209 protein-coding genes, 2 tRNA genes and 3 riboswitches (2 of these 214 only partly in view) are annotated in these 230,686 nt (G+C 69.5%); of the genes, 103 read left to right on the forward strand and 108 right to left on the reverse strand.

Translation table 11 applies throughout. The annotated features are described in order from the left end of the window. Positions 1-25, reverse strand: the beginning of a protein-coding gene (locus ABD770_RS01635) for a S1C family serine protease (RefSeq protein WP_344817744.1). 1,634 nt of this gene lie to the left of the window's left edge; the window shows 25 of its 1,659 coding nt (coding positions 1-25); the start codon lies at positions 23-25; the stop codon falls past the left edge of the window. A gap of 97 nt (positions 26-122) precedes the next feature. Here ABD770_RS01635 and ABD770_RS01640 point away from each other — a divergent pair, with 97 nt between their 5' ends. Next, entirely contained in the window at positions 123-1,322 is a 1,200-nt protein-coding gene (locus ABD770_RS01640) for an aminotransferase class I/II-fold pyridoxal phosphate-dependent enzyme (protein WP_344817745.1), read from the forward strand. A gap of 16 nt (positions 1,323-1,338) precedes the next feature. Here the strand turns inward: ABD770_RS01640 and ABD770_RS01645 are convergent, their stop codons facing one another. Further along, positions 1,339-2,145: a carbon-nitrogen hydrolase family protein gene (locus ABD770_RS01645; RefSeq protein ID WP_344817746.1), complete on the reverse strand. Its 807-nt coding sequence runs from the start codon at positions 2,143-2,145 to the stop codon at positions 1,339-1,341. Between the two features lie 67 nt (positions 2,146-2,212). Between ABD770_RS01645 and ABD770_RS01650 the strand changes: the two genes are divergently transcribed. Next, complete coding sequence (locus ABD770_RS01650; RefSeq protein ID WP_344817747.1) at positions 2,213-2,560, forward strand: carboxymuconolactone decarboxylase family protein; 348 nt, start codon at positions 2,213-2,215, stop codon at positions 2,558-2,560. A gap of 91 nt (positions 2,561-2,651) precedes the next feature. On the opposite strand, the gene ABD770_RS01655 is transcribed toward ABD770_RS01650, so the two are convergent. After that, positions 2,652-3,230, reverse strand: coding sequence for a TetR/AcrR family transcriptional regulator (locus tag ABD770_RS01655; RefSeq protein WP_344817748.1), 579 nt, complete (start codon positions 3,228-3,230; stop codon positions 2,652-2,654). Between the two features lie 184 nt (positions 3,231-3,414). Between ABD770_RS01655 and ABD770_RS01660 the strand changes: the two genes are divergently transcribed. After that, positions 3,415-4,170, forward strand: a complete 756-nt coding sequence (locus ABD770_RS01660; RefSeq protein WP_344817749.1) for an MBL fold metallo-hydrolase — start codon at positions 3,415-3,417, stop codon at positions 4,168-4,170. Between the two features lie 102 nt (positions 4,171-4,272). Here the strand turns inward: ABD770_RS01660 and ABD770_RS01665 are convergent, their stop codons facing one another. Next, complete coding sequence (locus ABD770_RS01665; RefSeq protein WP_344817750.1) at positions 4,273-6,885, reverse strand: SpaA isopeptide-forming pilin-related protein; 2,613 nt, start codon at positions 6,883-6,885, stop codon at positions 4,273-4,275. Positions 6,886-6,898: 13 nt separating this feature from the next. Here ABD770_RS01665 and ABD770_RS01670 point away from each other — a divergent pair, with 13 nt between their 5' ends. The 3 genes from ABD770_RS01670 (at position 6,899) to ABD770_RS01680 (ending at position 11,242) form a co-directional block, all read left to right on the forward strand. Then, positions 6,899-7,099 (forward strand): hypothetical protein, encoded by a 201-nt coding sequence (locus ABD770_RS01670; RefSeq protein WP_344817751.1) that lies wholly within the window; start codon positions 6,899-6,901, stop codon positions 7,097-7,099. A gap of 990 nt (positions 7,100-8,089) precedes the next feature. Next, complete coding sequence (locus tag ABD770_RS01675) at positions 8,090-9,700, forward strand: helix-turn-helix domain-containing protein (protein ID WP_344817752.1); 1,611 nt, start codon at positions 8,090-8,092, stop codon at positions 9,698-9,700. Between the two features lie 6 nt (positions 9,701-9,706). Further along, complete coding sequence (locus ABD770_RS01680) at positions 9,707-11,242, forward strand: helix-turn-helix transcriptional regulator (protein ID WP_344817753.1); 1,536 nt, start codon at positions 9,707-9,709, stop codon at positions 11,240-11,242. A gap of 134 nt (positions 11,243-11,376) precedes the next feature. Here the strand turns inward: ABD770_RS01680 and ABD770_RS01685 are convergent, their stop codons facing one another. Beyond that, on the reverse strand, positions 11,377-18,468 hold the full coding sequence (locus ABD770_RS01685) for an SdrD B-like domain-containing protein (protein WP_344817754.1): 7,092 nt from the start codon (positions 18,466-18,468) through the stop codon (positions 11,377-11,379). A 209-nt stretch (positions 18,469-18,677) separates the two neighbouring features. Here ABD770_RS01685 and ABD770_RS01690 point away from each other — a divergent pair, with 209 nt between their 5' ends. The 6 genes from ABD770_RS01690 (at position 18,678) to ABD770_RS01715 (ending at position 25,236) form a co-directional block, all read left to right on the forward strand. After that, the gene (locus tag ABD770_RS01690; protein ID WP_344817755.1) at positions 18,678-20,006 is read left to right on the forward strand and encodes a right-handed parallel beta-helix repeat-containing protein; all 1,329 of its coding nucleotides are present in this window, start codon (positions 18,678-18,680) and stop codon (positions 20,004-20,006) included. After that, a complete protein-coding gene (locus ABD770_RS01695; RefSeq protein WP_344817756.1) occupies positions 20,003-20,806 on the forward strand; it encodes a hypothetical protein in 804 nt (267 codons plus the stop codon). The genes ABD770_RS01690 and ABD770_RS01695 overlap by 4 nt, the downstream gene beginning before the upstream one ends. Before the next feature lie 175 nt (positions 20,807-20,981). Then, positions 20,982-21,959, forward strand: a complete 978-nt coding sequence (locus ABD770_RS01700) for a Dyp-type peroxidase (protein ID WP_344817757.1) — start codon at positions 20,982-20,984, stop codon at positions 21,957-21,959. 45 nt (positions 21,960-22,004) lie between these two features. Next, on the forward strand, positions 22,005-22,454 hold the full coding sequence (locus ABD770_RS01705; protein WP_344817758.1) for a MarR family winged helix-turn-helix transcriptional regulator: 450 nt from the start codon (positions 22,005-22,007) through the stop codon (positions 22,452-22,454). Continuing rightward, positions 22,451-23,488, forward strand: a complete 1,038-nt coding sequence (locus ABD770_RS01710; RefSeq protein WP_344817759.1) for an NAD(P)-dependent alcohol dehydrogenase — start codon at positions 22,451-22,453, stop codon at positions 23,486-23,488. Before ABD770_RS01705 ends, ABD770_RS01710 begins: the two co-directional genes overlap by 4 nt. A gap of 146 nt (positions 23,489-23,634) precedes the next feature. Next, a complete protein-coding gene (locus ABD770_RS01715) occupies positions 23,635-25,236 on the forward strand; it encodes an MFS transporter (protein ID WP_344817760.1) in 1,602 nt (533 codons plus the stop codon). A 5-nt stretch (positions 25,237-25,241) separates the two neighbouring features. Here the strand turns inward: ABD770_RS01715 and ABD770_RS01720 are convergent, their stop codons facing one another. The 3 genes from ABD770_RS01720 to ABD770_RS01730 all read right to left on the reverse strand — a co-directional run bounded on the left by ABD770_RS01720 (position 25,242) and on the right by ABD770_RS01730 (position 27,474). After that, positions 25,242-26,501: an RNA polymerase sigma factor gene (locus ABD770_RS01720; protein ID WP_344817761.1), complete on the reverse strand. Its 1,260-nt coding sequence runs from the start codon at positions 26,499-26,501 to the stop codon at positions 25,242-25,244. A gap of 7 nt (positions 26,502-26,508) precedes the next feature. Beyond that, the gene (locus tag ABD770_RS01725) at positions 26,509-26,895 is read right to left on the reverse strand and encodes a YciI family protein (RefSeq protein WP_344817762.1); all 387 of its coding nucleotides are present in this window, start codon (positions 26,893-26,895) and stop codon (positions 26,509-26,511) included. A 159-nt stretch (positions 26,896-27,054) separates the two neighbouring features. After that, positions 27,055-27,474 carry a MerR family transcriptional regulator gene (locus ABD770_RS01730; RefSeq protein WP_344817763.1) on the reverse strand — a complete coding sequence of 140 codons (420 nt, stop codon included), beginning with the start codon at positions 27,472-27,474 and terminating at the stop codon, positions 27,055-27,057. A gap of 221 nt (positions 27,475-27,695) precedes the next feature. On the opposite strand from ABD770_RS01730, the gene ABD770_RS01735 reads away from it, so the two are divergent. Beyond that, positions 27,696-28,883: a glycosyltransferase family 4 protein gene (locus tag ABD770_RS01735; protein WP_344817764.1), complete on the forward strand. Its 1,188-nt coding sequence runs from the start codon at positions 27,696-27,698 to the stop codon at positions 28,881-28,883. A 64-nt stretch (positions 28,884-28,947) separates the two neighbouring features. On the opposite strand, the gene ABD770_RS01740 is transcribed toward ABD770_RS01735, so the two are convergent. From ABD770_RS01740 to ABD770_RS01760, 5 genes are all read right to left on the reverse strand, one after another. Beyond that, positions 28,948-29,460, reverse strand: a complete 513-nt coding sequence (locus tag ABD770_RS01740; RefSeq protein ID WP_344817765.1) for a GNAT family N-acetyltransferase — start codon at positions 29,458-29,460, stop codon at positions 28,948-28,950. A gap of 243 nt (positions 29,461-29,703) precedes the next feature. Further along, the gene (locus ABD770_RS01745; protein WP_344817766.1) at positions 29,704-31,104 is read right to left on the reverse strand and encodes a GmrSD restriction endonuclease domain-containing protein; all 1,401 of its coding nucleotides are present in this window, start codon (positions 31,102-31,104) and stop codon (positions 29,704-29,706) included. Between the two features lie 325 nt (positions 31,105-31,429). Next, positions 31,430-31,503: transfer RNA gene (locus ABD770_RS01750), tRNA-Met, on the reverse strand. Between the two features lie 153 nt (positions 31,504-31,656). Further along, positions 31,657-34,596 (reverse strand): UPF0182 family membrane protein, encoded by a 2,940-nt coding sequence (locus ABD770_RS01755; RefSeq protein ID WP_344817767.1) that lies wholly within the window; start codon positions 34,594-34,596, stop codon positions 31,657-31,659. 72 nt (positions 34,597-34,668) lie between these two features. Next, positions 34,669-35,763 (reverse strand): YlbL family protein, encoded by a 1,095-nt coding sequence (locus ABD770_RS01760; RefSeq protein ID WP_344817768.1) that lies wholly within the window; start codon positions 35,761-35,763, stop codon positions 34,669-34,671. Between the two features lie 118 nt (positions 35,764-35,881). Between ABD770_RS01760 and ABD770_RS01765 the strand changes: the two genes are divergently transcribed. After that, complete coding sequence (locus ABD770_RS01765) at positions 35,882-37,291, forward strand: zinc-dependent metalloprotease (RefSeq protein WP_344817769.1); 1,410 nt, start codon at positions 35,882-35,884, stop codon at positions 37,289-37,291. A gap of 830 nt (positions 37,292-38,121) precedes the next feature. Here the strand turns inward: ABD770_RS01765 and ABD770_RS01770 are convergent. Together ABD770_RS01770 and nudC are read right to left on the reverse strand one after the other, a co-directional pair. Continuing rightward, on the reverse strand, positions 38,122-39,870 hold the full coding sequence (locus ABD770_RS01770) for an ATP-dependent helicase (RefSeq protein ID WP_344817770.1): 1,749 nt from the start codon (positions 39,868-39,870) through the stop codon (positions 38,122-38,124). Further along, positions 39,867-40,778, reverse strand: coding sequence for an NAD(+) diphosphatase (nudC, locus tag ABD770_RS01775; RefSeq protein ID WP_344817771.1), 912 nt, complete (start codon positions 40,776-40,778; stop codon positions 39,867-39,869). The genes ABD770_RS01770 and nudC overlap by 4 nt, the downstream gene beginning before the upstream one ends. Positions 40,779-40,879: 101 nt before the next feature. Between nudC and ABD770_RS01780 the strand changes: the two genes are divergently transcribed. Next, positions 40,880-42,241: a phosphotransferase gene (locus ABD770_RS01780; protein ID WP_344817772.1), complete on the forward strand. Its 1,362-nt coding sequence runs from the start codon at positions 40,880-40,882 to the stop codon at positions 42,239-42,241. Here ABD770_RS01780 and ABD770_RS01785 read toward each other — a convergent pair. Further along, complete coding sequence (locus ABD770_RS01785) at positions 42,187-45,708, reverse strand: ATP-dependent helicase (protein ID WP_344817773.1); 3,522 nt, start codon at positions 45,706-45,708, stop codon at positions 42,187-42,189. The two genes, ABD770_RS01780 and ABD770_RS01785, sit on opposite strands and share 55 nt — an antisense overlap. Then, entirely contained in the window at positions 45,705-48,971 is a 3,267-nt protein-coding gene (locus tag ABD770_RS01790) for an ATP-dependent helicase (RefSeq protein ID WP_344817774.1), read from the reverse strand. Before ABD770_RS01790 ends, ABD770_RS01785 begins: the two co-directional genes overlap by 4 nt. 152 nt (positions 48,972-49,123) lie before the next feature. Here ABD770_RS01790 and ABD770_RS01795 point away from each other — a divergent pair, with 152 nt between their 5' ends. Both ABD770_RS01795 and ABD770_RS01800 read left to right on the forward strand, forming a co-directional pair. Continuing rightward, complete coding sequence (locus ABD770_RS01795) at positions 49,124-49,348, forward strand: DUF3107 domain-containing protein (protein ID WP_344817775.1); 225 nt, start codon at positions 49,124-49,126, stop codon at positions 49,346-49,348. 1 nt (position 49,349) lies between these two features. After that, the gene (locus ABD770_RS01800) at positions 49,350-49,637 is read left to right on the forward strand and encodes a hypothetical protein (RefSeq protein WP_344817776.1); all 288 of its coding nucleotides are present in this window, start codon (positions 49,350-49,352) and stop codon (positions 49,635-49,637) included. Between the two features lie 54 nt (positions 49,638-49,691). On the opposite strand, the gene ABD770_RS01805 is transcribed toward ABD770_RS01800, so the two are convergent. After that, entirely contained in the window at positions 49,692-50,402 is a 711-nt protein-coding gene (locus ABD770_RS01805) for a ferritin-like fold-containing protein (RefSeq protein WP_344817777.1), read from the reverse strand. Positions 50,403-50,661: 259 nt separating this feature from the next. On the opposite strand from ABD770_RS01805, the gene ABD770_RS01810 reads away from it, so the two are divergent. Both ABD770_RS01810 and ABD770_RS01815 read left to right on the forward strand, forming a co-directional pair. Further along, the gene (locus ABD770_RS01810) at positions 50,662-52,191 is read left to right on the forward strand and encodes a DEAD/DEAH box helicase (protein WP_344817778.1); all 1,530 of its coding nucleotides are present in this window, start codon (positions 50,662-50,664) and stop codon (positions 52,189-52,191) included. 354 nt (positions 52,192-52,545) lie between these two features. Next, on the forward strand, positions 52,546-53,934 hold the full coding sequence (locus tag ABD770_RS01815) for an MFS transporter (RefSeq protein ID WP_344817779.1): 1,389 nt from the start codon (positions 52,546-52,548) through the stop codon (positions 53,932-53,934). Positions 53,935-54,077: 143 nt separating this feature from the next. On the opposite strand, the gene ABD770_RS01820 is transcribed toward ABD770_RS01815, so the two are convergent. After that, on the reverse strand, positions 54,078-54,953 hold the full coding sequence (locus ABD770_RS01820) for a PHP domain-containing protein (protein WP_344817780.1): 876 nt from the start codon (positions 54,951-54,953) through the stop codon (positions 54,078-54,080). Positions 54,954-55,007: 54 nt separating this feature from the next. Between ABD770_RS01820 and ABD770_RS01825 the strand changes: the two genes are divergently transcribed. Together ABD770_RS01825 and ABD770_RS01830 are read left to right on the forward strand one after the other, a co-directional pair. Further along, on the forward strand, positions 55,008-56,030 hold the full coding sequence (locus tag ABD770_RS01825) for an endonuclease/exonuclease/phosphatase family protein (protein ID WP_344817781.1): 1,023 nt from the start codon (positions 55,008-55,010) through the stop codon (positions 56,028-56,030). 64 nt (positions 56,031-56,094) lie between these two features. After that, a complete protein-coding gene (locus ABD770_RS01830) occupies positions 56,095-57,528 on the forward strand; it encodes an aminopeptidase P family protein (RefSeq protein ID WP_344817782.1) in 1,434 nt (477 codons plus the stop codon). Between the two features lie 28 nt (positions 57,529-57,556). On the opposite strand, the gene ABD770_RS01835 is transcribed toward ABD770_RS01830, so the two are convergent. The 6 genes from ABD770_RS01835 to ABD770_RS01860 form a co-directional block, all read right to left on the reverse strand. Beyond that, on the reverse strand, positions 57,557-57,904 hold the full coding sequence (locus ABD770_RS01835; protein ID WP_344817783.1) for a DUF202 domain-containing protein: 348 nt from the start codon (positions 57,902-57,904) through the stop codon (positions 57,557-57,559). Beyond that, on the reverse strand, positions 57,895-58,257 hold the full coding sequence (locus ABD770_RS01840; RefSeq protein WP_344817784.1) for a YidH family protein: 363 nt from the start codon (positions 58,255-58,257) through the stop codon (positions 57,895-57,897). Before ABD770_RS01840 ends, ABD770_RS01835 begins: the two co-directional genes overlap by 10 nt. Beyond that, positions 58,254-59,252 carry a formylglycine-generating enzyme family protein gene (locus tag ABD770_RS01845; RefSeq protein ID WP_425562715.1) on the reverse strand — a complete coding sequence of 333 codons (999 nt, stop codon included), beginning with the start codon at positions 59,250-59,252 and terminating at the stop codon, positions 58,254-58,256. The genes ABD770_RS01840 and ABD770_RS01845 overlap by 4 nt, the downstream gene beginning before the upstream one ends. A gap of 78 nt (positions 59,253-59,330) precedes the next feature. Next, entirely contained in the window at positions 59,331-59,927 is a 597-nt protein-coding gene (locus tag ABD770_RS01850) for an HAD family hydrolase (RefSeq protein ID WP_344817785.1), read from the reverse strand. Positions 59,928-60,051: 124 nt separating this feature from the next. After that, a complete protein-coding gene (locus ABD770_RS01855) occupies positions 60,052-60,465 on the reverse strand; it encodes a hypothetical protein (RefSeq protein ID WP_344817786.1) in 414 nt (137 codons plus the stop codon). Further along, positions 60,462-61,127: a YflT domain-containing protein gene (locus tag ABD770_RS01860; protein ID WP_344817787.1), complete on the reverse strand. Its 666-nt coding sequence runs from the start codon at positions 61,125-61,127 to the stop codon at positions 60,462-60,464. Before ABD770_RS01860 ends, ABD770_RS01855 begins: the two co-directional genes overlap by 4 nt. A 124-nt stretch (positions 61,128-61,251) precedes the next feature. Here ABD770_RS01860 and ABD770_RS01865 point away from each other — a divergent pair, with 124 nt between their 5' ends. The 3 genes from ABD770_RS01865 to ABD770_RS01875 are packed head-to-tail and all read left to right on the forward strand — an operon-like array spanning position 61,252 to position 64,159. Next, positions 61,252-62,511, forward strand: a complete 1,260-nt coding sequence (locus ABD770_RS01865; protein WP_344817788.1) for a magnesium transporter — start codon at positions 61,252-61,254, stop codon at positions 62,509-62,511. Next, positions 62,511-63,026, forward strand: coding sequence for a DUF1003 domain-containing protein (locus ABD770_RS01870; protein ID WP_344819845.1), 516 nt, complete (start codon positions 62,511-62,513; stop codon positions 63,024-63,026). Before ABD770_RS01865 ends, ABD770_RS01870 begins: the two co-directional genes overlap by 1 nt. Then, positions 63,023-64,159: an Mrp/NBP35 family ATP-binding protein gene (locus ABD770_RS01875; RefSeq protein WP_344817789.1), complete on the forward strand. Its 1,137-nt coding sequence runs from the start codon at positions 63,023-63,025 to the stop codon at positions 64,157-64,159. The genes ABD770_RS01870 and ABD770_RS01875 overlap by 4 nt, the downstream gene beginning before the upstream one ends. Positions 64,160-64,180: 21 nt before the next feature. Here ABD770_RS01875 and ABD770_RS01880 read toward each other — a convergent pair whose 3' ends face one another. After that, complete coding sequence (locus ABD770_RS01880; RefSeq protein WP_344817790.1) at positions 64,181-64,576, reverse strand: twin-arginine translocase TatA/TatE family subunit; 396 nt, start codon at positions 64,574-64,576, stop codon at positions 64,181-64,183. An 84-nt stretch (positions 64,577-64,660) separates the two neighbouring features. Here ABD770_RS01880 and ABD770_RS01885 point away from each other — a divergent pair, with 84 nt between their 5' ends. After that, positions 64,661-65,293, forward strand: coding sequence for an O-methyltransferase (locus ABD770_RS01885; protein ID WP_344817791.1), 633 nt, complete (start codon positions 64,661-64,663; stop codon positions 65,291-65,293). 62 nt (positions 65,294-65,355) lie between these two features. Here ABD770_RS01885 and ABD770_RS01890 read toward each other — a convergent pair whose 3' ends face one another. From ABD770_RS01890 to dapE, 3 genes are all read right to left on the reverse strand, one after another. After that, positions 65,356-65,529, reverse strand: a complete 174-nt coding sequence (locus ABD770_RS01890) for a DUF3117 domain-containing protein (protein ID WP_071328210.1) — start codon at positions 65,527-65,529, stop codon at positions 65,356-65,358. A gap of 112 nt (positions 65,530-65,641) precedes the next feature. Next, on the reverse strand, positions 65,642-66,859 hold the full coding sequence (locus ABD770_RS01895; protein WP_344817792.1) for a hypothetical protein: 1,218 nt from the start codon (positions 66,857-66,859) through the stop codon (positions 65,642-65,644). Next, on the reverse strand, positions 66,841-67,914 hold the full coding sequence (gene dapE / locus ABD770_RS01900; RefSeq protein ID WP_344817793.1) for a succinyl-diaminopimelate desuccinylase: 1,074 nt from the start codon (positions 67,912-67,914) through the stop codon (positions 66,841-66,843). The genes ABD770_RS01895 and dapE overlap by 19 nt, the downstream gene beginning before the upstream one ends. A gap of 64 nt (positions 67,915-67,978) precedes the next feature. Here dapE and dapD point away from each other — a divergent pair, with 64 nt between their 5' ends. Continuing rightward, complete coding sequence (dapD, locus tag ABD770_RS01905; RefSeq protein ID WP_344817794.1) at positions 67,979-68,941, forward strand: 2,3,4,5-tetrahydropyridine-2,6-dicarboxylate N-succinyltransferase; 963 nt, start codon at positions 67,979-67,981, stop codon at positions 68,939-68,941. 226 nt (positions 68,942-69,167) lie between these two features. Then, on the forward strand, positions 69,168-70,535 hold the full coding sequence (locus tag ABD770_RS01910) for a DEAD/DEAH box helicase (protein WP_344817796.1): 1,368 nt from the start codon (positions 69,168-69,170) through the stop codon (positions 70,533-70,535). 36 nt (positions 70,536-70,571) lie between these two features. Here the strand turns inward: ABD770_RS01910 and ABD770_RS01915 are convergent, their stop codons facing one another. The 6 genes from ABD770_RS01915 to ABD770_RS01940 form a co-directional block, all read right to left on the reverse strand. Continuing rightward, positions 70,572-71,879 (reverse strand): citrate synthase, encoded by a 1,308-nt coding sequence (locus ABD770_RS01915; RefSeq protein WP_344817798.1) that lies wholly within the window; start codon positions 71,877-71,879, stop codon positions 70,572-70,574. A 141-nt stretch (positions 71,880-72,020) separates the two neighbouring features. After that, positions 72,021-73,133 (reverse strand): succinyldiaminopimelate transaminase, encoded by a 1,113-nt coding sequence (gene dapC, locus ABD770_RS01920; protein ID WP_344817799.1) that lies wholly within the window; start codon positions 73,131-73,133, stop codon positions 72,021-72,023. Continuing rightward, positions 73,134-73,454: a ferredoxin gene (gene fdxA, locus ABD770_RS01925; protein WP_344817800.1), complete on the reverse strand. Its 321-nt coding sequence runs from the start codon at positions 73,452-73,454 to the stop codon at positions 73,134-73,136. A 9-nt stretch (positions 73,455-73,463) separates the two neighbouring features. Continuing rightward, positions 73,464-73,874 carry a histidinol dehydrogenase gene (locus tag ABD770_RS01930; RefSeq protein ID WP_344817801.1) on the reverse strand — a complete coding sequence of 137 codons (411 nt, stop codon included), beginning with the start codon at positions 73,872-73,874 and terminating at the stop codon, positions 73,464-73,466. A 55-nt stretch (positions 73,875-73,929) separates the two neighbouring features. Continuing rightward, positions 73,930-74,244 (reverse strand): AzlD domain-containing protein, encoded by a 315-nt coding sequence (locus ABD770_RS01935; protein WP_344817802.1) that lies wholly within the window; start codon positions 74,242-74,244, stop codon positions 73,930-73,932. Then, positions 74,241-75,014, reverse strand: a complete 774-nt coding sequence (locus ABD770_RS01940) for an AzlC family ABC transporter permease (protein WP_344817803.1) — start codon at positions 75,012-75,014, stop codon at positions 74,241-74,243. Before ABD770_RS01940 ends, ABD770_RS01935 begins: the two co-directional genes overlap by 4 nt. A 66-nt stretch (positions 75,015-75,080) precedes the next feature. Between ABD770_RS01940 and ABD770_RS01945 the strand changes: the two genes are divergently transcribed. Continuing rightward, complete coding sequence (locus ABD770_RS01945) at positions 75,081-75,626, forward strand: helix-turn-helix domain-containing protein (protein ID WP_344817804.1); 546 nt, start codon at positions 75,081-75,083, stop codon at positions 75,624-75,626. A gap of 105 nt (positions 75,627-75,731) precedes the next feature. On the opposite strand, the gene typA is transcribed toward ABD770_RS01945, so the two are convergent. Further along, entirely contained in the window at positions 75,732-77,642 is a 1,911-nt protein-coding gene (gene typA / locus ABD770_RS01950; RefSeq protein ID WP_344817805.1) for a translational GTPase TypA, read from the reverse strand. 126 nt (positions 77,643-77,768) lie between these two features. Here typA and ABD770_RS01955 point away from each other — a divergent pair, with 126 nt between their 5' ends. Beyond that, the gene (locus ABD770_RS01955) at positions 77,769-78,527 is read left to right on the forward strand and encodes a CPBP family intramembrane glutamic endopeptidase (RefSeq protein WP_344817806.1); all 759 of its coding nucleotides are present in this window, start codon (positions 77,769-77,771) and stop codon (positions 78,525-78,527) included. Between the two features lie 114 nt (positions 78,528-78,641). Here the strand turns inward: ABD770_RS01955 and gcvP are convergent, their stop codons facing one another. Genes gcvP through gcvT form a run of 3 tightly spaced genes read right to left on the reverse strand, consistent with a single transcriptional unit; the run spans position 78,642 to position 83,004 of the window. Beyond that, positions 78,642-81,467, reverse strand: coding sequence for an aminomethyl-transferring glycine dehydrogenase (gene gcvP, locus ABD770_RS01960; protein ID WP_425562756.1), 2,826 nt, complete (start codon positions 81,465-81,467; stop codon positions 78,642-78,644). A 56-nt stretch (positions 81,468-81,523) separates the two neighbouring features. After that, positions 81,524-81,901, reverse strand: coding sequence for a glycine cleavage system protein GcvH (gene gcvH, locus ABD770_RS01965; RefSeq protein WP_344817808.1), 378 nt, complete (start codon positions 81,899-81,901; stop codon positions 81,524-81,526). Next, positions 81,898-83,004 (reverse strand): glycine cleavage system aminomethyltransferase GcvT, encoded by a 1,107-nt coding sequence (gene gcvT / locus ABD770_RS01970; protein WP_344817809.1) that lies wholly within the window; start codon positions 83,002-83,004, stop codon positions 81,898-81,900. The genes gcvH and gcvT overlap by 4 nt, the downstream gene beginning before the upstream one ends. Before the next feature lie 50 nt (positions 83,005-83,054). After that, positions 83,055-83,166: riboswitch (glycine riboswitch) on the reverse strand. A 1-nt stretch (position 83,167) separates the two neighbouring features. Next, a riboswitch (glycine riboswitch) is annotated at positions 83,168-83,261 on the reverse strand. Between the two features lie 119 nt (positions 83,262-83,380). Between gcvT and ABD770_RS01975 the strand changes: the two genes are divergently transcribed. The 5 genes from ABD770_RS01975 (at position 83,381) to ABD770_RS01995 (ending at position 89,004) form a co-directional block, all read left to right on the forward strand. Next, the gene (locus ABD770_RS01975) at positions 83,381-84,034 is read left to right on the forward strand and encodes an NUDIX hydrolase (RefSeq protein ID WP_344819846.1); all 654 of its coding nucleotides are present in this window, start codon (positions 83,381-83,383) and stop codon (positions 84,032-84,034) included. 140 nt (positions 84,035-84,174) lie between these two features. After that, positions 84,175-85,470, forward strand: coding sequence for a quinolinate synthase NadA (gene nadA / locus ABD770_RS01980; protein WP_344817810.1), 1,296 nt, complete (start codon positions 84,175-84,177; stop codon positions 85,468-85,470). Beyond that, the gene (nadB, locus tag ABD770_RS01985; protein WP_344817811.1) at positions 85,470-86,999 is read left to right on the forward strand and encodes an L-aspartate oxidase; all 1,530 of its coding nucleotides are present in this window, start codon (positions 85,470-85,472) and stop codon (positions 86,997-86,999) included. Before nadA ends, nadB begins: the two co-directional genes overlap by 1 nt. Next, positions 86,996-87,847, forward strand: a complete 852-nt coding sequence (gene nadC, locus ABD770_RS01990) for a carboxylating nicotinate-nucleotide diphosphorylase (protein ID WP_344817812.1) — start codon at positions 86,996-86,998, stop codon at positions 87,845-87,847. Before nadB ends, nadC begins: the two co-directional genes overlap by 4 nt. Then, positions 87,847-89,004 carry a cysteine desulfurase family protein gene (locus ABD770_RS01995; RefSeq protein WP_344817813.1) on the forward strand — a complete coding sequence of 386 codons (1,158 nt, stop codon included), beginning with the start codon at positions 87,847-87,849 and terminating at the stop codon, positions 89,002-89,004. Before nadC ends, ABD770_RS01995 begins: the two co-directional genes overlap by 1 nt. 30 nt (positions 89,005-89,034) lie before the next feature. Here ABD770_RS01995 and ABD770_RS02000 read toward each other — a convergent pair whose 3' ends face one another. Further along, positions 89,035-90,942, reverse strand: a complete 1,908-nt coding sequence (locus ABD770_RS02000; protein WP_344817814.1) for an ABC transporter ATP-binding protein — start codon at positions 90,940-90,942, stop codon at positions 89,035-89,037. A gap of 139 nt (positions 90,943-91,081) precedes the next feature. On the opposite strand from ABD770_RS02000, the gene ABD770_RS02005 reads away from it, so the two are divergent. Together ABD770_RS02005 and ABD770_RS02010 are read left to right on the forward strand one after the other, a co-directional pair. Continuing rightward, complete coding sequence (locus ABD770_RS02005) at positions 91,082-92,551, forward strand: MDR family MFS transporter (RefSeq protein WP_344817815.1); 1,470 nt, start codon at positions 91,082-91,084, stop codon at positions 92,549-92,551. Positions 92,552-92,758: 207 nt separating this feature from the next. Next, entirely contained in the window at positions 92,759-93,847 is a 1,089-nt protein-coding gene (locus ABD770_RS02010; protein WP_344817816.1) for a 3-deoxy-7-phosphoheptulonate synthase, read from the forward strand. A 46-nt stretch (positions 93,848-93,893) separates the two neighbouring features. On the opposite strand, the gene ABD770_RS02015 is transcribed toward ABD770_RS02010, so the two are convergent. The 4 genes from ABD770_RS02015 to ABD770_RS02030 all read right to left on the reverse strand — a co-directional run bounded on the left by ABD770_RS02015 (position 93,894) and on the right by ABD770_RS02030 (position 96,566). Continuing rightward, positions 93,894-94,055 carry a hypothetical protein gene (locus tag ABD770_RS02015; RefSeq protein WP_344817817.1) on the reverse strand — a complete coding sequence of 54 codons (162 nt, stop codon included), beginning with the start codon at positions 94,053-94,055 and terminating at the stop codon, positions 93,894-93,896. Positions 94,056-94,093: 38 nt separating this feature from the next. Further along, a complete protein-coding gene (locus ABD770_RS02020; RefSeq protein ID WP_344817818.1) occupies positions 94,094-94,738 on the reverse strand; it encodes a DUF1345 domain-containing protein in 645 nt (214 codons plus the stop codon). A 37-nt stretch (positions 94,739-94,775) separates the two neighbouring features. Continuing rightward, a complete protein-coding gene (locus ABD770_RS02025) occupies positions 94,776-95,885 on the reverse strand; it encodes a tellurite resistance/C4-dicarboxylate transporter family protein (protein ID WP_344817819.1) in 1,110 nt (369 codons plus the stop codon). A gap of 111 nt (positions 95,886-95,996) precedes the next feature. Beyond that, positions 95,997-96,566, reverse strand: a complete 570-nt coding sequence (locus tag ABD770_RS02030; RefSeq protein ID WP_344817820.1) for an alpha/beta fold hydrolase — start codon at positions 96,564-96,566, stop codon at positions 95,997-95,999. 185 nt (positions 96,567-96,751) lie between these two features. On the opposite strand from ABD770_RS02030, the gene arfB reads away from it, so the two are divergent. From arfB to ABD770_RS02050, 4 genes are all read left to right on the forward strand, one after another. Beyond that, the gene (arfB, locus tag ABD770_RS02035) at positions 96,752-97,195 is read left to right on the forward strand and encodes an alternative ribosome rescue aminoacyl-tRNA hydrolase ArfB (protein ID WP_344817821.1); all 444 of its coding nucleotides are present in this window, start codon (positions 96,752-96,754) and stop codon (positions 97,193-97,195) included. Between the two features lie 52 nt (positions 97,196-97,247). After that, positions 97,248-97,508, forward strand: coding sequence for a hypothetical protein (locus tag ABD770_RS02040; RefSeq protein ID WP_344817822.1), 261 nt, complete (start codon positions 97,248-97,250; stop codon positions 97,506-97,508). Beyond that, a complete protein-coding gene (locus tag ABD770_RS02045; protein WP_344817823.1) occupies positions 97,505-97,741 on the forward strand; it encodes a DUF2249 domain-containing protein in 237 nt (78 codons plus the stop codon). The genes ABD770_RS02040 and ABD770_RS02045 overlap by 4 nt, the downstream gene beginning before the upstream one ends. Before the next feature lie 169 nt (positions 97,742-97,910). After that, entirely contained in the window at positions 97,911-98,324 is a 414-nt protein-coding gene (locus tag ABD770_RS02050) for a barstar family protein (RefSeq protein WP_344817824.1), read from the forward strand. Between the two features lie 139 nt (positions 98,325-98,463). Here the strand turns inward: ABD770_RS02050 and ABD770_RS02055 are convergent, their stop codons facing one another. From ABD770_RS02055 to ychF, 5 genes are all read right to left on the reverse strand, one after another. Then, on the reverse strand, positions 98,464-98,865 hold the full coding sequence (locus ABD770_RS02055) for a type II toxin-antitoxin system VapC family toxin (protein ID WP_344819847.1): 402 nt from the start codon (positions 98,863-98,865) through the stop codon (positions 98,464-98,466). A gap of 5 nt (positions 98,866-98,870) precedes the next feature. Next, positions 98,871-99,152, reverse strand: a complete 282-nt coding sequence (locus tag ABD770_RS02060) for a type II toxin-antitoxin system Phd/YefM family antitoxin (RefSeq protein WP_344817825.1) — start codon at positions 99,150-99,152, stop codon at positions 98,871-98,873. 235 nt (positions 99,153-99,387) lie between these two features. After that, positions 99,388-99,996: a hypothetical protein gene (locus ABD770_RS02065; protein WP_344817826.1), complete on the reverse strand. Its 609-nt coding sequence runs from the start codon at positions 99,994-99,996 to the stop codon at positions 99,388-99,390. A gap of 144 nt (positions 99,997-100,140) precedes the next feature. After that, positions 100,141-101,157: a hypothetical protein gene (locus ABD770_RS02070; RefSeq protein WP_344817828.1), complete on the reverse strand. Its 1,017-nt coding sequence runs from the start codon at positions 101,155-101,157 to the stop codon at positions 100,141-100,143. Between the two features lie 27 nt (positions 101,158-101,184). Then, complete coding sequence (ychF, locus tag ABD770_RS02075) at positions 101,185-102,255, reverse strand: redox-regulated ATPase YchF (protein WP_344817829.1); 1,071 nt, start codon at positions 102,253-102,255, stop codon at positions 101,185-101,187. Positions 102,256-102,401: 146 nt separating this feature from the next. Here ychF and ABD770_RS02080 point away from each other — a divergent pair, with 146 nt between their 5' ends. Genes ABD770_RS02080 through ABD770_RS02095 form a run of 4 tightly spaced genes read left to right on the forward strand, consistent with a single transcriptional unit; the run spans position 102,402 to position 105,569 of the window. Then, positions 102,402-102,935 (forward strand): hypothetical protein, encoded by a 534-nt coding sequence (locus ABD770_RS02080; protein WP_344817830.1) that lies wholly within the window; start codon positions 102,402-102,404, stop codon positions 102,933-102,935. Beyond that, a complete protein-coding gene (locus tag ABD770_RS02085; protein ID WP_344817831.1) occupies positions 102,932-103,231 on the forward strand; it encodes a hypothetical protein in 300 nt (99 codons plus the stop codon). The genes ABD770_RS02080 and ABD770_RS02085 overlap by 4 nt, the downstream gene beginning before the upstream one ends. Beyond that, positions 103,231-105,018 (forward strand): alpha/beta hydrolase, encoded by a 1,788-nt coding sequence (locus ABD770_RS02090; protein WP_344817832.1) that lies wholly within the window; start codon positions 103,231-103,233, stop codon positions 105,016-105,018. The genes ABD770_RS02085 and ABD770_RS02090 overlap by 1 nt, the downstream gene beginning before the upstream one ends. Then, entirely contained in the window at positions 105,018-105,569 is a 552-nt protein-coding gene (locus ABD770_RS02095) for a hypothetical protein (protein ID WP_344817833.1), read from the forward strand. Before ABD770_RS02090 ends, ABD770_RS02095 begins: the two co-directional genes overlap by 1 nt. 10 nt (positions 105,570-105,579) lie before the next feature. Here the strand turns inward: ABD770_RS02095 and ABD770_RS02100 are convergent, their stop codons facing one another. Then, positions 105,580-106,329, reverse strand: coding sequence for a class I SAM-dependent methyltransferase (locus ABD770_RS02100; protein ID WP_344817834.1), 750 nt, complete (start codon positions 106,327-106,329; stop codon positions 105,580-105,582). A 59-nt stretch (positions 106,330-106,388) separates the two neighbouring features. Here ABD770_RS02100 and ABD770_RS02105 point away from each other — a divergent pair, with 59 nt between their 5' ends. Continuing rightward, positions 106,389-106,982 (forward strand): 3'-5' exonuclease, encoded by a 594-nt coding sequence (locus ABD770_RS02105; RefSeq protein ID WP_344817835.1) that lies wholly within the window; start codon positions 106,389-106,391, stop codon positions 106,980-106,982. Between the two features lie 63 nt (positions 106,983-107,045). Here ABD770_RS02105 and ABD770_RS02110 read toward each other — a convergent pair whose 3' ends face one another. Both ABD770_RS02110 and glpX read right to left on the reverse strand, forming a co-directional pair. Continuing rightward, positions 107,046-107,336 carry a hypothetical protein gene (locus ABD770_RS02110; RefSeq protein WP_344817837.1) on the reverse strand — a complete coding sequence of 97 codons (291 nt, stop codon included), beginning with the start codon at positions 107,334-107,336 and terminating at the stop codon, positions 107,046-107,048. 200 nt (positions 107,337-107,536) lie between these two features. After that, entirely contained in the window at positions 107,537-108,523 is a 987-nt protein-coding gene (gene glpX, locus ABD770_RS02115; RefSeq protein ID WP_344817838.1) for a class II fructose-bisphosphatase, read from the reverse strand. A 182-nt stretch (positions 108,524-108,705) separates the two neighbouring features. On the opposite strand from glpX, the gene fbaA reads away from it, so the two are divergent. Further along, positions 108,706-109,734: a class II fructose-bisphosphate aldolase gene (gene fbaA, locus ABD770_RS02120; protein ID WP_344817839.1), complete on the forward strand. Its 1,029-nt coding sequence runs from the start codon at positions 108,706-108,708 to the stop codon at positions 109,732-109,734. 123 nt (positions 109,735-109,857) lie between these two features. Here the strand turns inward: fbaA and ABD770_RS02125 are convergent, their stop codons facing one another. From ABD770_RS02125 to ABD770_RS02135, 3 genes are all read right to left on the reverse strand, one after another. Then, positions 109,858-111,117: a hypothetical protein gene (locus ABD770_RS02125; RefSeq protein ID WP_344817840.1), complete on the reverse strand. Its 1,260-nt coding sequence runs from the start codon at positions 111,115-111,117 to the stop codon at positions 109,858-109,860. Positions 111,118-111,126: 9 nt separating this feature from the next. Then, positions 111,127-111,648, reverse strand: coding sequence for a DUF6264 family protein (locus ABD770_RS02130; RefSeq protein ID WP_344817841.1), 522 nt, complete (start codon positions 111,646-111,648; stop codon positions 111,127-111,129). 88 nt (positions 111,649-111,736) lie between these two features. Next, positions 111,737-112,810, reverse strand: a complete 1,074-nt coding sequence (locus tag ABD770_RS02135) for a 4-hydroxy-3-methylbut-2-enyl diphosphate reductase (RefSeq protein WP_425562716.1) — start codon at positions 112,808-112,810, stop codon at positions 111,737-111,739. Between the two features lie 145 nt (positions 112,811-112,955). On the opposite strand from ABD770_RS02135, the gene xseA reads away from it, so the two are divergent. From xseA to ABD770_RS02165, 6 genes are all read left to right on the forward strand, one after another. Next, positions 112,956-114,233, forward strand: coding sequence for an exodeoxyribonuclease VII large subunit (xseA, locus tag ABD770_RS02140; RefSeq protein WP_344817842.1), 1,278 nt, complete (start codon positions 112,956-112,958; stop codon positions 114,231-114,233). A 34-nt stretch (positions 114,234-114,267) separates the two neighbouring features. Next, a complete protein-coding gene (locus tag ABD770_RS02145) occupies positions 114,268-114,522 on the forward strand; it encodes an exodeoxyribonuclease VII small subunit (RefSeq protein ID WP_344817843.1) in 255 nt (84 codons plus the stop codon). After that, positions 114,519-115,160, forward strand: a complete 642-nt coding sequence (locus ABD770_RS02150; RefSeq protein ID WP_344817844.1) for a DUF4245 family protein — start codon at positions 114,519-114,521, stop codon at positions 115,158-115,160. Before ABD770_RS02145 ends, ABD770_RS02150 begins: the two co-directional genes overlap by 4 nt. Next, positions 115,157-115,828: a carbonic anhydrase gene (locus ABD770_RS02155; RefSeq protein ID WP_344817845.1), complete on the forward strand. Its 672-nt coding sequence runs from the start codon at positions 115,157-115,159 to the stop codon at positions 115,826-115,828. Before ABD770_RS02150 ends, ABD770_RS02155 begins: the two co-directional genes overlap by 4 nt. Continuing rightward, positions 115,825-117,219 carry a class II fumarate hydratase gene (locus ABD770_RS02160; RefSeq protein WP_344817846.1) on the forward strand — a complete coding sequence of 465 codons (1,395 nt, stop codon included), beginning with the start codon at positions 115,825-115,827 and terminating at the stop codon, positions 117,217-117,219. The genes ABD770_RS02155 and ABD770_RS02160 overlap by 4 nt, the downstream gene beginning before the upstream one ends. A 226-nt stretch (positions 117,220-117,445) precedes the next feature. Further along, entirely contained in the window at positions 117,446-118,312 is an 867-nt protein-coding gene (locus ABD770_RS02165) for a type IV toxin-antitoxin system AbiEi family antitoxin domain-containing protein (protein ID WP_344817848.1), read from the forward strand. Positions 118,313-118,486: 174 nt separating this feature from the next. Here ABD770_RS02165 and phoH2 read toward each other — a convergent pair whose 3' ends face one another. Both phoH2 and ABD770_RS02175 read right to left on the reverse strand, forming a co-directional pair. Further along, positions 118,487-119,761, reverse strand: coding sequence for an RNA 5'-3' helicase PhoH2 (gene phoH2, locus ABD770_RS02170; RefSeq protein WP_344819849.1), 1,275 nt, complete (start codon positions 119,759-119,761; stop codon positions 118,487-118,489). A gap of 287 nt (positions 119,762-120,048) precedes the next feature. Next, positions 120,049-120,831: an isoprenyl transferase gene (locus ABD770_RS02175; protein WP_344817849.1), complete on the reverse strand. Its 783-nt coding sequence runs from the start codon at positions 120,829-120,831 to the stop codon at positions 120,049-120,051. Between the two features lie 88 nt (positions 120,832-120,919). Between ABD770_RS02175 and trhA the strand changes: the two genes are divergently transcribed. Continuing rightward, entirely contained in the window at positions 120,920-121,654 is a 735-nt protein-coding gene (gene trhA / locus ABD770_RS02180; RefSeq protein WP_344817850.1) for a PAQR family membrane homeostasis protein TrhA, read from the forward strand. A gap of 76 nt (positions 121,655-121,730) precedes the next feature. Continuing rightward, complete coding sequence (locus ABD770_RS02185; protein ID WP_344817851.1) at positions 121,731-122,204, forward strand: S-ribosylhomocysteine lyase; 474 nt, start codon at positions 121,731-121,733, stop codon at positions 122,202-122,204. Between the two features lie 61 nt (positions 122,205-122,265). On the opposite strand, the gene ABD770_RS02190 is transcribed toward ABD770_RS02185, so the two are convergent. Beyond that, on the reverse strand, positions 122,266-122,574 hold the full coding sequence (locus tag ABD770_RS02190; RefSeq protein ID WP_344817852.1) for a hypothetical protein: 309 nt from the start codon (positions 122,572-122,574) through the stop codon (positions 122,266-122,268). Positions 122,575-122,648: 74 nt separating this feature from the next. Between ABD770_RS02190 and ABD770_RS02195 the strand changes: the two genes are divergently transcribed. Both ABD770_RS02195 and greA read left to right on the forward strand, forming a co-directional pair. Next, on the forward strand, positions 122,649-123,035 hold the full coding sequence (locus ABD770_RS02195; protein WP_344817853.1) for a DUF4307 domain-containing protein: 387 nt from the start codon (positions 122,649-122,651) through the stop codon (positions 123,033-123,035). 122 nt (positions 123,036-123,157) lie between these two features. Further along, complete coding sequence (greA, locus tag ABD770_RS02200; protein WP_344817854.1) at positions 123,158-123,646, forward strand: transcription elongation factor GreA; 489 nt, start codon at positions 123,158-123,160, stop codon at positions 123,644-123,646. Positions 123,647-123,725: 79 nt separating this feature from the next. On the opposite strand, the gene ilvA is transcribed toward greA, so the two are convergent. Continuing rightward, positions 123,726-124,958, reverse strand: a complete 1,233-nt coding sequence (ilvA, locus tag ABD770_RS02205) for a threonine ammonia-lyase (RefSeq protein ID WP_344817855.1) — start codon at positions 124,956-124,958, stop codon at positions 123,726-123,728. Next, complete coding sequence (locus ABD770_RS02210) at positions 124,955-126,151, reverse strand: AI-2E family transporter (protein ID WP_344817856.1); 1,197 nt, start codon at positions 126,149-126,151, stop codon at positions 124,955-124,957. Before ABD770_RS02210 ends, ilvA begins: the two co-directional genes overlap by 4 nt. Positions 126,152-126,220: 69 nt before the next feature. On the opposite strand from ABD770_RS02210, the gene ABD770_RS02215 reads away from it, so the two are divergent. Next, complete coding sequence (locus tag ABD770_RS02215; RefSeq protein WP_344817857.1) at positions 126,221-127,507, forward strand: winged helix-turn-helix domain-containing protein; 1,287 nt, start codon at positions 126,221-126,223, stop codon at positions 127,505-127,507. Positions 127,508-127,539: 32 nt separating this feature from the next. Here ABD770_RS02215 and ABD770_RS02220 read toward each other — a convergent pair whose 3' ends face one another. The 3 genes from ABD770_RS02220 to ABD770_RS02230 all read right to left on the reverse strand — a co-directional run bounded on the left by ABD770_RS02220 (position 127,540) and on the right by ABD770_RS02230 (position 130,743). After that, positions 127,540-128,106: a LemA family protein gene (locus ABD770_RS02220; protein WP_344817858.1), complete on the reverse strand. Its 567-nt coding sequence runs from the start codon at positions 128,104-128,106 to the stop codon at positions 127,540-127,542. Between the two features lie 73 nt (positions 128,107-128,179). Further along, a complete protein-coding gene (locus ABD770_RS02225; protein ID WP_344817860.1) occupies positions 128,180-129,493 on the reverse strand; it encodes a D-arabinono-1,4-lactone oxidase in 1,314 nt (437 codons plus the stop codon). Next, complete coding sequence (locus ABD770_RS02230; RefSeq protein ID WP_344817861.1) at positions 129,490-130,743, reverse strand: type III PLP-dependent enzyme domain-containing protein; 1,254 nt, start codon at positions 130,741-130,743, stop codon at positions 129,490-129,492. The genes ABD770_RS02225 and ABD770_RS02230 overlap by 4 nt, the downstream gene beginning before the upstream one ends. 87 nt (positions 130,744-130,830) lie before the next feature. Between ABD770_RS02230 and ABD770_RS02235 the strand changes: the two genes are divergently transcribed. Then, positions 130,831-130,903: transfer RNA gene (locus ABD770_RS02235), tRNA-Leu, on the forward strand. Between the two features lie 73 nt (positions 130,904-130,976). On the opposite strand, the gene ABD770_RS02240 is transcribed toward ABD770_RS02235, so the two are convergent. From ABD770_RS02240 to ABD770_RS02295, 12 genes are all read right to left on the reverse strand, one after another. Next, on the reverse strand, positions 130,977-132,500 hold the full coding sequence (locus ABD770_RS02240; protein WP_344817862.1) for an NAD(P)/FAD-dependent oxidoreductase: 1,524 nt from the start codon (positions 132,498-132,500) through the stop codon (positions 130,977-130,979). Positions 132,501-132,520: 20 nt separating this feature from the next. Further along, complete coding sequence (locus ABD770_RS02245; protein ID WP_344817864.1) at positions 132,521-133,888, reverse strand: S8 family serine peptidase; 1,368 nt, start codon at positions 133,886-133,888, stop codon at positions 132,521-132,523. Next, a complete protein-coding gene (locus ABD770_RS02250) occupies positions 133,885-134,418 on the reverse strand; it encodes a DUF501 domain-containing protein (RefSeq protein ID WP_344817866.1) in 534 nt (177 codons plus the stop codon). Before ABD770_RS02250 ends, ABD770_RS02245 begins: the two co-directional genes overlap by 4 nt. 49 nt (positions 134,419-134,467) lie before the next feature. Further along, positions 134,468-135,025, reverse strand: coding sequence for an FtsB family cell division protein (locus ABD770_RS02255; protein ID WP_344817867.1), 558 nt, complete (start codon positions 135,023-135,025; stop codon positions 134,468-134,470). A 43-nt stretch (positions 135,026-135,068) separates the two neighbouring features. Beyond that, positions 135,069-136,349: a phosphopyruvate hydratase gene (eno, locus tag ABD770_RS02260; RefSeq protein WP_344817868.1), complete on the reverse strand. Its 1,281-nt coding sequence runs from the start codon at positions 136,347-136,349 to the stop codon at positions 135,069-135,071. A gap of 65 nt (positions 136,350-136,414) precedes the next feature. Continuing rightward, complete coding sequence (locus ABD770_RS02265; RefSeq protein ID WP_344817869.1) at positions 136,415-136,942, reverse strand: TetR/AcrR family transcriptional regulator; 528 nt, start codon at positions 136,940-136,942, stop codon at positions 136,415-136,417. Beyond that, positions 136,939-137,349, reverse strand: a complete 411-nt coding sequence (locus ABD770_RS02270) for a DUF4260 family protein (protein ID WP_344817870.1) — start codon at positions 137,347-137,349, stop codon at positions 136,939-136,941. The genes ABD770_RS02265 and ABD770_RS02270 overlap by 4 nt, the downstream gene beginning before the upstream one ends. Positions 137,350-137,400: 51 nt before the next feature. Continuing rightward, on the reverse strand, positions 137,401-138,360 hold the full coding sequence (locus ABD770_RS02275; protein WP_344817871.1) for a CPBP family intramembrane glutamic endopeptidase: 960 nt from the start codon (positions 138,358-138,360) through the stop codon (positions 137,401-137,403). Between the two features lie 14 nt (positions 138,361-138,374). Then, complete coding sequence (locus ABD770_RS02280; protein WP_344817872.1) at positions 138,375-139,403, reverse strand: DUF1648 domain-containing protein; 1,029 nt, start codon at positions 139,401-139,403, stop codon at positions 138,375-138,377. After that, positions 139,393-139,749: a GntR family transcriptional regulator gene (locus tag ABD770_RS02285; RefSeq protein ID WP_344817873.1), complete on the reverse strand. Its 357-nt coding sequence runs from the start codon at positions 139,747-139,749 to the stop codon at positions 139,393-139,395. The genes ABD770_RS02280 and ABD770_RS02285 overlap by 11 nt, the downstream gene beginning before the upstream one ends. A gap of 88 nt (positions 139,750-139,837) precedes the next feature. Then, positions 139,838-140,383, reverse strand: a complete 546-nt coding sequence (locus tag ABD770_RS02290) for a hypothetical protein (protein WP_344817874.1) — start codon at positions 140,381-140,383, stop codon at positions 139,838-139,840. Continuing rightward, positions 140,380-140,628 (reverse strand): hypothetical protein, encoded by a 249-nt coding sequence (locus tag ABD770_RS02295; RefSeq protein WP_344817875.1) that lies wholly within the window; start codon positions 140,626-140,628, stop codon positions 140,380-140,382. The genes ABD770_RS02290 and ABD770_RS02295 overlap by 4 nt, the downstream gene beginning before the upstream one ends. Before the next feature lie 99 nt (positions 140,629-140,727). Here ABD770_RS02295 and ABD770_RS02300 point away from each other — a divergent pair, with 99 nt between their 5' ends. Continuing rightward, positions 140,728-141,960 (forward strand): APC family permease, encoded by a 1,233-nt coding sequence (locus tag ABD770_RS02300; RefSeq protein WP_344817876.1) that lies wholly within the window; start codon positions 140,728-140,730, stop codon positions 141,958-141,960. 28 nt (positions 141,961-141,988) lie between these two features. Here the strand turns inward: ABD770_RS02300 and ABD770_RS02305 are convergent, their stop codons facing one another. The 3 genes from ABD770_RS02305 to ABD770_RS02315 form a co-directional block, all read right to left on the reverse strand. Then, positions 141,989-143,254 (reverse strand): histidine--tRNA ligase, encoded by a 1,266-nt coding sequence (locus tag ABD770_RS02305; protein WP_344819850.1) that lies wholly within the window; start codon positions 143,252-143,254, stop codon positions 141,989-141,991. A gap of 127 nt (positions 143,255-143,381) precedes the next feature. Then, positions 143,382-144,104 carry a MazG nucleotide pyrophosphohydrolase domain-containing protein gene (locus ABD770_RS02310; protein WP_344817877.1) on the reverse strand — a complete coding sequence of 241 codons (723 nt, stop codon included), beginning with the start codon at positions 144,102-144,104 and terminating at the stop codon, positions 143,382-143,384. A 12-nt stretch (positions 144,105-144,116) separates the two neighbouring features. After that, the gene (locus tag ABD770_RS02315; RefSeq protein WP_344817878.1) at positions 144,117-145,298 is read right to left on the reverse strand and encodes a Na+/H+ antiporter NhaA; all 1,182 of its coding nucleotides are present in this window, start codon (positions 145,296-145,298) and stop codon (positions 144,117-144,119) included. A 143-nt stretch (positions 145,299-145,441) separates the two neighbouring features. Here ABD770_RS02315 and ABD770_RS02320 point away from each other — a divergent pair, with 143 nt between their 5' ends. Both ABD770_RS02320 and gdhA read left to right on the forward strand, forming a co-directional pair. Beyond that, on the forward strand, positions 145,442-148,120 hold the full coding sequence (locus ABD770_RS02320; RefSeq protein WP_344817880.1) for a phosphoenolpyruvate carboxylase: 2,679 nt from the start codon (positions 145,442-145,444) through the stop codon (positions 148,118-148,120). A gap of 138 nt (positions 148,121-148,258) precedes the next feature. Continuing rightward, on the forward strand, positions 148,259-149,626 hold the full coding sequence (gene gdhA / locus ABD770_RS02325; protein ID WP_344817881.1) for an NADP-specific glutamate dehydrogenase: 1,368 nt from the start codon (positions 148,259-148,261) through the stop codon (positions 149,624-149,626). Positions 149,627-149,750: 124 nt separating this feature from the next. Here gdhA and ABD770_RS02330 read toward each other — a convergent pair whose 3' ends face one another. The 3 genes from ABD770_RS02330 to ABD770_RS02340 form a co-directional block, all read right to left on the reverse strand. Then, positions 149,751-150,347, reverse strand: coding sequence for a gamma carbonic anhydrase family protein (locus tag ABD770_RS02330; RefSeq protein ID WP_344817882.1), 597 nt, complete (start codon positions 150,345-150,347; stop codon positions 149,751-149,753). Between the two features lie 95 nt (positions 150,348-150,442). Continuing rightward, on the reverse strand, positions 150,443-151,480 hold the full coding sequence (cydB, locus tag ABD770_RS02335; RefSeq protein ID WP_344817883.1) for a cytochrome d ubiquinol oxidase subunit II: 1,038 nt from the start codon (positions 151,478-151,480) through the stop codon (positions 150,443-150,445). A gap of 27 nt (positions 151,481-151,507) precedes the next feature. Then, on the reverse strand, positions 151,508-153,094 hold the full coding sequence (locus ABD770_RS02340) for a cytochrome ubiquinol oxidase subunit I (protein ID WP_344817884.1): 1,587 nt from the start codon (positions 153,092-153,094) through the stop codon (positions 151,508-151,510). A 169-nt stretch (positions 153,095-153,263) separates the two neighbouring features. Between ABD770_RS02340 and ABD770_RS02345 the strand changes: the two genes are divergently transcribed. Beyond that, entirely contained in the window at positions 153,264-153,620 is a 357-nt protein-coding gene (locus ABD770_RS02345; RefSeq protein WP_344817885.1) for a BlaI/MecI/CopY family transcriptional regulator, read from the forward strand. A gap of 10 nt (positions 153,621-153,630) precedes the next feature. Further along, positions 153,631-154,443 (forward strand): M56 family metallopeptidase, encoded by an 813-nt coding sequence (locus ABD770_RS02350; protein WP_344817886.1) that lies wholly within the window; start codon positions 153,631-153,633, stop codon positions 154,441-154,443. Position 154,444: 1 nt separating this feature from the next. Here ABD770_RS02350 and cydC read toward each other — a convergent pair whose 3' ends face one another. Beyond that, positions 154,445-157,900: a thiol reductant ABC exporter subunit CydC gene (gene cydC / locus ABD770_RS02355; RefSeq protein ID WP_344817887.1), complete on the reverse strand. Its 3,456-nt coding sequence runs from the start codon at positions 157,898-157,900 to the stop codon at positions 154,445-154,447. Positions 157,901-158,088: 188 nt separating this feature from the next. On the opposite strand from cydC, the gene ABD770_RS02360 reads away from it, so the two are divergent. Next, positions 158,089-158,919 (forward strand): SDR family oxidoreductase, encoded by an 831-nt coding sequence (locus tag ABD770_RS02360; RefSeq protein ID WP_344817888.1) that lies wholly within the window; start codon positions 158,089-158,091, stop codon positions 158,917-158,919. A gap of 27 nt (positions 158,920-158,946) precedes the next feature. Here ABD770_RS02360 and mfd read toward each other — a convergent pair whose 3' ends face one another. Next, positions 158,947-162,507 (reverse strand): transcription-repair coupling factor, encoded by a 3,561-nt coding sequence (gene mfd, locus ABD770_RS02365; protein ID WP_344817889.1) that lies wholly within the window; start codon positions 162,505-162,507, stop codon positions 158,947-158,949. A 113-nt stretch (positions 162,508-162,620) separates the two neighbouring features. Here mfd and ABD770_RS02370 point away from each other — a divergent pair, with 113 nt between their 5' ends. The 13 genes from ABD770_RS02370 to ABD770_RS02430 all read left to right on the forward strand — a co-directional run bounded on the left by ABD770_RS02370 (position 162,621) and on the right by ABD770_RS02430 (position 176,223). Beyond that, positions 162,621-163,175: a GNAT family N-acetyltransferase gene (locus ABD770_RS02370; RefSeq protein WP_344817890.1), complete on the forward strand. Its 555-nt coding sequence runs from the start codon at positions 162,621-162,623 to the stop codon at positions 163,173-163,175. A gap of 41 nt (positions 163,176-163,216) precedes the next feature. Then, positions 163,217-164,080: an Fpg/Nei family DNA glycosylase gene (locus ABD770_RS02375; protein ID WP_344817891.1), complete on the forward strand. Its 864-nt coding sequence runs from the start codon at positions 163,217-163,219 to the stop codon at positions 164,078-164,080. A 73-nt stretch (positions 164,081-164,153) separates the two neighbouring features. After that, a riboswitch (FMN riboswitch) is annotated at positions 164,154-164,295 on the forward strand. 53 nt (positions 164,296-164,348) lie between these two features. After that, complete coding sequence (gene ribD / locus ABD770_RS02380) at positions 164,349-165,377, forward strand: bifunctional diaminohydroxyphosphoribosylaminopyrimidine deaminase/5-amino-6-(5-phosphoribosylamino)uracil reductase RibD (protein WP_344817892.1); 1,029 nt, start codon at positions 164,349-164,351, stop codon at positions 165,375-165,377. Continuing rightward, entirely contained in the window at positions 165,377-166,006 is a 630-nt protein-coding gene (locus ABD770_RS02385; RefSeq protein ID WP_344817893.1) for a riboflavin synthase, read from the forward strand. The genes ribD and ABD770_RS02385 overlap by 1 nt, the downstream gene beginning before the upstream one ends. Continuing rightward, positions 166,003-167,274: a GTP cyclohydrolase II gene (gene ribA / locus ABD770_RS02390; RefSeq protein ID WP_344817894.1), complete on the forward strand. Its 1,272-nt coding sequence runs from the start codon at positions 166,003-166,005 to the stop codon at positions 167,272-167,274. Before ABD770_RS02385 ends, ribA begins: the two co-directional genes overlap by 4 nt. After that, positions 167,271-167,747: a 6,7-dimethyl-8-ribityllumazine synthase gene (gene ribH, locus ABD770_RS02395; protein WP_344817895.1), complete on the forward strand. Its 477-nt coding sequence runs from the start codon at positions 167,271-167,273 to the stop codon at positions 167,745-167,747. The genes ribA and ribH overlap by 4 nt, the downstream gene beginning before the upstream one ends. Positions 167,748-167,929: 182 nt before the next feature. Continuing rightward, positions 167,930-169,102, forward strand: a complete 1,173-nt coding sequence (locus ABD770_RS02400; RefSeq protein WP_344817896.1) for an ABC transporter substrate-binding protein — start codon at positions 167,930-167,932, stop codon at positions 169,100-169,102. Between the two features lie 28 nt (positions 169,103-169,130). After that, the gene (locus tag ABD770_RS02405; protein ID WP_344817897.1) at positions 169,131-170,009 is read left to right on the forward strand and encodes a branched-chain amino acid ABC transporter permease; all 879 of its coding nucleotides are present in this window, start codon (positions 169,131-169,133) and stop codon (positions 170,007-170,009) included. Then, positions 170,009-171,754: a branched-chain amino acid ABC transporter ATP-binding protein/permease gene (locus ABD770_RS02410; RefSeq protein WP_344817898.1), complete on the forward strand. Its 1,746-nt coding sequence runs from the start codon at positions 170,009-170,011 to the stop codon at positions 171,752-171,754. Before ABD770_RS02405 ends, ABD770_RS02410 begins: the two co-directional genes overlap by 1 nt. After that, positions 171,747-172,472, forward strand: coding sequence for an ABC transporter ATP-binding protein (locus tag ABD770_RS02415; protein WP_344817899.1), 726 nt, complete (start codon positions 171,747-171,749; stop codon positions 172,470-172,472). The genes ABD770_RS02410 and ABD770_RS02415 overlap by 8 nt, the downstream gene beginning before the upstream one ends. Next, positions 172,469-173,695, forward strand: a complete 1,227-nt coding sequence (locus ABD770_RS02420) for an alpha-hydroxy acid oxidase (protein WP_344817900.1) — start codon at positions 172,469-172,471, stop codon at positions 173,693-173,695. The genes ABD770_RS02415 and ABD770_RS02420 overlap by 4 nt, the downstream gene beginning before the upstream one ends. A 62-nt stretch (positions 173,696-173,757) precedes the next feature. Further along, a complete protein-coding gene (locus ABD770_RS02425) occupies positions 173,758-174,171 on the forward strand; it encodes an MmcQ/YjbR family DNA-binding protein (protein WP_344817901.1) in 414 nt (137 codons plus the stop codon). A gap of 174 nt (positions 174,172-174,345) precedes the next feature. After that, positions 174,346-176,223, forward strand: coding sequence for an ABC transporter ATP-binding protein (locus ABD770_RS02430; protein WP_344817902.1), 1,878 nt, complete (start codon positions 174,346-174,348; stop codon positions 176,221-176,223). Positions 176,224-176,332: 109 nt separating this feature from the next. On the opposite strand, the gene ABD770_RS02435 is transcribed toward ABD770_RS02430, so the two are convergent. The 3 genes from ABD770_RS02435 to ABD770_RS02445 form a co-directional block, all read right to left on the reverse strand. Continuing rightward, positions 176,333-176,779 carry a hemerythrin domain-containing protein gene (locus tag ABD770_RS02435; protein WP_344817903.1) on the reverse strand — a complete coding sequence of 149 codons (447 nt, stop codon included), beginning with the start codon at positions 176,777-176,779 and terminating at the stop codon, positions 176,333-176,335. After that, positions 176,779-177,222, reverse strand: a complete 444-nt coding sequence (locus tag ABD770_RS02440) for an OsmC family peroxiredoxin (protein ID WP_344817904.1) — start codon at positions 177,220-177,222, stop codon at positions 176,779-176,781. Before ABD770_RS02440 ends, ABD770_RS02435 begins: the two co-directional genes overlap by 1 nt. Positions 177,223-177,417: 195 nt before the next feature. Continuing rightward, positions 177,418-179,289, reverse strand: coding sequence for a phosphoenolpyruvate carboxykinase (GTP) (locus tag ABD770_RS02445; protein WP_425562719.1), 1,872 nt, complete (start codon positions 179,287-179,289; stop codon positions 177,418-177,420). 110 nt (positions 179,290-179,399) lie between these two features. Here ABD770_RS02445 and ABD770_RS02450 point away from each other — a divergent pair, with 110 nt between their 5' ends. After that, positions 179,400-180,842, forward strand: a complete 1,443-nt coding sequence (locus ABD770_RS02450; RefSeq protein WP_344817905.1) for a helix-turn-helix domain-containing protein — start codon at positions 179,400-179,402, stop codon at positions 180,840-180,842. A gap of 175 nt (positions 180,843-181,017) precedes the next feature. Here the strand turns inward: ABD770_RS02450 and ABD770_RS02455 are convergent, their stop codons facing one another. The 4 genes from ABD770_RS02455 to ABD770_RS02470 form a co-directional block, all read right to left on the reverse strand. Further along, a complete protein-coding gene (locus tag ABD770_RS02455) occupies positions 181,018-181,806 on the reverse strand; it encodes a thioesterase family protein (RefSeq protein WP_344817906.1) in 789 nt (262 codons plus the stop codon). 59 nt (positions 181,807-181,865) lie between these two features. Further along, positions 181,866-183,326: a glyceraldehyde-3-phosphate dehydrogenase gene (locus ABD770_RS02460; protein WP_425562720.1), complete on the reverse strand. Its 1,461-nt coding sequence runs from the start codon at positions 183,324-183,326 to the stop codon at positions 181,866-181,868. Between the two features lie 141 nt (positions 183,327-183,467). Then, complete coding sequence (locus ABD770_RS02465; RefSeq protein ID WP_344817908.1) at positions 183,468-184,469, reverse strand: ribokinase; 1,002 nt, start codon at positions 184,467-184,469, stop codon at positions 183,468-183,470. Between the two features lie 149 nt (positions 184,470-184,618). Further along, a complete protein-coding gene (locus ABD770_RS02470; RefSeq protein WP_344817909.1) occupies positions 184,619-185,053 on the reverse strand; it encodes an Lrp/AsnC family transcriptional regulator in 435 nt (144 codons plus the stop codon). Positions 185,054-185,206: 153 nt separating this feature from the next. On the opposite strand from ABD770_RS02470, the gene pdhA reads away from it, so the two are divergent. The 9 genes from pdhA (at position 185,207) to paaK (ending at position 195,564) form a co-directional block, all read left to right on the forward strand. After that, the gene (gene pdhA / locus ABD770_RS02475) at positions 185,207-186,307 is read left to right on the forward strand and encodes a pyruvate dehydrogenase (acetyl-transferring) E1 component subunit alpha (protein ID WP_344817910.1); all 1,101 of its coding nucleotides are present in this window, start codon (positions 185,207-185,209) and stop codon (positions 186,305-186,307) included. Continuing rightward, complete coding sequence (locus ABD770_RS02480; RefSeq protein ID WP_344817911.1) at positions 186,307-187,350, forward strand: alpha-ketoacid dehydrogenase subunit beta; 1,044 nt, start codon at positions 186,307-186,309, stop codon at positions 187,348-187,350. The genes pdhA and ABD770_RS02480 overlap by 1 nt, the downstream gene beginning before the upstream one ends. Continuing rightward, positions 187,347-188,771, forward strand: a complete 1,425-nt coding sequence (locus ABD770_RS02485; RefSeq protein ID WP_344817912.1) for a dihydrolipoamide acetyltransferase family protein — start codon at positions 187,347-187,349, stop codon at positions 188,769-188,771. Before ABD770_RS02480 ends, ABD770_RS02485 begins: the two co-directional genes overlap by 4 nt. A gap of 97 nt (positions 188,772-188,868) precedes the next feature. Further along, the gene (locus ABD770_RS02490; protein WP_344817913.1) at positions 188,869-190,056 is read left to right on the forward strand and encodes a thiolase family protein; all 1,188 of its coding nucleotides are present in this window, start codon (positions 188,869-188,871) and stop codon (positions 190,054-190,056) included. A 99-nt stretch (positions 190,057-190,155) separates the two neighbouring features. Continuing rightward, on the forward strand, positions 190,156-190,902 hold the full coding sequence (locus tag ABD770_RS02495) for an enoyl-CoA hydratase/isomerase family protein (RefSeq protein WP_344817914.1): 747 nt from the start codon (positions 190,156-190,158) through the stop codon (positions 190,900-190,902). Continuing rightward, entirely contained in the window at positions 190,899-191,753 is an 855-nt protein-coding gene (locus ABD770_RS02500; protein ID WP_344817915.1) for a 3-hydroxyacyl-CoA dehydrogenase family protein, read from the forward strand. Before ABD770_RS02495 ends, ABD770_RS02500 begins: the two co-directional genes overlap by 4 nt. Continuing rightward, the gene (gene paaZ / locus ABD770_RS02505) at positions 191,750-193,849 is read left to right on the forward strand and encodes a phenylacetic acid degradation bifunctional protein PaaZ (protein ID WP_344817916.1); all 2,100 of its coding nucleotides are present in this window, start codon (positions 191,750-191,752) and stop codon (positions 193,847-193,849) included. The genes ABD770_RS02500 and paaZ overlap by 4 nt, the downstream gene beginning before the upstream one ends. Next, positions 193,846-194,235, forward strand: coding sequence for a hydroxyphenylacetyl-CoA thioesterase PaaI (gene paaI, locus ABD770_RS02510; protein WP_344817917.1), 390 nt, complete (start codon positions 193,846-193,848; stop codon positions 194,233-194,235). Before paaZ ends, paaI begins: the two co-directional genes overlap by 4 nt. A gap of 27 nt (positions 194,236-194,262) precedes the next feature. Beyond that, entirely contained in the window at positions 194,263-195,564 is a 1,302-nt protein-coding gene (gene paaK / locus ABD770_RS02515) for a phenylacetate--CoA ligase PaaK (RefSeq protein WP_344817918.1), read from the forward strand. A gap of 112 nt (positions 195,565-195,676) precedes the next feature. On the opposite strand, the gene ABD770_RS02520 is transcribed toward paaK, so the two are convergent. The 8 genes from ABD770_RS02520 to ABD770_RS02555 form a co-directional block, all read right to left on the reverse strand. Further along, positions 195,677-197,044 (reverse strand): MmgE/PrpD family protein, encoded by a 1,368-nt coding sequence (locus ABD770_RS02520; RefSeq protein ID WP_344817919.1) that lies wholly within the window; start codon positions 197,042-197,044, stop codon positions 195,677-195,679. Between the two features lie 24 nt (positions 197,045-197,068). Then, complete coding sequence (locus tag ABD770_RS02525) at positions 197,069-197,809, reverse strand: SDR family NAD(P)-dependent oxidoreductase (RefSeq protein ID WP_344817920.1); 741 nt, start codon at positions 197,807-197,809, stop codon at positions 197,069-197,071. Further along, the gene (locus ABD770_RS02530; protein ID WP_344817921.1) at positions 197,806-199,317 is read right to left on the reverse strand and encodes a tripartite tricarboxylate transporter permease; all 1,512 of its coding nucleotides are present in this window, start codon (positions 199,315-199,317) and stop codon (positions 197,806-197,808) included. The genes ABD770_RS02525 and ABD770_RS02530 overlap by 4 nt, the downstream gene beginning before the upstream one ends. A 52-nt stretch (positions 199,318-199,369) precedes the next feature. Continuing rightward, on the reverse strand, positions 199,370-199,873 hold the full coding sequence (locus ABD770_RS02535; RefSeq protein WP_344819853.1) for a tripartite tricarboxylate transporter TctB family protein: 504 nt from the start codon (positions 199,871-199,873) through the stop codon (positions 199,370-199,372). A 38-nt stretch (positions 199,874-199,911) separates the two neighbouring features. Further along, positions 199,912-200,937, reverse strand: coding sequence for a Bug family tripartite tricarboxylate transporter substrate binding protein (locus ABD770_RS02540; RefSeq protein WP_344817922.1), 1,026 nt, complete (start codon positions 200,935-200,937; stop codon positions 199,912-199,914). 14 nt (positions 200,938-200,951) lie between these two features. Next, positions 200,952-202,703, reverse strand: a complete 1,752-nt coding sequence (locus tag ABD770_RS02545) for an MmgE/PrpD family protein (protein WP_344817923.1) — start codon at positions 202,701-202,703, stop codon at positions 200,952-200,954. A 331-nt stretch (positions 202,704-203,034) separates the two neighbouring features. Continuing rightward, complete coding sequence (gene leuB / locus ABD770_RS02550; RefSeq protein WP_344817924.1) at positions 203,035-204,075, reverse strand: 3-isopropylmalate dehydrogenase; 1,041 nt, start codon at positions 204,073-204,075, stop codon at positions 203,035-203,037. Next, entirely contained in the window at positions 204,072-205,265 is a 1,194-nt protein-coding gene (locus ABD770_RS02555) for an MFS transporter (protein ID WP_344817925.1), read from the reverse strand. Before ABD770_RS02555 ends, leuB begins: the two co-directional genes overlap by 4 nt. A gap of 404 nt (positions 205,266-205,669) precedes the next feature. Between ABD770_RS02555 and ABD770_RS02560 the strand changes: the two genes are divergently transcribed. Then, positions 205,670-206,938, forward strand: a complete 1,269-nt coding sequence (locus ABD770_RS02560; RefSeq protein WP_344817926.1) for an acyl-CoA dehydrogenase family protein — start codon at positions 205,670-205,672, stop codon at positions 206,936-206,938. A 97-nt stretch (positions 206,939-207,035) separates the two neighbouring features. On the opposite strand, the gene ABD770_RS02565 is transcribed toward ABD770_RS02560, so the two are convergent. The 6 genes from ABD770_RS02565 to ABD770_RS02590 form a co-directional block, all read right to left on the reverse strand. Then, positions 207,036-208,673: a thiamine pyrophosphate-binding protein gene (locus tag ABD770_RS02565; protein WP_344817927.1), complete on the reverse strand. Its 1,638-nt coding sequence runs from the start codon at positions 208,671-208,673 to the stop codon at positions 207,036-207,038. After that, positions 208,654-209,763, reverse strand: a complete 1,110-nt coding sequence (locus ABD770_RS02570) for an ABC transporter substrate-binding protein (RefSeq protein WP_344817928.1) — start codon at positions 209,761-209,763, stop codon at positions 208,654-208,656. The genes ABD770_RS02565 and ABD770_RS02570 overlap by 20 nt, the downstream gene beginning before the upstream one ends. A gap of 61 nt (positions 209,764-209,824) precedes the next feature. Further along, a complete protein-coding gene (locus tag ABD770_RS02575) occupies positions 209,825-211,570 on the reverse strand; it encodes an ABC transporter permease (protein ID WP_344817930.1) in 1,746 nt (581 codons plus the stop codon). Next, on the reverse strand, positions 211,567-212,691 hold the full coding sequence (locus tag ABD770_RS02580) for an ABC transporter ATP-binding protein (protein ID WP_344817931.1): 1,125 nt from the start codon (positions 212,689-212,691) through the stop codon (positions 211,567-211,569). The genes ABD770_RS02575 and ABD770_RS02580 overlap by 4 nt, the downstream gene beginning before the upstream one ends. A 1-nt stretch (position 212,692) precedes the next feature. After that, the gene (locus tag ABD770_RS02585) at positions 212,693-213,997 is read right to left on the reverse strand and encodes an MmgE/PrpD family protein (protein WP_344817932.1); all 1,305 of its coding nucleotides are present in this window, start codon (positions 213,995-213,997) and stop codon (positions 212,693-212,695) included. Positions 213,998-214,247: 250 nt separating this feature from the next. Further along, positions 214,248-214,616: a DUF3870 domain-containing protein gene (locus ABD770_RS02590; protein ID WP_344817933.1), complete on the reverse strand. Its 369-nt coding sequence runs from the start codon at positions 214,614-214,616 to the stop codon at positions 214,248-214,250. 271 nt (positions 214,617-214,887) lie between these two features. Between ABD770_RS02590 and ABD770_RS02595 the strand changes: the two genes are divergently transcribed. The 5 genes from ABD770_RS02595 to ABD770_RS02615 all read left to right on the forward strand — a co-directional run bounded on the left by ABD770_RS02595 (position 214,888) and on the right by ABD770_RS02615 (position 218,638). Continuing rightward, positions 214,888-216,171 carry a CaiB/BaiF CoA transferase family protein gene (locus tag ABD770_RS02595; RefSeq protein WP_344817934.1) on the forward strand — a complete coding sequence of 428 codons (1,284 nt, stop codon included), beginning with the start codon at positions 214,888-214,890 and terminating at the stop codon, positions 216,169-216,171. Positions 216,172-216,244: 73 nt separating this feature from the next. Further along, positions 216,245-216,778 (forward strand): MaoC family dehydratase, encoded by a 534-nt coding sequence (locus ABD770_RS02600; protein ID WP_344817935.1) that lies wholly within the window; start codon positions 216,245-216,247, stop codon positions 216,776-216,778. Continuing rightward, a complete protein-coding gene (locus ABD770_RS02605; protein WP_344817936.1) occupies positions 216,775-217,248 on the forward strand; it encodes a MaoC family dehydratase in 474 nt (157 codons plus the stop codon). Before ABD770_RS02600 ends, ABD770_RS02605 begins: the two co-directional genes overlap by 4 nt. Continuing rightward, positions 217,245-218,222 carry an HpcH/HpaI aldolase/citrate lyase family protein gene (locus tag ABD770_RS02610; protein ID WP_344817937.1) on the forward strand — a complete coding sequence of 326 codons (978 nt, stop codon included), beginning with the start codon at positions 217,245-217,247 and terminating at the stop codon, positions 218,220-218,222. The genes ABD770_RS02605 and ABD770_RS02610 overlap by 4 nt, the downstream gene beginning before the upstream one ends. Next, complete coding sequence (locus tag ABD770_RS02615; protein ID WP_344817938.1) at positions 218,201-218,638, forward strand: PaaI family thioesterase; 438 nt, start codon at positions 218,201-218,203, stop codon at positions 218,636-218,638. Before ABD770_RS02610 ends, ABD770_RS02615 begins: the two co-directional genes overlap by 22 nt. 68 nt (positions 218,639-218,706) lie before the next feature. Here the strand turns inward: ABD770_RS02615 and ABD770_RS02620 are convergent, their stop codons facing one another. Then, positions 218,707-220,791 (reverse strand): RecQ family ATP-dependent DNA helicase, encoded by a 2,085-nt coding sequence (locus ABD770_RS02620; protein WP_344817939.1) that lies wholly within the window; start codon positions 220,789-220,791, stop codon positions 218,707-218,709. A 99-nt stretch (positions 220,792-220,890) separates the two neighbouring features. Between ABD770_RS02620 and ABD770_RS02625 the strand changes: the two genes are divergently transcribed. From ABD770_RS02625 to ABD770_RS02670, 10 genes are all read left to right on the forward strand, one after another. After that, positions 220,891-221,316 (forward strand): hypothetical protein, encoded by a 426-nt coding sequence (locus ABD770_RS02625; protein ID WP_344817940.1) that lies wholly within the window; start codon positions 220,891-220,893, stop codon positions 221,314-221,316. Continuing rightward, complete coding sequence (locus tag ABD770_RS02630) at positions 221,309-221,770, forward strand: cytotoxic translational repressor of toxin-antitoxin stability system (protein WP_344817941.1); 462 nt, start codon at positions 221,309-221,311, stop codon at positions 221,768-221,770. Before ABD770_RS02625 ends, ABD770_RS02630 begins: the two co-directional genes overlap by 8 nt. Continuing rightward, positions 221,767-222,186, forward strand: a complete 420-nt coding sequence (locus ABD770_RS02635; RefSeq protein WP_344817942.1) for a pilus assembly protein CpaE — start codon at positions 221,767-221,769, stop codon at positions 222,184-222,186. The genes ABD770_RS02630 and ABD770_RS02635 overlap by 4 nt, the downstream gene beginning before the upstream one ends. A gap of 77 nt (positions 222,187-222,263) precedes the next feature. Then, entirely contained in the window at positions 222,264-223,238 is a 975-nt protein-coding gene (paaA, locus tag ABD770_RS02640) for a 1,2-phenylacetyl-CoA epoxidase subunit PaaA (protein ID WP_344817943.1), read from the forward strand. Further along, on the forward strand, positions 223,238-223,543 hold the full coding sequence (gene paaB, locus ABD770_RS02645; protein WP_344819854.1) for a 1,2-phenylacetyl-CoA epoxidase subunit PaaB: 306 nt from the start codon (positions 223,238-223,240) through the stop codon (positions 223,541-223,543). The genes paaA and paaB overlap by 1 nt, the downstream gene beginning before the upstream one ends. Continuing rightward, positions 223,540-224,361: a 1,2-phenylacetyl-CoA epoxidase subunit PaaC gene (paaC, locus tag ABD770_RS02650; protein WP_344817944.1), complete on the forward strand. Its 822-nt coding sequence runs from the start codon at positions 223,540-223,542 to the stop codon at positions 224,359-224,361. The genes paaB and paaC overlap by 4 nt, the downstream gene beginning before the upstream one ends. 5 nt (positions 224,362-224,366) lie before the next feature. Next, positions 224,367-224,879: a 1,2-phenylacetyl-CoA epoxidase subunit PaaD gene (gene paaD / locus ABD770_RS02655; protein WP_344817945.1), complete on the forward strand. Its 513-nt coding sequence runs from the start codon at positions 224,367-224,369 to the stop codon at positions 224,877-224,879. Next, positions 224,879-226,042 carry a 1,2-phenylacetyl-CoA epoxidase subunit PaaE gene (paaE, locus tag ABD770_RS02660; RefSeq protein ID WP_344817946.1) on the forward strand — a complete coding sequence of 388 codons (1,164 nt, stop codon included), beginning with the start codon at positions 224,879-224,881 and terminating at the stop codon, positions 226,040-226,042. Before paaD ends, paaE begins: the two co-directional genes overlap by 1 nt. A 44-nt stretch (positions 226,043-226,086) precedes the next feature. Beyond that, the gene (locus tag ABD770_RS02665) at positions 226,087-226,857 is read left to right on the forward strand and encodes an enoyl-CoA hydratase/isomerase family protein (protein WP_344817947.1); all 771 of its coding nucleotides are present in this window, start codon (positions 226,087-226,089) and stop codon (positions 226,855-226,857) included. A gap of 166 nt (positions 226,858-227,023) precedes the next feature. Beyond that, positions 227,024-228,706: a thiamine pyrophosphate-binding protein gene (locus ABD770_RS02670; protein ID WP_344817948.1), complete on the forward strand. Its 1,683-nt coding sequence runs from the start codon at positions 227,024-227,026 to the stop codon at positions 228,704-228,706. Positions 228,707-228,784: 78 nt separating this feature from the next. Here the strand turns inward: ABD770_RS02670 and ABD770_RS02675 are convergent, their stop codons facing one another. From ABD770_RS02675 to ABD770_RS02685, 3 genes are all read right to left on the reverse strand, one after another. Next, positions 228,785-229,396, reverse strand: coding sequence for a response regulator (locus ABD770_RS02675; RefSeq protein ID WP_344817949.1), 612 nt, complete (start codon positions 229,394-229,396; stop codon positions 228,785-228,787). After that, positions 229,390-230,490, reverse strand: coding sequence for a sensor histidine kinase (locus ABD770_RS02680; RefSeq protein WP_344817950.1), 1,101 nt, complete (start codon positions 230,488-230,490; stop codon positions 229,390-229,392). Before ABD770_RS02680 ends, ABD770_RS02675 begins: the two co-directional genes overlap by 7 nt. 67 nt (positions 230,491-230,557) lie before the next feature. Next, a protein-coding gene (locus ABD770_RS02685) for an ABC transporter permease (protein ID WP_344817951.1) crosses the window boundary here: on the reverse strand, positions 230,558-230,686 show its end. 672 nt of this gene lie beyond the right edge of the window; the window shows 129 of its 801 coding nt (coding positions 673-801); the start codon falls outside the window, past its right edge; its stop codon occupies positions 230,558-230,560.

A 230,686-nucleotide genomic window follows, 5' to 3' on the forward strand; every position in this document is an offset into this window, starting at 1 on the left:
CACCGTCGGCGATGTTGTCGTTCATGATCTGCTCCTTCCAGGTGCATCATCAGAGTGACAAGCGAGTCTGTGCTTTTCATATGGCGGAGTTGCATGTCTCCTATGGTCTTAGCCTGTAGTGCATGGATGTCATTCCCGGTGCCTGGCGGCGCACCGCAGCAGGGGCGGGTCTTCTCTCTCCGGAAGGCGAGGTCGCTCCCACGATCTTCGCAGAGATGTCGGCTGCCGCGGTCCGATTCGACGCGATCAACCTGGGCCAGGGCTTCCCGGATGAGGACGGCCCTGCCGCAGTGCTGGAGGCCGCGCGGGAGGCCATCTCACAAGGGGCGAACCAGTATCCGCCCGGACGCGGCATCCCGGAGCTGCGCCGGGCGATCTGCGAGCACCAGCAGCGCTTCTACGGGCTCGACGTCGACCCCGACACGGAGGTGCTCGTGACCGCCGGGGCGACGGAGGCGTTGACGGCGACGCTGCTGGCGCTCATCGACTCCCCCGAGGACGAAGTCGTCGTCTTCGAGCCCTACTACGACTCGTACGCGGCGGTCGTCGCCCTGGCGGGTGCGCGGCTGCACACCGTGCGGCTGCGGCGCCCTGACTTCCAGCCCGACCTGGACGAACTCGCCGCCGCCGTCAACGAGCGCACTCGCATCATCCTCGTGAACGACCCTCACAACCCGACCGGGGTGGTGTTCGCCCCCGAGGTGCAGGCCGAGATCGTCCGACTGGCGCAGGAGCGCGACGCGATCATCGTCACCGACGAGGTGTACGAGCACCTGTCCTTCCACGCCCCGCACGTGCCGATCGCCACGCTCCCCGGCGCGGCCGAGCGCACGCTGACGATCTCGTCGGCGGGGAAGACCTTCTCGGCCACGGGCTGGAAGATCGGGTGGGTGCACGGCCCGGCAGCGCTGATCACGGCCGTGCTCGCCGTCAAGCAGTTCCTGACCTACGTGAACGGCTCACCGTTCCAGCCCGCGATCGCGGTGGGGCTGCGACTGCCGGACGCCTACTTCGACGAGGCGCGCGCCGCGCTGCAGCGCAAGCACGAGCTGCTGGGCGATGCCCTGCGCGCCGCGGGATTCGAGGTCCACCCCCCGCAGGGCGGGTACTTCACCGTGGCGGATGCCACCGCGCTGGGCGGTGCGGACGCCGCGGCGTTCTGCCGTGCGCTGCCGGAGCGCGTCGGTGTCGCGGCCATCCCGATCAGCGCGTTCGTGGCCACCGCGCACCAGGACGACTACGCCGGACTGGTGCGCTTCGCCGCCTGCAAGCGCGTCGACGTGCTCGAGGAGGGCGCCCGCCGCCTGGCGTCCCTGCGCTGACGGGACCGGCGGGGCGTCAGGTCGCGGGGGTCACGCGGTAGCGGCGCAGACGGAGCACAGGATTGACCTCACGGGTGCGCACGACCAGTTCCGGATCGACGGATGCCAGCGCGATCCCCTCCCCCGCACTGACACCGGCGACCACGACGCCCTGCGGGTCGACGACTTGCGAGAAGCCCACCCCGACGGGACCCGGGTGGTCGGCGGCGATCACGTAGGCGGTGCTCTCGATCGCGCGGGCCGCCAGCAGTGTGTTCCAGTGGTGCTCCTTGAGAGCCCCGCGCACCCATTCGGCCGGCACCACCAGGGCATCCGCCCCTGCGTCGACGAGCGTGCGAGCGACCTCGGGGAAGCGCAGGTCGTAGCAGGTCATCATCCCGAACCGGACGCCGTCGACGTCGAAAACCGAGGCCTGACCCACCGGGCCCGCCTCGATCCAGGTGGACTCCGTCTGGCCGAACGCGTCATACAGGTGCTGCTTGCGGTAGACGGTCTGCACTCCCGCATCCGTCACCGCGACGAGCGTGTTGTGCACGCGTCCCGCGTCCGCCCGCTCGACGAGCCCCGCGACGATGGCCGTGGCGTGCTCCGCAGCCAGTCGGGCGAGGGTCTGCACGAACTCGCCATCGAGCGTCTCCGACTCCGCGGCCAGCGATGCGTCCATCGGGTCGACGAAGTAGCTGCTGTACTCGGGCAGGACGACCAGGCGCGCCCCGCGCGCCGCGGCGTCGGCGACGAGCCCGGACACGCGCTCCCGGTTCGCAGACCGAGACGCTGCAGGGGCGAACTGGCAGACGGCGACGAGCGGAGACGGTGCGGTCATGCCCCCATCCTCGCACCCGACCGCCACAGCGGGCATACCCTGGTGGCGACTGTGGAAGGAGCACACCATGACCGATTCCCCCTACCCCGCCCGCACCCCCGAGCTGACCCGGCGGCGCCGTGACCTCGTGCCCGGCACCTCGGCCGCGTTCGAGGCCTTCAGCAAGCAGGTCTTCGCCGAGGGTTCGCTGGACGAGAAGACCAAGCAGCTCATCGCCGTCGCCGTGGCGCACGTGACGCAGTGCCCGTACTGCATCGACGGCCACACCAAGCAGGCCTCCCGCAAGGGCGCGACCGACGAGGAGATCATGGAGGCGATCTGGGTCGCCGCCGAGATGCGCGCCGGGGGCGCTTACGCGCATTCCGTCGTGGCGCTCAGCGCGCTGGACGCCGTGCACGGGCACGCGCACGGCTGAGGGGGATCATCCGGGCCTCCGCCCGCACGGGCGCACGGACGTCGTGCGCTCCCGAGCAGCGGGCGAGGGGTCTTGTACGCACCCCTGAGCCTCAGGGGCGGAGCCCGAGGATCCGCTCGAGGGCGCGACGGGTGCGCTCAGCCAGATCCGTCGGATCCGTGGACTCCCGGCGAGCCGCTTGGAAGCACGCGACGGCGAGCCGGCCCGAGAGCGTGGCGACGGATGCATCCCAGCCTCGGTTCGTGAGCAGGTCGCCCAGCAGGTCTGCGATCTCCTGGAGCTTCGCGGCGTCGCGCTCTCCGAGCTCGGGGTGCGCCTGCACGAGGCGCATGTGCCGCCGGAATGCGTCGGCGTCCGCCGTCATCCGGGACGTGACGCCCAGGATGATCGGCTGCAGCGCACGCAGGGCCTCGATGAGGTCGGACGGATCGGCTCCGGGAGCGGGAACGTCCTCCACGGCGATCAAGGCGAGGACCTCGCGCTCACGCGCGAACACGACCTCCTGTTTGTCTCCGAAATGCCGGAAGAAGGTGGTGCGCCCGACCTCCGCCCGCTCCGCGATGTCGCTGACCGACACTGCATTGAAACCCCGGTCGGCGAAGAGGTCGTCCGCCGCTTCGATGATCCGCAGGCGGGCGCGATGCTGCTTCCTCTCGATCAATGAGGCCATGCTCTCAGCGTAACAACGTCCCTTCGGGTATTGAATATCGTTTGGTACTGCGTACCATTTAGATCTCACACCTGAGAGGACCCACCATGAACAACACAGAACCCGCGGACCACTGCTCCACGGACCACTCCCCTGGGCATCCTGCTCGGCTCCCCCGCCGCGCAGCGGAGAGCCGAGAGCACCGATGAGCGAGTCACTGACCATCACCCGCGTCGCCCACAGCTGCCACCTGATCCAAATCGGGGACAGGACGATCCTCACCGATCCATGGTTCTCGGAGAGGGTGTTCTACCACCCCGGAGAGCCGGTGGCTCTGACACCAGAGACGCTCCCCCGTCTCGACGCCGTCCTGATCAGCCACGAGCACTACGACCATTGCGATCTCAGGGCGTTCCGAGGCTACCGGGATCACGACGTCCCGATGATCGTCGCCGGCCCCGTCGCGAGGAGGGCGCGCAGAGCCGGCTTCACGGACATCACTCCGCTGGATGCGTGGCAGAGCGCTCAGATCGGTGACATCACCGTTCATGCCGCGCCCGGACTGCACGGTGTTCATGAGGTGACCTTCATCATCGAGGCCGGCGGCAGGAGCGTCTACTTCGCCGGTGACACGCTGCTCACCCCCGACTTGCTGACCCTGAGCGATCGGCACGGCACCTTCGATGTCGCTCTCCTGCCGATCAACGGGCTCACCATCAGGACGGCCCGGAACAGGCAGGTCGTGATGAATGCGGACGAAGCCGCCGAACTCGCCGCCGCGCTCCACCCGAAGCTCGTGGTGCCGCAGCACTACGCATACACCGCCGGCCCCATCGGCGACAGACTGATCCTGCGCAGCGACAAGGATCCCGCTCTGTTCGCGAATGCCATGAGACAGCTGGCGCCCACCGTGCCCGTCGCCATCATCGACACCGGGAGTCCGCTCCACGTGACGCCCTGAGCCCTGTCCCCTCTGCACCACGGGACGGCCCACAGACGACGAGCCGGGGCCGAGGAGGTCGCCCTCCTCGGCCCCGGCCGGTCTCAGGTCACCGTCTCGGCATCACTCCTGAGTGCGCGTCCTGCGCAGCACCAGCAGCACGCCACCGGCGATGAGGATCAGCGCGATCGCACCGACCGACATCCACAGTGCACCGTCGCTGCCCGTCAGCGGCAGCACCGGCGATTCCGGATCCTCCGGCTCCGGGACCACGGGCTCCTCGGTGTTCACGAGGGCGCCGAGGTCCACGGTCACGGCATCCGCCGCGATCGTGAACTCGTGCGGCGTCGCATCCAGCACATAGCCGCGCGGTGCCTTCGTCTCGACAAGGCTGTACTCGCCCCAGTCGAGATCGCCCATCAGGAACGAGCCCTCGGCGGGATCCCGGTCCCGCAGCTGCGAGCAGTCCGCAGCGGAGGTGCAGTCCTCGATGACCACGCCGTCCGTACCGAGCCCCGGACCGGTGAGGGTCCAGACCGAGCCGCCCAGTGCGGTGGTCCCGTCGTCGGCGGTCTTCGTCCAGGTCACCGAACCGGCGTCGTCCACGTTCTTGAAGGTGCAGACGACATCGGCTCCGGCCTTGATCGACACGGTCGAGCCGGTGAGCTCGCCGCCGGTGCAGACCAGCTTCGCCTGCGAGTACCCGTCTTCATCCGACTCGGACAGGACGTACTCGCCGACACCGACATACCGGGTCTCACCGGAGTCGAAGGCGATCGGGGCCGCCGTGCCGGTCTGCGCGAACAGGCCGCCGTCCCAGTCAGCAGGGGTCGCCTGGCCGCCGTGGCTGTTGTGCACCTTCTTCACGAGGGTGAGCCGCTGGCACTGCACCGTGTTGGTCACGGTGTAGACGTTGGACTTCTTCGTGAGAACCGCGTCGTAACCGTCGGAGGTCAGTTCTGCGGCGCCCTTGATGCCGGGGCCGGCGATGGTGCTCCCGGTGAGCACGCAGCCGTTCACCAGCGAGGCGTCGAGGGTCGTGTCCTCTCCGATCGTCACCGAGTCGCCCACGGTGAAGCCGGAACGGGTCTGGCCCCAGGCGACGTCGCTGACGTCGTCGCCCTGGATGGCCATCCGGAGCGTCGCGTCCATCCCGTCGGGCTGGTCGCCGTGCGGGAGCTTCTCCCCGTCGACCACCCACTTCTTGTCGACCGTCACGGTCGCGGGCTTGGCCTCGCTGTTCGTGAAGGTGCACTTCAGTGCCCCGGATGCCGGGCCCAGGTCGGAGATGGTGACGGAGTCGCCGTCCACAGTGGTCGGCAGAGTGCGCGCATCGAGCGTGCAGTCGACGGCGTCGAGCGTCCACCCCGGCTGGGCGGTCTCCTCGATCTTCAGGGTCGCCGCCTGCCCGCTGGGCTGCGTGAACTTCACGGTCCAGTGCGCGGCGCCCGCCGCGCCGGAGTCCGTGGTCTGCGTCGCGTCGCCCAGCAGCGACACGGGGCTGCTGGTGCCCGGGGTCAGAGCCGCGGTGAAGTCCCAGTCTCCGGCGAGCTTCGTCGTGGAGCCGTCGGCGTTCTTCAGCGTCTTGGACACTTCGACGGGCACCTGGCAGGTGGCGGCGGTGACCACCTCGGACAGGATCCGCTTGAGTCCGTCCCAGTCCCCCTGCAGGTAGTCCGAGCCGGCCTTCTCACCGGAGACGGCCCGCAGGTTCTGAGCGACCTGCTCTCCCGATGCGCCCTCGCCCACGCCCACGGCGACGACGCGCACGTCGTGCTTCTTGAGCGCGTTGGCCGCGTACATCGGGGCCTCCAGCGAACGCAGCGTCACGTTGGTGTTGCTCGGACCGGTGCCGTCGAGGATGTAGTTCGGCGCACCGTCGGTGACGAAGAGCACCATGTCGTAGTCGTCGGAGTGCTGCTGGAAGGTGCTCAGGGCGGCATCCCAGTTCGTCGTGTTGCCCGAACCGCCGGGGCGGGAGGCCGGGATGATCTGCTCGAGGCTGTCGTTGTTCGTCGGCAGCGCCGCGGGTCCTGACGCGCCGCCGTGGTGCCAGCCGTTCTGACCCGAGACGCCGGAGCCGAAGCCGAGCACCGAGACTCGCGCGTTCGCGTCGCGGAGCAGGCGGAGCACGGAGTCCTTGCCGTCGACCAGTGCGCCGCGGAAGGTCCGCCACTGATCACCGCTGATCGACGCGGACTGGTCGAGGATGATCCCGATCCGCAGCGGAGAGGCCTCGCACTTCGGGACGATCGTCGGGTTCTTGTACGAGCCGACGACCGCGCCGAAGGATCCTGCCTCGGCGGTCGTCGCGTTGGTGCGCGGCAGATCGGAATTGGACAGCTGGGACGCGGTCATCGGCATGGCCAGCGGCGTGGACGACGGCTCGAGCGCCTTCGTCAGTCCGACGATCCGACGCAGGTCCCGCGGACCGGTGTAGGCGCCCACGTACAGCTCGGAGTTGATGTAGGTGTGCTCGGCGGCATCCGAGCCCGCTTCTGCGTCCTCCTCGACGACCCAGAAGCGCTCGCCTCGGTTGTCGCCGCCCTTCTGCAGGCCGGTGACGGTGATCCTGCACTCGCCGTCCGCGACGATCGTGCAGGTGAACGCTGTGGCCGATCCGGGCTCGCCGTCGTCGTCGGTGTACAGCCGGAAGGTCGACCCGGCCGTGTCACGGACATCGTCGCCGATCGGCCCGTTCACGCTGGTCGGCTCGGCGAAGACGCGCTTGGTCACAATGATGTCGCGCGTGTCCGCCGGCTTCGGCGTGAACGGTGACCAGCTTCCGCTGCCCAGTGTCTGCTGCGCCGTACCGGATGGCGTCGCAGCCGGTGAGATCGCCGCCGATGCGGCGGCGTTTCCGCTGAAGATCAGCGCCCCAGTGATGAAAATGGCCGAAGCCGTTTGGCCGAATCGCAACGCGAAACGGCGCGTTGAATTGCGCATGTAGGTCCCCAAAACCTCACGACCGGATATCTCCCCTGACGAGCACCCCAGTTGCACACGTCGATTCCGGGTAACTTCACGGCTGCGCTCCGGGGGGAGCGACCACCGCAAACGCCACCAAGTTACCCACCGCGTTGCGGCGCGAGCAAACGCGGACGCGGCGGGACAGTTCTTCGTTACCTGTTCGTTATCTCTGTACGGCGTTCTCACGACCCTCACGAAGCGGTCGGCTCCTGGCTTCCATGGACGGGATGGGCGGGCTGGAGCTTCGCCGGCTTGGGAGCCGTGATGCACGCCCTCTCCGGGGTGCGCATCCTCGTGGCGCAGCAGCGCGGTCAGCGGATCCCGTGTGCGCGGTGGTCGCCTACCAGCAACCGCAGGCCGGCCACCACGAGGACCATGGACGGCTCGAGGACCCGATTACAGGGGAACTACGTACACCCGGCCCAACGGGCACCTGTGCCGGAATCCGGTGAATACCCAGATCAGACACAGGTTCTGGGCACCTCCACGATCGTCAGCTCCCCCGTAGCCGGAATTCCGGTGGCCATGCCTGCAATCGTACATAGTGCCTGTTCCGCATCGGTCTCGAACCGATGCGGTTCGGCGGGCGTGGGAAACCCGCCAGTCCGACCGGCATGAAACTGTCGACCGGACCAGGGTACTTTTATTGCATGGGGATGGTTGGAATGTTGATGAAGCCTTGCGTTTGGTCGGTTCATTTCCCGACGCACGGCCCTCCCCGACTCTTTTGACCTGCTGATCGGCGCACGGGGATATAAAGTCCTCTCACGCATGGACCCCATTTCCTCGTCAAGATCCCACATCACGAGGAACCCACGATCAGCGCGCGAGGGTGTTCCGGCCTGTCGTCCCCTTTACAGGCGGTTCACTCTCCTACGGGATGCTCGACACCTTCCGACGTCGAGCATCCCGTCCCCCTCTACGGCCCGGCGACCGCATAGGCAAGCACAATGCAACGTCGCATGGCTCCGTGCTGACGGCAGATTCTTCTTCCGCTTCGAAGGACGTGGTTCCCATGCCCTGGGTCTATGCGCAACGGACGCTCTCCCGATCGTCCGGATTCCCAGTGGCGCCGCACGTTGCGTCTCACCTACTGGAAGCCAGTGGCGGAGGCAAGTCGCAGCTGAGCTACGTCGGCACCAGTCTGTCCCGTGAGCAACTGGCAGGCCTCAGCATCCTCCCCGATCCGATTCCCATTCAGGACACCCGCCTCGGTCCTTTCGATCTCAAGGCACTCAGTCCTGCCGAGGCTCGAATCCTCCTCACAGCCTCTTTGAGCACGACTCAGCAAGTCGAGAACCTCATCGACTCGGCTGCCGTCGACTCGGTCCACTTCTTCACCGACGCGGTCACGAACCTTCTCAAGATCAGGGATGGCTACTTTCATCTCAATCCGGCAGCGCGGACAATTCTGTTGAACATCGCAGGAACAGAAGAACTCACCAGTGCGCACGCGTCTCTGGCCAGAACCAGTACTCGAAATGGGGACCGGGCATCTTCAGCGTGGCATGAGGCGCACACCCGGTTGGGTAGCCGCGAATCTCTGAAAGGTCTGCTTCGCACTGCCACGCAGCAGATCGCTCACGGTGCAGTCCATCCTGCCCAACGCGCTGCGATACTCGCGATGGATACCGCCCGTCGACATGGCCATCAGGACATCCTCACGGCGGCCACGAAAATCGCCACCCAAGCTGCACTCGGCGGTGGGTACTTCACCGACGCGAACACCTTCGACACGCGCACTGCAATGTCAGCGACCCGGATACTGCATCAGAACCAACCTTGCGGCGCCCTCTCCCTCGAGGAACATATCGAACAGCTTCGTTCTCTGCATCGGATCATGTCGCGTCGGATCGATTCCGAGATCCTCAGCGATCTGATCCGCGCGCTCTCGATATGGGAGGAAGACGCCTCCGCAGCAGACGCTCGTATCGCTGCCATCGCCCTGAAGACAACACGCTCGCAACCTGATGGCAAGGCCGGCGAGGACCGTCACATTCCTTCGCCGCTCGTGGAGGCCTACGTCCGGTTATTCCACGCGATGTTCCTCTTCCAGAGTCAGAAGACAGAACTGGCAGCTGCAATCCTGATACGGGAAGTGCCACGACTCCCCATCGCCGTCCTCGCGCTCCCGTCCTCGGCCTGGACAACGAGAGCGGCACGAAGACCGGCCCCTCCACAGAGTTCAACTGAGGAGTTTCTCCTCAGCGCGCTCGGGCACAGTTCAAGTAGGCTTCCTGACGGTCTCCGCATCCCCATGTCATACACCGAGAAAATTGCGAAGTCCGACTTCTTGAAACCAGAGACCGGTTCTCATGATCCTGTCTCCATCGGACACCTTCGCGGCACAGATCTAACACGCCGCGAACATCAAATACTGACCCTGCTGTTACAAGGGTGCACTGCGCACGAGCTCAGCAGGAGTCTCAGCGTTTCAATACGGACGGTCGAGGTTCACATCCGCAGAATATATCAAAAACTCGGCGTCAATAATCGAGCTCAACTTATTGCGAAAGTTCGTCGAGGAGCGAACACTCCGATAAAATCCCCGCCTCACATCTATCGTTCTCGAGACCTGTGAACCGCCATGAAGCAACAAGAAGCCGCCCGTGTGATCGCGCTGGTGAAAAAGAACCTTGCGCTCCCAGTTGCACCACATGTTGCTTCTCGGCTAGCCGGTCTTAAATTGCTGAATGATCACGAAGTCCTCGAAGTCGCCAGGTCTCTCTCCGCGAATCAGCTCGCCGGGCTCAGCGTTCTTCCCGCGCCGATTCCCATCCCAAGAGAGCTGGCTCGCAGACTTCGCCAGCGCATAGAGAAAATTCTCTCGCCGGCCTCGATGCGCCGCCTTCTCCTCGTTGCTCTCTCCACTTCGAACCGACTGGACATCCTCTATAGGGCGATGGGCATAGGCTTGGAGGACACGACGCCCGAAATAGTGAGAGAATTTCAAATAGACGACGGGCGATTCCAATTCGATCAACCACTCACCCGCTCAATTCTGGTCAGCTCTGCAGAACCGGCCGATATTCAAGAGGCTCACCACTCAATAGCTGGAGCGATGCTGCACTACGGGGAATCATCACTTTCCATATGGCATCAGTACCTTTCAGATCCATCACGGGTGCCTGCGACATCGCTCATCCCCCTCGCGAATGAGCTGCTGATCGCGGGATCAGCGACTTCCGCATACGAAGTGGCCAGTGCAGCGCTCAGCAGCCACCCGGACGGGCACAGGGGCGAGGCCGTGGTGACTGCGGCACGCGCCGCCTTGGCATGCGGTTGCTTCTCGGACGCCGAATCGTTGCTCATATCGCATGCTGACGAAGGCGCTTCTCTTTCAGCACCTCAACTCACCGATCTGTTCACAGCCACGAGAACATTCCAGGTCGGCGTCGTTTCCGAGGAGCCACCTGTGCAAAGACTGCACGCTCAGGCGATTGCTCTGCGTCAGGTCGCCGTCACGCCGTCGCATACTCGGGTCGTTCAGGCGCTCATCGAGATCACTCAATCGTGGACCTCTGCGCCTGAGGAAGTCTATGAACGGCACACCAATCTTCTGCTGTCCGCGATCCCCTCGCCGTCTCAAGAGTCCTGGCACCTCAGCCGAGGGCCACTGACGCCTCTCATCGAGGCCTATCTGCAAGGACAGCAAGTTGGTCTGCTGATGATGCGTCACAAGCTTCACGACGCGTCAGTGGCCTTCCTCAACGCTCTGCTGTCCCTTCCGATGACGCACATCGGGGCGGGGATATCGGCATCGGCGGCGCGCACGCTGGCCGAGTCGAGCAGAATCTTCTCCCCGGTGTTCGCAGACGTTCTGGATGCGATTCGCCCCACCCATCGCATCACCACCGAGGCGTGGGAAAGTCACGCTCACTTGCCGGGCGTCGAGGCGCCCGCCGGGTCGAGCGATCAGTTCCGTTCACTTCTCCCCGTCAACCAGACTCTCACTCGTCGCGAGGACGAAGTCCTCGATCTCGTCGCGGAGGGCTACTCGAATCGTGAGATCGGCACCCGCCTGGGAATATCCGGTCGCACGGTGGAGATGCACTTGTCGAACATCTACAGGAAGTTCAACGTCGGTTCCAGGGTTGAACTCGTGAGTCTTCTGCTGCGCTGACGTCGCGAAGATCAATCGCTCCCAGCCGATCTCCGCGTTCGGTCGGATCAGGATCAACTCGGCCGCACCGTAGCAGGGGGAGGTGGCTCGGTCCGGTTTCACCGAATCGAGCCACCTCCCCCCTCAGCCACGCGTCAGGCTGATCGCACGCTCCTTCGGTATCCGACGCCGAGCAGGATTGCGCTCATCAGCAGCAGCCCGACTCCGCCGAGCCCGATCATGATCGGAGCCATACCACCGGTGATGGCCAGCGCGAGGGGAAGAGGGGCGTCCGCCTCGAGGACGAACCCGAAGTCGAGCGTGAGGTCGTCATCGCCATCAGTGAGCAGTGCCCGACTGACAGCCTCCCACGTCGACGAGTCGCGTTCACGATCACCCACACCCTCACGGGTAGGCAAGAGGCCCTTCAGCGCATCTGCGGAGGCGTCCCGATCAATCGTCACCTTGTACGCCTCCCCGTCGTGCAGCGCGGGCAGGTTGTCGAACAGGTACTCACCCTGTTCGTCTGTCGTCTGCGGGCCGACCGGTTCGCCGAACACGTCCGTGACCACCTCACCGTCCGGGCCGCTGATCGTCAGCACGACACCCGGGATGCCGGGTTCGCCGGGATCCTGGCGGCCGTTCTTGTCCTTGTCCTCCCATACCCGGTCTCCGACCGTGACGCGCTTGGTCACGAAGCCGAAGTCGAGCGTGGTGTCCTCGTCACCATCCTCGTCGAGACCGCGCGCCCTCTCCTCCCAGTCGGAGGAGTCGGCCGCCGGGTCCTCGCCCGCACCCGGGAGGGTGGGCACGAGGTTGTCGAGTGCGTTCTCCGACTTCTCACGGTCGATGCGCACGACGTAGGTCTCGCCCGCCGGCAGGAGCGGGAGTCGATCGAATCGGTACTCCCCGTCCTTGCCGGTGATGGCCGGATCCACGGGGTTGCCGTCGACGTCGACCACGGGCTCGCCGTCGGTGCGCTCGATGACGACCGTCACGCCGGGGATGCCCGGCTCGTCGGTCGGGTCGTCCTGAATGCCGTCGCGATCCTTGTCCTTCCAGACCCGGTCGCCCACCGACACCTCGGCGCGCCGCACCCCGGCATCCCACGTCGGGTCGATGCCCTCGGTGGCGGTGATGCCCCGGCGGTCGGTCAGCGCGGTGTTGGTGTCGTCCAGCGTCACCAACACGGTGGATCCGGATGTGCGCTTCGCATCATCCGCGATGGCATCGGAGTCGACCGTGGAGTCGTCACCCGTGTTCTCAGGAATCAGGATGTATCCGCGCGGGAGGGTGAAGTCGACCCGGTAGTCACCCGGCTTCAGCTCATCGAAGGAGTAGTGGCCCTCGCCATCCGTCGTCGTGCGAGCCACCTCGGTGCCGTCGGTGTCGCGCAGCACGACCGTCACGTCCGGGACGCCGGGTTCGTCGGCGTCCTGGATGCCGTTCGGGTGCGCCTGGTCGAGCCAGACGTAGTCGCCGATCGCGTAGGTCTTCACGACCGCGTTGTACGGATCGCTCGGACGGTTCGGATCCTCCGGGGTGCCCGGGTTCTCTGGGTCCACGATCGTCTTGCCAGTCAGCGCTCCGTCGGCCCAGAGGGTGACGACGTCGGTGTGCGGCTCGTGAGCTGCCACCCCGGTGAGGACGCCCGTGCAGCTGATCGTCTCGCCGATGCCCAACTCGCCGCTCCAGCGTGCGTCAGCGCGTTCGAGACTGAACTCGCTCGGCGCCTCGTCACCGTCGGTCGCGGAGCACAGCAACGGGTAGCTCACAGCGCCGGAGCCGGTCGTCGTCACATCGGCAAGGCCGATGTTCGTGATGGGCTCCTCGCCGTTGTTGAACACTGTGAACACCACATCGATCGCACCGTCAGTCGAAGACAGATCCGCCGGATCCGCCGGATCGTCGGCATCACGGCCCTCCACATCGGACTTGTTGACGCTTGCGCCCGGGGTCTTCAGCACGAAGCCGAAGTCCAGGGTCGGATCGCTCGCGCCGTCCTCGGTCAGCGCACCGGAGGTCGCCGACCCCGTCGACGAGTCCGTTCCCCGCTCGCCCTGGTTCTCGAGCGTCGGCTTGAACTTCGCGGGGACGTCCGAGATCGTCACGGTGTACGTCTCGCCCTCACTCAGCACCGGCAGATCCGTGAACTCGTACAAGCCGCGTCCATCGGTCTCCACCGGGGTCACCGGCTCACCATAGACGTTCCTGCCGTCCCAGCCGTCGGGCCCTGTGATGGTCAGGGTCGCGCCAGGGATGCCCGGCTCGCCGGAATCCTGGATGCCGTCGCCTGTGAGATCCTGCCAGACGAAGTCACCGACAGACACGGACTCGGGCACGATGCCCGCATCCCACCTCGGGTCCACCCCCTCAGTCGCGTTCCAGTCCTGATCGGTGTATTCCGAGGTCACCGAGTCGTTGCCGACGACGATGACATCGGTCCGTCCGTTCGTCGGGTCGGCGTCGGAGTCCGCACCCGGCAGAACACCGTCGGAATTCTGCTCGGTGAAGCGGTATCCATCCGGCAGGACGAACTCCACGATGTAGTCTCCGGCGACCAGGTCGTCGAAGAGATAGCGGCCGTTGCCGTCCGTCGTCGTGGTGACGTCGCGGCCGGACGCATCCTTCACCGCCGCGCCGGAACCGTCGAGAAGGTTGACGACCACATCTGCCATCGGCTTCTCACCGCCTTCAGCGCCCACGCGGTCCTGCTGACCGTTCTGGTTACGGTCGATCCAGACGACATCACCGATCGCATACGTCAGCTTTTCGGCGTGGTAGGGGTCGCTGGGACGGTTCGGGTTCTCCGGCGTTCCGGGGTTGTCCGGATCCTGCACCGGCAACCCGGTGAGCACGCCATCTGCGAAGAGCGTGACCACATCGGCGTGCGGGTCACCCGCGGTGACGCCCGAAAGGGCGGCCTCACAGGTGATCGTCGCGCCGACGGGCAGCTCACCATTCCAGCGGGCATCGGCCGAGGCCAGTGAGAACGAGATCTCCTCACCGTCGATCAGCGCAATGCAGTCCATCGGGTAGTCGACTGTGCCGGAACCGGAGCTCGCATCGCCCAGGCCGATGTTCGTCAGCGGCTCCTCACCGTCGTTCTCGATGGTGAAGACGATCGTGGTCCGGCCATCGGCGGGGCCGAGATCCACGGCATCAGCCGCGGTGTTCGCGTCGTTGCCGTCGGCATCCGACTTGTTCACCGTCGCGCCGGGGGTCTTCAGCACGAAGCCGAAGTCCAGGGTCGGATCCTTCTTGCCGTGCGAGCTCAGATCGAGCTGGGTCTCGGCGCTGTCAGTGGACGAGTCGAACTCGTCGGCGCCGTTGTCGGTGCCCGGCTCGGTCGGCGTGAACTTCTCGGGAACCGAGACGACCGTGACCGTGTACCGGCCGTCTTCGAGAACCGGCAGGTCGATGAACTCGTACTCGCCACCGTTCTCCGTGGTCTGCTCGGGGATCACCTCACCGGTCACCACGCTGTGCACCGGCTGCCCGTCGGGTCCGGTGATCTTCAGCACGACGCCGTCGATGCCGGGCTCGGTGTAGATGCCGTCGCCGTCGCGGCCCTGAATGCCGTCGGCGTCGGTGTCCCACCACACGCGGTCTCCGACCGAGACTGAAGGCGTGCGCGTAGCGTGGAACGGATTGTCCGTGCCGGGCGTCTCGGGGTTCGTCGGGTCGAAGGGCTTCCTCGGAATCGAATCGCCGCTGATGGCACCGGTGCCATCGATGGTTGCGACGTTCTCGTGGTCACCGATCACACCGGTCAGCGTCGCCTTGCAGTCGAAGGACGCACCGCGTGAGAGCGCCCTGCGATCGTCTCCGGCGGCTGCCCGGGATGCTTCCCAGGTGACGGTCCACGTACGGGTGCTCTCGTCGAAGACGCCCGCCGTCTCATCGCCGCCCGGGAAGTAGCAGATCAGATCCTCCACGTCGCCGCTGCCGGTGCTGACGTCGGTGACCACCACGTCGTAGAGGTCCTCCCCGCCGTCGTTGCTGATCTCGAAGAGCAGGGATGTGCTCCCCGCATCATCTCCGGAGACGGTCAGATCGACGGCCGAATCCGGCGTGTCGGCCGGAGCGACGTTCGCGGGATCGCTGTCGTCTCCCTTCAGGATGACGGCGCTGGGAGTGACCCGGACGAAGCCGAAGTCCAGCGAGAGGTCCTCACTGCCCGGAACAGTCAGACGCGTCGGGTTCTCCGTGTCCAGAGTCGTCGCGGTCCACTTGCTGGAGTCGCCGTCACGCCCGGTCCCGTTCTCCTGGGTCGGCTCGAACAGTGCCAGCGCTTCACTGGTTCTGACGTCATCACGGACGATGCTCACCTCATAGTGCTCGCCTTCGACGAGCACGGGGAGGTTCTCGAACAGATAGCGGCCGTCGGCATCGGTGCGGTTCTCGGTGAACTCATCGCCGAACACGTCGGTGCGCAGCTCCTCGCGCGAGTCGCCGCTCACCCGTTCGATCTTCAGCAGCACGCCTTCGATGCCGGGCTCGCCGTCATCCTGCACGCCGTCACGGCTGGAGTCCTCCCAGACATAGTCGCCGACGGTGACCGTGCCCAGCTTCCAACCGGCATCGATCGAGTGGTCGTTCTGTCCTGGGCCTCCGACAGCGATGAAGGCGTTCGCGCGCGTAGCGGGTTCCTCACCGGAAACGACGACGGGCCGTGCATTCGAGTCCCGCTGCGTCGTCTGATCGGTGCCGTCGTCCGCCTGCGCCTCCGTGAACAGCAGCTGGTTCCAGGTGACGTCGCCGATCGTCGGAGTCGCGCCGCCCCAGTTCAGCTGCACCGCTCCGGTGCTTGCTTCGAACACCACGACGTAGGCGCCGTCACGCGTGAAGCCGGGCGTGCCATCGGTCGGTGCGTCTTCGGTGCGGAAGAAGTACTCGCCGTTGTCATCCGTGGTCGTGGATGCCAGGACATCGCCGACTGGATCACCGTTGGCATCGGCGCGATAGAGCGACACCTTCGCCCCGACGATTCCGGGCTCGCCGGCCGTCTGGATGCCGTCGGCGTCGAGGTCGAGCCACGCACGGTTGCCGACCTGCACAGGGGCAGCCTTCAGCGCGAGCGAGAGCCCGCCCATGCCGCCGCCCTTCATGAAGCTGCTGGCGCTGCCGGTGGTGTGGTTGTAACCCTGGTATCCGTTACCCGTGGTGGTGTTGAACCAGCTCACTCCGTGGACGTTGACCATCCGCGTCGGGTCGAATGCCGTCGAGGCGACCTCTTCGCGCCCCGGGTATGCCACAACCGCGCCGAGAGCGGTTTCGTAGTGGTGCTTGTCGTTGCGAGCAACACTCTCCATGAAGTCATAGGCGCTCTGGTTGTCGTCGTAGAACTCCTTGGTCAGGTCGCCACCGGGTCCCTGATCGTTCGCACGGTGATGCGGGTCGTTCATGCTGGAGTGGTCATCGCTGCACGTGCGGTCGCCGGCGGTTCCGTCGTTCTCCAGGGTGAACGTGCCGTCCAGCTGACCGGTGCTGTCGATGTTCGGGGCGGCCAGCAGAAGGTCACCGCCTGAGAGCGTGGTGAAGAGTTCGCTTCTGCCTGCGATGGCCGGCAGGTTCCGGTTTCCGGATTGGATCGCCGTGCGGTCGGTGAACCCGAGGGTCATGTATCCCTGGCTGTCGATCGCGATGCCGCTCAGAACCCCCTGCGGGTACGCGTGGACCCACGTGTACCACTGGTTGTCGCCGCCGTTGTCGAGTCCGACGGAGTTGACGGTGCCGGTGTGCAACTCGTCTGGCGCGACTCCGGAGTTCGAAGTCGTCGGGGCGCTGTTCCCGTCCCAGCTCCACTCATCAGCCCAGGTGTTCCACCGCACCACCTGCATGTGGTTGGTGTTCCCGGGGCCGACGAGGTCGCCGGTTCCCCACATGTCCACGGAGTTGCCCTTCTTGTAGCCGAGATCGGCGGTGAGGGCGCTCTGCCATTCCGCGGCACCGGCGAGGACATCGTCCAGTCCTGCACTGACGACGTAGGCGTTCAGCCCTGCGCTCTTCGCGCTGGCCCCCGGAGTCTCGCCGGTATCGACGTAGCCGACGTAGACCGTGCCGCGGTCGATGGTGACGGCCCACGGCTGCTGGCCATCGGCGAGCTCGTCCGAGAACGGAAGCCTCGTCACATCCGTCGGCGACGGCTTGGAGCCGTTCTCCGGAAGATCCACGACGTAGAGATCGCGGTCGTGGAGGTTCACGAAGATCAGGTGCGAGCCATCTGCGGTGACGGCGACCCCGCCGATTCCCACCTTGCCCGCCTGTGCGAAAGCATCTGAATCCGGGAGCGCTTCTGTGGCGGAGTTCGTCAGGCCTCTATCCACGTTCGACAAGACGGTGCCCACGTCGATGCCGAGGTCATCGACGACGTCGAGCCAGGGCTCGACGCTTGTGCCGGTCGCCGCCATCCGGCCGTCATCGCCCATGACGCCGTTGATCCGGTAGATCCCGCCCAGACCGAGACTGCCGAGTGCGCTGAACCGCTTGTAGGTGGCTGCCGCGTACAGTGATCTCTGCGGAGCGTTGTACGCGAGTCCCCAGACCGATCCGACCTCACCGTATGTCGCGAACACCCGACGTTCACTCATCGCCGACGGAGACGACGTGACCGGGTTCGGTGTGACCTGCCAGGGTGTGCCGACGACTGCCGCTTGACTGCTGGCGTCGCCGCCCGGCAGGCCGGCCGACTGAATCGCTGCGAAAAGCGGCACCTCCGTCGCATCCACGTTCGAGGGGATGTACGTAACGGGATCGAAGACGCCGTAATCGACGCTCGATGCCTCCCCGGCGGTGATGAATCTGACGCTGCTCCTGCCCGCGTCGAACGAGTCTCCGAGCCCATGGGGCAGGCCCGTGAACTCCAGCCGGATCGGGTCGCCTGTCTCGACGCTCCCGTCCAGTTCCAGGATGTAATTGCCCCCGGCATCCGCGAGGGCTTCCGGCATGGACGTCGTGGATCCCACTGCAACACCGGACTCGTCGTACGCGGTGACGGTCACGCCGCCCATCAGTGCGTCGACGACATCGCCGGACGCGGTGAACTCGCCATCTCCGTCGTAGTCGATGAACACGCTCCCGTTGATCGGTTCAGCGGCGTGCGCGACCGTCGAGACGAGAACGAGTCCACCCGTCACGAGTGCCGCGGCGCTGAGACCCGCCAGTCCTTTCTTCAGCGACGTCGACTTCGGAGTCCGTGGGGCAGCATGCCGAGGTGCTCCCTCGGCATATCGACGGTTGGTCATGCGCTCATCCCTGTTTCGCAGAACGTGGTGCCCACCGAGCCGGCGGTGAGACACACATAGGTCGTCCATGGTTCTAGCAAGAGCGCCCTCGTCTCCAGACGGTGATCTCAGAAGACCCGCAGAATCTCCGATGAACGGCGTACGTAAACCCCCGTGGGTTGCCGGAACTGTCGGCTCCCGCCCTTCTCGGCTCAGTACACTCTCGTGACATGCACTCTTTCCGGAGCCTTCTGGGGATTCTCCTCGCCTGCGTCATCGGGGCATCGGCACTGTCCGGTTGCGCTCCGCGGACGGACTCGGATGGCGTCATCCATGTTCCTTCCGAAGCCGGTTCGCTGGCTCAGGCCGAGGAACTCGCCCAGCCCGGTGATGTGATCCTCATCGCCCCGGGCGACTACGAGGAGCAGCTCCTCGTCTCGACCCCGGACATCACGATCAGAGGCGAGGACCGCAACACCACGGTCATCGATGCCGCGGGCATCCGCCCTTTCGGGATCGCGGTGATGGCCGACGGCGTCCGCGTCGAGAACCTGACCGTGACAGGAGCGACGTTCTACGGACTGCTGTTCACCGGGCTGCACGACGACACCGGCCCGTCGGCACCGACGGCAGCCGGATACGAGCCGTGGAGCCCCGCCGATTTCCCGCCCTTGCAGAGATTCCTCGCAGACCACGTCACCGCGACCAACAACGGCCTGTATGGGATCTACGCGTTCAATGCGCAGCACGGCATCATTCGAGACTCGTACGCCTCCGGATCTGCCGACAGCGGAATATACGTCGGGCAGTGCACGGAGTGCGACGTTCTCGTGACGGGGAACGTCGCGGAGAGGAACGCGGTCGGATTCGAGAATTCGAACGCCAGTGACTCCGTATTCGTCGTCGGAAACAGGTTCTCGAACAACCGCGTCGGCTTGACGCTGCTCTCGAACTATCAGGAAGCGTTCCATCCTCAACGCGGGAATCTCATCGCCGGGAACATCATCTCCGACAACAACGAGACGCAGACGCCCGTCCAGGCGACGGGCGGCTTCGGCACGGGAATCGGGATCAGCGGGGGAACGAGCAATCTGGTCACACGCAACAGGATCGAGTCCAATCACCGCGCAGGAATCGTGCTGACGAACGCCGAAGATCTCGCCACCACGGGAAATGCGTTCATCGATAACGTCCTTCAGGACAACGCCAGCGCTGTCGTCAACGTCTCTGCTGAACGCGCACCTGCTTCGTCGAACTGCGCGTCGCCGAGCGCCGAGGACACGATTCCGTCGGATCTGTCTGCGGCGATGCACTCCCCGAACTGTGAGCCGTCGACCGCCGCGACCACGGCGTCCCCTCCGCAACCGTCAGCAGCACCCGATTGGCCAGAGGCCCCTGAGGGGATCAGCTTCCGGTCGGTGGGACTCCCGCAGGACCAGCCGAACCTTCCTCCGTCGCACAGCTACGGCCGTCTCCCCGATGACGTCTCACTTCCCGATCCCGCACGCATCTCCGTGCCGGACCCCGCGTTCCTCTCGGAAGCGAGTGGAATCCGTTGAGCACCGCACTCGCATGCCTTCGCACCGCAGCCCTTGCGCTGACCGTTGCCGTCGCGCTCATCACCTCCGGGTGCTCTTCGGATGCTTCCTGGCATCCGGTCACCACGGAGGAATCCCAGATCCTCGCCACCGTGCGCTTCAACAACTACGACGCCGGAACGCGAGATATCTCGACTCACGTCCGAGTCCTCGGCTCCGAGCTCCACCTTCTCGGCTGGTACGACTTCGCGACGCACGTCGGATACGCCTCCGTCGAAGGCGCGGGCTTCGCCGCACAGGCGATGCTGTGGACGCCCGCTCGAATAGGCATTCGCCCGCAGATGCCCGATCCTTCGGGATTCCCTGAGTTCCCCGTGCCCGATCCGGCACACGATGGGTGGGAGGTGCGCCCGCTCGACCCGACCGCGTCGACCCTCGACACTCTGCTGCTCAGCATCGCGACCCTCGGCAGCGATCGTCCGGACAACCCGCTGCTGCTCCAGCAATCCGGTGCCCTGTTCCTGGGAACCGGCGACCTCACGACGAAGGCCGGCCTCAGCGAAGATGCTGATCCGTCCGCCGAGCTCAGCATCTTCGCACCACCACCAGACGATGTCGCGCTCGGTCCGGAGGACGAGCGCCCGACACCGGAGTCCGCGGACGCGAGGCTGTGGGTCGATGACCGTGGGCTGCTGCATCACGCGGAGCTGCGCATCGGCGCGGAGTGGTCCGCGGTCGATTTCGGTTCCGGCGATGGGCCGGACCTCCATCATCTCGGCGACCTGCTCGCCTCGCACGGAGAGAAGGCAGCAGATGAGTAGGCGGCCAGGAGGCATCTCGAGACGCGGTCTCATGCTTGCGGCGGGACTGGGCGGACTCGGGGTCGGGGCCGCCGGCGGCGCAGCCATCACCGGTGCTGTGGTCCGGGACGAGTCTCCGAGCACTCCCCCACCGGCCTCAGTCGCGATTCGCCCCTTCGGGGACACTCAAGCAGGGGTGGACACCCCCCGAATTCCGCAGTCCTTCGCACGCTATACGGTCGCCGATCTGGACCTCACCAGCCTCGCGGACACGCTCACCCTGCTCGGGAAGGCGATCGGCGGCCTCGCCGATCCTTCTCACAGCTTCCCCGATGGTGTCGGCGATCTGACAGTGCTCGTCGGTCTCGGCCCTCGCCCACTCAACGCCCTGTTGCCTGCCCCTCACGATGAGTTGCTGGATATGCCGCCGTTCCGCGGCGACGACCTGCTGGATCCACTCTCCGTGGGAGGAGACCTTCTGCTCATCATCGCGGCAAGCGACCCCAATGTCCTCGACCCTGCGTATCGAGCCGTGATCGCGTCTGTCAAAGGCGTACAGGTGAGATGGACGGAGCTGGGCTTTCGAGGTGCAGGAGTCCGTGATGTGGCGCGCAACCCGCTTGGCTTCCACGATGGCATCGCCATCCCCCGTTCTCCAGACGGGCTCGCTGACGGTGTCTGGATCCAGGACGGACCGCTTTCCAACGGAACGATCTGTGTGATTCGTCGATTCGTCCTCGATGTGGATCGATTCTCAGCGCTTTCTTCCGACGAGCAGAACGCCATCATCGGACGCGACAAGGTGACCGGAAGCCCACTGACGGGAGGGGCCCTGCACGATGATGTGGACATCACCGCCAAGCAACCGGATGGCACCTTCATCATCCCTGCACACGCCCACATCCGCGCCGCACATCCGTCTTTCACCGGCAGCCCCCTCATGCTGCGGCGCAGCTACGGATTCACGCCCTCGGATGCATCCTCTCCCAGCGGCTTCACCTCCGGGATGCTGTTCACCTCATTTCAGAACGATATCCGCACTTTCGTGAAAACGCAGCAGCGCATGGATGAGAGCGATGCGCTTATGTCGTACGCCCGTGTCACGGCGTCCGCGGCGTTCGCGGTTCTTCCGGGATACGATCGCGATTCGCCTCTCGGAACGTTGAGTCCATAACCGCAAACGGGCCCCGCCGAACTTCCCGCCTGATATCGTTATGGCATGAACGTTCGTATCCGAACTAATAGATGGTCCAGCACCGCGGTGTCGATCAGTCCCGCGTTGACCGTGATCGAGACGGCACGCGCGATGGAGGAGCGGATGAACGCCGCGCTCACGTCCGCGTCGTTGTCGATGGCACGGATGGCCGTGCTCCACAGGCTTGCTGAAAGCGCAGCGCCGGTCGGCCTGAAGGACCTCGCTGAGGCGTTGGGCTGTTCGAAGTCGAATGCCAGCGTGCTCTCGGATCGGATGGTCCAGGACGGCCTCCTTCACCGTGAAGTGGATCCGACGGATCGTCGGGGTGTTCTGCTGTCTCTGACCTCGGCCGGATCAGCCGCGCACGAGGAGGGCTTCGCCATCATCCGCCGACAGGAGGAGAACCTCTTCGCCGACGTCTCACTGCAGGACCGCGACGCACTGCTTCGGACACTCGGGCAGGTCGCGCAATGAGTGCTCCCGTTCACCAGCGTGCCGTGATCCAGCAGCGTTTCGGCCCCGTCGAGGAAGTCCTCTCGTGGACGGAGGATCTTCCCGTCCGCCCACCGCAGGCCGGTCAGGTGCAGGTTCGGGTCGAGGCCGCCGGGATCAACCCGATCGACTGGCAGATGATCCAAGGCAACCGGCGACTGATCACGCCGCGCCGATTCCCGTTCATCCCGCTGTTCGACATCGCCGGGACCGTTTCGGCGGTGGGGTCCGGAGTGACACGATTCCGAATCGGGGACCGGGTTCACGGCGACAACCACCTCCAGGCCGGCGGCGCGTCGGAATATGCGAACGTGGATGAGTCGCTGCTGAACGAGATCCCGGCCGGGCTCGATTTCGCCGACGCCGCGGCGGTCCCGCTCGCGGCGCAGACTGCGCTGGCGGTCCTCGATGCGGGCGGAGTCACCAACGGGTCTCGGGTGGCCGTCATCGGGGCGTCGGGCGGGGTCGGCACGTTCATCGTGCAGATGCTGCGCAGTCGGGGTGCCCGCATCGTGGCCGTCTCGAGCAGTCGCAATCATGCACTGGTGCGAACACTCGGAGCCGACGATGTCATCGACCACCGCACGACGACACTCGCCGACAGCTATCCCCTCTCATCGTTCGACACCGTCATCGATTGCGTCGGTGGGCGGGACAAGTGGCTCCAGGCCAGAAGGGTGCTCCGACGCGGGGGAAGCTTCGTCACCATCTCCCGCGACGAGGACGAGACGGTGACCCCGGCGTCCGCTCTGCGGATGCTGGCCACGATAGGCCTGCGTCGCCTGCGCGGGATGATCGGAGCACGCATCAAGTACATCCCGGTCTTCCTCAGAGCATCCGCCGACCTCCTCGGACGTGTGGACGCCATGGTCGATGATGGCGGTGTCGCACCGCAGATCGCTGCGCGCTTCCCCTTCACCCTCGAAGGCGTCCACGCCGCCCTGGCACGCAGCCGGACCGGGCGCACGCCCGGGAAGATCGTCATCGAGATGACCCACGCCGGCGCCCCGCTTTGAACCATCCCGGGTTTGAGGTTATAGGTATAGGGAGAAGCATGGCCGGTTCGGCCGCCTGAGGATTCGGCGACCACCTCGTCCGGAGCATCGCAGCCCGGACGTCTCGTCGAGGCATTGAGACTCTCAGCGGGAAGGAGAGGAAGTCCGTGCAGGATGATACGTCGACGTCGAACGGTTCCCCAGCGAGCCGCCGGGAATGGGCGGGGCTGGCTGTGCTGGCCCTTCCCACACTGCTCATCTCACTCGATATCGGCGTGCTCTTCCTCGCCTTGCCCCACCTGAGCGCGGATCTGGGAGCCGGTGGCGTCCAGCAACTGTGGATCACCGATATCTACGGGTTCATGCTCGCCGGGTTCCTGATCACCATGGGCACTCTGGGCGACCGGATCGGACGCCGCAGGCTGCTGCTGGTCGGCGCGGCGGTGTTCGGCCTCGCCTCCGTGCTCGCCGCCTTCTCCCCCACTCCCGAGGTGCTGATCGCGGCACGCGGCCTGCTGGGAATCGCCGGGGCCACACTGATGCCTTCGACCCTGGCGCTGATCAGCACCATGTTCACCGACCCACGGCAGCGCGGCCTCGCCATCTCCGTGTGGGCAACCTGTCAGTTCACCGGAGCGGCCCTCGGGCCTGTCGTCGGGGGACTGCTTCTGGAGCACTTCTGGTGGGGAGCGGCTTTCTTGCTGGGCGTGCCCGTGATGGTCCTGCTGCTCGCGCTGGGCCCGGTGGTGCTTCCCGAAACCAGGAGTCACGAAGCGGGCCGAATGGATCTGCCCAGCGTGGCCCTGTCGCTTGCCGCGCTTCTTCCGGTCGTCTACGGGGTCAAAGAGCTGGCTGTCCATGGTGTCGGCCTCCTGGCCATCACGGCGGTCGTCGTGGGCCTCGTCTTCGGCTCGGTCTTCGTGTACCGCCAGTTGACACTGGAGGATCCGCTGCTGGATCTCCGCCTGCTGTCACGTGCCCCGATCGGGGTCACCCTGACGGCCATGCTTCTCATCGGGGCCTGTCTGGCGGGCATGTTCCTGCTGACCAGCCAGTACCTGCAGAGCGTCCTGCGCTTCTCCCCCGCTGCGGCGGGGCTGTGGACCGCCTTCGGAGGGCTGTCGATCGCGGTGGGCTCCCTGCTGTCCCCGATGCTGACCCGGCGCATCCGGCACGCCACCGCCATCACGGCCGGGCTCGTCGTCTCCTTCGTCGGTTTTCTGCTTCTCACCGGGGTCGGCGCCGAGGACGGCTTGGTCGCCGCTGTGACCGGTATCTCCCTCATCCATCTGGGTGCCGGACCGCTCGTCTCCCTGGGGACCGGCCTCGTGGTGTCAGGAGTGCCGCCGGAGCGGGCCGGTTCGGCCGCGTCGATCTCCGAAACCAGCAATCACCTGGGGTCGACGCTGGGCATGGCCGCCCTGGGCACGCTCGCCGCAGCCGTCTACCACACCCGCATGGCGGGCTTTCCTGACGAGGCGGTTGAGACCGTCGCGGGTGCCGACGCCCTCGCAGCCCGGCTGCCCGAGGCACGGCGAGCGGAACTTCTCGACGCCGCCCATTCCGCCTTCGCCGAGGGGCTCAATGCCACCGCCTGGGTGGGTGCGGCCGTTACCGCCGCACTCGTGTCTCTCATCGCGGTCATGCTCCGCCGGACGGGCTCTTCCCCGGCAGCCGAAGACCCCCGCGCCCCCGAGGACCGAGAGCCGAGCGCACCTCAGCAGGAATCAGAGACCGCTGACAGAAGCAGAGACCCGCTCCGCGACTGAGGGAACTACTCGATGGGTATGCCCTCATCCTGCGACCGGCATGAGGATCGCCGATCTTCGCGTCGGGATTGCAGAAACGTGCGCTGCCCGGGGTCGACGGTCAGAGCGATCGCGCGATCATAAGCCCTGATCGCCTCATCATCGCGTCCGACGAGGCTGAGCAGATGCGCCCGAGTCGCCCAAGCCGGTTGGAAGCGCGGTGACTCGGCGATGACGTCGTCAAGCATGGTCAGACCTGCGACGGGCCCGTCGGTTTCGGCCGTCACCGCCGCCAGCGCCGTCTTGCTGCCCAATGAAGGCGCGATCGCGTGCAGTTCTGCGTGCAGACTCCGCAGACTTCCCCAGGCGAGGTCATGTCCCGCGGCCCGGGCGCAGTGAAGGGCTTGAATGGCTGCCTCGAGCTGAAACCGCCCGACGGAGCGCCGAGCGTGCGCTTCTCGCAAGTGCTGATGCGCTCTGGCGATGAGGCCGGTGTCCCAGAGCGAGGTGTCCTGTGCTGCCAACGGAACGAAGCGGCCGTCCCCGGAGGCTCGGGCCGGCGCTCGCGCTGCGGAGAACAGTACGAGCGCTGCCAGTCCTCGAGCCTCCGGGTCGTCAGGTGCGAGTTCCGCGAGGACCTCGACGAGTCGCAGCGCCTCAGACGGCAGCGGGCGCGGCTCCTGCCCTCCTGTTTCCCACTCGATGACGTAGCACCCGTACACCGCCTCGAGTACTGACGCCATGCGACCCGGTACCTGCGTACGGTCAGGGATCTCGAACGAGATCCGGCTGTCCCTGATGCGTCTCTTGGCACGAACCAGGCGAGTGGCCATGGTGGCGGCGGGGATCGCGAACGCCTGTGCGATCTGCGCAGCCGTGAATCCCAGCACGGTGTTGAGCATGAGCGGTGCCCGGGCTGCGGGGTCGATCGCCGGGTGCGCGCAGACGAACAGGAGCTCCATCCGTTTGTCACCGATCGCGTCCGGGTCGATGTCCTCGACATATGAGAGCGACGCACCCGGCTCAGCGGCCAGCGGATCCGTCCGCCTCACCTCCGCGGACTTCCACCGATCACGCAGTCGGTTGCGGGCGACAGTGACGAGCCAGCCGGCCGGATTGGCCGGCACCCCCTGATCCGTCCAGCCCCGCAGAGCCCGTTCCAGAGCATCCCCGAGTGCGTCCTCGGCAGCGGCCAGGTCGCCGTCGGCGGAGGCGAGCATCGCCACGAGACGGCCGTAGCCGTCTCGTGCGGCTGCCGCGGCGACGGCGTACGCATCCTCGCGCATATCGGATTCAATCCGTTCGATCGGGCACCGTCCATGCCCCGTTGACGAAAGAGGTCGCCACGGGGCGGACTTCGATGGAACCGTAGCTTGCCCCTGGGCATCTTTCGGCCCAAGCAACCGCGGCGTCCGCATTCGGGACATCGATGAAGAACACGCCGGCGAGTGCCTCCTTCGTCGCGGCGAAGGGGCCATCCTGAATCTGAGTGGTTCCCGTCCGCCGGGTCACCGTGGTCGTTGCATCCGAAGAGCGCAGCACCTCGGCGCCGACCAGCACCCCTGCCTGCTCCAGCGCTTTGGTGTACTCGTCGAACAGACGCTGCATCTCTCCCATCTCATCCGCCGGGATCTCTCCGGGGGCGGGTTCTTCGTTGTGCAACAGCAGTGCGTATCGCATGCGGGCTTCCTCATCTCGTTCCAAGGTGGTGTCCGACCCTCTGCGGTCGGCTATTGACATGACGACTCAACCGGTTCGAAATCGCCACTCCCTCACGAAGCGGCTCAGAGCGTCGAGGCCGATGTTCGAAGGCAGGCGACGTCGACCGGTTCGGAACGCTCAGTCCTGGGCGGTGGCATCAGTGGACCGGGGAGGCTGCCGGCCGCACTCGAGATGACGCGCCAGTGTCCGGCGCAGCTGCGCGACCTCGGCCTCGAGTTCACTGACTCGTTGCCGGAGCTCCAGCACTATTCGAACACCGGCGAGCGTGACCCCGTTGTCCGTGAGGTCGAGCACTTCCCTGAGTCGATGGACCTCCTCTCTGCTGTAGCGGCGCTGCCCGCCTTCAGACCTGTCCGGCCGAACGATGTCAAGCCCGTCCAGGCGTCGCAACGCGGGTTGGGCGACGTCGAGCAGTTCAGCCACCTGGCCGATGGTGTAAAAGGACAGCGACGCATCGTCCAGCGGGGCCAACGGGGATCCACCGTCGTCTTCGGATGTGCCGTCCGGGCGATCAGGGCGGGGTGTGCGGACATCCATTCTGTGTCACCTCCGGTCGCGCGCATGTCCGGTATGGCGGTGGCGACCGCCCGAAGCGAACAAGGAGCGGACAGATCACCGGCCCCGGGACGTCGTCTCAGGAGAACCCTGGGAGCAGATCTCCATTGTATCTAGCAATGGCGAAGAAGTAACTTACAATTCGTGTTGTAAGTTACTTGCATACGAAAGGGAACAGATCCCAAGGAGTCGAAAGAGGCCCTATGGTGACCACCACGCAACTCGTACACCGCGAACTCCACGCCGAGGTCCGCTTCGGTCAGTACGCTCACGATCTCGAAACCCAGTGCTCCGGGACCGCGGACGGCTTTCCGGTGAGTCCATTGCGCGTGGCGATGGTGGCTCCGCCGTGGTTCGAGTTGCCGCCCGAAGGGTACGGCGGGATCGAGGCGGTCGTGGCCGGGCTCGTCGACCAATTGGTCGAGCGTGGACATCATGTGACGCTGATAGGTGCAGGTCGACACCGCACACGGGCACAGCGATTCGCGCCCGTCTTCGCAGAACCGCCCTCTTCTCTGCTGGGCGACCCGATGCCCGAGGTGCAAGCAGCCGCAGAAACCGCACGAGTGCTGGACGGTCTCGACGTCGACGTCGTGCACGACCACAGTCTGGCTGGGCCACTGCTCGCACGAGGACGGGTCACCCCGACGCTCGCGACCATGCACGGGCCTGTGACCGGCCCGAACGGCGACTACTACGCCACACTCGACCGCACCATCGATGTCGTGGCGATCTCGAACGCGCAGCGTCGGATCAATCCGCGCCTGAACTGGATCGGCACCGTGTACAACGCCGTGGATGTCCCGTCGTTCCCTTTCGAGAGCCGCAAGGACGACTACGTGCTCTGGCTGGGGCGGTTCAGCCCTGACAAGGGCGCCCATCTCGCCATCGACGCCGCCCGCGCCATAGGACGCCGCATCGTCCTGGCCGCCAAGCTCAACGAGCCGGAGGAACACTCCTACTTCGATCAGGCCATCAGACCTCGTCTCGCACCGGACGTCGAGTACGTCGGAGAAGCCGACAGCACCATGAAGCGCGAACTCTTCCGTCGTGCCGCAGCATTGGCCTTCCCCATCCAATGGGAAGAACCGTTCGGCATGGTCATGATCGAGGCCCTCGCATGCGGCACACCAGTGGCCGCCATCGGCCGCGGCAGTGTCCCCGAGGTCATCGACCATGGCCGCACCGGCATCATCGTCGACCGCATCGACCAGTTCCCGGCTGCCCTCGAAAAGGCCATGAGGCTGGATCCCGCCGACTGCCGCCGCGATGCGGAGGAGCGATTCGATCTGCCCGTCATGGCCGCCGGGTACGAGAGGATCTACCGCATGCTCGCCGAAGGCTCCCGCGGTCTACATGCACTCGACACGGATGAGCGTCAGATCGCCTGACCCGCCCGCTGCGCACTGATGCACCGCCTCGGGGGTCTATGGTGCTCCTCATCGTCCACCATGTCTACAGGGTCGCCGACGGTGAGGCGTCTTCGCGGAGATCCCTGAAGTACCTCGCAACCGGCCACCGCTTGAATCCGTTCGACTCATAAGCCCTCCGCGCGGGTGCATGGCCGACGTCGTCCCCGGTCTCAACCATGATCATTCTCATGCCGGCGGCGCGGGCTATCCCGGCTGCATGCTCCATCAGGGCTTTACCGATTCCACGTCTCTGATGGACGGGGTCAACGACAAGAACGTAAATCTCGCCCATCCTGTCTTCCGGGTGCAGTCGAGTGCACACCCATCCCACGGGACGGTCCCCATCGAGAGCCACGTGAACGTTGTCCGGTTCAGAGTCGAGGACCTCGGCAAGGTCGTTGTATTGACGTTGACGCCAGCCCTGTGGGTAGAACGTGTCATAGACGAACTCGGGGACTTCCGCAGCCAGGCGAGGGAACACAGGCTCCCAAGCACGTAGCGACAGCGCGAGCAGAGCTGCATGGAAGTCGGGTGTATAAGCGACGATGCGTGTCATCGGAGTCGGTCTCCTTTCCTCTCAGGAGGATAGATCCCTTCCCGCAACGCATCCGTGGTCAAGTCCCGTGTCATGGTGTCACTCTGGTCGTCTCCTTGACGGGTGATGGTCAGGCGGTCACCCGGCGGTCCCGCACCGTCGCATCGCGGATGCCGTGCACAGCGGGTCGCGTCAGACGGGATGTCCTGGTCCATCACTGTCGGGCCACGGGGCTGCGAGTCCCTGTGTCGGCCGCATACCGGCCTACTCGCAGGCGATTCCGTCACCATCGCGGTCCAGCTTGCGGGCGTATCCCGGATCCCCGGCGTGGAGGGGAGCGGCGCCGGCTGCCCGGACGGCGGTGCAGTTGGCGTAGTAGACGTCCTTCGAGGGTGCCTGCATGACCGGTGCAGGAGCTGAAGTGGCATGAGCGGGCGTCGGCGCGGGCACCGTTTCGACGGGCACAGGCTCCGGCGCGACCTTCGCGAACGCCGAGGTGAGCACGGGCTCGTCGGGGCATGCGCTCAGCACACGCGCGATCGCGTCGTGCTCGGCCTGGGTGACCCAGAGCCCATAGGTCGCCTTCACCGCGATCTGCCGGGCGACGTATGCGCATCGGAAATCCTTGTTCTTCGGCAGCCAGGTCGCTGCGTCGCCATCGTTCTTCTGCGCATTGGCTGAACCGTCGACGGCGAGCAGGTTCATCGGGTCGTTCGCGAACGTCGCGCGCTGATCGGCGCTCAACTGCTGTGCACCCTTCTGCCAGGCGTCTGAGAGGGCGACGACGTGATCGATCTGGACGAACTCGGAGGTGCCCTGACCGCGCACGAAGCTGATCGACTGCCCCGTGTAGGGATCGGCGAGCACGCCGGAGAGCACCCGACAGGCTCCCGCACGCTCGATGCCCGAAAGGTCACGGGCGAGGATGTCGTTGCGGGTGTCGCAGCCGTTGTGGTCCACATCCAGCCAGCGCTGTCCGAACTGCGCCCGGTCGTACCCGGTCTTCGCCGCCCTACCCTTGACCGGCAGTGATTCCAGCACCTGCAGGGCCGTCAAGCCCTGAGTGCGTGAGGCGTCTCCCACCGTCGACGCATCGCCGACGAACGCCACCGGCACGTCATCACCGGCGTCGTCGGCCTCCGGGGAGGGGGTTCGGGACGGCTCGGCCGATGCCGCCGCCATGGAGTCTGTGGGCTCCGGTGCGCTCGAGGTGATCGGGGCAGACAGTGACGCGCGTGAGGAGTTGCCGATGACCGCGTTGGCGATGCTGCCCGTGAGCAGAAAGCACACCGCGGAAACAGCTGTCACGATCGTGGCGGCCCTCCGGTTGCCGAAGCGCAACCAGGTGGGCGTGTTCTTCACGAGCGCGACGATGCCGGTGATCAGCACCACCAGCCACAGCACGGTGAAGATCGGCGAAAGCAGCACACCGATCAGCAGCGCCGCGACGCCGATGACGATCCATGCCCACACCGGGAGCTTCTTCTTCCCCCCGGCAGACGCCGACTGACCAGACCCCTGCGCGGGCGGCGGCAGAAGCGAAAGCGCCTGAGACGAGGGCTGGTGCATCTGCCGGACCTGCGCCGTCCACGCGGCGCCGTCCCACCAGCGCACCCTGCCCGGGTCCGTCGGATCCGGATACCACCCGGCCATCGGCGTGCTCATCGTCAGTCTTCCGTATCCTTCTCGTCCCGTACAGTGCCCGCACTGCACCACTGCCCACATCGACAGTCACCGAAAGGCCGCTTCCGTACACGGTGGGCCACCGCCTGGACGTCAGCGAGACTCGTGGCTGCGTCCAGCTCGGTTCCCTGCGCTCATCATAGAACCCGGGCCTCCGCCAGAACAGACTCGAACACTCTCTGCGGTGTCGTTCCCGCCCTCCGAACGGTATGCAGTGGCCCTCACCGATAAGCCGCCCCGCCATGAGCCCCATTCCCCGGACAAGCCAGAAGGCCCGGAATCTCAAGGATTCCGGGCCTTCTCTTTGTTGCGGGGAGAGGATTTGAACCTCTGACCTCCGGGTTATGAGCCCGGCGAGCTACCGAACTGCTCCACCCCGCGGCACGTCTTAAAGCCTAACATGCTCGTGAACAGTGGGCGAATCGAGCGGGCTCCCGGCAGCAGGCGGGCGTGTCGTGCCGCCGGCCCATCTCGGACCCTCGGACGCCGAGCCCGAATCCGGGATCCGACCTCAGGGCGTCCGAGGCCGCCGGGTCAGCCCTCCAGCTCGAGGAGCTTCTCGATGGCGGCGGTGAGCTTCTTGTCCTGCGCGGCGAACTCCGCCAGGTCTCCGGCCTTCAGCGCCGCCTCACGGGCCTCCAGGGCGTTCTTGGCATCCGACAGCGCCTGCGCCACAGCATCCGACGGCGGCGCGGTGGTCTCCCCCTCAGGAGGCGCGCTCCCCTCGTCAGACGGTGTGCTGCCCTCATCGGGCGGTGTGGCGCCCTCGCCGGGTGTCGTGGGGGTCACGTCCTCATCACCGCCGGCCGCGCCGGCGTCCCCGCCGAACAGCGTGTCCAGCGCCTCGGTGAGGGTGTCCTCGAACGCGACCCTGTCGCCGAACGCGACGAGGATCTTCCGCAGGTTCGGGAGCTTGGTGCCCTCGGACGACTGCACGAACACGGGCTGCACGTACAGCAGTCCGCCACCGACGGGCAACGTCAGCAGGTTACCGTACTTGACCTCCGACTTGCCGAGCGTCAGCACGTTGAGCTTGTCCGCCACATCGGCATCCGAGTCGAACGTGTTCTGCACCTGACCGGGCCCGGGTACCGTCGTGGCCGTGTCGATCTCCAGCATCCGCAGAGTGCCGTAGCCGGGAGCCTTCACACCCGGCGTGGACCCGGCATCCGAGTCGACCGCCAGATACCCCATGAGCACCTCGCGGCTCTCGCCGGCGCCGTCCGCGGGGATGAACGTGGAGAACATCGAGAAGTGCGGCTCGTCCTGCCCGGGCATCTTCATGGACAGGTAGTACGGCGGCTGCAGCTGGGTCTTCACCCGCGGGTCCTCCGGCGTCTGCCAGCGGTCGTCCTCCTGGGCGAACGAGCCCACGTCGTCGACGTGGTACACGCCCAGCATCGCCCGCTGCACCTTGAACAGGTCGGTCGGGTAGCGCACGTGGCTCATCAGGTCGCCCGACATCTCGCTGATCGGCTTGACGGTGCCCGGGTAGACCTTCTGCCAGGCCTGCAGAATCGGGTCGTCGGCCTCCCAGGCGTACAGGTTCACGGATCCGTCGTACGCGTCGACCGTGGCCTTGACCGAGTTGCGGATGTAGTTGATGTTGTCGAACGCGACGGCGGATGCCGGGGTCTGCGAGTCCGCGATCGCGTCCTGCATGCTGACGGTCTTGGAGTACGGGTACGACGCGCTCGTCGTGAAGCCGTCCACGATCCACACGATGTGGCCGTCGACGACGCTGGGGTACGGGTCGCGATCCAGCGTCAGGTACGGGGCGACCTTCTTCACGCGCGTGAGCGGGTCGCGGTCGTACAGGATCTGCGATTCGGAGTTGACGAGGTTCGAGAACAGGATCTGCTCCGACTGGAACTTCAGCGCGTACAGCAGCTTGGTGAAGGTGTTGCCGATGCGCGGCCCGCCGTCGCCGGTGAACGTCGTCATCGTGAAGTTGCGGCTGTTCTCGTCGCCCTGACCGCGCGGGTAGTCGATCTCGACGGGCTTGGTGCCCTCCGGCGCGCCCACGATCGAGTACTCCGGAGAGGTCTCGCCGAAGTACACCCGCGGTTCGAAGTCCTTCTCGCTGTCGCTGAGGAACCCGGATGTCGGGATGCCCTGCTCCAGGAACACCGGCTCGCCGTCCGAGGTGCGCTCGTTGCCCGCCATCACGACGAGGCCGTAGCCGTGCGTGTACACGGCCGCGCGGTTGTTCCAGCTGTCGCCGCCGCCGAGCTTGGTCATGTCGAGGTCGCGCACGGAGACCACGGTGTCCTGCGACTTCCCGTCGATCGTGTAGCGGTCCACGTCCATCTCGGAGGCGAACTGGTAGTACGACCGGTACTGCTCGAGCTGGCGCACGGTCGGCGGGATGACGGCCGGGTCCATGATGCGCACGGATGCCGTGGTCTCGGCATCCGCTCGCAACTGCCCCGCCGCCGTGTCGGTGGCGGCCTTGAACGGCGTCACCTGCATGCCCTCGATGCCGTACGCGGCCTTGGTGGCGTTCATGTTGCGTTCGTAGAACTCCGCCTGGTAGGAGTTCTCGTTCGGCTTGACCTGGAAGGTGGTGACCACCCAGGGGTACCCCATCCCGACCACGAGGGAGGCGACGATGAACAGGGCCGTGGCCGCCAGCGGGAAGCGCCAGCGCCCGATGACGGCGGTGACGAGGAACAGCACGGCCACGACGGCGGCGATGATCGCGAGGATCCCGAGGCCCGGGATGGTGGCGTTGACGCCGGTGTAGCCGGCTCCCGTGATCCGCCCCTCCGGCTGCACGAGAGTGAGGTAGCGATCCAGCCACAGGCTCACCGCCTGGACGGCGAGGTAGAGCCCGGCGAGGATCGCGAGCTGGATCCGGGCCGGCTTGGAGATGCGCAGCTCCCGCTGGCCGATGCGCACGGAGCCGTACAGGTACGAGACCAGCGCGGTGATCACCAGACTCAGCAGCAGCACCGCCGAGACGAACGCCAGCAGCATCGAGTAGAACGGCATGGCGAACAGGTAGAACCCGGTGTCGAGACCGAACTGGGGGTCGGTGGTGTCCGTGGTGACGCCGTTGGCCCACAGCCAGATGGTCTTCCAGTTCCCTGCGGCGGCGAAACCGGCGAAGATGCCGAAGAACACCGGCATGCCCCACATCGCCAGTCTGCGCAGCGGCTCGATGACCTCCTGGTACCTGTCCAGCTGCGAGCTGAGTCTCACGTAGACGGGTCGCAGCCGGTAGGCGAGCTGGATGCACACGAAGATCGGCAGCGCCATGCCGAGGAACCCGACCAGGAACATCGACGCCGTCGCGAACCACTGCGTGGTCAGCACGGTGCTGAACGCGAGCTGGTCGAACCAGAGGTATTCCGTGTACAGCGAGGCGAAGATGAAGAACGCCACGATGAGGGCGAAGATGATCGCCACGGATACGGCGATGATCCGGCGCGAGGAGCTGCGTGTGGCCGCAGGAGCAGAGGAGGTGGTCACCGCTCCATCCTATGCAGGGCGTCTATGAGGCGCTCCCGGTTCCGCTGAGCGCGGATTCCCGGCACGGCCCGGTCAGCTCCCGGATGCCGTGCACACCGGCAGCTTCGAGGTGTCGCCGCCGCCCGCCACCGTCTCCAGGATCTTCAGCGATTCGCTCAGTGTGCCGGTGCTGTACACCTGCAGGCCGTCGGGGACGTGTCCGACGACCTCGTCGCAGTTGCTCTGCGGCGCGAGGAACACCGTCGCGCCCGCATCCCTGGCGCCGTACAGCTTCTGACGGATGCCGCCGATCGGCCCCACGACGCCGGCGGCGTCGATGGTCCCCGTGCCCGCGATCTTCTTCCCCCCGTTGAGCTCGCCGGGTGTGAGGGTGTCGATGATCCCCAGCGCGAACATCATGCCGGCGCTGGGCCCGCCGACGTTGTCGAGCTGGAGCTTCACATCGATGGGGAACGAGTAGTCGGTCGTCAGGGTGATCCCGATCAGCCAGACCGGCGAGCCCTCGGCATCCGTGGTCTTCTCCGGCGCGACCCGGACGTCGCTCGTCCTGCCGTCGCGCAGGACGCCGAGCACGACCTCGCCGCCCTCCGCCTGCTGCACGCGGTCGCGCAGCAGCGTGGCGGAGCTGACCGCGACCCCGTCGATCGCGAGGATGCGGTCCCCCGCCCTGATCAGCCCCTGGGCGGGCGAGCCGTCCAGCACGTCGACGACCTCCACCTGCGCGCCGACGTCGTAGCCGAGCTCGGTGAGCGCGGCGGCCGTGGCCTCGTGCTGCGAGTCGACCATGAGCGCAGCGTTGCGCTCGTCGCGCTGCTGACTGGTCACGCCCTCGGGGAAGACGGTGTCGATGGGGACCACGGCGCGCGTGGGATCGAACCAGGCCAGGGCCAGCTCGAACCACGTGGGGGTGCGTGCGCGGTTGCCGATGACCTGCACGGTGGTGAGGTCGAGGTTCCCGCCGGTCGGGTAGGTCTCGGCGCCGTCCACCTCGATGAGCGGCACCTCGGTGCCGTCGGCGGCCTTCGCCGTCCCGAGGGTGTCGAAGACCGGGCCGGGGCGCTGGATGACGTACTGGGTGGGGAGGAACGTCAGCCCGACGAGCGCGACGAGCGAGATCCCCAGCGCGACGACGCCCAGGACCGTGCCGTTTCCGCGTCGTGCAGACACATGACCTCCGAGCGTTCGCGAGCGGCGTACAGATATCCGTGCACCCGGGGACGGAGCACAGGAACGTGTGACTAGCGTAGAACGCACACGCTACGGGCATGCTGAGAGGGCTATTCGCATGGCAGACGACGAGCAGGACCCTTCCGACTTCGAGGAGATGCTGCGCCGCATGATGTCCGGCGGACAGATCGACCCGGAGTCGCTGCGCGAGGCGCTGTCGAACATGCAGGGCATGTCCGGCATGTCGTTCGACCCGGCGATGCTCTCCGGCTTCATGTCGCAGATGCAGGGCATGTTCGCCGCCGATCCGTGGCAGAACGCGGAGCGGCAGGCGCTGCACATCGCCAACCGTGACGGCCTCGGCGTCACCTCGGGCGCGCAGTCGTCGCTCGCGGACGCCTTCGCCCTGGCGAACCTGTGGCTCGGCGAGGCCACCACGATCTCCGAGCTGTCCTCTCCCCCGCAGGCGATGACCCGCGGCGACTGGGTGCAGAGGACCCTGCCGGTGTGGAAGGAGATCGCCTCCCCCGTCTCGACGTCGATCGCGGACGCGCTCACGAATGCCCTGCAGACGCAGGTGCCCGAGGAGATGCAGGGCATGGTGCAGGGCGCGGGACAGCTGATGCGAGGCCTGGGCGGATCGCTGTTCGCCACCCAGTTCGGACAGGTGCTGGGCCGGCTGTCGCTGGAGGTCGTCTCGGGCGGGGACGTGGGCATCCCGGTTCTCCCTGCCGGCACCGCGGCGGTGATCCCGCAGAACATCACCGCGTTCGGCGAGGGGCTGGAGATCCCCGAGGATCAGATCGCGCTCTACCTGGCGGTGCGCGAGCTGGCCTATGCGCGGCTGTACCGGCATGCGAAGTGGCTGCACCTGCACGTGCTCTCGCAGATCACCGACTTCGCCCGCGGGGTGACCGTCGACATCGACGCCCTGGAGGATCTCGCCTCCAGGCTGGACCCGACGAACCCCGAGGAGCTGCGCGCGGCCATCGAGGGCGGTGCCCTGCTTCCCGCGCAGACGGATGCCCAGCGCGAGGCGCTCACGAGGCTGGAGAACCTCATCGCGACCATCGACGGCTGGGTGGACGTCGTCACGGGGCAGGCCACCGCGCGGCTTCCCGACGGCGCCAGACTCGCGGAGGCGGCCCGCCGTCGCCGCGCGGTGGGCGGGCCCGCGGAGGACGCCCTGGGCGCGCTGGTGGGCCTGAAGCTGCGCCCGCGTCGACTGCGCGAAGCGTCGGCGATGTGGCAGGCGGTGACGGATGCCGTGGGCGTGGCCGCACGTGATTCGCTCTGGGACTATCCGGATATGATGCCGACCTCGACCGATATCGACGACCCGTCCGCTCTCATCGAGCGGCTGCGGGCGGTGCAGCGCGGGGACGCGCCGGTCACCGACGAGTTCGACGAGGCTCTCGCACGGCTGCTGGACGGCGAGGACTTCGGCGAGGCGCCCGGTGAGGACGGGGCCGGCGACGAGGGCCCGGGCGACGGGGACGACCGCCCCGAGGGCGACCGTCCGGTCTGAGCGTCTGAGCGTCTGAGCGCCGTCTCCGGCATCGGTCGCTCCTGCACAGCCGATGGTTGAGCCCGATCTGTCCACAGATCGGGCTCGGACACCCCATGGATGCTCCGCGGCGGCCACAATCGAGGGCATGAACCGCCGATCGACACCCCCGACGACGCGTCTGGATGCTCGCTACCCACTGCTGTGGCGAGACGAGACCACCGTGCAGTTCGGCCTGGAGGGGATCGTCCGCGTCGACGTCGACGAGCCGTGGATCGAGCCGCTGCTGAGGCGGCTGGCGACCGGCATCCGGCCGGCGGCGTTCGACGTCATCGCCCACGAGGCCGGCGCGCCGCGCACCGCGGCACGCGAACTGCTCGCCTCGCTGCGGCCCGTGCTGGTGAGCGACCCCGATCCCGCACCGCCGGTGTGCGTGGAGGTCGTGAACGTGTCCGACCCGCGCCTGCAGACCCGTATGTCCCAGGCGCTGACGGATGAGGGCATCGAAGTGGCGGGAGCCGGCTCCCCCGGGACCGTGACCATCGTGCTCATCGAAGGCGCCGCCGCCGCACTGCAGCTGGTTCCGTACCTGCGCGAGGACCGGCCGCATCTGCCGGTGGCGTTCGAACAGCAGGCCGCCACGATCGGCCCGCTCGTGCTGCCCGGGCGCACGCCCTGCCTGTCGTGCCGCGACGAGCACGAACGCGAGCGGGATCCGGCGTGGCCGATGCTGCACGCCCAGCTGGTGGGCCGACGCACCCGGGTGTCGTCGGCGCGCATCTCGCAAGCGGCGGTCCTGGCGACGCGGGTGCTGCGGGCACCGGTCGGAGACTCCGGCGAGCTGGTCCGGGTCAGCCCCGACGGCCGGCTGTCCTGGAGCTCGGTGCGGCATCACGAAGGATGCCCGTGCCTCGGCCCGTCGTCCCGATCTCTGCCAGGAAGCGCGACGGCGCCCGTTCCCCTCGTCCGGCGCTCCGCGCCCATGAGATCGCCAGCGTACGCGCGGCCCGCGTGATGCCGACATAGGCGAGTCGGCGCTCCTCGTCGATCTGCTCGAACGTCGTCGCGTACGAGATCGGCAGCGCACCCTCCGCCCAGCCCGCCAGCAGCACGTGCGGCCACTCCAGGCCCTTCGCGGCGTGCAGCGTGGACAGCGTCACGGTGCGCAGCGCGGGCTCGTGCTGGTCCTTCGCGCGCGCCATCAGCTCGTCGGCGAACGTCCGCAGCGTCGTGCCCGCCGGTGCCTCCTCCGCCAGACGCAGGATCGCCCTGCGCGCCTCCCATCCATCGCGCTGCGCACCGCCGGCCTCCGGAGGCTCGTCGGTGAGGCCCAGCCCCCGCAGCACGTCGCGCACCGTGGGCAGGAAACCGATGTCGGTCGGCGCGACGGCCGCACCGCGCAGCGCGAGCACCGCCTGACGGACCTCCGGCATGTCGAAGAACCGCGTGCCGCCGAGAACGCTCGTCGCGATGCCCCGCGCAGCCAGCGCCTGCTGCAGCACCGCCGACTGGGCGTGCGCACGGTACAGCACGACGATGTCGGAGGGCGAGGTGCCGGCGCCGATCCGCTCGGCGACGGCCGCGGCGATGCCCTCCGCCTCCTCCTGCTCGCTGTCGTACGCGGTGACCGTCGGGACCGACGCCGGAGCATCCGCCGCACCGGGTTCGATTGCCGCATCCGCCTGCGCAGGCTGCAGCGCGAGTGCTCCGGGACGCCCGCGCATGAGCGCGTTGGCGACGGCGAGGATCGGCGCGCGGGAACGGTAGTTCGTCTCCAGGCGCACGACGGTGGCATCCGGATACCGTCTCTCGAACTCCAGCAGGAAGCGCTGCTGCGCACCGGCGAAGGAGTAGATGGTCTGGCTGGCGTCGCCGACGACGCAGATGTCGCGCCGATCGCCCAGCCACAGCTCCAGCAGGCGGTTCTGCAGCGGCGACACGTCCTGGTACTCGTCGACGGTGAAGTGACGGTACTGCTCGTGCACGGCCGTCGCCACCCGCGGCTCGGACTCCAGCATGCCCGCGCAGGCCAGCAGCACGTCCTCGAAGTCCAGCTGTCTGCGCTCGTCCTTCAGCGCCTCGTACGCGGCCTGCAGTTCGAGGAGCTGCTCGGGACGGATGCCGCTGATCGGGCGGTCCTGCTGCGCGTACTGCTCGATCGACAGCATCGACACCTTGCGCCACTCGATCTCGGCGGCGATGTCTCGCAGTGTGGCCGTGCGCGGGCGCAGCCCCATGGCATCCGCCGCCTGCCCCAGCATCCGCACCTTGTTGTCGATGATGCCGGGGGCCGTGTCGCCGGTGAGGGTCGGCCAGAAGAAGTTCAGCTGAGCGAGCGCGGCGCTGTGGAAGGTGCGCGCGGAGACACCGCCGACCCCCAGCGCCCGCAGACGTCCGCGCAGCTCACCGGCGGCCTTGGTGGTGAACGTCAGCGCCATCACCCGCGAGGGCGAGTACGCACCGGTGTCGACTCCGTGGGCGATCCGATGCGTGATCACCCGGGTCTTGCCGGTGCCCGCGCCCGCGAGCACGGCGACGGGGCCGCGCAGCACGGATGCCGCCCGGCGCTGGTGCTCGTCGAGGGCGTCGAGAGCGCTCACCCGACTCCTTCCCGCGCATCGGATGTCTCCGGGTCGCCCTCCCGGTACCAGTCCTCGATGAGCCGACGCGCGATCGACGCCGGTCCGGGGAGGCCCACCGGTCCGTCTCCCGCCAGTGCGGTGCGGATCTCGTCGCGGGTCAGCCAGCGCACCTCGACGATCTCCTCACCGTCCGGGCGGACGTGCTCGTCGGCGGCGACGGCCCGGAAGCCCAGCATGAGCGAGCGCGGGTACGGCCAGGCCTGGGAGGAGAGGTAGCGCACCCCCCTCAGCCGCACACCCGCCTCCTCGGCGAGTTCGCGGTGCACGGTGACCTCGAGGGACTCCCCCGCCTCGACGAACCCGGCGAAGCAGGAGAACATGCGACCGTGCCAGTTCGCGTTCGCGCCCAGCAGCAGCCGCTTCCCATCCGGGCTCTCCACGGCGACGATGACAGCGGGGTCGGTGCGCGGGAAGTGCTCGGCCCCGCAGTTCGGGCATCGGCGCGACCAGCCGGCCAGCGCCAAGGTCAGCCGGCTCCCACATGCCGGGCAGAACGGCGCGTCGACGAGCCAGGCCGCCAATGACACGGCGGTGACGAAGAGGTCGGTCTCGTGCGCGTCGAGTCGGCCCCCCACATCACGCAGCCCCACCCAGGTCTCCTCGGGGGCGGAGTCGATGCTGTCCGTCAGGACGGGCACGGATGCGAGCAGCAGCGGCACGCCGTCACGGTCGCGGCCGAGCAGGGCCCACTCGGCGTCGCCGACGCCGCCGGCATCGGCGCGCAGCACCGCATCCGCCGTGATCCTCAGACGCCCGTCGCGGACGACCACGACACGGGTGCCCTCCGTCTCGCGCAGCCGCTCCACGATCCCGTCGACGGTGCGCAGCGAGGCCGCACGGTCGAGGGCTTCCCGTTCAGAGCTCATCGACCCCTCCTGCTCTCCTGCTGTGCGCTCGGCCGCCGCAAACCAGGGCAAGGGCGTGGCGTGGGGCGCACCGGCTGCGGTGCGCGCCTACCCTGGAGGACATGGCACGCTCACCTTTCACTCTAGTGGCGGCGGTCACGGCCGCACTGCCCGGGGCGGAGGTCGTCGGCGCCCGCGCCCTGACCTCGGGAGGGGATGGGCGATTCGACTCGGCCGTCGCGACGCTCGCCGACGGTCGGGAGCTCGTCATCCGCGTCGCCTCCGACGATGCGACGGCCACCGAGCTCGCCGAGGAGTCATTGGCACTGCGCGCCCTCACCCCCGGGGCGCGGGAGATGCTCCCGTTCCAGGTGCCCACGCGCATCGGCGAGACGAGGGTCGCGGATGCCAGAGCTCTCGTGACGGATCTCGTGCCCGGATTCCAGATCGATGCCGCGCTCATCCCCGCCGGCCGCGGTGCGGCCGTCTCGATCGGTGAGGCCATCGCGGCGCTGCACGCACTTCCCGGCTCGGTGGTCCGCGCCTCGGGCCTGCCGGTGCGGGACGCGGGCGGCGTGCGCAGTGAGATCCGGCAGCTCATCGACCGCGCCGCGACGACGGGGCGCGTGCCTGCCCGGCTCACCGCCCGGTGGCGGGATGCGGCGGCCGACGACGACCTGTGGCGGTTCGAGACCACCGTCACGCTGGCGGGAATCCAGGCCCAGTCGTTCCTCTTCGAGGACGACCCCGAGGAGGGTCCGCGCGTCAGCGGGGTGATCGGGTGGAACGGTCTGGCGATCGGCGACCCCGCGGAGGATCTCGGCTGGCTCTCCGGAGCCCCGGATGCGGCGGAGGATGTGCATGTGGCCTACGTGTCGGCGTCGCCGCGTGCGGTGGACCCCGCGCTGCGCGTGCGTGCGCGGCTGCACGCCGAGCTGGAGTTCGCACGCTGGCTCGTGCACGGCGACGACCTGCACCGTCAGGACATCGTCGACGATGCCGCGGGTCTGCTGGAGTCGCTCTCCGACGGACTGCGCAGTGACGACCTGCGGGTGATCGCGACATACACCGGCGGAGTGGATTCCGCTCTCGACGTGCTCGAGCGCACCCCGGACACGGCGACACCGGCCATCGACACCTCCATGCAGACGGATGCGTATCGTCCGGAGGATCTGTGGCCGGACGAGGACGACGCGGAGGCCGAGGACGACTCGACCGCCGCTGAGGAGGAGCCTTCGGCGGATGCAGCCTCGGCGGAGTCGGATGCGGCGCCGCAGGCGGATCCGGCGGGAGAGCCCACGCAGGACCTCACGGAGATCAGCGCGGTGCGCGGCTCCGCCCACGACCATCGGGGCACGGAGGCCGAGGGCGGCGCGGACGTCTCGGCACCGGACGGGCGGGCGAGCGATCTGGACTCGGCGGCGGAGGCTCAGCGCGCGGCTCGTGCGGCGCTCCAGCGCTGGACGAGCTCGGCCTCGGAGTAGACGCGGTCGCCGCGGATGACGAGATCATCGGCGACGTAGAACAGCGCGACGTCGATCTGCTCGAGGGGGACGCCGTACCGGCGGTGATACGCCAGGCGGTAGAGAGCGAGCTGCAGCATCCGCTCCTCCTTCTCCTGCGCCGTGCGCGGTGCGCGGCCGGTCTTCCAGTCCACGATCTCGATGCGCCCGCCGCGATCCTCGCGACGGTAGACCGCGTCGAGTTTGCAGATGATGATGTGTCCCGCGTCCTGGCCGGACGCGGCGCCGAAGGCGAAGTCGATCTCGATCTCCACGGCGATCGGTTGCAGTTGCGCCCACTCGCTGCGCTCGAAGACCTCACGCAGCGCACTCAGCGCCTTCTCATCGTCCTCGCCGGGGGTGACGGGCGCAGTGCCCGCCGAGTCCCCCGCATCCTCATCGAGCTCCCACAGCGCGGCATCCGCCGAGGCCCCTGAGCCGACCAGACCGGAGCGGCGCTCGACCCAGGCGTGGAAGAGCGTGCCGATGCGGGTCTGCGTGTAGGGCCGCTCCGGCATGGGGCGTCCGAGGTCGCGCAGGGTGCCCGCGTAGTCGGTGACCCAGTCCTTGAATCGCGACGCCGGGACGCGCGTGGGTGCCGTCCCCGCGCCGCCGCGCAGTCGCTCGGCGCGCTCCGCCAGCAGCCGTTCCAGCTGCGGAGTCGGCGCCGGGGCGTCGCCCGCCATCGCCGCGCGCATCTCCTCCGCGGCACCGATGACTCGCGCCCGTCTGCCTCCCAGCGGGTCCAGCGGCCACGACACGGTGAGTCCCGGACCGTCGTAGGGGTTCTCGTCCGGGTCGACATCGCCGATGGGTTCCCTCCCCAGCACCTCGATCGCATCGAGCAGATACGGGCTGGGTCTGCGCGGTTTGACCTGACCGGCCCAATGCGCACCGGACAGGAGCAGATCGTGACGAGCCCGAGTGACGGCGACGTAGGCGAGACGGCGCTCCTCCTGCCGCTGGTAGTCCCGGTACTCGTTCTTGAACCTGCGCAGCGCACCTCCGTGCGGGAAGGCCTTCGTCACGCCCGCGGCCAGCGCGTCCTGCGCGGCCCTGTGCCGTCGGACGGGGTCGGAGCCGGCGGCATCCATCTCCGCCTGCGGATCCCAGCGGAACACCGGAAGCGCGTCGCGGTCGCCACGCAGTGCGAACGGCACGACGCCGAATCCGAACCAGCCGGACGTGTCGCCGACCCGGCTGGGCAGCTCGTCCTCGACGAGCCGCACGACCGCGACGGCATCCCACTCCAGACCCTTGGATCCGTGGATGGTCAGCAGCTGCACCACGCCGGGTTCGGGAGGTTCGGGCCGCGGCATGAGCTCGTCCGTGCTCTCGGCCTTGTCGAGCCAGGCCAGCAGCCCCGCGATCGTGCCGCGGTCGTCGGCGGCGAGGAACGCCCTCACCTCGTCGGAGAAGGCCCGCAGCTGCGTCGCGGCGATCCGAGCGGGGCCGCGAGACTCGTTGGCGGCGAGCTCGATGTCCAGCCGCAGCTCGAGTTCGATGAGCCGGATCAGCTCAGGGATCGGCAGGCCCGCCGAACGCCGGAGCCGCTCCAGCATCTCGCCCGCCGCGCGCAGCCGGGCACGGCCCTCGGCGGTGAAGGCCGCCAGCATCCGGTAGTCGTCGGGCACGACGCGCACGAAGTCCACGGCGTCGATGATCGACACCGCCTCATCGGCGCCGCGCGAGGATCGCAACCGCTGCCTCACCACGTCGGCCAGGGGCCCCAGGTCGGCGTCACGGACCGCGAGCGTCGCGGCCAGGTCGTGCAGCGCCGCCATGTCGGCGAGGCCGATCGCGAAGCGCGGGCCCACCAGCACCCGGATCAGCGCGGATCCCGCGGTGGGGTCATGGATGACACGGAGCATCGAGACGACATCGACGACCTCCGGTGTGGACAGCAGGCCGCCCAATCCCAGGATGCGGTGCGGGATCCCGCGCCGGGCGAGCGCCGCCGCGAAGGTCTGCATGTGCCGTTTGGAGCGGAACAGGATGGCACCGGTGTGCCCGGGTGACGCACCCGGAGCGTCCGATGCGGGATGCTCCGCCCGGCGCTGGAGGAACCACTCCGCGACGGCCTCCGCCTCATCGTCGACGGTGTGCGGGAACACCGTATCCACCCGACCATCGCCGGCCCCGGGTCGCGACTGCAGTGCGGGCACGTCCAGTCCCGGACGCGTGAGCGGCTCGAGGATGCGACCGGCCACGGCGAGGATGCTGCGGTCGTTGCGCCAGCTCGTCATGAGGCTGTACGTCGTCGCGGGCTGCTCGTCGGCGAAGGAGGCGCTGAACGCGTACAGGTTGTCCGCGCTCGCGCCGCGCCAGCCGTAGATGGACTGGTGCGGATCGCCGACGGCCATCACGGCACTGTCGCGGAAGAGCGCGGCGAGGAAGCGGGTCTGGATGACCGACGTGTCCTGGTACTCGTCCAGCAGCACGACCCGGTGCTGCTCGCGCAGCTCCGCGCGCACACCCGGCGCGGTCTCGACGATGTCGAACGCCCCGCCGACCTGATCGGCGAAATCCAGCACGCCACGACGCTCCTTCTCGGCGATGTAGTCGCGCACCAGCTGGACGAGCACCGGCATGCTCAGCAGGTTCAGCGCGGCCTTGTCGACATCGGGCTTGTCCCGGTACGGCTCGAACGCGGCGGCCTGTGCGAGGGCGACGCGCTCGACGTCGTCGAGGTCGACGCGGTGATCGAGCACTTCGCCGGCGAGGCGCTGGACGGCGTCGATCACATTGCCCAGTGAGCGGTCGATGTCCTCCAACCCGGGAAGGTCCGCCCGCAGCACGACCGTGCGGGCGATCAGCCAGGATGCGGACTGGCTCAGCATCGCGGCCTCGGGATCCCGGCCGATGCGTGCGGCGTGCTCGCGGACGATGCCGTCGGCGAAGGCGTTGTACGTGGACACCCGAGGACGGATCAGCAGGTCCTCCGCGGAGCGGGGCGTGCGCGGATCCCACCCCGTGCCCAGCCGTTCGGCGAGGCCGTCGAGCACCTGGACGCGCACGGCATCCCGCTGGGCTCCGGGGGCGGCGTCGTGGATGCGGTGCAGCGCGCCCGACGCCACCAGTTCGGGCAGGTGCGGCAGCAGTCCGCGGCGTGCGAAGTGATCGACCGCCTCCAGCCGGGCGCCGATGCGCTCGGCGAGCTCGCCGGCGGCCTTGCGGGTGAAGGTGAGGCCGAGCACCTCATCGGGACGCACATGGCCGTTGGCGACCAGCCACACCACTCGACCCGACATGGTCTCCGTCTTGCCGCTGCCCGCACCCGCGACGACCAGCGCGGGCGACGGCGGCGCCTGGATGACCTGCTGCTGCTCCCGGGTGGGCACGGGCAGCCCCAGTGCGAGGGCGATGGTCTCGGCCGAGATCGTCGACGGTCCGGCGAACGCCGCCGCGGCGCCCGGCTCAGCGGCATCCGTCCTCGACACCGAGGTCATGCGCTCACCGCCGGGATGGTGTGGATGTGGCAGGTCGTCACACGCACCTGGGTGTCGGCGCAGTGCGCTTCGACCTGCGCCGTGAAGCTGCCGGCGGCCATACCGCGTCCGGCGTCGGCGACCCGTCGCAGGAACTCCGCCCTGGCCCGATCGTCGAGGACGTGCTGGTGCGCGACCCGGTACTCCGCCTTGCCGACCGTCTTGGAGACGATCACCAGGCGCGCGCCGGTGAGCGCTCGGGGCGAGGCGCCCTCGACGAGTCCCTGGCGGACGGCGATCTGGTACGCCGCCAGCTGCGCGTGCTCGCGCACGGCGGCTTCCGTGTCGGGCTCGTACCTGCCGGTCTTCAGATCCACCACGACGACCCGCTCCCCTCCCGCGCCCTCGCTCATCCGCTCCCAGCGCTGCCCGCGGGCCGGACCGTGCTCTCCGGCGCCCGAGGGGTACACCTCGACACGGTCGATGATGCCGCTGACGACCGCGCGCGCCGGCGCCCCATCCTGTTTCGCCGCGACCTCCCCCGACATCATCAGCTCCCGCGGCGCCGACCCCGGGGTCATGCCGGGTGATACGGAGTCGTCCGCGATCACCTCACCGGTCTCCAGATCGACGAGGAACCGGAACGCCGTCTCCGTGCCGACGGCCCGTCCGCCGTCCGCGGCGACCGCCGCCAGATAGCTGTGCAGCCTCTGCACGTACAGGTCCGCGCGACGACGCTCCTTGCGTCCGATCCACGCGGTCTCGAAGTCCAGCTCCGGCCAGTGCTCGTCGAGGATCGCGCGCATCGCCGCGAGATCCCCGTCGGGGACCCGCTCCATCGCCTCGTGCACGATCGTGCCGATGCCCGCCGTGGGCGGGGCGACGGTGTCGCCGCCCAGCGCCGAGACGACCCAGTTCAGCCCGCACTCCTCGAACGCCTCCATTCGAGACGGCGACACGCGCACGGGGGCCGCGGTCAGATCCCGCAGCGGCGCGGTGCTCGACGGTGCGGCCACGCCGTACCACTCGTCGGGCGCCGCACCGGGCACGCCCGCATCGGCGAGGATGCGCAGCTGTCCGGCCGCCGCCGCGCGCTCAGCCGCATCGGGCGCCGTGGTGAGCGTGCGCCGATGCCTGGCGACCAGTCCGCGCAGTGTCGGCGGATGCGCGAAGCGCCGCTCGTCCTCCTCGGTGGGCGGCGGCGGGGGAAGGAACGCGAAGAACGGGCTGGGGGTCATGTCGTCGTCGTCGACAGCGGAGACCACCAGCCGCGAGCGGGCCCGCGAGATGGCGCGCACGAACAGCCGCAGCTCGTCGTGCATGGCCCCGCGACGACGGTCGAGCACACCCGGCACGACCTCGGGCGCCCCGGTGCGCGATGCGGCGAGCCACTCACCGAGCCGCCATGTCTCCAGCATCCCGCCGCGCAGCCGCACGTTCGGCCACACGCCGTCCTGCACGCCGGCCACGACGACACCCTCGAACTCCGCCCCCAGCGCCGTCGCCGGGGTCATCAGCGTCACCAGTCCGGGTCGATCGGGCGTGGACAGCGTGTCCTCGGGCACCTCACTGTCGAGGATGTCCCGGATGAACAGGGTGGGCTTCTCCCTCGGCGAGCGCTCCACGAACCGTTTGGCGGCATCGAACAGCGCCACGAGACTGTCCAGGGACCGGGCGATCTCCGCCCCGCCGGGCTGATCCGCCGCCTGACGCCATTCGGTCTGCAGGGACGCCCCGCCCACCGACCGCGCCCGCTCCCACACCCGCCACAGGAGCTCGTGGATCGTCTCGCCGGCGAGCCCCGCCTCGTGCACCTGCGCGAGCGTCTCGGCGAACCGCTTGGCCACGCGCGCCTCCGGAGCGTCCACCCGATCGAACAGGTGCGGGAACTGCAGGGCCTCGCGCAGCAGCTCCCGTGCCGGCGTCGATCCCCCCTCGGCCAGCTCCACATGGCGCAGCCTGGCCCGCAGACGGCGCAGCCCGATGGCGTCAAGTCCGCCGAACGGCGAGACCAGCGCCTCCGCCAGCAGATCCGACGGCCGGTCCTCGGCGGGAGCGAGCCCGAGCCGGACGATCTCGACGATCGCGCGCACCGTCCCCTCGCTGCCCAGCGGGCGCGGCACGCCGGCGGCTCGCGTGGGCACCTCCCTGGCCGCCAGTTCGGCCTCCAGCATGACGATCTGCCTGGTGTCGTGGGCGATCACCGCCAGTTCGCTCCACGGGATGCCGTCGCTGAGATGCCATTCCCGCAGGATCGCGGCGATCCGATCGATCTCCTCATGCGGGGACGGCGCGATGAGCGCGCGGACACCGGCATCCGTCGTCTCGGCCGGAGGCCGTCTGTGCTCGACCCTCCCCGCCACGCCGATGGCCTGCGTGACCGTGCGCGTGAGCGCGGTCAGCCCCGGGCCCTGCCGATGCGGGACGTCGAGCACACGCACGTCTCCGAGCACCTGCGCGAGCTCCGCGAACAGCTGCGGGCCGGCACCGCGGAAGGCGCCGGAGGAGATGTCCGGGTCGCCGAACGCCAGCACGGCCACGCCGCGCGACCGCAGCGCGCGGACCAGGCGCACGCCGCCACGGGTGAGCTCCTGCGCGTCGTCGATGAGCACAGTGCGCAGCTCCGCCAGGGGGCCCAGCGCAGACGCATCGGCCGAGGCGAGGATCCCGGTGGCCTCGGACAGCAGCTCCGGGATGTCGCGGTGCGCGCCCCGCATCCCGTCCATGACGGCGCGGTACTCGTCGAAGAAGTCCGCCGCGGCCCGCCACACCTCGTGCCCGGAGGCCTCCAGCTCCCCCGGGCGGATGCCGAGCTCGGTGCACTCCGCGAGGAAGGCCCGCAGCTCCGAACGGAAGACCTTCGAGGCGCGCACGGCGGGGCTCAGCGTGTCCGGCCAGCGCCCCGTCCCGTCCTCCGCGTCGCCCGCCAGCAGATCGGCGATGATCCTGTCCTGATCCGCGCCGGTCAGCAGCGCGGGCGGCTCGATGCCCTGCTGCACGGTCACACCCCGCACCAGCTGGAAGGCGAACGACGCGATCGAGCGCACCAGCGGCCCCGGCGTCGCCTGCGCGATGCGCACGCCGACCCTGTCGCGCAGAGCCGTCGCCGCCTGCCTGCTGGGGGTGAGCACCAGCAGCTCCTCCGGCCGCAGCGCGCCCTGGAGCAGGTGCACGACACGGTCGACCAGAGCCGTGGTCTTGCCCGTCCCCGGTGCGCCGATGACGACCGCGGATGCCGTCGGCTCAGCGTGCACGACCTCGCGCTGCGCGGCATCCTCTATCATGCCCTCCACGCTAGCGGCGCCCGCCGACATCCTCCGTCGCACGGGGCCTGGGGCGTGCTGTGCGCCCACGGCGAAATCCGCTCCGTCCCCGGGGCCGACGTCGACCCCAGCCGGTAGAGTTGCCGGTGTTCGCAGACACCTGAGGAGATCGCGTGGAAATCCGCATCGGCATCGTCAACACCGGCCGTGAGCTGAGCTTCGAATCCGGCGCCAGCACCGAAGAGGTGCGCGAGCAGGTCGCCTCCGCCCTGGAGCAGAACTCCACCCACCTGAGCTTCACCGATGCGAAGGGAAGCTCGTACATCGTCCCCACCGCGAACCTCGCCTACATCGAGTTGGGCGCCGAGGAGTCCCGACGCGTCGGCTTCGTCGCCTGACATGTACATCCTGCTGGCGCTCATCGCGGCCTGTTCCCTGGGCATCGGGCTGCACTACCTGATGCCCGGGCGCGAGCTGCGCGGCGTGGCGGTGGCTCCGGGGGTCGCGACCGCGACGGCGGCCGCCGTGTACACGATCATGCAGTGGGCCGGGGTCGGCGAGGACAGCGTGTGGCTGTGGGTCGCCGCCATCGGAGGCGGGATCGTGCTGGCCGCGCTGCTGACGCTCACCCTCGGCATCCTGCGAGCGCGCGGAGATGAGAAGGCACGGGCCGCGCTCGGCATCTGAGGGCACGCGCCCGCACCGCGCGGGATGCGGCGCATGCCCGCCGGGCCCCGTGGCCTACGAGGCGAGCCCCATGGCATCCATGCGTCTGGCGTGCGCACCCATGAGCTCGGTGTAGACCGGCTCGATGCGCTTCTCATCGGCCTCCAGACGCCCCGGGCGCAGCGCGTCACGGCACACCAGCAGCGTGTCTCCGACCAGGCGACGGCCCCACATCGACAGCAGCGAGCGCCACTCGTGGTCGCTCTCGATGGTCTGCTGGATGATCGCGACGATCTCGTCGCCGGCATCGTCCTGGCGGAGGATCTCCGCCACGCGCTCCCCCGTTCGGCCGTAGCTGGACGCCAGGGCGAGGTAGAAGTCGTCGAGCATCCCCGCCGTGAGATGCACAGCCAGCAGCGTCTCCTCCTGGCGCTCCCCGATCGTCTTGCGCCGGAACGCGTCGAGGTTCTCCCGGAACGGCAGCATCACCTCGGTGGGATCCTCGCCCTGATCGGCGATGACCTGCACGATGCCCCGATGCTTGTCCAGCGCCGCGCCCGCCGCGCGGGACAGCGCCTCCTTGCGCGCCAGTTCGGCGGTGCCCCGGATGCCGCGGCTGAGCGTCTCGAAGTAGCCGAGCTGCAGGTACGCGGCCTGACCGAGGAAGCGGTTGAGCTCAGGGGCGAGTTCGGCGAAGTCGACGCGCTGCGCACCGCCGTCGTCCCCTCGACTGCGCAGCGTCAGGGTGCGCCGCTGGGGCTTGCGCTTCCAGAACCAGTTGACCACGTGCCCAGACTACTGGTGCCGGTCCGTTCGCTCCTGCGGCGACGGCCGCGAACCCCGGTCTGCCGGCCGATGCCGCCGACCCGAGTCCCGGCATCGGCCGGCTCTCCGGGAATCCGACACGCCGTCGGGTATGGTGGTCGTGTCCTGCCATCGGAGCAGGACCCCGCGCCTGTGGCACACGTGACGGCGTGGATCCATCACGAGGCGCCCCTCGCGCGGCCGACGGCCGTGCACGCGCCGGACAGGCAAAGAGCATACTGTGACCTCATTCGCTGATCTCGGAATCGATCAGGACATCCTCGACGCCCTCGCCGCGAAGGGCATCGTCGACGCGTTCCCGATCCAGGAGCAGACCATCCCCCTGGGTCTTCCCGGCCAGGACATCATCGGCCAGGCCAAGACCGGAACCGGCAAGACCTTCGGCTTCGGCATCCCTCTCGTGCAGCGTCTCGGCCCGAACCCGGAGCCGGGCGTCAAGGCGCTCGTGGTCGTCCCGACCCGCGAGCTGGCCGTGCAGGTGTTCGAGGACATCGACATGCTGGCCTCCAACCGCTCCACGAGCGTCGTCGCGATCTACGGCGGCAAGGCGTACGAAGGCCAGATCGACCAGCTCAAGGCCGGTGCGCAGATCGTCGTCGGCACGCCCGGCCGTCTCATCGACCTCGCCAACCAGCGGCTTCTGGACCTCTCGCACGCGACCGAGGTCGTGCTCGACGAGGCCGACAAGATGCTGGATCTCGGCTTCCTCGCCGACATCGAGAAGATCTTCTCCAAGGTGCCCGCCGTGCGTCACACGCAGCTGTTCTCGGCGACCATGCCCGGTCCGATCGTCGCGCTGGCGCGCCGGTTCATGAACAACCCGATCCACATCCGCGCCAGCGACCCCGATGAGGGCCGCATGCAGGCCAACATCAAGCACATCGTCTACCGCGCGCACGCCTTGGACAAGGACGAGATCATCGCCCGCATCCTTCAGGCCGAGGGCCGCGGCAGGACGGTCATCTTCACCCGCACCAAGCGCGCGGCGCAGAAGCTCGTCGACGAGCTGAGCGACCGCGGCTTCAACGTGGGCGGCGTGCACGGAGACATGGGTCAGGAGCAGCGCGAGCGCTCGATGGCCGCGTTCAAGTCCGGCAAGCGGGACGTGATGGTCGCCACCGACGTCGCTGCGCGCGGCATCGACGTGGACGACGTCACGCACGTGATCAATCACACCATCCCCGACGATGACAAGACGTACCTGCACCGGGTCGGTCGCACCGGCCGCGCGGGCAAGACCGGCATCGCCGTGACCTTCGTGGACTGGGAGGACCTGCACAAGTGGGCCCTCATCAATCGCGCGCTGGACTTCGGCCAGCCCGAGCCCATCGAGACCTATTCGTCGAGCCCGCACCTGTACACCGACCTCGACATCCCCGAGGGCACCAAGGGACGGCTCGTGACGGCGCCCAAGGCGGAGAAGTCGCCGTCGGAGCGCCGGAGTCGCCGCCCGCAGCGGGCCGCGGACGCGGCAGCCGAGGGCACCGATGAGGGCACCACCCGTCGTCGGCGTCGCCGCCGCCGGGGCTCGAGCGCCGACCGGGTCGGTGCGACCTTCGCCGAGGGCGCCGAGACCGGCGAGCGCCGCACCTCGGCGGCCGGCGAGGGAGCGTCCGGCGCCGCGCCGGCAACCGAGGGGACCGGGACGCACGACGGGGACGCCACGCGCGAGCACCGCGACGGCAAGCCCGCCCCGCAGCGCCGCCGGCGACGTCGCCGCTCGGGCGGTGCCACCCCGACGGGCGCCTGACTCCCGCCGGCGGGGGTCTGCATCCGCCGGTGCGACGGCGCGGCCTGCGCCGTCTCCCCCGATGTGAAGAAGAACATCCCGGTGACGGTCTTCACGTGCCCGAGCGATTCCACGCTCGGTGCCTTCGCCGGACTCGGCCTTCTGCAGCTGCCGTCGCTGCTCCGAACGACGGCGCACGTCGACGGCGGTCGCACGGCGATCCGCCAGACACGAGAATGGAGGAGACATGAAGGACATCGAGAAGATCAAGGATGCGGCGCTCGCCGCCATCACCCTTTTCAGCGATCCGGAGACGCCGGCGACGACGATCCGCGCGCAGCGCGCGCAGACGGCGACCTGACCGGCGTGGGTTCGGTGCCCCGGAGAGGAAGGGCGGCGGGCGATGCCTCGCGCTGGAGCCTCCTGCTCCCGCTGGCGCTCGGAACGGTGCTCAATCCGCTCAACTCGTCGATGATCTCGGTCGCGCTGGTTCTGCTTGCGCTCGATTTCGACGTGTCCACCACCCACGTCACGCTGGTGGTGTCATCCTTCTACCTCGCGGCGGCGGTCGGCCAGCCGCTGATGGGCGGACTCGGCGATCGGCTGGGGCCGAGACGGGTGTTCATCGCCGGGATGACGATGGTGGTGGTGAGCGGTGTGGTCGGACCCTTCTCGCAGGGATTCGGGCTGCTGCTCGCAGCTCGGGTGCTCCAGGCGATCGGCACGTCCACGGCCTTCCCCTCCGCCGTCGCCCTGATCCGGGCGAGATCCCGACCCGAAGACGTGCAGAGCGGCATGAGCGCGATCGCGATGGCGAACAGCCTGGGTGCCGCGCTCGGACCGATCATCGGCGGCGTCGCCGTCGCCGTCGGCGGTTGGCAGGCGCTGTTCTGGGTGAACATTCCGCTCGGTCTCGCCGCCGCACTCGCGGTGCTGTTCTTCATCGCGCCGGTGGGGAGGCCGACGCGGTCCGGGCCCCGGCCGTCTCTGCTCCGGATGCTCGATCCGCTGGGCGTCCTGCTCTTCGCCTGCACCGTGCTCTCCCTGCTGATGCTCATGCTCTCCATCCCCACAGGCACGCAGTGGTGGCTGGTCCCGGCCACGGCGATCGCGGCTGCGGCGTTCCTCTGGCGCGAGCTCCGGGCACCGTCCCCGTTCCTCGATGTGCGCATGCTCACGCGCAATCGACCGCTGATGGGGGTGTACGTGCAGTTCGCCGTGTTCAACTTCGCGTACTACGGAGCGTTCTACGGCGTCCCGCAGTGGCTCGAGGTGGTACGCGGGCAGACTCCCGCCCTGGTCGGGCTGTTCATGCTGCCGCTCGCCGCGATCGGCGCGATCGCCACGCCGTTGGCGTCCCGCCTCATCCGCAGATTCGGCACCGGGCGGATGCTGATCCTCGGGGCGTCTCTGCTGGTGGCCGGCTCGGCGGCCCTGCTGCTCTTCGACGACGCGAGCCCGCTGTGGGTCGTGGTCGCGGCGCTGGCGATGCTGGGGCTCCCCTATGCGCTGTGCAACCTCGCACTGCAGCTGAGGATGAACGGGAGCGCTCCGAAAGAGGCCGCCGGCATCGCGGCGGGGTTGTTCCAGACGTCACGCTATCTCGGTGCGATCCTGTCCACCAGCATGCTCGGTCTGGCCTTCGCTCACGGCATAGGCAGTGCGGAACTGCACGGCACGGCGGTGACGATGGCCGTGCTCGGACTCGGACTCGTCGGACTGAATCTGCGTCGGCGCTCAGACGGCGCGTCGTCCGCCGACTGACGAGGCGCCGTCCACCCGTCAGACCACGGTGCCGGGGTCGGCGATCGCCGCAGGGATCCGGCCCGTCAGCACCGCTGCGGGCAGGCCGAAGCACGACATCGGCTCCGGAGGACCGCTGCTCGCGTTCCGACGGCTGCGGAGGTCTACGGCCGCCGCGGCTCCGAACCCGTGGCCCGGTCGATGATCCGCGTGACCATCTCGTCCGACGTGGTGTTCTCCCCCGGCAGGTTGGGCTTGCCCGAGCCGTGATAGTCGCTGGATCCCGTGACGATCAGGTCATGACGCGCGGCGATGTCCCGCAGCATCCGCTTGCCCGCCGTGGTGTTCTCGCGATGGTCGATCTCCAGACCGCCCAGACCCTCGTCGATGAGCCGCTCGAGGTACGGCACCGGCATCATCCGTTCTCTGCCCGAGGTCGCCGGATGTGCGATGACCGCCACTCCCCCGGCCCCTGTGATCAGCCGCACCGCGGTCAGCGGGTCCGGGGCGTAGTGCGGCTCGTAGTAACCGGTCCGCGGGTGCAGGATGCCGCGGAACGCCGCCGTGCGGTCCGCGACGATGCCCCGCGCCACGAGGGCGTCCGCGATGTGGGGTCTTCCCACTGTGGCGCCCGGCGCGGTCTGCGCGAGCACGTCGTCCCAGGTGAGGTCGTAGTCGCGGCCGATGCTGCGGACGATCCGCTCCGCGCGCCCGATCCTGTCCTCGCGGATGCGGCCGGTCTCGGCCACGAGCTCCGGCGAGTCCGGATCGAACAGGTACCCGAGCACGTGCACGCTGCGCCAGTCGTGGCGGGCGGATAACTCGATACCGGGCAGGAACGTCATCCCCAGCGCCACGGCGGCATCCCCGGCCTCGTCCCATCCCGTCGTGCGGTCATGGTCGGTCAGTGCGAGTGTGCGGATGCCGTGCGCGTTCGCCTGGCGGACCACCTCGGTCGGCGACTCGGTGCCGTCCGAGTGGTTGGAGTGCAGGTGCAGATCGCTCGGCCCCGCGATGTCGGGGCGCGCTGCACGGATCATTCTCCGAGCGTACCGCCAGGGGCGTCACAGCCGTTTCGCATAGGCTCGTCGCCGATGCTACGTCTGGTCGGAATCCTCATCTCGGTGCTCTTCGCGATCGTCACGGCCGTGCTCGTCTGGCCGCAGTTCTTCCACCTCGAGGGAGTCTTCCCGGTCGCGCAGATCATCGCCTCCCGCGCGCTCATGCTGGGCATGCTCCTCGTCGTCGCCGTCCTCGCGCTGCTGATGATGTTCGCCAGACCGCTGCGGGGCTTCGCCGCCTCCATCCTCGTCATCGCACTGCTGGGAGCGGGCGCGACAGGAGCGGTGGGCTGGCTGCGCGGCGTCAGCGCCGGTGACCTGCCGGGGAAGACGGATGCCGCGCTGCGCGTGCTCACCTGGAACACCAACGGCGCCGCCGTACCCGCCGAGCGGATCGCTCGGGTGATCGACGAGCAGCAGGCCGACATCGTCGCGCTGCCGGAGACCTCGGAGGAGGTCGGCGAGCGGATCGCGATCCGGATGCGGGATGCCGGGCGGCCCATGTGGGTGCACCACGTCAACATCCGCCCGGAGGTCGCCAACGGCCCGCAGGCGTGGCAGACCACGATCCTCATCTCCGCCGATCTCGGTCCGTACTCGGTGATCACCTCCTCCCGGGACGGCTCCAGCAACACCGGATCCGTGCCCAGCGCCGTGGCGATGCCGGTCGACGGCGACGGCCCGACGATCGTCGCCGTACACGCCGTCGCACCGCGCCGGGAGGCGATGGCGCAGTGGCGGGCCGACCTGTCGTGGATCGCGGACCAGTGCCCCGCCGGGGATTTCATCCTCGCCGGCGACTTCAACGCGACCCTCGACCACATGGCCTCGTTCGGCAGCGGCGGCGGCACGATGGGACAGTGCCGGGATGCTGCCAGCAGCACGGGCAACGGGATGCAGGGCACGTGGCCCTCGGCCGCCCCCGCTCTGCTGGGCGCGCCCATCGACCACATCATGGCCAGTGCGAACTGGCGCGCCACGGGTTCGAAGGTGCTGTCGGACGCGGGCGGGAGCGATCACCGCGCACTCGTCGTCCAGCTGGACCCTGTCGGCTGAGACCCCGCTCCGGGCCGACCGCGCAGGCGGTGCGGAACACCCTGGTGATGAGACAATGGAGCACATGACCAGCGCAGACAACGACACCGTCGTCGAGACCCCCGTCGAGGCCGTCGTGGAGGAGAAGAATCCTCGCAAGCAGCCCTTCCCGCACGGCTTCCTGAACGGCATATCCACGGGTTGGGCGGACCGCCCCGACTCCCCGCCGTCCGCACGCGCGCAGGCGCCCTTCGCGGCGGCCCGCCGTGCGAAGGTCTCCGCGGCCTTCCCGGGAGAGCGCCTGGTCGTGCCGGCCGGTTCGCTCAAGCAGCGCAGCAACGACACCGACTACCCGTTCCGCGCGCATTCGGCCTTCCTGCACCTGACCGGGTGGGAGAGCGACGCCGAGCCGGATTCCGTGCTGGTGTTCGAGCCGCGCCCCGTCGACGCCGAGGCTCCCGGTCACGACGTCACCCTGTACTTCCGCGAGCGCGCCGACCGCACCACGAGCGAGTTCTACTCGGATGCCGCCATCGGCGAGTTCTGGATCGGGCCGCGGCCCTCGCTGGCCGGCGTCGCGGCGGACCTCGACATCGCCACCGCGCATATCGACGCGTTCGTCGCCGGCGATGACGACCTCGTCGTGGGCGAGGACGACGAGCTCACCCGCTTCGTCTCGGAGCTGCGGCTGCGCAAGGACGAGTTCGAGATCGCCGAGATGCGTCGTGCGGTCGCGGTCACCGCATCCGGATTCGATGACATCATCCGCGACTTCGACCGGGCGATCTCGCATCCCCGCGGCGAGCGCATCGTGGAGGGCGTCTTCCACCAGCGCGCGCGCAGCGACGGCAACTGGGAGGGCTACGACACGATCGCCGCCTCCGGCCCGCACGCGTGCTACCTGCACTGGACCCGAAACGACGGCGCCGTGGTCCCCGGGGATCTCATCCTCATCGACGCGGGGGTCGAGGTCGACAGCCAGTACACCGCGGACATCACCCGCACCCTGCCGGTGAGCGGGACGTTCTCGGACGTGCAGCGTCGCGTCTACGAGACGGTGCTGGAGGCGGCGGATGCCGCGTTCGCGGCGGCCCGGCCCGGTGTGCCGTTCCGCACGGTGCACGAGGCGGCGATGGCGGTCATCGCCGCCCGCACCGCCGAATGGGGCCTGCTGCCGGTCACCGCGGAGGAGGCGCTGGACGCGGACAGGGGCGGCCAGCACCGCCGGTACATGGTGCACGGCACGAGCCATCACCTGGGCATCGATGTGCACGACTGCGCACAGGCGCGCCGTCAGATGTACTACGACGGCATCCTCGAACCCGGCATGGTGTTCACGATCGAGCCGGGACTGTACTTCCAGATCGACGACCTGACGGTGCCCGAGGAGCTTCGCGGCATCGGCGTGCGCATCGAGGACGACATCCTGATGACGGAGGACGGGCCGGTGAACCTGTCGGCCGACATCCCGCGCACCGTCGCCGACGTCGAGGCCTGGATCGCGCGGCTGCGCGGTTGAGACGAGGAAGCCGCCGTGTCGCGCGCGTTCAGCCGCGGAAGAGCACGAACACCAGGCTGAGCATCCCGAGGATGAGGACTCCTGCGCTCAGCGCCGCCACCGACGCGCCTGAGCTCAGCATGGCGGGAAGGGGTGAGGCCAGCGCTGCCCGCCGACGACGATAGCGCCTGTGCGAGCCGATGAGAACCGCCAGCGCGAGCGCGACGCCCGCGAACCCGAGCACGAGCGCGGGGATGCCGATGACGGGCGGCAACAGACGCAGGGTGACCACCGAACCGCCCGCCAAGGCCAGTGCGCTGCGCTGCCAGGCCAGTGCGGTGCGCTCGGGCTGCAGCCCCGGGTCGATTCCGACCCGCCCCTCCTCGTTCACGCCCACAGCACGCCGAGCAGTACGAGCACGGCTGTCACGGCGACGACGAGTGCGAGTGGGACGGCGATCCACGGCGGTCGCAGCGGCTCCGCCTCGCGCAGGGCGCGCTCCGTGCGCATCCACCCCAGCCAGGCCTGGATCGGTGTGGCCAGTCCCGCCAGGATGAGCAGGATCGACGCGGCGAGCCGGAATCCGGGCTGCATCCCCAGCGCGAGCGCCTCGAGGGCGACGCCGGCGGCGAGCAGCGCCAGCGAGGTGCGAATCCACGCGAGAAAGGTGCGCTCGTTGGCGAGCGTGAACCGCGCATCGGGCTCGACGCCGCGATCGTAGACGCGTCGCGGGAACCTGCTGCCGCTCACGACTGCTCCGCCCGGAGCGATACCGTGCGGAATCCGGCGTTACCCATGGACGAGTCCGGGGTGTTCCGACTGCGAGCCGAGTTGCGGTAGCGGTTGCAGTACGAGATGTGGCAGAGGTAGCTCCCGCCGCGCAGCACGCGCGCCGTACCGTGCTCGGGACCGCGCGGGTCCCGGGCGGCCGAACGCCGGTAGGCGTGAGGGTCGAACCAGTCCGCGCACCACTCCCACACATTGCCCACCGGCTGGAACAGCCCGTAACCGTTCGCGGGGAACTCCCGCACGGGGGCGGTCGTCAGCCAGCCGTCCTCGAGGGTGTTCTCGCGCGGGAAGCTGCCCTGCCAGATGTTGGCGCGCCAGCCTCCGGCGTCCGGAGCATCATCTCCCCACGGATACTTCGCGCCGTCGAGCCCACCGCGGGCGGCGTACTCCCATTCGGCCTCGGTCGGCAGCCGTCGCCCCGCCCACGCGCAGTAGGCGACGGCGTCGTTCCAGCTCACGTGGACGACAGGGTGGTCATCGAGCCCGTCGAGATCCGACGCCGGGCCGCCGGGGTGCGCCCAGTCGGCCCCGCGCACCCCGAACCACCACGGCGTGCCCGTCGCCGGACCCATGATGGCATCCGCCGGGGCCTGCAGGGCGAGGTGGAACACCGCGGAGAACCCGAACGTCTCCGCCTCGGTGCGGTACCCGGTAGCGTCGACGAACCGCGCGAAGTCGGCGTTGGTGACGGTCGTCGCATCGATCTCGAAGCCGTCCAGTTCCACCGCGTGCCGGGGTGTCTCGCCGTCGCCGCGGTTCTCGTCCCCCGAGGAGTCGCCCATGACGAACGACCCGGCGGGGATGACGGCCTGGGCGATCGTGTGGTGGGGCGTCTCGCTCTCCGGTGCGCCTCCGGTGCCGCCCAGCAGGGGAAGAGCGGTTCGACCCGACGACAGGAGGTCACGGGAAGGAGCGCCGCACGTGCAGCCGGGACCGCAGGAACCTGATTCATCCATGACATCCATCTTCGTCGATGCGGCCGCGGACGACGACTCCGGTCCGCGATCCCGTATTCGCGCCCCGTCACGCCGTCGTCAGGCGCCGAGGGCGACGCCGTGCTCCCGCAGCGCCATGCGCAGCGAACGCGCGTCGCGGAAGCGGTGCGCACGGATGCCGAGGGCCTGCGCCGCTGTGACGTTCGCCGGCGTGTCGTCGGTGAACAGCACGCTGCCCGGCTCCGCCCCCAGCGCGTCCAGCACGTGGGTGAAGGCCCGGGCATCCGGTTTGGCGACCCCGATGTCGGCCGTGTTGAAGATGGGATCGAATCGCGAATCGAGGCCGAGGGCGGCCGTCTCCTCGGCCGTCGCGTCGGATCCGTTGGTGAGGATGGCCGCACGGATGCCGCAGGCGACGAGCTCCTCGACGAGCGAGAGAACCTCCTCGTCGAGGAGCGACGGCTGACCGCCCCATTCCTCCGCCGCCGCGCGGTCGCCGAGTTCCTCGCCGATGCCCGCGATCCAGTCGACCCTGCTGAGCCGCCCGGTGGTCAGCCGCTGGAGCCTCGTCCCGGAGAACGCGATCCGAGGGATCTCGCCCGGCGCGATCCCGAGCCGCCGCTCGATGCGCGCCCCGACCTCGTGATCGAAGTGCCGGATGACCCCGTCGAGGTCGAAGAGCACGGTGCTGATCATCGTCCCAGGATGTCATGCCCGTCGTGGGGACGTGCGACGACCGTCATGCGGGGACGCCGAGGATCGACGACGCCGTCCGAACCGATCCCGGGCGGGAGCGGTCGCCGACGCGAACGTGCCCCGGTCAGGAGGGCCGGCCGAGGAACGCGAACCGCACGACCTCGCCACGACGGGCGCGCAGCATCGCCGCGATCACCACACCGAGATGCACGATGCACACCAGCACGTACAGCAGGATCGGCAGCGCCTGCGGCAGGAACCCGGTGGGCCCCGCCGCAGGCGCTGCGAGACGGATGAGGCCGAGGGCCAGCTGCGCCGCCAGCAGGCCTGTCGAGACGATGAGGAAGATCGCGCCCCAGCGCCGCGCGGCCGCGGCGTTTGCCTTCGCGAGCGGTCCCTGGCGGGACAGAGACCCGTAGGCCGCCACCATCGCGCCGCCCGCGGCCAGTGAGCCGAGCATCGGCACGGGCAGGAGGATCAGCAGACCCAGCGCCCAGGCCGACAGGCCCGTCGCCCGGCGGTCCGCTGCGGCCGTCACGCTTCCGGATCGACGTCGCGGGAGTCGCCGCCCGTGGCGTCCGCGCCGGAGGGGCCGGATGCCGAGGCGTCCGCCGCCGAATCACCCGCGGCCGGCGCGCCGGCGCTCGCATCGGGCTCCTGCGCGCCGGGCTCGGGGAGCCGCTCGCCGTAGCGCGGCGGCTGGCTGAGGTCCACGGTGGGGCGCGGCGCCTGCTGTCGATCCGAGCCCAGAACCTGACGGGCCTTCACGAGCGATGCCGCCTGCACGCGCACCTCGTAGTGGTCGGCGAGCATCTGCGTCATGCTCGCGAAATCCCGACGCCGGCGCACGATCGTGTAGGTGACCAGGCTCATGATCATCCCCAGTGCGACGCCGATGAGGATGAATCCCAGGAACAGCGGGATGGGGGCGTCCGGGTTGCCGAACAGCATGATGGCGGAGAGCACGAGCCCGATCAGCACGCCGTTGATGGCGCCGGAGCGCGCGGCCGCCGCGTAGCCCAGTTTGCCGGTGACGCGCTCGACGGTGCGCACCCCCTGCCCGACGATCGCGATGTCCCGTGCGGGGACCTCGCCGGCGATCAGCTTGGACACGGTCTTCTGCGCGGTCTCGTACTCCCGCGTCGATGCGACCTTCTCACCGATGTCGGCGCCGCTCACAGCCCGGTTCATCATGCTCATCCTGCCATTGTCCCAGACAGCCGACGCTCGATCACCCGCCTCGGTCGGGCGGTGCCCCGTATCGCCGGGGGAACGGATGGGCGGACACGGCTGAGCGTGAGATACGCCGACTACTGTTGAGCCTGTGAGCACACAACGGGTCTTCGTCGCGCGCCTGGCCGGCTGCGCCGTCTTCGATCCCGTCGGCGACCGGCTCGGGAAGGTCCGGGATGTCGTCGTCGTGTACCGAAAATCCGCTGCCCCGCGCGTGATCGGACTCGTGGTGGAGATCCCGGGCCGCCGGCACGTGTTCCTCTCCATCGGCCGGGTGACCTCGATCCGCGCCGGACAGGTGATCAGCACCGGGCTCATCAACGTCCGCCGGTTCCAGCCCCGCCCGGGCGAGACGCGGGTGCTGGCCGAGTACCTGGGCCGCCGGGTGTCGCTCGAGGACGGCGGCACGGCGGTCGTGGAGGACGCCGCGATCGAACAGGACCGGCACGGCGAATGGGCCATCAGTCAGCTCTTCCTCCGCAGACCCAAGACCAGCGCGTCGCCGTTCGCGAAGGGGCCCACCACGTTCGCGAGCTGGAGTGAGGTGTCCGAGCAGCGGCAGCCCGGTGAGGCGCAGTCCGCCGAGCAGCTGGTCGCGACGTACTCCGAGCTGCACGCGGCCGACCTCGCCACGACGCTGTTGGATCTGCCCGCGAAGCGCCTGCTGGAGGTCGCGGAGGAGCTGCCCGACGAGCGCCTGGCAGACGCCCTGGAGGAGATGCCGGAGGACGATCAGGTCGGCATCCTCGATCGCCTGGGCGACGAGCGGGCCGCCGACGTGCTCGACGAGATGGAGCCCGACGACGCCGCGGACCTGCTGGCCCAGCTGCCTCCCGAGCGGCTCGAGCAGCTGCTGGCGCTCATGGAGCCCGAGGAGGCGGAGGATGTGCGCACGCTGCTGAGCTACGGCGCCGACACCGCCGGCGGGCTGATGACCACCGAGCCGATCATCCTCTCCGCCGATGCGACCGTCGCCGAGGCTCTCGCCCTCATCCGCAGGCACGAACTGCACCCCGCCCTCGCCGCGGCCGTGTTCGTCACGCTGCCGCCGTTCGAGACGCCGACGGGGAGGCTCCTCGGCGTCGTGCACTTCCAGAGGATGCTGCGATACCCTCCGCATGAACGACTGGGCGCGATCCTCGACGACAACCTCGAGCCGGTCTCCGTCACGGCATCCGCCGCCGAGGTCGCCAGACTGCTGGCCAGTTACGACCTCGTGTCGCTGCCCGTCGTCGACGCCGCGCACCGGCTGGTGGGGGCGATCAGCGTCGACGACGTGCTGGATCACCTGCTGCCGGACGACTGGCGCACCCATGATGCCGCCGACGTCGAGCAGGGCGGTGTGCGATGATGACTCGCTCCTCGCGGCTGGACACCCCGCTGGGCCGCAACACCGGCCTGCGCGGGCCCGCGCCCTCCCGCGACCGCTTCGGTCGCTTCACCGAGTGGGTGGCACGGGCCATGGGCACCCCCGCGTTCCTCGTCATCCTCACGCTGTTCTGCGCGGCGTGGATCACCTGGAACACGCTCATGCCGGACGGCTTGCGGTTCGACGACGCGGCCCTCGGATTCACCGCCCTCACCCTCATGCTGTCGCTGCAGGCCTCGTACGCGGCCCCCCTGATCCTGCTCGCGCAGAACCGCCAGGACGACCGCGACCGCGTGCAGATCGAGCAGGACCGTCAGCGCGCCGAGCGCAACCTCGCCGACACCGAGTACCTCGCCCGTGAGATCGTCGCCCTGCGCCTGGCGCTGGAGGATCGCACCGCGCAGATCGTGACCCGAGACGTGCTGCGCCAGGAGCTGAGGATGCTGCTGACCGAGCTCGACCGCGAGCAGGCTCCCACCGAGGAGGGCGCGTCATGACGCTGGACGATCAGGTCCGTGCGGCCGTCTCCGCCGTCACCGACCCCGAGCTGCGCCGCCCCATCGGAGAGCTCGACATGGTGCGGGAGGTCTCCGTCGACGGGACGTCCGCGCACGTGGGCATCGTACTCACCATCGTGGGATGCCCCATGGCACGACGCATCGAGCAGGACGTCCGGGATGCCGCCGCGTCCGTCTCGGGGATCTCCGAGGTCGCCGTCGACGTGGGCGTCATGACGCCGGACGAGCGGCGGGCGCTCACGGAGAAGCTGCGTGACGGACGACCCGCGCGGCAGATGCCGTTCGGCCCCGACTCGCTCACCCGGGTGATCCTCGTCACCAGCGGCAAGGGCGGCGTGGGCAAGTCCACCGTCACCGCGAACCTCGCCGTCGCGCTCGCCGAGCAGGGACTGAGGGTGGGGCTCGTGGACGCCGACGTGCACGGCTTCTCGATCCCGGGCCTGCTCGGCATCGCCCCCGGCACGCAGCCCACCCGCATCGACGACATGATGCTCCCCCCGGTCGCGTACGACGTGAAGACCATCTCGATCGGCATGTTCCTCGCCGAGGGCGAGTCACTGGTCGCCTGGCGCGGACCCATGCTGCATCGCACCATCAATCAGTTCCTCACCGACGTGTTCTTCGGCGACCTGGATGTGCTGCTCATCGACATGCCGCCGGGGACCGGCGACATCGCCATCTCGGTCGGGCAGCTGCTCCCCGGAGCGGAGGTGATCGTGGTGACCACGCCGCAGCCCGCGGCATCCGAGGTCGCCATCCGCAGCGGGCTCGTGGCCAGACGCACCGGTCAGCGCGTGATCGGCGTCGTCGAGAACATGACCCCGTACACCCTGCCCGACGGGACGGTCATCGACCTGTTCGGCTCCGGAGGGGGCGCGGAGGTCGCCGCGGCACTCGGCACGACGGCGGACGACGGCGCACGGCAGGATGTGCCGCTGCTGGCGTCGGTGCCGCTGAGTCCGGCACTGCGCCTGGGCGGCGACACCGGGCGCCCCGTCGTACTGGACCACCCGGAGGACCCCGCCGCACGGGCCATCATCGACCTCGCGCGCACGGTCGCTCATCGCGGCCGCGGGCTGGCAGGGCGTTCGCTGCCCATGCGGCTGACCTGACGGTCCGGCCGGGAGGACGCCTCAGGTGGCCTCGGGGTCGAACGGCGGGGGCGTCTGACGTGTGAACGTCTCACGCGTCCTCGGGGCGTGCTGCGCGGGCCGATGGACGACGGGGTCCGAACTGACGGTCGCGCTCCCCGCGGTGCCCGCGTCGAAGGCGGGCTCCTCGAAGAGCGCGTCGCGGATGATGCGACGCGGGTCGTACTGGCGAGGGTCGAGCTTGCGCCAGTCCACCTCGTCGATGTCGGGACCGAGCTCGTCCTTCATCTTCGTCTTCGTCTCGCGCAGGTACTCCCCCGCACGACGCACGAACCTCGAGAATGTCGCGGCAGCCTTCGGAAGCCTCTCCGGACCGACGATGAGCAGGGCGACAACACCGATCAGGAGCAGCTTGTCCATGTCCAGGCCCCAGTTCATCTCACCAGGCTACCCGCCGCGCCTCCGTTTACGATGCATCCGCGGCGCTTACGCTGTCAGTGATCGACGTTTTCAGGAGAACCCATGAGCGAACACGACGCGAACGCACGATTCGTCCGCGAGACCATCGTGGAGCCCACCGCGATCGCCCGCGCGCGCATCCACGCCGTGGAGCTGGGGGCCGCCCCCATCAGTGCTGCCGTGGGCGCACAGTACGCCGTCCTGGCCGCCACGGTCGGCGCACGCTCCATCATCGAGATCGGCACGGGTGCCGGCGTCTCCGGACTCTGGCTGCTGCGCGGAGCGCCTCAGGCGGTCCTCACGACCATCGACAACGAACCCGAGCATCTCGCCGCCGCGCGTCAGGCGTTCGCGGACGCCAAGGTGCCGTCCGCGAAGACACGGCTGATCACGGGGCGCGCCGCGGATGTGCTGCCCCGCATGAACGAGGCCTCCTACGACATCGTCCTCGTCGACGCCGACGAGGAGAGCGTCATCGAGTACGTCGAGCACGGCCTGCGACTGGCGCGCACCGGGGGCCTGGTCCTCGTGCCACGGGTGCTGTCCGGCGGCAGAGTCGCCGATCCCGTCCAGCGCGACGCCGTCACCGCCGCGCACCGCTCGCTCATCCAGGAGACCCAGGAGTCGCCCGCCGTCCTCGCGGCGCTGTCCGCCACCGGTGAGGGGCTGCTCCAGCTCGCGCGCATCTCCGCCTGACGGCGGAATGCAGAAGAGGGGCGGCGGGATGTCCCGTCGCCCCTCTTCTCCGCTGTGCTGATTCAGGCGGGTGCCACGACGGCGCCCAGCACGTCGTGAAGCTCCTTGGCCTCGGCGTCGTTCACGGAGACGACCAGACGTCCGCCTCCTTCGAGCGGAACGCGCACGATGATGAGACGCCCCTCCTTCACGGCCTCCATCGGTCCGTCGCCTGTCCTCGGCTTCATCGCTGCCATCGTGGCTTCCTTTCCCTCGGTGGTATGCATCAAGTTTATCGTCACCATGTGCGAGGAACATGTCAGGCCGTCACAACCGCCGGTCAGACGGCCTGTGCGCGACCTCGGAGCGCTACGGGATGCGGTAGAAGGTGTCGGCGAGCCCGTACATCGACAGGATCCACAGCCACTGCGCGAGCAGGCACAGCCCCAGCATCCCCCACCGGCGCAGGCGCGAGCGCGACGACGCCGGCGCACCCCACAGCGGGGTCAGCGGCATGAGCAGTCGCAGGGTGCTGGACTGAGGGAAGAACACCGCCAGCAGGTACAGCAGGTAACTCGCGCTCCACAGCCTGATCTCCGGGCCGAGCCTGCGCACCGATGGATCTCGCAGGAGCAGCACGGCGGCCGTCGCCACGAGCAGCACCAGCAGCGTCCACCCGACCCACGGCGGAAGACCCGCCCGTCCCACCCAGAACTCCGCTCCCCGCACGAACCCCTCGAAGGGGACGAACTCGGGCGACGCGTCGACGATCCAGTTCCGCCGCCATGCCAGCTCGGTGCGCAGGTAGCCGGACGGGTCGCCCGTGACCAGCCCGCAGATCACCTGCCAGGCGAACCCGACGACCGTCGACAGCACGCCCAGGGCGACGATGTGCACGACATGTCGGACCGGCAGCGGTTCGCGATCACGGCGCACCCATCGCAGGATCCCGTGCAGGCCCAGGAACAGCGCGAAAGCGAGGATGCTCGGCCGCGTGAACCCCATCACCGGAAGGATCAGATAGAGCCGACCGTATCGGCGCCGCAGCACGGCTTCGAGCGCCAGCAGCAGCAGGAGCACGAACAACGACTCGGCGTACCCCACCTGGAACAGCGCGGCCAGCGGACCCGCGGCGAAGAAGGCCACCGCCCAGAGCGCCGCCGAGGCCCCGATGCGCGGGCTCAGCATGCGATGCAGCACCAGGCACGCCAGATACCCGGAGACCAGGGACACCGTCAGCGCGCCCACCGCCCAGTCGCCGAACCCCACCCCGTCGGACACGTACGCGTACACCGGCATGAACGCCCAGGCGTTCTCCCCGACCAGGCCGTCGGGCGTGACCGGCAGCGTCGACGGGTAGCCGTGCACCGCGACCCACCAGTACCACTGCCCGTCCCAGCCGACGATGAACTCGCGCAGACTCGGGGCGACGCCGAACCGCGACAGGGAGGTGGAACGCCCGGCCGCGAGCAGCAGGAAGGCCGTCGTCACCAGTCGCGCGAGCAGGTAGACGACCGCGATGCGGCCGGACACCGGCATCCGCACCCAGTGCCGCAGGGCGGCGGGAGTCAGGATGCGGTCAGCCACGCCCGAAGTCCGCGCTCGACCTCGCCGATCTGGGCGAGGGGAACCCGTTCCTCGTCGTGATGGGCCAGATGCGAGTCGCCCGGTCCGTAGTTGACGGCGGGCACGCCCAGGGCCGAGAACCTCGCCACATCCGTCCACCCGTACTTGGCGCGCGCTTCGCCGCCCACGGCGGAGAGGAAGCGCTGCGCGATGGGGACGTCCAGCCCGGGCCTGGCACCCGCCGCGGCATCCGTGACCTCCACCTCGAAGCCCTCGAACGCCGCGCGCACGTGCGCCTCGGCGTCCGCCACCGACCTGCTCGGCGCGAAGCGGTAGTTGACCTCCACCTCGCACAGATCGGGGATGACGTTGCCCGCCACCCCGCCGCGGATGCCCACCGCGTTCAGGCCCTCCCGGTAGCCGAGCCCCTCCACCGTGATCTCCCGGGCGCGGTACTCGGCGAGTCTGCTGAGGATGGGCGCGGCGCCGTGGATGGCGTTCTCTCCCACCCAGGATCGTGCACTGTGCGCACGCACGCCGCGCGTGCGGATGACCGCGCGCATCGTGCCGTTGCAGCCGCCCTCGACACGGCCGCCGGTGGGCTCGCCGAGGATCGCGAAGTCGGCGGCGAACAGGTCGGGGCGCTGCGCCGCCAGGCGGAAGAGCCCGTTGCGGGACTCAGCGACCTCCTCGTTGTCGTACCACATCCACGTGATGTCGGCGTCCGCGGCGGTCAGCTCGGCGGCGAGCTTGAGCTGCACGGCCACGCCGGCCTTCATGTCGACGGCGCCGCGCCCCCACAGGTGGGGAACACCGTCGATGTCCACGTTCCGCGTGGGCAGATTGTCGTGGATGGGCACGGTGTCGATGTGACCCGCGATCACGACCCGCTGCGGTCGTCCGAACGCGGTGCGCGCGACGATGGTGTCGCCGTGCCGGCTGACCTCCAGGTGCGGATGCGCGCGCATCGTCTGCTCGATCTCGTCAGCCAGCCGGGCCTCGTCGCCCGAGACGCTCGGGATGTCGCAGATCGCACGCGTGATGTCAGCAGCGGATGCGGTCAGATCGATCACCATCCCCCCACCCTAAACCCCCGCGTCCTGCCCGCCGTGCGCGGGCGTCCCGCGCTAGCGTTGACGGATGCACAGCACTCGAACGGTCTGGGGCGAGGGCCTCCGCACGATCGCCTCCGACGGCACCGTCCTGGACTCCTGGTTCGCGCGGATCGGCCTGGGCGGGCGGGCGGATGCCGAGGACGGCGCATCCGCGGATGCCGGGACGGGGCCGTTCACGGGCGAGGTGGCCGACGACGTGCGCGGCGTGCGCATCGAGCGCGTGTCCCTGCGCGCCGACCTGGACGCGCCGGTCTCCTCCACGCCGGATGCCTACCTGCGCCTGCACGCGCTGTCGCACCTGCTGGTGAGGCCCAATGCCCTGAACCTGGACGGCATCTTCACCCATCTTCCGATCGTCGCCTGGACCAGTGCGGGCCCGATGCTGCCGGCAGAGGTCACCGAGCGTCGACCGCTGCTGCAGCGCCACGGCATCCAGGTTCAGGGGCTGGACAGATTCCCCCGCATGACGGACTACGTGCTGCCTCAAGGAGTGCGCATCGCCGACGCCTCCCGCGTGCGCCTGGGGGCGCATCTGGCGCCCGGGACGACGGTCATGCACGAGGGGTTCGTGAACTTCAACGCGGGCACGCTGGGCGCCTGCATGGTGGAGGGGCGCATCTCGCAGGGCGTGGTCGTCGGGGACGGCAGCGACATCGGCGGCGGCGCATCGATCATGGGCACCCTCTCCGGCGGAGGGGCGCGCCGCATCTCGATCGGCGCGCGGACGCTGCTCGGCGCCAATGCGGGCGTGGGCATATCCCTGGGCGACGACTGCGTCGTCGAGGCGGGGCTGTACCTCACGGCCGGCACCAAGGTGGTGCTGGCCGACTCGACACCGCTGCCGGAGGGCGGCAGACCCACGGTGAAGGCCGCCGAGCTCTCCGGACAGCGGGGACTGCTGTTCCGCCGCCACTCCCTCACGGGGGCGGTCGAGGCCGTCCGCCGGACAGGGGACGGCGTCGAGCTCAACGCGGTGCTGCACGCCTGACATACGGCGACGCCCCGGAGCAGCATCGTCAGGGCGCGCACAGCAGCGACCGTCCAGCGCTGCTAGGCTGTTTCCGGCGCCCCTCGCTGAGCGAGACGTCTGCGTCGTCGACACACTTCCGCACCGGCATCCGGCAGCGGTCACACCTCGAGCGGCGAAACGATGCGCGAACCCGCGCCGTCGCCACCATTGCGCAGGACCCCTGCGCACTTCTCCGAAAGATCCCATGCCCTCCTTCCTCTCCCTCGGCGTGCCCGCCGTCCTCGCCGATGTGCTCGCCGCCGACGGCAAGACCGACGCCTTCGCCATCCAGCGCGACACTCTGCCCGATTCCCTCGCCGGCCGCGATGTCCTCGGACGCGGCCGCACCGGCAGCGGCAAGACCATCGCCTTCGCCCTCCCCCTCGTCGCGCGCCTCGCCGCATCCGGGCACCGCACGCGCGCCGCCCGCCCTCGCGGGCTCGTGCTGGCGCCCACCCGCGAGCTGGCCTCGCAGATCGCCGGCGCCGTCGCCCCGCTCGCCGCGGCCGTCGGCCTGCGCGTCACCACCGTGTTCGGCGGAGTCAGCCAGCGTCCGCAGGAGCAGGCTCTGCGCGCGGGCGTCGACATCGTCGTCGCCTGCCCCGGCCGGCTCGAAGACCTCATGAAGCAGGGCGTCGTCTCGCTGGACGCCGTGGAGATCGCGGTGCTCGACGAGGCCGACCACATGGCGGACCTGGGGTTCCTGCCCGGTGTCACGCGCATCCTCACCGCCACGCCGAAGAACGGTCAGCGGCTGCTGTTCAGCGCCACCCTCGACCACGGCATCGACACGCTCGCCAGGCGCTTCCTGCACGACCCCGTCAGGCATGAGGTCGACGAGGCCAGCGTGCCCGTCGGCGAGATGACGCACCGCGTGCTGGTCGCCGCCGACTCCGACGCCAAGAAGCGCCTCGTCGAGGACCTGGCGTCCGGTCTCGGCCGCCGCATCCTGTTCACGCGCACCAAGCATCACGCGAAGAAGCTCGCCAAGCAGCTGACCTCGGCCGGCATCCCCGCCGTCGACCTGCACGGGAACCTCAGCCAGAACGCCCGTGAGCGCAACCTCGCGGCGTTCAGCGCCGACCCCGCCGACGGCGGCGCACGGGTGCTCGTGGCCACCGACGTCGCCGCGAGAGGCGTGCACGTCGACCACGTCGAACTCGTCGTGCACGTCGACCCGCCTGTGGAGCACAAGGCGTACCTGCACCGCTCCGGTCGCACCGCGCGCGCGGGCGAGGCCGGCACGGTCGTCACCGTCACGCTCCCCGAGCAGCGCCGCGATGTGAAGGACATCCTCCGCAGAGCGCGCGTCTCGGTCCCGCTCGAGGACGTGACACCGGCGATCATCGACGAGCTCGTCGGCGAGCGTGCGGCGAAGGTGAAGCACGTCCCCGCGGTTCAGCAGCCCCAGGGCAGGCCGAAGGCGAAGCCCGCGCAGACCGTCGGCGGGCGCCCGGCGGGTGGCCGTTCGCACCGCCGCCGGTCCGGCCGTGGCGGGGATGGCGTGCAGCGCGGAGACGCCGGTCGCGCCCGCACGGGTTCGCGCCGGGTCAGCCGCCCGCAGGGGCGCTGAGCCCGAGCATCCGATCCGCGGCGCGGCCTCCCGCGCTCAGCGCGCGGGGTAGGCGCGCTCGGTCGAGCCGACGTACAGCTGCTGCGGGCGACCGATCTTGGTCTGCGGGTCGAGGTTCAGCTCACGCCACTGGGCCAGCCAGCCCGGCAGGCGTCCGATCGCGAAGAGCACCGTGAACATGCGGGTCGGGAAGCCCATCGCCTTGTAGATGACGCCGGTGTAGAAGTCGACGTTGGGGTACAGGCGGCGCTCCTTGAAGTAGTCGTCCGCGAGAGCGATCTCCTCGAGCTCCTTGGCGAGGTCGAGCAGCGGATCGCTGACGCCGAGGGAGGCGAGCACCTCATCGGCCGCCTCCTTGACGAGCTTGGCGCGCGGGTCGTAGTTCTTGTAGACCCGGTGGCCGAAGCCCATCAGCTTGACGCCCTCCTCCTTGTTCTTCACGCGCTCGACGAAGCGCTGCACGCTCTGGCCGGAGTCGCGGATCTGGCCGAGCATCGTGAGGACGGCCTCGTTGGCGCCGCCGTGCAACGGGCCGGAGAGCGCCTGGATGCCGGCGGAGATGGAGGCGAACTGGTTCGCTCCGGTCGAACCGACCAGGCGCACCGTGGAGGTGGACGCGTTCTGCTCGTGGTCCTCGTGCAGGATCAGCAGCAGTTCGAGCGCCCTCGACATGACGGGGTCGATCTCGTACGGTTCGGAGTTGACGCCGAAGTTGAGCTTGAGGAAGTTGTCGACGAAGCTCAGCGAGTTGTCCGGGTAGAGGAACGCCTGGCCGACGCTCTTCTTGTGCGCGTACGCGGCGATCACCGGGAGCTTGGCGAGCATGCGCACCATGTTCAGCTCGACGTGCTCGGGGTTGGCGGGGTCGGTCTGGCCCTCGTAGTAGGTCGAGAGCGCGGCGACGGCCGACGAGAGCACCGACATCGGATGCGCGGTGTGCGGCAGTGCCGTGAAGAAGTGCTTGAGGTCCTCGTGCAACAGGGTGTGCCGCCGGATCCGCTCATCGAAGTCGGCGAGCTCGGTGGCTGTGGGCAGTTCACCGTAGATGAGCAGCCAGGCGGTCTCCAGGTAGCTGCAGTTCTTCGCGATCTGCTCGATCGGGTAGCCGCGGTAGCGGAGGATGCCCTTGTCGCCGTCGATGAACGTGATCGTCGACTTGGTGGACGCGGTGTTGACGTACCCGTAGTCCAGGCCGGTGTAGCCGGTCTGCCGCGTCAGCGTCGAGAAGTCGATGCTGCCCGCACCGCTGGTCGATGGCAGCAGGGGGAACTCCGCACTCGTGTCACCGATCGTGAGAGTCGCCTTGTCGGGCTGAGCTGCGCTCACGCCAACCTCCTGCTGCATCTGTGTCGTCGTGGACGATGTCTGGTGCCTTGTAGCGCCTGCCGGTGATCGGCCGCATCGCCCCTACAGCCTAGCGGCGCAGAAAGCATACTGTGACATCCACCAAGAGATGATGGATTCAGTGGGGAAAAGCGACAAACTTCAGACGACGGATGCAGCAAGGCGCGCCGCCGCCTTCTCGACCCTCTCCAGAGGAGCCGTCAGGGAGACGCGCACATGATCCGCGGAATGATCGCCGTAGAAGTGGCCGGGGCCGGCGAGGATGCCGAGCCGTGCGAGACGGCCCATGGAGTCCCAGGCGTCGCGGTCCTCCGTCGCCCACAGGTACAGCCCCGCCTCCGACCCGTCGATGCGGAACCCCGCCGCGCGGAGGGCGGGCACCAGCAGCTCCCTGCGCTGACGGTAGAGCTCCTTCTGCCGGGCGACATGCTCGTCGTCTCGCAGCGCCGCCGTCATCGCGTGCTGCACGGGCACCGGGGGCATGAGGCCCAGATGCCGGCGGGCAGTGAGAAGGTCTCCGATGATCCGCGCGCAGCCCGCGACGAACGCCGCGCGGTACCCCGCGAGGTTGGACTGCTTGCTCAGCGAGTAGACGCTCAGCAGCCCGGATCGGGTACCGCCGGTCACGCGGGGGTCGAGCACGGAGGGGATCGGCTGCGTCGCCCAGGGTCCGTCCCAGCCCAGCTCCGCATAGCATTCGTCGGATGCCAGCACCGCACCCAGCTCGCGGGCGCGACGGACCGCCGCCGCGAGCTCCTCGACGCCCCATGTGCGTCCGTCGGGATTCCCCGGGGTGTTGATCCAGGCCAGCTTCGTCCCCTGCGGCCAGTCGGCCGGGTCGTCGACGGCGACCGGCGTCGCCCCGGCGACGGTCGCGCCGACCGCATAGGTCGGGTAGGCGACACGCGGATGCACGACGACATCGCGCTCGCCGAGCCCGAGCAGCGTGGGAAGCAGCGCCACGAGCTCCTTGGAGCCGATGGTCGGCATGACATCGGCCGCCGAGAGTCCCGGGACGCCGCGACGCCGGGCGTACCACGCCACGATGGCCTCCCGCAGCGCCGCGGTGCCCACGGTCTGCGGGTACGCATGCGCGTCGGTCGCCCGAGCCAGCGCGGCGCGGATCACCTCCGGCGTCGGGTCGACCGGAGATCCGATGGAGAGGTCGACGAGGCCGTCAGGATGCGATGCGGCCTGCTCCCGGTACGGCGCCACGGCGTCCCAGGGGTACTCGGCGAGGTCGCGGACCCCCACTCACTGCCCCTGCGGAGGCAGCGCCGAGACGATGGCATGGTCGTACGGCAGCACGCCGACCTTGGCCGCACCGCCGGGCGATCCGATCTCGTCGAAGAACTCGACATTGGCCTTGTAGTAGTCCGCCCACTCCTCGGGCAGGTCGTCCTCGTAGAAGATCGCCTCGACGGGGCAGACCGGCTCGCAGGCGCCGCAGTCCACGCACTCGTCGGGGTGGATGTAGAGCATCCGCTCACCCTCGTAGATGCAGTCAACGGGGCATTCATCGACGCAGGCGCGGTCCTTGACGTCGACGCAGGGAAGGGCGATCACATACGTCACCCCTCAAGTCTACGACGCGTCCGACCCCGGCAGCCCCGTGGCGGTTCCCGCTCCGGAGAGCCTGCGCAGCCGCGACGTGTCCGGCCACATCACCGCGAGCAGGACGATGCCCGCGGCCACGTACATCCAGATGTTCCCGAGCGGCGTGTTCGGCACGACGACGGATCCGCCCGGACCGCGCTGGGAGATCACGACGATGAGCGTCATCATCCCGACTCCCGCCGAGAGCACCGCCCAGCGGTCGCCGGTCAGCGCCCGCAGAGCGATCAGCAGCGTCGCGCCGGCCACTGCCCCGAGGATCAGCCCCACCGGGATGGGCCCCAGCACGTAGCTGTGCGCGATCGTGGCGGCCACTCCGTACACGGCGCCCACGATCGCCGCGGTGAGCCAGGACAGCCCCCGGGAGATCACTGATCGCATTCGGACAGCCTATCCCCGCATCCCCGGGCGGGGCGCAAGCACGCGCTCCTCGCACTCACACGGCCAGGCCCGTCAGCCGCAGCAGCGCCGCGACGACGGCGGCACCCACCACGACGACGAGGAACGACTGCCGCATCCACAGCAGCCCCGCCGCCACGAGGACGGCCGGCACCCTGGCATCCACCAGGATCTCCTGCCCCGCCCCCAGCGACTGCACAGCGACCAGCGCACCGAGCAGAGCCACGGTCAGCAGATCCGAGATCCGCGCCGGACGGGGCGCTTCCAGCAGCCGCGGCGGGACGAGGTAGCCGAACGCCTTCAGACCCACGCAGACGCAGGATGCCAGCAGCACGGCACTCCACACGCTCATCTCGACTCCCCCTGGTCGCTCGCGAGGTTCGGCATCCGGCGGTCCGAGAGCGCGGTGTCCTGACCCGCCCAGTTGAACCAGCCGACGAGGATCGCGACGACCGCCGCGACCAGCACCGGGATCCCGGGCATGAGGAACGGGGTGAGCGCCGTCGCGACCACCGCGGCGGCCACGCCGACGGCGATGGCCTGCCGCTGCTTCAGCCGCGGCCAGAGCAGCGCGAGGAAGGCCGCAGCCGCGGCGGCGTCCAGCCCCCAGGACTTCGGGTCGCCCAGGACGTCGCCCAGCAACGCGCCCGCGAGGGTCGTGAGGTTCCAGCCGATGAAGACCCCAAGTCCGGTGATCCAGAACCCCAGCCTCCCCAGCGGCGGAGAATCCTGCGAGATCGCCACCGCGGTCGACTCGTCGATGGTGACCTGCGCGGCGGCTGCGCGGCGCCAGAGCCCGGTGCCGATGATCGACGACATCCGCATGCCGTAGGCGAGATTCCGCACACCCAGCAGCGCGGCGGAGGCGACCGCGGACGGCAGCGCCGCCATGCCGCCAGCGCCGAGCACGCCGATGAAGGCGAACTGCGAGCCGCCTGTGAACATCACCAGGCTCAGCACGCAGGTCTGCCAGACGTCCAGGCCGGATGCCACGGCGAGCGCCCCGAAGGAGATGCCGTAGGCGCTCGTCGCGACGGCCACCCCGAGACCCTCGCGCCAGACCTCGCGGCGCGAGGGATCATCAGACGGGTCCGCTCGACGTGTTCGATTCACTGAACGCATGACCATCATTCTGAACGCCTTCGCCGGGAACATCAAACCGAACGGTCGTTTGCCATACTGAACAGTATGGATCTCCGCGAACGCATCGCCCACGCTCTGCGCCACGAGCGCGAGACCGCAGGCCTCTCGGTGTCCGAGCTCGCACGGCGCGCGGGCGTCTCCAAGGCGACCGTGTCCCAGCTGGAGAGCGGCGCGGGCAACCCCAGCGTCGAGACCCTGTGGGCCATCGGCGACGCCCTCGGCGTCCCGTTCTCCACCCTCGTCGATGAGCGCAGCACGGCCCCGCGGCTGATCCGCCTGGGCGACCATGCCGGGGTGCCCTCCGCGGCGGCCCCGTACCTGGCCACACTGCTCTCCGCCGCGGCGCCCGGCACGCGGCGCGACCTCTACCTCATCCAGGCCGACCCCGGACAGCCGCGCCGGTCGCTCCCCCACCTGCCGGGCACGACCGAGCACGTCGTGCTCGTCTCCGGAGAGGCTCTCGTCGGCCCCTCCGAGCATCCGGAGCTGCTGCACCCCGGCGACTACCTGTCCTACCCCGGCGACGCCCCGCACGTGTTCGAGGCGCGTGCGGCGGCCACGAGCGCCGTGCTGATCAGCGAGGTGCGCTGACCGGCGCCCTGTACCCGTCGACCGCCGGGAAGTCCGACCGCGCCCCGCACGGCGAGCCGCACGCCCCGGCCGGAGCCAGGGCCCTCCGACCGCAGACGTGGACGCTCAGACGTTCGCATCCTGCCGCTTGAGCCGCGCGGTCTCGCGACCCCGGACGGTCTGATCGAGGATGACCTTGCGGATGCGGACCGCCTCCGGCGTCACCTCCACGCACTCGTCCTCGCGGGCGAATTCGAGGGACTCCTCCAGCGAGAGCGTGCGCGGCGGCGTCATGGACTCGAACGTGTCGGCCGTGGAGGAGCGCATGTTGGTGAGCTTCTTCTCCTTGGTGATGTTCACATCCATGTCGTCGGAACGCGAGTTCTCTCCCACGACCATGCCCTCATAGACCTCGTCGGTCGGCTTGACGAAGAACGACATGCGCTCCTGCAGGGCGATCATCGCGAACGGGGTGGCGACGCCGGCGCGGTCGGCGACGATCGAGCCGTTCTGTCGGGCGACGATCGACCCCGCCCACTCGCCGTAGCCGTGCGCGATGGCGTTGGCGATGCCGGTGCCGCGGGTGATGGAGAGGAACTCGGTGCGGAAGCCGATCAACCCCCGTGCGGGCACGATGAACTCCATCCGGATCCAGCCGGTGCCGTGGTTGATCATGTTGTCCATGCGGCCGCGGCGGTTGGCCATCAGCTGCGTCACGGCTCCGAGGTGCTCCTCGGGCACATCCACGGTGAGGTGCTCGTAGGGCTCGTGGATCTTGCCGTCGATGCGCCGTGTGACCACCTGCGGCTTGCCGACGGTGAGCTCGAACCCCTCGCGGCGCATGTTCTCGACGAGGATCGCGAGCTGCAGCTCACCGCGACCCTGCACCTCCCAGGCGTCCGGACGGCCGATCTCGTTCACGCGCAGCGACACGTTTCCGATCAGCTCGCGATCCAGACGGTCCTTCACCATGCGGGCGGTCAGCTTGTGGCCCTTGACCTTGCCGACCAGCGGCGAGGTGTTGGTGCCGATCGTCATCGAGATGGACGGCTCGTCGACGGTGATCTGCGGCAGCGGACGCACGTCCTCGGGGTCGGCGATGGTCTCGCCGATCATGATGTCGGCGAAGCCCGCGATCACGGCGATGTCGCCGGGGCCCGCGGACTCGGCCGGGTAGCGCTCCAGAGCCTTGGTCATCAGCAGCTCGGTGATGCGGGCGTTCTGCGTGGTGCCGTCCTGGCGCACCCAGGCGACGGTCTGCCCCTTCTTGAGCGTGCCGTTGAAGATGCGCAGCAGGGCGAGGCGGCCCAGGAACGAGGAGGAGTCGAGGTTGGTGACCCAGGCCTGCAGCGGAGCCTCGTCGTCGTAGGACGGTGCCGGCACGTGCTCGAGGATCGCCTCGAACAGCGGCTCGAGGTCGTCGTTGTCGGGCAGCTCGCCGTTGGCGGGGCGGTTGCGGGATGCCGCGCCCGCACGTCCGGAGGCGTAGACGACCGGAACGTCCAGCAGGGCGTCGACGTCGAGGTCGGGCACGTCGTCGACGAGGTCGGACGCCAGCCCCAGCAGCAGATCCTGCGCCTCGGCCTCGACCTCGGCGATGCGCGCGTCGGCGCGGTCGGTCTTGTTCACCAGCAGGATGACGGGGAGCTTGGCCTCGAGCGCCTTGCGCAGCACGAAGCGCGTCTGCGGCAGCGGGCCCTCGGAGGCGTCGACGAGCAGGACGACGCCGTCGACCATCGACAGTGCGCGCTCGACCTCACCGCCGAAGTCGGCGTGTCCGGGGGTGTCGACGACGTTGATGGTGACCGGTGTCTCGGTGTGCACGCCCCGGTACGTGATCGCCGTGTTCTTGGCGAGGATCGTGATGCCCTTCTCGCGCTCCAGGTCGTTGGAGTCCATGGCGCGCTCCTCCACGTGCGAGTGCTCGCCGAACGAGCCCGTCTGGCGGAGCATCGCGTCGACGAGCGTGGTCTTGCCGTGGTCGACGTGGGCGACGATTGCGACGTTTCGGAGGTCAGAGCGGAGGGCGTGCGCCATTCAAGGAGTCCTAAGCGGAGTATCGGAGATCGGATGGGTCGGTTGCCGCGCAAGACGAAGGGCCGACGTTCCAGAATAGCGCACGGGTGCACGGCGATACTGAACGGGCCGTTTAGCATCGGAGTCGTGACTCGTGCGAGAACCTGGTGGGAGATCGCGATCGTCCTGGCACTCGGCCTGGGGCAGTCGGCGATCTACTCGATCGTGCAGCTGGCGTATCGGCTGACCGCCAGCACCCCGCTGGCCGACCAGACCACGACGCTGAACCCGTCGCGCAGCGACCGCGAGGTGTTCGATCTGATCTACCAGATCCTCTCGGCCGGGTTCGCCGTCGTGCCCGTGCTGCTGGTCTGCTTCCTGCTGTGGCAGTCGCGACGACCGCATCTGCAGGCGCTCGGGCTCGACGGGCGCAGGTACGGCCGCGACGCCGGCTGGGGGGCGGTGCTGGTGCTGGCGGTCGGGGTCCCCGGCATCGGCCTGTATCTCGCGGGCCGCGCCCTGGGCTGGTTCGTGGCGGTGAATCCCGCAGGGCTGGACGCGCACTGGTGGACGGTGCCGGTCCTGCTGCTGTCGGCCGCGCGCGCGGCGATCCAGGAGGAGTTCGTCGTACTGGGCTACCTGTTCGCCCGGTTGCGGCAGCTGGGGTGGGGGCCCTGGCCCATCATCGTGGCGACGAGCCTGCTGCGGGCCTGCTACCACCTGTATCAGGGCCCCGGTGCCTTCGTGGGCAACTTCGCGATGGGGATGCTGTTCGGCTGGCTTTTCACCCGCACCGGCCGACTCATGCCGTTCCTCGTCGCACACTTCCTCATCGACGCCGTGGCGTTCGCGGGCTACCCGCTCGCCGTGGCGCTGTGGCCCGCCCTGTTCGGCCTGCCGGGCTGACCCGCACGAGCCACGACCGGGCGCAACGGGTCGCCGATCCACGGCACGTGTCGTCCACCCTCAACCGACACGCGCCCCGTGACCGAGCGGTCACGGGGCGCGTTCGACGCGGTCTCAGGAGAACGCCTCCACGGGCGGGCACGCGCACACGAGGTTGCGGTCGCCGTAGGCGTTGTCGATGCGGCGCACCGGCGGCCAGTACTTCGTCGCCACCAGCGATCGCACCGGGTAGGCGGCCTCCTCGCGGGTGTAGGCGTGCGCCCACTCCCCCGAGATCAGCGACGCGGCCGTGTGCGGCGCGTTCACGAGCGGGTTGTCGTCAGCCGGCCAGCGCCCCGCGGCCACGGCATCCGCCTCGGCCTTGATGAGGATCATCGCCTCGATGAACCGCTCCAGCTCCCCCAGGTCCTCCGACTCCGTCGGCTCCACCATCAGCGTGCCCGCGACGGGGAACGACATGGTGGGCGCGTGGAAGCCGAAGTCGATGAGGCGCTTGGCGACGTCGTCGACGGTGATGCCGGTGGCCTCCTTGAGAGGGCGCAGATCCAGGATGCACTCGTGCGCGACCCGGCCCTGCTCCCCCGTGTACAACACCGGGAAGTGGTCGGCCAGGCGCGCGGCGATGTAGTTCGCCGAGAGTACGGCGGCCGCCGTGGCGTGACGCAGCCCGTCGGCGCCCATCATGCGCACGTACGCCCAGGAGATGGGCAGCACGCCCGCCGAGCCGTACGGCGCGCCGGAGACCGGTCCGCCCGCGAACACATGACCGCCCGCATGCACGTCCTTCTGCGCCTGCGGATGCCCGGGCAGGTGCGGCGCGAGGTGCGCCTTGGCCGCCACCGGGCCGATGCCGGGGCCGCCGCCGCCGTGCGGGATGGCGAAGGTCTTGTGCAGGTTCAGATGCGAGACGTCGCCGCCCAGGTCTCCGAAGCGGGCGTAGCCGAGCAGGGCGTTGAGGTTCGCGCCGTCGACGTACACCTGTCCACCGGCCGCGTGCACCGCGGAGGTGATCTCCACGACCTGCTCCTCGTACACGCCGTGCGTGGACGGGTACGTGATCATGAGCGCGGCGAGATTCTCGGCGTGCTCGGCGATCTTGGCGCGCAGATCGTCGAGATCGACGTTGCCGAGCTCGTCGGTGGCGACGACGACGACCCTCATGCCCGCCAGCACGGCGGATGCCGCATTCGTGCCGTGCGCGGAGGACGGGATGAGGCACACGGTGCGGTGCTCGTCGCCGTTGGCGCGGTGGTAGCCGCGGATGGCCAGGAGCCCCGCGAGCTCGCCCTGCGAGCCGGCGTTGGGCTGCAGGGAGACGGCGTCGTACCCGGTGACCTCGACCAGCCAGGACTCGAGCTGATCGATCATCGCGAGCGTGCCTTCCACGTCGTCCACGGGGGCGAACGGGTGCAGCTGCGCGAACTCGGGCCAGGTGATGGCCGCCATCTCGGTGGCCGCGTTGAGCTTCATGGTGCACGAGCCCAGCGGGATCATGCCGCGGTCGAGGGCGTAGTCGCGGTCGGCGAGCTGCTTGAGGTAGCGCATCATGGCCGTCTCGGAGCGGTGCACGTGGAAGACCGGATGCGTGAGGTACTCGTCCTCGCGCAGCAGTGCTTCCGGTAGGGCACCGGTGGAGTCGCCGCCGACGCGGCCGAACACGCGCTCCTGCCTGCCGCCGAACAGCACCGCGACGCGGTGCAGGTCGGTGACGGTCGTGGTCTCGTCCACGGCGACGCCGACCGTGTCGGCGTCCACCTGGCGCAGCAGGATGCCGGCCTCGTGCGCCCGGGCGACGAGCGCCGCCGCACCGCCGGGGACCCGGACGTTGAGGGTGTCGAAGAACGCGTCGTGCACGATCCCGGCTCCGGCTTCGACCAGCCAGTCGCGCAGCAGCGCCGCCTTGCCGGCGACGTCGGAGGCGATGGCCCGCAGTCCGTCCGGCCCGTGGTACACCGCGTACATCGACGCCATGACGGCCAGCAGCACCTGCGCGGTGCAGATGTTCGAGGTCGCCCGCTCGCGGCGGATGTGCTGCTCCCGCGTCTGCAGGGCGAGCCGGTAGGCGGGGTGGCCGACGGCATCCTGCGAGACGCCGACCAGCCGGCCCGGCAGCTGGCGCTCCAGGCCCGCGCGCACCGCCATGTACCCGGCGTGGGGACCGCCGAAGCCCATCGGCACCCCGAAGCGCTGCGTGGTCCCCACCGCGACATCCGCCCCGAGCGAACCGGGCGAGCGCAGCAGGGTCAGCCCCAGCAGGTCGGCCGCCACGACGGCGAGAGCACCGACCGCATGCGCCGCGTCGATCACGGCCGACGGGTCCCAGACCCGCCCGGATGCCCCCGGGTACTGCACGAACACGCCGAACAGCTCGGCGGGCAGCTCGGCGCCGGCGGCGAGGTCGAGCTCCCTGAGCTCGATGCCGACGGCGGCGGCGCGGGTGGCCAGCACCGACTTGGTCTGCGGCAGCGCGTCCGCATCGACGACGAACACGTCGGTCTTCGCCTTCGAGGCGCGCCGCGCCAGCAGCATCCCCTCGGCGACGGCGGTCGACTCGTCGAGCATCGACGCGTTGGCCGTCGAGAGCCCCGTGAGGTCGGAGACCATGGTCTGGAAGTTGAGCAGGGCCTCCAGGCGCCCCTGCGAGATCTCCGGCTGGTACGGCGTGTACGCCGTGTACCAGGACGGGTTCTCGAGCACGTTGCGCTGGATCACCGAGGGGGTGACCGTGCCGTGGTAGCCCAGGCCGATCATGGCCCGGTTCACGGTGTTGCGGCTCGCGAGCGCGCGAAGCTCGGCGAGCGCCTCCGCCTCGGTCGCAGCGGCGGGGACGCCCGACTCACAGGCATCCGTGAAGATCGACGCGGGCACGGCCTGGCGCATGAGCGCCTCGACGGGGCTCCCGTCCGCGGGCTCGGAGGACACCCCGAGCGCGTCGAGCATCTGCCGCTGCGCGTCGGCGGTCGTCCCGATGTGACGGTCTGCGAAGGAGACCACTCTCAGCCCTCCGTGATCGCGGTGTAGCCGTCGCGGTCCAGCAGTCCGTCGAGGGCGCCGTCGACGACTTCGACCCTGATCATCCAGGCGTCCTCGAAGGGCGAGGAGTTCACCAGCGACGGGTCGTCGACGATGGCCTGGTTGATCTCGGTGACGGTGCCGGCGACGGGCGCGTACAGCTCGGAGACCGACTTGGTCGATTCGGCCTCGCCGAACACGTCGCCGCGGCGGAGCTCGGTGCCCACCTCCGGCAGCTCGACGAAGACGATGTCCCCGAGGGCGTCAGCGGCGAAGTCGGTGATGCCGACGGTGGCGACGGTGCCGTCGAGGGCGACCCACTCGTGTTCTTCGCTGTATTTGAGGGCGGTCAGATCGGTCATCTCTTCCTCCGGTAGAAAGGCAGGGCGGTCACGGTCGCGGGGATCCTCGTCCCCCGCACATCAAGGAATACTGCGGTTCCCTCTTCGGCGAAGGAGGGATCGACGAAGGCCATCGCGATGGGGTGCCCGAGCGTCGGGCTCAGGGCGCCGCTGGTGATCTCGCCGATGACGGCCCCGTCCTCGGCCACCACCGCGTAGCCGGCGCGGCCGGCGCGCCGGCCCTCGGCGGCCAGGCCGACGAGCACCCGGGCGTCCTCGGCGGGCGCGGTGGCGTCCTTGCCGACGAACCGGTCCTTGTCGGCAACGACCACGCGGCCCAGTCCCGCCTGCGCCGGACGGATGTCCCGCGAGAGCTCATGCCCGTACAGCGGCATGCCCGCCTCCAGGCGCAGCGTGTCACGGGCGGCGAGACCACAGGGCACGAGACCGTGCGGCTCTCCCGCGGCGAGCACGGCATCCCACAGCGACTCGGCGTCGGCGGCCGCGACGAGCAGCTCGAAACCGTCCTCACCCGTGTACCCGGTGCGCGCCAGCAGCAGCGGCTTCCCGTTGTAGAAGGCGTCGGACCAGGAGTAGTACTTCTGCTCCGCCCAGGGGGTGCTGAGCTCGTCGATGCCGGTGACCGCGGCGAGGATCGTCTCGGAGGCGGGCCCCTGGACGGCGATGAGCGCGTAGTCGTCGGACACGTCGACGACCTCGGCCGCGAAGCCTCCCGTGCGTGCGTCGAGCGCCTCGCGCACGGCGTCGCGGTTGCCGGCATTGGAGATGATGAGGAAATCGTCGTCGGCGAGGCGGTACACGATCACGTCGTCGATGATGCCGCCGTCCTCGGCCAGCAGCAGCGAGTACTTCGCCCTGCCGACCGTCATCGCCGACAGGCGCCCTGCGAGCGCGTAGTCCAGGTAGGCGGCGGCGTCCGCACCCCGCACGGTGAACTCCGCCATGTGCGAGATGTCGAAGATGCCGGCTGCCGTGCGCACCGCGTGATGCTCGGCGAGATCAGAACTGTAGCGCACCGGCATCTGCCAGCCGCCGAAGTCCGTGAAGGCCGCCCCCAGCGCCTCATGGCGCGCGCGGAGCGGTGTGTGGCGGGCGTCGGTCATGGAGTTCTCCCGGTCGGTCGGGCGGACGCCGTCATGGTCGTCCTCGGAACTCCCCCTCTGTCATCGGGCCTGAGAGCTTCGCCCTCCGACCGGATCCGGGAAACCGGGTCGAGGTGGGGCTTTCACCGTCGGCGGATGCACGAGCATCGCTTTTCAGAGCGGCCGGACCGGCACGGTATGGATACCTGAGAGATTGGCGGGGAGGCTTGCTCCTTCGGTGCCCGGTCGCGTGCGCCGGACTCTCCCGCACAGGTCATCGGCCTGTGTTCAGTTGCGCCTTCATCATAGCCCAGACGGCGCCGTGCGCCTGGCGCGCCGCGCGTCGGCGGACGAGCAGGTCGCACGACGCCCTAGGCTTCTCGGTGTGAGTGGCAAGATGGGCGAGAACGACGCCATCCGCGTGGCGGTGTCCACCGTCATCTTCTCGCTGCGCAGCGCGCCGGAGGGCGACCGTCTCATGCTTCCCCTGGTCCGCCGCACCCGCGAGCCGTATCGGGGGGCCTGGGCGCTGCCGGGCGGGTGGCTCGACGCCGCCGAGAACCTCGATGCGGCGGCCTCCCGGACCCTCGCCGAGACCACGGCCCTCGATCCCGGCTACCTCGAGCAGCTGTACACCTTCGGGGACGTGGATCGCGCCCCGTCGCGGACGATCTCCATCGTGTACTGGGCACTGCTGCGCTCGGACTACGTGGATGCGCAGCGCTCCGCCTCGGATGCGCCGGAGAACGTCGAATGGTTCGACGTGGATGCCATCCCGCCGCTCGCGTTCGACCACAACCGCATCGCCGACTACGCCCTGGACCGGCTGCGCAACAAGGTCGGCTACAGCCGCATCGCAGCGAGCCTGCTGCCGGACGAGTTCACCCTCACCGAACTGCGCGAGGTGTACGAGGCGGTGCTGGGCCGTCGCCTGGATCCCTCGAACTTCCGCCGTCTGCTGGAGGGGTCCGACGAGCTCGTCCCGACCGAGTCGTTCCGCACCGGCAAGCACCGTCCCGCACGGCTGTACCGGTACAACGCCGACGCCTGAGCCCGGCATCCGCCCCGCCGCCCCCTGCGGGGAGCGCGTGCCCGGCCCCTGTCTGGAACCGCCGCGATTGCACTTCTGGTCAGATCGACATAATCTGATCTCACACAGTAAGTGTCAAAGTGACCAGAAGGTGGCGTCCGATGCCCGCAACCCCTCTTCTCGACCCCTCCGTCGACCACGCCGTCCAGACGATCGTCACCGGAGCCTCGACGGAATCGGCCTGCACGGCCGACCTCGCCGAAGGCCCCTGGAACTTCGACATCCGCCCCGGGTACGGACCGGGCTCCTCGATGAGCGATGTCATCCCCACCGGAGCACCGCGGCAGGGCGAGTTGCCCCGCGAGTACCGCGAGGCCGCCGAGGAGGAGCTGCACGCCCGCATCGACGCGGCCAAGCGGAAGCTCGGCGACCGCGTCGTCGTGCTCGGGCACTTCTACCAGCGCGAGGAGGTCGTCCGTCACGCCGACTACGTGGGCGACTCCTTCCAGCTCGCCAACGCCGCACTGGAGCATCCGGAGGCCGAGGCGATCGTGTTCTGCGGCGTGCACTTCATGGCCGAGACCGCCGACCTGCTCTCCGGCGCCGAGCAGGCCGTCATCCTCCCCAACCTCGCCGCCGGATGCTCGATGGCGGACATGGCGGACATCGACCAGGTGGAGGACTGCTGGGAGCAGCTCGCCGACGTCTACGGTCCGCTCGACGAGCCGGATGCGGAGGGCCTCGTGCCCGTCATCCCCGTCACGTACATGAACTCCTCCGCGGCGATCAAGGGCTTCGTGGGCCGCCACGGCGGGATCGTGTGCACGTCCTCGAATGCGCGCACGGTGCTGGAGTGGGCGTTCGCCCGCGGCCGTCGGGTGCTGTTCTTCCCCGACCAGCACCTGGGACGCAACACCGCCAAGGCCATGGGGGTGCCGCTGGACCGGATGCCGATGTGGAACCCGCGGCGCCCGCTGGGCGGCGCGAGCGTGGAGGAGCTGCAGGAGGGCCGCGTGATCCTCTGGCACGGCTTCTGCTCGGTGCACCGCCGGTTCTCCGTCGAGCAGATCGACAAGGCACGGGCCGAGCATCCGGACGTGCGGGTGATCGTGCACCCGGAGTGCCCGGCGGAGGTCGTCGACGCCGCCGACGAATCCGGGTCGACGGCCTACATCCGTCGCGCGATCGAGGAGGCGACCGAACCGACGACCTTCGCGATCGGCACGGAGGTGAACCTGGTCCGGCGGCTCGCCGCGCAGAACCCGCAGCACACGGTGTTCTGCCTCGACCCCGTCGTGTGCCCGTGCTCGACCATGTACCGCATCCACCCGGGGTATCTGGCCTGGGTTCTCGAGGAGCTGGTGGCGGGGAACGTCCAGAACCGCGTCCAGGTCACCGACGACGTCGCGGCTCCGGCGCGGCTGGCGCTCGAGCGGATGCTGGCGGCCAAGCCCTGATGCATGTCCTCGTCGTCGGAGCCGGCATCGCCGGGCTGACCGCCGCCCTGCGCGCCGACGCCCTCGGCCATGACGTCGAGGTGCTCGTCAAGGGCTCCCTCGGTGACGGCTGCACGCCGCACGCGCAGGGCGGCATCGCCGGGCAGTACGGGCCCGGCGACTCGGCGGCGCTGCACGCGCTGGACACCATGCACGCCGGTGACGGCCACGGTGACCCGGCGGCGATCGCCGCGCTCGTCGACGGCGCCACGGCGGCACTGGAGGCGCTCGTCGACTCCGGCGTCCGCTTCGACCGGGAACCGGACGGGTCGACCGCGCGCGGACTGGAGGCCGCGCACAGTCTGCCGCGCATCGCCCACGCCGGCGGGGACGCCACCGGGCGGGTGATCTCGGATGCGCTGGTCGCGCGGCTGCGTGCGCGCGACGTGCGGATTCGCGAGCACGCGTTCGCGGCGGACCTGCTCGTCGAGGCAGACCGCGTGCACGGCATCCGTCTGCTGTCGGGGACGGAGCTGGCGGCGGATGCCGTGCTGCTGGCGACCGGCGGCGCCGGCCGGCTGTACCCGTTCACGACGAACCCGGTCGGCACGACCGGCGACGGCATCGCGATGGCGCTGCGTGCGGGAGCCGTCGTCGCCGACCTCGAGTTCGTGCAGTTCCATCCCACCGTGCTGGCCGACGGGTCAGGGCCGTTCCTCATCTCGGAGGCCGTGCGGGGCGCCGGGGCCGTGCTGCGGGATGCGGACCGACGTCGGTTCCTGCTCGACGAGCATCCCGACGCGGAGCTGGCGCCGCGCGACGTGGTCGCCCGTGCGGTGGCCGCGCGTGCCCTCGCACAGGGCGCTCCGGTGCTGCTGGACGCGTCCGGGCTGGGGCGCGATGCTCTCGCACACGACTTCCCCACGATCGACGCGGAGCTGCGCCGGCGCGGACTGGACTGGTCCGCCCGCCCCGTGCCGGTCTCGCCGGCGGCGCACTACCTGATGGGCGGCATCGTCACCGACGTCGACGGCCGTACCTCTCTGCCGGGGCTGTGGGCGGTGGGCGAGACGGCCCGGACGGGCGTGCACGGCGCGAACCGGCTGGCGTCCAACTCCCTGCTCGAGGGTGCGGTCTTCGGTGCCCGCGCCGCAGCCTCCCTCGCCCTCCCCTCCCCGGCGTCCCCGTCGCCCTTTCCGCCGCCTTCGGGCCGGGAGAGTGACGGGAACGGGGTTTCCGGGGCGCGGTCCGAGAGCGCGGGCAGGACGGAGGCCGGGGAAGAGGGCACGGCACCGCCGGACGGATTCTCTCGGGCGGCGCTGCAGCGCCTGATGTGGGAGAAAGTCGGGCTGCTGCGCGATGACGACGGGCTCGCCGAGGCCGTCGAGACCCTGCACAGCTGGCATCCGCCGCTCCCGGACACCGCGGCCGCGCAGGAGGACGCGAACCTCCTCGCCGTCGCGCGAGCCGTCGCATCCGCCGCCCTGGCCCGCACCGATTCGCTCGGCGCCCACTTCCGCCTCGCCTCCACCCTGATCGGAGCCTCATGATCACCCCCGCCACCCTGGAACGCACCGTCCGCGCGGCGTTGGAGGAGGACGCCCCGTGGGGTGACATCACGAGCATCGCCCTGCTTCCCGCCGATGCGCATGCCACCGCCGACCTCGTCGCCCGCGAAGCCGGGGTGCTCAGCGGCGGCGAGGTGTTCGCCGCCGCGTTCACCCTCACCGATCCGGGCGTGCACGTCGACCTGCACGCCGCCGACGGAGACCGGTTCGACGCCGGTGACGCGCTGGCCTCCGTCTCCGGCCCCGCCCGCAGCATCCTGACCGCCGAGCGCGTCGCGCTGAACTTCACGCAGCGGATGAGCGGGATCGCCACGCTCACCGCCGCCTACGCGGATGCCGTGACCGGCACGGGCGCGCGCATCGCCGACACCCGCAAGACCACCCCGGGGCTGCGCGAGTTCGAGCGCCACGCCGTCGTCTGCGGCGGCGGCAGCAACCACCGCCGCTCGCTGTCGGATGCCGTCATGGCCAAGGACAATCACCTCGAGGTGCTCCGTCAGGGCGGCCGCGACCTGGCATCCGCTCTGCGCGAGGCGCTCGCGCGCCTGCCGCACACCACGCACGTCGTCGTCGAGGTCGATCGGCTGGATCAGATCCCCGCGGTCCTCGACGGCGGGGCCGACACGGTGCTGCTCGACAACTTCTCCCTCGACGACCTGCGCACGGCCGTCGGCCTGCTCGCCGGTCGGGCCACGGCAGAGGCCTCCGGAGGTGTGAGCCTGGAGACCGTGCGGGGGATCGCCGAGACCGGGGTGCAGGTGATCTCGGTCGGCGCGCTCACGCACTCCGCCCGCGCCCTCGACCTCGGCCTCGACGTGCGAGTCGCGTGATGCTGTACCTCGATCACGCCGCGACGTCACCCGTGCGCGGCGAGGTGCTCGAGGCCATGCATCCGTACCTGACCGAGGCGTTCGGGAACCCGTCCAGCCACCACACCGCCGGCGAGACCGCCGCCCGAGCACTGGAGGACGCCCGGGCGCGCGTCGCCCGGGCATTGGGGATGCGCACGGGGGACGTCATCTTCACCTCCGGCGGCACGGAGGCCAACAACCTCGCCGTCAAGGGCATAGTGCTCGGCGCCCGGCAGTCCGGCGCACCGGCCCGCCACCTGGTCACGACAGCCATCGAGCACGAGTCCGTACTGGACTCCGCCGACCATCTGAACCGCCTGCACGACGTGGAATCCACGCTCGTGCCCGTCGACGAGCAGGGGGTCCTGCATCCGGAGAGGCTGTCGGCGGCGCTGCGCGAGGACACGGCGCTGGTCAGTTTCGCGCACGCCAACAACGAGATCGGCACCGTGCAGGATGTCGCGGCGCTGGCCGCCGTCGCGCGCGAGCGCGCTGTTCCCGTGCACGTGGATGCCGTGCAGTCGGCCGGCTGGCTGGATCTGCGACAGCTGGGGGCGGATGCCGGTGTCGCCGCCATCTCGGTGGCCGGGCACAAGCTCGGCGCGCCGAAGGGCACGGGCGCGCTGGCCGTGCGCTCACGCGTCCCGATCGAGCCCCTGCTGCATGGCGGAGGGCAGGAGCGCGGCCGACGCAGCGGTACGGAGAACGTCGCGGGGGCGGTCGCCCTGGCCACCGCTCTGGAGCTGGCGGAAGCGGAGCGCGCGCGCACGGTCACGGCGGTGGCCGCGAACACGCAGGAGTTCATCGCGGGGGTGCTGGCGGCCGTGCCGCAGGCCCGGCTCAGCGGGCATCCCACTCGCCGCCTTCCCGGGACGGCCGCGTTCACGTTCGCGGGCACCAGCGGTGAGGCCGTGCTGCTGGAGCTCGAGCGGCGCGGAGTGATCACCTCCAGCGGGTCGGCCTGTGCGGCGGGCAGTGACGAGCCCTCCCATGTGCTGGTGGCATGCGGCGTGGCGCCGGAGGTCGCTCAGACCGCGGTGCGCTTCACCTTCGACCGTGCACCGCTGCCCGAGGGCATCGCCGGCCGCTTGGCGGCGCTGGTCGCGGAGGCCGTGGCCGGCGTCCTCGGCGGCTGAGCACGGCGAGGCGTCACCGGTCGGAGGACTTCACAGCCCGACGGGCGCCTCGTCGTCCGGCACCTCGGCGTCGATGCGTGCGGCGGCGACCTGCTGGGCGGCGAGCTGCGCGTACAGGCCACCCGCGGCCAGCAGCTCGGAGTGCGTGCCGGACTCGATGATCCGCCCCGCCTCGAGCACATGGATGGCGTCGGCCCCCATCACCGTCGAGAGCCGGTGCGCGATCGAGATGACCGTGCGGCCCTTCGCCGCCTCGTCCAGCGCCTCCTGCACGACGCGCTCCGAGACCGTGTCCAGGGCGCTGGTCGCCTCGTCCAGCAGCAGCACGGGCGGATCCTTCAGCAGCACGCGAGCGATGGCGATGCGCTGCTTCTCCCCTCCGGAGAGCCGGTAGCCGCGCTCCCCCACGATCGTGTCGTAGCCCTGCTCGAAGCCCTCGATGACATGGTGGATGTTCGCCGCCCGGCAGGCGGCCTCGAGCTCGGCATCCGTCGCATCCGGCTTGGCGTAGCGGAGGTTCTCTCGGATCGTGGAGTGGAACAGGTACGTCTCCTGCGAGACGATGCCGATGTCGTCGATGATCGCGTCCTGCCGGAGCGTGCGCACGTCGGCGCCGGCGAAGCGCACCGTGCCCCCGACGGCCTCGTACAGGCGCGGTGCGAGGTAGAGGATGGTCGTCTTGCCCGCCCCGGACGGCCCCACGAAGGCGACGTGGCTGCCCGGCTCGGCGACGAAGGAGACCCCGTCCAGGGTCGGGCGCGCGTCGGGCGCGGCATCCGGGTAGCGGAACACGACGTCCTGGAACTCGACACGGCCGCGGGGACCGGGAGCGGACGCCGTGTCGATCGCGTCCGGCGCATCGCTGATCTGCGGCACGAGGTCGAGGTACTCGAAGATGCGGGCGAACAGCGCCTTGGAGGTCTGCAGGTCCAGCGCGACGCGCATGAGACCCATCAGCGGCATGAGCAGCCGCGCCTGCACGGTCGTGAACGCGACGATCGCGCCGGCGGTGATCTCGGGGGCGCCACCGCTGATGAACAGGCCTGCGACGAGGTAGATGACAGCGGGGACGCTCGACATCAGCACCTGCACGACGGCGAAGAAGCCCTGACCGCTCATCGCGCGGCGCACCTGCAGCCGCACCTGATTGCGGTTCTCGTCCTGGTATCGCCGGGATTCGGTGCTCTGCCTGTTGAAGGACTTCGACAGCAGGATGCCGGAGACGCTCAGCGTCTCCTGCGTGATGCTCGTCAGCTCCGACAGCGACTCCTGCGTCTCACCGGCGATGCGCGCGCGCACCTGGCCGACACGGCGCTGGATGAGCACGAGGATCGGCATCATCACCACCGCGATGAGGGTCAGGCGCACGTCGATGAGCAGCATCGCCACCAGTGAGGCGATGACGGTGACCGTGTTGCCCAGGATGCTGGTGACCGTGTTGGTGAGGACGCCCGACACTCCGCCGACGTCGTTCTGCAGTCTGGACTGTATGACACCGGTCTTGGTGCGGGTGAAGAAGCCCAGCTCCATGGCCTGCAGGTGCTCGAACAGCTTCACGCGCAGATCGCCGGTGACCTCGTTGCCGACCGTCGACGTCAACCAGGTCTGCAGCACGTTCAGCCCCGCCGACACGAGGAAGAGTCCTATGGTCACGGCGACCAGCAGGGTCAGCAGTCCCAGCCGCGGTCCGCCGCCCGCGAGCGGGAACAGCGCATCGTCGAAGATCCGCTGCACGAGCAGCGGAGGAATGACCGCGATCCCCGCGCCGACCACCACCAGCAGCGCCGTCAGCGCGAGCCTGCCGCCGTACGGGGTGAACAGTTCGACCACACGGCGTCCGAGCCCGCTGACGACCGGTGCCTGGGCGTTGAGCGCGCGCTGCGCGGCTTCGTCCACACTCCGGAACCCGCCGCCGCGTCCGCCTCTGCCCATGCTCATCCCCTCAGGGTAGTGTGCTCGACGGCCCGGGGAATGAAACGCCACCGGGACGGGTTGTTCTGCGTGGCCGGCCCGTCGCATCCGCCGGGATGCCGCACCGGGCGTCCGCCCCATCCGCACCCCACAGCCGAGGAGTCCCATGCCCGCCGCCGACACAGGCACCGCCCCCGTGACCCGCGCGCCCGCAGCCCCCCTGATCCCCGCCAAGGACATGGCGGTCATCTGGGTGCTGCTGGTCGCGGCGTTCGTCGCGATCCTGAACGAGACGACGATGGGGATGTCGATTCCGCATCTGATCTCCGATCTCCAGATCACGCCGATCGCCGCGCAGTGGGTCACGAGCGCGTTCATGCTGACCATGGCCGTGGTCATCCCGATCACCGGCTTCCTGCTGCGCCGTTTCACGACCCGTCAGATGTTCCTCGGAGCGATCTCGCTGTTCTCCACCGGCACGCTGCTCGCCGCGCTGGCCACCGGGTTCCCCATGCTCATCGGCGCTCGGATCGTGCAGGCCTCCGGCACCGCCGTGATGATGCCGCTGCTGATGACGACCATCATGAGCCTCGTACCGGCCTCCTCGCGGGGACGCATCATGGGGCGCACGAGCGTCGTCATATCGCTGGCCCCGACGATCGGGCCGACGATGTCCGGCTTCCTGCTGGATCACTTCGGATGGCGGGCGATCTTCGTCGTCGTCCTGCCGATCGCACTCGTGGCGATGTTCATCGGGTGGCGGTGGCTGACCGACGTCGGTGAGGCGACGCGCGCGCCCATCGACGCCCTCTCGATCGTGCTGTCGGCCTTCGGATTCGGCGGGCTCGTGTACGGTCTGAGCCAGATCGGCGGACTCGGGCAGGGGGGAAGTGCGGTGCCCATGGCCGTCGCACTCGCGGTCGGCATCATCGGCCTGGGTCTGTTCCTGTGGCGGCAGCTGGTGCTGCAGAGGGCGGATGACGCGCTGCTCGACCTGCGCGTGTTCGCCTCGCGGAACTTCTCGCTGTCGATGACGCAGATGTTCCTGCTGTCCCTGGCGTTCTTCGGCAGCATCACCATCCTTCCGCTGTACCTGCAGAACGCCCTGGAACTGAGCGCGCTCGATGCCGGGCTCGTCATACTCCCCGGAGCGCTGGCGATGGGGCTGCTCGGGCCGCTCATCGGCCGCATCTACGACGAGCACGGCACACGCATCCTGCTCGTGCCGGGATCGTTCCTCGCGTCGGCCGTGCTGTGGCTGTACACGACGTTGACCGTCGAGACCTCGATCTGGCTGGTACTGACGGCGCAGACGCTGCTGTCGGTGGGTCTGGCGCTCTCGCTCACGCCGCTGTTCACGGCGTCGCTGGCGTCACTGCGACCGAAGTTCTACGCATACGGCAGTGCGGTCGTCGGGACCGTGCAGCAGGTGGCAGGGGCCGCCGGCATCGCCGTGATGATGGCGGTCTTCTCCGCGGTGGTCAACGCCGCAGGAGGCACCGAGGTTCCCGCGGCCGTGGCCGCCGGCACCCGGGTGTCGGTGCTCATCGGCGCGATCATCGCCACCATCACCATCGTCGGCGCGTTCCTCATCCGCAAGCCCGAGGACGACCTCGACCATCCGGATGCGCACTGATGTCCCAGCAGGGGCGGCACCGGCTCCGCGTGCGGTAGGGTTCTGGGTATGACTCATCGGTTCGCGTATTTTCGGCCGGCTCTGGAGGGGCCGGCGCGAGTGTAGCGCGCACCGACGTCTTCAGAGCCGACAGGGCAGAGCATCCGCTCTGCCCTTCGCCGTTCCGGCGGGCTCTGCACGGGGTCCGCCTCCGACAGGACAGGACCCATGAGCACCATCACGATCCCCGACCGTACGACCGATCTGCACATCCGCGGCTTCGCCACGCTCCCCTCCCCCGCCGAGGTGAAGGACGAGATCCCCGTCCCCGACGAGCTGTCGACCGTCGTCGCCCACGCCCGTGACGAGGTGCGGGCGGTCATGGCGGGTCGCGACGATCGGCTCCTCGTCGTCGTGGGCCCGTGTTCGATCCACGACACGGATGCCGGATCGGAGTACGCCCGCCTGCTGGCGTCCGAGGCGCAACGGCATCGCGACGACCTGCTGATCGTCATGCGCACCTACTTCGAGAAGCCGCGCACGACCGTCGGATGGAAGGGCCTGATCAACGACCCGCATCTGGACGGCAGTCATGACATCGCGACCGGGCTGCGCCGCGCCCGGAGGTTCCTCCGCGACGTGACCGCGCTCGGACTGCCCAGCGCGACGGAGTTCCTCGAGCCGATCAGCCCGCAGTACATCGCCGATCTCATCTCCTGGGGTGCGATCGGCGCACGCACGACCGAGAGCCAGATCCACCGGCAGCTGGCGTCGGGCCTGTCGATGCCGATCGGCTTCAAGAACGGCACCGACGGCGGCCTGAAGGTCGCCCTGGACGCCGCGGCGGCGGCGTCCGCCCCGCAGGCGTTCCTGGGGATCGGCGCGGACGGCCGCGCGAGCCTGGTGACCACGACCGGGAACCCCGACACGTCGATCATCCTGCGCGGCGGGGCGGACGGGCCGAACCACACCCCGGAGCACGTGCGTCGGGCGGCCGGGATGCTGGCCGCCGCGGGACTGTCCGACCGGGTCGTCGTGGACGCCAGTCATGGCAACAGCGGCAAGGACCACCTCCGGCAGGCGGAGGTGGCGGCCGAGATCGCCGCACAGGTGGGCGACGGCGAATGCTCGGTGGCCGGGGTCATGCTGGAGAGCAACCTCGTCGCGGGCGCCCAGCGGCACGACATCTCGACCGGGGCGGCAGGGCTCGTGCGCGGTCAGAGCATCACCGACGCGTGCATGGGGTGGGACGCCACCGTGCAGGCGCTGGAGGGGTTCGCGGAGGCCGCGCGGGCGCGCCGCCGGGCGACGATGTGAGACCTGCTCACCCGAGCGCCTTCAGGTCTTGTCCCGTCGGCCGCAGTCAGGACTGCGCGTGGGCCCCGGACTGCGCGGCGGCGGGCAGCACGCAGTAGCCGTCTGCGCACAGCCCGGCCTCGGCATCCGTCTGCAGCACCTGGAGGGACGGCACCGCGTTGAGCGTCGCCTCAGCACGTCGCGGCGCGTCGTTCTGCGTTTCGACCATCCCCCGATGCTACCCCCTGACTCGCGCAGCGGCGCCGCTCAGCCGCCGAGGCTGGTGACGAGGTTGATGACGGTGGCGAGGATGACCGCGCCGAACAGGTACGCGAGCATCGTCTGCGCGATCACGACACGGCGCACCGAGTTGACCGTCACGTCGGTGTCGGCCACCTGGTACGTCATCCCGAGCCCCAGCGAGAAGTACGCGAAGTCGGTGTACTGCGGATCGTCCTCCTGGTTGAAGTCGATGCCGCCGACCTGGTCGGTGTAGTAGATCCGCGCGTAGCGCAGCATGTAGTCGACCTGGATGAGCCCCCAGGACGCGGCGACGCCGAGCACCGCGATGCCCGCCAGCAGGTAGCCCTCCACCTCGCCGGCATGACGCGCCTGCAGCACGACGATGCCGACGGCGACGAGGCTGATGAGGCTGCCGGTGATCGCGATCAGCCGGGCCGTGCGACGCCCGGGGTCCTCCGCCGTGGCATGCGCTCTGGTCGCCGCGGCATCCATCGGCCACACCGTCACGACCACCCACAGCGTGTTGACCAGGCCGAGTGCGCCCCAGCCTCCGACGACTCCGGCCGCCGGCCCCAGAAGGATGCCGAGTCCGACGCCGGTGCCGAGTCCGATCAGCACGGAGACGACGGCGCGCACGCGCACTGAGACGCGGGCTGCATGATCTTCCATGAGCGCATGCTACGCGGCGAGCGCCCGCAGGCCCCGCCTACGCGCTGCCGTTCCCCGAACGGGCGCGTCTCTCCGCCGAGTGGGTGCGCCATGACGCCCACAGCACCAGCAGGAGGTGATGGAGCATCCCCACGAACACGACGGTCCACACTCCGACGGCGATCGCCAGCGCCACCTGGCCGATCGCCCCGGATGCGGGCAGCGCGTCGGCCTCGCCGAGCGAGAGGGAGGCGACGGCGAACATGCCGACGGGGAACACCATCGACCACAGTGCGGGCTCGTAACGCAGCGGCACCCGGTGCAGCATGTGCCGCCACGCCCCGGCCCCGACCAGCAGCGGCAGCAGCCACAGGCAGAACACCCAGAAGATCACGACCGTCGCCGCGATCAGCGGACGGACGGCGTCCACGAGCGGCGTGTGCTCCATCTGCACGATCGCCGAGCCCGCCACGACGGCGATCGCGAGGGCTCCCATCGAGACCCAGTACGCGGGGTCGAACTGCTGCGGGGTGATGCCGAACTGCACGACCCGCAGCAGCACGAGCATGGCCATCGCGACGTACAGGATCACGCCCACCGACCACGCCAGCACAGCCACCAGACCGATCCACTCCCCGAAGGACGCATCGACGGTGGGGCTCAGCCGCGCCATGCCGATCGCGAGGGACTGGCTGGCGACCGCCCACACGAACCAGGAGCCGTTCGCGTGGCGGAGGATGCTCCTGCCGTCGCGGGTCATCAGCACCTGCCAGGGCAGCACGTAGCCGAACACGAACCAGATGAGCGTCGCGAACAGGAACAGAGATCCCGCCGCGAACTCGAAGCCGTCCTGCGCGAGCCGCACGCCCAGCACGTCGGTCGCGGCGACCACGGTGAAGTAGCCGAAGGCGTTCTCGGGATCGCGCAGGTCGTCGACGACGCGGTGCCAGTGGAAGATCGCCCGCCACACGTACAGCACCCACAGCCCGGCGTACAGTACCGCGGTGATCCACATCAGTGCGACGGAGAGCGAGCGGATGCCGGTGGTGTGCAGCCCGATGGAGACGATGCCGGTGCCCATCACGGCGGCGAAGTACCCCGGCGACAGGCGTGCGACGGCGCCCCGGACAGGCGGCATCGACGCCGTCGCGGCCGCCGCTGTGCTCATCACCCGCTCACCTTCAGATCAACGCCTGACGGCGACCGCCGTCCCCTCCAGTATCCTCCTCACGGGGATCCGGCCGAGTCAGGGGCCGAGGCGGATGTCCGCGGTGTCTCGTCAGTCCCAGTCGAGGTACTCCTCGATGACGACGGCGGTCTCGATCGGGTGCGTGGCCGGGAAGTAGTGGTCGGCACCGGGGATGCGGGTGATGCTCGCACGCTCGGGTGCTGTCGCCTGCAGCCGCTCGGCGTGCACGGCCGGGGTGATGTCGTCGTCGGATGCCTGGATGATGAGCACCGGGATGCCGTCGGCCAGCGGTGCGCCGTCCTCCTCGACGCCCAGCAGCAGCAGCCCGCCGACCCGGTCGTGGTGCTCGGCGGCGAAGACGCGCGCGATGCTGCCGCCGTGGCCGTGCCCGCCGATCCAGGTGTCGGCGATGCCCAGGTGCTCGAGCACCGCGTCCGCGTCAGCTGCGCGGTCGCTGTCGGTGATGGCATCCGCCGCCGCCCTGGCCCCGATCCGCACGACGCGGAACCCGGCCTCCTCCGCGAGGTAGTGGGCGATGACGTTCAATCCGTCCGCACCGAGCTCGCGGTCGGTGACCAGCGTGAGCGTCACGGGTCCGACGCCCTCGTCGGCGAAGGGCACGGCACGGCCATCGGGTTCGAAGGTGCTGATCTGCGTCACGGTCGTCTGCTCTCCAGTGGGGTTCACGGTAGCCGGGCCTCGCGCGGATCGCACGAACCGCCCCGATCACCGTAATCACGCAGCCGCGATCGGACAAGTCCGCCCCGCGGGCGTCGGCAGGCGGGGGCCCGTGACGGTGCGGCGGCTCGAGGTGTGGCATCCGGTCGGTGCGTCAGACTGGACCGGTGGAGGACCTTCGGATACCACCGGGACCGGGTGCGCCCCGAGGGCTCACCGTGCCCGCTGCGGAGCTGGTCGAGCAGTTCTCCCGCTCCTCCGGTCCCGGCGGGCAGGGCGTGAACACCACGGACTCCCGCGTGCAGCTGAGCCTCGATCTGGCCACGACGGGCGCGCTGGACGACGCGCAGCGCGCTCGTGCGCTGACGAGGCTCGCCCCACGGCTGTCGGGCACCACGCTCATCATCACGGCGAGCGCGCAGCGTTCGCAGCGGCAGAATCGCGCGGCGGCGCGGGAGCGTCTGGCCGACCTCATCCGCGATGCCGTCGTGCCGGATGCCGTCCGGCGTGCGACGCGGCCGACGCGCGGGTCGCAGCGGCGCAGGCTGGAGCAGAAGCGGCGACGCGCGGAGACGAAGAACGCCAGGCGGCGCCCGTCCGATCGGGACTGACCGGCCAGGGTGGATAATAAACACGGGATTCACCGTGGTTATTCACGAAGGGATGGCTCGGATGGGAGTCGAAGGACGCGACGACACGCTCGGCACGACCGTCGGCTTCCTGCTCAGGGCGCTGCGCGCCGTGGGCGAGCTGGGCGATCCCGATGCGGCCAACCGGCTTGCGGCGCAGGCATGGTTGGCTCTTCGCGACGATCACCCTCAGCAGGCCAAGCGGCTCAACGGGGTCATGCACCACCTGTCCCGGCTGCCGCAGGTCACAGGCGGCGAATCCCGCAACCCACCCACCGATCAGGAGGACAGATGAGCGACGATCCGAAGCTCGACGTACGCAACGACGTGCCGCAGCGCCGTCACGAGCTGATTCTGCAGAACTACCACGAGCTGGAGGCCGGCAAGGGCTTCGAGCTCATCAACGATCACGACCCCAAGCCGCTGTGGTATCAGTTCGATGCCGAGTTCAAGGGACAGTTCACCTGGGACTACCTCGAGGAGGGCCCGGAGGTGTGGCGAGTCCGGATCGGACGACCCGCCGCCTGAGTCTCCGCCGGATCGCGCTGCTGCGCGATCCGGCGCTCTCCGTCAGAGGGCCCGCCGAGTTCGCCGTGACGACGCCCACCGCTCCATCCTGACGCCCGTCGATTGTGAGCGCTGGAGGATCACCGCTTCTCCGCATCCGCGCGGCGCAACGCTCTGTCAGACTCGGAGCATGGCCGCAGAACCACGCGACGGCTCGGCTCGGGTGCTCCGCATCGACGGTGCCCGTATCGACACGATCGAAGACCTGTATGTCCAGCTGAACGACCTGCTGATGAAGGACGAGGACTGGCGGCTCGGCACGAGCCTGGATGCACTCCACGACGTGCTGTACCGCTTCGATCCGGGCGCCGACCTCGGCCCCGCCGTCTTCGTGTGGACCGATCACGAGCACAGCCGGGAGAGCCTCGGCATCACCGCGACCAGGGCATGGCTGGAGGCCAAGCTCCACCGCCCGGACGTCTTCGATGCACGCACGATCCGCGCGCAGCGGGACGCGTTGCTGGCAGGCGAGGGTGCGACGTACTTCGATCTCGTCGAGGAGGTCTTCGCCGGACATCCGGGTGTGCGGCTGGAACTGAGGTGACCCGGCGGGGTCTCCGCGGCCGCGCCCATGCCCGAGGGGATCGATCAGATCCGGAGATCACCGGAGGACGCGGCGCAACAGCCGAGCCTCAGCGTCGGCTGATGCAGACGATGCAAGGTGCCGCTCCGCCGGATCGCCTTCACCCGGAACTCTCGGTGCCGGGCGCGACGACATCGAGCCCCGCCGCAGCCGCCGCTTCAGCGAGCCGATGGTCGTAGGTGAGGATGCCATCGACATCGAGTCGCATCGCCGCTTCCAGGTGCAGAGCGTCAAGAGTCCGCAAGTACGGCATCGGCAGAAAACCCGCCGACCGGTATGTGGCCCGGTCCAATGCCGCCAGCGAGACTCCGTCAAGGATCGCACTGACTCTGGCCTGGTCCCGCCCCTCTCGCACGGCCATCCGGCGCAACTCCGTCTCAAGAAGATCGCTCGACACGAGGGTCGCATCCGCATGGTCGAGCCATTGCACCAACGCCTCGGTCTCGGACTGCGAGATGAGAAGTGCGCCGAACGCCGACGTGTCGACGTAGACGAGGGGCATGGCGCTCACACCCGGTCCTCGCGAAGCTCATCGATGATCCGAGACATCGCACGGTCGCCTCGTGCCGGCTGGGGCTTGAGCGCCGCCCAGCCTCCCGTGCGCTTCGCGGGCCTGGCGATCGGCAACGTCGCGGCAGGTGCATCGATCGGAACGATGCGACCCACCGGGATGCCGCGGTTGGTCAGCACGAACGACTGACCTTCGCCGACAGCGCGAAGCACCCGTCCGGACTCGTTGCGCAACTCGCGCTGCGAGAGGCTCTCCATCTGCGGTTCTGACGCGCCCATACCGCAAATCGTAGCACTCGTGCTACACGTTGAACCGGAACTCGACCACATTACGTCAGAGATAGGCATGAGCACGGATCTGGTCCGCCCAGGCGCTTGGCCCAGTTCCGCCAGCGTCTCGCCGGCTAGCCAGATTCAGCGTATTGCTGAGAGGACCACCGGGTCGTATCGATGAAGCCTCCCGTCTCGCAGCTCCCTTAGACCCGCAATACAGTCCGGCGGAACGCGCATCTGACTAGTCAGGAGCAACCGACGAACTGGTATCGATCTGTGACGGCGTTGCGGACTCAACCTGCACTGCGTCGAACGATCTGCGATGACGCGATTCGACGCGCCCCTTCACCCCCAGTAGCTTTCTCGCCTGATTGACGTAGTCGTCTAGTGCATCGGAGTAGCGATCAAGAAACTCTCGTGCCTTGGCACCGCGGAAGACCCCATCCGAGTTCATCTGTCGAGCGACTTCGTTCATGTAGTCGTGTATGGCCTTGTCAAAATGCGAGAAAGAGTCGATCACGACTTGCGACCCGATCACCGACACCCGGCCTCGCATGCGTCTCATCTCTTGGTCAAGGATCATTGCTCGACCAATTGCCTCCCCTGCACGGGCATCAGCCTCCGCATCGGAACCACCGTGCGGCGCATTCGAAGTGAACGTACTCATCGCATCTTCCATCGCATAAGCCTGGTCGAGCGACTCCAGGACAATCTCACGCCTGAGTTCACCAAGTCGCTTGCTCTTCTCATTGCTGCGGCTCAACAGACCCCCGGCAAACACACCGGCCAGCGCGGACACGAGAGGAAGCAACACCGGAGAGACGGCTATCAGCGCTGAAACAATCTCCATGCTCCCATGATGCCCCACACTGAAAGCATCGCTGCTCTGCAAGCCCGGCGCTCGGAAACCAGGGCGGCTTCCTCTTCTAGCTTGTCGTTGAGCGCGAATCAGTTCGAGAACCGGAACTCCACCACGCCCCCGTCCTGCGCTCGGTCAGTCGAGTTTCTCGAACGAAGGCCTCGGCGCGATCACCGACACTCGGGTCTCGTTGAGAGTGAGCCATGCGGGGGCGTCGACGGACAGGAGCTTTCGGTCAACGGCGATCAGGTTCTGCTGAGCGGCTTCGTTGAGAGCGCCCAGAATCTCAGTCACCTTAACCCGCTCGAACTTCTCCAACTGGGCCTGAATCTTCTGCGCCTTCGCACTCGGCTTGTAGTAGTAGTGACCCCGGTCGTGCTTTCCCACTGTCAGGATCGCCTCAGCCACAGCCTCGTAGGCATCGTTGAACAGCCCCATGAACCCATCGGGGTCAGGCAGGGCAACGAGGTGCAACGACTTCCAGCGCTGATACCCCGGCCTCAGGTCACGGGCCTGAGGGACGATTGCAACTCGAAGACCGCGCCCGTCCTCCAACTGGTGCCAGTTGCTCTTGATCGTTGCAGCGGCGAACTTGTCCTTATCCTCACCACCCAGGAAGAGGTCGGTCTTCCATACCTGCTTGATGCGGTCGCCGAGGATCGGCTCTGCACGTACACCCTTTGCAGCAATCGGCACCCACGCACCGAAAGCGAACGGTCGCCCTTGCCCGTCCGGAAGTAGAACTGCATCGCCGCTCGCGTTGTTGACTACAGCCTCCGTGAAGCCGAGATGACGAGCACGCTCATGCCCGAACATCAGCGAGGTAGGCGCGGTGGTGGACCTGAACGACTTGGGGCTCGTCTTCAGGAGCGCCTCCATCACCAAGTCGGTAACTCGCGGCTCGCCACCCAAGATCGCCTCGTGCACTGCCCACTCGAAGCCGTCGCCTCGGGCACCCTTGTCACGGTGGAGCCGAACCACCTTCGCGAGCTGCCGAAAAGTCACGTCTTGGCGATCGCAGTTGAGATCCTCTAGATCACTCTGCGTCAACTCATCGAAATGCGCTCGGAGCACGGAACGCGAAACCGCGTACAACGCTCGCCCATACTCATCGACGGGTTCAGCCTGAGTGAGAAACGTTACGTCTGCCATGTCGCCTTCCAGATCCTGCGCAAATGCCTAACTGTGACGGAACTCCACGACGTCGCCGTCCTGCATGACGTAGTCCTTGCCCTCCAGGCGCGCCTTGCCCTTCGCACGCGCCTCGACGACGGACCCGGCCTCCACGAGGTCCTCGAAGGAGATGACCTCGGCCTTGATGAAGCCCTTCTCGAAGTCGGTGTGGATCACGCCTGCGGCCTGCGGTGCCTTCCAGCCCTTGCCGATCGTCCAGGCGCGCGCCTCCTTCGGACCGGCTGTGAGGTAGGTCTGCAGTCCGAGCGTGTCGAAGCCGATGCGCGCGAGCTGGTCCAACCCGGACTCCTCCTGACCGGTCGAGGCCAGCAGCTCGGCGGCGTCCTCCGGGTCGAGGTCGATGAGCTCGGACTCGATCTTCGCATCGAGGAAGATGGCCTTCGCTGGGGCGACGAGCGCCTCCAGCTCGGCCTTGCGGGCGGCATCGGTGAGCACCGCCTCGTCGACGTTGAAGACGAAGATCACCGGCTTCGCCGTGAGCAGACCCAGCTCCTTGATCGGTGCGAGGTCCAGCCCGGAGACCGACAGCAGCACCCCGCGCTGCAGCGAGTCCTGCGCGGCCCTGGCGGTCTCGAGCACGACCGGCTCGGTCTTCCTGCCCCGGACCTCCTTCTCCAGACGCACGATCGCCTTCTCCAGCGTCTGCAGATCGGCGAGCATCAGTTCGGCGTTGATGGTCTCCATGTCGGATGCCGGGTTCACCGCGCCCTCGACGTGCACGACGTCGCCGTCGGAGAATCCGCGCACGACCTGCGCGATCGCGTCCGCCTCACGGATGTTCGCGAGGAACTGGTTGCCCAGCCCCTCCCCCTCGCTCGCACCGCGCACGATGCCGGCGATGTCCACGAACGACACCGTCGCGGGCAGGATGCGCTCACTGCCGAAGATGCCCGCGAGCACCTCGAGCCGCTTGTCGGGCAGGCTGACGACGCCGACGTTGGGCTCGATCGTCGCGAACGGGTAGTTCGCCGCGAGCACGTCGTTCTTGGTCAGCGCGTTGAAGAGGGTGGACTTGCCGACGTTGGGCAGGCCGACGATTCCGATAGTGAGAGCCACAGGGCATGAGTCTACCGGGACCGCGCCTCACGGCCCCGCGCCGGAGATCCCCGCGACGGGACGACACGCGGCATGGGCAGTAGTCCCCTCGGTCGGGCGACGGGTCGGCCGTAGCATGAGAGACCAGAGGCAGAGGAGGAGCCGCCGTGGCCGATGACGTCCCCGACGAGATCGATGACCCGTTCTGGGCGGTCGTGCATCGCCGGCACCCCGACCTCGACATCGTTCTCCTCCCGCCGGCGCAGCCCGCACCGGACACGTCCGGGCTCGAGCCTCGAGCTCCGGAGACGTTCGCCCACGAGCACCTCGCCGAGGTCGACCGGGTGTGGGCCGACCTGGTCGGTCACGGGATGCCGCTCAGCACGGCCCGGTGGATCCCCGGGCCCACGCACGACTCGGTCTGCCACACCGTCACGCTGGCTCTCGGCGGGGTGGAGGAGTCCATCGCACTGGTGCATCTGCGCGCTGCCGCCGAGCTGCTGGCACCCGGCCGCTGGCGGGTCTTCATCCCTCCGAGGGGGATGCCGCGGGTGACCGCCGATCGGGACGGCCGGCTCGGCGACGAGCACCTGCTCTTCGGCTACGCGATCGAGAACCGCACCCTGTTCCTGCGTCTCGACTCCACCGGTGTCCCGGTGGGCGGCCGACGTGCCCAGGGCTTGATCGGAGACGCCGCATGAGCGACGGAGTGCGGTACGACCCGGTGGCGGCGTACGAGCTCGACCGGCGCTGGGACGCGCAGGCCGATCAGATGAACACGCTCATCAAGGAGCTCGACTCCACGACGGTCACCGGTCTTCCCCCGGCCGCACGCGACGCCGCGCGGACCTTCCTCGCGTCGTGGCGGAGCACGGCGGTCGAGGCGAAGGTGGCATCCGAGGTGTACGCGGACGAGCTGCGCGAGACGGGTGTGCTGTACGAGAATCTCGACGCGGAGATCGCGCGACGCATGAGGGCTCTCGGAGGCGGCGCCTGATGACGAGCACGACGACGGTCCTCATCCCCGAGACCATCGACTCCGTGGACCGTCCCGACGGCGATCCCGACGCCGTCGAGGCCCTGGCCACGTCGCTGCTGAAGTGCGCCGTGCGTCTCACGGAGTTCTCCGAGGAGGCGGGGCTGATCGCCCTCGCGCGAGGGTACTGGCGGGGGAAGGCCGCGGATGCCTATGGCGAGCACGCCACGCGCTTCGCGAACGCCCACCGGCCGATGGGCGAGACCCTCAAGCGGGTCGCCCGCGGCGTCGACGTGTTCGCCGATCAGCTGCGCACCCTGCGCAGCGAGCACACCACGATCACCAGCGACATCACCTCCTATCACCGCACGCGCACCGACCTCGTCGTCGAGGTGAGCCAGGCCGGCGAGGCCACGGACGCCCAGATCGCCGCGTTCCGGGAACGCGCTCGCACCCTCTCCACGCGACGCGCCGGCATCGTCCTCGACATCGAGGATCTGCGCACCCGCACGTCGGAGAACGAGCAGTTCCTGCGTCGGCTCTTCACCGGTGCGGACACGGTCGCCGAGGCGCAGGGAGCCAACGGCGGCATCAGCCCGTTGGCGATCACGGCGATCCGGCGCATGCCCTCCGAGTCCGCCGGTCCGGAGGCGATGAACAGGTGGTGGAACGGTCTGAGCGAGGCCGAGCAGGATGCTCTCATCGCCGCCTACCCCGAGCGGATCGGCAACACCGACGGCCTGCCCGCATCAGCCCGCGACGCCGCCAACCGTCTGCGTCTGGACGCCGACCTCGCCGAGCTGGAGATGAAGGAGCACGACGGCACGCTCGCCCTGGAGGACCACGACAGACTGGTCAACGCCCGCGCGGCGCGCACGGCGCTGAAGTACTCCGACGACTACGTGGTGCCGGGCACGAACGATCACCCGGGCAGTCAGCTCTGGCTCTACGACCCGGAGGCGTTCGGCGGCGACGGACGCGTCGCGATCGCCGTCGGCGATCTCGACACCGCCGATGACGTGTCCGTCCAGATCCCCGGTATCCGCACGGAGATGGACGACGCCCCCAGCGGCGTGAGGGACGCGACCCTGCTGTATGAGAGCGCGCGGCACAGCGGCGACGGGTCGAGCGTCGCGACGATGTTCTGGCTGGGCTATGACGCGCCGACGGACTGGTACGACCCGGCCACCCTCACCGAGGGGCGGGCGGCCGACGGCGGCGAGCGCCTCGCGGACGCCGTCGACGGTCTGCGCGCGTCTCGCGCCGACCATCCCGCCCATATGACGGCGATCGGGCACAGCTACGGTTCGACCACGACGTCCTACGCCGCGACGGACCACGACCTGGCCGTCGACGACATCGCCCTGATCGGCAGCCCCGGCACCGGGCCCGCAGATCACGCATCCGACTTCAGCGTCGGAGCGGACCACGTCTACGACGGACGGAACAGCCGGGATCTCGTCGCGGCCCTCGGCGAGCAGGGCTGGCTCCGCAAGAGCCAGCTGTTCGGGCTCGGGCTGGGCGTGGATCCGTCTTCGGAGGACTTCGGCGCGCACCGGTTCGAAGCCGAATCCGTCGATCGCGCAGACCACATCCGCAACACCGACGATCACACCCGCTACTACGAGCGTGACAGCGAGTCCCTGTACAACCTCGGCCGGATCGTGGACGGCCACGGTGACGACGTCGTCGGCGCCGACCAGTCCTACGACCCGTGGTGGGGCCCTCCCCAGGACCCGGAGATCGATCGCACGCCCACCGCCGACGTGCCGGGCCGATCCGACACGGGCCTCGGGAACGAGCCCTGATGGGGAAAGCAGTCATGATGGGAGTCGTGGGACTCCTCGCCTTCCTCCTCGGCGGATGCTCGCCCGTGCCGTCGGACCCCCGAGCAGTGCTCGAGGGGAAGGCGGCGACGATCGACGCTGCCGTGCAGGACCTCTTCGAGACTCTTGCCGTGGCCGGGCTCCAGGACGTGTCGGCAGCGAGCGCCGTCGACACGTGCCAGAGCGAACCCGCGCCCGGGGTCTCGTATCGGGCGGGGATGACCGTGAAGGCGGGCGAAGATCTCGCCGGAGGCTTCGACGCGCTGGTGAGGCAGCTCGACGCGGCCGGATGGAAGTCCACGGGTGCCTATCAGGACGTCGAGATCGATCCGGCCAGGCCCATGGGCCGGTTCGTCCGGGACGACATCACTCTCGATGTGAAGACCGGAGGGGCCTCCAGTGGAGGCGTCTGGTACGGTGCCGACGAGATGCAGCTCGGCGTCACGATCGACGACGACTGTGTGAGGGTTCCCGACGGCGGCTACATCGGCAAGGTCGAGGACCTCGCGAAGGACATCCTCCCCCGCCGCTGATCCGCCCCGGTCACCTCCCGCCTGGGCGCTGCACTCGGAAGGCGGCGGTCACGTAGGGAAGGCCGATGGTCTCATCACCGTGCACGCCCAGCTCGTCGAACAGGCCGTCCATGTCCGCATGGATGCTCGCCCGCGCCTGTTCGGATGCGGTGATCAGATGGCTGCGGGAGTCCGCCATGCTGTGCAGCTGTGCGCGCGTCATCGGGCGGACCCACTCCCACCTGTGCGACTCGGGGGCCGCGAAGGGCTCGGCCACCGTCGGGCCGCCGGCGTCGAGCATCTCCTCCGCGGCGCTGGCGTGCATGATCTCGGTGAGGCGGCGCACCCACTCCACGCGGTTGTCGCGCGTGTTCCAGATGAGGCCGAGAGTGCCTCCGGGACGGATCACCCGCCCCATCTCCGCGGATGCCGTCGCCGGGTCCGCCCAGTGCCAGGCCTGACCCATCACCGCGGCGTCCAGCTCGGCATCCGAGAACGGCAGCGATTCCGCCGTGCCGGGAAAGGTCGCCACACCCGGCACGGTCGTGTGCAGCTTGGCGAGCATCGCGGCATCCGGGTCGACGGCCACGACCTCGGCATCCGACGCGGCGATGAGAACGCGCGTCAGCTTTCCGGTCCCCGCTCCGACGTCGGCGATGCGCCGCGAATCGTGCGGCAGCGCCGCCAGCATCCACGCGACGGCCTCGAAGGGATAGTCCGGCCGCGCGGCTTCGTACGTGTCGGCCTGCGCGCCGAAGGAGGTCGCTCGCTCATCACTCACCTGCACAGTCTACGGCGAGCCTGCCACGTCAGCCCGGGTGAGAGGACGAGAGTTGGACGGTGCCTCTGGACTTCACCGCGATCGACTTCGAGACGGCGAACTCCAGCCCCGCCTCCGCCTGCTCCGTCGGACTCGTCCGCGTGCGCGACGGGCGGGTCATCGCGCAGACCGGCTGGCTGATCCGGCCACCCGCCGGTCACGACGACTTCAACGAGTGGAACACGAAGATCCACGGGCTCCGTGCGCAGGATGTCGCGGACGCGGACTCCTGGACGCAGCAGATCGGGCGCCTGTGCGCGTTCGCCGGGAAGGACGTACTGGTCGCCCACAACGCCGGCTTCGACATGAACGTGCTGCGCCGGGCCTGCGAGGCGACCGGTCTCGACGCTCCCCCGTACCGCTCGCTGTGCTCGCTGGCCGTGGCCCGCAAGACCTATGATCTGGACTCCTACAAGCTGCCCAGAGCCGCGGAGGTCGCCGGGTTCGGTGCGTTCCCCCACCACGACGCGCTGGCGGATGCCCGGGCCTGCGCGCAGATCATCATCGACGCCGCCCGACGCGCGGGGGCGTCGGATGTGGATGCGTTGGGCTCTGCTCTCGGCATCCGTCTGACGGGGCCGCAGGCTTCGCGTCCGGCGCGCGCCGTGGCCTGACGGCACGGAACGCACGCGACCGTCCGCATCCGCCTGCGGGGGCGACCGGCGGATGCCGTCGACTCAGGCGCCTCCGGGCACTCCCGACAGCAGGGCGATCACGATGCCGGAGGTCAGCACGAAGGCGCCGATCATCCACCACGAACTGATCTCGTGCCCTTCTTCGCGGCGCACGCGGAAGAGCACGTCCTTCCGGCGGGCGGGATCGACGATGGCCTGTGCCGTGCCGGGGCGCGCAGTCGCGGTCTTCTGCGCGGCGGCGAGCTGCTCCTCGGTGACGCGCAGGATGCGCCCGGTCTTCGTGGTGATGTGCTGAGCGTGGCTCGGCTTCTCGAACTGCTCGTGCGCTGACATCCCGAGCTCTCCTGTCCGTGGCCATGCCGGCGCACGGGCGCACCGGTTCCTGCTCCATTGTGCCAGCCGACGCTGGGAATTCCGGTAGCAGGCGGCGGAGAGTGGCACCTGGTCCGCGACGAGTCGCTTCTCGGGCCGGCCGTGCCGGGGCAGGAGCACCGTCGGAGGCGACGCCCGTCAGCGCCGGCTGCCCGCCACGCTCAGAGCCACTTGGACACCAAGTGGTCGGAGACGATCCGGCGAAGGGTACCCGACGCGCTGCGCAGCACGATGCTCTCGGTGTACAGGTACTGCGCCTCCCGGCGCACCCCGCGCACGAGCTGCCCGTCCGTGACGCCGGTCGCGACGAAGATCGTGTTGTTGCCCTTGACGAGGTCGTCCGCCTCGTACACCTTGTCCATGTCGAGGCCCGCATCGATGCCGCGCTGGCGCTCCTCGTCGTCACGGGGCCACAGGACACCCTGGATGTGGCCGCCCAGCGCCTTGATCGCGCAGGCGGTGACGATGCCCTCCGGGCTGCCGCCGACGCCCACGCACATGTCGGTGCGCGCCCCGTGCCGGGCCGCGTTGATGCCGCCGGCGACGTCGCCGTCGCTCATCAGCCGGGTGCCCGCACCAGCGTCCCTGATCTCCTGGATGAGCTTCTCGTGCCGCGGCCTGTTCAGCACCGAGACGACCATCTCCTCCACGGGCTTGCCGAGCGCCTTCGCGAGGCGACGGATGTTCTCCCCGATGGGGAGACGGATGTCGACGACACCGACGCCGGCGGGACCGGTGACGAGCTTGTCCATGTAGAAGACGCTCGACGCGTCCAGCATCGTGCCACGGTCCGAGACGGCCAGCACCGACAGCGCGTTCTGCCGGCCGGCGGCGGTCAGCGAGGTGCCGTCGATGGGGTCGACGGCGATGTCGCACTCCGGCCCGCGCCCCGTGCCCACCTGCTCGCCGTTGAACAGCATCGGCGCGTTGTCCTTCTCGCCCTCTCCGATGACGACGCGACCCTGGAAGTCGACGGTTCCGAGGAACGCGCGCATCGCGTCGACGGCAGCGCCGTCCGCGGCCTCCTTGGCGCCACGGCCGATGAAGGGGACGGCGCGTATCGCCGCCGCCTCCGTCGCGCGCACCAGCTCCAGTGCGAGGTTGCGGTCGGGGCGGAGGGGACTGAGATCGGCTGTGAGGCTCACCATGCGGTCAGCATAACGATCAGCCAAGCGGAAAACGTCGAGTTTTCTCGATTATGGAATGAAGGATTCGATGTTCTTAACCCGACAGCAAGAAGACTGCTCGGCCGTCTCGCAACAGCTGAGAAGAATCGACATCCACGCGGCTAAAGTGAGCATGACCCCGCCCGTCAGAAGCAGGAGATTCCATGCCCGTCGCCACACCCGACCAGTACGCAGAGATGCTCGACCGCGCGAAGGCCGGTGGCTTCGCGTACCCCGCTTTCAACGTCTCCAGCTCGCAGACCATCAACGCGGTGCTGCAGGGGCTGACCGAGGCCGGCTCCGACGGCATCATCCAGGTCACCACGGGTGGTGCCGACTACTTCGCCGGCCACACCGTCAAGGCCCGCGCCACCGGTGCGCTGGCGTTCGCGCGCTACGCGACGGAGGTCGCCAAGAGCTATCCCGTCACGGTGGCGCTGCACACCGACCACTGCCCGAAGGACGCCCTGGGCGGCTTCGTCGAGCCCCTCATCGCCGCCAGCGAGGAGGAGGTGAAGGCGGGTCGCAACCCGATCTTCCAGTCGCACATGTGGGACGGCTCCGCCGTGCCGCTCGCGGAGAACATCAAGATCGCCAAGGATCTGCTCCCCCGCATGAAGGCCATCAACGCGATCCTCGAGGTGGAGATCGGCGTCGTCGGCGGCGAGGAGGACGGCGTCAGCCACGAGGGATCCAACGAGGCGCTGTACACCACCTTCGCGGATGTCGACCAGGCGATCCAGGCGCTCGGCATGGGCGAGCAGGGCCGCTACATCGCCGCTCTCACCTTCGGCAACGTGCACGGCGTGTACAAGCCCGGCGGGGTCAAGCTGCGTCCGGAGCTGCTCGGTGAGATCCAGGCGCAGGTCGCCGAGAAGTACGGCACGGGCAAGAACCCCCTCGACCTGGTCTTCCACGGCGGCTCCGGCTCCTCGGATGCGGAGATCGCGACCGCCGTCGCCAACGGCGTCATCAAGATGAACGTGGACACCGACACCCAGTACGCGTACACGCGTGCGATCGCCGACTACATGTTCAAGAACTACGACGGTGTGCTGAAGGTCGACGGCGAGGTCGGCATCAAGAAGCAGTACGATCCGCGCGCGTGGGGCAAGGTCGCCGAGACGGCCATGGCCGCCCGCGTGGTCGAGTCGACCCGCCAGCTCGGCTCGTACGGCAAGTCCCAGAGCTGACCCGATCCCCTCGCCGCACCGCCCCGATCGGGATCGGATGCGCGACAGGAGGCGCCGCCGGATGCACTCCGGCGGCGCCTCCTGCGCTGTGGGCGATTATTGCCGCGACGCCCGGTCCGGCCTTCAGAGGCGGCGGATGCGGATCACCCAGATCGCCAGGTCGACGACGGCGTCCAGGACGAGCAGGATGCCCAGCCCCCGGGCGATCCGGTGGCGGGAACCCGTCAGGCTCGAGCCGACGGCCAGTTCGGCGAGGCTCAGCGTCGCATCGACCACCGGGCGCTTGCGCAGGAACCGCGCGAACCGGACCAGCGGACGATCCCGGTGCACGAGCGGCGCCGCCTCCACAAGGCCCCCGAGCAGCATCTCCCCCGCCAGGCGCGGCCACCCGCGCGGCGTGAAGCGCCGCCCGCCGCCGGAGAGGTCCAGCCCCGCCGTCACGAGCGCCTCGGGCACGCCGAACGCGACGACGAGCGCCTGCAGCCGGGCATCCGCTCCCCGCACCCCGCCGAGCGCCTCGGGCAGGCACGCCCGGCGCACGGCATCCGGGTCCACGCCGCCCTCCGTGCCGAGGTCGGCCAGCTCCTCCCGCGATCCGTCGAGCTCGCCGAGCATCCGGCGGTACAGCTCCGCGCTCTCGGGCAGCGCGATCTCATCGATCTCCAGCACCGGGCGGGTCAGCCGTTCCGCGTTCGGCCAGAACATCGCCGTGCGTCCGTGCACCCCGCTCACCTCCACCCGGGCCTGACCGTGCGGTGGCACATGGACCTCGATGATGGGATGGTCCGCGGGCCCTCCCGACACGGCGCCGTGTGCGCGGTCGGTGCGGTAGCGGTACATCGACCAGGTCGACGCCTCCAGATAGTCGACGGGGGTGTCCAGCAGCTGTGCGGTCAGCCGAGCCGCCCACGGCCCGCGCCGGGAGAACTCCGTCACCCCGACCGGCTCCGGGTCGCCGGACGCCTCCTGCTCGGCATCCGGCCACGGCACCTCCCCGGCGTCGTCGAGCTGCCCGAACGCCTCGCCGAACGCCTGCTCGAGCTCTGCGTCGATCTCCTCGTGCTCATCGAGCGCATCCTGCACTCCGCCCGCCCCGCGCTCGTCGGCGTCGCCGTCCACATGCAGGGTGAGGCCCACTGCGGCGAACAGCGCCGTCAGCCGGGACGCGCTCAGATCGACGCGCACCCGCCCCTCGGCGTCCAGCGCCACGACCGTCCCGTCGTCCGTGACGGGGACCAGCAGCTGCGGTGCGCCCTCGGCGCGGACTGCGGCCAGCACGCGCTCGGACCGCAGGACGTCCTCCGCGCGCTCGACGGCATCGATCCCCTCGACGGAATCGACCGACGCGAACGCGATCCGGAAGGCGATCTGCGGTGCGGTCATGCCCCGAGGCTACCCGGCGGGCGGTGTGAGCAGGGCCTTCGTGAATGCGGGGTCGCCGAGCATCGGCACGGAGATGCAGATCGACACGGCGATCATCGTCATGACGAACCCCAGCAGGGGGATCCACCATGACGAGCGCGCCCGGCGGATCCGGCGCACCGACAACCACACCGTCATCGCATACCCGATCAGCATCACCACGGCCGCCGCGACGCCCCACGTCCGCGCACCCGCATGGTTCGTGAAGGTGCCCTCGAGACCGAGCAGGTCGAGGGACTGCTGCAGCGCGGAGGACAGATCGACCAGGCCGGGGATGGAGGAGAGCACGTTGACGAGGCCGAAGCCGAGCAGAACGAAGGTGATCAGTCGTCCCGCGGCGCCCTGAGAGCGGTCGGCATCGCGGCCGGGCGTCACGACCGGAGGGACCTGAGCGGATGCCGTCGGACCCTGCTCCAGCGGAGGCAGGCCCGCTCGGGCGCGCTGCTCCTCGGGCGAGGCGTACTCGCCGTACTGCGGTCTGTCGACGCTCATGGTCCCACGCTACCGGTCGAGCCTTGGGCGCCGCCGTGAACTCCTCGCATCGGGGTCAGCGGGGGTCGCGTGGGGCCGGACGGCCCGCTCAGCGGGCGGAGCGGCGGGTGCGGCCGCCCAGCGCACGCTCGTCGCGCTTGCCGTCGGCATCCTGCCGCAGCTCCTTGGGGAGGGAGAACATGAGGTCCTCTTCCGCCGTGCGGACCTCCTCGACATCCGCGTAGCCGGCCTCGCTGAGAGCATCGAGCACCTCGCGCACCAGCACCTCCGGCACCGAGGCGCCGCTGGTGACGCCCACCGTGCGCACGCCGTCCAGCCACTCCTGCCGCACCTCGTCGGCGTAGTCCACGCGGTACGCGGCCTTCGCGCCGTACTCACGCGCGACCTCGACCAGGCGGACGCTGTTGGACGAGTTCGCCGACCCGACCACGATCACCAGGTCCGCCTCACGGGCGACCTTCTTGATCGCCACCTGACGGTTCTGGGTGGCGTAGCAGATGTCATCCGACGGCGGATTGTGCAGCTCGGGGAAGCGAGCGCGGAGCCGATCGACGGTCTCCATCGTCTCGTCGACGGAGAGCGTGGTCTGCGACAGCCAGACGACCTTCGAGGGGTCCTTGACCTGGACGGTGTCGGCCTCCTCGGGGGAGTTGACGATCGTGACCCGGTCCGGTGCGTGCCCGGCGGTGCCCTCCACCTCCTCGTGCCCGTCGTGGCCGATCAGGAGGATCTCGTAGTCGTCGCGGGCGAAGCGCACCGCCTCGCGGTGCACCTTGGTCACCAGCGGACAGGTGGCGTCGATCGCGTGCAGCTGCCGGGCGGATGCCTCCTGCACGACCGACGGGGCGACGCCGTGCGCGCTGAAGACGACATGCGAGCCCTCGGGCACCTCGTTGACCTGGTCGACGAAGATCGCGCCCTTCTTCTCGAGCTCGGTCACCACGTGGATGTTGTGCACGATCTGCTTGCGCACGTACACCGGCGAGCCGTAGCGTTCCAGCGCCTTCTCCACCGCGATGACGGCGCGGTCCACCCCGGCGCAGTAGCCGCGCGGTGCGGCCAGCAGCACCCGCTTGGCCCCGTCGACGGGGCGGTCCTCCAGGGGCGCGCGCCGACGCGCGGGACGCGGGGGCTCGGGAAGCCTGACGATGGTTGCGCTCACCCCTCCAGCCTACCGATGCCGGCTGGTGAAGGGCCGGGAGCCGGCATCCGGCGCAGCGGGACGGATGCCGGGGCCGCGGCGCCCCGAGCGGCCGCGCCCACGGCATCCGGACGGCGGTGTCGATGGCATCCGGAACAATGGAGTCATGACCGCCTTCGAAGCCGCCGCGATCCCCGGCCAGCCGCCGCCCGCAGACTCCGTGGCGCCCCGTGACTCGTCCGCGGATGCGCCGACCTCGGTCGCGCGGCTCAACGGGACGATCCGCGACTTCGTCGCACGGTGGAGCACGGTGTGGGTGGAGGGCGAGATCACCTCGTGGAACGTGCGCGCGGGCAATGTGTTCGCCCGGATGAAGGATCTCCGCTCCGACGCGCAGATCTCGATCCGGGTGTGGTCGAGCGTGCGGGCGCGCCTGCCGAACGACCTCGCGATCGGCGACCACGTGGTCGCCGCCGTCAAGGCCGACTACTTCGTCAAGGGCGGCGATTTCAGCTTCATCGTCTCGGCCATGAGGCACGTCGGCCTGGGCGACCAGCTGGAGCGGCTGGAGAAGCTGCGCGCCCAGCTGCGTCAGGAAGGGCTGTTCGATCCGGCGCGCAAGAAGAGCATCCCGTTCCTCCCCCACTGCATCGGCCTGATCACCGGGGAGAGATCGGATGCCGAGAAGGACGTGCTGCGCAATGCCGAGCTGCGCTGGCCCCAGGTGCGCTTCCGCACCGCCTACGCTGCCGTGCAGGGCGACCGCAGCGTCCCGGAGGTGCTCGCGGCGCTCGCCCGACTGGACGCCGACCCCGACGTCGACGTCATCATCATCGCCCGCGGCGGCGGCGACCCGCAGACGCTGCTGGGCTTCAGCGACGAGCGCCTCGTGCGCGCCGTGGCTGCGGCTGCCACCCCCGTGGTCAGCGCCATCGGCCACGAGAACGACCACCCGCTGCTGGACGACGTCGCCGACCTGCGCGCGTCGACCCCGACGGATGCCGCCAAGCGCGTCGTCCCGGACGTCGGCGAGCAGCGCGCGCTCATCGCACAGCTGCGGGCGCGGGCGACGGGGCGCCTCACCCAACGCGTGTCCCACGACATCGCACGGCTGGAGCAGCTGCGCTCACGCCCTGTGCTCCGCTCCCCCGAACCCATCATCGAGGGCCGCGCCCAGGAGGTGTGGCTGCTGGCATCCCGCGGCCGCGACACCGTCGCCCGACAGCTGGACGCCGCCGCGCGCACCACCGCCGAGCTGCGCGCCTCGCTGCGGGCGCTGTCCCCCGCGGCGACACTGGCCCGCGGCTACGGCATCGTGCACCTGGATGACGGACGCATCGTGCGCGACGCCGCAGACGCCCCTGCCGGCACGCCGCTGACGGTGACGGTCGACCGCGGTTCGCTGCGCGCTCGCTCCGAGGGCGAGATCTCCGAGGCGGGATAGTGCGCGCAGGGGTCGCTCAGAACTCATCGGTAGGATGGATGCCGTGACCGCGCCCAACGACTCTCCCGTCGATTCGCTGTCGTTCGAGGCCGCTCGTGACGAACTCGTGCGCGTGGTCGCAGAGCTCGAACAGGGCTCTCCGACGCTCGAGCAGTCCCTGGCGCTCTGGGAGCGCGGCGAGGCGCTGGCCGCACGCTGCGAGGAGTGGCTGCTGGGCGCGAAGCGCCGTCTCGACGCCGCCCGCGACGCGGCATCCGACTCCGGCGCCGCCGCGGAGGAGATGCCATGAGCCGCAAGCCGGGGATCGTCGCCGAGCTGGGACGCCCGGAGACCCCGGAGGAGACCGCCGCCCGCAAAGCGGAATCCAGCCGCATCTACCGGTCCAGCCAGTCGTTCCGCAATCTCATCGCCGCGCTCATCGTCACCGTCGCGGTCGTCGCCGTGATCGTCTTCGCCGTGCCCCGCGGCGAACCCACGGAGCGCCCGCCCATCGACGTCGCGAAGATCGCCGCCGACGTCGCCTCCACCTCCGAGCGCCCGGTGATCGTCCCCGAGCTCGACGACTTCTGGCGCGTCAACGCCGCCGTCCTCGAAGGCGGCGCACCCACGGTCTGGAGCGTCACGATGGCGCCCGCCGCGGAGCGCGAACGCGGATTCATCAAGCTCGCCCAGGCGTTCGACGCGGATGTCTCCTGGGCACCGCAGGTCACCGGAGGCATGGCGCCCACCGGCACCGAGGACATCGACGGGCTCGTCTGGGACGTCTTCGACCTGGGCGACCGTGGCACCGCCAACGTGACCTACGCACTGGGCACCCAAGCCGGCTCCGACTACGTGCTGCTGTACGGCTCCCGCTCCGCGGAGTCGACCACCCAGCTCGCCGCCTCGCTGACCGCGCAGCTGCACGACCTGAAGGAGGCCGAATGACCACGACGCTCACCCCCATCGAGGCGTGGACGAGACTGATCGAGGGCAACAGGCGATTCGTCGCCGGCGAGTCCCGACATCCGAATCAGGACGCCCACCGGCGTGCGGAGATCGCCAACGGTCAGAGCCCGTTCGCGACCTTCCTGGGCTGCTCGGATTCGCGGGTCGCCGCGGAGACCCTCTTCGACGTCGGGCTCGGCGACCTGTTCACGACCCGCAACGCCGGGCACATGGTCACCGAATCCGCGGTGGCGAGCATCGAGTACGCCGTCGAGCTGCTCGACGTCCCGCTGCTGATCGTGCTCGCGCACGACTCCTGCGGCGCGGTCGCCGCCGCCGTGCAGAGCACCGCCATCGATGCCGCGCCCCTGCCGCCGCACATCTGGAAGCTCATCGCCCCGATCGTTCCCGCCGCCCGCCGCGTGCTCAAGGAGAGCGGCGGCACGACGCTGGAGGAGATCGACCCCGAGGAGGTCGGCCGCGAGCACCTGCGCGGCACCATCCTCGGTCTCCTCGAATCGTCCGAGATCATGACCACTGCCGTCGCGGAAGGCCGCCTGGCCATCGTCGGAGCCAAGTACCGCCTGACCGACGGCAGCGCCATCCCCATCGCACAGGTCGGCCTCGCCGACTCCGACATCCCCTCACTCTCAAAGGAGCAGAAGTGACAGAACAGGCCTACCGCATCGAACACGACACGATGGGTGACGTACGCGTTCCCGCGGACGCCCTGTACGGTGCGCAGACCCAGCGCGCCGTCGAGAACTTCCCCATCTCCGGCAAGGGTCTCGAGCCCGCGCAGATCGCCGCGCTGGCCCGCATCAAGAAGGCCGCGGCCCTCGCGAACAAGGAGCTCGGCACGCTCGACGGCGCCATCGCGGATGCGATCGCCCAAGCCGCCGATGAGGTGGCGACCGGTGCCCACGACGGCGAGTTCCCGATCGACACGTATCAGACCGGGTCGGGCACGTCGTCGAACATGAACATGAACGAGGTCGTCGCCACGCTCGCCTCGCGCATCCTCGGCTCCGCCGTGCATCCCAACGACCACGTCAACGCGTCCCAGTCCTCGAACGACGTCTTCCCCACCTCGGTGCACATCGCCGTCACCCAGGCGCTGATCGCCGATCTCATCCCAGCGCTCGAGCACCTCGCCGTCGCGTTCGAGGCGAAGGCGGATGCCTGGAAGGACGTCGTCAAGTCCGGTCGCACCCACCTCATGGACGCCACACCGGTGACGCTGGGCCAGGAGTTCGGCGGCTACGCGCGTCAGATGCGCCTGGCCGTGGAGCGCGTGCAGACGGCCCTTCCGCGCGTGGCGGAGGTGCCGCTGGGCGGCACGGCCACGGGCACGGGGATCAACACGCCGCTGGGCTTCCCGCAGAAGGTCATCGAGCTGCTGGCCGCGGAGACCGGACTGCCGATCACCGAGGCGAAGGACCACTTCGAGGCCCAGGCCAACCGTGACGGCCTGGTCGAGGCATCCGGCGCCCTGCGCACGATCGCCGTGTCGCTGACGAAGATCAACAACGACCTGCGCTGGATGGGCTCCGGCCCCAACACGGGCCTGTCGGAGATCCACCTGCCCGACCTGCAGCCGGGCTCGTCGATCATGCCCGGGAAGGTCAACCCCGTCATCCCCGAGGCCGTGCTGATGGTCTGTGCACGGGTGATCGGGAACGACGCCACGATCGCCTGGGGCGGTGCATCCGGCGCCTTCGAGCTGAACGTCGCGATCCCCGTGATGGGCACTGCGCTGCTGGAGTCGATTCGGCTGCTGACCAACGCCACCCGCGTCCTCGCGGACAAGACCGTCGACGGGCTGGAGGCCAACGTCGAGCGCGCTGCGGCCCTGGCGGGCATGAGCCCGTCGACCGTGACCCCGCTGAACAAGGTCATCGGCTACGAGGCCGCCGCGAAGATCGCCAAGCACGCCATCGCCAAGGGCATCACCGTGCGCGACGCGGTGATCGAGCTCGGCTACGTCGAGCGCGGTGAGATCACCCTCGAGGTTCTCGACGCGAAGCTCGACCTGCTGAGCATGACCCACGCCGGCTGACGCCCCCTGCGGGCCCCTGCAGCCTCTGGCCCCGCGGCCCCATCTGCAGTCCCTGCCCCACAGCCCACAACTGTCGCACTTCCCGGCCACTGTTGCGTTTCTCGGCCGAACACACCCGTTCGGTTCGCATCGCGCAACAGTGGCCGCGATATGTAGCAGGTTGTTGTCCCTGCACAGGGGGAACACCAGGCAGACTTCTACCCAATGTCTGGATTCGGGTCGGCGGATGCCGTGCACCGGCGGCACCATGATGGGCATGCTCTCCGCCCACGACACCATCACCCGGCTCGGCGGTCTCGCTCGCGGCGACCACCTCCAGCAGCTCGGATTCACGCGCACGCAGCTGTCGCGCCTGGTCGCACGCGGGCAGATCGAACGCATCCGGCACGGCGTGTTCGCCGTCGGCTCCCTCGATGACGACACCCGCACGGCGCTTGCGCATGGCGGTGCTCTCTGCTGCGCAAGCGTGCTGCAGCGTCGACATGTCTGGCTGCTCGTCTCACCGGCGGCGCCGCACGTCTGGCTCGGCCACAGGGGTCGTCCACTCCCCCACCCGCAGTGCGCATGCGTGTCGCACTATTTCCGCGGCCCCGTGCCCTTCGGCCGGACGGGTATCGAGACGGCACTCGTGCAGTACCGATCCTGCTGCGGAGACGAGGCCTTCTTCGCCGCGTTCGAATCCGCCTGGAGGAGCGGTCTGCTCACCAGGGCCGCACGTGCGCGCATCCGCTCCCGCCTCCCGGGCACCGCTCGCTGGCTGGTGGATCTCGCGCGCCCGGATGCCGACAGCGGCCTGGAGTCGCTGCTTCGGCTCAGGCTGCACATCCTCGGCATCCATCTTGCCTGTCAGGTCGAGATCCGAGGCGTCGGCAGGGTCGACTTCGTCATCGACGGTCACCTGATCCTCGAGGCCGACGGCAAGATCAACCATGACGGCGTCACGATGCGACACAAGGACCTGGTGCGGGATGCCGCAGCGTCACGTCTGGGCTACGAGACGCTCCGCTTCGACTACGCGCAGATCATCCACGACTGGCCGACCGTCCAGGCCGCCATTCTGGCCGCCCGCCGGCGACTGCGGCGCGCGCACTGACCCCACCCACCAGCCCTGTGCCGCCCCATCCCCCCTGTCCCGCCCGCACGGCCGATGTTGCGATATGCGGCCGAATCCTGCGAATCAGGCCGCATATCGCAACATCGGCCGGGGCGGCGGGGAGGAGTGCTGGGAAGGAGGCACGGGCTGGGACGGTCCCAGGGCAGCAGCGGGTCAGCTCAACTCGTTGCCCTCCAGCAGGTCGGTGACCAGGGCGGCGATGGCCGAGCGCTCCGAGCGGGTGAGGGTGACATGGCCGAACAGCTCATGGCCCTTCAGGGTCTCGATCACGCTGGCGACGCCGTCATGCCGGCCGACCCGCAGATTGTCCCGCTGCCCCACGTCGTGGGTGAGCACCACCCGGGAGTTCTGCCCGATGCGGCTGAGCACGGTCAGCAGCACGTTGCGCTCCAGCGACTGCGCCTCGTCCACGATCACGAACGCATCATGCAGCGAGCGACCGCGGATGTGCGTGAGCGGCAGCACCTCCAGCATCCCCCGCGCCATGACCTCCTCCAGCACATTGCCGGAGACCACCGAGCCCAGCGTGTCGAAGACCGCCTGCGCCCAGGGGCCCATCTTCTCCCCCTGATCCCCCGGCAGGTAGCCGAGCTCCTGCCCGCCGACGGCGAACAGCGGCCGGAAGACGACGATCCTCTTGTGCTGCTGACGTTCGAGCACCGCTTCCAGGCCCGCGCACAGCGCAAGGGCCGACTTGCCGGTGCCCGCGCGCCCGCCGAGGGAGATGATGCCCACATCCGGGTCCAGCAGCAGGTCGATGGCGATGCGCTGCTCCGCCGAACGGCCGTGCAGCCCGAACACCTCACGATCGCCGCGCACGAGGCGGAACTCGCCGTCTCCGACCACGCGTCCCAGCGCCGACCCGCGCTCGGAGTGGATGATCAGGCCGGTGTTCACGGGCACGCCGCGCACCAGGTCGCTGAGCCCGACCTCGCTCTCGTACAGGTCGCTCATCTCGTCGCCGGACAGGTCGAGCGTGGCGACGCCGGTCCATCCGGAGTCCACAGCCTGCTCGGCCAGGTACTCCTCGGCCGCCAGCCCCAGTGATGCCGCCTTGACGCGCATCGGCAGGTCCTTGGAGACGATCGTGACCGCCTGGCCGTCCTGCGCCAGCCGCGCGGCCGTGGCGAGGATGCGACTGTCGTTGTCGCTGAGACGGATGCCGGCGGGCAGGATCGACAGGTCGGTCGCGGCGAGCTCGACCCGCAGCGTTCCGCCCTCCCCCACCTCCACGGGGAAGTCCAGCCGGCCGTGCTCGACGCGCAGGTCGTCGAGGTGGCGCAGGGCGCGACGGGCGAAGTACCCCAGCTCGGGGTCGTGCCGTTTGGCCTCCAGCTCCGAGATCACCACGACGGGAAGCACGATGGAGTGCTCGGCGAAGCGGAACAGGGCCTGCGGGTCGCTGAGCAGCACCGAGGTGTCGAGCACGTACGTGCGAAGAGCCGTGTCATCGTGTGATGCGGCGACCCGTCCGGCGACGGCGCTGCGTGCAGGGTGCTGGTGCGAGGTGCGAGTGGTCACGATCGATCCCCCGATCCGGGTTGTCCCGGCTCTGCTGCGAGTCGACCGAGGGCCACGAGTCGCGATCCTGACGGCCGACCCGATCGGGCACGGTGCCCGATGCCTTGACCGTACGGCGGTGCGGCCGCAGACGGGTGCGCGTGAGCGGGCGTGTCGCTCTTAAGCCGCGATGAACATCGTGCGACCGGATGCCGTCAACGGCCGAACCGCCGATCGCGATCCGCGTAGTCGCGGATCGCCCGCAGGAAGTCGACCTGGCGCAGATCCGGCCCGAGCGCCTCCACGAAGTAGAACTCGCTGTGCGCGCTCTGCCACAGCAGGAAGTCGCTGAGCCGCTGCTCCCCGCTGGTGCGGATGACGAGATCGGGGTCGGGCTGGCCGCCGGTGTACAGATGCTCGCCGATCATCTCCGGCGTGAGGCGGGCGGCGAGATCCTCCAGGGTGCCCCCGGATGCGTTGTGCTGGCCGATGATGCTGCGCACGGCGTCCACGATCTCATTGCGCCCGCCGTACCCGACGGCGAGGTTCACGTGCAGTCCGGTGTTCCCACGGGTGCGCTCCTGCGCATCCTGCAGGACCCGCAGCAGCTCCGGCGGAAGGAGGTCTGGACGGCCCACGTGCTGCACCCGCCAGGTTCGGCGCTGAGACAGCGTGTCGGCGAGCTCCGCGATGATCTCGATGAGATCGTCGAGCTCCTTCGAGTCGCGCTTGCTCAGGTTGTCGGCCGAGAGCAGGTACAGCGACACCACGCCGACGCCGAGGTCATCGCACCACCCCAGGAACTCACGCATCTTGGCCGCACCGGCGCGATGCCCGTCGGCGGCGGACTCGTACCCGAGCTGGCGCGCCCAGCGCCGGTTGCCGTCGATCATCATCGCGACATGGTGCGGGACGGATGCCGGATCGATCCGGCGCCGCAGACGGTTCCCGTAGAGCCGGTAGAGGGGTCCCCGCCCAGAGCTCTCGCGTGCACTCACATGCATACGCTACCGCCACAGACCGGATGGACGCCGACTGGGCGGTCATGTACCGCCCGCGGAATACGAGGAAGCCTAGAGTGAGCACGTGAGCACCCGAGCCTCCGGCAGTCCCGATGTCCCCCAGCTGCCCCTGCTCGATGCCGCGGCCCAGGACGCCGGAGTCGAGGTGAAGCCGACCTGGCGGGGCTGGATCCATGCGGGTACGTTCCCCATCGCGATCGCTGCGGGCATCGTGCTCATCGTGCTCGCGCACGGCACCCCCGGCAAGTGGGCGGCGGCCGTGTTCATGACCACCTCCCTGCTGCTGTTCGGGAACTCCGCGGTGTATCACCGCTTCAGCTGGGGGCCCACGGTCAAGGCGGTGCTCAAGCGCATCGATCACGCCAACATCCTGCTGCTGATCGCCGGCACGTACACACCACTGGCGGTGCTCGCGCTCGCGCCGGAGAAGGGGACGCTGCTGCTGGTGCTCGTGTGGAGCGGCGCACTCGCGGGCATCCTGTTCCGCGTGTTCTGGATCAACGCGCCGCGCTGGCTGTACGTGGCCCTGTACCTGCTGCTGGGCTGGGTCGCGATGATGTACATCGTCGATCTGATCCACGCGAACGTCGCGATGATGGTGCTGGTGTGCGTCGGCGGCATCCTGTACACGGTCGGCGCCGTCATCTACGCCATGAAACGGCCCAACCCGTGGCCCGGCCGTTTCGGCTTCCACGAGATCTTCCACGTCTGCACGGTGCTGGCGTTCCTGTGCCACTGGACGGCGGCCCTGCTGATCTCCCTCGCCCCGCACACACCGTCACTGGGTCTGGCCGGCTGACATCCCCCGACATCACGTGGCCTCGGGCGGCGAGGGACGTGGCATCCTGGTCTGCGGAATCGTCTGGAGGATCACTATGGCAGATGTCGAGAGCTTCACCCTCGATCACACCGCCGTCAAGGCACCGTACGTGCGCCTGATCGGCGTGGAGCGCGGCCCGCGGGGCGACGCGATCTCGAACTTCGACGTGCGCTTCGTGCAGCCCAATGAGGGAGAGATCCCGACCGCCGGCCTGCACACCATCGAGCACACCCTGGCCAGCGTGCTGCGCGATCACATCGACGGCGTGATCGACATCTCACCGTTCGGATGCCGCACCGGCTTCCACCTGATCATGTGGGGCGAGCCCACGATCGCCGACGTCGTGGCGGCCGTGCGCGCAGGCCTGGAGTTCATCGCCGGCCCGGCGCAGTGGAGTGACGTGCCCGGGGTGTCCGCCGTGGAGTGCGGCAACTACCGCGACCACAGCCTGCACAGCGCGAAGGAGTGGTCGAAGCGGATCCTCGCGCAGGGCATCAGTCTGGACGCCTTCGAGCGCGTCGGCGTCTGACACCCGGGTCCGGGCAGGTGCCCGGCGCCTTCCCGAAGCGCCTCGTCCGAGGCGGCGGAGGTCAGCCGCGCGGCTCGTGTCCGGCATCCGGGGCCTCTTCAGCGCCCGGCCTGCGGTCGGCATCCGGCCCGCCGTCGTCGCCTGCCCCGCGCGCCGCCTCGGCCGCGGCCTGCTCGGCGTCGAGCTCGGCGCGCACCTCGTCGCGGTAGCGCACGCGACGGATGCGCCGGTTCATGTCCCAGATGAGCAGTACGACGGCCGCTACGACGAGGATCACGACGGCGAAGCCCGCGAAGCCCGGTGTCACCAGTTCGGGTGCGACCGTGGAGGTCGGTGTCGGCATCGGGGTGCTCTCGCCGAACAGGATCATCGGTCCGCCTTTCCTCCGCAGGTCGCCTAACCTGGGAGTACCAGCCTATCCGTCGACAGATGATCGGGAGACCCGTGACGACAGCACGCGAGCTCGATGAGCGCTACGGCCGCCGCGGTCGGCGCCGCCTGCCCTGGGTCATCGGCGGGGCCGTCGCCGTCGCCGTCGTCGCCGTGCTCGGATGGATGATCGTGGCCGACGAGATGAACACGGTCTCGGCCGAGGACACCGGGTTCACCGTGGTGGACGAGCACACCGTGAACGTGCGCTTCCAGTACACGGCACCGCGCGGATCGGACGTGGTGTGCGCGGTGCAGGCGCTGGACGAGGAGTTCGGCGTGGTGGGCTGGAAGATCATCGAGATTCCCCCCGCCGCGGGCCATTCGGCGGCGCACGATGTGAGCATCCCGACGGTCGCGCCGGCGACGACGGGTTTGGTGAAGTCCTGCTGGGTCGCTTAGACTCGACGCGAGATGACCGACGCCCCGGCCCGTGCCGGGGCGTCTTGGCATATCCCCGAGTCGCGATGTCGACTCGGCAACGTCCGCAGCCCCTGAGGGGGCCCGCACCGAAGGAGCACGCTGTGTCCACAGACGCTCAGGTACCTTTCCTCACGCAGGAGGCCTACGATCGGCTCGTCGACGAGCTCGAGCAGCTCTCCACCGTGGGTCGCGAGGAGATCGCGGCTCGCATCGAGGCCGCTCGTGAAGAGGGCGACCTCAAGGAGAACGGCGGCTATCACGCGGCCAAGGACGAGCAGGGCAAGCAGGAGGCCCGCATCCGCACCCTCCAGCAGCTGCTGAAGACCGCGAAGGTCGGCGAGGCGCCCACCAGTCGCGGCATCGTCGAGCCGGGTACCGTCGTCACCGCGATCGTGGCGGGCGACGAGGAGGTCTTCCTGCTCGGCAGTCGCGAGATCGCCGTGAGCGGCGACCTCGACGTGTACAGCGAGGCGAGCCCGCTCGGACAGGCCATCCTCGGCCTGAAGGTGGGCGAGAAGACCAGCTACGAGGCGCCCAACGGGCGCGCGATCTCCGTCGAGATCACCGGAGTCGAGACCTACACGGGCTGATCGGCCCGATCCGCGACGGCGGAGCGCCCTGTGGGCCCCGCCGTCGTTCGTCCCGGGGTACGGGTGAACGGCCGCCCCGTCAGCCCTCCGACACCGTCTCCGGCTGGAATCCGGCGGCACGGAGGGTGTCGAGGGCGAGCTGGGTGTGCTCGAGTCCGCGGGTCTCGATCGACAGCTGCAGGATCATGTCACTGAGCTGCAGACCGTGCCCGTGGCGGGTGTGCAGCACCTCCATGACGTTCGCCCCCACCTGCGCCAGAGCCTCCGAGACCTTCGCGAGCTGGCCGGGACGATCGGGCAACGGGATGCGCACGGTGGCGTAGCGTCCGGACGCCGCCAACCCGTGCGAGACGACCCGTTGCAGCAGCATCGGGTCGATGTTGCCGCCGGAGAGGATCGGCACGGTCGTGCCGGCGTTCTTCACCTTGCCGGCGAGGATGGCGGCGACGCCGACGGCGCCGGCGGGCTCCACGACGACCTTCGCGTGCTCGAGCAGAACGAGGATGGCGCGGGCGATGTCGTCCTCGGTGACCGTGACGACGTCGTCGACCATCTCCTGGATGATCTCGAACGGGACGTCTCCGGGGCGGGCGACGAGGATGCCGTCGGCGATGGTCGGCTGTGTGACGATCTCGACCGGATGCCCCGCCTCCAGCGACGGCGGCACGGCCGCGGCCTTCTCGGACTGCACGCCGATGACCCGCACCGTGCGCCCGACGGCTGCTGCGGCCTGCTTGACGGCAGCGGCGACGCCGGCGATCAGACCGCCTCCGCCGATGCCCATGATGACGGTGTCGACGTCGGGCACGTCGCGGTGGATCTCCAGGCCCAGCGTCCCCTGGCCGATGATGACGTCACGGTGGTTGAAGGGCGGGATGAGGACCGCACCGGTGCGCTCGGCGAACTCGGCGGCGAGCCGCAGCGAGGTGGCGACCGTCTCCCCCTCCAGGATCACCTCGGCGCCGTACCCGCGGGTGGCCAGCAGCTTCGGCACCGGCACTCCCAGCGGCATGAAGATCGTCGCGGGGATGCCCAGCGACTGCGCGGCCAGCGCCACCCCCTGAGCGTGGTTGCCCGCGGAGGCGGCGACGACGCCGCGCAGCCGCTCCTGCTCGGTCAGCTGCGCGAGCCGATAGGAGGCCCCGCGGATCTTGAACGACCCGGTGCGCTGCAGGTTCTCCATCTTCAGCAGCACCGGGGAGCCCAGCACCTCGCTGAGCGCACGGGACAGCTCCGTGGGCGTGTGGGAGATCACCTCGGACAGGCTCTTCTCCGCCGCGGAGAACTCTGCCAGGCTCGGGACTGCGGTCATCTATTCCTCCTCGTCCGCTCCCGCGGAACTGTACTCCAGATGAGTTCGGCGTCGGGTTCCTCGCCCGTGCGCCAGGCGCCGGTGCTGATGGTCACCGACGCCACGTTGACGAACGCCGCCAGCGGCACGGCGAACAGCGCCCCGGGGATGCCCGCGATCATCGCACCGCCGGCGACGACCAGCACGACGGCCAGGGGGTGCACCTTCACGGCGGAGCCCATCAGGATGGGTTGCAGGATGTGCCCTTCCAGCTGCTGCACGAGCAGCACGACCGCGAGCATGGCCAGGGCGATCCACAGGCCGTTGTAGACCAATGCGAGGAACACCGCCACGGCGCCGGTGACGACGGCGCCCACGATCGGCACGAAGGAGCCGAGGAACACCAGTACGGCCACGGGGATCGCCATCGGCACGCCCAGCAGCGCCGCACCGATGCCGATGCCGACCGCGTCGATGGCGGCGACGAGCATCTGCGTCCTGGCGTAGTTGATCACGGTGTCCCAGCCGTTGCGCGCCGCGGCGTCCACAGCCGGGCGCGACCTGCGCGGGAACAGCCGGAGCGTCCACGTCCAGATGCCGTTCCCGTCCGCCAGCAGGCAGATCAGGATGAACAGGGCCAGCACCGCGCCGGTGAGGACCTCAGCGGCGGTCCCGGTGACGGCTCCGGCAGCGCTCAGCAGCCAGTCCTGCTGCTCGGCGGCCAGACCGCGCAGCTGCTCGAGGTACCCGTCGATGTCGGTCTCGGTCAGGTGCAGCGGACTGGTCAGCAGGAAGTCCTTGAGCGAGTCGATCCCCTCGGCCGTCCGCTGTCGCACGTCCGGAAGCTGCGCCCGCACCTGCCAGATGACCAGCCAGAACAGTCCGACGACGATGCCGATCGCCCCGACGAGGGTGGTGGCGATGGCCAGCCAGCGCGGGAACCTCGCCCGCAGCAGGAGCTGGAACGCCGGCCACAGCAGCGCGGTGATGAGGATGCCGACCATGAGCGGGATCACCAGCGCCTTGAGCAGGATCACCAGCCAGATGAACAGGGCGATCGCGCCGGCGATGACCAGCAGCCGCCACGCAAACGCGGCCGTGACCCTCAGCGGCCGGGGGACGGACTCGTCGGCCTCGCTCGTGATCGTGCGCTCGGTGACCGGCGGATAGTGGCGGAACGGATTGCGGAACCTCGGTGCGGGGTTGTCGCTCATCTTGCAATTCTACGTACCGCGGCTGAAAGCGCCTGATTCCGTGTCCGAGGCTCCGGCTAGCCTGGAGCCGTGAAGATCGGCTCCTCCGCCTCCCTCAGTGCTGGTGAGGCCCGCAGAATCGCACTGGCCGCGCAGGGCTTCTCCCGACGGATGCCGGAGGCCGTGGCCGTCCGTCACCTGCATCGCACGATGGATCGCCTGGGCGTGCTGCAGATCGACTCGGTGAACGTGTTCGCCCGCTCGCACTACATGCCGATGTTCTCCCGGCTGGGCTCGTACGACCCCGCGCTGCTGGACCGCGCGTTCCTGTCGGGTACGAGGCACTACGTCGAGTACCTGGCGCACGAGGCGGCATTCATGCCGGTCGAGGACTGGGCGCTGTGGGGGTTCCGCATGTCGGCCTGGCGGCGCCGGGCGTCCGAGCCCGGCAGCTGGATGCACGCCAATGCGCGCACTCTCGACTGGGTGCGGGCCCAGCTGCGGGAGCGCGGCACGCTCCGACCGTCGGATCTTCGCGACGACGCGCCTCGGGAGCGCGGACCGTGGTGGGACTGGGATGCGGCGAAGTCCGCGCTCGAGCATCTGTGGCGGTGCGGGGAGGTGGCGATCGCCGGTCGGGCCGGGTTCGAGAGGCGCTACGACCTCGCCGAGCGCATCATCCCCCGCACGGTGCTGTCGCAGTCCGTCTCCGTCCCGGATGCCGTCCGCGAACTCGTGCGCCGCGCGGCGCGCTCCCACGGCGTCGCGACGATCGCCGACCTCAACGACTACTACCGGCTGCGGGACCGGTCCGCGGTCCGCGCGGCCGTCGCCGACCTCGTGGACTCCGGCGAGCTGACTCCGGTCGTCGTGCGCGGATGGGAGCGGAGCGGTCGCAGCATCCCGGCGTGGCTGCATCGGGATGCGGTGCTGCCCCGCCGCATCGAGCGCACCGCGCTGCTGACCCCGTTCGATCCGGTGGTGTGGTTCCGCGACCGCGCCCTGCGCGCGTTCGGTCTGGATTACCGCATCGAGATCTACGTGCCCGCACACAAGCGTCGTTACGGGTACTACTCTCTCCCGGTCCTGGTCGGGGATCGCATCGTCGCGCGCGCGGATCTGAAGGCGGATCGCCCGGCATCCGTGCTGCGCGTGCAGTCGATCTGGTGGGAACCGACCGCCCGACCGGAGCCGGATGCCGCGCAGGTGGCCGGCGCGCTCGCCCGCGCGGCCTCATGGCAGGGCCTGGAGCGCATCAGCGTCTCGGGGTGGGGGGATGCGACGGATGCCGTCGCGCGCGCCCTCGGCGGTCGCGACGTGGCCGTGGAACGGCACGTGCACCCGCGGGAGCGACGCTCGACCGTGACACGCGAATGACCCGACGCCGCGCGGCGTGGAGTCATTCCGTGTCAGAACTGCACCCGAGGCGGCTCGGAGATCGCGCTGCCGTCGGCGACCTCGAAGAACTCGCGCTCGGTGAAGCCCAGCCCGCGGGCGAAGAGGTTGTTGGGGAAGACCTTGATCTTCGTGTTCAGCTCTCGCACCCCGCCGTTGTAGAAGCGGCGGGCGGCCTGGATCTTGTCCTCCGTGTCGACGAGAGCGTGCTGGAGCTGCAGATAGTTCTCGCTGGCCTGCAGCTGGGGATATGCCTCGGCGACCGCGAACAGACTGCGCAGGGCCTGCTGCAGATGGCCCTCGGCGACGCCGGCCTCCGCCGGACCGGCGGCCGACAGCGTCTCCGCCCTGGCCCGGGTGACGCCCTCGAAGACGGCCTTCTCGTGCGATGCGTATCCGCGCACCGTCTCGATGAGGTTCGGGATGAGGTCGGCGCGGCGCTTGAGCTGCACGGTGATGCCGCTCCACGCCTCATCGACGCGCACGTTCAACTGCACGAGCGAGTTGTACGTCGACCACAGGTAGATCCCGACGAGCACGAGCACGCCGACGATGATCAGTACCGGCCAGAGCCACTCCATGGATGCCCCCTCTAGGATGTCCCCACCATCCTATGCACGAGACTCTGCAGATGGGCTGGGCGGCGGACTGTGCTCACGCCCCGAGGATCCGTTCGAGGTGGCGGTTGCCGAACACGCGCTGCGGGTCCAGCTGATCCCGCAGCGCGAGGAAGTCATCGAAATGCGGATAGCGCTCGCGCAGCTGCTCGGCGCCGAGGCTGTGCAGCTTGCCCCAGTGCGGTCGGCCGCCGTGGTGGAGCATGATCTGCTCGACCGCATCGAAGTACTCGCGCGGATCGACGCGCCAGTAGCGGTGCACCGCGATGTAGGCGCTGTCGCGTCCGGAGGCGGTGGACAGCCAGAGGTCGTCGGATGCCGCGAAACGCACCTCGACGGGGAACTCGACGCGCCAGCCCCGTGCGGAGATCAGCTGCCGCAGCTCGTCGAACGCGGGGACCAGGTTCTCCGCGGGCAGCGCGTACTCCATCTCGCGGAAGCGCACGGTGCGACGGTGGATGAGCACGCGGTGGGATGCGTCGCTGTAGCGGGCGTCCCCCGTGACCTGCACGGCCAGGCGGTTGAAGGGCGGGATGACGGCGGGCACCGCTCTGCTCACCGCGCAGAACACCCGGAAGACGCCGTTGGTGAGGACCGTCTCGTCGAGCCAGTGCCGCACGGCGGGGATGGGCTGTCGCCTCGTGGACTCCGGCATCCGGGTCTGCGTCTTCTTCAGCGCGACATCGGTGTGCGGGTGCCAGTAGAACTCCAGGTGGTCGGCGGCGGCCGCCTGCTCATGCACGCTCGCGAGCGTCTCGTCGAGCGGGGCGGGCTCATCCACGGCGCTCAGCACGAAAGCGGGCACGCACTGCAGGGTCACCTCGACGATGATCCCGAGGGCGCCCAGCCCGACCACGGCGCCGGGCAGCATCTCGCTGTTGTGCGTCTCATCGATGCGCAGCAGCTCGCCCTCCGCGGTGACCAGGGTCAGTCCGCGCACCTGCGTGGCGATGCCGCCGAAGCCCGTGCCCGTGCCGTGGGTTCCCGTCGAGATGGCGCCGGAGATCGACTGCCGATCGATGTCGCCGAGGTTCTCCATCGCGAGCCCGTATGGGCGCAGCAGCGCCGGCACGCGGTGCAGGCGCGTGCCGGCCAGGAGCGTGACGCGCCCGGTCTCGGCATCCGCACTGACCAGCCCCTGCAGGTCGTCGAGCTCGAGCAGCACGCCCGGCGCGACGGCGATGCCCGTGAAGCTGTGACCGGCGCCGATCGCCTTCACCGTCAGTCCCTGGTCGAGGGCGGCCTTGACCGCGCGCTGCACGCCCTCGGGCGTGCGCGGACGCTCGACGCGCACCGGCCGCACGGATGCGGAGCGGCCCCAGTTCTGCCAGGTCCCGCCGGGCCGGGTCACAGGAACGCCTTCCCCTCGCCGCGGTAGGTGGGCAGCTCGTCGACGACCTCGCCACCGGCGACGAGATGGTAGCCGTGCACGCGCTCGGCGGGCTCCCCGCTCTTCGCGTGGCGGAACCAGACCCGGTCCCCGGTCTTCAGTCCGCGCGCCGCGACGCCCTGCAGCGGTGTCTGCACCTCCCCCGCGGCCTCGCGCGAGAGCGTGCGCAGCCGCGGCGGCCACACCGGGAGGGGCTGGCGGGAGGCGACTGCCGGGCCGGAGGCGATCCAGCCGCCGCCGAGCACGGTGGCGATGTCCGCGGCGGGTTTGCGCACCACGTCGAACGCGAACGCGGTGGCGGGGGCGGGTCGGAAGGACCTGTACCCGTCGAACAGGTGCCCGGCCAGCAGACCGCTGCCGGCGGTGGCCTCGGTCAGCGACTGGTCGCTGCCGGTGAACTCCAGCGAGCCGGTCCCGCCGCCGTTGAGGAACTCGAGCGGGGCGACGTCGAGCATGGCGTCCGCGATCTGCGCGCGACGCACGAGCAGCTCCTCCCGGGAGCGCGCCTGCACGATCCGGACGACGGGCGCGTCCGCTCCGACGGCGTCGGGCTGCCCCGCGATCTGCGCTTCGTACATCTGCAGTCCGACGAGCCGGAACCCGGGACGGCGCACCACCTGGCGGGCGAACCCGGCGACATCCGCCGCGGTGAACAGTGGTGAGCGCCGCACGCCCAGGTGACCGAGGCCCGGTGCCTTGAACGAGGCGTCGACGTCGATGGCGACGCGCACCTCGGGCCGTCTGCCGGGCGCGGCGACGTCATCGATGAGATCCAGGTGCGCGAGGTCATCGATCATGAGCGTGATGCGCGAGGTGAGCCGCTCATCGCTCAGCAGCGCGGAGAGCGCCGCGCGATCGGCACTCGGATAGCCGAGCACGATGTCGTCATGCTCCTCAGCGAGCCACAGCGCCTCCGGGAGGGTGAAGGCGAGGAGCCCGCGGAAGCCGGGGATGGCGAGTACGGCGTCGAGGACGGCGCGCACCCGCACGGACTTCGTGGCGACGCGGATGGGGATCCCGCCGGCGCGCACGAGCAGATCCATCGCGTTGTGGCGGAGCGCGTCCTTCTCGATGACGGCCACGGGCGCGGGCAGGTGCGCGGTCGCCTCGGTGAGCATGCGCCACCAGCGTGCTTCGTCGCGCCACGGGGCGCCGCCGGACGCGGCGGTCCGGTCGGCGGTCACGCTCTGGTCATCAGTGAGGTCGAGCACTCCCCCACCCTACGACGTCCGGGACTCGGATTCACCGTGCACGGGACATCGTCGCATCCGACGTCGCCCCGATAGGCTGGCCCTGCGGCCCCCATAGCCCAACGGCAGAGGCAGGCGACTTAAAATCGCTTCAGTCCGGGTTCGAATCCCGGTGGGGGCACCGCGGGGTCGCGGACAAGATGACGGAAGGACCCGTCGAGACGGCTCTCGACGGGTCCTTCTGCCGACTTCAGTCAGGCCTTGGCGTCGACGGCCTCCTTGGCAGGAGCCTTCTTGGCCGCCGGCTTCTTCGCGGCGGGCTTGGCGGCGTCCTTCTTCGCCGCAGGCTCGTCGGCCGCAGCCTTCGCGGTCTCCTTCTTGGCCGCCGCGGGCTTGGCGGCGTCCTTCGCCGGACCCGCAGCGGGTGCGGCATCCGTCTTCGGGCGCGGACGCGCCGCGAACTGCTCGAACACCTCACGGGGCTGCTGCACGGTCTCGAGGTTGACGATGTCGCGTCCGAGCCACAGGTTGTTCCACCAGCCCCACAGCACGCGCCACTTGCGCTCCCAGCTGGGCATGGCCAGGCCGTGGTAGCCGCGGTGCGCGACCCAGGCGACGAAGCCCTTCAGGGCGACGTTGCCGGACTGGAACACGCCGTTGTAGAGACCCAGGCCCGCGACGGCGCCGAGGTTCTTGTGGAAGTAGTCCTTCGTGCCTTCGCCGCGCAGGACGGCGACGAGGTTCTTGGCGAGCCGCTTGGCCTGGCGCACGGCGTGCTGCGCGTTGGGCACGCAGTAGCCGCCCACGCCACCGCCGGTCAGGTCGGGAACCGCCGCGACGTCACCGGCCGCCCAGGCGCCCTCGACGAACTCCTCGGGGGTGCCGACGCGGAGGTCGGCGCGAGTGCGGATGCGACCGCGCTCCTCGACGGGCAGGTCGCCGCCGCGCACGACGGTGGGGTTGGCCATGACGCCCGCGGTCCAGACGATCAGGTCGGTGGGGATGACCTCGCCCGTGGAGAGCTCGACGTCGCCGTCGACGGCACCCGTGACCTGCGTGTCCAGGTGCACGTTCGCGCCGCGCCGGGCGAGGTCCTTGAGCACCCACTCGCTGGTCTTCAGCGACACCTCCGGCATGATGCGTCCCATGGCCTCGATGAGGTGGAAATGGGTGTCCTCGAAGGAGATCTGCGGGTACTTCGCGACGAGCGACGAGGCCAGCGAACGCAGCTCTGCGAACGCCTCGATGCCGGCGAAGCCGCCGCCGACGACCACGACGGTCAGCAGACGGTCGCGCTCGGGCCCGGCGGGGACGGATGCCGCCTTGTCGAAGTTCGCGAGGAGCTTGTCGCGCACGGCGACAGCCTCTTCGATGGTCTTCAGCCCGATCGCGTTGTCGGCGATGCCGGGGATCGGGAAGGTGCGCGAGACGGCGCCGGCGGTCACGACGATCTGGTCATAGGCGAACTCGTACGGCTCGCCGATCGACGGGCTGATGGTGGCGACCTTGTTCGCGTGGTCGATCCCGGTGATCTTGGCGGTCACGACATTGGTCCGCTTGAGGTGTCGACGGTGCGCGACCACCGCGTGCCTGGGCTCGATGGAGCCGGCGGCGACCTCGGGGAGGAAGGGCTGGTAGGTCATGTACGGCAGCGGATCCACCAGCGTCACATCGGCTTCGCCTCTGCGAAGGTGCTTCTCGAGCTTCCATGCGGTGTAGAAACCTGCGTAGCCTCCACCGACAATCAGAATGCGGGGTGCAGTGCTGTTCTGAGGCACAGGGGGACAACTCCTCGTCGTCAAGGTATGGGAGTGCGTCGACCGCGCTCCGTTCGGATGCGCCGGGCAGCAGCGGTGACGCCAAGCGCTATCACAATACCAGGGACTGTGAGTGCGAGAAGCGGGAGAGTCCCATAACGCAATGTCTCCTCGGACGGGAGCAGGGGGGAGCCGGGAGCACTGGGCGGGTCGGCGGCGGGCAGCGGGGGCACCGCGCCCGGTGCCGGCGCGGCGGTCGGCTCGGGCTCGGACGGCGAGGCCGCACGACGATGCACGCGGATCCAGTCGCGCAGATCCCCCATCGGGTTCACGCGCGCTTCAGGGACGGATGCCGTGACGGCGGCGTTCGCATCCAGCAGCCCGTAGCCGTACAGCACATCGGGTGCGCTGCGCATCTCCGGGACCGGGATGGCGGTCCTGATCAGCCGGTTGATGACGCCCACGGCGTCCAGGTCGGGATGCGCGGCGCGCACCAGCGCGGCGGCTCCGGCGACGATGGGCGCCGCTCCGCTGGTCCCGTCCCAGGTCACGAGCGTGCCGTCGGCCGACATCCCCAGCAGCGACTCGCTGGGAGCGGAGATCCCGATGGTGATCCCCTGCGTGGACGCGTCCAGACTCGCGGTGCCGGTCTGATCGACGCCGCCGACAGTCAGCACTCCGGGGATCGTGGCCGGCGCTCCGACGATCGAGGTACCGCTTCGGCGGTTGCCGGCCGCGACGATGACGACGACGTCGTGGTCGAAGGCGTACAGGAACGCCTCATCCCAGCTCTCGTCCCAGTCGAGGGTGTTGGTGGTGAAGGACAGGTTGATGACGTCGGCACCGTGGTCGACGGCCCAGTGCATGGCCTCGGCCACCTGATCGACGAACGGCACGGCGGCGGAGGCGCCGAAGCCCAGCGACACGGACAGCAGCTCCGCTTCGGGGGCGACGCCGATCATCCCCGTCCCGTCGGGATTGCCCCGCCCCGCCGCCACCGATGCCACCCACGTGCCGTGGTTGACGTTGAGCGGCCCCACCGGGGTGCGGCCGTCGGCACTGCCGTTGCCGGAGACGTCGGTGCCGCCCGCGACCGCCCGGTCGAACATCACGGGAGGCTCGCCGATGCCCGTGTCGATGATCGCGATGGTCACGCCTTCGCCGCGCGTGACGCGCCAGGCGTCCCGGATGCGCGCACCGTCCAGCCAGTACTCCTGCGCCCGGACGGGGTCGGTCGGGTCGTCGGGGATGGGCGGCGGCGTCGCGGTCGGCGTCGGTGCGGGGGTGGGGGTCTCCGTCTGCACCGGGGCGGCTCCCGCAGCGGCCGCGGCCGGGGATGCCGCCAGAAGCACGGATGCCGCCAGCGCCGCGCTCGCGACGATGGACGACAGCATCCGGTGCACGGTCATTCCGACCCGCTCGCCGACAGTGCGGCACCGGGGCGGACGCACGCGCAGCGCTGCGGCGACCAGGTCGAGCGCTCCAGCGCGGCGTCGCCGATGGGATTGACACCGGGACCCGCGGCCAGGGCGTGCGCGGCCACGGCGTGCAGGCACTTGACCCTGCTGGGCATGCCGCCGGCGGAGATCCCCGCGATCTCGGGGACCTCTCCGTACCGTGCGCGATCCTCGAGATAGCTCTCATGCGCGGCGAGATAGGCGGCCGCGACGGCCTCGTCCTCGAGCATCGCCGCCAGCTCCGGCATCACCCGCGCGGCCTCCAGCGTCGACATGGCCGTCGTCGCCGCGGGGTGGGTGAGGTAGTAGAACGTGGGGAACGGCGTGCCGTCGCCCAGCCGGGGCGCCGTGGCGACGACGGTCGGGTTGCCGCACACGCAGCGGGCGGCGATGCCGACGACGCCTCGCGCTTCGCGCCCGAGCTGGCTGGACACGACGTCGATCTCGACTGCGGTGGGCGTCTCGTACGGCGGGGTCGTCACCCCTCCAGCGTAGGGGCATGACCTGTGTGAAGCCCCAGCAGGAGGAGTCTCATCGGGCGGATTCAGCAGACGCGGTGCCCGCCAGCCCCGCGGCGGTCAGGCTGCGCAGCAGCTGCGGCATCCAGTCGTGGGGCCGCTCCTGGATCTCATCGCTGACAGCGTCCTGCGCGGGTGGGATGTCCGCCGGATCCAGGTCGTTGTCGACGAGATACACGACCTCGCCGGGCTTGACGTAGTACAGCCTCTGCCGCGCCTGCGTGACGATGTACGCGGGATCTTCCCAGCGCGTGCGCTCGGCCTCGAGATCGGCGATCTGGTCCTCGCTCAGGCGCACGGACTGCTCCAGCGCCGCGATCTTCTGCCGCTGGTCGAGATAGGTGCCGATCGAGGGCACGAGCACCCAGGTGCCCAGCACGACGAGGGAGAGCATGATGACGGCGAAGCCGGAGAGCCTGATGCCGCCCGTCCATTCACGGACGTCGACCCCGCGGGTCCCGTCACGAACGGACCGACGCGGAGTGCGCTTCGCAGCCGTCGCGCGCCGCGCGTCCTCGCTCGGACCGCGGGGCCGCGAGGGCGGGGAAAGGGGAGCCGGTCGTCGTGGCACAGCTCCCCCTTCGTCGTCCGGTCTGCGAGGTCAGGGTCCGTGGTCAGCCCTGGAAGCGCGGGAACGCCGAGCGGCCGGCGAACACGGCCGCGTCGCCCAGCTCCTCCTCGATGCGCAGAAGCTGATTGTACTTCGCGACGCGCTCGCTGCGAGCGGGCGCACCGGTCTTGATCTGGCCCGAGTTGGTCGCGACCACCAGGTCGGCGATCGTGGTGTCCTCGGTCTCTCCGGAGCGGTGCGAGAGCATCGCGGTGTACCCGGCACGGTGCGCGAGGCTGACCGCGTCGAAGGTCTCGGTCAGAGTGCCGATCTGGTTGACCTTCACCAGCAGCGAGTTGCCGACGCCGCGCGCGATGCCGTCGGCCAGGCGCTTCGGGTTGGTGACGAACAGGTCGTCGCCGACCAGCTGCACCTTGGAGCCGATCGCGTCGGTGAGGGACTTCCAGTTGTCCCAGTCGTCCTCGGCGAGCGCGTCCTCGATCGTGACGATCGGGAAGTCGCGCACGAGGCCCTCGAAGTACTCGATGAGCTGCTCGGCCGACCATTCCCCGCCCTCGACGCGGTACACGCCGTCGGAGAAGAACTCGGTGGCGGCGACGTCGAGGCCCACGGCGATGTCCTTGCCCGGGGTGAAGCCGGCCTTCTCGATGGCCTTGAGCAGGAATTCCAGGCCCTCGCGGTTGCTGGGCAGATCGGGGGCGAAGCCGCCCTCATCGCCGAGGCCGGTGTTGAATCCGGCGGCCTTCAGCTCGCTCTTGAGCACGTGGTACGTCTCCACGCCCCAGCGCAGCGACTCGGAGTAGGTGTCCGCGCCGATCGGGGCGAGGAAGTACTCCTGGAAGTCGATGCCGTTGTCGGCGTGCTCGCCGCCGTTGATGACGTTGAACAGCGGGACCGGCAGCAGGTGGGCGTTGGGGCCGCCCAGGTAGCGGAACAGCGGCAGGTCGGCCGAGTCGGCCGCGGCCTTGGCGACGGCGAGGCTCACGCCGAGGATGGCATTGGCGCCGACGCGCTTCTTGTTCTCTGTGCCGTCGACGTCGATGAGGATGCCGTCGATGACGCGCTGCTCGGCGGCATCCACTCCCTCGATGGCCGGACCGAGCTCGTCGATGACGGCTTCGACCGCCTTGAGGACGCCCTTCCCGCCGTAGCGGCTCTTGTCTCCGTCGCGCAGCTCGTACGCCTCGAAGGCGCCCGTGGAGGCCCCGGAGGGGACAGCGGCGCGCTGCACGATGCCGTCGTCGAGCAGCACCTCCACCTCGACGGTCGGGTTTCCGCGCGAGTCCAGGATCTCGCGTGCGCCTACAGCCTCGATCAGTGCCACGGTGTGCTCCTTGTTCAGGGAGAGAAGGGTTGGGTGGAGCGACGTCGATCCGCGGTTCAGTCTAGTCATGCGCCCTTCGGCGCCCCGGGGTGTTTCGCGAAGGCCGCGACCAGCTCCGCCCAGGACTGATCGAGGTCGGCGCTGGGCGGGAAGCGCCCGGCGATTTCCAGGGAGACGAGTCCGTGCGCGCCGGCCCAGGCGGCGCGGGCGCGCGGATGCCGGGACTCGGTCTCCCCGAACAGCCGCAGGATGCCCGCCATGCCGGCCGGCTCCGCGCCGGGGTCGAGCAGGCCGCGGTTCAGCGGCCGATCCGTCATCAGCCGGTACAGCTGCGGTGCGCCCAGAGCGCACGCCCGATAGACCCGGCAGAACCCGGCCAGCTCCGTCGCATCGGCGAGGGCGTCGCCGAGCCGGCGGAGCGCGCGGGAGATGAGCGCGTGCTGGATCTCCTCCAGCGAGGCGAAGTGCTTGTACAGGCTCGGCGGCCTGATGCCGAGGGCCCGGGCCAGCTCGCCGATGCCGAAACGATCGAGCCCGACCTCCTCGAGCACGCGCTCGGCGACATCGAGGATCTGCTCGCGGCGCGCACTCACGCCCGGCACGGCGTGGGGCCGTGCGAACCGCGGACGGCTCCCTCGGCATCCCGCAGCCCGTACCCCACCGCGCGGTCGACAGCGATGTGCGCGATCCAGGCGAGACCCGCCGCCGCGATGAGCTTCCCGCCTTCGACGCCCCCGATCGCGGGCAGCGTGACCAGGGCGCCGAGGAGGAGAAGGGCCAGCCCGGCCCACGGGCGGTGCAGGGCGTTGTAGAGCGGGATGTGCGAGACCCGAAGTCTTCCGGGGCGCACGGGATCGAACCCGCCGATGAGGGCGATGTCGGGCAGGAGCAGGAACACGACGACCGTCGCGCCCATCGCCCAGCCGTACGTCACGGACTCGTAGACCAGCAGGGTGAGCGACAGCAGTGCGGCGAGGGCCCATGCGGCGCGTGAGATCATGCGGCTAATACTATTAGCCTGGCTTCGACGGGTCAACCACTCCCCGGCGCGTCAGCGCTGCGGGACGGGCGGCTGGGGCGCTCGCGGTCCGGCGAGCTGGGGCTGCCTTCGGAACTGCCCGGTCAGCAGCAGCACGACCACGACGACCGCGCCTGCGATCCAGCCCGAGGCGCCCAGCGCGATGACGAGCGCGGGGTCGGCGGGGGTCCCGGCCGCCTGCAGCACGAAGGGGATGCCGGCGGCCGCGTTCAGCGCGCCGTGCGCGAACACCGCGGGCCACATCGATGCACTGCGCAGGCGGAGCCAGCCCAGCAGCACGCCCCACGCGATGCACCCGGCGATCATGAGCAGCACGCCCGTGATGTCGGTGCGGCCGAAGTTGTAGCCGAGCAGGATGATGGGCGCATGCCAGAGTCCCCAGAGCGCGCCGCTGATCAGCAGCGCGGGCCACGTGCCGTGCTGCCGCAGCGCGGGCACGAGGAATCCGCGCCAGCCGAGCTCCTCGCCGAAGGCGGCGAGCGCGTTCACCGTGACGGCGGCGAACGGCATCGCGATCAGCTGCACGAGCACCAGCAGCCCTGGCGGAGGCAGCTCCGCAGCACCCGCAGGGCCTGCCGCGAGCGCTTCGGCGAAGCCGGAGAAATGCACCAGGTCGAGCGTGATCCACCCGAATGCGACAGCGATGGCGAGCGCGAGGAACACGACCAGGAAGGTGCCGAACACCGCGATCACGCTCAGCCAGACCACGCGCTTCGCCGGTCGCAGCGGCCAGATGCCGAGGAAGCGGAGCCGCTGGCCCTGGGGAACCGGTCGCAGCACCAGCATCACGATCAGCACGGCCACGGCCGGCGTGTACATCATCACGCTCAGCAGGGGCGAGGCCAGCGGCGTCGCCAGACCAGGGCCCAGCCACAGCGGCAGCGCGACCAGCCATGCCAGGCCGAGCGCCAGGACGAGGAAGGCCCCCGTCGCGAGCGGTGGGATGCGGGGTGTGCTGCTCTCGTCGTTCATGTTCTTCTCCTGTGTCATCGTCCGGCCCGCTCCCGCAGGCTCTCCAGCACGGATGCGGCCTCCTGAGCGCCGTCGACGGTGACGACGAAGATCCTGCCCCGCTCATGGGTCACCTGCAGCGCCTCACCGGCGCGCAGTACGACTCCGCGGCGGCCGTCGGGGCCGAAGCGCCAGCCCCAGCCGCCGAACTCCGCCATCGGGGCGATGTCGACGACCTCGACCTTCGTGATCGCCTCGAGCGGGATGCGGGTGCTCGGCCAGCCCAGTACCGAACGGACCCGCAGCCCCGCGGCGTTCACTCGCACCCGGAACACGAGCATGGTGACGGTGAGGACGATCAGCAGGGCGCTGACGCCCAGCATGATCCAGCCTCCGGCCGCCTCCTCGGCGAAGACCGCGAAGGAGAGGAGCACGGTCAGCAGCACTGCGGCGGACAGCGCGATGACAGCACCGCGCGCCATCATCGCCGTGCCGAACCAGGCCGCCCGTTCGGTCGCGGCCAGCGGGATCCCCTCGACCGCCTCGCCCTCGCCCTCGCCGGCGCGGCGCTCGGGCGAGCGCGGCTGCAGGAACCAGCCCAGGACGGTGCCGACGACCAGCAGCCCCAGCGACAGCAGCATCCAGCCGCCGATGTCGGGGGCGTCGGCCGCGTCGGCGAGCCCGCGCTGCACCCCCGCGGTCACGAGCCCCGCGCAGGAGGCGAGCAGACCGGAGCCCAGCCCGATCCCGCCCAGCAGACGGGACATCGGTCCCCACGCCTGCACCTGCGGCTTCGCGCCGCTCTGCGGAAGCCGGTGCCCGAAGACGCCGAGCAGCGCCATGAGCGCCACCATGCCTGCTCCCAGACCGAGGGGCAGCGCGATCGCCGCCCACTTCGGACCGAAGCCGTCGACGCCTCCGGTCCCCCAGTGCGTGGCGATGGGGTCGGGCAGCTCAGGGAGCCAGGTCGCGATGACGGCGGTGGAGACGACGACGATCGCCAGGGGGAGGATCACCCCCACGACGAGGAACGCGTTGCGGGATCGGCGGACGTCATCCGTCATGCGAGGACTCCTTCAGGAGGGAGGCGAGGGTGGTCGGGGAGATGCCGAGCTCATCGGCACGGCGGACGAGGTCGGCGAGGTCGCCGGCGAGGTCGGCCAGGGGTGCCGCGGATGCGGCGATCACCGCGCCACGACCGCGTCGCAGATCGATCAGGCCCTCGTCGCGCAGCTGCTGATAGGCGCGCAGGACCGTGTGCACGTTGATGTCGACCGATGCGGCGACCTCGCGCGCCGAGGGCAGCCGGTCACCGGGCACGAGTCGGCCGGCGAGGACATCGGCGCGTACGGAGGCGGCCACCTGATCGAACAGCGCTGCAGGACTCTCGGGGTCGATTCGGATGAGCATCTCACCTCCAGTTGTTATAGCTTAACTATAACAACTGGAGGTGTCTGCGCAAGACGGAGCACGGTGATCCCGGGGCGCTTCCCTCGGCTCACTCCGGCGTCTCGGCGGGGATGCCGGTGTCGCGCACGAGATACAACCAGGGGAACGCCCGGCATCCGATCTCCCAGCCCTCCGCCCGCTCACGGGCCAGCAGCCCGCGCCACAGCGTGCGGCGATGCTGCCACTGCGTGGGCGTGCGGACCATGCGGTGCGAGAACAGCTGCGCCTCCACGGTGTGCCAGCCCTGGCGGCCCGCGATCTCGAGCTCGGCCATCTCGTCGAAGGCGGTGACGGGGCCCAGCCACCGCTCTCCCGGCGTCTCGGCGGCCTCGGCGCGGCCGAAGCGCTGCTGCGCGGCCTGCCTGGTCATTCCCAGCTCCCCGCCGATCCGCGCCCAGCTGACGCCCATGGCGCGCGCGGAGGACACCGAGCGCTGCATGAGACCCGACACCTCGCGCTCGGCTCTCGCGCTCGCGGAGATGAGGGCGAGGAACGCCTCACCGTCGGGCTGTGTCCCGGCATCCGTCGCCGACTCCGCTGCCAGTCCCGCGTCCGCGAGGATCGCGCGGGCGATCTCGTCGGCGAGGTCGGTCACTGCGCGGCGTCCTGACTCGGGCGCCACATCCCGCGTGCGCCACGGCGCGTCCCGACCATCAGCCCCCAGGAGAAGGCGCCCGCCATCGCGAGCCCGATGCCGGCGCCGACGGCGAAGCCTCCGCCGAACCCTCGCCACCCCAGTTCGATGGCGACGAGAAGGAGCGCGAGTCCCCCGACGATCCCCACGATGGCGCCGACGAGCATGGTGACGGTGGCGGTCTTCGATGCAGATGATGTGTTCATGGTGTCAATTGAACATTGACACGCTCACCCTGTCAAGTTCTTCTTGACATATGGCTGAGTCGTCACCGGATGTTCACCTGCCGGTGACAGCATGACCGAATGCCCCTCGCCCGCCGCCTCACCCTGACGGACGCCGTCTCCATCGGTCTCGGATCCATGATCGGAGCCGGCGTGTTCGCCGTGTGGGCTCCCGCCCTGGGTGCCGCCGGGTCCGGGATCCTCCTCGCCCTCGCCCTCGCCGCGGTCGTCGCGTTCTGCAACGCCACCTCGTCCGCGCAGCTCGCGGCCGTGCATCCGGTGTCCGGCGGCACCTACTCCTATGCCCGGGCGGAGATCGGCCCCTGGGCGGGGTTCGCGGCCGGGTGGTGCTTCGTGATCGGCAAGGTCGCCAGCTGCGCGGCCATGGCGATGACCTTCGCCGCCTACGCGGCGCCGGAGGGGTGGCGCGTCCCCGTCGCCGCCCTCGCCGTGGCCGCCCTCGCGGCCGTGAACTGCTTCGGCGTGACGCGGACGGCGCTGCTCACCCGCATCCTCGTCGTCGTCTCGCTGCTGGGTCTGGCCGTCGTCGTGGCAGCCGGCGTCTCCTCCGCCCCCGGGGCCTCCCCCGCTCCCCTGCCCGACGCCACCGTCTACGGGGTGCTGCAGGGGGCCGGGCTGCTGTTCTTCGCTTTCGCCGGATACGCGAGGATCGCGACGATGGGCGAGGAGGTCGCCGACCCCGCCCGCAGCATCCCGCGCGCGATCGTCCTCGCGCTCGGCGGCGCGATCGTGGTGTACGCGCTGGTCGGCCTGTCGGTCATGCTCGTGCTGGGATCGGATGCCACCGGCAGCGCGCACCCGGTCGCCGATGTCGTCGCCGCGGCCGGCTGGACCTGGGCGGGCCCGGTCGTGCGGATCGCCGCCGCCACCGCATCCCTGGGGGCGCTGCTCGCACTGCTGACGGGGATCGGACGCACCACCCTCGCGATGGCGCGCGAGGCGGATCTCCCCCGCTGGCTGTCGGCGGTCGACGCCCGTTGGCAGGTGCCCCGCCGCGCCGAGATCACGATCGGGGTCATCGTCATCGTCGTCGTGCTCATCGCCGATCTGCGCGGCGCGATCGGCTTCTCGTCGTTCGGCGTGCTGCTGTACTACCTGCTGGCCAACGCCTCCGCCTTCCGACAGGGCGCCGACGCGCGGCGGTTCCCGAAGACACTGCAGGTGCTCGGCGCACTGGGATGCCTCGTGCTGGTGAGCACGCTGCCACCCGTGGCCTCGCTCATCGGCTCGCTGGTCGTGCTGTGCGGCCTCGCGTACCGGATGCTGAGACTGCGCCTCACACGCACCCGCTGAGGGTGCCCGCCGCGCTCCCGATCCGACGTCAGGACAGCGGCCGGACCTCGGTCGCTCCCGGAGCGTCGCCCGCGCGCACGGACGCGAAGCCCGTGTAACCGTCGGCCGCCGCCCGCTCCAGCAGCGCCTTGAGGTTCTTCGTGCGGCGCTCCAGGCGTACACGCACCGCACCGCCGTCGCGCAGCAGCGTCGTCTTGTGCGCGACCAGCTCCGCCACCGGCACATCCGCGTCGTGCACGAGCACGACCGCCTGCGCGGCATCCGTCTGCTGAGCCGCCACGAGGTCGACGATGCGCTCGAAGCCGATCGAGAAGCCGACGGCCGGCACCTGCCGGCCGAGGAATCGGCCGATCATGCCGTCGTAGCGCCCGCCGCCACCGAGCGAATAGCTCACCGAGGGGTGCGCGAGCTCGAAGATCGTGCCGGTGTAGTAACCCATGCCGCGCACGAGGAACGGGTCGTACTGCAGCGGCGGCTCCCCGGCATCCGGACGTGCCGCGACCACGGCCTCGCCCAGACCCACCAGGTGCGCGACCAGCTCGTCGGGCGCGCCCTCGGGCAGCGCCGTGCGGATCTGCCGCTCGCCGTACGGATCGTGCTCCATGGTCTGCGGGCGCAGGAGGAAGGCGGCGAAGGCGTCCACGGCGGATGCGGTGGCCCCGCGCTCGCGCAGCTCGGCGGCCACGCCGTCCGGGCCGATCTTGTCGAGCTTGTCGATCGTGATGAGCACTCCGGGGCGCTCCTCGTCGGTGAAGCCGAAGGAGTCCAGCATCCACTCCAGCGCACGGCGGTCGTTGACGCGCACGATCCCACCCGCAAGTCCCAGGGCGTCGATCGTGTCGAGGGAGGCGACGATCAGCTCGGCCTCCGCGCGGGAGGTGCCGTCGCCGATGATGTCGATGTCGCACTGCACGAACTGGCGGTAGCGGCCCTTCTGCGGGCGCTCGGCGCGCCAGACCGGACCGATCTGGATGGAGCGGAACACCGCGGGCAGCCGGCCGTGGTTGGTGGCGTAGAACCGGGCCAGCGGCACGGTCAGGTCGTAGCGCAGACCGAGGTCGCTGAGGACGGCGGGGTCCTCGGCGCCGGAGCGGATCGCCTCCGCGTCCAGCCCGCGGCGCAGGATGTTGAACGACAGCTTCTCGTTGTCGCCGCCGATCCCCGCATGCAGCCGGTCGTACTCCTCGACCACCGGGGTCTCGATCTCGTCGAAGCCGTGCGCGCGGTAGCGGTCGCGGATGACGGCGAGCACGCGCTCGCGACGGGCCTTGTCAGCGGGGAGGAAGTCGCGCATGCCGCGCGGCGGGTTCACGTTTGCCACCCGTCCATCTTCCCAGGTCGTCGCACCCGCCCTATCCCACACCGCGTCATCCCCTCGCAGGGAAGCCGAACGCCGGTCCCCCGGGGGCGCTGGAGCAGACTCAGGCTTCTCCCCGAGGGCGGCCGACCGCCTCAGCAGCGCGGTCCGCCGCCTCTGCGGCGCGCACCTCGGCCTCCAGCGCGCGCACTCGTTCGCGGAGAGCGCGCTCGGCATCCCACCCCCGCTCGCGAGCCCGTGCGACCAGGCGCAGCAGGGCGTCGCCGAGCTCCGCCTCGGAGGCCGGACCCGCACCGGTGGTGGTGTCGGGAGGCGGGGCGGGTGCCGTGGGGATCGTCGCCGCCCGCCCGAGCACCTTCTGTGCGCGCGCCAGCGCGGGCATCCCGCGCGGCACGCCGTCGAGCACGCTGCGCCGCTCCCTCTTCTCCGCGGCCTTGGCCGCGTTCCAGTGCACGAGCACCTCTTCCGGGGTCGTGGCGACGGCCCCGGCGAAGACATGCGGATGCCGTCGCACCATCTTCTCGGCGAGCCCGCGCGCCACATCGTCGATGTCGAACGGGTCGTCGGGATCCTGCGCGGCGACGGCGGAATGGAACAGCACCTGCCACAGCAGGTCGCCGAGCTCTTCGCGCAGTCCCGCGCGATCCCCCGCTTCGACGGCGTCGATGACCTCGTGCGATTCCTCGATGAGGTACGGGACGAGGTCCCGGTGCGTGATCCGCTGCGACCAGACGCAGCGCTCCCGCACCTGCCGCATGGTCTCGGCCGCCGCGCGCAGCGGGTCGGTCACCTTCAGAGGATCGACGTCCTCCCGCGAACCCGTCATGGGCCCTCCTCCTCAGCCGTGCGCCGCTGCCACCGCCCGGTGGTGCCGGGCGCGCAACGACACGATGATCCCGGACAGGATCAGGGCGATCAGCGAGCCGCCGAGCACGCCGAGGATCGCCTCGTCGCGGACGGCGGCGTCGCTCTCGAAGGCCAGACCCGCCAGCAGCAGCGACACCGTGAACCCGATCCCGCCCAGCACGCTCGCCGCGAGCAGATCGGGGAACGCCAGGGCAGGGGCGGTCCCCCGTGGACGCAGCTGCAGGCTCAGCCACCCGAACAGCGTGATGCCGACGATCTTGCCCACCGGCAGTGCGATGAGGATGCCCCAGAACGCCGGGGAGAGGTCGCCCGCGGCGACCTGCGGGATCACGACGAATGCCGCCACGAAGGCGAAGATCGGCAGGATGACGCCGTTCACGGTGGGCTCCAGCGCGTGCCGGGTTCGCTCGGCGGGGACCGGCGACATGAACAGCCCCAGCAGCACTCCGGCGATGGTGGCATGGATGCCCGAGACCGCCATCAGCCCCCAGGCGATGATGCCGATCACGCCCATGAGCACGGCGAGTCCCGACGAGCCGGTTCTCGCCAGCACACGGCTCAGCACGGCGAAGACCGCGACGGCGAGCACGGCGAGCGCGAGCATCAGCCAGTCCACGTCGTGCGCGAACAGCACGGCGATGAAGACGATGCCGATGATGTCGTCCAGGATCGCGAGCGCCAGCAGGAACACCCGCACGGCGCTCGGCAGCCCCCGGCCGAACATGGCCAGCACGCCGAGGGCGAAGGCGATGTCGGTGGCCGTGGGGATCGGCCACCCGACCGTGGTCACCGCGGCGGTGGGGGATGCCGGTCCGGCGATGAGCAGGTAGATGAGGATCGGCACGAGCACGCCGCCGCCGGCGGCGATGGCCGGCTGCACGGCCTTGCGGAGCGAGTTCAGCTCGCCGTGGGTGAGCTCGTGGCGCAGCTCGATCGCGACCACGAGGAAGAAGATCGCCAGCAGCCCGTCGGCCACCCATTCCGACACGGTCAGATCCAGGGCCGTGCCGGGGACGGCCATGCGGGCCTCCAGCACCTGCGCGATCGCGTCGTGCGTCGGCACGTTCGCCAGCAGCAGTCCGAGCGCCGCGGCCGCCAGCAGCAGCGCCGCAGGGAACTGCTGGCCGCGAAGAGGATTGGCCGTGATGCGCATTCCCCCCATCGTAGGCGGTCGGTCCCCGGCGTCGCGGACCTCCCCGCCCGGCACCGGCGGCGAGGCCGACCGCGGCGGTGCCGGCCGGCGGGACGGCGTCATCCGGTCGGAGTCGCGGCTCGCGGCCGGTTACGCTCGGGATCATGCCCCTCGAACCGACGAACACCGAAGCCATCCGCGTCATCTCCCGCTTCGAGGCGTCCAACGGCATTCCCGAGAGCATGCGGGCGGACGTGCGCATGCTCGGCGGACTGCTGGGACAGGTGCTGCGCGAGTCCGGGACGCCCGGGCTCTTCGAGGACGTGGAACGGCTCCGTCTGGCGACGATACAGGCGGCGGATGCCGACGACGACGCGTTCGCGCGCGCCGCGTCCATCGCGGACTCGTTCACCATCGAGCGCGCCGACGAGGTGGCGCGGGCCTTCACGTGCTACTTCCACCTGGTCAACCTCGCCGAGGAGCACCAGCGCGTGCGGGTGCTGCGCGAGCGCGCCGGCCGCACGAGCGATGCGGGAGGGGCGGAGCGGATGCCCGACACCGTCGCAGCCGCCTTCGACCGACTGCGGCGGGAGGTGGGTGATGACGATGCCAGGAAGCGCCTGGCCGAGCTGCGCTTCCACCCCGTCTTCACCGCCCACCCGACCGAGGCGCGCCGCCGTGCGGTGTCCGGCAGCATCCGCCGGCTCTCCGAACTGCTCGCGCAGAACGATGCCGCGAGCCGCGGGGGCGCCGAGCAGAAGCGCGCGCGGCGTCGCATGCTCGAGGAGATCGACACGCTGTGGCGCACGGCACCGCTGCGCGCGCAGAAGCCCTCCCCCACCGACGAGGTGCGCACCGTGATGGGCGTGTTCGACGAGACGCTCTTCACCACGATCCCGCACGTGTACCGTCGCATCGACGACGCCCTGCGCGGCGACGACGCCGGCAGCACCGCACCGCTGGTCCCCGCGTTCGTCCGCGTCGGATCGTGGGTCGGCGGCGACCGGGACGGCAACCCGTACGTGACGGCCGATCTCACGAGGGAAGCCGCGGACATCGCCGCCGAGCACGTGCTGCGCGGGTTGGAGAGCGCCCTCGACCGGATCGGCCGCACCCTCACCCTCGACGCTCAGGGCACACCTCCCAGCGCCGAGGTCGAGGCGCTGTGGGCCGCATTCACCGCTGCGCAGCCCGAGCTCGCGGCCGAGATCGCCAAGCGCTCGCCCGACGAACCGCATCGTCGTGTCGTGCTCTCGCTCGCGCATCGCGTCCAGGCGACCCGCACCGGCTCGGACGACGCGTACGCCGCCCCGGAGGAGCTCCTCGCCGACCTGCGCGCCGTGCAGGACTCGCTGGCGGGCTCGGGCGCCACCCGCCACGCGTTCGGCGGCGTGCAGCACCTGATCTGGCAGGTGGAGACCTACGGCTTCCACCTCGCCGAACTCGAGGTGCGTCAGCACTCGCAGGTGCACGCGGAGGCACTGGCGGAGCTGGAGGCGGGCGGCGAACTCAGCGAGCGCACCCAGGAGGTGCTCGAGGTGTTCCGCGCGGTCGCCGACATCCAGCGCCGCTACGGGTTGCGGGCCGCCGGTCGCTACGTGGTGTCCTTCACCCGATCGGCCGACGATCTGGCCGCCGTGCACAGGCTGGCCGCCCACGCCCTCGGCGACGACGCCCCCGTGCTCGACGTGGTCCCGCTGTTCGAGACCTTCGCAGACCTGCAGGCCGCCCCCGACATCCTCGCCGAGGTCGTGCGGCTGCCGGAGTTCCGCGAGCGACTGGAGGCCACCGGCAACCGCCTGGAGGTCATGCTCGGCTACTCCGACTCCTCCAAGGACGTCGGCCCCGTGGCGGCGACCCTCGCCCTGTACGACGCGCAGCGCGCCATCGCCCAATGGGCGGTGGATGCCGGCATCCGTCTCACCCTGTTCCACGGCCGCGGCGGCGCCCTCGGCCGCGGGGGCGGACCGGCGAACTCCGCCATCCTCGCGCAGCCGCCGCACTCCGTCGACGGACGCTTCAAGCTCACCGAGCAGGGCGAGGTCATCTTCGCCCGCTACGGAGAGCCGGTCATCGCGATGAGGCACATCGAGCAGGTCGCCGCCGCCACGCTGATGGCATCCGCTCCCTCCGTGGAGAAGCGCACGAGCGGCGCGGCGGAGCGATTCGCTCCGATCGCGGGCGTCCTGGACGCCGTCTCGCGCGAGCGGTTCTTCTCGCTCGTGCACGCGGACGGCTTCGCGCCCTGGTTCGCGACCGTGACCCCCATGGAGGAGATCGGCCTGCTGGCCCTCGGCTCGCGTCCGGCACGGCGCGGCCTGTCGGTGGAGTCGCTCGAGGACCTGCGTGCGATCCCCTGGGTGTTCTCCTGGACGCAGGCGCGCATCAACCTCGCCGGCTGGTTCGGCCTGGGCTCCGCCCTGGACGCCGTCGGCGACGAGGAGGCGCTGCGCGAGGCCTACCGCGAATGGCCGCTGCTGCACACCATGATCGACAACGTGGCGATGAGCCTGGCCAAGACCGACGAGCGCATCGCCCGCGAGTACCTCGCCCTCGGCGACCGCGAGGATCTCGCCACCATCGTGCTCGACGAGCTGCGGCTCACCCGGGACTGGGTCATCCGGCTCACCGGCGGGGAGCGCCTGCTGCAGAACAAGCCGATCCTGCAGCGCGCCGTCCAGCTGCGCACCCCGTACGTCGACGCGCTCTCGCTGCTGCAGCTGAGGGCGCTGCGCGGCCTGCGCACGACGGCGACCACGCAGCCCGTGCGGAAGCCGGATCTGCAGCGACTGCTGCTGCTGACCGTCAGCGGCGTGGCCGCCGGGCTGCAGAACACGGGGTGAGCGCGCCGCGGGGCCGCTGTCACGTGTAGTAGGGCCCCCTAGCGATCGATGTAAGGTGAAAACTCAGCCTGATCCGGCGAAGCATCATGCGACACGATCGCTCGCATTCCCCTTCCATTCCCCGAGAAAGCTTCCCGCGTGACCGATACCACTGCCGACTTCCATCCGCTCAGCGCCGCCGCACAGCCCGTCTTCGACACTGTGCGCGCCCTCAACCCGAACGAGCCGGAGTTCCACCAGGCGGTGCACGAAGTGCTCCACTCCATCGGGCCGGTCCTCGAGCGCCACCCCGAATACACCGAGAACGGCGTGCTGGAACGTCTCATCGAGCCCGAGCGGCAGATCATCTTCCGCGTGCCGTGGAAGGACGACGACGGCAAGCTGCACGTCAACCGCGGCTACCGCGTGCAGTACAACTCCGCACTCGGTCCGTACAAGGGCGGTCTGCGCTTCCACCCCACCGTCAACATCTCGATCATGAAGTTCCTCGGCTTCGAGCAGATCTTCAAGAACGCGCTGACCGGCCAGGGCATCGGCGGCGCCAAGGGCGGGGCCAACTTCGACCCGCACGGGCGCAGCGAGGCGGAGATCATGCGCTTCTGTCAGTCGTTCATGAACGAACTCTTCCGTCACATCGGAGAGCACACCGACGTCCCCGCCGGAGACATCGGCGTGGGCAGCCGTGAGATCGGCTACATGTTCGGCATGTACCGCAAGATCACGAACCGCCACGAGTCCGGCATCCTCACCGGCAAGGGCATCGGCTGGGGCGGGGCGCAGGTGCGCACCGAGGCGACCGGCTACGGCGCCGTGTTCTTCGTGCAGTCCATGCTGGCCGTCCACGGCGAGACGCTGGAGGGCAGGCGCGTGGCGGTCTCCGGCTCGGGGAACGTCGCCCTGTACGCCATCGAGAAGGCGCAGCAGCTGGGCGCCCGTGCGGTCACCGCATCGGACTCCTCCGGCTACGTGCTCGACGATGCCGGCATCGACCTGGGCCTGCTGCGTCAGATCAAGGAGGTCGAGCGCGGGCGCATCGTCGAGTATGCGAAGCGCCGCCCTGGTGCGCGCTTCGTGGAGAAGGGCAACGTCTGGGAAGTGCCGGTGGACATCGCCGTGCCGTCCGCCACGCAGAACGAGCTGAGCCTGGAGTCCGCGCAGATGCTCATCGCCAACGGCGTGCGCGCCGTCGCCGAGGGCGCCAACATGCCCTCCACCCCCGAGGCCGTCGGTGCGTTCCAGGAGTCGGACGTGCTGTTCGCCCCCGGCAAGGCCGCCAACGCGGGGGGTGTGGCGACCTCCGCGCTGGAGATGAGCCAGAACGCCTCGCGTCAGCGCTGGAACTTCGCCAGCAGCGAGCAGAAGCTCCGCGACATCATGTCGGACATCCACGATTCGGCCTTCCGCGCCGCCGAGAGTTACGGAACCCCCGGCGACTACGTCGCGGGGGCGAACATCGTCGGCTTCGAGCGCGTGGCCGATGCGATGCTCGCGCAGGGCGTCATCTGACCTCGGCCCCGACGCTTCCGCACTGTCACCGGGAGACCACTTCTCGCGCGAGGAGTGCTCTCTCGGTGAGGTCGCACCCGACCGGCGGACGCGAACGGGACCGGCCCGCGTGAGGAGACGGGGCTCAGACCTCGCGGTCGTCGGCGTGCCGGGCCAATGAGCTCGCGTAGCGCTCGGTGAGCTGGATCATGAGGTCGGGGGTGTCCCGGTCCACGCCGAACACGTGGCCGGGGAAGTCCAGTTCCGGCATGGCCGCGGCGATCTCCTCGGCCTGATCGGGCGAGAGCATCCGCACGGGGTCGCCGGCGGCCACCCAGCCGATCGGCACGACCGTGCCCTCCGGCAGCACGGCCCGTCGCTGCACGATCGCGTTCACACGGATCTCGCAGTGCGGACCGAGTCGCGCGCCGTTGAACACCCGCGCGCCGGACGCGAAGAACGCCTCCTCCCCGACCGTCGCCCCGGCGATGCTGGCCAGCGTTCCGACCAGCGTGTGCGCCCCGATGCGAACGGCGTCGGCGGCTGTCGCGCGGATGAGCGCGTTCTCCATCACGATGACGTGCTCGCCCAGGACGATCGGTCCGCCCTCGGCGGTGATCACGGCGCCGTGCAGCACCTGGCAGTGCGGTCCGATCTCGACATCCCCGGAGATCACAGCGGTCGGTGCGACGACGGCGCTGTCGTGGATGCGGGGCCGAGCCCCGAGGTGCTCGTACATCATGCGGTCAGACTAGTCCCGGCATCCGCTCCCGCACCACGGATGCCGCGTGTCGGACCTCTCGGGGACCCCGGAGCGTGCCGGACGGGGGCCGCGGCTCAGCGCGCCCGCAGCACGGCCGGCAGCACGATGTGCGCGTCGGGGATCATGCCGGGGGTGACGCGCCTGCGGAAGATCCAGTAGCTCCAGGCCTGGTACAGCAGGATCACCGGCAGCGAGATCCCCGCGACGACGGTCATGACGCCCAGCGTGTACGGGCCGTTGGCGGCGTTCCACACGGTGAGGTCGAAGGCGGCGTCCACCGTCGAGGGCAGCACGAGCGGGAAGAGGCCGGCGAAGATCGCGCCCGCCCCGAACAGACCGAAGCCCGCATACCCCATGAAGGCGTACCCCTCGCGGCGCCTGCGCGCGGCCAGCCAGCCGAGTACGGCGGCGGCCGCGGCCAGGGCGACGAGCACCCACGGCACCGGTCCCGCGCCGTGGACGACCTGCACGAGGATCGCCCAGACCGCCGCGGGGGCCAGGCACAGCGGGGCCCAGCGCACGGCGAACCGTGCGGCGCGCTCGCGCACCGGTCCATCGGCCTTGAGCCCGAGGAAGGTCGCCCCGTGGACGAGGGCGAAGCCCACCACGGCGAGCCCGCCCAGCACGGCCGACGGCGTCAGCCACACGAAGGGGCCGCCCACGCGGTCGCCGTTGGCGTCGATCGGCAGCCCGAGCGTGGTCAGCGCGAGAGCCGCGCCGATGCAGAAGGCGGCGATGACCGATCCCAGACCGATCATCCACGTCCAGGCGGTGCGCCAGTGCTCGGTGTGCAGCTTGCCGCGGTACTCGATGCCGACCGCGCGGATGATCAGCCCGACCAGGGTGATGGTCAGCGGCACGTACAGCGTGGAGAACAGCGATGCATACCAGGCGGGGAAGGCGGCGAACATCGCCGCTCCCGCCGTGATCAGCCACACCTCGTTGCCGTCCCAGACGGGTCCGATGGTGTTGAGCATGACCCGGCGGCCGCGCTCTTCGCGCGTGGAGAAGATCATGTGCATGCCGACGCCGAGGTCGAAGCCCTCCAGCAGCAGATACCCGATCCACAGCACGGCGATCGCGATGAACCAGACGACGGGAAGCGGTTCCATTTTCCTTTTTCCTCTCGGATCGGCCGGTCAGTAGGCGAAGGCGAGCACGTCGCCCTGGTTCTCGCCGCTGTCGGACCCGTCGCCGGCGTCGCCGTGGGGGGCGTCCAGCTCGGGCATGGCCGCGGCGACGCCACCGCGGATGTAGGTGACCATCAGATACGCCTCGATGACGAGCATGATCCCGTAGACCACGCTCAGGGTGATGACCGAGAACAGCAGCTCTCCGACCGTCACTCCCGGCGAGACGGCGGCGGCGGTGAACATGAACACGCCGTCGATGCCCGAGGCGTCGGGGTTGGGAGCCACCACGAACGGCTGCCGGCCCAGCTCGGTGAAGATCCACCCCGCGATGTTCGCGGCGAACGGTGCGACGATGCCCAGCAGTGCCAGGCGCATGATCCACGGCGAACGCGGCACCGTGCCCTTCCTCGTCAGCCAGACCGCGACGATCGCGCCGAGGGCGACGACACCACCCAGGCCGATCATCAGCCGGAAGCCCCAGTACGTCACCCAGGTCAGCGGCACGTAGTCGATCCGCTCGCCGGCGTGCGCCCCGTAGAGCGCATCGTCGGGGATGGTCGCGCCGTACTGGTCGACGTAGTGCGGTTCGAGGTCGCGGATGCCGGGCATGTCCGCCCCCCACTCGCCGGTGCCGAGGAAGCCCAGTGCACCGGGGATCTCGATGAGGGTGACGATGTCGCCGCAGTCCGTCGAGCCGGGATCGCCCAGCGACAGCACCGAGAAGGAGGAGCCGGTGTGGCAGGCCGCTTCGGCGGCCGCCATCTTCATGGGCTGCTGCTCGTACATGAGCTTGCCCTGCACGTCTCCGCTCACGACGGTGCCGAGGAAGGCCACGACCGCGACGAGCGCGCCCAGCCGGAGCGACCAGATCCACACGCCGTGGTCGGTGCGGTCGCGCCCGGGAGCGGCATCCGTCTCGCCGATGACGACGCGACCGGTCGCGTCGACCGTGTCGATGCCGTCACGACGGCGGCGCCACAGGTGGTACCAGGAGATGCCGATGAGGAACATGCCCGCCACGACGAGTGCGCCCAGGATGGTGTGCGCGTAGGCGGCCAGTGCGGTGCTGTTGGTGAGCACGGCCCAGACGTCGGTCATCACGGGACGTCCGTCGGCACCCATCTCGACGCCCACCGGATGCTGCATCCACGAGTTCGCGGCGATGATGAAGAACGCGGAGATCCAGGAGCCGATCACGGCGCACCACAGCGCGGTCAGATGCAGCCCCTTGCGCAGCCTTCCCCAGCCGAAGATCCAGATGCCGAGGAAGGTCGACTCGACGAAGAACGCCAGCAGGCCCTCCATCGCCAGCGGGGCGCCGAACACGTCGCCGACGAACCGCGAGTACTCGCTCCACGCCATCCCGAACTGGAACTCCTGCACGAGTCCGGTGGCGACACCGATGATGAAGTTGATCAGGTAGACCCTGCCCCAGAACTTCGTCATGCGCAGGAACTTCTCGTCACCGGTGCGCACCCACCTGGTCTGCATGATCGCAACCATCATCCCCAGTCCCAGCGTGAGCGGGACCATGAGGAAGTGATAGACGGTAACGATCCCGAACTGCCATCGAGCGATGTCGAGCACGTCCACGCGGAATCTCCTTCTGGATGCGGGCTGCGGCCGACGCGTTCGCCTCCGCAGATTCCCTCGGATTGAATTCTACATCTCGTAGAACTACTTCGACACAGCATAGAACAATTTCGACCGCTGGTAGAATCATGTCGACGCGGAAAGACAGCCGCGCCGGAGAGGGACGATCATGGCAACGCTCGGAGATCTGGAGCGCGCCGTCATGGACGCCCTGTGGGATGCCGTCGGCCCGCAGAGCGCGTACGACGTGCAGCACCGGCTCGAGTCCGACGGCCGGGTGCTGGCGGCCACCACCGTGCTGACGGTGCTCTCACGGCTCGAGAAGAAGGGGTTCGTCACTTCCGACCGCTCCTCCCGCCCGCACCACTACACGGCCACCGCTTCGCGGGCCGACCATGTCGCCGAGCTCATGCACTCGGTGCTGGGCGACTCCGCCGACCGCACCGCGGTGCTCGAGCGATTCGTCGGCGGCGTGTCCGTCGAGGACGCCGAGACGCTGCGCCGGCTGCTGGACCGCACGAGCTGACACCGCGGCCATGCTCGAGCTCACCGGAGTCGACACCGCTCTCAGCGGCGCGCTGGTGATCCCGCACGGCGTGGTGATCGCCGCCGCCGCGGTGCTCGGTGCCGGCGCTCTCGCGCTGGCCTGGCCGGTGCCGGTCCTCCTCTCGCGCACCTCATGGCCGATGCGCACGCCGATCATGGCGCTGCTGCTGTGGCAGGCGATCGGCCTGGCCGGCGGCCTGTCGATGATCGGCGGCCTGGCCCTGGCGGGATACGCGGCGTTCCCCGACCACCCCTGGCCCGCCCTGATCCCCGCACTCGTGTTCGCGCTGTACCTCCTCGCCCACCTGGGCGCGACGATCGTGCAGGTGACGAGGCAGCGGCACCGGCACCTCGCGCTGCTGGAGCTGCTCACCTCTCCGCATCCGACCCGGGCGCGCACCGTCGTTCTCGACGACGCCGTGCCGGTGGCGTACTGCCTGCCGAACGGGGCACGGTCGGTGACCGTCCTCTCCCGCGGCCTGCTGGACCGACTGGACGCGGACGAGCTGGTCGCCGTGATCGCCCACGAGCGCGCCCATGTCGAGCAGCGGCACGACCTGCTCCTGCTCGCGTTCCGCGCCTGGCGCTCCGCGCTGCCCTGGTTCCCGATCGCCGCCCGCGCCGAGGTGGAGGTCGCCGCGCTCGTGGAGATGCTCGCCGACGACAACGCCCGCCGGGAGGTCCGCGACGAGGTGCTCGCACGGGCGATCCTGCAGGTGGGAGCCGCCGGTGCTCCCGGCGGCGACCAGCCGGTCTCGGGATCGACCCGGGTGAGTGACAGGTTCCGCCGACTCGCCGTCTGAGTCAGCCCACCGCGACCCTGCCGCCGGGAGCGCGGAGGCCATCCGCCGACCCGCCGGTGCTCGCATCCTCCGCGGGGATGGCACAGGGAAGACGGATGATCACGTCGTCGTCGCGGCGATCGGCGACCCGATGCGAGACGAGCAGCACGATGCGGCTCGCCGTCGCGGCGCGCACGTCGGCCATCATGTCCGCCGCGGTCGGCTCGTCGAGGTGGGCGGTCGGCTCGTCGAGCAGGATGATCTCCGACCTGGTCAGCAGCGCCCTGGCCACGGCGAGGCGCTGCCGCTCACCGCCCGACAGCGCCGAGCCGCCGGCGCCGACCCGCGTGTCCAGCCCCGCCGACAGGGAGGACACCAGCTCCCCCAGGCCGGCCCTGCGCAGGGCGGCGGTGATCTCGTCGTCGTCCGGGACGTCGTCCCGCGCGCGGGCGAGCAGGAGGTTGCCCCGCAGCGTCGAGTCGAAGACGTAGGCGTCCTGCGGGCACCAGGCCACGCGATCCCGCCAGGCGCGCTCGTCGAGCGCGGTCAGCGGCAGGTCATCGGAGAGCACCGCCCCGGACGACACCTCGAGCGCGCCCATCACGGCCGACAGCAGCGTCGACTTGCCGGATCCGGACGGACCGTCCAGCACGAGCCAGCGTCCGCGCTCGACCGCGCCGGAGACGCCCGTCACCGCCGCCCGCTCGGTGCCCGGGTAGCGGATCGTGACCTCCTCGAGCGCAAGCCGTCGCGTGGTCCCGGGACGCTCCGTCCCCCATTCGGGCTGGGGAGCGGGCTGCAGGATCGGGTCGAGGCGATCGAGCAGGGCTCGCAGGGCCGGCATCCGCCGCATGGCCGAGACGAGGTCGACGAGCGGCTCGAGCACGGCGAGGGCCAGCAGGGCGATGACCGAGACGGACGCGACGGGAGCCTCCGCCGACAGCAGCGGCACGAGCACCGCGAGCAGGGTCGTCGCGCCCGTGACGACGGCCGTGCCCAGCCCCGCGGACCAGGCCGTGCGCTGTTCCGCGGCGGCCAGCCGCCCCGCACGGACATCGAGCTCGCGCAGGGCGGTCTCCGCGACCCCGTTGCCGCGCAGATCGGCGGCGGCGGATGCCAGCTGCGCCGTGCCACGGACGATGCCCGAGCGCGCGGCGATGCGTGCGGCCCCCGCCCCGCGCTCCCCTCGGACGGCGAGCAGGGTCGCGAGGACGACGGCCGACAGCAGCACCCCGGCGATGAGCGCGGTCAGGTGCGGGGTGACGGCGGCACCGGTGGCGATGGTCGCGGCGATCACGAGCGCACCCGCCCCGACCGGCGGCACGATGCGTGGCAGCTGATCGCGCAGGTCGTCGGCGAGGGTCACGAGGTAGTCCAGCGGCGCCCCGCCCTCCAGCAGCCGACGGGATCCCGTCCCGCGTCGCGCGATGGCGCGCCACAGGCGCAGTCTCAGCGCATCGACGACCTGGAACGCCGCCCGGTGGGTGACGAGGCGCTCGGCGTAGCGCGCCGCCGAGCGGCCGATGCCGAACGCGCGCACCCCGACGATCGCGACGAGCAGGTACATGATGTGCTCCTCGACGCCCGCACGCACGATGAGCCATCCGGACACGGCGGTCAGCGCGGCGGCGAGACCCGCCGCCAGCGCTCCCAGCCCGATCGACCCCGCCCACAGCAGGGCGTGCGGGCGCAGCAGCGACAGGAGCGTGAGGCGGCGGACGCCGGGACGCGCGCGCCGCGCATCCGGTTCCGCTGCGCCCGGCCCGCCGTCCTGCCGGTCGCCGGGGAGCCCCGCGGCCGAGGCGACCCCGTTCTGCCGCGGCGTGCGCCGCCCGTCGCGGCTTCCGGGGGTGTCGCCCGCGCTGTGCCGCGCCAAGGCAGCGGCGGGGCCGCGGACCACGGCGATCCGCTGCTGCGCCAGTGCGAGGGTGTCGGCCTCGTGGCTGGCCAGCACGATCGTGCACGAGGCCGCCCGGCGCAGCACCGCCTCCCGGACCAGTCGTGCGGCCGCGGGATCGAGGTGCGCGGTCGGCTCGTCGAGCACGAGCAGCGGGGCTCCGGCATCCACCCGTGCCAGCGCCCGGGCGACGGCCAGGCGCCGCAGCTCGCCGGGGCTGAGCTCGGCGACGGACGCGTCGGCGAGCGGGGCGAGGCCGAGCTCGGCGAGCGCCTCCGCCCCCGCGCCGTACAGCGCGAGCTCTTCCACCGGCGTCGATGCGAAGGCGCGTGGCGCCTGCGGGGCCCAGGCCGCCGCATCCGCCCCGCGAATGTCACCGGCCACCTCGGCGTCGGCGGGGAGCACGCCCGCGAGGGCTGCCAGCAGCGTCGATTTGCCCGCACCGCTGGGTCCCGTGATCGCGGTGATCCCGCTCAGCTCGGCGTGCAGCCCGGCGATGGTCGCGGAGTCCCTGCCGGCGTAGCGTACCGTGAGATCCTCGATCACCACCGTCCTCACCGCACCGTCGCGCACGGCGCTGCGCACGTCGTGCCGAGGGCGACGCGCCAGCAGCGCGCGGACGCGGTCGAGGGCGGAGAGGCCGTCCTGGGACGCATGGAAAGCCGATCCCACATCGCGCAGGGCCTGGAAGCACTCCGGGGCGAGGATGAGCGCGACCAGGGCCGGCTCGAGCGCCATCGTGCGGTCCAGGAGTCGCAGGCCCAGAACGACGGCGACGAGGGCGACGGAGATCGTGGCGATCAGCTCCAGCGCCAGAGACGACAGGAACGCCCAGCGCAGGGTCTCCTCGGTGCGCCGGCGGTAGCGACTCTGGATGCCGTCGAGCGCACGGGTCTGCTCCGCCACTCGCCCGAGGCCGACCAGCACGGGAAGTCCGCGGGCGAGCTCGCCGAGATGGTCGGCCAACCGCGCGAGCGCGGCGAGGGCCGCATCGGTGCGCTGCCGGGTGTGCTTGCCGATGAGGATCATGAACAGGGGGACGAGCGGCACGGTGAGGACGATGATGAGCGCGCTGGGCCAGTCGGCGCCGAGGATCCGGATGCCGACGATGAGCGGGACGACGGCCGCCGAGATCAATGCGGGGAGAGTCTGGACGTAGTAGTCGTCGAGATCGTCCAGGCCGTCGGCGGCGAGCACCGCCGTGCCGCCGCCTTCGCCCTCTCCCTCGGCGATGCGCCGCCACAGCCGGCTCCGCAGGTCGCGCTTGACGGTCGTCGCCACACGGCGCGAGACGACGGACGCCGCCCATTCCCCGCCGGTGCGCAGCACGACGCCGGTGAGCCCGCACAGCAGGATGATCCGCGTGGCCGCAGGAGTGAGCCCCGTCGCCGCCAATGCCCCGATGCCGCGCGCGACGGCCTCGGCGATGAGCACCAGCCCCACGGCGCGGGACGCCGCCAGCACGCCGAGCAGCCAGATCGACGCGCGGGGCACCGGCCCGAGCTCCGGGCGGCGGAAGCCGGGCGATCGCCGGGCGCGCTCGGCCTCGATCCCCCATGGGTCGTTCGGGATCGCACTCATCCTTGAATTCTACATTGTGTAGAAACGGGAGTGAGCGCGGAGGCGCGCAGTTCGCGCGGATGCGATGAGGCGAACCGGCCGCGGGGTCGCCCGGATGCTACCGTGGGGCCATGCAGTGCAGGTGAGTCGCTCCGCGCCGTCAGTCCGCCGCCCGGCGCGCCACGACACCCTCCGACGGAAGGACCACCATGCCTCATCCCCTCTCCGGAAAGACCGCCCTGGTCACCGGCGCATCGCGCCGCCGCGGCATCGGCTTCGCGATCGCCCGCGAACTCGCCGCACTCGGCGCCAGTGTGTTCATCCACCACTACCGCCCCCACGACGACGCGCAGCCGTGGGGCGGCGACGACCCGGAGGCCGTGCTGAGCGGCATCCGCGACGCGCTGAGGCCGGGCGCCGTCGCCGGGGATCGGCACGCCGACCTGCGGGACGCACGCGCCGCCGAGGACCTGCTGGATGCGGCGTCGGCCCTGACGGGGTCGCTCGACATTCTGGTGTGCAACCAGGCGCTGAGCGGAACGGACGGCGGCATCCTCGACATGGACGCCGACCGTCTCGACGCGCACTGGCTGACGGATGCGCGGGCGAGCCTGCTGCTGACGGCCGGTTTCGCGCGCCGCAAGAGGGAGGCGGGCGTCTCGGCGCCCTTCGCCGCACCCACCGGCCACGTCATCTGGATGACCTCCGGGCAGGGCGACGGGCCGATGCGCGGTGAGGTCGCCTATGCGACCGCCAAGGCGGGCCTTGCCGGGGCGACGGCGACCGTCGCGGCCGAACTGCTCGATCTCGGCATCGTGCTCAACACGGTCAACCCCGGTCCGGTGAACACCGGCTACCTCGACCCCGCGACGACGGATCGGGATCTGAGCTGGCTGCCGGATCACCTGGCGAGCACACCGTTCGGCAGATTCGGCACGCCGGAGGACCCGGCCCGGCTCATCGGCTGGCTGTGCACGGATGCCGGCGCCTGGGTCGTCGGGCAGGTGCTGCGCAGCGACGGCGGCTTCGCGCTGCGCTGAGCCCCTGGGACGGCCCGCGCGGTCGTCTCAGGCGGGAACGGGCGCGGCGGTCGCGGGCTCGGGGAACAGGGCCGTGAGCAGGTTCCCCACCCACTCGATCAGGTCGGTGTCCACGGGCATCGGCACCACGAGCGCCTCTCCCCCGCCCAGGACCCTGGCCTTGGGATACAGCCGCTGCAGGCGCACCTTCATGGAGTCCTCGAAGCGGGCGGGCGCCACCCGCAGGTTCGAGCCCATCGCCACGACATCCGTCAACCCCGCGCGGGCGGCCCTGCGCCGCAGCCGCGCGACGGTCACGAGCGTCTGCACCTCCTCCGGCATCGCACCGTACCGGTCGATGAGCTCTTCGGCCACGAGCTCGACGGCATCGTCGGCAGCCCCGGCGCCGGCCGCGGCCGACAGCTTCTGGTACGCCTCCAGCCGCAGCCGTTCGCTGTCGATGTAGTGCTCGGGGATGCGGGCCTCGACCGGCAGCTCCAGGCGCAGCTCGACATCGGAGGAGGTCTCCTCGCCCCGGAACGTCGCGACGGCCTCGCCGATCATGCGCAGGTACAGGTCGAAGCCGACGCCCGCGATGTGCCCGGCCTGCTCGGCGCCCAGCAGGTTTCCGGCGCCGCGCAGCTCGAGGTCCTTCAGGGCGACCTGCATGCCCGAACCCAGCTCGTTGTTGACGGCGATGGTCTGCAGCCGGTCGGCAGCCGTCTCCGAGAGCGGCTTGCTGTCGTCGTAGAGGAAGTACGCGTAGGCGCGCTCGCGCCCGCGCCCCACGCGCCCGCGCAACTGGTGCAGCTGCGCGAGACCGTACTTGTCGGCCCTGTCGATGATGATCGTGTTGGCGTTGGAGATGTCCAGTCCGGTCTCGATGATGGTGGTCGAGACGAGCACGTCGTACTTGCGCTCCCAGAAGTCGTCCACGACCCGCTCCAGCTGCTGCTCCCCCATCCGACCGTGCGCGACGGCGATCCTGGCCTCGGGCACGAGCTCCGCCAGCTCCGACGCCACCCGCTGGATGGACTGCACGCGGTTGTGCACGAAGAACACCTGGCCCTCACGGAGGATCTCGCGGCGGATCGCCGCGGCGATCTGCTTGTCACTGCGCGGCCCGACGAAGGACAGGATCGGATGCCGGTCCTCCGGCGGGGTCTGCAGCGTCGACATCTCCCGGATGCCGGTGACCGCCATCTCCAGCGTCCGCGGGATGGGGGTGGCGCTCATGGCGAGGACGTCGACGTTGGTCTTCAGCTTCTTCAGGGCGTCCTTGTGCTCGACCCCGAAGCGCTGCTCCTCGTCGATGATCATCAGACCGAGATCCTTGAACACCACCTTCTCGGTGAGGATGCGGTGCGTGCCGATCACCATGTCCACCGACCCGTCCGCCAGCCCCTGGAGCGTCTGGCGGGCCTCCTTGTCGGTCTGGAAGCGCGAGAGCGCACGCACCTGGACGGGGAACCCGGCGAACCGCTCTGTGAACGTCTCCATGTGCTGCTTGACCAGCAGGGTCGTGGGCACGAGCATCGCCACCTGCTTGCCCTCCTGGATGGCCTTGAACGCCGCGCGCACGGCGACCTCGGTCTTGCCGAAGCCGACGTCGCCGGACAGCAGGCGGTCCATCGGGATGGGCCGCTCCATGTCGGCCTTGATCTCGTCGATGGTCTGCAGCTGATCGGCCGTCTCCGCGAAGGGGAACGCCTCCTCCAGCTCGCGCTGCCAGGGGGTGTCCGGACCGAACGCGTAGCCCTTGGAGTTCACGCGCGCCGAGTACAGCTTCACGAGCTCCACGGCGATGTCCCGGACGGCCTTGCGCGCCCTGCCCTTCGCCGCGGACCAGTCGCTGCCGCCCATCTTCGAGAGCGCGGGAGCCTCGCCGCCGACGTACTTCGACAGCAGGTCGAGCTGGTCGGTGGGCACGTACAGCCTGTCACCGGGGTACCCGCGCTTGGACGGCGCGTACTCCAGCACGAGGTACTCCCGGGTGGATGTGACCGCGTTGCGGCCGCCGGAGGAGACCTCCCGTTCGGTCATCTCCACGAAGCGTCCGATGCCGTGGGTGGTGTGCACGACGTAGTCGCCCTGCTTGAGCTGCAGCGGATCGACGACGTTCCTCCGGCGCGATGCCAGCTTGCGCACCGTGCGCTGGTCTCCGCCGACCGTGCGGCCGTAGAACTCGTTGTCGGTGAGCACGGCGAGCCGGGCCTCAGGCACCTGGAAGCCCGATTCCACGGCACCGGCCGCCAGCGTGGCGACTCCTCCGTCGGGCGCCTCGGCGAGGTGCTCGACGATGCGCGCGGCCATCCCGCGGTCGCTGAGCACGTCCCGCGTGCGCTCGACGAGCCCCTGCCCGGAGGAGATGACGACGACGCGCCATCCCTCGCCCAGCCGGGCCTCGACGAACGCGACGGCCCCGTCGACGCTGCCGTGGAAGGACGGGATGACGGACGAGTCCAGGGCTGCTGCATCGTCGTCGTCCGCGGCGAACGGGCTGAGTCGCCACCACACGCCGCCGCGCTCGCGGACGATCTCGCGCAGGCGTGCGATGGACAGGAAGTCGCCGTCGCTGAGAGCGGCCCCGGATGCCGACGCGGCGTCGATCGGCGCTTCCGCCCCCGAGGTGGCGGCGCTCCAGGCGGCGTCCAGGAACTCCCTGTTGGTCTCGACGAGGTTCTGCGCCCTGGCACCGGCCCGTTCGGGGTCGACGAGCGCCGCCGCACTGCCCGCGGGGAAGTACTCGGCGAGGGAGACCAGCGGCCCCGCCACGAGCGGCAGCAGCGACTCCATGCCCTCGACGGGGATGCCCTCGCTCATCTTCTCGAGCATCCCTGCGATCGCGGGGTACTGCGCGATGAGCTCGCCCGCGCGCGCACGCACGTCGGGGGTCAGCAGCAGTTCCCGGCTGGCGGGCAGATCGACGGATGCCACATCGCCGGGCAGCGAGCGCTGATCCGCCACGGAGAACGCACGGATCTGGTCGATCTCGTCACCGAAGAACTCGACCCGCAGCGGATGGTCGGAGGTCGGGGGGAAGACGTCGAGGATCCCCCCGCGCACGGCGAACTCGCCACGGCGGGACACCATGTCCACGCGGGAGTACGCGCGCTCGACGAGCTGCGCGACGGCCCCGTCGAGCTCGAGGCCGCGAGCACCGACGCGCAGCTGCAGCGGCGCTGCATCCCCGAGATCAGCGGCGATCGGCTGCAGGGCGGCGCGCACGGAGGCCACCACGACCAGCGGCCTGCCGCCGTCCCAGGTCGTGATGCGGCGCAGCACGTGCAGCCGCCGTCCGACGGTGTCGGGGCTGGGGCTGAGCCGTTCATGCGGCAGCGTCTCCCAGGCGGGGAAGGTCAGCACCTCGGCGTCGTCGAGGTAGGCGGCGAGGGCGTCTGCGACGGACTCCGCCCGGCGCCCCGTCGGTGCGACGACGAGCATGGCCGCCGGATGCCCCGCGGCGGCGCGCCTGCTCAACAGACCGGCGATCACCGGGGCGTCCAGCCCGTCGACCACCGAGATCTCGGCATCCGTCTGCGCCCAGGTGAGGGCGTCGCGATACAGGTCCGCCTCTTCCAAGGCGCGCAGAATCCCCGGAACAGTCACCGAGACAGTCTACTGTCCGGTCACCGACACGGTCGCGGGAACGGATGCGGGAAGCCGCCCGTTCCGCTCCGGCCCGGTCCGGTCCGGTCCGGAGCATGACGTAGCGTGGCCTGATGGAGTCCGTCGTCCTGCGCACCGAACGCCTCGTCCTCAGCATCCCGACCGGCGCGGATGTCGACGCGATCACCGCGGCATGCCAGGATGCGGCGGTGCAGCGATACACCACGGTGCCGAAGCCGTATGCCCGTGCCGATGCGACGGATTTCGTCCGGCTGGTCTCCGAGTGGTGGGGTGAGGGGTCGAGCACGACGTGGGCGATCCGCCACGATGACCGTTTCGCCGGCGCGGTCGGTCTGGCTGACATCGACGACGGCGTCGCCGACCTCGGATACTGGCTGGCGCCCGACGCACGGGGACGGGGAATCGCCTCCGAGGCGGTGCGCGGCGTCGTGGCATGGGGGTTCGACGGACCACTGACGCTGCATCGGATCTCCTGGCGCGCGGTGGTCGGCAACCTCGGCTCCGCGCACACCGCCCGGGCGGCCGGATTCCGGTACGAGGGCAGGATGCGCGAGGCGTTTCGCCATGGCGCACACCGCGACGATGCCTGGATCGCAGGTCTCCTGGCGACCGACGATCGCACTCCTGTCGACTGGCCGGTGCTCTGAACGCCCTGTCGCCTGTCGGATCTGGATGGCAGGATGGCCCCATGCCGGAGATGCCGGAGGTGCAGGGGCTCGTCGACTTCCTCGGCGAGCGCGCGGTGGACCGCGCGATCTCGCGGACCAGCGTGGGTGAGATCGCGGCGCTGAAGACCTTCGATCCGCCGCACACCACTCTGCACGGGGCGACCATCACCGCGACGGCGCGGCACGGGAAGTTCTTGCGTCTCGCCTGCGGGGACGACCTTCATCTCGTCTTCCACCTGGCGAAAGCCGGTTGGCTGCGCTGGTACGACGAGCTGCCGACGACCCTGATCAAGCCGGGACGCAGTCCCATCGCCCTGCGGGTCGCGCTCGACGACGGGAGCGGGTTCGACCTCACCGAGGCGGGGACGAAGAAGTCGCTCGCCGTGCACGTCGTGCGCGACCCGCAGGATGTGCCCGGCATCGCGCGCCTCGGCCCCGATCCCCTGGACCCGTCGTTCACCCGCGACGCGTTCGCATCGCTGCTCGAGGGCAGACGGATGCAGATCAAGGGCCTGCTGCGGGATCAGAGCGTCATCGCGGGCATCGGCAACGCGTACAGCGATGAGATCCTGCACGTGGCGAAGATGTCGCCGTACGCCCCCTCCGGCAAACTCGACGATGGCGCCGTCACCCGACTGTACGACGCCCTGCAGCGCACCCTCCGCGGCGCCGTCGCGGAGGCATCCGGCAGACCGCCCGCCGAGCTGAAGGACGCCAAGCGCGCAGGATTCCGCGTGCATGCCCGCCGCGGCGAGGCGTGTCCGGAGTGCGGCGACACCATCCGCAGCGTCTTCTTCGCGGACCGCAGCCTGGAGTACTGCCCCACGTGCCAGACCGGCGGCAGGCCTCTCGCCGACCGCCGTCTGTCGCGTCTGCTGAAGTGAGCTCCGTCCGGATGCCGGAATGTGACGTGGGAATGAACCGGCGCCCGCGATGTTGAGTAGGATCAGAAGCAACAACGTGCTCCGGGGTCGGTGAGAATCCGAACCGGCGGTGACAGTCCGCGAACGCCTGATCACAGGCGCCGATCCGGTGGAATTCCAGGACCGACGGTGATGCGAACCACAGGTTCGCTAGTCCGGAGGAGAGGCAGCACGGGCAACGCGGGAGTGCGTGCCGTCGGCCCCGGTGATCCAGAGAGAGAGATGACCGATGGCAGTGACCGACGCGGAACGCGAGGCGATGGGTCGCGCCCTCGAACTCGCCTCCCGCGGACCGCGCGGACTGAACCCGCAGGTCGGCGCGGTCCTCCTCTCCCCCACGGGCGAGATTCTCGCCGAGGGCTGGCACCGCGGCTCCGGCACCCCGCATGCCGAGGTCGACGCGCTGTCGAGGCTCACCCCCGGACAGGCGCGCGGCGCGACAGCCGTCGTCACCCTGGAGCCGTGCGATCACACCGGCCGCACGGGCCCGTGCTCCCTGGCGCTCATCGCCGCGGGCGTCTCCCGCGTGGTGTACGCCCTCGACGACCCCGGTGAGCGCTCCGGCGGCGGGGCGGAACGGCTGCGCGCCGCCGACATCGAAGTCGTCTCCGGCGTGCGGGCGGACGCCGTCCGCGCCCTCATCGGCGACTGGCTGACCGTGCAGCGGCTGGGCCGCCCGCACGTCACCGTGAAGTGGGCGCAGAGCCTGGACGGCCGCGCGGCCGCATCCGACGGCACCAGCCGGTGGATCACCGGACCCGCGGCTCGCGCCGACGTGCACCGCCGGCGCTCGGCATCCGATGCCATCGTCGTCGGGACCGGGACGATCCTGGCCGACGATCCGTCGCTGACGGCCCGCGACGGCGACCGGCTGCTCTCCCACCAGCCGACGCCCGTCGTGATCGGCGCGCGGCCCACACCCCCCGACGCGGCCGTGCGACGGCATCCGCACGCCCCGCTGTTCTACGACACCCACGATCTGGGCGTCGTGCTCGCCGACCTGCGCGCCCGAGGCGTCCAGCGGGTGTTCGTCGAGGGCGGGCCGACGCTGGCCGCCGCGTTCCTCACCGCAGGGCTCGCCGACAGCGTGCTGGTCTACATCGCACCCGTGCTGCTGGGCGGCGACAGGCTCGCGCTCACCGACATCGGCGTGGAGACCATCGCCCGCGCCCATCGCCTGACGATCGACGAGTGGCTTCCGCTCGGCGACGACCTGTTGGCCGTCGCGCACCCGTCGGGACTGGAAGAAGGAGACTGATGTTCACCGGAATCATCGAGGAGATCGGCGAGATCGCCGCCATCGCGCCGTCCGGCGACGGCTGGCGCCTCACCGTGCGCGCGCCCCGCGCCGCATCCGATGCCGTGCACGGCGAGTCGATCGCCGTCAGCGGCGTATGCCTGACGGTGGTCGGGTCGACTGCGGACACCTTCGACGCAGACGTGATGAAACAGACTCTCGACGTGTCGGCGCTGGGCACGATGGGCGTCGGCTCCCGGGTGAACATCGAGAAGGCCATGCCCGTCGGCGCGCGTCTGGGCGGTCACATCGTGCAGGGCCACGTCGACGGCACCGGGACGGTGCTCGAGGTGAGGCCCGGGGAGCAGTGGCGCGTGCTGCGCATCTCCCTGCCCGCCGAGCTGGCGCCGCTCGTCGTCGACAAGGGCTCCATCAGCGTCGCCGGCACCTCCCTGACCGTCAGTGCCGTCAGCTCCCCCGCGGAGGAGGAGGCCTGGTTCGAGGTCTCCCTCATCCCCGAGACGCTCGACGCGACCGTCCTCGGCGCCCTGGGCCCCGGGGACGTCGTCAACCTCGAGACCGACATCCTCGCCCGACACGTGGAGCGCCTGCTCGCGTTCCGCACCCTCCCGGAAGGAGGCTCACGATGAGCCTTGCCACCATCGATGAGGCCCTCCAGGCGCTGCGCGCCGGAGAGCCCGTCATCGTCGCCGACGATGAGAACCGCGAGAACGAGGGCGACATCATCATCTCGGCGGAACTGGCCACCGCCGAGACCATGGCGCGGATGGTGCGCTGGACCTCGGGCCTGATCTGCGCGCCGATGCCCGCCGAACTCGCCGATCTGCTCAACCTGCCGCCCATGGTGGCGCGCAACGAGGACGCCCGGTCCACCGCGTACACGGTCAGTGTCGACGCCGCCGAGGGCGTCACCACCGGCATCAGCGCGCACGACCGCGCGCACACGCTGAACGTGCTGGCGAACCCCGCCTCCACCGCCGCGAGCATCATCCGTCCCGGCCACATCCTGCCGCTGCGAGCGGTCGACGGCGGCGTGCGCGAGCGCGGCGGACACACCGAGGCCGCCGTCGAGCTCATGCGCCTGGCGGGGCTGAGCCCCGTCGGTGCCATCGCGGAGGTCGTCGCCGACGACGGCAGCATGATGCGCCTGCCCGGGCTGCAGGAGCTGGGCGCCCGTGAGGGCATCCCCGTGATCACCATCGAGCAGCTCATCGCGCATCTGGACGAGATCGACCCGCGCGACCCCGACGAGCGGGCGGGCGGCGTCGGACGCCGGGTGACCCTGCGGGCGGATGCGACCGTGCCGACCGAGCACGGCACCTTCCGATTCCTCGCCTACAAGGACCGCGTCAACGGCGCCGACCACATCGCCGTCGTGTCCGGGACGCCCGGCGAGACCGCACTGGTGCGCGTGCACTCCGAATGCCTGACGGGCGAGGCGTTCGGCTCGCAGAAGTGCGAGTGCGGTCCGCAGCTGCGCGCCTCTCTGGACCTCGTCGGCGAGCAGGGCGGCGTCGTCGTCTACATGCGCGGTCACGAGGGCCGCGGCATCGGCCTCATCAACAAGCTCCGGGCGTACAGCCTGCAGGAGGACGGGCTCGACACCGTCGACGCCAACCTCGCGCTGGGTCTGCCCGCCGACGCCCGCGATTACGCGGCCGCGGCCGACATCCTCGCCGACCTGGGCATCTCCAGGGTGCGCCTGCTGACCAACAACACCGACAAGGTCGCCCAGCTGCGGGCGATGGGACTGGACGTCGTCGAGCAGGTCCCGCTGATCGTCGGCGTCGGCCCCAACAACCATCAGTACCTCGAGACCAAGCGCGACCGCATGGGCCACATCATCGGCGAGACCGAACTGGCCGCTGCGCTCGCGCGCGGAAAGGACCACGCATGAGCGGCGCAGGCGCCCCCACCACCCGCACCCCCGTCGACGGCCGCGGCCTGCGAGTCGCGATCATCGCCGGCACCTGGCACGAGACCATCTCCGAGGGCCTGATCGCCGGCGCCCGGCGCGCTCTGGACGCCGCGGGCGCCGAGCACTCGCTGGTGCGCGTGCCGGGCTCGTTCGAACTGGCGCTGGCGGCCCAGGCCGCCTTCGCCGGCGGTGCGGATGCCGTGGTGGCGCTGGGCGTGATCATCCGCGGCGGCACACCGCACTTCGACTACGTCTCGTCCGCGACCACGGACGGGCTCACCCGTGTCGCGCTGGACGCCGGCAGGCCGGTGGGCTTCGGCGTGCTGACTCTCGACGACGAGCAGCAGGGGCTGGACCGCGCGGGTCTGCCCGGCTCCAAGGAGGACAAGGGTGCGGAGGCCGCCGACGCCGCGCTGCGCATGGCGCGGGTGATCCGCGACCTGCGCGGCTGAGGCCGCGCCCTTCCGGCGGGCCGCCGCGCCGCCCCTTCCGGAGCATCCCCGGGCGGAGGCTAAGATCTATCCATCGCCCTGGCATGTCCACAACGAGGCCTGTTGCGCGTCACATGCGGCGCACGGACGATCTGTCCGCGTCGCGGGGTGCACATAAGAATCAACGCCGAACGGAGATCCCCATGCGCAAAGTCCTTCGCACCGCCGTCGTCCTGTCCGCATCCGCTCTGCTGCTCGCCGGCTGCAGCACCGCCCAGGACGGCGGCAGCACCACGGCAGGGAGCCTCACGGGCTCCGGCAGCGGTGACAGCTGCACGATCGAGGGTGCGGTCCCCCTGGGCGCAGCGCTCAGCCTCACCGGCGCCGCGGCGAGCTACGGGGAGTCGCAGCAGAACGGTCTGAACCTCGCGCTCAAGGACCTCAACGCCAAGGACGGCGTCACCTACGATCTGACCATCGAGGACGACGGCTCCGACCCCAAGCAGGCCATCGGCGTCTTCGAGAAGTTCGTCGCCGACGGCACGAGCGCCGTCATCGGACCCACCCTGTCGAACACGGCGTTCCAGGCTCAGCCGATCGCGCAGGAGGCCGGCATGCCGGTGCTGGCGATCTCCAACACCGCCGAGGGCATCACCGAGCAGGGCGACTTCATCTTCCGCGACTCGCTCACCGAGGGGCAGGTCATCCCGCAGACCATCGAGGCCGCCACGGCCAAGTTCGACCTGAAGAAGGTCGTCGTGATGTACAGCAACGACGACGCGTTCACCGAGTCCGGCTACACGGTCATGGCCGATTCACTCAAGGAGCAGGGCGTGGAGGTCGCCGACACCGTGACGTTCTCGGTGAAGGACACCGATTTCCGCAGCCTGCTCACGGCGGCGAAGGAGAGCGATCCCGACGCGATCGTCGTGTCGGCGCTCATCGAGGCGGCGATCCCGCTGGTCACCCAGGCCCGCGAGCTCGGCATCGACGTGCCCATCATCGGCGGCAACGGCTTCAACAACCCGCAGCTGATGGCGGATGCCGGCGCCGCGGCCGAAGGCGTCATCGTGGGCGCGGCCTGGAACTCGGCATCCGAGAGCCCGGAGAACACCGCGTTCATGGCCGCGTACCAGGACGAGTACGGCTCCGCCCCCGACCAGTTCGCCGCGCAGGCCTACACCGGACTGCTGGTGCTCGACCACGCCGTCCGTGCGAACTGCTCCGGCGAGCGCACCGACGTGCAGGACGGCCTGACCCAGGTCAAGGATCTGAAGACGCCGCTCGGCTCGCTGACCATCAACGAGAACCGCGACGCCGAGCACGCCGCGGTCGTGCAGATCGTCGAGGACGGGAAGTTCGCGGTTCTGAACTGACCTCGCCCACCACCCGCCGGGAGTCGCCATGCTGCAGCAGCTGCTGAACGGCCTGTTCCTCGGTTCGATCTACGCGCTGTTCGCCATCGGATTCACGCTGGTGTTCGGCATCCTGGATCGGCTGAATCTGGCCCATCCGTCCGTGTTCGCCGCGTCGGCGTTCGTGGGCATCTGGTTGACGGATGCCTACGACCTGCCGCTGTGGCTCGTGCTGATCGCCGTGTTCGTGTTCGGTCTCATCATGGGGCTGCTCATCGAGCGCATCGCGTTCCGCCCGCTCCGGGACAGGCCCGACGCGCATTTCGCCGGGCTGATCTCCTCGATAGCGATGGCGGGCATGATCGTCGCACTGCTGCAGGCCGTGTTCGGTCCGAACACGCGGCGATTCCCGGTGGGGACGATCCCGGAGGACTCCCTCAGGGTCGGCGACCTGACGGCGAGCTGGCTGCAGATCATCATCCTGGTCGTCTCGCTGGGGCTGATGATCGCGCTGAGCCTGCTCGTGCAGCGCTCCCGCCTGGGCCGCTCCATGCGCGCCGTCGCCGAGAACCCGACGGCGGCGCGCGTGCTGGGCGTGAACGTGGACCGGGTCACGGCCACCACGTTCGCGATCTCCACGGCGCTGGGCGCCGTCGCGGGCGTGCTGTTCGCGCTGAACGTGAACAGCGCGCAGCTGGGCATGGGCAGCGCCATCGAGCTGAAGGGACTGGCGGTGATCATCGTCGGAGGCATGGGGTCGCTGTCGGGGTCGCTCGTGGGCGGCCTCCTCCTCGGCATCGCCGAGGTGTTCGCCATCCAGTACATCGGCTCCAGTTGGCGCGACCTCATCGCCTTCGCGCTGCTGTTCGTCATCCTGCTGGTGCGTCCCGAGGGCCTGTTCGGCAAGCGCAAGGTGCGTGAGGTCTGATGCTGTTCACCGAATCGACGCTCGTCTTCATCGCCCTCAACGGGGTCTTCGCGTTCTCGTTCTACGCGGTGCTCGTCGCCGGCCAGCTGAGCCTCGCCCAGGCCGGCTTCGCCGGCATCGCCGGGTTCACCGCCGCCACGCTCACCCCTCCGCCGGAGCAGTGGGGCCCCCTCCCGACCCTGCTGTTCGCCATGGTGATCGGCATGATCGTCGGTGCGATCACGGCCGTGATCCTGGGCCTGCCGACCATGAAGCTGCGCGGCGTGTACCTCGCGATCGCGACGCTCGGCTTCGCGGAGGCGATCCGCATCTTCCTGCTGAACTCGGAGTGGACCGGCGGCGCGCAGGGCATGTCGGTGCCGAAGACGCTGACCCCCGCCGTCGCCTGGACGGTGCTCGCGCTGGTGACCTACTGGTTCGCGCGGCAGTCCCACTCCCGCTACGGTCGCGCACTGGAGGCGATCCGCGAGGATGAGCTGGCCGCGCGCTCGATCGGCATCAACGTCGCCGGGCATCGGCTCTCGGCCTTCGTCGCCGCCGGTGTGCTGGCAGGACTGTACGGGGTGCTGTGGGCGTACTACGTCCGCCTGATGGCGCCGGAGGACTTCGGGTTCAGCACCGCGATCGACGGGCTCGTGACCGCCGTGGTCGGCGGCACGGCGAACTTCGTCGGACCGATCCTCGGCAGCGGGTTCCAGACGCTGCTGCCCGAGATCCAGCGTGCGATCGGCGTCGAGGCCGGATGGATCCGCCCCTTCATCTCCGGTCTGCTGCTGCTCCTGGTGATCCTGTACCTGTCCGGCGGCATCGCGAGCCTCATCCCGCGCCGCCGCCAGAAGGTCGACGTCGCCGCCCTGCAGACGGATGCCGCACAGCTGGCGCTGCGGACGCACCCGGCCGCCGGCGACGTGGTCGTCGAGCTGAAGCAGCTGGCGAAGGAGTACGGCGGCGTGCACGCCGTGCGCGGCGTGGACCTCACGGTCCGCAGCGGCGAGGTCGTGGGCCTCATCGGCCCCAACGGTGCGGGCAAGACGACGCTCGTGAACATGGTCTCGGGGCTCATCCCGCCCTCCTCCGGCACGGCGACCGTACTGGGCGTCCCCGTCGGCCGCACCCCCGTGCACAGGATCGCCGCCGCCGGTGTGACGCGCACCTTCCAGCATTCCAAGCTGTTCAACCGCCTCACGGCGCTGGAGAACGTGCTCATCGGTGCGCACGTGGTCGCCAGGCCCACGTTCCTGCGTCGGCTGATCTGGCTGCCGTCGGCCCGCCGTGACGAGCGCATCGCCCTCGCGCACGCCGCACGGTGCCTGGACCGGGTGGGCCTGCTGGAGAAGGCGAACACCCCCGCCAAGGGGCTGTCGTACGGCGACCAGCGCAGGCTGGAGATCGCCCGGGCACTCGCCGCCGACCCCTCGCTGCTGATCCTCGACGAGCCGGCGGCCGGCATGAACCATGTGGAGGCCGAGGGGCTGAGCGCGCTGATCAGGGATCTGTCCGCGGACGGTCTGACGATCATCTTCATCGAGCACAACGTGGGCATGGTGCTCGACACCTGCGACCACATCATCGTGCTGAACTTCGGTGAGGTGCTCGCCGACGGCACGCCGTCGGAGATCGCCGCCGACGAGCGGGTGATCGAGGCGTACCTGGGCGCGGCCGAGGAGACGCCGGGCGCCGGCGAGGACGGTGGCGCGACGGCATCCGCCGCCACGGGCACCGGTGCGGAGGAGGATCATGACTGAGCCGCTGCTGAGCGTGAACGACCTGTCGGTCTCCTACGGACGCGTGCAGGCCGTGCGCGGCGTCTCCTTCGACGTCGAGGCCGGTGCGCTCGTGACGCTCGTGGGCGCGAACGGCGCCGGGAAGTCGTCGATCATCAACGCGATCTCCGGGATCGTGCGCCCCTCGGGCGGGCGGATCCTGTTCGACGGCGCCGACATCACGAAAACGAAGTCGCACCGGCTCGTCCCACGGGGTCTCGTGCAGGTGCCCGAGGGCCGGCAGATCCTCGCGACCATGACGATCGCGGAGAACCTGCAGATGGGCGCCCGCACACACGGTGCGGGAGCCGGCACCGCGATCGACGAGATGTACCAGCGCTTCCCCGTGCTCGGCGAGCGCCGCAGGCTGGCGGCCGGGTCGCTGTCGGGCGGCGAGCAGCAGATGCTCGCGATCGCCCGCGCCATGCTGGCCCGACCGAAGCTCATGCTCATGGACGAGCCGTCCATGGGGCTGGCGCCGAAGATCGTCAACGAGGTCTTCGCGGTGATCGACGAGGTGCTCGCCGGCGGCACGACCGTGCTGCTGGTGGAGCAGAACGCGCGCCGCGCCCTGCAGGCCGCCCGGGAGGGTCACATCCTGCAGAACGGCGAGATCGTGCGCTCGGGGGCGTCGGCGGATCTGCTGGCCGACGACGACATCATCCAGGCGTACCTGGGCACCGGACGGTCGACGCGATGACTCTCCCTCCTCGCCGGATCACCCGCCGCATCCCCACCTGGGGCGCGGTGGCGCCTCTGCTGGGATTCCGCCGGCCGGTGTGGGACCGCGTCGATCGCCGGCTCGCTCAGGCGCTCACCGTGAAGGACCTGGCCCGGATCGCCCGTCGCACGACGCCCCGCTCGGTGTTCGACTACGTGCACGGCGCGGCCGAGGAGGAGCTCAGCCTCGCCCGCGCCCGCCGCGCCTTCGCGCAGGTCGAGTTCGAGCCGCGCGTGCTGCAGGACGTGGCGACGGTGGACACGTCGACGACGATCCTCGGGCAGCAGGTGTCCTTCCCGCTGATCATGGCGCCCACCGGTTTCACCCGCATGATGCAGCACGAGGGCGAGATCGCGGTGGCGCGGGCCGCCGCCCGCGCCGGGGTGCCGTACACGCTGTCCACCATGGGCACGACCTCTCCCGCGGAGCTGGCGGACGCGGTGCCCGACGGCAGGAACTGGTTCCAGCTGTACCTGTGGAAGGACCGCGAGGGCACGGCCCGTCTCGTGGAGGAGGCGCGGCGGACCGGCTACGACACGCTCGTGCTCACCGTCGACACGCCGGTCGCGGGCAACCGCCTCCGGGACGCCCGCAACGGCCTGACCATCCCGCCCACCCTGAACCTGAAGACCATGTGGGATGTCGCCTGGCACCCGGGCTGGTGGTTCAACGTGCTCACCACCGATCCGATCGAGTTCGCCAGCCTGCGCTCCTTCGACGGCACGGTCGCGGAGCTGGTGGCGAAGATGTTCGACCCGTCCCTCCGGCTGGACGACCTGGCGTGGCTGCGCGAGGAGTGGCCCGGAAAGCTCGTGGTCAAGGGCATCCAGTCCGTCGCCGACGCGCAGCGGGTGGTGGACACCGGCGCCGACGCCGTCGTCGTCTCCAACCACGGCGGCAGGCAGCTGGACCGCGCTCCCACTCCCCTGCGGCTGCTGCCGGAGGTCGCGGCCGCGGTCGGCGATCGCGCCGAGATCATCCTCGACACCGGCATCCTCTCCGGCGCCGACGTGCTGGCGGCCGTCGGACTGGGCGCGGACGCCTGCATGGTGGGCCGCGCATACCTGTACGGCCTGATGGCCGGTGGCGAGCGCGGGGTGGATCGGATGCTGCAGATCATGCGGGACGAGGCCGTGCGCACCATGCAGCTGGCGGGCGTGTCGACCGTGCACGAGCTGCGCGGGCGCGTGCGGCTGGACTGAACCCGCTGCCGCCGACCCGACCCGCTCTGGATCCCGGGCGCGAGGGCGCATAGCCTTTCGGAATGGCGACCATCGAAGATGTGCGGCGCATCGCGCTGGAGTTCCCGCGTGTGATCGAGCGCGTCGACGGGCACAACCGCGGGCCGTGCTGGCGCACGAACGCCGGGATGCTGGCGTGGGAGCGTCCACCGAGACGGCACGACCTGGAACAGCTGGCGGCCCTGGGACGGGAATGGCCGGAGGGCGTGGTCATCGGCATCCACGTGGAGGGTGAGCAGGCGAAGGCCGCCGCCATCGAGACCCGCCCGGACGTGTTCTTCACCATCCCGCATTTCGACGGCTACCCTGCCGTGCTCACGAGGCTCGACACGATCGACGAGCAGCTGCTGCGTGAGATGATCACGGATGCCTGGCTGCTGCGCGTCCCCCGCACTGTCGCCAAGGCGTGGCTCGACGAGCACGGTCTGACCGAATAGCGGCCTGCCTCCCGCCGCCGTCTCGTCGTGTCTCACCGCACGACGTCGACGCGGGCGGTCCCCGGCGGACCCCGGTGTCATCCACCAGCAGGCGCATAAGAAGTTCGGCGGAGAATGGATCGGATGCCGGGTCCGCACCCATCCCGGCATGACTCCCCCGAGAACGAGGTCCCCATGTCCCGCACGGCGACAGCACGCCGACGCGGGCGCGGCGCGCAGCAGGACGGCCCGCGCGCCACGTTCCGCCAGCTCCTCCCCTTCCTCTTCGAGCACAGGCGGACGCTCGCCGTCGTCGCGCTGCTCAGCATCGTCGGCGCGGCGGCGTCTCTGGCGCAGCCGCTGCTGGTGGGGCAGGTGATCGACCGGGTGCAGCAGAACCAGCTGCTGGGCAGCCTGGTCTGGCTGCTGATCGGCCTCGTGGTCGTCTCCTCCGTGATCTCCGGGTACCAGCACTATCTGCTCCAGCGCACCGGCACGGCCGTGGTGTACTCCAGCCGCCGGCGGCTGGTCGCCCGCATCCTGCACCTGCCGATCAGCGAATTCGACGCCCGCCGCACCGGTGACCTCGTCTCCCGGGTCGGCACGGACACGACGCTGCTGTACGCCGTGCTCACGCAGGGTCTCGCGGATGCCGTGGGCAGCACGATCATCTTCGTCGGCGCGCTCATCGCGATGCTCCTCATCGACCCGCTCCTGCTGCTGCTGATCGTCGTCGTCATCACCGCCTCCGTCGTGGTCGTCGTCGTGCTCAGCGGCCGCATCCGCACGGCTTCCGCCGCGCAGCAGCACAAGGTCGGCGAGCTGGCATCCGGCATCGAGCGGGGCATCTCCAGCATCCGCACCATCCGGGCATCCGGCGCCGCAGAGCGGGAGACCTCCGCCGTGGAGGAGCGCGCGCACGAGGCCTACGGGCTGGGCGTGCGCATCGCGAAGATCTCCTCGCTGGTCGTCCCCGTCGCCGGCATCGCCCTGCAGGTCTCCCTGCTGGTGGTGCTGGGCGTGGGCGGATTCCGGGTGGCATCCGGCGCGCTGAGCATCGCGTCCCTGGTGACGTTCATCATGTTCCTGTTCATGCTGATCATGCCGCTCGGTCAGGCCTTCGGCGCCATCACCTCCGTCAACCAGGCGCTGGGTGCGCTCGGGCGCATCCAGGAGATCCTCGACCTGCCGACCGAGACCCAGCACGACGACGTGAATGCCGAATCCACCGCCGTGATCGTCGCCGGCGCCCCGGCGATCGAGTTCCGCGACGTGCGGTTCCGGTACCCCGATGACGTCATCGCCGCGCGTGAGGCCGCGGCCCGCGAGGCGAGGAGTCTGTTGGTCGAAGCCGGACTGGAGCATCCCGACGATGACGCGTCCGACGTGGATCCGGACGTTCTCAAAGGCGTGTCGTTCGCCGTCCCGCGCGGCGCGCGCGTGGCGCTGGTCGGGCCCAGCGGCGCGGGCAAGAGCACGATCCTCGCCCTCATAGAGCGCTTCTACGACCCCACCTCCGGGTCGATCCGGGTGGCGGGGCACGATGTGCGCAGCTACCCGCGCGCGAACCTGCGCGCGCAGTTCGGCTACGTCGAGCAGGACGCCCCCACCCTCGCGGGAACCCTCGCCGAGAACCTGCGGCTCGCGGCCCCGGATGCCACGGATGCCGACTGCGAGCGCGTGCTGCGCTCCGTGAACCTCGGGGACGTGCTCGAACGCAGCCCGCTGGGCCTGCAGGCGCCGGTCGGCGAGGACGGGGTGATGCTCTCGGGCGGCGAGCGTCAGCGTCTGGCGATCGCCCGTGCCCTCCTCACCGAGGCGCCGATCCTCCTGCTGGACGAGTCGACCTCATCACTGGACGGCGTCAACGAGCAGCGGATGCGCGAGGCCATCGACGCGGCCGCCTCCGACCGCACCCTCCTGGTGATCGCGCACCGGCTGTCCACGGTCGTCGACAGCGACCTCATCGTCGTGCTGCAGGCCGGTGTCGTCGTCGGTCAGGGCACGCACGAGGAGCTCGTCGAATCGACCCCGCTGTACCGCAACCTCGCGCAGCACCAACTGCTGGTCTGACGCCCACCGTCCCGCACCCCGCCGCCCTGGGGCCGACCGCGTCGGCATCGAGGCCCTCCCGCAGCCGCGTCAGTCCGCGGAAGGACCTCGAGTCGGATGGGCGGACCCGTCAGGCCTGCTCGCAGACCCAGCCGTCCGGGTAGGTGCCGTCTGTGAGGAAGTCCGCCAGTTCGGCGCGCACGTCATCGTCCAGATCCGCATCGGCGCGCGGATAGATGATCGGCTCCTCCTTCTTGTTGTGCTCGTCCAGCAGCACCAGCAGATCCCGGCACTTCGCATCCGCGTCGTCGCCCGCCGCGACCGCGGCGTCCACTCCGTCCATGGCGCGCCACAGCTCGCCGTGCTCGCGCAGCATGACGAAGATCGGCATCATCATGGTGGGCTTCAGCGGCGGGAAGAGGAAGACCTCCTCCAGGTAGATGTGCCGACGCAGGGCCAGCATGGCACCCTGCAGCGCCTGCACGTCACCGGCGTCGCCGAGGAACGCCTCGATCCCGACGTCGATGGCACGGTGCTCGGCGGTCAGTGCGTCCGCGAGCGCCGTCCCCTCTGCCATCAGGACTCCAGCTGCGCGTCGACGGTGATGGTGGCCCCGGCGAACAGTCGCGAGACGGGGCACAGCTTCGCGGCTTCGTCGACGATCGCCGCGAACCCCGCGGCATCCACCCCCGCGACCTTCCCGCGCACGGTCAGGGCCGAGGTGGTGATGGTGGGCACCCCGTCGACCTCGTCGAGGGTGACCTCGCTGGTGACGACCAGCTGCTGCGGCGGGGTCTTGTGCTCGCCGAGCGTCAGCGCCAGCGCCATCGAGAAGCACGAGGAGTGCGCCGCCGCCAGCAGTTCCTCAGGGCTGGACTTGCCCTCCGGGGCCTCCGTGCGCGAGCCCCACGTCACCTGCTGTCCGTCGAGGGCGCCGCTGCTGGTCGTGCCGAAGGTTCCGGTCCCGGCTGCCAGGGTGCCGTCCCAGGTGGTGGTCGCGCTGCGTGCTGCGATGCTCATGTCGTTCCGATCTCGAGTGGTGGTCCACGGGCGTGGCTGTTTATCCACAATAAACCCTGTGGAAAACCCCGCCAACAGGAGACCGGTCGTGAGCACGGCAGCGGAGGCAAGGAGAACGGATGCGGGGAGCCGGGGCCACTCAGCCATGGGTCTCCCCGACGCCCCGCATCCGGGTCGTGCGGGACTGCTGGTGCGTCAGCGCGCGGTCTTGAGCCGGTAGCGCAGCGCCTCCAGCTCGCTGCGCAGCGCTGCCGGCAGCCTGTCGCCGAACATCGAGAAGTACTCCTCGATGGAGTCCGCCTCCGCCTGCCAGGCGTCGACGTCGACCTTGAAGAGCTCGTCGAGATCGGCGTCCGTGATCTCCAGGCCCTCGAGGTTCAGGTCCTCGCGACGCGGCAGCCGGCCGATGGGGCTGTCCTCCGCATCGACATCGCCGTCGATCCGCCGGATGATCCAGTCGATCACGCGCGAGTTGTCGCCGAAGCCCGGCCACAGGAAGCGGCCGTCCTCTCCCCGGCGGAACCAGTTGACCTGGAAGATGCGCGGGGCCCGGTCGAAGCGCAGCGTGCGTCCCACCTTGAGCCAGTGGCCGAAGTAGTCCCCCATGTTGTACCCGCAGAAGGGCAGCATGGCGAACGGGTCGCGGCGCAGCTCCCCGACGGTCCCCTCGGCGGCCGCGGTGCGCTCGGAGGAGATCGTGGCGCCGAGGAAGACGCCGTGCGTCCAGTCCGTCGCCTCGACCACCAGCGGGACGTTGCTGGCGCGGCGTCCGCCGAACAGGATCACATCCAGGGGGACGCCCTCCGGATTCTCCCAGTCCTCGGAGATCTGCGGGCACTGCGCGGCAGAGACGGTGAAACGGGAGTTCGGGTGCGCCGCGGGGCGTCCGGAGTCCGGAGTCCAGGGGTTGCCCTGCCAGTCGATGAGATGCTCCGGGGGCGTGTCGGTCAGCCCCTCCCACCACACGTCCCCGTCGGGGCGCAGCGCGACGTTCGTGAAGATCGTGTTGCCCCACAGGGTCTCCACGGCGGTGACGTTGGTCGACTCGCCGGTGCCCGGGGCGACGCCGAAGAAGCCGGCCTCGGGGTTCATCGCGTACATCCGGCCGTCCTCACCGGGACGGATCCAGACGATGTCGTCGCCGAGGGTCTCGACCTTCCAGCCCGGAATGGTCGGCCGCAGCATCGCGAGGTTGGTCTTGCCGCACGCCGACGGGAACGCGGCGGACACGTGGTACTTCTTCCCCTCCGGCGAGATCACCCGGATCAGCAGCATGTGCTCGGCCAGCCAGCCCTCGTCGCGCGCGATCACCGAGGCGATCCGCAGCGCGAAGCACTTCTTGGCGAGGATGGCGTTCCCGCCGTACCCCGACCCGTAGGAGTAGACCTCCAGCGTGTCGGGGAAGTGGACGATGTACTTCTCGTCGCTGCACGGCCATGCGACGTCCTCCTGGCCGGGCTCGAGAGGCGCCCCGACCGAGTGCACGGTGCGGACCCAGGGCGCTCCGTCGGCGATCTGACGGGTCACCGCCTCGCCGACGCGGGTCATGATGCCCACGGATGCCACGGCGTAGGCGCTGTCGGTGATCTGGACGCCGATGTGCGAGAGCTTCCCGCCGACGGGTCCCATCGAGAACGGGATGACGTACATGACGCGTCCGCGCATGGACCCCGCGAAGATCCGGTCCATGGTGGCGTGCATCTCGACGGGGTCCGCCCAGTTGTTCGTGGGGCCCGCATCCTCCTCCTTCTCGGAGGCGATGAAGGTGCGCGCCTCGGTGCGCGCGACGTCGCTGGGATGCGAGCGGGCGAGGTACGAGCCGGGGCGCCACTCCGGGTTGAGCTTGATGATCTTGCCCTCGTCGACGAGACGCTGCATGATCATCTCGTTCTCGGCGCGCGAGCCGTCGACCCAGTGCACGCTGTCGGGCTGGGTGAGAGCGGCGATCCCGTCCACCCACTCGCGCAGCTCCGCCATCGCGGGCGTGTCGTACGCGGGCGCGGCCCCGAACTCCCGCAGAGGTGCGGCGGACGGGGTGCGGGGGGCGTACGTTTCGGCCATGGCCATGCCTGCTCCTTCGACGACGGATGCGATACATCCATCTTCTGCGCAGTTCTGACAGGATCCCGCTCCGTGCACTGCGAAAATACGATGATTCTTTCGGTTATGCTCAAGGAATGGCAGCAAGTGGACTCGAGCTCAGCACCCTCGGACATCGCATCCGGCACCATCGCACCAAGAAGGCCTACACGCTCGACGAACTCGGAGCCCTGGTGGGGATCGCCGGGTCGCAGCTGAGCCTCATCGAGAACGGGAAGCGCGAGCCGAAGCTTTCCCTGCTCCAGGCGATCGCCCAGGCCTGCGGCACCGACGTCGCCGACCTCATCTCGGGTGAGCCGCCGAACCACCGCGCCGCGTTGGAGATCGAACTCGACCGCGCGCAGGCCAGTCCGGTGTTCCGCCAGCTCGGCATCGCCCCGATCCGCGTCTCCAAGAGCATGAGCGACGAGACCCTCGAGGCCATTCTCGGGCTGCACCGCGAGCTGCACCGTCGCGAGCGCGAAGCCATCGCGACCCCGGAGGAGGCACGGCGCGCGAACACCGAGCTGCGCCTGACCATGCGCGCCAAGGCCAACTACCTGCCGGAGATCGAGGCCCTGGCGGAGAAGCAGCTCAAGAGCGCAGGGCACTCCTCGGGCGCCCTCACGCACCGAACGGTGAGCATCATGGCGGAGAAGCTCGGCTTCGAACTCATCTACGTGGACGATCTGCCGCATTCGACCCGATCCGTCACCGACCTGGAGAACGGACGCATCTACCTTCCGCCGGCCTCGATCCCCGGCGGCCACGGATTGCGCTCCATGGCGCTGCAGGCCATGGCGCACCGCCTGCTCGGACATGTCCGACCCACCGACTATGCGGACTTCCTGCAGCAGCGGCTGGAGATCAACTACTTCGCCGCCTGCTGCCTGATCCCCGAGACCGCGGGGGTGGCGTTCCTCCAGCAGGCGAAGAAGGACCGCAATCTCGCCGTCGAGGACTTCCGGGATGCGTTCGGCGTGACCCACGAGGCCGCCGCCATGCGCATGACGAACCTCATGACCCACCATCTCGACATGCGCCTGCACTTCCTGCGCGTCGACGAGAACGGCGCCATCACCCGGGTGTACGAGAACGACGACCTCACCCTGCCGATGGATGTCACCGGCGCCGTGGAGGGCCAGCCCGCCTGCCGGAAGTTCTCGGCCCGAGCCGCGTTCGAGCAGCGCAACCGCACCACCGAGCACTACCAGTACACCGACACCCCGTCCGGCACGTTCTGGTGCGCGACGCAGATAGGATCCACCACGTCCGGTGGCTTCTCGATCACAGTGGGCGTGCCCTTCGACGACGCGCGCTGGTGGCGGGGCCGCGAGACGACGCACCGCGCGCAGTCGTCGTGCCCCGACGAGGCGTGCTGCCGCCGGGCGCCCGAGGCGGTCTCCCGGCACTGGGAGGGCCGCGCCTGGCCGAGCGCCCGCGTGCACACCCACATGTTCTCGCCACTCCCCCGCGGTGCCTTCCCCGGAGTGGAGGAGAGCGAGGTCTACGCCTTCCTGGACCGGCACGCCGGGGAATAGCACATCCGGCGCCCGCCCCACGCCGCCCGCGGCCCGGCGTCCCGGCGTCAGCGAGAACAGGAGATTCGGCGAGAACAGGACGTCTCCGTCGGCATCCGTCCTGTTCCGGACGATTCTCCTGTTCTGGAGCAGGAGAATCGCCCGGCCGGAGGACGGCCGCCGCACCGGTGCAGGACTATCGGGAGCGGACGGTGAGGGTCTGCGAGGAGGTGCCCAGGGGCCCGGCCTCATCGCTGAGCACGGATTCGGTGAGCCCCGTGCCATCCGCGCCGAACGAGACCGAGGTGTCCAGTCCGAACCACTCCCCGGCCGGCTCGCGGAAGACGGTGGCGGTCAGGTCGACGTTCGGGTACAGCGCCCGCTCGGGGGGCACACGGGTGGCGATGCCGTTGGCGAAGTCGATCATCCCCAGCATCCGGGCCCGCGGTGAGATCGTCTCGCCCTCCAGCAGCGGATGCCGTGGCCGGATCCACGCACGGGAGCGCCCGGCGGCCACCGCCTCGCGTCGCGCGTCGATCGATCGGATGGCACCGCCTGGCCAGACGTCGTCGGGCCGCCATCGCGGCAGCGACTCGCGTTCGGGCATCCGCGGCAGCGGACTGCCGGCGATCGCGGACGTATCGCCCGGCTGCAGCATCCACGCACGCAGCGTGACGGCGGCACGGCCGCCGTGGCGGAGAGTCGCCTCGACGAGCTCGATGGTCCTGCCCGGACGCAGCACCCGCGGAGCCGTGATCTCGAACGCGTCCATCGGGATCACCCCGAGGATGTCGTAGCCCACCCGGGTGAGGATCAGCGGCGACTCCGCCCGCCGCTCCCGGTGCTCGGTCTCCACAAGATGGGCGAGCAGGCCGAGAACGGGCGCGATGTGCTGCTCCCCCGGATTCCACGCGCCGCCGACGTGCTCGGTGGGCTCGAAGACCGTCTCGGACAGGCGCTGGAAATAGCTCGACACGCCATCCATTCTGTCAACTGCGGCGTACGCGGGCGCCCCGACGCCCGTGACGCGCGGCGCGGCGCGTGTCAGACGAGCGCATCGGCGTGCAGACGGACCTCCCGACGGGCGGGGAGGACGACCGGATGCGATCCCGCCATCACCTCGATCACGCGCACCACCTGGCAGGAGTAGCCGTACTCGTTGTCGTACCAGACGTACAGCACGACGTCACGCTCGTTCGCGATGGTCGCCAAGCCGTCGACGATGCCGGCGCGGTGCGAGCCGACGAAGTCGGTGGAGACGACCTCCGGGCTCTCCACGTAGTCGATCTGCTGACGAAGCCGGGAGTGCAGCGAGGCGCGGCGCAGGTAGTCGTTGACCTCGTCCCGCGTGGCCGGGTTCTCCAGCGTGAGATGCAGCACCGCCAGCGACACGTCCGGAGTGGGCACGCGGATCGCCGATCCCGTGAGCCTTCCGGCGAGTTCGGGCAGCGCGCGGGCGACGGCCTTGGCCGCCCCCGTCTCGGTGATGACCATGTTCAGCACGGCCGAGCGCCCCCGACGGTCCCCCTTGTGGAAGTTGTCGATGAGGTTCTGGTCGTTCGTGAACGAGTGCACGGTCTCCACATGGCCGCGCACGATGCCGTACGCCTCGTTCATGGCCGCGAGCACGGGGGTGATGGCGTTGGTGGTGCAGGACGCGGCGGAGAGGATGCGGTCGTCCGGGGTGATCGTGGAGTCGTTGATGCCGTGGACGATGTTCTTCAACCCGCCCTTGCCCGGTGCCGTCAGCAGCACGCGGGCGACTCCGGTGGACCGCAGATGCCGGCTGAGCCCCTCCTCGTCGCGCCAGCGGCCGGTGTTGTCGACGACGATCGCGTCGTGGATGCCGTAGGCGGTGTAGTCGATCGTCCCGGGGTCGTCGGAGTGGATCAGCTGGATGCGGGAGCCGTTGGCGATGATCTGCGCGTTGACCTCGTCGACATCGACGGTGCCCTCGAAGCGGCCGTGCACGGAGTCGCGCAGCAGCAGGGATGCCCGCTTGACGAGGTCGTTCTCCGCCCCCTTGCGCACGACGATGGCGCGCAAGCGCAGACCGCTGCCACCGCCCTTGTGCGCGATGAGGATGCGGGCGAGCAGCCGTCCGATCCGCCCGAAGCCGTAGAGCACGACGTCGACGGGCTCGGTGGGCTCGGCCCCCAGCGCCGGGGCGAGCTCCTCGCGCAGGTACTCGATGAGACCGCGACCGCTGGCGGCGTGCCCCTCGACCAGGCGGGCGACGTCCAGCGAGGCCGCCCCCGGCCCGATCGTCCGCAGAGCCTCGAGCACGGCCAGCGTGTCGGTGAGCTCCAGACGTCGATGCCCCAGCTGTGCGACCCGTTCGTGCACCTCGATGATGCCGGTCGTCGACAGGCCCAGCAGCCGGTGGCCGTGCAGCGACGTGACCACATCGCGTTCCCGGTTCAACCCGCCGATCAGCGGAATCATCCGCTCGGCGAGCTCTTCCTTGATGTGCCAGTCGTCGGAGGGGGTCACGTCATGTTCCATATGCGTCCTTGCGAGCGTGTTCGAGCACCGCGGGATCGCAGCGCTGAGGTGGGGGCGGATTCGCCCTCACCAGGCTAGTCTTCCCGTGCGCATGAACTCGCGGATTTCCGTCTGCAAGATCATCCAATTCGCCCGCATCACCTATAGAACCTCAGTTCTTAACGGGAGATTCTCCGCCGCCGCGGAGGGCAGCTCGTCGCCCGCCCAGGGGTAGGAGGGCTGGGTTCCGGCGGATCCCACGGCGAACGCGCCCACGCGCACGGCGAATCGGACGGCCGTGCGGAGCTCGTCTCCGTCTGCCAGACGCATCGCCAGCGCGCCGACGAACGCATCCCCGGCTCCCGAGGTGTCCACGGCGTCGACACGCGGTGACGCGATCGTCGTCACGCCGTCGTCATCGACGCACAGCGCGCCGCGCGCGCCGAGAGTGAGCACCACCGAGCGCGCGCCCTGCTCCTGCAGCAGGACGGCGATGCGCCCGTCATCGGCATCCGGGTCGGTCCTCCCGGCCACGTCGGCCAGCAGCAGCCGCGCCTCGTGCTCGTTGACCACGAGCGGGTCCGCCGCCTGAAGCAGGTCGCCGGGGACGCCGATGACGGGCGCCAGATTCAGCAGCACCCGGCCTGTGGCGAGCCTCGCCGCGCACGCCGAGGCGTCAACCGGGATCTCCCCCTGCAGGACGACCACCGCGGCCCGGGCGATCGACGCGGAGCGCGCCGCGACGAGGGCGTCATCGACACGCGCGTTGGCTCCGGGGACCACGATGATCGTGTTCTCCCCGACGTCGTCGACGGTGATCCGGGCGATGCCCGTGGGCCCGTCCACGGGCACGACGTCCGTCAGGTCGACACCGGCGCCGGCCAGCAGGCTCAACGCGGTCCGTGCGCGGCCGTCGTCTCCCACGGCGCCGATCATCCCCACGCGCGCGCCCAGCCGCGCCGCGGCGACGGCCTGGTTCGCGCCCTTGCCTCCCGGGGCGACGGTCGATGAGGTCGCCAGCAGCGTCTCCCCGGGAAGCGGATGCCGAGGCACGACGACGATCTCGTCGACGTTGATGGATCCGACGACGCAGACGCCGCCCGCCGAGCCGGAGGGGACCTCTTCGACGCTCCCGGCGCGATCCCGGCTCTGTGTGGTCATCATCGCTTCTCCTCTTCGTGCGCGGAACGTGTCGTGCAGGTCCGAACACGATGGAATCACCTCCCGGAGGGAGAATCCAACGGCGCGGATCCCTGCCGAGCGCTGTCGCCCCGCGCGGGAATCGACAGGTGCGTCCGGCGACCGGCTCGGCCTCACTCCCGGGTGACGTCCTCGAAGATCAGCGTCGTGCGTGTGGAGCGGATCGAGGGGATGGCCTGGATGTCCTCCAGCACGATGCGACGCAGGTCGCGGGTGTCGCTGGCGCGCACGAGCAGGATGACGTCGAAATCCCCTCCGACGAGTGCCATGTGCTCGACCTCGGGGATCGCCCGCAGTCGCGCCTGCACATCCTGCCAGGTGGCCTGCTCGATGGCGAGCATGACATACGCCGAGGCGTGGTGCCCGAGCTTCACAGGGTCGGTGCGCACCGTGTATCCCGTGATCACCCCGGCATCCGTCAGCCGTCTGATCCGGGCGTGCGCGCCCGCCCGGGAGATGTGCACGGCATCCGCGATCGCCGTCATCGACGCACGCGCGTCCTGGCGCAACTCGTCGAGGATGGCACGATCGGTGGCATCCAGATCCATCGGAGCACCCCTTCGTTCTGTCACCGGATTCTGACACTTCGATCGTCAATATCGCAAGTGCGCACCAATCGTCCATTTCTCCAGTCTTTCGATTGGACGATTGGGTGTACCGAGGCATGCTGAGAGCAGATGTTCGGCAAGGAGGGCGAACCGATGCACGACGACGATCTTCTCCCGCGCGACACCCCGGTCCGTCTCATCGACGAGAACGGATCGGCTGTCGACGACGAGCACTACACGATGCCGGATGCCGACACCCTGCTGCGCGCCTATCAGGGCCTGCTGGAGGGGCGGCGCATCAACGACCAGGCCTACGCACTGGTGCGCCAGGGGCGCATGGCCGTCTACCCGTCCTCGCACGGTCAGGAGGCCTGCCAGATCGGTGCGGCCCTCGTGCTCGGCGAGCACGATTGGCTCTTCCCCACCTATCGAGACTCGGTGGCGGTCATCGAACGGGGCGTCACACCGGCGGAGGCCATGGTGCTGCTGGCGGGCGACTGGCACTCCGGCTATGACCCCGCCGAGCACCGCGTCGCCCCGCAGGCCACTCCGCTGGCGACCCAGCTGCTGCACGCGGTCGGCTTCGCGCACGCCGCCCGTCGTCGCGGCGAGGACACGGTCGTGCTGGCGATGTGCGGCGACGGCGCCACCAGCGAAGGCGACTTCCACGAGGCGATGAACTTCGCCGCCGTGTTCCACGTGCCCGTGGTCTTCTTCATCCAGAACAACGAGTTCGCCATCTCCGTGCCGCTGTCCCGGCAGTCCGCGGCGCCGTCCCTCGCGCACAAGGCCATCGGCTACGGGATGCCGGGGCGCCGCGTCGACGGCAACGACGCCGCCGCCGTGCTGGCCGTCCTCGGTGAGGCCGTCGACAGGGCGCGGTCCGGCGGCGGTCCCTCGCTGGTCGAGGCGCACACCTACCGCATGCAGGCGCACACCAACGCCGACGACGACACCCGCTACCGCGAGAGCGCCGAGGTGAAGGCCTGGGCGGAACGCGACCCCCTGTTGCGCATGCGCACCCACCTGACCGCACGGGGACTTCTCGACGACGACATCGAGGGGCGGTTGCAGGCGGGCGCCGAGGAGATCGCCGTGGCCCTGCGCGCCGCCTTGAACACGGAGGCGGACCTCGAGCCCGAGGACCTGTTCCGCTTCGTCACCGCGGACCGCTCCCCGCAGCTGGAGGAGCAGTGGCAACTGCTGCGCGACGAGATCGAACGCGCGTCCCTCACCGATGCAGGAGGCAGATGATGACCATCGCACAGGACTTCCGTCTCGACGCCCCGCGGCACGTGGTCGGCACCATGACCATGGCAGCCGCGCTCAATCGCGCACTGGCCGACTCCATCGCCGAGGACCCGGAGGTCGTGGTCTTCGGCGAGGACGTCGGCGCGCTGGGCGGCGTGTTCCGCATCACCGACGGCCTGGCCGAGCGCTTCGGCGAGGACCGCTGCTTCGACACGCCGCTGGCGGAATCCGGGATCGTCGGCACCGCCGTCGGCATGGCGATGAACGGCATGCGCCCGGTCGTGGAGATGCAGTTCGACGCGTTCGCCCTGCCCGCCTTCGAGCAGGTGGTCAGCCATGTCGCGAAGATGGGCAATCGCACGCGCGGGGCCGTGCGGATGCCGTTGGTCATCCGCATCCCCTTCGGCGGCGGCATCGGCGGGGTGGAGCACCACTGCGACTCCTCCGAGGCGTACTACGCGCACACGCCGGGGCTCACGGTCGTCTCGCCGTCGACTCCGCAGGATGCCTATTCGATGCTGCGTGCGGCGATCGCCTCGCCCGATCCGGTGGTGTTCCTGGAGCCCAAGAAGCTGTACTGGTCCAAGGGCGAGGTGGACACCTCGATGACCGTGGACCTCGGCACGGCCCGCATCGCGCGGGAGGGCGCGGATGTCACGGTGCTCGCGTACGCGGCCATGGTGCCGGTGGCGCTGGAGGCCGCCGAGATCGCCGCGAGCGAGGGTCGCAGCGTGCAGGTCGTCGATGTGCGCAGCCTGTCGCCCTTCGACGACGCCACCGTCACCGCGGCGGTCCGGTCGACGGGGCGCGCCGTGGTGGTCGCCGAGGCGCCGGGCTACGTGAGCGTGGCCGGCGAGATCCAGGCGCGCGTGTTCGAGCGCTGCTTCGAATACCTCGAGGCGCCCGTGCGCAGAGTCACCGGGTTCGACACGCCGTTCGCGCCACCGAAGATGGAGCACTGGTACCTGCCGGACGCCGACCGCATCCTGGACGCGATCGACACGCTGCACTGGGAGGACGAGCAGACCGAGGACGGTGCGCGATGACGACGGCGACCGCGCAGGTGTTCCGCTTGCCCGACCTCGGTGAGGGACTCACCGAGGCGGGTCTCGTGCAGTGGCTCGTGAAGGTCGGCGACTCGATCGCGACCGATCAGCCCATCGCCGAGGTGGAGACCGCCAAGAGCATCGTCGAGCTGCCCTCGCCGTTCGCCGGCGTCATCACCGCTCTGCATGGCGAACCCGGGGACACCATCGAGGTGGGAGCACCGGTGCTGGAGGTCGCCGCCGATGCCCCCGGGACCGGATCGTCCGCCGATCCGGTGGGGGCGTCGGCGGTCGTCGGAGCCGACAGCACGGAGAAGGACGCGTACCGCTCGGAGGAGCGCGCCGGATCCGGGTCGGGCAATGTGCTCATCGGCTATGGGACCAGCGAGCGCACCGGCTCCGGCCGGCGACGCCCTCGCGGGTCGCGCGCATCCGCCCACCCCGCCGCATCAGCGGTGCCGTCCGGGCGCGCCGTCCCGACGGCACCGGACACGGCGGTCAGGTCGGCCGACGCCGCGCCGCGGCATCCGGTCGCCGTGCGCTCCCCGCTGGTGCGCCGTCTGGCGCGCGACCTCGGGGTGGACGTGCAGGCCATCACCGGCACCGGCGCGGACGGGGCGATCACGCGCGCCGATGTGCTGCGCGCCGCCGTGGACAGCGGGGTCGACGGCATCGCGCCGACGCCGTCGACCGCCGCGCCCTCAGCCGACGGCTCCCTCGATGGCCTGTCGGTGATCTCCCGCGAGCGGATGAGTCCGCTGCGCCAGGCGGTCAGTGCGAAGCTGTCCCGCAGCCGAGCGGAGATCCCCGAGGCGACCGTGTGGGTGGACGTCGACGCGACGGCGCTGTGGGAGCTGCGCGCGCAGCTGACGGCCGAGGACGGTCGTGCACCCTCGCTCACGGCGCTGCTGGCACGGTTCACCCTCATCGCCCTGGCGGAGTTCCCGCTGCTGGCCGCCCGACTCGGCGACGACGCCGCAGAGATCGTCTCCCTCGACGGCGTCAACCTCGGCATCGCCGCCGACACCGATCGCGGCCTCCTCGTACCGGTGATCCCCCGCGCGCACGAGCTCACCATCGACCGCTTGGACGCCGCGCTGCGCGAACTCGCCGAGACGGCCCGGTCGGGACGGATGCCGCCCGAACGACTGCGCGGGTCGACGTTCACACTCAACAACTACGGCGGCCTGGGCGTGGACGGGTCGGCGCCCATCATCAACCATCCGGATGTCGCCATGCTCGGCATCGGCCGCATCATCGAGCGCCCCTGGGTCGTGGACGGCGCCATCGTCGCCCGCCGCATCGCCCAGCTCTCGCTCGTGTTCGACCACCGGGTGTGCGACGGCGGCTACGCCGCAGGGTTCCTGCGGCGCGTGGTGGAGCTCATCGAGCATCCCCTGCGCGTCTACGGACGGCTCTGACCCGCCGCCGCTGTATTGCCAACTCCACGTCGATCTGCCATCATCATTCCTGAACGATCGGTCTGATAATCGTCGTGACGCATGCGAAGGGATGAAGATGTCCGAGGCGTATCTGGTGGACGGGATCCGCACGCCCGTCGGACGATACGGGGGTGCGCTCGCCGGCGTGCGGCCCGACGATCTCGCCGCACTCGTCGTCGGCGAGACGGTCTCCCGGTCCGGTGTGCCGCACGAGGCGATCGACGAGGTCATCCTCGGCGCGGCCAACCAGGCCGGCGAGGACAACCGCAACGTCGCCCGCATGGCGGTGCTGCTGGCCGGGCTGCCGGACACGCTGCCGGGGATCACCGTCAACAGACTGTGCGCCTCGGGCATGTCGGCGATCACGATGGCCTCGCAGGCGATCCGCGCCGGTGACGCCGAGGTGATCATCGCCGGCGGGGTGGAGTCCATGTCCCGGGCGCCATGGGTGCAGGCCAAGCCCGAGCGGGCGTGGGCGAAACCCGGCCCGGCCTACGACACGTCGATCGGCTGGCGCTTCCCGAACCCGAAGCTGCTCGCCCGCGACAAGGCGACCTACTCCATGCCGGAGACCGCCGAGGAGGTCGCCCGCGTCGACGGCATCAGCCGAGAGGATGCGGACGCCTTCGCCCTGCTCAGCCATCAGCGCGCGCTCGCCGCGATCGATGCGGGACGGCTGGCGGCGGAGATCGTCGCCGTGCAGACCCCGCGAGGGACGGTGGACACCGACGAGGGCCCGCGGCGCGACACCTCGCTGGAGGCGCTCGCGAAGCTGCGTCCGGTCGTGACGGGCGGCCATGTCGTCACCGCCGGCAACGCCAGCTCGCTCAACGACGGCGCCTCGGCGATCATCGTGGCCGGCGCGGACGCCGTGCAGCGGTACGGTCTGCGCGCCCGCGCGCGCATCGTCGCCTCCGCGACCGCGGCGCTCGCCCCCGAGATCATGGGCCTGGGGCCGGTTCCCGCCACGGAGAAGGCGCTCGCGAAGGCGGGACTCACCGCCGGCGACCTGGGCGCCATCGAGCTCAACGAGGCCTTCGCCACGCAGTCGCTGGCCAGCATCCGCCGACTCGGCCTGGACCCGGAGATCGTCAACACCGACGGGGGCGCGATCGCCCTCGGGCATCCGCTCGGCTCCAGCGGGTCGCGCCTGATCGTCACGCTGCTGCGTCGCCTCGAGCAGACCGGCGCCCGCTACGGCCTGGCGACCATGTGCGTGGGCGTCGGCCAGGGCACCGCGATGATCGTGGAGCGCGTCTCATGACCGTCGTCACCGAGCTCCGGGCGACCGCAGCGACCGTCCTCCCCCGCACCCGCCCCGGAAGGTGGGGCGATGAGCCGCGGGGCAGCCGGAGGTGGGACGATGAGTGAGGAGCCGCTGCTCATCGAGCGCCGCGGGGATCGCATCACAGCGACCCTGAACCGTCCCGCGAAGCGCAACGCCATCGACCAGGACATGATCGACGCCCTGCACGCGCTGTGCGCCGAGCTCGAGGCCGAGCCGCGCACGCTGATCATCACCGGCGGAGGCACCGTGTTCGCGAGCGGTGCCGACATCGCCCAGCTCCGCGACCGCGACGCCGGCGACGCGCGGAAGGCCATCAACGCGACCGCCTTCATCCGCATCAACGAACTGCCCATGCCGGTGATCGCCGCCGTCAGCGGGTACGCCCTGGGCGGCGGTGCCGAGCTCGCCTACGCCGCCGATCTGCGCATCGCCTCGCCGACGCTGAAGATCGGCAACCCCGAGACCGGGCTCGGCATCATGGCCGCCGCCGGGGCCACCTGGCGTCTGCCCGAGATCGTCGGCAGTGCCCGGGCGAGCGAACTGCTGCTGACGGGGCGCATCCTCGACGCGGACGAGGCGCTGGCGTGGGGGCTCGTCTCGAGCATCCATCCCGCCGACGAACTGCTCGTCGCGGCGCACGCCATGGCCGACCGCATCGCCGCGAACGACGCGCTCGCCACACGGCACACCAAGCGCGCGCTGCGCGCCCCGCGCACGCAGCACCCCGACATCGAACGCGAGCTGCAGGCCGAGCTGTTCGACAGCGCGGAGAAGCACCGCCGGATGACGGCGTTCCTGGAGCGCAGGAGGAAGGCATCATGACCGTCCCCGGAGTCGTCGGCGTCCTGGGCGGCGGGCGCATGGGCGCGGGCATCGCGCACGCGTTCCTGCTGGCGGGCTCCCGCGTGCAGGTCGTCGAGCGCGACACGGAATCGGCGGATGCCGCGCGCGAGCGCGTGCTGGCGGCCCTGGCCGTCTCCGTGCAGCGCGGCGACCTCGCCGACGCCGCGGAGGCGGCCACCGCTCTGGAGGCCGGGACGGATGCGGCGGCGTTCTCCGACGCGGGCCTCGTGATCGAGGCCGTACCGGAGGACCGCCGCCTCAAGATCGACGCACTGACGCGCATCGAGACCGCCGTCGGCGATCATGCGGTGCTGGCCACCAACACGTCGTCCATCTCCGTCGACGCGCTCGCGGACGCTCTCGCGCGTCCGGAGCGCTTCCTCGGACTGCACTTCTTCAACCCCGTCCCGGCGTCGAGGCTCGTCGAGGTGGTCCTCGGCGACCGCACGTCTCCGGACGTCGTCTCCTCCGCCCGGGAGTGGGTGACGGCATTGCGCAAGACGCCGGTCGTCGTGCGCGACTCCCCCGGCTTCGCCTCCAGCAGGCTCGGGGTGATGCTGGGGCTGGAGGCGATCCGGATGCTGGAGGAGGGCGTCGCCGAACCCGCCGACATCGACGCGGCTATGGAACTGGGGTATCGGCATCCGATGGGCCCGCTGCGCACCACCGACGTCGTCGGACTGGACGTGCGGCTGGGGATCGCCGAGGAGCTGGCCCGCGAGCTGGGCCCGCGGTTCGAGCCTCCGGCGCTGCTGCGGCGGATGGTCGCCGAGGGAAAGCTGGGCCGCAAGAGCGGCGAGGGATTCTACGTGTGGAACGAGGAGCGATGACCGACTGTCTGCCGAGCTATGTGCAGGGCGCCTGGTGGGCCCCGGATGCCGATGCGGGTGCCTCCGGTGCGCCGAACGCCACCGAGGTCCGCGACGCATCCACGGGCGAGGTGATCGCGCGCGTCTCCACGGAGGGTCTCGATCTCGCCGGTGCCCTGGAGTACGCCCGCACCACGGGCCACAGGAGCCTGGCCGCTCTCACCTTCCACCAGCGGGCCGTGCTGCTCAAGCGGTTCGCCCTCGCCCTGACCGAACGCAAGGACGAGCTGTACGCACTGTCGGCACGCACGGGGGCGACGAAGGCCGACTCCTGGGTCGACATCGACGGCGGCATCGGCGTGCTGTTCTCCTACTCCGGCAAGGGCCGCCGCGAACTGCCGAACAGCCGGGTGCACGTCGACGGCCCCGTCGAGCCGCTCTCGAAGGACGGCTCGTTCCTGGGCCGCCACATCTACACGACACTGCCGGGCGTGGCCGTGCAGATCAACGCCTTCAACTTCCCGGTCTGGGGTTCGCTGGAGAAGTTCGCCCCCGCATTCCTGGCCGGCATGCCCACGCTCGTCAAGCCCGCCACGCCCACCGGCTACCTGGCCGAGGCGATGGTGCGCATCCTCGTCGACTCCGGCCTGCTGCCCGAGGGCTCGCTGCAGCTGGTCAGCGGCAGCGTGCCCGATCTGTTCGACAACCTGCGCCTGGGCGACCTGGTCGGCTTCACCGGCAGCGCGTCGACCGCGGAGTCGCTGCGCCGGCACCCGTCGGTGCAGACCGGCGGGGTGCGCTTCACCGCCGAGACCGACTCGATCAACGCCTCGGTGCTGGGCACGGATGCCACCGCCGGCACGCCCGAATTCGATGCGTACGTGCGCCAGCTGGTCACCGAGATGACCACCAAGGCCGGCCAGAAGTGCACGGCGATCCGCCGTGCGATCGTGCCGACAGCAGTGGCCGACGACGTCGTCGAGGCCGTGCGCGCACGCATCGCCGAGAAGACGGTGCTGGGCGACCCGCGTGCGGACGGCGTGACGATGGGGCCGTTGGCCTCTACCGCGCAGCGCGACGAGGTGCTGCGTCAGGTGCAGAGGCTGCAGGACGCCGGAGGACGGATCGTCGTCGGCTCGACGGATGCCCCCGAGGTGCGCCTCGTCGACGGCGCCACGGGTTCGGCCCCGGAGGGCGCGTTCGTCTCCCCGGTGCTGCTGCGCTTCGACGATGCACAGGCGGATGCCGTGCACGGCGTCGAGGCGTTCGGGCCCGTCTCCTCGCTGCTGACCTACGACACCGCCGCGGAGGCCGCGGCTCTCGTCAACCGCGGCGGCGGTTCGCTCGTCACGAGCATCGCCACGCACGACCCCGCGCAGGCGGCGGAGCTCGCGACCCGCATCGCGCCGTTCAACGGTCGGATGCTGGTGCTCGACCGCGACGACGCCCGCAGCTCCACCGGGCACGGGTCACCGCTGCCCGGGCTCGTGCACGGCGGGCCGGGCCGGGCCGGCGGCGGGGAGGAGCTCGGCGGCATCCGTGCCGTACTGCACCACATGCAGCGCACGGCCGTGCAGGGCTCACCGGAGATGCTCACCGCCCTGACCGGCGTGTGGCACGCCGGCGCGACCGCGCACGTCGGCGACCGGCACCCGTTCCGCAAGTCGCTGGCCGAGCTGCGGATCGGCGACCAGATCGTCTCCGCATCCCGCGAGGTGACCCTCGACGACATCGAGACCTTCGCGCATTTCACGGGAGACACGTTCTACGCGCACATGGACGAGAAGTCGGCCGCCGCGAACCCGTTCTTCCCCGGCCGCGTGGCGCACGGCTACCTGCTCGTCTCCTGGGCCGCAGGGCTTTTCGTCGACCCGGAGCCGGGCCCCGTGCTCGCCAACTACGGGCTGGAGAACCTGCGGTTCATCACCCCCGTCTCCCCCGGCGACAGCATCCGTGTGGAGCTGACGGCCAAGCAGATCACCCCGCGCGAGACCGACGAGTACGGGGAGGTGCGCTGGGATGCCGTCATCCGCAACCAGCACGACGACCTCGTCGCCACCTACGACGTGCTCACCCTCGTGAGCAAGGAGCCCACCGCCGAGAAGGTTCCCGCATGAGGGCGATGATGCGGCGCGATGCGGCCTCGGCGATGCTCGGCATGGTCGTGGAGCTCGACGAGCCCGGTCGCTCGGTGGTGTCGATGACCGTCCGGGAGGACATGCTCAACGGCTTCGCGATCACCCACGGCGGACTGGTGTTCGCGCTGGCCGACACGGCGTTCGCGATCGCCTGCAACGAGGACGAGCGCGTGACCGTCGCCGCGGGAGCGGACATCACCTTCCTGAAGTCGACCACCGCCGGCCAGAGGCTCACGGCGACGGCCGCCCGCCGCGTCGTGAGCGGCCGCACCGGGCTCTACGACGTCACGGTGACCGACGAGACCGGCGACGTCGTCGCCGAGATGCGCGGTCGCTCGATCACCACGAACCGCGCCGCTGAATGACGCCCTGAACCGAACCGGAGAGACCCGATGTCAACGCCGACAGCACCCGCCACCGACCTGCTCGACCCCGCCGAGCGGCTGACCCGCCCCGAGCTCGAGGCCCTGCAGCTCGAACGACTGCAGTGGACGGTGCGGCACGCGTACGAGAACGTTCCGCACTACACGCGCAAGCTCGATGAGGCGGGTGTCTCCCCCGCCGACATCCGCAGCCTGGAGGATGTGCGGCTGCTGCCGTTCACCACCAAGGAGGATCTGCGGCAGAACTACCCGTTCGGCATGTTCGCCGTGCCGATGGAGCAGGTGCGCCGCGTGCACGCCTCCTCGGGCACGACCGGACGCCCCACGGTCGTCGGATACACCGAGACCGATCTGTCGAACTGGGCGGACCTGATCGCCAGGTCGCTGCGGGCCTCCGGCATCCGCCCCGGGATGAAGGTGCACAACGCCTACGGCTACGGCCTGTTCACCGGCGGTCTCGGCGCGCATGCCGGCATCGAGCGCCTGGGGGCGACGGTGATCCCGATGTCGGGCGGGCAGACCGCCCGGCAGGTGCAGCTGATCCAGGACTTCCAGCCGGATGCCATCCTGTGCACCCCCAGCTACCTGCTGACGATCGCGGATGCCATGGAGGAGGCGGGGATCGACCCGACGTCGACCTCGCTGAAGGTCGCGGTGCTGGGCGCAGAGCCCTGGACCAACGAGATGCGCGTGGCGATCGAGCGCCGGCTGGACATCGACGCGCTGGACATCTACGGACTCAGCGAGGTCATGGGTCCCGGCGTCGGCAACGAGTGCGTCGAGACCAAGGACGGCCCGCACATCTGGGAGGACCACTTCCTGCCCGAGGTCGTCGACGAGAACGGGCAGCCCCTGCCGGACGGCGAGCGCGGCGAGCTGGTGTTCACCTCGCTCACCAAGCAGGCGTTCCCCGTGCTGCGCTACCGCACCCGCGACCTCACCCGGCTCCTGCCCGGCACCGCCCGCCCGGCGATGCGCCGGATCGAGAAGATCACGGGCCGCAACGACGACATGATCATCCTGCGCGGCGTGAACATCTTCCCCACCCAGATCGAGGAACTCGTGATGGGGATCGAGCAGCTCACCCCGCACTTCGTGATCGAGCTGACCCGCGAGGGACGGATGGACGCCATGGCGGTGCGGATCGAGCGTCACCCGAGCCTGGAACGCGGTGTGTGCGAGGCCGCGGCGAAAGTGCTGGCCGAACGCATCAAGACGCACGTCGGCTCGAGCGTCGCGGTGCGATTGGAGGAACCCGGCGCCCTGCCCCGCAGCGAGGGCAAGTACAAGCGCGTCTACGACCTGCGGTGAGTGCTATTGCGGATGCGCGATAGCACTGCGGTGACTTCTCGGAGGCACTGTCCCGGAGTCCGGCCCGTGAGACTTCCTCTGCAGCACTGGACGTCCCCTATCGGGCCCAGGGTCATGCGAACTCGAACTGGCGAAGAGCATCGAGAAGATCGTCGGTTCCTCCCCCTCGCCCCAATGCCGACACGCTGTCCACGATCCGCGAGGCGGCGCGCGCACCTATGAGGCCGTCCATCAGATCATGAGCCTTCTCGACGACCTCCGCTTCGCACATCGGGTTATCCGGCGTACCTCGAACCGCTGTCACCGTGCGCTGCCTTGAATGCCCATCGTCGAAGACGAGGACGACCGTCGCTCGGCGGACCGCTGTCACCGACCGGTCATACACCAGACGCGTCCGGCTGACGAGGCTTCGGATCGCCGGTTCCGTCATGCGTGCGCGATCGTGGGCCATGGCGAAGCTGAACCGCCCGTCCACGATCGTTCCGGCGATCAGGTACTGCACATTGATGTTCGGGAGCTCACGCCCATCGACCACGCGGGCGAGATCATGCGGAATGGTGACGATGACGCTGTCAACGGCGGAAGGATCCACCGGTTCCTCATCGAGCAGATCGAGAACGGCCTGCACCGCGGCCTGGGATGGCGAGCCCACGGCGAGCTTCTTGATCGTAGACCGGACGATCTCGAATCTGGTGCCGAGCTCCGCTGTCAACTGCGCACGATCCGGCGACGGCGAATAGGCGTCCAGGACGTTCGGAGACGCGGCGAACGGATCCGGAACGCCCCGCAGTCCGCCTTCGGCGAGTTGCGCGGCCCGGACCCCGTTCGACGCCGGCATCCCACCGAAGACGAACGCCTTCTCGATGTGATGCGGGTCACGAGCCCAGCTCGTGGTTCCGGACGCACTCTGGCCGGCTAGAGCGAGCATAGCGCGCATGCCCTCCTCTCCCAGCCGCATCAGCACCGACGATGCAACCGCGGCCGCGTAGACTCCCACGTGCGCATGAGTGCTGATGGAGCTGCCTTCGAGCGGCGACTCCGGATGCCCGATGGCCATGCCGATGCGCGTTCCGACGTCATACCCGGCACAGACTGCTCGCAGCAGCAGGTCCCCCGAGACGGATCGTCCTGCGGCGACGGCAAGCGCCGCAGAGACCACCGCGCAGCCCGGATGCGAGAGCGACATCGCATGCGAATCGTCGGTCTCATCGGCATGAGCAGACATTCCGTTGGCGAGCGCAGCATCGACCGCCCCCGTGCGCAGCGAGGTGCCGATGACATGGGCCCGCCCATGTCCACCGAATCGGCGGACGTAGTCCCGGCCCATGATGCCCGCCGGCATATGCGCACCGGAGATGATCGCGGCCAACGTGTCGAGCAGATGCAGCCTGGCTTTCGCCATCACGGAATCACTGAGCGGACGGTGGGCGGCAGCAGAGAGATAATCTGCGAGAGTGCGTGTCTGCGTGCTTACCTGCATGATCGCTCTCCGTGACCTTCCGATTCACATGTACGTTCCGCCATTGGCGGCGATCGTCTGACCCGTGATGTACCCGGCTTGCCGAGAGCAGAGGAAGGCGCACAGCTCCGCGATATCCTCGGGCTGGCCGACCCGGCCGACAGGCGTCTCTCGGCCTCGTTCGTAATGGGCTGCCGCTGCGGATCGATCGCCCAGGCTCGGAGACCGATCGGTGTCCACGAATCCCGGAGAGATCGCATTCGCGGTGATGCCATGCGGCGCCGTCTCGAGAGCGACGGCCTTCGTGAATCCGATGATCCCGCTCTTCGCCGTGACGACGGCGATGCGGGAGGCTGCTCCCATCTGCCCGCTGAGCCCTGCGAGATTCACGATGCGCCCCCAGCCGGCCGCCATCATTCCCGGCAGCAATCGACGCACGGTGAGGAATGAACCCGTGAGCACGACGTCGAGCACGCGGTTCCAGTCTGTCGTGCTCGTTTGCGTCAATGGGCCGTGACAGCGCACGCCGGCGTTGTTGACCAGCACGCCGACGGGACCGAGCTGGTCCTCGATGCGCGCGCACATGCGATCCACAGATGCTTCATCGGTCACATCAGCGACGAACCCGTCTGCTGTCACGCCGAGCGCTCGGAGGCGGTCCACGGCCTCCTCGACAGCAGCAGGCGTGCGGCCGTTCACCGCGACGGAGAATCCGTCCTGGCCGAGCCGAGCCGCAATGGCGAAGCCGATGTTCTTGGTCCCTCCGGTCACGAGCGCCGTCGTCATCGCATGGCCTCCGCGTCTGCATCTGCGCTAAGCGATGCGTCAGGCGTGAGGCGTCGGCGCTGACGGATGCTCGATACCACCAGATACGCCACCACAGCCAGGAGGATCGACCACAGAACGATGGCCGTCGGCGAGCTGAAGAAGTACAGGAGATGTCCGTTGGCCAGTTTGAGCGCCCTCGAGAGGTGCTCCTCGAGCAGCGGACCGAGTATGAGCCCGAGAATCAGGGGGATCACCGGATAGCCGTGCAGACGCATCAGGTATCCGATCAGTCCGAACGCGATGGCGACGCCGAGGTCGAAGAGTGAGCCTCGGTACGAGACACTGGCGGTCAGAGCGAGCACGATGACCACCGGTACGAGGATCTTCACCGGTATGCGCGTGATCTGCACGAGCGGCGCGGTGGCGATGATGCCGATCGGGAGGATCAGGATGCTCGCTGCGATCACCGCGAGAACTGCCGCCATGGCCTGCGGGCCATGGTCCACCAGGACCTTCGGCCCCGGCTGGATCCCCTGGATGTAGAACTGGGCCAGTACCACCGCCATCGTCGCGCTCCCCGGCACACCCAGCGCCAACGTCGGCACCAGCGTCGCCGCACCCACCGCGTTATCGCACGCCTCCGAGGCGATCACGCCCTGCGGTATGCCCGTCCCGAATTTCTCAGGATGTTTGGAGGCGCGTTTGGCGATGCCGTAGCTGATGAAGTTGGACACGCCTGTTCCGATCCCGGGAATGATCCCCAGGATGATGCCGACGCCCGTCGCCTGCGCCACGCTCCCGCTATGACGGAAAGTGACCTTCGTGCCCGTGATCGCATCGCGCAGATCCTTGCGCAGGCTGCTCTCGCCCGCCGGTCCCTTCGACGAGCCAGCGGGCTTCGCGCTGCCGATGAGCAGGAGCATCTCCGAGATCGCGAACAGGCCTATCAGCGCGGGGACGAACTGGATCCCGTCCAGCAGCTGCAGATTGCCGAACGTGAACCTCGACTGCCCGGACAGCGGGCTTCCTCCGACAGTGGCCAGGACGAGACCGGCCACGCCGGACAGGAGTCCCTTGACCAGGTCCTTCCCGACGAGCGTCGAGACGACGACGATGCCGAGGAGCACCACGATAAACATCTCACGCGCGCCGAAGCGGAGCGCCAGGGAGCCGAGAGGGGCGATCACCAGCAGTACGAGGCTGCCGCTCACGACACCGCCGAGCGTCGATGCCGTTCGGGCGATCCCGATCGCCACTCCCGCCTTCCCCTGCTTCGCCATCTGGTAGCCGTCGAGTGCGGTCACCGCCGAACCGGCCTCCCCGGGAACATTGACGAGGATCGCGGGCACCGAGCCGGCAAAGGCGCTTCCGGCGTAGATGCTCATGATGAGGATCAGTCCTTGCTCCGTAGGCAGCACGACGGAGAACGGCAGCAGCAGTGCCGCCGTATTCGACGTGCTCAGACCCGGCAGGACGCCGACTACGAATCCGAGGAGGAGCCCGACGATGAGCCAGAGCAAGCCCATCGGACTCAGGAGCAGCTCAAGACCGTCAAGAAACATCGTTCACCAATTCCTACTAGGAGAGCAGAACGCCATCGGGGATGGGCGACTGCAGCGCGACGGCGAACAGGAGATAGCACGCCAGGGGCGTGCCGACCGCGAACACGACCATCCATCCGATACGCCGAAGACCGAGCGCCGCCGAGATCGCCGCACTCGCCACGAACACCGACGCCAGGTAGCCGAACAGCACGAAGATGACGAACGAGACGATGATCGCGGCGATCACCATGCCCACCGACGGCCATGGCACTCCTCGCCCGCGACCTCCCTCGACTGCATCCGTGGCCTCCGCAGAGGCCGTCGTGCCCGCGGATCGCAATTCCCTGATGAAGGCGATGACGCCCAGTGCACTGAACGCCAGCAGAAGCACCATGGGGTAGACGGCATCCATGCCGTGGATGCTCCGAGCATCCACGAGCATGACGACCGCGAGCGCGATCATGACGATGGCCGTGGATGCGTACCAGAGTGCACGCAGGACTCGCTCGAGATTCGACGAACTCTCCGATGCGATCATGTCACTCACGCGTCCGATTCCCTGTGACCTGTTCGCGCTCACTCACCGGACAGCAGGTCGGGGTTGTCAGCCATCATCTCGCGGATCTCGTCCTCCGCGATCTTCGCATCGGACTCGACCTGCTCGGGGGTGCGGGCATCGAGCTTGAGCTCTTCGCCGACCTTCTCGAGATCGCTCTTCAACCCGTCGGAGTTCACTGCTGCGGCGAGCGCGTCGACGATCGCCTGGTATCGCTCCGGATGGTTGGTCGCGCACTCCGCGCTGGTCCAGACGTTGTAGGTCGACTCGTTGTCGGGAACGTCGATCCCCAGCGCCTCCTTCACCGTGGGTGCGTCATCAGTCACCGCCTTCCACCTGTTCTCACTGGCCTGGACCGCGAGGACCCTGCTGTCATCGGCGATCGGAAGCGAGTTGAACACCCCGGCGTGTGTGGCATCCACCTCGCCGGAGACGACTGCGAGACGTGAGGGACCGCCGCCATCGAAAGGAACGATGTTGAAGTCCGCTCCCGTCGCCTTCTCAATCTGCGCGATTCCGAACGCGTTGCTGCTGACTGCCTCGCTGACGCTCACGGTGATCTCACCAGGACGCTGCTTGGCATCGGTGACCAGCTCCTCGAGAGTCGACCAGGGTGCGTCCTTCGCCACGCGGATCACCCCGGGCTCGACGCTGACTCCACCGACCGCAGCGAAAGACGACAGATCGTAGTCCACATCGTGAGCCAGATACGAGAGGGTGATGTGAGGGATCGCCGTGATGAGGATCGTTGAGCAGTCCGTTGATTCCAGGATCGACCCGGTGCCGATCGTCGTCGCACCGCCTTCGCGATTCACAACGGTCAGAGTGCTGCCCAGTTCGTCTTCGAGATACGGCTGCAGCTGCCTTGCTGCGGTGTCGACGCCCCCTCCTGCCGAGGTGGGGACGACGAACGTCATCTTCTGCGGGACAGCCGAATCGTCTTCCGCACCCTGCTGACCGCCTGCGGAGCAGGACGTCAGCAGGACGGCTGCGACGGCGACCAGCGACAGTGCACCGCCGCCATGACTCGAGTGGAACTTCGACATTGAAGGACTCCTTTTCAGTGTTGGGATGTTTCGCCGCCTTCGCGCGACGTACGTGGGCAGGCATCGGATCCGTCGAGTTCGAACAGCTCCGCAAGGGAGCCGAGCGCGTCGATCTCGAACGCTGCTCGAGCGAACGGCAGGAAGTCGGTGCCGAGGAGACGGGAGGCTTTCGCACGAACCTCCTGCGCGGTCGGAGCGCTGGGTGCATCGACGGTGATCCGCGCGACATGCCCGTCAGGCCACTCGGCACGCACGCGAGCTTCATACCGTGCGCAGGCATCGTCGGCGTGGAGGCGAATCCGACCGCGGACCTCTCGAACGCGTGGATCGACTGCCGCTGAATCCGTGAAGCGAAGCGGATCCGCGTCACCGAAGCAGTAGGCGACGGCGAAAGCATGCGGCACGCTGAATTTGGACTCGAGACCCGTGCGAGGATCGGAATTCCCCATCGCGCCGACAGCGAGATCGCTGACGTGCAGCTCCACGGCGAGCGGTGGATCCTTCCGCACGGCGCGAAGTGCGATCGCGGCATCGATCGAGCTGTGGCCGAGCACCCCGCAGGCGGCGGTCTTGACGACATTGTCCAGTACGGCCGGCGACGGCATCGCCTGCAGGCGGCGACTCGGGTCTTCGTCTCCGATCACCGCGACAAGCGCGCTCAGACCTCCATCAGCCGTCACCGGCTGATGGAAGGCGGCGAGCACGCCTGACCGCGCCGCATTTCCGACATGCATGGGCTTGGCCATGGTGCCCAGCGCCTCTGTGATCCCCGCCGCGCGCTCCGCTGCTGCGTCGATGACGCGCACCAACTGCTTCCGGTCCGCGCCGCCGGCGAGAGCCACAGCGACGGCGGCGCCGACAGGACCCGACAGCCCTGTCATGTGCCAGCCGAGCGTGAGCGCGCGGGGAATGAGAGCTCCGACGGACACTGCGGCTTCGACACCGGCGATGAAGGCCGCCAACGCCGTCCGACCACTGATCCGCAATACGTCCGCCACGGCTGTGAGCGCCGCCGCAACGGGCACACCGGGATGCACGACGGTCGCGGTGTGCGTGTCATCGAAGTCATCGAGATGCCCCGCCGCGCCGTGGAGGAATGCAGCGACATGCGCAGCGATGGGCTCCCGCCGCCCCAGTATCCGCCCCCTGCGGCCCGGCATGTCCTCGAGAGCGCCCACCGCTGCGACGAGACGCGTCTCATCGATGCGAGCGCGCATGAGTGCGACCGCGTTCCCGAAGCCGATGCGCCCGGCGTCGAGCGTCTGCCCGTCGGCGTCGCGATAGACCGCCAGTGCACGAGAGGCGACGGCGTCGCTGACGGCGTCCGAGGGCGATGAGCTCTCCTGAGTCCCCGCGACGAGGCGTGCAAGGCCGTTCGCTCCGTGGAGCCAGGTGCGCGGAGCATCCCAGCCTGAGCGCGCGAGGCGGGCTGCGATCGAACCGGCATCCCCGGCATCCGTCCGACCGGCCGGACTGACGAAGCTCGCCGCCAATCCGAGCGTGCGGGAGAGTGTCCTCTCATCGCGCGTGCATGCCATCGAACGCTCCAGCGCGCGCCCGAGCACCGATGATGCCGCGCTCGCGATCGGAGCCGCAGCACTCGGATGCTCAGCGTGGTCGAGGACGGCACCCCGCACGCGTTCTGACACCGCGGCGATGATCTCGGGGAGCGAGCCGGTGCTCGTCGCGGCATACGCTGCAAGCGAGTCCTCGACGACGCCGTCCCGCTGACGGGACACGGTCTCGCGATCGGGTCGCGTGTTCATCGAACCTCCCTCACAGCCGTCGATGCCGACCCAGCTGGCGCTCTGCCGACTTGATCGCGCACATCGCGAAGGCAACGGTCCAGAACACGTCGCCTTGGACGCTCCAGGGAGTCGAGCTGCTGTAATGGTGAGGCATTGTCGAGGAGCAGAAGCCCTCAGCATCACCCGCAGGAACAATGACTTTGTCACTGACAGTCTCCACAAGGGAAAATCCGTTGTCAAGCAGATAACTCCGGCCTGTGCCACCCGCCTGCTCGACCCAGAGGTCCGCCGCGGACGCCCAGGAGCATCGGCCCGGACAGTCGGCGGGCGAAGGAGGGCGAGCGGACTGTCACCGCATGCGCTCCAAGATTCGCCGGGTGAGCTCTCGCGTGCCGACGTCATGGATTGGATGCGTGTCGCGCGTGCCGAATCCCTCCGACAGCACCGCAGTGCACGCGTCGTCGATACGACGGGCCGCAGCAATCGCACCCAGGGAATGGCGCAGCAGCATCGCTGCGGAGCGGATCGCCCCGATGGGGTTGGCCACATCGTGTTCTGTGATGTCGAAGGCGGATCCGTGCACGGGCTCATAGAGTCCGAACGTCCCGGTCCCGAGCCCGGCCGATGGCAGCAGCCCCAGCGAGCCGAGCGCTCCGGCGAGCTGGTCGCTCAGGATGTCGCCGAACATGTTCTCGGTGACGATCACGTCGAACCGGCTCGGGTCGCGCGCGAGTTGATACGCGGCGTTGTCCACGTAGAGATGCTCCACCTCGATGTCCCAGCCCGCCAATTCCCGCTCGGCGACCTCCCGCCAGAGTCTGGAGGACTCCAGGACATTGGCCTTGTCGATCGATGCGAGGCGCCCGCTGCGTGACTCCGCGAGATCAGCGGCGACACGAATCACACGGGTGATCTGCGCCTCCGAGTACATGATGGTATCGAACGCGCGTACTTCCTCCGCAGCAGCACGGCCCCGCGGCATCGAGAAGTACGCTCCGCCCGTGGCCTCCCGGACGAGGAGGATGTCGAGGAACGGAGAAGCACCGGGGAGTGACACGACCGGCCGAAGGTTCGCGAACAGATCGAGCTCTCGTCTCAGGCGCAGCATGCCTCCGAGACCTGGATTCAACCTCTCGGGCAGCGAGTCCCACGCGGGCCCGCCGACTGCCCCGGCGAGGACGGCGCTCGATCCTCGGACGAGCTCCATCGTCTCCTCCGGCAGCGGCACTCCGCATGCCTGTATGGCGACTCCTCCGAGAAGTCCTTCGATCAGCTCGATCCTGATGCCCTCGGCCTGAGCCGCTGCACGAAGCACGAGGCTCGCTTCGCGGATCACCTCGGGTCCGATGCCATCACCAGGCAGCACGGCGATTCGAATCTGCTCAGTCATCCGGTTCCCTCCATCGATTCAGCTCGGAATGCAGTCGCCGCAGCCCCGGAGATCAGGGCCGCGCACAAAGAGGTTCCCGCGATCACGCCGGCCGGCCCCAGTGCGAAGGCCAGCAGACCCGCCAGCGGCGGGCCGAAGAGCATGCCGGCGCTGTTGCCGGAGAGACGGATCGACAACCACGTGGACACCGCATTCGGCGGAGCCGTGGCAGAGACGTAGATCATGCTCACGGGCTGGCAGATGCCGATAGCCACTCCTGAGGAGAACAGCACCGCGAAGGCGAACAGAACCGGTGCCGGCCACGCGATCGCAGCAGTCGCGAGTCCCGCAACGATCGCCGACAGGACCTGCAGCCATGCGCGGCTGACCAACCGCAGCAACGGCTGGACGAGCACCCGTCCGGCAAGGAGCCCGAAAGCCCGCGAGACGAGGAGCAGGCCGACCGTGGCGGCCAGGACTCCATGCTCGACGCCCCACGCCGGCAGATAGATCGTGACGACATCGACGACCGCGAGCATCACGGTGCTGATGACGACGGACGCGATAAGACGACGACGTGCCGACGACGCGGGACGCGCGGCTTCCCGTGGGGCCTGCACGATGCTCGGCTGCGGATGATCCGATGCTTCTCGGCGCAGCAGCACGACGAGAGCGAGAGCGGATGCCAGAACCGCCAGCGTGCCGAGACCCACCAGCGCGAAGACCATGACGACGTCGGCAGATGTGTCCTGACCGGACACGGAGAGCAGGAGAGGGCCTGCGAGCTGCCCGAGCGTGCCGAAGAACGTGTACTGGCTGAAGGCCCGGTTGAGCAGATGTGCTGGGCTTCGAGCGACGAGCGTCTGCTGTGCGACCACCCCGCAGACATGGCCGAGCCCCAGAACGACCCCGCCCAGGAGCAGGACGACCAGCTGTGTCGGCCAGAGGATTAATCCGAGCACCGCGCAGATCTGTGAGAAGCAGGCGGCGAAGATCAGGGAGATCACATGCCCGCGGTCCGCCATCCGCCCCAGCGGGATCGCGCCGAGCAGAGGCACGACGGAGAAGGTAGCCGCAAGAGCGCCGAGCAGACCGGTGCCCACCCCGGCCTGCAGCGCGCTGTACGAGATCGCCGGACGAGCACCATGTGACACGAACTGCAGCATGGTGGCATTGCTCATGAGCGCGACCGACAGCATCCGACCGTACATTCGCCGAGAATCCGCTTCTCTTCCCGTCTTCGCATTCGCCGGCGGCAGGGATACGAGCGGCAGCATCGGTGAGGTCTGCTGCGGTGAGGCTCCGAGGTTCGGTCACCGTCGCATCGAACGAGCTGCATCCCCGACAGTACCGAAGAACCGCCGAAAGCTCACGCACTGCTGTGTGCTTGACGATGGCGACCATCGGAGGGAAGATGACGATGTAGTGAATCTGGAAATTGCGAATCCATCACAGAGTCCCTTGGCGAGTCGGATCTGACCCACCACGCTGACGGGGCCTCTCCCTGACGGTTCCCAGCGCCACGGCCACGAGATGAATCGGGTGGCTCGCGCGGACCGGCGTCGTCGTCGAGGCTCCCTCGCACTGACCGAACGACATACTGGCGCGCAACGAGGTGACCGTCTGTGGTCCGCTCGGCGCAGTCCGCTGGCGCGTCTTCGATGCCCGGGATAGCAAACCACCAACGGAAAGGCAGGTCTGCATGGACTCTCAGACGTCGCAACTCCTGACACCGGAGCAGCGGGAAATTCAACAACTGGCACGAGAATTCGCGATGAACGAAGTCCTGCCGATAGCAAACGAGCGCGATCGCCACGGGGAGGACATCCCGCAGGAACTGATCGATGCGATGGCGCAGATGGGCTTCTTCGGGATCATGCTTCCGGAATCCTCCGGTGGGCTCGGTCTGGGAGCGCTCGAGTACGTGCTGATCACGGAGGAGCTCTCCCGCGCCTGGATGAGCGTGGGAAGCATCATCCGGACGAGCACGCTCCTTCCAGTGGGCCTGGACCCTGTTCGCCGTGTCGAGCTCGAGAAGAGGGCTGCCCGCGGCGAGTATCTCGGCGCCTTCTCGATCTCAGAGGCGGAAGCAGGCTCCGACGTGGCCAGTCTCCGATGCAGGGCCGAGCGCGATGGCGAGGAATGGGTGCTCAACGGCGCGAAGATGTGGTGCACATATGCGGATCGCGCCGACTACATCGTGCTGTTCGCCCGTACTTCGCCGCCCCCGAGCCCGAGGAAGCGGCACAAGGGGATCAGCGCCTTCCTCATCGAGAAGGAACGCGGGACGTTCCCCGCTGGCATGGTGGGCTCACCGGTCAACAAGATCGGCTATTTCGGCTGGAAGACATTCGAACTCGGTCTGAACGACGTACGGCTCCCTGGCTCGGCGCTCATCGGGGAGGAGGGAGACGGCTTCCGCGCGGGGATGGTCAGCCTGGAGATGGCGCGCATACACACCGCCGCACGCGCGGTCGGGGTCGCGCGAGGCGCACTCGAGGACGCAGCCGCGTACGCGAAGCAGCGTGTGCAGTTCAACGAGCCGATAGGCGACTTCCAGGCGATTCGATTCATGCTTGCCAAGATGTCGATCGACATCGAGGCAGCAAGGGCGGTGACGCACAATGCGGCCCGGCTGGTCGATGCGGGGCTGCCCGCAGCCGAAGCCGCATCCGTGGCGAAGTACTTCGCTTCGGAGATGGCTGAGCGCGTGACCAGTGACGGACTCCAGATCCACGGTGGGGCAGGCTACACATTCGACGTCGCAGCGCAACGATACTGGCGGGACTCACGTCTGACCAAGATCTTCGAGGGCACCTCCCAGATCCAGCTCCGGATCCTTTCCGATGCTCTGCTCGGACGGGTGACCCGTCCGGAGGATTGACGCACGAGGTCAGGATGCAGACGGGCGGGCTGATATCGGCCCGCCCGCTTGCATCCTCCCCGACGGGGTATCAAGCGGTCCCGCAGGCGGAGAGCCTTCAGCGCGCGAGGCGGGCCGATACGACCGCTCGCGTGATGCGCAGGTCGATGAGCAGGGGCCCGGTCAGTGCATCCGCATCCGGAAGCGCGTCCAGATCCGAAGGCGTCCTCGCAGTCACCACGGACACCCCCAGGCCCGAAGCCGCGGAGCTCAGATCGGACGCGTCATCGAAGTATGCCAGATCGGTTGGCAGACCGAGCCTGTTCAGCTTGTGCACCTCGGCGGAGTACGCGTGGTCGTTCATCGCGACGACGATGAGGGGGATGCGCTCACGAACCGCCGTCTCCAGGTCGCCCAGCGACATGAACAGGCCACCGTCCCCGATCACCACAGCGACCCGCCTGGAGCCATCGGTGCGTGCGATCCCCATGCCCATGCTGAGCCCCAGCGCGATGCTTCCGCCTGCGAGAGCGGTTCTGAAGCTGCCCGCAGAGGGGGCGCGGAGATATCTCGAAGGCCACTCGACGAAGTGGCCTCCGTCCGTGATGACGACTCGATCGTCCGGGAGCCACGCATCCAGGCGCTGCATCGCGGCCCGGGGGTCGACGCCATCGTCGTCGGAACGGTCATTCCCCGCGCGCATGACCGTCATGTCGTCGACGGCTCTCGGGGGCTGCACGCCCTCGCCCGCGAAGCGGGCAGCCAGTGCCTCCGCGGCGTCGCGGGCATCGCTGTGCACACCGACGTCGATCGGGTACTTCCTCCCGAGCGCTGCGGCGTCCCGATCGATCTGAATCACCGTTCGCCCCCGGAGCAGGCTCTCGCTGTCGGTGGTGAACTCGTTCAGACTCGCACCGAACGCGATCACCGTATCGCAGCGCTGTATGACCGGCAGGGCCTGTTCCGTGACGAACCCGCCGATGTTGCCCAAATACTGCGGGTGACCGGCGAACAGCCCTCGTGTCGGCAGAGTCGTCGACAACCACGCTCCAGTCGATTCCGCGAGTCCGACGAGAGCCGACGCCGCACCCGCACGTTCCGCACCGACCCCCGCGACGATGAGCAAGCGCTTCGCAGCCCTGATTGATCTCTCGATCTGGGGAAGCCACTCGAGCGCCGGCGGCGCGACCGCCTCGATGGGCGGCTCGCAGACGGTGGCAGGCACGTCATCATCGAAGCACTCCTCTTCGATATCGACGACGACGAGGATCCCTGCTTCGGATGCCATGCGGAACGCCTGCCTGAGACTCGGCGCGATGCGCTCGGCGTCGGTGACCGCGATGCGCACCGCACCGAGCGCGCTCACCAGTGCGGCATGATCGTACCGCTGAGGGTGGTGCGGGCGAGAAGCGCGCGGGGTCGCTGTGATCAGCACGTGCCCGGCGCCGCCTCGGTGCGCAGTCGCCATCGCGTTCATCGCATTGAGCAGACCGGGACCGTATGTGACAGTGGACACGCCTGGCACATGCGCATGCCAGGCTGCTCCATCCGCCATCGCGACCGCGCTGGCCTCATGCCGGGCCGAGACGAACTCTCTGCCCGGCCGCCCGCTCCAGATGCTGAGCCAGCTGAGGTTGCCATCCCCCATCACGCCGAACACGGTGGTGACTCCGAGTTCGCAGAGCGCATCGACGAGAGCGTCGCGGCCACGGCGCACCGTGGCCGCGACGTCCCTCTCACCCGTGGAAGACGTCATTCCATTCCTCGGTAAGGGAATCGCGCGACTCGGTCCAGACCTCGAGAGGGGGAACCGTGATCTCACCGCTGCCAGGAGCAGGCATGTCGACGCCCGGGATCGCCGGCGCATCGGCGTCCGATCGGATCGGGTACTCCGACGTCTTCTCCACCAGCACGTTCTGGCCGTGACGGGACAGCAGCCAGTTCAGGTAGACACGCGCCGCATTCGGATGCTCACCGGCCTCCGTGACGGCGACCAGGTTGGTGAAGGCGGGAGTGCCTTCGGACAGGAACAGCGGCTTCACCGGTGCGCCCTTCGCCACCTGCTCCGCGATCGTTCCCAAGGATGTGATCCCCAGCGGCACCTCTCCGCGCACGATGTCCTGTGTCAGCGGCACCACCGAGTCGTACATGATCGGCGAATTCGCGGCGTAACCGGTCCAGTAGTCGTCGCCCAGCCCGCTGTCCATGAAGTAGTACACGGAGAAAGCGCTCCCACCCGTCGATATGGGAGTGCCTCCGATCTTCCCCGCCCATTCGGGCTCGAGGAAGTCATTCCAGGATGTCGGTGCATCCAGGCCGTCCTCCGCGAGGACCTCGGTGTTGTATGCCGGGAGCATGACCAGCCGCGCGCTGCTGTACATCGTGTGATCCTCGGTGTACTCGCCGGGCTTCAATGCCGACAGCCCCACAGGGGACTCGTACGGCGCGAGGATCCCGCGCTTGGAGAGGTCCTGCATGAGCGTCGGATCTCCCATCCCGATTGCATCGGCGCCGAGCTTGTTCGCCCCTGCCTCGGAGACGACGCGCTCATACAACTGCGGAGTGATCAGACGCACGTGATCGACCGTGATGCCGGTGTCCTCCTCGAACACGTCCAGGAGCGCGCGCCAAGGAGCCTCGGGGTAGTTGTCGTACAGGCTGAGGACTCCTTCGTCCATCGCCGCGGCATACAGCTCGCCGTCTGCGATCGTCTCACCATCGATGACGAGCGCTTCCGACGAGCTTTCGTCCGGAGCATCCGTTCCTTTCTCTTCGCCAGCGCTGCAGCCGACGAGAACGAGTGCGGCTGCGCTCGCGAGAGCAACCGCTTTTGCCAGCTTCCTCATTGTTCTTCCTCTCAGTTGGGTCTGCGTTTTCAGCGGATATCAGTTGCGGTCGGCACTCAGCTCACGCAGGCTTGAGCCATTTCCCGCCGACGACGGTGATGACGAGCAGGATCGCGCTGTACGCCAGCGACATCGATGCGACACGATCCCACTGGCCGTTCTCCCACTGCCCGAAGACGAGCACGGAGAGCACTCTGGTGCGCGATGTGAACAAGAAGATCGATGATGCGAGCTCACGGATCGACAGGATCAGCACCATGAGGCCGGCCGAGATGATGCTTGTGCGCAGCAGCGGTACAGTCGCCCACCAGAGTGCGCGCATCTTCCCGGCGCCGGACACCTCTGCCGCCGCTTCCAGGTCAGGGTGGATCTGCTCCATCGACGCGGCGATGCCGCCGTATCCCTGCGGGATGAACCGAGCGATGTACGCCAGGACGAGGACCGCGAGCGTTCCGTATACCGGCAGTGGGATCACGCTCCACGTCCAGAAGAACGCTATCCCCATGACCAGCGACGGGATGGCGACGGGTGCCACGGTCAGCACTCCAAGGAATCGCTTGCCGATCAGATTCGTCCTCAACACGAAGTAGGCCAGGAGAACGAAGAGGACGAGCCCGAACAGCGCCGCAGCCCCACCCGCGATGAAGCTGTTCGAGGTCGCTTGGATGAACGCGCGAGAGGTGACCGAGTCGATGAAGGCGTCCGCTGAATACGCCGAGGGATCGAACAGATCCCTGAACGAGCTCAGATACCGGGCACCGCTGAAAGCTGCGACGGCAAGGGCCGCGATCGGCACGACGATGGCCAGGAACAGGTAGAGCATGACCAGGGAGAAGACCGGCCAGCGCCACCTGCCGAGCTTGATCATCCCCGGACGGAATCCTTTCCCGCTGACCGTCGTGTATGCCTTGCCCTTCAGCAGGAGCCGCTGCGTCACGATGATGATGACCAGGAGCGCGAGAAGGACGATGCCGACAGCACTCGCCTGGTTCACTTCGCTGGGTGCGACGGTCATCAGCGAGTAGACGTAGGACGGCAGCGTCTGCACATCGTTGGCTGCGCCCAGGATCGTCGGGATGGGGAAATCCTCGAGGATCAGGGCGAAGGTGAGCACGCCGGCGCCGAGAAGGGCCGGGCGGATGATCGGCAGCGTCACGTTCGTGACGACCGTCCACTGTCTCGCGCCGTGGACGAGAGCCGCCTCCTCGAGCTCGGGGTTCATCAACCGCAGTGCACCGTACACGAACAGGAACGGATATGGGGAGTAGTACAGGGACTGCACGAAGATGATGCCGCCGATCGAGTAGACGTCCCAGGTGATGTTCCAGCCGAGAGTGGAGAACAGGAGATTGATGTAGCCCGAGCGAGGCGATGCGACCAGGCTCCATGCCATCGCTCCCACGAACGCGGAGATGAACAGCGGGATGATCCCGGCAGTCTGTGCGACAGCGCGCCAGGGAACGTCGGTGCGCGCGGCGACCCATGCCAGGCCTGTGCCGATCGCTACGGCGAAGGCACCGGCGCAGACCGCGATGATGATCGAGTTCACCGCCGCCGTGATTCCTCGTGATGTGAGAATGGCATTGAAATTCTCGACAGTGAAGTTCCCCAGAGGATCTCCGGGACGCGGCGGAGAGTCGGTGAACGCCGCGATCAGCAGCATGATCATCGGGATGATGACGAGAACCACCATCACGAGCACGACGAGGAGATAGATGCCGCGCGTGCCGAACCGCTGCCATGGACGCCCCGCCGTCACCGGAATCGTCGTGACACCGCCGGTCTTGGCGTCATCCGCGACAGTCATGCCGGCCCTCCTGTCGTGAAGCAGCGGACAGCATGGGAGGGGATGCCGATCCTGCACCGGTCTCCGCGTCGTCTCAGCTCGCCGGTGAACGGCAGCAGAACCTGCAATTGAGCGTCTCCGAGGCGGACGACGTACGATATCTGGCTGCCGAGCAGGCTCACGACGCTGAGCTCGCCTTGAAGCGTGGTCCCGGACCACGTCTCGGGCGGGTCGACGATCACATCCTCCGCCCTCACGCTGACCGCGACGGCACCCATCGGGCCGTGGTAGCCGCTGAAGAGTGGTTCGGGCAGACCCGGGATGTCGACTTGAGCGGTGCCCTCGACCGTCCTCGTGACGGTTCCCGTGAAGAGATTGTTGGTGCCGATGAACTCCGCTGCGAACTGCGTGCTCGGACTCTGATAGAGATCCAGCGGCGTCGATACCTGTTCGATCACGCCCTTGCGCATGAGCACGATGCGATCGGCGAGGGCGAGCGCCTCGCCCTGGTCATGAGTGACATAGATGGACGTCGTACCGAGTCTCTGCTGAGTCTCCTTGAGCTCGAGCCGCAGCCTCTCACGCAGTTTCGCGTCGAGGTTCGACAGCGGCTCATCCAGAAGAAGCACCCTGGGCTGCATGACGAAGCTCCGTGCAAGCGCCACCCTCTGCATCTGACCGCCTGACAGCATGCTCGCGGAACGACCGCCGAGCCCATCGAGACCGACCAGTTCCAGGGCCTGCTCGACCCGCTCTCGGGCCTCCTTGCGCGGGACCTTCTGCATCTTCAGTGGAAATCCGATGTTCTGCGCAACCGTACGATGCGGCCAGATCGCATATGACTGGAACACCATTCCGACACGTCGCGCGGCGGGCGGCACATTCACCCGGCCATGGCCGGCGTAGACGACCTCACCGTCGATCTTGATCGTTCCGTCCGTCGGCTCCTCGAGCCCTGCGATCGATCGCATGGTCGTCGTCTTCCCGCAGCCCGACGGTCCGAGGAGCACGAGGAACTCACCGGTGTTGACCGTGAGATCGAGGGACTGCAGCGCGACCTGATCCCCGAACCGCTTGTGCAACGAGGCGATTTCGACCGCGTGCACCGAAGAGCACTCATCGCGGGTGATCGTCTGGCTCATTTCAGTGCTCCCAACTTCCCGTGAGTCCATTGAACGAACTGATCAGATCGGACACAGGCGTCGCCTCATCGGCCTCGCGGACCTTCAAGCGCACCTGCTCCGCCTCGGCACCGGCCGAGCCCGCGAGCACACGGAACTTCTCCTCCACCGCCGGCCACTCATCGCCTGCGCTGGTCGGACGGCTCTCGGCCTGAAGCCTCTCGTAGACATCGCCACGGCGAGTGGTGACCACCACACGGGCTCCACCGCCGTCGATGTCATCCGCCGCGCGGGCACGGGTCGCAGCCTCGAGGCTGCGGTAGGCCGGATCCCGCGAGATCTCGTCGGAGAAGAAGTCCGGGACCACTGGCGGCATTCCCAGAAGCGACATCGCGACGACCGCGGAGACGCTGAACTTCGCCTGCAGCAGGGTGGATGGTGCTGGATTGATCACGACATGCTCGAAATCACGGCCGATTGCGACATCGACGGACGAGATGGTCTCCGGCGAGATCTCATGCGACCGTGCGATGCTCTGCGCCGCCCGGATCGCCGCGTGCGTGCCGAAGCACGTCGCGTAGTACTTGAACTGGGTGTCGGCGATGGCGATGCGCTCTCCCGTTCCCAGATCCGGCTCCTCGACGTCCGTCATGAGCCGCAGCACGCCGCTGGGACCGGACAGAACATCCGGCAGCGTCCACGATCCCTCCACGGCCGCGACCGCTGCCTCGACTCCGTTCCTCGCCGCACACCCCACCTGCCAGGGCTTGCCGATGCTGCCGAAGCCGGCCATCGTGCCGGAAGCCTGCAGCCCTGCAAGGCCGACGGCGTCCTTCATCGATCGGGTATCCGCTCCGAACAGCTGAGCGGAAGCGATGGCCGCACCGATGCTTCCCAGCACGGCCGTCGGATGCCAGCCCCGGGTGAACAGCGCCGCGCCGTACGCGGATCCCAGCGCGACGACCGCCTCGACGCCCGCTGTGATGGCTGCGAACAGTTCTCCCAGCGCGGCGTCACGGCTCTCCGCAGTCGCCAGAGCGGCTCCGATCACCGCAGCGCTCGCATGGCCCGGAACGCCCAGGTGGAAGTCATCGAAGTCCAGCTGATGCGCGTACGCCGCGTTCACCCGGGCCGCGCTCTGCGGCGGCAGCCGGTCACCCGTCCTCAGATCAGTCGCGCTCCCGCGGCCCGCAGCGCGCACCGATCGCGCAAGCGGACGCACGTCCGCAGCCAGGATGACACCGAGCCAGTCGAGCAGGCACTGCCGCACCCGCTCGTCCACCTCTCGCCACCGCTGAGCGCTGCTACGCGCACGAGCGACGACCAACCCGGTTAGATCCTCATCGACCATCTGAACGACTCCATGTACACCACAGAATGGGCACTGCAGATCAACCGAGAGCCGCAGGAAAGGAGCCGGAGATGAGTGTGCTGCGAGTGGGACTGACTGTCGCCAGCGACATCTACCGCCTAGGGCCTAAAGCTAGCCAGATCGATCCGGCCTGTCAAGGCTCCGACGACGGCACGGGAGGGTGCCGAACGCTGGATGGCGCAGATGCTGCACCGGTGGCGCTGTCTCAGTCGAACCGGCCATTGCTCGTATTATCCCCGCTCTCCGCGACGCCTCCTTCCTCGGCGGCGATGTGCTCGCGGTACCGTCGCACGAGATCGCGATAGCACTGGCAGATCGCACCCTGCGCCGCACCCCAGTAATCCCGCTGCACCCGGGCGATGAACTCGCCGTCATCGGACATCAGATTCTGCCCCGTGAGCAGCTCTGCCACGAACCGCTGGTTCTGCGGTGCGTAAAGCGACGCCCAGCCTTCGGTGACGATGTGCGTCTCCCGATCGACGACGGCACCCATGCCCAGGTTTCCGGTCGTCGCTCTGATCATCGTCCCGGTCGGCATCTTCGCGTATCCCGTGACAACCACTGTTCTGGGCATCGGCTCTCCATCTCGTGAGGGACAAATCCGCAGCGGATCCGCCCCCGGCAGTCCGAGCAGAGCATAGGAGATGACACTGGGGGGGAGAACCCGCAAGGCGACATATCCGGCAAAAGCGTGATTGACAACGCAATGCCGTCCGTGCACCATGGTACTCGTCACCAGTCACCTACGGCGGCGCCGGCCTCACCCCGGTCGCCGATTCATTCGCCGAGCGACTCCCTGCTAATCCGAGCAAGAGCCGGGTTAATCGGCGATCAGGGAGTTGACGATGACGACAGACCCCGCAGGTCCGGCCGCCCCACCGGCGGTGGATCCGCCTCTTGCGGGTGTGCGGATCCTGGATCTCACGCACATGCTCGCCGGCCCCTACGCCACGATGCTCCTGGCCGATCTGGGTGCTGAGATCATCAAGGTCGAACCGCCCGGCGGCGAGTTCATCCGCGGTGCCGGACCGACATTCGGTGACGGCGAAGAGGCGTTCGGCGGTTATTTCCACAGCGTGAATCGCAACAAGCGCAGTCTTCCGCTCAATCTGCGCGATCCGGAGGGCCGCAGGATCTTCCTGGAGTTCGTCGACTCGGCGGATGCAGTGATCGAGAACTTCCGGGTCGGCATCATGGAGTCGCTCGCACTGGACTGGGAAGTCCTGCACGCACGCAATCCACGGCTCGTCTACGGCTGCATCCGCGGCTTCGGGGATCCTCGAACCGGGATGAGTCCGTACGTGAACTGGCCTGCCTACGACGTCGTCGCGCAGGCCATGGGCGGTTTCATGCACGTCAATGGCTTTCCCGAGCGTGAACCGGTCAAGTCCGGCATCGGGATCGGTGATCTGTTTCCTGCAGCGCTGCTGGATATCGGCGTTCTTTCTGCGATCCTCCAGGCACGTGCAACAGGCCAGGGCCGCCTCGTCGATGTCGGAATGTACGACGCGATGATCTCACTGGCTGAGCGCAACGCCTACCAGCACTCGATCACCGGCGAGGTGCCGGGGCGGATCGGCAACTCTCATCCGCTGTTCGCACCGTTCGGCCTCTTCGAGGCGAAGGACGGCTGGGTGACCATCGCCGCGCCCAGCAATCGCGAGTGGACCGTGTTCGCGTCATTGATCGGCCACCCTGAACTCATCGACGACCCGCGGTCGTCCCAGCCGACTGCTCGGCACGAGAACATCGAATTCGTCAACGATGTCATCCAGGAGTGGACCCGGACGCGCACCAAGGCGGAGATCGTCAATGAACTCGGCGGTCGCGTCCCGGTCGGACCTGTGCAGACGGCTCGGGACATCGCTGCTGATCCCCATGTGGCGATCAGGCAGATGCTCGTCGAGGTCGAGCAGCCGGGTACGGGCCACGTCGTCTCGATCGCCGGCACCCCGATCCGCTTCTCCCCCGCCAGCTCGGTGGGTATCCGCCGCGCACCACTGCTGGGGGAGGACACCGTGAGCCTTCTCGCGGAGATCGGCATCGACCAGCAGGCCGTCCAGGGATTGGTCGCTTCCGGAATCGTGGCGACCACCGCTGACGCGACCTCGGCTGCGACGCACGCGTAGCCGACCGGCTGCATGCCTGTACCAGGCACGGCGCTCCATCATCCATATCGTTCCCGATGAGGAGGAACACCGCATGTCCGATCCAACGACCTTTCCGCTGTGGCCGAAGGGCCGCTACTTCGATGACTTCGTCGTCGGGGAGGTCATCGAGCATCATTGGGGTCGCACGCTCCGCACATATGATTCGACGCTGTTCAGCTCCCTGCTTCTGCATTACTCCCCCCTGTACTTCAATGACGCGTGGGCTGCGGAGCACGGATGCCGAGCAGACACCATCAATCCGTACTTCGTCTTCCTGCTCGTCCTCGGGATGTCCGTGGAGGACACGAGCGAGGGCGTGGACGGCGCGGCGGGGGCCTTCCTGGGTGTGGACTCCGTCGAGTTCCTGGCTCCGGTCGTCGCAAGTGACACCGTCACGTGCCGCACCGAGGTGATCGGCAAGCGGCGGTCGAAGTCACGACCGCAACAGGGCATCGTGAGCTGGCGCACAACGGGAGTGAACCAGGACGCCGTGGAAGTGCTCCGGTTCGAGCGCTCGAATCTGACTTCTCTCAGACCGGAGCTGGAGAACTTCACCCGACGACAGCCGAAGGCGGTGCCGGCATGAGCATCACGGGATCGGACAACTGCTTCGAGGACTTCGAAGTCGGCATGCGGTTCAGGCACGCGCGAGGGAAGACCATCACCGAGCTCGAGAACGTGCTGCTGACGAACCTCGTGATGAACACGGCCGATGCGCATTTCAATGAGGCGCGTATGTCGCAGACACCGCTGGGAACATCCATCGTGTTCGGCGGCATCACCGCATCGCTGGTCATCGGGCTGGCGAGCCAGGACACTGCGGACTCGATGCTCGAAGACCGCGGGATCACCGATCTCCGGCTCTTGGTCCCGGTGGTGCATGGCGACACGATCCGCGCCGCGACGGAGGTGCTCGCGACCGAGCCGTACGATGACCGCTCCGGCTTGCTGACGCTCCACCACTGGGGCTACAACCAGCGCAATCAGATCGTCGCCGAACTCACTCGCGTGATCCGTGTCCCACGTCGGCACGCCATCAAGGAAGGAAGATCATGAGCACCACCCCGCACACCACCCGAGGAGCCGGACGATCGCGGAGATCGTGCCTGGCAGTACCGGGGTCGAATCCGAAGATGCACGCGAAAGCACGCGGACTGGATGCGGATCAGTTCTTCCTCGATCTCGAGGACTCCGTCGCACCGGCTGCCAAGGAGCAGGCGCGCCACAACATCGTCGCGTCACTGCTCGAAGGCGGGTGGGGCGACAAAGTGCGCGTCGTGCGGGTCAACGACTGGACCACTCAGTGGACGTACCAGGACGTGATGACCGTCGTCGGAGCAGCAGGCGACCAGATCGATGCGATCATGCTGCCCAAAGTTCAGACACCCGGCCAGGTCGAGGCGCTGGATCTGCTCCTCACGCAGATCGAGATGGAGAAGGGCTTCGATGTCGGCGCGATCGGCATCGAGGTCCAGCTGGAGAACGCCCTCGGCATGGTGAATCTCGAAGCCATCGCAACCGCATCTGCCCGCGTGGAAACACTCGTCTACGGCCCTGCGGATCTGATGGCCAGCCTCAATATGAAGAGCCTGATAGTCGGCGGACAGCCGAAGGGGTATCCGGCCGATGCCTACCACTACATCCTCATGCGGATACTCATGGTCGCTCGTGCGAATGGTCTCCAGGCGATCGACGGGCCTTTCGGGCTGATCCGCGACATCCCCGCCTTCGAAGAGGCCACGTGGCGCAGTGCGGCTCTGGGCTTCGACGGCAAGTGGGTGCTGCATCCAGGGCAGATCGGACCGGCGAATTCCATCTTCTCACCGGCTCAGGAGGAATACGACAAGGCCGAGAACATCCTCGACGCCTACGCCTGGTACACCTCGCCCGAAGGAGGGGCCCTCGGGGCGGTCATGCTTGGTGATGACTTCATCGACGAAGCATCTCGGAAGATGGCCGCCGTGATCGCCGCCAAAGGACGCAGCGCCGGACTGAAGAGGACGGCGGCATGGACCCGACCGGAGCCATGAGCCCGGTGGGCGAGGAGGAAGTGCGGGCACGACTCGCAGCAGACGCCGCCTCGCGACACATGGGAGTCGAGATCACCAGCATCGGCGATGGATGCATAACCCTGCGCCTCCCCCCGCAGCCGTGGATGATAAACGGCCATGGCATCCTCCACGGAGGTGCGATGTTCTGGCTCGGCGACACGGCGTTCGCGTTCCTGTCGGAGTCGCGAGGTCGACCGGCTGTGACCCGCCAGGCGGGGATCACATACATCGCACCGCTGACCGTCGGGGATCAGCTTTACGCGACCGCACGGGAGAAAGCGCGATATGGGCGGAATTCCATCGTCGATGTCGACCTCCTGGATGCAGATGATGCCCTGATCGCCACGATGACGGTTCACGGCACCGATCTGCGGGAGCGACCGCCACAGGTGTGACTGGTCGTATGGCGCGGCCACGGGCAGCCCAGCCGGACAATGTATGCAAGCACCTGTTCGCGCCCGTGCTACCCCCGTAGACCCAGCACGAACGGGAGCACTGCCGTCGCTCCGGACTGCCGCAGCGTACGCGCAGCGATGGTGAGAGTCCAGCGGCTGTCAGCCAGGTCATCCACCAGCAGCACGGGGCCGGCGGGCACCTGCAGCCCGTCGGCGGTGAACCGGTCCCACAGCCCCGCCACCCGGAACGCGCTGCTGCCACCGGGCGCGCCGGAGGGCCCGCCGCCCACGAACCCGAGTTCGCCCAGGTACGGCAGCCTGCCGACCTCGGCGAGGCCGCGCGCCAGTGAGCCGGTCAGCTGAGGCCGCGAGCGCGACGGCATCGCGACCACGGCGACGGGGCGCTCCTCCCAGCCCCAGCCGGCCAGCACGCGCACGCACGCGGCCAGCACCTGCGGCGCCACCGACCCGTCAGACGCCCCTGTCGCGAACAGCTCGCGCAGCGTGCCGCCCCACCCCAGGTCGGTCAGACGCGCCAGCGCACATCCCTCAGCAGCCTGCTCGTCCACGCCGATACGACCACGAACGGGGATGCCGAGCCGATCCGCGCCGGTCGGCCACTGCCTGCGCGGCTCGACGGGCACACCCACACGGTCCAGCGACTCGGTGGCGATCGACGAGGCATCCGCCCCGACATCCGTCGGGAACCACTGGCCCGCGCAGTTGTCGCACCGCCCGCACGGCGCGGCCGTGGCGTCGTCCAGCGAGCGCTGCAGGAACTCCATGCGGCATCCACCGGTCTGCTGGTACTCGATCATGTGCTGCTGCTCGGCCCGGCGCTCGGCGGCGATGCGCTCGTACCGCTCGGTATCGTATATCCAGGGCTCACCGGTGGCGATCCAGCCGCCCTGCACACGCTTCACAGCGCCGTCGACGTCGAGCACCTTCAGCAGCAGCTCGAGCGGCGTGCGGCGGATGTCGACCCTCGCCTCCAGCGCAGGCGTCGAGATCGGATCGCCGTCAAGAGCGGCGATCACCCGCTCGGCCCGCTCGCGGTCGGGCATGGATGCCGTGGCGAAGTAGCGCCAGATGTCCTTGTCCTCCGCGCCGGGCAGCAGCAGCACGTCGGCGCTCTCGGTGGCGCGACCCGCACGCCCGACCTGCTGGTAGTACGCCACCGGCGACGACGGCGCTCCCAGGTGCACCACGAACCCGAGGTCGGGCTTGTCGAAGCCCATGCCCAGCGCGCTGGTGGCGACGAGCGCCTTGACCTCGTTGCGCCCCAGCATCCCCTCGGACTCCTCGCGCTCATCGGCATCGGTCTGCCCGGTGTACGCGCGCACGTCGTGACCGTGCTCGCGCAGCAGCCGCGCCGTGTCGACGGCGGCCGCGACCGTGAGCGTGTAGATGATTCCGGAACCGGGCAGGTCGTCCAGATGGCTGAGCAGCCAGGCCAGTCTGCTCGCCGAGTTCGGCAGCTGCAGCACCCCCAGCCGCAGGGATGCCCGTGCCAGAGGACCGCGGATCGTCAGCACGTCCGCACCGCCGAGCTGCTCGGCGACGTCCGCCACGACCCGGCTGTTGGCGGTGGCCGTGGTCGCGAGCACCGGCACGTCGGCGGGCATCTGCCCGATCAGATCGCGCAGGCGCCGGTAGTCGGGGCGGAAGTCGTGACCCCAGTCGCTGATGCAGTGCGCCTCGTCGACCACCAGCATCCCGATGCGCTGCACGAGCGTCGGCAGCCGCTGCTCGCGGAACGCCGGATTGTTCAGCCGCTCGGGTGAGACCAGCAGCACATCGACCTCGTCACGGTCGATCCGCTCAAGCACATCGGACCACTCGTGCGCATTGGTGGAGTTGATGGCCACCGCACGCACTCCCGCGCGTTCGGCCGCGCTGATCTGGTCTCGCATGAGCGCCAGCAGCGGCGAGACCAGCACCGTGGGCCCCGCTCCCTGCCGGCGCAGCAGCTGCGTTGCGACGAAGTACACCGCCGACTTGCCCCACCCGGTGCGCTGCACGACCAGCGCACGCCGCCGCTGCGCCACCAGCGCCTCGATGGCCTCGTACTGGCCGTCGTGGAAATCGGCATCCGGGCGGCCGACGAGATCGCGGAGGGCGGCGAGCGCGGCGTCGCGGGTGGTGGAGGTCACGCATCCACTCTGCCCGACGGCACCGACACGGCCAGACCTGCGTACAATAAACGTACGCGACGTACGTCACGTACGTCACACATCAGCTAAGAGGTCACCATGAGCCAGCCCGCCATCGCCGACTATCCGTCGTACTCCAGCGCGCGCGCACACTTCAAGGATGTGCTCGACGCCACGGAGCGGGGCCGCTCCGTGACCGTGGCGCGCGAAGGACACGTCTCCGTGGTTGTCCAAGCCGACCGTCTGCAGTCGTTCTTCTTCCACTCCGTGGCCCCTCGCGTCGAGCTGACCACGGAGGATGGCCGTGTGATCGCACTCATGTCGGGCCGCCCGTTCGCCTCCGAAGGTGCCACAGTCGATGATGCGCTCGACGACCTGATCCTGTCGCTTCGCGAGTACGCCGAGGACTGGGAGGCGCGGCTCCAGCAGGCCCCGAACCACCGCGACAACTGGGCGCTGGTGCAGCTGATCAAGCTCTCCTCCGACGAGCAGCTCCTCAAGTGGTTCGAGCACGGCGGTGAGTGAGAAGCATCCCGTCGCGACCCGCGAGGATCACGACGACTTCTGCCTTCACGAGGAGTGGGCACTCGTCCGCGGCGCGCACGGCCAGCCCGTCCGCCACCACCGCACGTACGAACTCCCATTGTGGGACGGCCGCATCCTGCGCACGCGCATCTCGCGGCCGATCGATCGCACCGGCTACGCGGCGAGCATGTGGTCGCACATCCTGCGCGAACAGCTCGAGGTGTCTGCAGACGCGTTCTGGTTCTGCGTGCGAAAGCACATCAGACCCGAGCGCGGCGAGCCGAAGCCCACTCCCCCGCGCAAGTCGGTGCCGCTCCACCTCGTCAGGGAACTCTCAAGGCTCGGCATCCCCGAGACCGAGATCCTGGAGCTGGATGCCGCGGAAGCCGCTCAGCGGCATGCGCAGCTGCTGGCGGGCCAGCAGACTCCACCCGGGCATAGCCTGTCATCATGATCAGTCGCGAGCTCGCCGTCGCCCTGCGCGACGCGGGTCTGGTGTGGCATCCGGCATCCGGCGACCGCTTCCAGCTCGATCTGCCCGAGGACGTCGAATCCGAGATCGAGGCCGAGACGTACACGGTCAGCGAGATGACCATCGAGGCGCGCTGCACGCCCAGCGGCACCGACCTCGCCTTCAACGGGACGACGGAGTGGGCACTGGATGCCGTGGAGCTGGCCGACGCCGTCTGGATGCCGTCCGAGCACCAGCTGCGCGACCTGCTGCGCGGCACCTTCCGCAGCCTCACACGACTGCAGGACACGTTCGAGGTCGAGATCGAGATCAACGACGAGCGGCTGCGCTTCCAGCATCCGGATCCCGCCGAGGCATACGGTCTGGCGCTGCGGGAGCTCATCTCCCGCTCGTCGTGACCCGCTTGCACGTACTCCACGACCGTGCGACAATTACCTTACGATCGGTCAGTAAAGCAAACGCCGAGGAGTCGAAGATGACCGCACCCGCAGATCTCTCCATAGTGGACGATGCCGATGCGCTGGCGCGCTTCGACGACCACGTCGCGCACGAGCAACGCATCGAGCCCCGCGACTGGATGCCGGAGGCGTACCGCAGGACGCTGATCCGGCAGATCTCGCAGCACGCGCACTCCGAGATCATCGGCATGCAGCCCGAGGGCAACTGGATCACCCGCGCCCCGAGCCTGAAGCGCAAAGCCATCCTCATGGCCAAGGTGCAGGACGAGGCCGGTCACGGCCTGTACCTGTACTCCGCCGCGCAGACGCTCGGGATCACGCGCGATGAGATGACGCGGCAGCTCATCGAGGGCAGGGCCAAGTACTCCTCGATCTTCAACTATCCCACCCCCACCTGGGCCGACATGGGGGCGATCGGCTGGCTGGTCGACGGTGCGGCCATCGTCAACCAGGTGCCGCTGTGCCGCTGCTCCTACGGCCCCTACGGGCGGGCGATGGTGCGCATCTGCAAAGAGGAGTCCTTCCATCAGCGCCAGGGGTTCGAGATCCTGCTGACCCTCATGCAGGGCACGCAGGAGCAGCGCGAGATGGCGCAGGATGCCGTGAACCGCTGGTACTGGCCGTCGCTCATGATGTTCGGACCGCCGGACGACCAGTCGCCCAACTCCGCGCAGTCGATGGCCTGGCGGATCAAGCGCTTCTCCAACGATGAGCTGCGCCAGCGCTTCGTCGGCATGCTCGTGCCGCAGGCCGAGATCCTGGGTATCACGCTGCCGGACCCCGACCTGCGCTGGGACGAGGAGACGCAGCGCTATGAGATGGGCGAGATCGACTGGGACGAGTTCTTCCAGGTGCTGAGGGGCAACGGCCCGTGCAATGCGGAGCGCATCGAGCGCCGCCGCACCGCGCATGAAGAAGGCGCATGGGTGCGCGAGGCCGCCGCCGAGTACGCCCGGAAGCAGGCGCAGCGCGCAGAAGGGCGGGTGGCATGATGGTCGCGCCCGGCGGATCCCCCGAGGAGACCTGGCCGCTGTGGGAGGTGTTCGTGAGAGCCAACCGGGGCCTGAACCATGTGCACGTCGGCTCGCTGCACGCACCGGATGCGAGCATGGCCGTGCGCAACGCCCGTGACCTGTACACGCGTCGCAACGAGGGCGTGTCCATCTGGGTGGTGCCCGCGGATGCCATCACCACGAGCGACCCCGACGACAAGGGCGCGTTCTTCGAGAGCCCGGCGGGGAAGAACTATCGTCACGCCGTGTACTACACGGCATCCGAGGGGGTGCCGCACCTGTGACCGCCTCCCCCGACGTCCACGTCTCCGTCGACGAGCTGCAGCTGGCGTCCGAACTCGCCGGCGGGCAGGCCCGCGCGGCATCCGCCGATATCGCCGAATACGCCCTGTGGCTGGGCGACGACGCGCTGATCCTCTCCCAGCAGCTGGGCGCGTGGATCTCCCGCGCCCCCGAGCTGGAGGAGGACGTGGCGCTGACCAACATCGCCCTGGACCTGCTGGGGCACGCCCGCTCCCTGCTGCGGTACGCCGGTTCCTGGGACGGCCGCAGCGAGGACGATCTGGCGTACTTCCGCGACGAGCCGGAGTTCCGCAGCGCCTGGATCATGGAGCAGCCCAACGGGGACTTCGCCCAGACCATCGCCCGCCAGCTGATCGCATCCGTCTACATGTACGAGCTGTACACGGCGCTGCGCGCCTCGACCGACGACACCTTCGCCGCGATCGCGGAGAAGGCCGTCAAAGAGGTCGACTACCACCGCGACCACGCCGTGCAGTGGGTGCTGCGCCTGGCCGACGGCACCGACGTCTCGCGCGAGAAGATCATCCGGGCCCTGCGGGACGTCTGGCCGTACGCGGACGAGCTGTTCCGCGACGAGCCGCTCATCGACCGCCTGGGCGACGCCGCCGCGCGTCCGTCGGCGCTGCGCGCCGGCTTCGACGCCGTCATCGACGAGGTCCTCGCCGAGGCGCGGCTCGCACGCCCCGACATCGCCGCCTCCCGTGCGGGCGGACGCCACGGCGCGCATGCCACGCCGATGGGGCATCTGCTGGCCGAGATGCAGGTGCTGGCCCGACGGCATCCGGGAGCGACGTGGTGACCCCCATGGCCGCCGCCCGTCTCGACACCGCAGCGCTCGCGAGCCGCGCGCGCGAGGTCGCCGCGCGCGTGACCGACCCCGAGATCCCCGTGCTGACCATCGCGGACCTCGGCGTCCTGCGGGAGGTCACCGCGGACGACACCGGCCGCGTGACCGTCGACATCACCCCCACCTACAGCGGATGCCCGGCCATGGACGCCATCCGCGACGACGTGGTCCTCGCGCTCACCGCGGAGGGCTTCGACGACGTCGAGGTGCGCCTGGTGCTCTCGCCCGCCTGGACCACCGACTGGATGAGCGAGGAGGGCAGACGCAAGCTCACCGAGTTCGGCATCGCCCCGCCCACCGGCAGAGCCGCCCACCGGCAGGGTCCGATCCGGCTCACGCTCGCGGTCAAGTGCCCGCACTGCGGTTCGCCGAGCACTCGCGAAGTGTCCCACTTCGGCTCCACGTCCTGCAAGGCGCTCTACGAGTGCCGGGAGTGCCTGGAACCGTTCGACCATTTCAAGGCGATCTGATGTCCCTGTTCCGCTTCCCCCCCACGACCGCCCCGGACCGCCCGGCCGCACGCCCGGTCGGCGACCGGCATCGCGCGCGCTTCCACACGCTCACCGTCTCCGAGGTGCGCCGGCTCACCGACGACGCCGTCGAAGTCGGCTTCACGGTGCCCGCCGAGCTCGCCGATGACTACGCGTACCTCCCCGGTCAGTACGTCGCTCTGCGGGTGCACCTCGACGGCGCCGAGGTGCGCCGGTCGTACTCGCTGTGCCGACCGCCCGCACCCGTGCGCGACGGCGCGACCAGCCTGGCCGTGGCCGTCAAGCGCGACGAGGGCGGGCTGTTCTCCACCTGGGCGCAGACCGAACTGCATCCGGGCTTCGAGATCGACGTGATGAGCCCGCAGGGCACCTTCACCTCCGACCTCGACGAGCTGGCGGGCGCGCACGTCGTCGGCATCGCGGCCGGCTCGGGCATCACGCCCATGATGGCGCTGGCGCGCAACCTGCTCGCGGCATCCGACAGCACCCGGTTCACGCTGCTGTACACCAACAAGTCCACGAGCGACGTGATGTTCCTCGAGGACCTCGCAGACCTGAAGGACCGCCACCCCACCCGACTGGTGCTGCACCACGTGCTCTCCCGCGAACAGCGCACGGCACCGCTGCTGTCGGGACGCATCGACGAGAAGCGGCTGCGCACCATCCTGGACGCCCTGATCCTCCCCGCCACCGTCGACGAGTGGTTCCTGTGCGGCCCTCTGGCCCTGGTGGATCTGTGCCGGGAGGTGCTCGCCGACATCGACGTGCCGCGCGAGCGCATCCGCTTCGAGCTGTTCACCACCGGCGACACCCCCGCCGAACGCGGCCCGCGCCGCGTCGAAGTCAAGGCGGGTCAGAAGACGCACCGGATCGAGATCAACCTGGACGGCGTGTCCTCGACCGTGGAGAGCCCCGTCGACGCGCACGAGTCCGTGCTCAACGCCGCGCTGCGCGTACGGCCGGACACGCCGTTCGCGTGCTCGGGGGGTGTGTGCGGCACGTGCCGCGCCCGCGTGCTGGAGGGCAGCGTGACCATGACGGAGAACTACGCGCTGGAGCCCGACGAGCTCGAACGCGGCTACGTGCTCACCTGTCAATCCCACCCCACCAGCGACAGACTCGTCGTCGACTACGACGTGTGACCCGTACCCGCCGGTACGCACCGGCCGGTCCGAGAGGAGCATCCATGATCGATCTGACCGTCGCGGACGACGTCGCGCACATCACGCTCAACTCGCCCTCCCGGCGCAATGCCCTCGACGAGCAGGCGCTGCGCGACCTGGGCGATGCCTACGACGAGGCCGAACGGGCCGGGGTCCGCGCGCTCGTGCTGAGCGGGGAGGGCCGCGCCTTCTGCGCCGGCCGCGACATCTCCGACGTCGATCCGCGCGACGACGACGTGCTCGGCTACCTGGACGGGCTGCTCACGCCGCTGCTGCGGCGCATGTCGGCCTTCCCCGCCCCGACGTTCGCGGCCGCGCACGGCGGATGCCTGGGAGTGGGCCTGGGACTGCTCATCGCGACGGATGTCGTGTACGTCGCCGAGACCGCACGGATCGGCTCCCCGTTCGCCGCCCTGGGCGCGCTGCTGGACTCCGGTGGGCACGCGCTGTTCCTGGATCGGCTCGGCGCGCACCGCACGCTCGACCTCATCTACACGGGGCGGCTGATGACGGGGGCGGAGGCCGTGGCCGCCGGCCTGTTCTCGCGGGTGCTTCCCGACAGCGAGGTGCTGCACGCGACGATGGATGCCGCCGCGGCGGCCGCACGAGGCGCGACGGCGGCCTTCCTGGCCAGCAAGCGGCTGATCGCGCGCATCCGTGATGAGCGCCTGGCGCTGTGGGACGCGATACGGCTCGAGAGCGCCGCGCAGGCCGAGCTGCGCGACACCTCCGACTACCGGGAGGGCTTCGCCGCGTTCCAGCAGAAGCGCCCGCCGGTGTTCACCGGGCGCTGAGGGTCCCTGCCCTTCCCCGGGTGCCGCGGGCGGTGGCGTTCCCGGTACAATCGGAGTGTCCGGCCATTGCCGGTGCCCGAAAAAGGGGCACGAAGCGCGCGAAGCGACGATGCATGAGCGGCGAGACATATACGGACCCCTCCGTTCCGTCTCGAAAGGCTCTGTCATGCCCTCTGTCTCCGCCCACGTCGCCCTCACCCTCGCCCAGCACGTCGACCACGTCTTCGGTGTGATGGGCAACGGCAACGCGTACTTCCTCGACGCCATCGACACGCAGACGGACGCCGGCTTCACCGCCGTCCGCCATGAGCAGGGCGCTGTCGTCGCCGCCGACGCGCACTTCCGGGCATCCGGGCGGATCGCCGCGGCCACCACCACCTACGGCGCGGGCTTCACGAACACGATCACCGCCCTCGCCGAATCCGTGCAGGCGCACGTGCCGCTCGTGCTGGTCGTCGGCGACGAGCCGACCTCCGGCCCGCGTCCCTGGGACGTCGACCAGATCGCGCTGGCGTCGGGTGTCGGCGCGCGCACCTACACCACGGGGAGGACGGATGCCGCGGCCACCACCGTCATCGCCGTCGAGCACGCCCTCACCTACCGGGTTCCGGTCGTGCTGGCCATCCCCTACGACGTCGCGGCTCTCGAGGCCGGGCCCGTGCCGCAGGCCCCCTCCCCTCGCCTGCCCGATCCGCTGCCCCCTCGCGGCGCGTTCGCAGAGGGGATGCTCGATGAGATCGCCGACGCGCTGCGCTCCGCCGAACGTCCTTTCCTGCTGGCGGGGCGCGGCGCCTGGCTGGCCGGCGCGGGCCCGGCGCTCGGTGCGCTGGCCGAAGCCACCGGAGCGCTGACGGCGTCGAGCGCCCTGGGGCGCGGGATCTTCCCCGATTCCCGCCACGACCTCGGGGTGGCAGGCGGATTCGGCGCCGACGGCGCCATGTCGCTCGTGCGGCAGGCCGATGTCGCCGTGGTGTTCGGCGCGGCGCTCAACCAGTTCACGATGCGCTTCGGCGAGCTGTTCGCGCCCGGCACCCGGGTGTTCCAGGTCGATGTGGCGCCGGCTGCGACGCATCCGAACGTCGGAGGCTTCGTGCGCGCCGACGCCCGCCTCGCCGCCGAGTCGCTCCTGCAGCGGCTCGGATCCACGGCATCCGTCCGCGCGAAGCGCATTCTTCCGCACGAAGCGCACGCACCGTGGCGGGAGACCGTCGACGTCGCGGCGGCCCGCGCGTATCCCGCCGGCGACGAGATCGCCCCCGACGGCCGGCTGGATCCGCGATCGGCCGCGCGACGGATCGCCGAGCTGCTGCCCGAGGACCGGGTGGTCGTGTCCGACGGCGGGCACTTCATCGGCTGGGCCAACATGTACTGGCCCGTCGCCGCGCCGGACCGGATGATGATGGTGGGCACCGCGTTCCAGTCGATCGGCCAGGGCTGGCCGAGCGTGGTCGGCGCGACCCGCGCGCGCCCGGACAGCACGGTCGTGCTGACCTCCGGTGACGGGGGCGGGCTGATGGCGATCGCCGACCTGGAGTCCGCCGTGCGGGCCGCCGGCGGTCATGGCTGCGCGGTGATCTGGAACGACGCCGCCTACGGCGCCGAGATCAACCTCTACGGGCTGAAGGGCCTCGCCGAGGCGCCCATGCGGATCCCCGAGGTCGACTTCGCCGCTCTCAGCGCGGCCGTCGGCGCGGAGGGCGTCGTCGTGCGCAGCCTCGCCGACCTCGAACGGCTGGGATCCTGGGCCGGAGAGGACCCGGAGGCGCGCCGATTCCTCGTCCTCGATCTGCGCATCTCGGGCCGGATCATCGCCCCGTACCAGCAGGAGATCATCCGCGTGAACTCCTGACCCGCCTCGTCCCACTCTCCCCTGTTTCACGCGGTTTCTCGGCGAGAAGAGGGGACGGGGGACGTCAGGGACACACGGTCAGACCCAGCCCTTGTCCTGGGCGATGCGGACGGCCTGGGCGCGATTGGACGCGCCGGTCTTGCCGATCGCCGACGACAGGTGGTTGCGCACGGTGCCGGCGGAGAGGAAGACCTCGGATGCGATGGCCGCGGCGCTCCTGCCGTCCGCAGCCAGGCGCAGCACCTGCCGCTCCCTCTCGCTGAGCGGATTGGTGCCCTCGAACAGGCTCGCCTCGGCGAGTTCGGGATCGACGACACGCAGCCCGGAATGCAGGCGGCGCACGGCATCCGCCAGCTGCTCGGCCGGGGCGTCCTTGGCCATGAAGCCGGCGGCCCCCGCGTCCAGCGCCGAACGCAGGTATCCCGGGCGGGCGAACGTCGTCACCACCAGCACCCGGGTGCCGGGGCTCGCCTCGTGAAGTCGCCGGGTCGCCTCGATGCCGTCCAGGCCCGGCATCTGGATGTCCATCAGGCAGACGTCCGGGGCGAGCTCGGCGACCAGCCTGGTGGCCTCGGCCCCGTCGGCGGCGACGCCGACCACCTCGATGTCGTCCTCCAGTTCCAGCAGCGCCGCCAGAGCGCCGCGCACGAGCGCCTGGTCGTCGGCGATGACGATGCGGATGCTCACCACATCACCTCCACGAGAGTGCCGCCGGACTCCCCGCCGGTCAGCTGAAAGCGCGCCCCGGCCGCCGCCGCCCGCTCGCGCATGCCGCGCACGCCGTTGCCCTCCGAGGATCCGGCGCCGCGACCGTCGTCCTGCACGGCCAGCAGCCCCGGGCGCAGGCGCACGGTCACGGTCGACGCCGCCGCGTGCCGCAGGATGTTCGTCGTGGCCTCGCGCAGGATCCACCCGGCGGTCAGGCCCTGTGCGGGCGAGAGCATCGCGGGGTCCCCATCGACGACGGGCTCGATCCCTCCCGCGCGCAGCGCCGCCGTGCTCGCGGTGAGCTGGTCGGCTAGGGTCGCGGCACGCGCGCCCGTGACGGTCGCCCGCACGCCGCTGATGGCCTCCGCCGTGAGCGCCTCGATGTCGGCCAGCTCCGTCTTGGCCCGCTCGGGATCGGTGTCGATGAGCCGGTGCGCCAGCTGCGCCTTCAGCCGCACGACCGTCAGCGAATGCCCGATGAGATCGTGCACGTCGCGGGCGACGGCCTCACGCCCCTGGCTGGTGGCCAGCTCCAGCCCCAGCTGTTCGGCGATGGCGGAGCGGATGATCAACCAGGTCGACACCGTGTTCACGACGCCGAGGATGACGATGATGATGAGCACCGCCGAGTAGTCCCAGCCGTCCGGCAGCAGGAGCACGCTCAGGCCCGTCACGAGCACGGCGCCGGTCGTCGTCAGCCAGTGCGCGGGCCTGGTGAGGCCGTAGGACGCGAAGGACATGATGAACGGCAGGAAGCTGAGCGCATTCCCGCCGACAGCGGGGATCGTCGCCGCGGCGCAGACCATGAGGGCCCCGAACACGATCCACTGACCGTGGTCCACGGGCCTGCCCAGCCCGCTCTGCGTGCGCAGCCCGCGGGCGAAGCCGCCCACGTACAGCACGACGAACAGCGCGAGTGCGGCCCAGCCGACGACGACCCAGCCGAGCGGCGCCGGTGTGCGCAGCAGCTCGATCACCGGGTAGACGAGGAACACCAGCCACACCACGGCCATCAGCCAGCCGAAGCGGTCCCAGGGATTCTTCGGTGCCGGATCGAGCACGTCCGTCCCGCTCATCGTCTCCTCCTCGGCCATCCGTCCAACCTACTGAATCCGGATGCCGCCCGCCCGGCCGCCCGGACCGTCAGCGGCGGGCGCGCGAGCGCCTGGCACCCACGTACACGAGCACCATGAACACGGCCAGCCACGCCACCACGTTCAGCAGCAGCATCCACAGCGGGTCGGTCTGCCCGGTGGTCAGGGTGCCCTCGGT

The organism is Microbacterium soli (assembly GCF_039539005.1).
In the GTDB taxonomy this organism is placed as follows: Bacteria; Actinomycetota; Actinomycetes; order Actinomycetales; family Microbacteriaceae; genus Microbacterium; species Microbacterium soli.

Coding starts and splice junctions, on each gene's coding strand:
- ABD770_RS02315 (WP_344817878.1), bottom strand. CDS start 145,298: ATGCGCATCACGGCCAATCCTCTTCGCGGCCAGCAGTTCCCTGCGGCG.
- ribD (WP_344817892.1), top strand. CDS start 164,349: ATGGCAGTGACCGACGCGGAACGCGAGGCGATGGGTCGCGCCCTCGAA.
- ABD770_RS02465 (WP_344817908.1), bottom strand. CDS start 184,469: ATGATGACCACACAGAGCCGGGATCGCGCCGGGAGCGTCGAAGAGGTC.
- ABD770_RS02065 (WP_344817826.1), bottom strand. CDS start 99,996: ATGGAGATTGTTTCAGCGCTGATAGCCGTCTCTCCGGTGTTGCTTCCT.
- ABD770_RS02435 (WP_344817903.1), bottom strand. CDS start 176,779: ATGGCAGAGGGGACGGCGCTCGCGGACGCACTGACCGCCGAGCACCGT.
- nadB (WP_344817811.1), top strand. CDS start 85,470: ATGCATGTCCTCGTCGTCGGAGCCGGCATCGCCGGGCTGACCGCCGCC.
- ABD770_RS01660 (WP_344817749.1), top strand. CDS start 3,415: ATGAGCGAGTCACTGACCATCACCCGCGTCGCCCACAGCTGCCACCTG.
- ABD770_RS02520 (WP_344817919.1), bottom strand. CDS start 197,044: ATGCAGGTAAGCACGCAGACACGCACTCTCGCAGATTATCTCTCTGCT.
- ABD770_RS02405 (WP_344817897.1), top strand. CDS start 169,131: ATGCTGCAGCAGCTGCTGAACGGCCTGTTCCTCGGTTCGATCTACGCG.
- paaK (WP_344817918.1), top strand. CDS start 194,263: ATGTCAACGCCGACAGCACCCGCCACCGACCTGCTCGACCCCGCCGAG.
- ABD770_RS02450 (WP_344817905.1), top strand. CDS start 179,400: ATGGCAGCAAGTGGACTCGAGCTCAGCACCCTCGGACATCGCATCCGG.
- ABD770_RS02045 (WP_344817823.1), top strand. CDS start 97,505: ATGAGCGACGATCCGAAGCTCGACGTACGCAACGACGTGCCGCAGCGC.
- ABD770_RS02600 (WP_344817935.1), top strand. CDS start 216,245: ATGTCCGATCCAACGACCTTTCCGCTGTGGCCGAAGGGCCGCTACTTC.
- dapE (WP_344817793.1), bottom strand. CDS start 67,914: ATGGTGATCGATCTGACCGCATCCGCTGCTGACATCACGCGTGCGATC.
- pdhA (WP_344817910.1), top strand. CDS start 185,207: ATGCACGACGACGATCTTCTCCCGCGCGACACCCCGGTCCGTCTCATC.
- ABD770_RS02485 (WP_344817912.1), top strand. CDS start 187,347: ATGACGACGGCGACCGCGCAGGTGTTCCGCTTGCCCGACCTCGGTGAG.
- ABD770_RS02050 (WP_344817824.1), top strand. CDS start 97,911: ATGGCCGCAGAACCACGCGACGGCTCGGCTCGGGTGCTCCGCATCGAC.
- paaZ (WP_344817916.1), top strand. CDS start 191,750: ATGACCGACTGTCTGCCGAGCTATGTGCAGGGCGCCTGGTGGGCCCCG.
- ABD770_RS02040 (WP_344817822.1), top strand. CDS start 97,248: ATGGCTCGGATGGGAGTCGAAGGACGCGACGACACGCTCGGCACGACC.
- ABD770_RS02605 (WP_344817936.1), top strand. CDS start 216,775: ATGAGCATCACGGGATCGGACAACTGCTTCGAGGACTTCGAAGTCGGC.
- ABD770_RS01730 (WP_344817763.1), bottom strand. CDS start 27,474: ATGGATGTCCGCACACCCCGCCCTGATCGCCCGGACGGCACATCCGAA.
- ABD770_RS01650 (WP_344817747.1), top strand. CDS start 2,213: ATGACCGATTCCCCCTACCCCGCCCGCACCCCCGAGCTGACCCGGCGG.
- ABD770_RS02330 (WP_344817882.1), bottom strand. CDS start 150,347: ATGATGTACGAGCACCTCGGGGCTCGGCCCCGCATCCACGACAGCGCC.
- ABD770_RS02025 (WP_344817819.1), bottom strand. CDS start 95,885: ATGAGCACAGCGGCGGCCGCGACGGCGTCGATGCCGCCTGTCCGGGGC.
- ABD770_RS02055 (WP_344819847.1), bottom strand. CDS start 98,865: ATGCCCCTCGTCTACGTCGACACGTCGGCGTTCGGCGCACTTCTCATC.
- ABD770_RS02410 (WP_344817898.1), top strand. CDS start 170,009: ATGCTGTTCACCGAATCGACGCTCGTCTTCATCGCCCTCAACGGGGTC.
- ABD770_RS02680 (WP_344817950.1), bottom strand. CDS start 230,490: ATGAGCGGGACGGACGTGCTCGATCCGGCACCGAAGAATCCCTGGGAC.
- ABD770_RS01790 (WP_344817774.1), bottom strand. CDS start 48,971: ATGATAGAGGATGCCGCGCAGCGCGAGGTCGTGCACGCTGAGCCGACG.
- ABD770_RS02445 (WP_425562719.1), bottom strand. CDS start 179,289: ATGGCCATGGCCGAAACGTACGCCCCCCGCACCCCGTCCGCCGCACCT.
- ABD770_RS02625 (WP_344817940.1), top strand. CDS start 220,891: ATGAGCCAGCCCGCCATCGCCGACTATCCGTCGTACTCCAGCGCGCGC.
- ABD770_RS02345 (WP_344817885.1), top strand. CDS start 153,264: ATGGCAACGCTCGGAGATCTGGAGCGCGCCGTCATGGACGCCCTGTGG.
- ABD770_RS02495 (WP_344817914.1), top strand. CDS start 190,156: ATGAGTGAGGAGCCGCTGCTCATCGAGCGCCGCGGGGATCGCATCACA.
- ABD770_RS02010 (WP_344817816.1), top strand. CDS start 92,759: ATGAGCACCATCACGATCCCCGACCGTACGACCGATCTGCACATCCGC.
- ABD770_RS02370 (WP_344817890.1), top strand. CDS start 162,621: ATGGAGTCCGTCGTCCTGCGCACCGAACGCCTCGTCCTCAGCATCCCG.
- paaD (WP_344817945.1), top strand. CDS start 224,367: ATGGCCGCCGCCCGTCTCGACACCGCAGCGCTCGCGAGCCGCGCGCGC.
- ABD770_RS01910 (WP_344817796.1), top strand. CDS start 69,168: ATGCCCTCCTTCCTCTCCCTCGGCGTGCCCGCCGTCCTCGCCGATGTG.
- ABD770_RS02110 (WP_344817837.1), bottom strand. CDS start 107,336: ATGTCAGCGCACGAGCAGTTCGAGAAGCCGAGCCACGCTCAGCACATC.
- ABD770_RS02615 (WP_344817938.1), top strand. CDS start 218,201: ATGGACCCGACCGGAGCCATGAGCCCGGTGGGCGAGGAGGAAGTGCGG.
- ABD770_RS02060 (WP_344817825.1), bottom strand. CDS start 99,152: ATGGGCGCGTCAGAACCGCAGATGGAGAGCCTCTCGCAGCGCGAGTTG.
- ABD770_RS02470 (WP_344817909.1), bottom strand. CDS start 185,053: ATGGATCTGGATGCCACCGATCGTGCCATCCTCGACGAGTTGCGCCAG.
- ABD770_RS01735 (WP_344817764.1), top strand. CDS start 27,696: ATGGTGACCACCACGCAACTCGTACACCGCGAACTCCACGCCGAGGTC.
- ABD770_RS01645 (WP_344817746.1), bottom strand. CDS start 2,145: ATGACCGCACCGTCTCCGCTCGTCGCCGTCTGCCAGTTCGCCCCTGCA.
- ABD770_RS02165 (WP_344817848.1), top strand. CDS start 117,446: ATGCCGTGCACCGGCGGCACCATGATGGGCATGCTCTCCGCCCACGAC.
- ABD770_RS01870 (WP_344819845.1), top strand. CDS start 62,511: ATGACTCGCTCCTCGCGGCTGGACACCCCGCTGGGCCGCAACACCGGC.
- ABD770_RS02360 (WP_344817888.1), top strand. CDS start 158,089: ATGCCTCATCCCCTCTCCGGAAAGACCGCCCTGGTCACCGGCGCATCG.
- ABD770_RS02580 (WP_344817931.1), bottom strand. CDS start 212,691: ATGAGCCAGACGATCACCCGCGATGAGTGCTCTTCGGTGCACGCGGTC.
- ABD770_RS01860 (WP_344817787.1), bottom strand. CDS start 61,127: ATGAGCATGATGAACCGGGCTGTGAGCGGCGCCGACATCGGTGAGAAG.
- ribH (WP_344817895.1), top strand. CDS start 167,271: ATGAGCGGCGCAGGCGCCCCCACCACCCGCACCCCCGTCGACGGCCGC.
- ABD770_RS02270 (WP_344817870.1), bottom strand. CDS start 137,349: ATGATCTCACGCGCCGCATGGGCCCTCGCCGCACTGCTGTCGCTCACC.
- ABD770_RS01825 (WP_344817781.1), top strand. CDS start 55,008: ATGCTACGTCTGGTCGGAATCCTCATCTCGGTGCTCTTCGCGATCGTC.
- cydB (WP_344817883.1), bottom strand. CDS start 151,480: ATGGAACCGCTTCCCGTCGTCTGGTTCATCGCGATCGCCGTGCTGTGG.
- typA (WP_344817805.1), bottom strand. CDS start 77,642: ATGGCGCACGCCCTCCGCTCTGACCTCCGAAACGTCGCAATCGTCGCC.
- ABD770_RS02310 (WP_344817877.1), bottom strand. CDS start 144,104: ATGACGGGTTCGCGGGAGGACGTCGATCCTCTGAAGGTGACCGACCCG.
- fbaA (WP_344817839.1), top strand. CDS start 108,706: ATGCCCGTCGCCACACCCGACCAGTACGCAGAGATGCTCGACCGCGCG.
- nadA (WP_344817810.1), top strand. CDS start 84,175: ATGCCCGCAACCCCTCTTCTCGACCCCTCCGTCGACCACGCCGTCCAG.
- ABD770_RS01830 (WP_344817782.1), top strand. CDS start 56,095: ATGACCAGCGCAGACAACGACACCGTCGTCGAGACCCCCGTCGAGGCC.
- ABD770_RS02420 (WP_344817900.1), top strand. CDS start 172,469: ATGACTCTCCCTCCTCGCCGGATCACCCGCCGCATCCCCACCTGGGGC.
- dapD (WP_344817794.1), top strand. CDS start 67,979: ATGCACAGCACTCGAACGGTCTGGGGCGAGGGCCTCCGCACGATCGCC.
- glpX (WP_344817838.1), bottom strand. CDS start 108,523: ATGGTGAGCCTCACAGCCGATCTCAGTCCCCTCCGCCCCGACCGCAAC.
- nadC (WP_344817812.1), top strand. CDS start 86,996: ATGATCACCCCCGCCACCCTGGAACGCACCGTCCGCGCGGCGTTGGAG.
- ABD770_RS01740 (WP_344817765.1), bottom strand. CDS start 29,460: ATGACACGCATCGTCGCTTATACACCCGACTTCCATGCAGCTCTGCTC.
- ABD770_RS01940 (WP_344817803.1), bottom strand. CDS start 75,014: ATGCGTTCAGTGAATCGAACACGTCGAGCGGACCCGTCTGATGATCCC.
- ABD770_RS02670 (WP_344817948.1), top strand. CDS start 227,024: ATGCCCTCTGTCTCCGCCCACGTCGCCCTCACCCTCGCCCAGCACGTC.
- ABD770_RS02155 (WP_344817845.1), top strand. CDS start 115,157: ATGACCACGACGCTCACCCCCATCGAGGCGTGGACGAGACTGATCGAG.
- ABD770_RS02430 (WP_344817902.1), top strand. CDS start 174,346: ATGTCCCGCACGGCGACAGCACGCCGACGCGGGCGCGGCGCGCAGCAG.
- ABD770_RS02070 (WP_344817828.1), bottom strand. CDS start 101,157: ATGGCAGACGTAACGTTTCTCACTCAGGCTGAACCCGTCGATGAGTAT.
- ABD770_RS02190 (WP_344817852.1), bottom strand. CDS start 122,574: ATGATCCTGTTCGGCGAGAGCACCCCGATGCCGACACCGACCTCCACG.
- ABD770_RS01780 (WP_344817772.1), top strand. CDS start 40,880: ATGGCACGCTCACCTTTCACTCTAGTGGCGGCGGTCACGGCCGCACTG.
- ABD770_RS02125 (WP_344817840.1), bottom strand. CDS start 111,117: ATGACCGCACCGCAGATCGCCTTCCGGATCGCGTTCGCGTCGGTCGAT.
- cydC (WP_344817887.1), bottom strand. CDS start 157,900: ATGAGTGCGATCCCGAACGACCCATGGGGGATCGAGGCCGAGCGCGCC.
- ABD770_RS02440 (WP_344817904.1), bottom strand. CDS start 177,222: ATGAGCATCGCAGCACGCAGCGCGACCACCACCTGGGACGGCACCCTG.
- ABD770_RS02555 (WP_344817925.1), bottom strand. CDS start 205,265: ATGTACGGTCGGATGCTGTCGGTCGCGCTCATGAGCAATGCCACCATG.
- ABD770_RS02610 (WP_344817937.1), top strand. CDS start 217,245: ATGAGCACCACCCCGCACACCACCCGAGGAGCCGGACGATCGCGGAGA.
- ABD770_RS02535 (WP_344819853.1), bottom strand. CDS start 199,873: ATGATCGCATCGGAGAGTTCGTCGAATCTCGAGCGAGTCCTGCGTGCA.
- ABD770_RS01725 (WP_344817762.1), bottom strand. CDS start 26,895: ATGCGATACGCACTGCTGTTGCACAACGAAGAACCCGCCCCCGGAGAG.
- ABD770_RS01680 (WP_344817753.1), top strand. CDS start 9,707: ATGAAGCAACAAGAAGCCGCCCGTGTGATCGCGCTGGTGAAAAAGAAC.
- ABD770_RS02275 (WP_344817871.1), bottom strand. CDS start 138,360: ATGAACGACGAGAGCAGCACACCCCGCATCCCACCGCTCGCGACGGGG.
- ABD770_RS02540 (WP_344817922.1), bottom strand. CDS start 200,937: ATGTCGAAGTTCCACTCGAGTCATGGCGGCGGTGCACTGTCGCTGGTC.
- ABD770_RS02145 (WP_344817843.1), top strand. CDS start 114,268: ATGGATGCCGTGACCGCGCCCAACGACTCTCCCGTCGATTCGCTGTCG.
- ABD770_RS02595 (WP_344817934.1), top strand. CDS start 214,888: ATGACGACAGACCCCGCAGGTCCGGCCGCCCCACCGGCGGTGGATCCG.
- ABD770_RS01745 (WP_344817766.1), bottom strand. CDS start 31,104: ATGAGCACGCCGATGGCCGGGTGGTATCCGGATCCGACGGACCCGGGC.
- gcvH (WP_344817808.1), bottom strand. CDS start 81,901: ATGACCGATCTGACCGCCCTCAAATACAGCGAAGAACACGAGTGGGTC.
- ABD770_RS02400 (WP_344817896.1), top strand. CDS start 167,930: ATGCGCAAAGTCCTTCGCACCGCCGTCGTCCTGTCCGCATCCGCTCTG.
- ABD770_RS01705 (WP_344817758.1), top strand. CDS start 22,005: ATGAACGTTCGTATCCGAACTAATAGATGGTCCAGCACCGCGGTGTCG.
- xseA (WP_344817842.1), top strand. CDS start 112,956: ATGACCGCCTTCGAAGCCGCCGCGATCCCCGGCCAGCCGCCGCCCGCA.
- ABD770_RS02525 (WP_344817920.1), bottom strand. CDS start 197,809: ATGACGACGGCGCTCGTGACCGGAGGGACCAAGAACATCGGCTTCGCC.
- paaE (WP_344817946.1), top strand. CDS start 224,879: ATGTCCCTGTTCCGCTTCCCCCCCACGACCGCCCCGGACCGCCCGGCC.
- ABD770_RS02530 (WP_344817921.1), bottom strand. CDS start 199,317: ATGGGCTTGCTCTGGCTCATCGTCGGGCTCCTCCTCGGATTCGTAGTC.
- ABD770_RS01845 (WP_425562715.1), bottom strand. CDS start 59,252: ATGGATGAATCAGGTTCCTGCGGTCCCGGCTGCACGTGCGGCGCTCCT.
- gcvP (WP_425562756.1), bottom strand. CDS start 81,467: ATGCTCGACGCGCTCGGGGTGTCCTCCGAGCCCGCGGACGGGAGCCCC.
- ABD770_RS01655 (WP_344817748.1), bottom strand. CDS start 3,230: ATGGCCTCATTGATCGAGAGGAAGCAGCATCGCGCCCGCCTGCGGATC.
- ABD770_RS01875 (WP_344817789.1), top strand. CDS start 63,023: ATGACGCTGGACGATCAGGTCCGTGCGGCCGTCTCCGCCGTCACCGAC.
- ABD770_RS01945 (WP_344817804.1), top strand. CDS start 75,081: ATGGATCTCCGCGAACGCATCGCCCACGCTCTGCGCCACGAGCGCGAG.
- ABD770_RS02385 (WP_344817893.1), top strand. CDS start 165,377: ATGTTCACCGGAATCATCGAGGAGATCGGCGAGATCGCCGCCATCGCG.
- ABD770_RS02425 (WP_344817901.1), top strand. CDS start 173,758: ATGGCGACCATCGAAGATGTGCGGCGCATCGCGCTGGAGTTCCCGCGT.
- ABD770_RS02000 (WP_344817814.1), bottom strand. CDS start 90,942: ATGAGCATGGGCAGAGGCGGACGCGGCGGCGGGTTCCGGAGTGTGGAC.
- ABD770_RS01850 (WP_344817785.1), bottom strand. CDS start 59,927: ATGATCAGCACCGTGCTCTTCGACCTCGACGGGGTCATCCGGCACTTC.
- ABD770_RS01975 (WP_344819846.1), top strand. CDS start 83,381: ATGGGCGAGAACGACGCCATCCGCGTGGCGGTGTCCACCGTCATCTTC.
- ABD770_RS02085 (WP_344817831.1), top strand. CDS start 102,932: ATGAGCGACGGAGTGCGGTACGACCCGGTGGCGGCGTACGAGCTCGAC.
- ribA (WP_344817894.1), top strand. CDS start 166,003: ATGAGCCTTGCCACCATCGATGAGGCCCTCCAGGCGCTGCGCGCCGGA.
- ABD770_RS02130 (WP_344817841.1), bottom strand. CDS start 111,648: ATGAGCGTCGACAGACCGCAGTACGGCGAGTACGCCTCGCCCGAGGAG.
- ABD770_RS02480 (WP_344817911.1), top strand. CDS start 186,307: ATGACCATCGCACAGGACTTCCGTCTCGACGCCCCGCGGCACGTGGTC.
- ABD770_RS01880 (WP_344817790.1), bottom strand. CDS start 64,576: ATGAACTGGGGCCTGGACATGGACAAGCTGCTCCTGATCGGTGTTGTC.
- ABD770_RS02295 (WP_344817875.1), bottom strand. CDS start 140,628: ATGAACACATCATCTGCATCGAAGACCGCCACCGTCACCATGCTCGTC.
- ABD770_RS02015 (WP_344817817.1), bottom strand. CDS start 94,055: ATGGTCGAAACGCAGAACGACGCGCCGCGACGTGCTGAGGCGACGCTC.
- ABD770_RS02305 (WP_344819850.1), bottom strand. CDS start 143,254: ATGCGCGACTTCCTCCCCGCTGACAAGGCCCGTCGCGAGCGCGTGCTC.
- ABD770_RS02350 (WP_344817886.1), top strand. CDS start 153,631: ATGCTCGAGCTCACCGGAGTCGACACCGCTCTCAGCGGCGCGCTGGTG.
- ABD770_RS02415 (WP_344817899.1), top strand. CDS start 171,747: ATGACTGAGCCGCTGCTGAGCGTGAACGACCTGTCGGTCTCCTACGGA.
- ABD770_RS02570 (WP_344817928.1), bottom strand. CDS start 209,763: ATGAGGAAGCTGGCAAAAGCGGTTGCTCTCGCGAGCGCAGCCGCACTC.
- paaB (WP_344819854.1), top strand. CDS start 223,238: ATGGTCGCGCCCGGCGGATCCCCCGAGGAGACCTGGCCGCTGTGGGAG.
- ABD770_RS02455 (WP_344817906.1), bottom strand. CDS start 181,806: ATGGATGGCGTGTCGAGCTATTTCCAGCGCCTGTCCGAGACGGTCTTC.
- ABD770_RS01915 (WP_344817798.1), bottom strand. CDS start 71,879: ATGCAGCAGGAGGTTGGCGTGAGCGCAGCTCAGCCCGACAAGGCGACT.
- ABD770_RS02320 (WP_344817880.1), top strand. CDS start 145,442: ATGCCCCTCGAACCGACGAACACCGAAGCCATCCGCGTCATCTCCCGC.
- ABD770_RS01640 (WP_344817745.1), top strand. CDS start 123: ATGGATGTCATTCCCGGTGCCTGGCGGCGCACCGCAGCAGGGGCGGGT.
- ABD770_RS02300 (WP_344817876.1), top strand. CDS start 140,728: ATGCCCCTCGCCCGCCGCCTCACCCTGACGGACGCCGTCTCCATCGGT.
- ABD770_RS02095 (WP_344817833.1), top strand. CDS start 105,018: ATGGGGAAAGCAGTCATGATGGGAGTCGTGGGACTCCTCGCCTTCCTC.
- ABD770_RS02460 (WP_425562720.1), bottom strand. CDS start 183,326: ATGGAACATGACGTGACCCCCTCCGACGACTGGCACATCAAGGAAGAG.
- ABD770_RS01720 (WP_344817761.1), bottom strand. CDS start 26,501: ATGCGCGAGGATGCGTACGCCGTCGCCGCGGCAGCCGCACGAGACGGC.
- ABD770_RS01785 (WP_344817773.1), bottom strand. CDS start 45,708: ATGACCTCGGTGTCGAGGACGGATGCCGCTGAGCCGGGCGCCGCGGCG.
- ABD770_RS02490 (WP_344817913.1), top strand. CDS start 188,869: ATGTCCGAGGCGTATCTGGTGGACGGGATCCGCACGCCCGTCGGACGA.
- ilvA (WP_344817855.1), bottom strand. CDS start 124,958: ATGACCGCAGTCCCGAGCCTGGCAGAGTTCTCCGCGGCGGAGAAGAGC.
- ABD770_RS01820 (WP_344817780.1), bottom strand. CDS start 54,953: ATGATCCGTGCAGCGCGCCCCGACATCGCGGGGCCGAGCGATCTGCAC.
- gcvT (WP_344817809.1), bottom strand. CDS start 83,004: ATGACCGACGCCCGCCACACACCGCTCCGCGCGCGCCATGAGGCGCTG.
- ABD770_RS02665 (WP_344817947.1), top strand. CDS start 226,087: ATGATCGATCTGACCGTCGCGGACGACGTCGCGCACATCACGCTCAAC.
- ABD770_RS02090 (WP_344817832.1), top strand. CDS start 103,231: ATGACGAGCACGACGACGGTCCTCATCCCCGAGACCATCGACTCCGTG.
- ABD770_RS01885 (WP_344817791.1), top strand. CDS start 64,661: ATGAGCGAACACGACGCGAACGCACGATTCGTCCGCGAGACCATCGTG.
- ABD770_RS01710 (WP_344817759.1), top strand. CDS start 22,451: ATGAGTGCTCCCGTTCACCAGCGTGCCGTGATCCAGCAGCGTTTCGGC.
- nudC (WP_344817771.1), bottom strand. CDS start 40,778: ATGAGCTCTGAACGGGAAGCCCTCGACCGTGCGGCCTCGCTGCGCACC.
- ABD770_RS02280 (WP_344817872.1), bottom strand. CDS start 139,403: ATGACGGATGACGTCCGCCGATCCCGCAACGCGTTCCTCGTCGTGGGG.
- leuB (WP_344817924.1), bottom strand. CDS start 204,075: ATGACTGAGCAGATTCGAATCGCCGTGCTGCCTGGTGATGGCATCGGA.
- ABD770_RS01800 (WP_344817776.1), top strand. CDS start 49,350: ATGTACATCCTGCTGGCGCTCATCGCGGCCTGTTCCCTGGGCATCGGG.
- ABD770_RS02185 (WP_344817851.1), top strand. CDS start 121,731: ATGGCAGATGTCGAGAGCTTCACCCTCGATCACACCGCCGTCAAGGCA.
- ABD770_RS02565 (WP_344817927.1), bottom strand. CDS start 208,673: ATGACGTCTTCCACGGGTGAGAGGGACGTCGCGGCCACGGTGCGCCGT.
- ABD770_RS02590 (WP_344817933.1), bottom strand. CDS start 214,616: ATGCCCAGAACAGTGGTTGTCACGGGATACGCGAAGATGCCGACCGGG.
- ABD770_RS02220 (WP_344817858.1), bottom strand. CDS start 128,106: ATGGAGTGGCTCTGGCCGGTACTGATCATCGTCGGCGTGCTCGTGCTC.
- ABD770_RS01935 (WP_344817802.1), bottom strand. CDS start 74,244: ATGAGCGTGTGGAGTGCCGTGCTGCTGGCATCCTGCGTCTGCGTGGGT.
- paaA (WP_344817943.1), top strand. CDS start 222,264: ATGACCGCACCCGCAGATCTCTCCATAGTGGACGATGCCGATGCGCTG.
- ABD770_RS01890 (WP_071328210.1), bottom strand. CDS start 65,529: ATGGCAGCGATGAAGCCGAGGACAGGCGACGGACCGATGGAGGCCGTG.
- ABD770_RS02210 (WP_344817856.1), bottom strand. CDS start 126,151: ATGAGCGACAACCCCGCACCGAGGTTCCGCAATCCGTTCCGCCACTAT.
- ABD770_RS02375 (WP_344817891.1), top strand. CDS start 163,217: ATGCCGGAGATGCCGGAGGTGCAGGGGCTCGTCGACTTCCTCGGCGAG.
- ABD770_RS01765 (WP_344817769.1), top strand. CDS start 35,882: ATGGCAGACGACGAGCAGGACCCTTCCGACTTCGAGGAGATGCTGCGC.
- ABD770_RS02245 (WP_344817864.1), bottom strand. CDS start 133,888: ATGACCGTGCACCGGATGCTGTCGTCCATCGTCGCGAGCGCGGCGCTG.
- ABD770_RS02285 (WP_344817873.1), bottom strand. CDS start 139,749: ATGCTCATCCGAATCGACCCCGAGAGTCCTGCAGCGCTGTTCGATCAG.
- ABD770_RS02020 (WP_344817818.1), bottom strand. CDS start 94,738: ATGGAAGATCATGCAGCCCGCGTCTCAGTGCGCGTGCGCGCCGTCGTC.
- ABD770_RS01685 (WP_344817754.1), bottom strand. CDS start 18,468: ATGACCAACCGTCGATATGCCGAGGGAGCACCTCGGCATGCTGCCCCA.
- ABD770_RS01995 (WP_344817813.1), top strand. CDS start 87,847: ATGCTGTACCTCGATCACGCCGCGACGTCACCCGTGCGCGGCGAGGTG.
- ABD770_RS01690 (WP_344817755.1), top strand. CDS start 18,678: ATGCACTCTTTCCGGAGCCTTCTGGGGATTCTCCTCGCCTGCGTCATC.
- ABD770_RS02005 (WP_344817815.1), top strand. CDS start 91,082: ATGCCCGCCGCCGACACAGGCACCGCCCCCGTGACCCGCGCGCCCGCA.
- ABD770_RS02545 (WP_344817923.1), bottom strand. CDS start 202,703: ATGAACACGCGACCCGATCGCGAGACCGTGTCCCGTCAGCGGGACGGC.
- ABD770_RS02150 (WP_344817844.1), top strand. CDS start 114,519: ATGAGCCGCAAGCCGGGGATCGTCGCCGAGCTGGGACGCCCGGAGACC.
- ABD770_RS02500 (WP_344817915.1), top strand. CDS start 190,899: ATGACCGTCCCCGGAGTCGTCGGCGTCCTGGGCGGCGGGCGCATGGGC.
- paaI (WP_344817917.1), top strand. CDS start 193,846: ATGAGGGCGATGATGCGGCGCGATGCGGCCTCGGCGATGCTCGGCATG.
- ABD770_RS02635 (WP_344817942.1), top strand. CDS start 221,767: ATGATCAGTCGCGAGCTCGCCGTCGCCCTGCGCGACGCGGGTCTGGTG.
- ABD770_RS02575 (WP_344817930.1), bottom strand. CDS start 211,570: ATGACTGTCGCGGATGACGCCAAGACCGGCGGTGTCACGACGATTCCG.
- ABD770_RS01930 (WP_344817801.1), bottom strand. CDS start 73,874: ATGCGATCAGTGATCTCCCGGGGGCTGTCCTGGCTCACCGCGGCGATC.